165 protein-coding genes, 2 tRNA genes and 5 pseudogenes (2 of these 172 running past the window's edge) are annotated in these 230,686 nt (G+C 62.3%); 104 read left to right on the top strand and 68 right to left on the bottom strand.

Annotated elements, in window-relative coordinates:
* The 4 genes from ACWPW0_RS20125 to ACWPW0_RS20110 form a co-directional block, all read right to left on the bottom strand.
* Nucleotides 1-752: the 5' portion of a potassium/proton antiporter gene (locus ACWPW0_RS20125; RefSeq protein WP_447594456.1), read on the bottom strand. Its footprint begins 991 nt before the window's first position; the window shows 752 of its 1,743 coding nt (coding positions 1-752); it begins with the start codon at nt 750-752; its stop codon lies off the left edge, out of view.
* Between the two features lie 781 nt (nt 753-1,533).
* The gene (locus ACWPW0_RS20120; protein ID WP_454256337.1) at nt 1,534-3,336 is read right to left on the bottom strand and encodes an acyl-CoA dehydrogenase; all 1,803 of its coding nucleotides are present in this window, start codon (nt 3,334-3,336) and stop codon (nt 1,534-1,536) included.
* A gap of 81 nt (nt 3,337-3,417) precedes the next feature.
* The gene (locus ACWPW0_RS20115) at nt 3,418-4,461 is read right to left on the bottom strand and encodes an NAD(P)H-dependent flavin oxidoreductase (protein ID WP_454256336.1); all 1,044 of its coding nucleotides are present in this window, start codon (nt 4,459-4,461) and stop codon (nt 3,418-3,420) included.
* 4 nt (nt 4,462-4,465) lie between these two features.
* Nucleotides 4,466-5,653 (bottom strand): YbfB/YjiJ family MFS transporter, encoded by a 1,188-nt coding sequence (locus ACWPW0_RS20110; RefSeq protein WP_454256335.1) that lies wholly within the window; start codon nt 5,651-5,653, stop codon nt 4,466-4,468.
* A gap of 104 nt (nt 5,654-5,757) precedes the next feature.
* Here ACWPW0_RS20110 and ACWPW0_RS20105 point away from each other — a divergent pair, with 104 nt between their 5' ends.
* From ACWPW0_RS20105 to ACWPW0_RS20090, 4 genes are all read left to right on the top strand, one after another.
* The gene (locus ACWPW0_RS20105) at nt 5,758-6,660 is read left to right on the top strand and encodes a LysR family transcriptional regulator (protein WP_454256334.1); all 903 of its coding nucleotides are present in this window, start codon (nt 5,758-5,760) and stop codon (nt 6,658-6,660) included.
* A 34-nt stretch (nt 6,661-6,694) separates the two neighbouring features.
* Nucleotides 6,695-7,531, top strand: coding sequence for a 23S rRNA (adenine(2030)-N(6))-methyltransferase RlmJ (locus tag ACWPW0_RS20100; protein WP_454256333.1), 837 nt, complete (start codon nt 6,695-6,697; stop codon nt 7,529-7,531).
* A 193-nt stretch (nt 7,532-7,724) separates the two neighbouring features.
* Nucleotides 7,725-9,629: an NAD(P)-binding protein gene (locus ACWPW0_RS20095; RefSeq protein ID WP_454256332.1), complete on the top strand. Its 1,905-nt coding sequence runs from the start codon at nt 7,725-7,727 to the stop codon at nt 9,627-9,629.
* A gap of 1 nt (nt 9,630) precedes the next feature.
* A complete protein-coding gene (locus ACWPW0_RS20090; RefSeq protein WP_454256331.1) occupies nt 9,631-10,821 on the top strand; it encodes a c-type cytochrome in 1,191 nt (396 codons plus the stop codon).
* Nucleotides 10,822-11,032: 211 nt separating this feature from the next.
* Here ACWPW0_RS20090 and msrA read toward each other — a convergent pair whose 3' ends face one another.
* Both msrA and ACWPW0_RS20080 read right to left on the bottom strand, forming a co-directional pair.
* Nucleotides 11,033-11,680: a peptide-methionine (S)-S-oxide reductase MsrA gene (gene msrA / locus ACWPW0_RS20085; protein WP_447594440.1), complete on the bottom strand. Its 648-nt coding sequence runs from the start codon at nt 11,678-11,680 to the stop codon at nt 11,033-11,035.
* A gap of 79 nt (nt 11,681-11,759) precedes the next feature.
* Nucleotides 11,760-14,462: a putative bifunctional diguanylate cyclase/phosphodiesterase gene (locus ACWPW0_RS20080; protein ID WP_454256330.1), complete on the bottom strand. Its 2,703-nt coding sequence runs from the start codon at nt 14,460-14,462 to the stop codon at nt 11,760-11,762.
* A 79-nt stretch (nt 14,463-14,541) separates the two neighbouring features.
* On the opposite strand from ACWPW0_RS20080, the gene ACWPW0_RS20075 reads away from it, so the two are divergent.
* From ACWPW0_RS20075 to ACWPW0_RS20050, 6 genes are all read left to right on the top strand, one after another.
* Nucleotides 14,542-15,066, top strand: coding sequence for a hypothetical protein (locus tag ACWPW0_RS20075; protein ID WP_454256329.1), 525 nt, complete (start codon nt 14,542-14,544; stop codon nt 15,064-15,066).
* Between the two features lie 464 nt (nt 15,067-15,530).
* Nucleotides 15,531-16,049 (top strand): Hcp family type VI secretion system effector, encoded by a 519-nt coding sequence (locus tag ACWPW0_RS20070; protein WP_447594434.1) that lies wholly within the window; start codon nt 15,531-15,533, stop codon nt 16,047-16,049.
* A 189-nt stretch (nt 16,050-16,238) separates the two neighbouring features.
* Complete coding sequence (gene tssI, locus ACWPW0_RS20065) at nt 16,239-18,275, top strand: type VI secretion system tip protein TssI/VgrG (protein WP_454256328.1); 2,037 nt, start codon at nt 16,239-16,241, stop codon at nt 18,273-18,275.
* Nucleotides 18,268-19,146, top strand: a complete 879-nt coding sequence (locus ACWPW0_RS20060; RefSeq protein ID WP_454256327.1) for a DUF4123 domain-containing protein — start codon at nt 18,268-18,270, stop codon at nt 19,144-19,146. Before tssI ends, ACWPW0_RS20060 begins: the two co-directional genes overlap by 8 nt.
* Nucleotides 19,147-19,238: 92 nt before the next feature.
* Complete coding sequence (locus ACWPW0_RS20055) at nt 19,239-22,757, top strand: toxin VasX (protein WP_454256326.1); 3,519 nt, start codon at nt 19,239-19,241, stop codon at nt 22,755-22,757.
* Nucleotides 22,744-23,883: a hypothetical protein gene (locus ACWPW0_RS20050; protein WP_454256325.1), complete on the top strand. Its 1,140-nt coding sequence runs from the start codon at nt 22,744-22,746 to the stop codon at nt 23,881-23,883. Before ACWPW0_RS20055 ends, ACWPW0_RS20050 begins: the two co-directional genes overlap by 14 nt.
* Before the next feature lie 417 nt (nt 23,884-24,300).
* Here the strand turns inward: ACWPW0_RS20050 and aceF are convergent, their stop codons facing one another.
* Both aceF and aceE read right to left on the bottom strand, forming a co-directional pair.
* Nucleotides 24,301-25,944, bottom strand: coding sequence for a dihydrolipoyllysine-residue acetyltransferase (aceF, locus tag ACWPW0_RS20045; RefSeq protein ID WP_454256324.1), 1,644 nt, complete (start codon nt 25,942-25,944; stop codon nt 24,301-24,303).
* Nucleotides 25,945-25,955: 11 nt separating this feature from the next.
* Nucleotides 25,956-28,601: a pyruvate dehydrogenase (acetyl-transferring), homodimeric type gene (gene aceE, locus ACWPW0_RS20040; RefSeq protein ID WP_447594426.1), complete on the bottom strand. Its 2,646-nt coding sequence runs from the start codon at nt 28,599-28,601 to the stop codon at nt 25,956-25,958.
* Nucleotides 28,602-28,847: 246 nt separating this feature from the next.
* Here aceE and glnE point away from each other — a divergent pair, with 246 nt between their 5' ends.
* The 9 genes from glnE to ACWPW0_RS19995 all read left to right on the top strand — a co-directional run bounded on the left by glnE (nt 28,848) and on the right by ACWPW0_RS19995 (nt 39,942).
* Nucleotides 28,848-31,754 (top strand): bifunctional [glutamate--ammonia ligase]-adenylyl-L-tyrosine phosphorylase/[glutamate--ammonia-ligase] adenylyltransferase, encoded by a 2,907-nt coding sequence (gene glnE, locus ACWPW0_RS20035; protein WP_454256323.1) that lies wholly within the window; start codon nt 28,848-28,850, stop codon nt 31,752-31,754.
* Between the two features lie 91 nt (nt 31,755-31,845).
* Nucleotides 31,846-32,769 carry a branched-chain amino acid transaminase gene (locus ACWPW0_RS20030; protein ID WP_454256322.1) on the top strand — a complete coding sequence of 308 codons (924 nt, stop codon included), beginning with the start codon at nt 31,846-31,848 and terminating at the stop codon, nt 32,767-32,769.
* 208 nt (nt 32,770-32,977) lie between these two features.
* On the top strand, nt 32,978-34,015 hold the full coding sequence (gene waaF / locus ACWPW0_RS20025; protein ID WP_454256321.1) for a lipopolysaccharide heptosyltransferase II: 1,038 nt from the start codon (nt 32,978-32,980) through the stop codon (nt 34,013-34,015).
* Nucleotides 34,012-35,013: a lipopolysaccharide heptosyltransferase I gene (waaC, locus tag ACWPW0_RS20020; protein WP_454256320.1), complete on the top strand. Its 1,002-nt coding sequence runs from the start codon at nt 34,012-34,014 to the stop codon at nt 35,011-35,013. Before waaF ends, waaC begins: the two co-directional genes overlap by 4 nt.
* 97 nt (nt 35,014-35,110) lie before the next feature.
* Nucleotides 35,111-36,232, top strand: a complete 1,122-nt coding sequence (locus ACWPW0_RS20015) for a glycosyltransferase family 4 protein (protein ID WP_454256319.1) — start codon at nt 35,111-35,113, stop codon at nt 36,230-36,232.
* Nucleotides 36,229-37,035 (top strand): lipopolysaccharide core heptose(I) kinase RfaP, encoded by an 807-nt coding sequence (gene rfaP / locus ACWPW0_RS20010; RefSeq protein ID WP_454256318.1) that lies wholly within the window; start codon nt 36,229-36,231, stop codon nt 37,033-37,035. The genes ACWPW0_RS20015 and rfaP overlap by 4 nt, the downstream gene beginning before the upstream one ends.
* Entirely contained in the window at nt 37,035-37,769 is a 735-nt protein-coding gene (locus ACWPW0_RS20005) for a lipopolysaccharide kinase InaA family protein (protein ID WP_454256317.1), read from the top strand. The genes rfaP and ACWPW0_RS20005 overlap by 1 nt, the downstream gene beginning before the upstream one ends.
* A complete protein-coding gene (locus tag ACWPW0_RS20000; RefSeq protein WP_454256316.1) occupies nt 37,766-38,512 on the top strand; it encodes a lipopolysaccharide kinase InaA family protein in 747 nt (248 codons plus the stop codon). Before ACWPW0_RS20005 ends, ACWPW0_RS20000 begins: the two co-directional genes overlap by 4 nt.
* The gene (locus tag ACWPW0_RS19995) at nt 38,509-39,942 is read left to right on the top strand and encodes a lipopolysaccharide kinase InaA family protein (protein WP_454256315.1); all 1,434 of its coding nucleotides are present in this window, start codon (nt 38,509-38,511) and stop codon (nt 39,940-39,942) included. Before ACWPW0_RS20000 ends, ACWPW0_RS19995 begins: the two co-directional genes overlap by 4 nt.
* Nucleotides 39,943-40,270: 328 nt before the next feature.
* Here ACWPW0_RS19995 and ACWPW0_RS19990 read toward each other — a convergent pair whose 3' ends face one another.
* Nucleotides 40,271-42,364, bottom strand: coding sequence for a TonB-dependent receptor family protein (locus ACWPW0_RS19990; RefSeq protein ID WP_454256314.1), 2,094 nt, complete (start codon nt 42,362-42,364; stop codon nt 40,271-40,273).
* Between the two features lie 298 nt (nt 42,365-42,662).
* On the opposite strand from ACWPW0_RS19990, the gene ACWPW0_RS19985 reads away from it, so the two are divergent.
* The 4 genes from ACWPW0_RS19985 to ACWPW0_RS19970 all read left to right on the top strand — a co-directional run bounded on the left by ACWPW0_RS19985 (nt 42,663) and on the right by ACWPW0_RS19970 (nt 47,368).
* The gene (locus ACWPW0_RS19985; RefSeq protein ID WP_454256313.1) at nt 42,663-44,417 is read left to right on the top strand and encodes a carbamoyltransferase family protein; all 1,755 of its coding nucleotides are present in this window, start codon (nt 42,663-42,665) and stop codon (nt 44,415-44,417) included.
* A complete protein-coding gene (locus ACWPW0_RS19980) occupies nt 44,404-45,321 on the top strand; it encodes a glycosyltransferase family 2 protein (RefSeq protein ID WP_454256312.1) in 918 nt (305 codons plus the stop codon). The genes ACWPW0_RS19985 and ACWPW0_RS19980 overlap by 14 nt, the downstream gene beginning before the upstream one ends.
* Nucleotides 45,322-45,326: 5 nt before the next feature.
* Nucleotides 45,327-45,878, top strand: a complete 552-nt coding sequence (locus ACWPW0_RS19975) for a serine acetyltransferase (protein ID WP_447594404.1) — start codon at nt 45,327-45,329, stop codon at nt 45,876-45,878.
* A gap of 104 nt (nt 45,879-45,982) precedes the next feature.
* Nucleotides 45,983-47,368 (top strand): hypothetical protein, encoded by a 1,386-nt coding sequence (locus ACWPW0_RS19970; protein ID WP_454256311.1) that lies wholly within the window; start codon nt 45,983-45,985, stop codon nt 47,366-47,368.
* Between the two features lie 12 nt (nt 47,369-47,380).
* On the opposite strand, the gene ACWPW0_RS19965 is transcribed toward ACWPW0_RS19970, so the two are convergent.
* The gene (locus ACWPW0_RS19965) at nt 47,381-48,040 is read right to left on the bottom strand and encodes a lipopolysaccharide kinase InaA family protein (RefSeq protein ID WP_454256310.1); all 660 of its coding nucleotides are present in this window, start codon (nt 48,038-48,040) and stop codon (nt 47,381-47,383) included.
* 93 nt (nt 48,041-48,133) lie between these two features.
* Between ACWPW0_RS19965 and msbA the strand changes: the two genes are divergently transcribed.
* The 6 genes from msbA (at nt 48,134) to hldE (ending at nt 56,488) form a co-directional block, all read left to right on the top strand.
* The gene (gene msbA, locus ACWPW0_RS19960) at nt 48,134-49,942 is read left to right on the top strand and encodes a lipid A export permease/ATP-binding protein MsbA (RefSeq protein WP_454256309.1); all 1,809 of its coding nucleotides are present in this window, start codon (nt 48,134-48,136) and stop codon (nt 49,940-49,942) included.
* Nucleotides 49,942-50,838 carry a GNAT family N-acetyltransferase gene (locus tag ACWPW0_RS19955; RefSeq protein WP_454256308.1) on the top strand — a complete coding sequence of 299 codons (897 nt, stop codon included), beginning with the start codon at nt 49,942-49,944 and terminating at the stop codon, nt 50,836-50,838. The genes msbA and ACWPW0_RS19955 overlap by 1 nt, the downstream gene beginning before the upstream one ends.
* A 3-nt stretch (nt 50,839-50,841) precedes the next feature.
* Entirely contained in the window at nt 50,842-52,293 is a 1,452-nt protein-coding gene (locus tag ACWPW0_RS19950; protein ID WP_454256307.1) for a PIG-L deacetylase family protein, read from the top strand.
* A complete protein-coding gene (locus ACWPW0_RS19945) occupies nt 52,293-54,299 on the top strand; it encodes an acyltransferase family protein (RefSeq protein ID WP_454256306.1) in 2,007 nt (668 codons plus the stop codon). The genes ACWPW0_RS19950 and ACWPW0_RS19945 overlap by 1 nt, the downstream gene beginning before the upstream one ends.
* A gap of 16 nt (nt 54,300-54,315) precedes the next feature.
* Nucleotides 54,316-54,963, top strand: coding sequence for an acyltransferase (locus ACWPW0_RS19940; protein WP_447594391.1), 648 nt, complete (start codon nt 54,316-54,318; stop codon nt 54,961-54,963).
* A 103-nt stretch (nt 54,964-55,066) separates the two neighbouring features.
* Nucleotides 55,067-56,488 (top strand): bifunctional D-glycero-beta-D-manno-heptose-7-phosphate kinase/D-glycero-beta-D-manno-heptose 1-phosphate adenylyltransferase HldE, encoded by a 1,422-nt coding sequence (hldE, locus tag ACWPW0_RS19935; protein ID WP_454256305.1) that lies wholly within the window; start codon nt 55,067-55,069, stop codon nt 56,486-56,488.
* A 6-nt stretch (nt 56,489-56,494) separates the two neighbouring features.
* On the opposite strand, the gene ACWPW0_RS19930 is transcribed toward hldE, so the two are convergent.
* The 3 genes from ACWPW0_RS19930 to ACWPW0_RS19920 are packed head-to-tail and all read right to left on the bottom strand — an operon-like array spanning nt 56,495 to nt 59,435.
* Nucleotides 56,495-57,400: a metal ABC transporter ATPase gene (locus ACWPW0_RS19930; RefSeq protein ID WP_454256304.1), complete on the bottom strand. Its 906-nt coding sequence runs from the start codon at nt 57,398-57,400 to the stop codon at nt 56,495-56,497.
* Nucleotides 57,401-57,444: 44 nt separating this feature from the next.
* A complete protein-coding gene (locus ACWPW0_RS19925; protein WP_454256303.1) occupies nt 57,445-58,263 on the bottom strand; it encodes an aldo/keto reductase in 819 nt (272 codons plus the stop codon).
* Nucleotides 58,260-59,435, bottom strand: coding sequence for an NAD(P)/FAD-dependent oxidoreductase (locus tag ACWPW0_RS19920; protein ID WP_454256302.1), 1,176 nt, complete (start codon nt 59,433-59,435; stop codon nt 58,260-58,262). Before ACWPW0_RS19920 ends, ACWPW0_RS19925 begins: the two co-directional genes overlap by 4 nt.
* A 110-nt stretch (nt 59,436-59,545) precedes the next feature.
* Here ACWPW0_RS19920 and waaA point away from each other — a divergent pair, with 110 nt between their 5' ends.
* The gene (gene waaA, locus ACWPW0_RS19915) at nt 59,546-60,820 is read left to right on the top strand and encodes a lipid IV(A) 3-deoxy-D-manno-octulosonic acid transferase (protein WP_454256301.1); all 1,275 of its coding nucleotides are present in this window, start codon (nt 59,546-59,548) and stop codon (nt 60,818-60,820) included.
* Here the strand turns inward: waaA and ACWPW0_RS19910 are convergent.
* Together ACWPW0_RS19910 and ACWPW0_RS19905 are read right to left on the bottom strand one after the other, a co-directional pair.
* Nucleotides 60,763-61,338: a metal-dependent hydrolase gene (locus ACWPW0_RS19910; RefSeq protein WP_454256300.1), complete on the bottom strand. Its 576-nt coding sequence runs from the start codon at nt 61,336-61,338 to the stop codon at nt 60,763-60,765. The two genes, waaA and ACWPW0_RS19910, sit on opposite strands and share 58 nt — an antisense overlap.
* Nucleotides 61,335-62,837, bottom strand: coding sequence for a histidine kinase (locus tag ACWPW0_RS19905; protein ID WP_454256299.1), 1,503 nt, complete (start codon nt 62,835-62,837; stop codon nt 61,335-61,337). Before ACWPW0_RS19905 ends, ACWPW0_RS19910 begins: the two co-directional genes overlap by 4 nt.
* A gap of 166 nt (nt 62,838-63,003) precedes the next feature.
* Here ACWPW0_RS19905 and serB point away from each other — a divergent pair, with 166 nt between their 5' ends.
* On the top strand, nt 63,004-64,218 hold the full coding sequence (serB, locus tag ACWPW0_RS19900) for a phosphoserine phosphatase SerB (RefSeq protein ID WP_447594375.1): 1,215 nt from the start codon (nt 63,004-63,006) through the stop codon (nt 64,216-64,218).
* 50 nt (nt 64,219-64,268) lie between these two features.
* On the opposite strand, the gene ACWPW0_RS19895 is transcribed toward serB, so the two are convergent.
* The 5 genes from ACWPW0_RS19895 to ACWPW0_RS19875 form a co-directional block, all read right to left on the bottom strand.
* Nucleotides 64,269-66,338, bottom strand: a complete 2,070-nt coding sequence (locus tag ACWPW0_RS19895) for an EAL domain-containing response regulator (RefSeq protein ID WP_454256298.1) — start codon at nt 66,336-66,338, stop codon at nt 64,269-64,271.
* A gap of 65 nt (nt 66,339-66,403) precedes the next feature.
* Nucleotides 66,404-68,212 carry a molecular chaperone gene (locus ACWPW0_RS19890; RefSeq protein WP_454256297.1) on the bottom strand — a complete coding sequence of 603 codons (1,809 nt, stop codon included), beginning with the start codon at nt 68,210-68,212 and terminating at the stop codon, nt 66,404-66,406.
* Nucleotides 68,213-68,527: 315 nt separating this feature from the next.
* Nucleotides 68,528-69,391, bottom strand: a complete 864-nt coding sequence (gene asd, locus ACWPW0_RS19885) for an archaetidylserine decarboxylase (RefSeq protein WP_454256296.1) — start codon at nt 69,389-69,391, stop codon at nt 68,528-68,530.
* Between the two features lie 25 nt (nt 69,392-69,416).
* Entirely contained in the window at nt 69,417-70,229 is an 813-nt protein-coding gene (locus ACWPW0_RS19880; protein WP_454256295.1) for a rhodanese-like domain-containing protein, read from the bottom strand.
* A gap of 114 nt (nt 70,230-70,343) precedes the next feature.
* Nucleotides 70,344-71,858 carry an HDOD domain-containing protein gene (locus tag ACWPW0_RS19875; RefSeq protein ID WP_454256294.1) on the bottom strand — a complete coding sequence of 505 codons (1,515 nt, stop codon included), beginning with the start codon at nt 71,856-71,858 and terminating at the stop codon, nt 70,344-70,346.
* Nucleotides 71,859-71,976: 118 nt separating this feature from the next.
* On the opposite strand from ACWPW0_RS19875, the gene motA reads away from it, so the two are divergent.
* Complete coding sequence (gene motA, locus ACWPW0_RS19870) at nt 71,977-72,828, top strand: flagellar motor stator protein MotA (protein ID WP_447594363.1); 852 nt, start codon at nt 71,977-71,979, stop codon at nt 72,826-72,828.
* Between the two features lie 5 nt (nt 72,829-72,833).
* Nucleotides 72,834-73,859, top strand: a complete 1,026-nt coding sequence (motB, locus tag ACWPW0_RS19865) for a flagellar motor protein MotB (protein ID WP_454256293.1) — start codon at nt 72,834-72,836, stop codon at nt 73,857-73,859.
* Nucleotides 73,860-73,908: 49 nt separating this feature from the next.
* Here the strand turns inward: motB and rsgA are convergent, their stop codons facing one another.
* Nucleotides 73,909-74,940 carry a small ribosomal subunit biogenesis GTPase RsgA gene (gene rsgA, locus ACWPW0_RS19860; RefSeq protein WP_454256292.1) on the bottom strand — a complete coding sequence of 344 codons (1,032 nt, stop codon included), beginning with the start codon at nt 74,938-74,940 and terminating at the stop codon, nt 73,909-73,911.
* A 104-nt stretch (nt 74,941-75,044) separates the two neighbouring features.
* Between rsgA and ACWPW0_RS19855 the strand changes: the two genes are divergently transcribed.
* Entirely contained in the window at nt 75,045-75,815 is a 771-nt protein-coding gene (locus ACWPW0_RS19855; RefSeq protein WP_454256291.1) for a class I SAM-dependent methyltransferase, read from the top strand.
* A 41-nt stretch (nt 75,816-75,856) separates the two neighbouring features.
* Nucleotides 75,857-76,402, top strand: coding sequence for an oligoribonuclease (gene orn, locus ACWPW0_RS19850; RefSeq protein WP_454256290.1), 546 nt, complete (start codon nt 75,857-75,859; stop codon nt 76,400-76,402).
* Between the two features lie 34 nt (nt 76,403-76,436).
* Here the strand turns inward: orn and queG are convergent, their stop codons facing one another.
* Nucleotides 76,437-77,501, bottom strand: coding sequence for a tRNA epoxyqueuosine(34) reductase QueG (gene queG / locus ACWPW0_RS19845; RefSeq protein WP_447594353.1), 1,065 nt, complete (start codon nt 77,499-77,501; stop codon nt 76,437-76,439).
* A gap of 62 nt (nt 77,502-77,563) precedes the next feature.
* Here queG and ACWPW0_RS19840 point away from each other — a divergent pair, with 62 nt between their 5' ends.
* The 11 genes from ACWPW0_RS19840 (at nt 77,564) to ACWPW0_RS19790 (ending at nt 90,446) form a co-directional block, all read left to right on the top strand.
* The gene (locus tag ACWPW0_RS19840) at nt 77,564-79,063 is read left to right on the top strand and encodes an NAD(P)H-hydrate dehydratase (protein ID WP_454256289.1); all 1,500 of its coding nucleotides are present in this window, start codon (nt 77,564-77,566) and stop codon (nt 79,061-79,063) included.
* Nucleotides 79,051-79,518, top strand: coding sequence for a tRNA (adenosine(37)-N6)-threonylcarbamoyltransferase complex ATPase subunit type 1 TsaE (gene tsaE / locus ACWPW0_RS19835; RefSeq protein ID WP_454256288.1), 468 nt, complete (start codon nt 79,051-79,053; stop codon nt 79,516-79,518). Before ACWPW0_RS19840 ends, tsaE begins: the two co-directional genes overlap by 13 nt.
* A gap of 17 nt (nt 79,519-79,535) precedes the next feature.
* Nucleotides 79,536-80,990, top strand: a complete 1,455-nt coding sequence (locus ACWPW0_RS19830; protein ID WP_454256287.1) for an N-acetylmuramoyl-L-alanine amidase — start codon at nt 79,536-79,538, stop codon at nt 80,988-80,990.
* The gene (gene mutL / locus ACWPW0_RS19825) at nt 80,987-82,867 is read left to right on the top strand and encodes a DNA mismatch repair endonuclease MutL (RefSeq protein ID WP_447594345.1); all 1,881 of its coding nucleotides are present in this window, start codon (nt 80,987-80,989) and stop codon (nt 82,865-82,867) included. The genes ACWPW0_RS19830 and mutL overlap by 4 nt, the downstream gene beginning before the upstream one ends.
* 32 nt (nt 82,868-82,899) lie before the next feature.
* A complete protein-coding gene (gene miaA / locus ACWPW0_RS19820) occupies nt 82,900-83,871 on the top strand; it encodes a tRNA (adenosine(37)-N6)-dimethylallyltransferase MiaA (protein WP_454256286.1) in 972 nt (323 codons plus the stop codon).
* A gap of 96 nt (nt 83,872-83,967) precedes the next feature.
* Nucleotides 83,968-84,222, top strand: a complete 255-nt coding sequence (gene hfq / locus ACWPW0_RS19815) for an RNA chaperone Hfq (RefSeq protein WP_447594341.1) — start codon at nt 83,968-83,970, stop codon at nt 84,220-84,222.
* 12 nt (nt 84,223-84,234) lie between these two features.
* Complete coding sequence (gene hflX, locus ACWPW0_RS19810) at nt 84,235-85,536, top strand: ribosome rescue GTPase HflX (protein ID WP_454256285.1); 1,302 nt, start codon at nt 84,235-84,237, stop codon at nt 85,534-85,536.
* A gap of 95 nt (nt 85,537-85,631) precedes the next feature.
* A complete protein-coding gene (gene hflK, locus ACWPW0_RS19805; protein WP_447594337.1) occupies nt 85,632-86,792 on the top strand; it encodes an FtsH protease activity modulator HflK in 1,161 nt (386 codons plus the stop codon).
* The gene (hflC, locus tag ACWPW0_RS19800; protein WP_447594335.1) at nt 86,792-87,661 is read left to right on the top strand and encodes a protease modulator HflC; all 870 of its coding nucleotides are present in this window, start codon (nt 86,792-86,794) and stop codon (nt 87,659-87,661) included. Before hflK ends, hflC begins: the two co-directional genes overlap by 1 nt.
* A gap of 248 nt (nt 87,662-87,909) precedes the next feature.
* Nucleotides 87,910-89,097 carry an ATP phosphoribosyltransferase regulatory subunit gene (locus tag ACWPW0_RS19795; RefSeq protein ID WP_454256284.1) on the top strand — a complete coding sequence of 396 codons (1,188 nt, stop codon included), beginning with the start codon at nt 87,910-87,912 and terminating at the stop codon, nt 89,095-89,097.
* A gap of 53 nt (nt 89,098-89,150) precedes the next feature.
* Nucleotides 89,151-90,446 carry an adenylosuccinate synthase gene (locus tag ACWPW0_RS19790; RefSeq protein WP_447594331.1) on the top strand — a complete coding sequence of 432 codons (1,296 nt, stop codon included), beginning with the start codon at nt 89,151-89,153 and terminating at the stop codon, nt 90,444-90,446.
* A 159-nt stretch (nt 90,447-90,605) separates the two neighbouring features.
* Here ACWPW0_RS19790 and ACWPW0_RS19785 read toward each other — a convergent pair.
* Both ACWPW0_RS19785 and ACWPW0_RS19780 read right to left on the bottom strand, forming a co-directional pair.
* A tRNA-Leu gene (locus ACWPW0_RS19785) sits at nt 90,606-90,692 on the bottom strand.
* 109 nt (nt 90,693-90,801) lie between these two features.
* Nucleotides 90,802-90,888 (bottom strand) — tRNA-Leu (locus tag ACWPW0_RS19780).
* Between the two features lie 206 nt (nt 90,889-91,094).
* Here ACWPW0_RS19780 and rnr point away from each other — a divergent pair.
* The 8 genes from rnr (at nt 91,095) to alr (ending at nt 99,571) form a co-directional block, all read left to right on the top strand.
* A complete protein-coding gene (gene rnr / locus ACWPW0_RS19775) occupies nt 91,095-93,665 on the top strand; it encodes a ribonuclease R (RefSeq protein ID WP_454256283.1) in 2,571 nt (856 codons plus the stop codon).
* Nucleotides 93,662-94,414, top strand: a complete 753-nt coding sequence (gene rlmB, locus ACWPW0_RS19770) for a 23S rRNA (guanosine(2251)-2'-O)-methyltransferase RlmB (RefSeq protein WP_454256282.1) — start codon at nt 93,662-93,664, stop codon at nt 94,412-94,414. The genes rnr and rlmB overlap by 4 nt, the downstream gene beginning before the upstream one ends.
* A 229-nt stretch (nt 94,415-94,643) precedes the next feature.
* Nucleotides 94,644-95,069 (top strand): 30S ribosomal protein S6, encoded by a 426-nt coding sequence (gene rpsF / locus ACWPW0_RS19765; protein ID WP_447594325.1) that lies wholly within the window; start codon nt 94,644-94,646, stop codon nt 95,067-95,069.
* A 28-nt stretch (nt 95,070-95,097) separates the two neighbouring features.
* The gene (gene rpsR / locus ACWPW0_RS19760; protein WP_003452992.1) at nt 95,098-95,328 is read left to right on the top strand and encodes a 30S ribosomal protein S18; all 231 of its coding nucleotides are present in this window, start codon (nt 95,098-95,100) and stop codon (nt 95,326-95,328) included.
* 36 nt (nt 95,329-95,364) lie between these two features.
* Nucleotides 95,365-96,246: a hypothetical protein gene (locus ACWPW0_RS19755; protein WP_454256281.1), complete on the top strand. Its 882-nt coding sequence runs from the start codon at nt 95,365-95,367 to the stop codon at nt 96,244-96,246.
* Nucleotides 96,247-96,267: 21 nt separating this feature from the next.
* The gene (rplI, locus tag ACWPW0_RS19750) at nt 96,268-96,714 is read left to right on the top strand and encodes a 50S ribosomal protein L9 (RefSeq protein WP_447594320.1); all 447 of its coding nucleotides are present in this window, start codon (nt 96,268-96,270) and stop codon (nt 96,712-96,714) included.
* 152 nt (nt 96,715-96,866) lie between these two features.
* Complete coding sequence (gene dnaB / locus ACWPW0_RS19745) at nt 96,867-98,261, top strand: replicative DNA helicase (protein ID WP_447594318.1); 1,395 nt, start codon at nt 96,867-96,869, stop codon at nt 98,259-98,261.
* 233 nt (nt 98,262-98,494) lie between these two features.
* Nucleotides 98,495-99,571, top strand: coding sequence for an alanine racemase (alr, locus tag ACWPW0_RS19740; RefSeq protein ID WP_454256280.1), 1,077 nt, complete (start codon nt 98,495-98,497; stop codon nt 99,569-99,571).
* An 8-nt stretch (nt 99,572-99,579) separates the two neighbouring features.
* Here the strand turns inward: alr and ACWPW0_RS19735 are convergent, their stop codons facing one another.
* Nucleotides 99,580-101,427 carry a sensor domain-containing diguanylate cyclase gene (locus ACWPW0_RS19735; protein ID WP_454256279.1) on the bottom strand — a complete coding sequence of 616 codons (1,848 nt, stop codon included), beginning with the start codon at nt 101,425-101,427 and terminating at the stop codon, nt 99,580-99,582.
* 180 nt (nt 101,428-101,607) lie between these two features.
* Here ACWPW0_RS19735 and ACWPW0_RS19730 point away from each other — a divergent pair, with 180 nt between their 5' ends.
* Nucleotides 101,608-103,923 carry a YgiQ family radical SAM protein gene (locus ACWPW0_RS19730; protein ID WP_454256278.1) on the top strand — a complete coding sequence of 772 codons (2,316 nt, stop codon included), beginning with the start codon at nt 101,608-101,610 and terminating at the stop codon, nt 103,921-103,923.
* Between the two features lie 138 nt (nt 103,924-104,061).
* Here the strand turns inward: ACWPW0_RS19730 and ACWPW0_RS19725 are convergent, their stop codons facing one another.
* Nucleotides 104,062-104,466 carry a bacteriohemerythrin gene (locus ACWPW0_RS19725; RefSeq protein ID WP_447594311.1) on the bottom strand — a complete coding sequence of 135 codons (405 nt, stop codon included), beginning with the start codon at nt 104,464-104,466 and terminating at the stop codon, nt 104,062-104,064.
* A gap of 254 nt (nt 104,467-104,720) precedes the next feature.
* Here ACWPW0_RS19725 and ACWPW0_RS19720 point away from each other — a divergent pair, with 254 nt between their 5' ends.
* From ACWPW0_RS19720 to ACWPW0_RS19710, 3 genes are all read left to right on the top strand, one after another.
* Entirely contained in the window at nt 104,721-108,020 is a 3,300-nt protein-coding gene (locus tag ACWPW0_RS19720; protein WP_454256277.1) for a transglutaminase family protein, read from the top strand.
* Nucleotides 108,021-108,197: 177 nt separating this feature from the next.
* A complete protein-coding gene (locus tag ACWPW0_RS19715; protein WP_454256276.1) occupies nt 108,198-110,723 on the top strand; it encodes a circularly permuted type 2 ATP-grasp protein in 2,526 nt (841 codons plus the stop codon).
* Nucleotides 110,720-111,634 carry a transglutaminase family protein gene (locus tag ACWPW0_RS19710; protein WP_454256275.1) on the top strand — a complete coding sequence of 305 codons (915 nt, stop codon included), beginning with the start codon at nt 110,720-110,722 and terminating at the stop codon, nt 111,632-111,634. Before ACWPW0_RS19715 ends, ACWPW0_RS19710 begins: the two co-directional genes overlap by 4 nt.
* Before the next feature lie 20 nt (nt 111,635-111,654).
* On the opposite strand, the gene ACWPW0_RS19705 is transcribed toward ACWPW0_RS19710, so the two are convergent.
* The 8 genes from ACWPW0_RS19705 to ACWPW0_RS19670 form a co-directional block, all read right to left on the bottom strand.
* Nucleotides 111,655-112,449: an ABC transporter ATP-binding protein gene (locus tag ACWPW0_RS19705; protein WP_447594303.1), complete on the bottom strand. Its 795-nt coding sequence runs from the start codon at nt 112,447-112,449 to the stop codon at nt 111,655-111,657.
* Between the two features lie 9 nt (nt 112,450-112,458).
* Entirely contained in the window at nt 112,459-113,232 is a 774-nt protein-coding gene (locus ACWPW0_RS19700; RefSeq protein WP_454256274.1) for an ABC transporter permease, read from the bottom strand.
* Entirely contained in the window at nt 113,229-113,990 is a 762-nt protein-coding gene (locus ACWPW0_RS19695; protein ID WP_454256273.1) for an ABC transporter permease, read from the bottom strand. Before ACWPW0_RS19695 ends, ACWPW0_RS19700 begins: the two co-directional genes overlap by 4 nt.
* 43 nt (nt 113,991-114,033) lie before the next feature.
* Nucleotides 114,034-115,089 (bottom strand): ABC transporter substrate-binding protein, encoded by a 1,056-nt coding sequence (locus ACWPW0_RS19690; RefSeq protein ID WP_447594298.1) that lies wholly within the window; start codon nt 115,087-115,089, stop codon nt 114,034-114,036.
* Between the two features lie 203 nt (nt 115,090-115,292).
* Nucleotides 115,293-116,345: an ABC transporter substrate-binding protein gene (locus ACWPW0_RS19685; RefSeq protein WP_447594296.1), complete on the bottom strand. Its 1,053-nt coding sequence runs from the start codon at nt 116,343-116,345 to the stop codon at nt 115,293-115,295.
* A 258-nt stretch (nt 116,346-116,603) separates the two neighbouring features.
* Nucleotides 116,604-118,466 carry an ABC transporter ATP-binding protein gene (locus ACWPW0_RS19680; RefSeq protein WP_454256272.1) on the bottom strand — a complete coding sequence of 621 codons (1,863 nt, stop codon included), beginning with the start codon at nt 118,464-118,466 and terminating at the stop codon, nt 116,604-116,606.
* Complete coding sequence (locus tag ACWPW0_RS19675; RefSeq protein WP_447594292.1) at nt 118,459-120,237, bottom strand: ABC transporter ATP-binding protein; 1,779 nt, start codon at nt 120,235-120,237, stop codon at nt 118,459-118,461. Before ACWPW0_RS19675 ends, ACWPW0_RS19680 begins: the two co-directional genes overlap by 8 nt.
* Nucleotides 120,238-120,332: 95 nt before the next feature.
* Complete coding sequence (locus ACWPW0_RS19670) at nt 120,333-121,499, bottom strand: LLM class flavin-dependent oxidoreductase (RefSeq protein WP_447594290.1); 1,167 nt, start codon at nt 121,497-121,499, stop codon at nt 120,333-120,335.
* A 343-nt stretch (nt 121,500-121,842) separates the two neighbouring features.
* On the opposite strand from ACWPW0_RS19670, the gene ACWPW0_RS19665 reads away from it, so the two are divergent.
* Together ACWPW0_RS19665 and ACWPW0_RS19660 are read left to right on the top strand one after the other, a co-directional pair.
* The gene (locus ACWPW0_RS19665) at nt 121,843-122,580 is read left to right on the top strand and encodes a class II aldolase/adducin family protein (protein ID WP_447594288.1); all 738 of its coding nucleotides are present in this window, start codon (nt 121,843-121,845) and stop codon (nt 122,578-122,580) included.
* A gap of 149 nt (nt 122,581-122,729) precedes the next feature.
* Nucleotides 122,730-124,361, top strand: coding sequence for an amidohydrolase (locus ACWPW0_RS19660; protein WP_454256271.1), 1,632 nt, complete (start codon nt 122,730-122,732; stop codon nt 124,359-124,361).
* Nucleotides 124,362-124,778: 417 nt separating this feature from the next.
* Here the strand turns inward: ACWPW0_RS19660 and ACWPW0_RS19655 are convergent, their stop codons facing one another.
* The 8 genes from ACWPW0_RS19655 to ACWPW0_RS19620 form a co-directional block, all read right to left on the bottom strand.
* On the bottom strand, nt 124,779-126,035 hold the full coding sequence (locus ACWPW0_RS19655) for an amidohydrolase family protein (RefSeq protein WP_454256270.1): 1,257 nt from the start codon (nt 126,033-126,035) through the stop codon (nt 124,779-124,781).
* 84 nt (nt 126,036-126,119) lie between these two features.
* Entirely contained in the window at nt 126,120-128,384 is a 2,265-nt protein-coding gene (locus ACWPW0_RS19650; RefSeq protein WP_454256269.1) for a TonB-dependent receptor, read from the bottom strand.
* A gap of 369 nt (nt 128,385-128,753) precedes the next feature.
* Nucleotides 128,754-130,520 (bottom strand): ABC transporter ATP-binding protein, encoded by a 1,767-nt coding sequence (locus ACWPW0_RS19645; protein ID WP_454256268.1) that lies wholly within the window; start codon nt 130,518-130,520, stop codon nt 128,754-128,756.
* A gap of 46 nt (nt 130,521-130,566) precedes the next feature.
* Nucleotides 130,567-131,160 carry a nitroreductase family protein gene (locus ACWPW0_RS19640; RefSeq protein ID WP_454256267.1) on the bottom strand — a complete coding sequence of 198 codons (594 nt, stop codon included), beginning with the start codon at nt 131,158-131,160 and terminating at the stop codon, nt 130,567-130,569.
* A gap of 105 nt (nt 131,161-131,265) precedes the next feature.
* On the bottom strand, nt 131,266-131,955 hold the full coding sequence (locus tag ACWPW0_RS19635) for a class II aldolase/adducin family protein (protein ID WP_454256266.1): 690 nt from the start codon (nt 131,953-131,955) through the stop codon (nt 131,266-131,268).
* 60 nt (nt 131,956-132,015) lie between these two features.
* The gene (locus ACWPW0_RS19630) at nt 132,016-133,101 is read right to left on the bottom strand and encodes an ABC transporter substrate-binding protein (RefSeq protein WP_447594274.1); all 1,086 of its coding nucleotides are present in this window, start codon (nt 133,099-133,101) and stop codon (nt 132,016-132,018) included.
* A gap of 250 nt (nt 133,102-133,351) precedes the next feature.
* On the bottom strand, nt 133,352-134,482 hold the full coding sequence (locus ACWPW0_RS19625; protein ID WP_454256265.1) for an LLM class flavin-dependent oxidoreductase: 1,131 nt from the start codon (nt 134,480-134,482) through the stop codon (nt 133,352-133,354).
* A 29-nt stretch (nt 134,483-134,511) separates the two neighbouring features.
* Entirely contained in the window at nt 134,512-135,573 is a 1,062-nt protein-coding gene (locus ACWPW0_RS19620) for an LLM class flavin-dependent oxidoreductase (RefSeq protein WP_454256264.1), read from the bottom strand.
* Between the two features lie 125 nt (nt 135,574-135,698).
* On the opposite strand from ACWPW0_RS19620, the gene ACWPW0_RS19615 reads away from it, so the two are divergent.
* Nucleotides 135,699-135,971 (top strand): hypothetical protein, encoded by a 273-nt coding sequence (locus tag ACWPW0_RS19615; RefSeq protein WP_454256263.1) that lies wholly within the window; start codon nt 135,699-135,701, stop codon nt 135,969-135,971.
* A gap of 26 nt (nt 135,972-135,997) precedes the next feature.
* Here ACWPW0_RS19615 and ACWPW0_RS19610 read toward each other — a convergent pair whose 3' ends face one another.
* The 5 genes from ACWPW0_RS19610 to ACWPW0_RS19590 form a co-directional block, all read right to left on the bottom strand.
* The gene (locus tag ACWPW0_RS19610) at nt 135,998-137,863 is read right to left on the bottom strand and encodes an extracellular solute-binding protein (protein ID WP_454256262.1); all 1,866 of its coding nucleotides are present in this window, start codon (nt 137,861-137,863) and stop codon (nt 135,998-136,000) included.
* 18 nt (nt 137,864-137,881) lie between these two features.
* Entirely contained in the window at nt 137,882-139,462 is a 1,581-nt protein-coding gene (locus ACWPW0_RS19605) for an ABC transporter ATP-binding protein (RefSeq protein WP_454256261.1), read from the bottom strand.
* Nucleotides 139,459-140,613: an ABC transporter permease gene (locus ACWPW0_RS19600; RefSeq protein WP_454256260.1), complete on the bottom strand. Its 1,155-nt coding sequence runs from the start codon at nt 140,611-140,613 to the stop codon at nt 139,459-139,461. Before ACWPW0_RS19600 ends, ACWPW0_RS19605 begins: the two co-directional genes overlap by 4 nt.
* Nucleotide 140,614: 1 nt before the next feature.
* Nucleotides 140,615-141,676, bottom strand: a complete 1,062-nt coding sequence (locus ACWPW0_RS19595) for a microcin C ABC transporter permease YejB (RefSeq protein ID WP_447594262.1) — start codon at nt 141,674-141,676, stop codon at nt 140,615-140,617.
* Nucleotides 141,677-142,017: 341 nt separating this feature from the next.
* Nucleotides 142,018-142,617: a YbhB/YbcL family Raf kinase inhibitor-like protein gene (locus tag ACWPW0_RS19590; RefSeq protein WP_454256259.1), complete on the bottom strand. Its 600-nt coding sequence runs from the start codon at nt 142,615-142,617 to the stop codon at nt 142,018-142,020.
* Nucleotides 142,618-143,129: 512 nt separating this feature from the next.
* Between ACWPW0_RS19590 and ACWPW0_RS19585 the strand changes: the two genes are divergently transcribed.
* From ACWPW0_RS19585 to ACWPW0_RS19565, 5 genes are all read left to right on the top strand, one after another.
* Nucleotides 143,130-145,457, top strand: coding sequence for a TonB-dependent receptor (locus ACWPW0_RS19585; protein ID WP_454256258.1), 2,328 nt, complete (start codon nt 143,130-143,132; stop codon nt 145,455-145,457).
* Between the two features lie 67 nt (nt 145,458-145,524).
* Nucleotides 145,525-146,736, top strand: a complete 1,212-nt coding sequence (locus tag ACWPW0_RS19580) for a PQQ-dependent sugar dehydrogenase (RefSeq protein WP_454256257.1) — start codon at nt 145,525-145,527, stop codon at nt 146,734-146,736.
* 351 nt (nt 146,737-147,087) lie between these two features.
* Nucleotides 147,088-149,346 (top strand): TonB-dependent receptor, encoded by a 2,259-nt coding sequence (locus ACWPW0_RS19575; RefSeq protein WP_454256256.1) that lies wholly within the window; start codon nt 147,088-147,090, stop codon nt 149,344-149,346.
* Between the two features lie 54 nt (nt 149,347-149,400).
* Complete coding sequence (locus ACWPW0_RS19570) at nt 149,401-150,672, top strand: amidohydrolase family protein (RefSeq protein ID WP_454256255.1); 1,272 nt, start codon at nt 149,401-149,403, stop codon at nt 150,670-150,672.
* A gap of 297 nt (nt 150,673-150,969) precedes the next feature.
* Nucleotides 150,970-153,324, top strand: a complete 2,355-nt coding sequence (locus ACWPW0_RS19565) for a TonB-dependent receptor (protein WP_454256254.1) — start codon at nt 150,970-150,972, stop codon at nt 153,322-153,324.
* Nucleotides 153,325-153,394: 70 nt separating this feature from the next.
* Here ACWPW0_RS19565 and ACWPW0_RS19560 read toward each other — a convergent pair whose 3' ends face one another.
* The 3 genes from ACWPW0_RS19560 to ACWPW0_RS19550 all read right to left on the bottom strand — a co-directional run bounded on the left by ACWPW0_RS19560 (nt 153,395) and on the right by ACWPW0_RS19550 (nt 156,579).
* Entirely contained in the window at nt 153,395-154,729 is a 1,335-nt protein-coding gene (locus ACWPW0_RS19560) for an LLM class flavin-dependent oxidoreductase (RefSeq protein WP_447594250.1), read from the bottom strand.
* Between the two features lie 101 nt (nt 154,730-154,830).
* Nucleotides 154,831-155,499 carry a class II aldolase/adducin family protein gene (locus ACWPW0_RS19555; RefSeq protein WP_454256253.1) on the bottom strand — a complete coding sequence of 223 codons (669 nt, stop codon included), beginning with the start codon at nt 155,497-155,499 and terminating at the stop codon, nt 154,831-154,833.
* Between the two features lie 30 nt (nt 155,500-155,529).
* Nucleotides 155,530-156,579: an ABC transporter substrate-binding protein gene (locus ACWPW0_RS19550; protein ID WP_447594247.1), complete on the bottom strand. Its 1,050-nt coding sequence runs from the start codon at nt 156,577-156,579 to the stop codon at nt 155,530-155,532.
* A gap of 663 nt (nt 156,580-157,242) precedes the next feature.
* Here ACWPW0_RS19550 and ACWPW0_RS19545 point away from each other — a divergent pair.
* The 5 genes from ACWPW0_RS19545 to ACWPW0_RS19525 all read left to right on the top strand — a co-directional run bounded on the left by ACWPW0_RS19545 (nt 157,243) and on the right by ACWPW0_RS19525 (nt 164,453).
* Nucleotides 157,243-159,513: a TonB-dependent receptor gene (locus tag ACWPW0_RS19545; RefSeq protein ID WP_454256252.1), complete on the top strand. Its 2,271-nt coding sequence runs from the start codon at nt 157,243-157,245 to the stop codon at nt 159,511-159,513.
* A 180-nt stretch (nt 159,514-159,693) separates the two neighbouring features.
* Nucleotides 159,694-160,518 carry a hypothetical protein gene (locus ACWPW0_RS19540; protein ID WP_454256251.1) on the top strand — a complete coding sequence of 275 codons (825 nt, stop codon included), beginning with the start codon at nt 159,694-159,696 and terminating at the stop codon, nt 160,516-160,518.
* A gap of 16 nt (nt 160,519-160,534) precedes the next feature.
* Nucleotides 160,535-161,590, top strand: coding sequence for a linear amide C-N hydrolase (locus ACWPW0_RS19535; protein WP_454256250.1), 1,056 nt, complete (start codon nt 160,535-160,537; stop codon nt 161,588-161,590).
* A gap of 159 nt (nt 161,591-161,749) precedes the next feature.
* Complete coding sequence (locus ACWPW0_RS19530) at nt 161,750-162,547, top strand: alpha/beta fold hydrolase (protein WP_454256249.1); 798 nt, start codon at nt 161,750-161,752, stop codon at nt 162,545-162,547.
* A 142-nt stretch (nt 162,548-162,689) separates the two neighbouring features.
* The gene (locus ACWPW0_RS19525; RefSeq protein ID WP_454256248.1) at nt 162,690-164,453 is read left to right on the top strand and encodes a S8/S53 family peptidase; all 1,764 of its coding nucleotides are present in this window, start codon (nt 162,690-162,692) and stop codon (nt 164,451-164,453) included.
* Nucleotides 164,454-164,506: 53 nt separating this feature from the next.
* Here ACWPW0_RS19525 and ACWPW0_RS19520 read toward each other — a convergent pair whose 3' ends face one another.
* On the bottom strand, nt 164,507-165,697 hold the full coding sequence (locus ACWPW0_RS19520; RefSeq protein WP_454256247.1) for an aromatic ring-hydroxylating oxygenase subunit alpha: 1,191 nt from the start codon (nt 165,695-165,697) through the stop codon (nt 164,507-164,509).
* A 197-nt stretch (nt 165,698-165,894) separates the two neighbouring features.
* On the opposite strand from ACWPW0_RS19520, the gene ACWPW0_RS19515 reads away from it, so the two are divergent.
* From ACWPW0_RS19515 to ACWPW0_RS19505, 3 genes are all read left to right on the top strand, one after another.
* Nucleotides 165,895-166,884 (top strand): GlxA family transcriptional regulator, encoded by a 990-nt coding sequence (locus tag ACWPW0_RS19515; protein ID WP_454256246.1) that lies wholly within the window; start codon nt 165,895-165,897, stop codon nt 166,882-166,884.
* 178 nt (nt 166,885-167,062) lie between these two features.
* Nucleotides 167,063-167,560 carry a hypothetical protein gene (locus ACWPW0_RS19510; RefSeq protein ID WP_454256245.1) on the top strand — a complete coding sequence of 166 codons (498 nt, stop codon included), beginning with the start codon at nt 167,063-167,065 and terminating at the stop codon, nt 167,558-167,560.
* A gap of 51 nt (nt 167,561-167,611) precedes the next feature.
* On the top strand, nt 167,612-167,854 hold the full coding sequence (locus tag ACWPW0_RS19505; RefSeq protein WP_454256244.1) for a hypothetical protein: 243 nt from the start codon (nt 167,612-167,614) through the stop codon (nt 167,852-167,854).
* Nucleotides 167,855-168,173: 319 nt separating this feature from the next.
* Here the strand turns inward: ACWPW0_RS19505 and ACWPW0_RS19500 are convergent, their stop codons facing one another.
* Both ACWPW0_RS19500 and ACWPW0_RS19495 read right to left on the bottom strand, forming a co-directional pair.
* Nucleotides 168,174-169,229: an ABC transporter substrate-binding protein gene (locus ACWPW0_RS19500; RefSeq protein WP_454256243.1), complete on the bottom strand. Its 1,056-nt coding sequence runs from the start codon at nt 169,227-169,229 to the stop codon at nt 168,174-168,176.
* Between the two features lie 50 nt (nt 169,230-169,279).
* Nucleotides 169,280-171,520 (bottom strand): TonB-dependent receptor, encoded by a 2,241-nt coding sequence (locus ACWPW0_RS19495; RefSeq protein ID WP_454256242.1) that lies wholly within the window; start codon nt 171,518-171,520, stop codon nt 169,280-169,282.
* A gap of 398 nt (nt 171,521-171,918) precedes the next feature.
* On the opposite strand from ACWPW0_RS19495, the gene ACWPW0_RS19490 reads away from it, so the two are divergent.
* The 21 genes from ACWPW0_RS19490 (at nt 171,919) to ACWPW0_RS19390 (ending at nt 200,431) form a co-directional block, all read left to right on the top strand.
* Nucleotides 171,919-172,995 (top strand): sigma-54 interaction domain-containing protein, encoded by a 1,077-nt coding sequence (locus tag ACWPW0_RS19490; RefSeq protein ID WP_447594230.1) that lies wholly within the window; start codon nt 171,919-171,921, stop codon nt 172,993-172,995.
* Between the two features lie 310 nt (nt 172,996-173,305).
* On the top strand, nt 173,306-174,055 hold the full coding sequence (locus ACWPW0_RS19485; RefSeq protein WP_447594228.1) for an aspartate/glutamate racemase family protein: 750 nt from the start codon (nt 173,306-173,308) through the stop codon (nt 174,053-174,055).
* A gap of 23 nt (nt 174,056-174,078) precedes the next feature.
* Complete coding sequence (locus ACWPW0_RS19480; RefSeq protein ID WP_447594227.1) at nt 174,079-174,468, top strand: nuclear transport factor 2 family protein; 390 nt, start codon at nt 174,079-174,081, stop codon at nt 174,466-174,468.
* A 134-nt stretch (nt 174,469-174,602) separates the two neighbouring features.
* Complete coding sequence (locus tag ACWPW0_RS19475) at nt 174,603-176,720, top strand: oxidoreductase (protein WP_454256241.1); 2,118 nt, start codon at nt 174,603-174,605, stop codon at nt 176,718-176,720.
* A gap of 70 nt (nt 176,721-176,790) precedes the next feature.
* Nucleotides 176,791-178,869, top strand: coding sequence for an oxidoreductase (locus tag ACWPW0_RS19470; protein WP_454256240.1), 2,079 nt, complete (start codon nt 176,791-176,793; stop codon nt 178,867-178,869).
* A gap of 561 nt (nt 178,870-179,430) precedes the next feature.
* Nucleotides 179,431-180,630, top strand: a complete 1,200-nt coding sequence (locus tag ACWPW0_RS19465) for a CaiB/BaiF CoA transferase family protein (protein WP_447594215.1) — start codon at nt 179,431-179,433, stop codon at nt 180,628-180,630.
* Nucleotides 180,631-180,633: 3 nt separating this feature from the next.
* Complete coding sequence (locus ACWPW0_RS19460; RefSeq protein ID WP_454256239.1) at nt 180,634-181,557, top strand: hydroxymethylglutaryl-CoA lyase; 924 nt, start codon at nt 180,634-180,636, stop codon at nt 181,555-181,557.
* On the top strand, nt 181,550-182,533 hold the full coding sequence (locus ACWPW0_RS19455) for a glycosyl hydrolase (RefSeq protein ID WP_454256238.1): 984 nt from the start codon (nt 181,550-181,552) through the stop codon (nt 182,531-182,533). Before ACWPW0_RS19460 ends, ACWPW0_RS19455 begins: the two co-directional genes overlap by 8 nt.
* Nucleotides 182,530-184,929 carry an efflux RND transporter permease subunit gene (locus ACWPW0_RS19450; RefSeq protein WP_454256237.1) on the top strand — a complete coding sequence of 800 codons (2,400 nt, stop codon included), beginning with the start codon at nt 182,530-182,532 and terminating at the stop codon, nt 184,927-184,929. Before ACWPW0_RS19455 ends, ACWPW0_RS19450 begins: the two co-directional genes overlap by 4 nt.
* Before the next feature lie 2 nt (nt 184,930-184,931).
* A complete protein-coding gene (locus tag ACWPW0_RS19445) occupies nt 184,932-186,620 on the top strand; it encodes a DUF1302 family protein (RefSeq protein ID WP_447594208.1) in 1,689 nt (562 codons plus the stop codon).
* 17 nt (nt 186,621-186,637) lie between these two features.
* Entirely contained in the window at nt 186,638-187,894 is a 1,257-nt protein-coding gene (locus ACWPW0_RS19440) for a DUF1329 domain-containing protein (protein ID WP_454256236.1), read from the top strand.
* Nucleotides 187,895-188,023: 129 nt separating this feature from the next.
* The gene (locus tag ACWPW0_RS19435) at nt 188,024-190,090 is read left to right on the top strand and encodes a hydantoinase/oxoprolinase family protein (RefSeq protein ID WP_454256235.1); all 2,067 of its coding nucleotides are present in this window, start codon (nt 188,024-188,026) and stop codon (nt 190,088-190,090) included.
* Between the two features lie 5 nt (nt 190,091-190,095).
* The gene (locus ACWPW0_RS19430; RefSeq protein ID WP_447594203.1) at nt 190,096-191,949 is read left to right on the top strand and encodes a hydantoinase B/oxoprolinase family protein; all 1,854 of its coding nucleotides are present in this window, start codon (nt 190,096-190,098) and stop codon (nt 191,947-191,949) included.
* A 9-nt stretch (nt 191,950-191,958) separates the two neighbouring features.
* On the top strand, nt 191,959-192,549 hold the full coding sequence (locus ACWPW0_RS19425) for an isochorismatase family protein (RefSeq protein WP_447594201.1): 591 nt from the start codon (nt 191,959-191,961) through the stop codon (nt 192,547-192,549).
* Nucleotides 192,533-192,913, top strand: coding sequence for a hypothetical protein (locus tag ACWPW0_RS19420; protein WP_454256234.1), 381 nt, complete (start codon nt 192,533-192,535; stop codon nt 192,911-192,913). The genes ACWPW0_RS19425 and ACWPW0_RS19420 overlap by 17 nt, the downstream gene beginning before the upstream one ends.
* Nucleotides 192,914-193,111: 198 nt before the next feature.
* The gene (gene leuC, locus ACWPW0_RS19415; protein WP_454256233.1) at nt 193,112-194,527 is read left to right on the top strand and encodes a 3-isopropylmalate dehydratase large subunit; all 1,416 of its coding nucleotides are present in this window, start codon (nt 193,112-193,114) and stop codon (nt 194,525-194,527) included.
* Between the two features lie 2 nt (nt 194,528-194,529).
* Complete coding sequence (leuD, locus tag ACWPW0_RS19410; RefSeq protein WP_447594195.1) at nt 194,530-195,168, top strand: 3-isopropylmalate dehydratase small subunit; 639 nt, start codon at nt 194,530-194,532, stop codon at nt 195,166-195,168.
* A gap of 113 nt (nt 195,169-195,281) precedes the next feature.
* Nucleotides 195,282-197,144, top strand: a complete 1,863-nt coding sequence (locus ACWPW0_RS19405) for a sigma 54-interacting transcriptional regulator (protein WP_447594193.1) — start codon at nt 195,282-195,284, stop codon at nt 197,142-197,144.
* Complete coding sequence (locus ACWPW0_RS19400; RefSeq protein ID WP_454256232.1) at nt 197,141-198,160, top strand: zinc-dependent alcohol dehydrogenase family protein; 1,020 nt, start codon at nt 197,141-197,143, stop codon at nt 198,158-198,160. The genes ACWPW0_RS19405 and ACWPW0_RS19400 overlap by 4 nt, the downstream gene beginning before the upstream one ends.
* Before the next feature lie 25 nt (nt 198,161-198,185).
* Entirely contained in the window at nt 198,186-198,611 is a 426-nt protein-coding gene (locus ACWPW0_RS19395; protein ID WP_454256231.1) for a RidA family protein, read from the top strand.
* A gap of 50 nt (nt 198,612-198,661) precedes the next feature.
* On the top strand, nt 198,662-200,431 hold the full coding sequence (locus ACWPW0_RS19390) for an acyl-CoA dehydrogenase C-terminal domain-containing protein (protein WP_454256230.1): 1,770 nt from the start codon (nt 198,662-198,664) through the stop codon (nt 200,429-200,431).
* Between the two features lie 128 nt (nt 200,432-200,559).
* On the opposite strand, the gene ACWPW0_RS19385 is transcribed toward ACWPW0_RS19390, so the two are convergent.
* The 7 genes from ACWPW0_RS19385 to ACWPW0_RS19355 all read right to left on the bottom strand — a co-directional run bounded on the left by ACWPW0_RS19385 (nt 200,560) and on the right by ACWPW0_RS19355 (nt 206,863).
* Nucleotides 200,560-201,291, bottom strand: a complete 732-nt coding sequence (locus ACWPW0_RS19385) for a TorF family putative porin (RefSeq protein WP_454256229.1) — start codon at nt 201,289-201,291, stop codon at nt 200,560-200,562.
* Between the two features lie 217 nt (nt 201,292-201,508).
* A complete protein-coding gene (locus ACWPW0_RS19380) occupies nt 201,509-202,489 on the bottom strand; it encodes a helix-turn-helix domain-containing protein (RefSeq protein WP_447594183.1) in 981 nt (326 codons plus the stop codon).
* Nucleotides 202,490-202,777: 288 nt separating this feature from the next.
* On the bottom strand, nt 202,778-203,560 hold the full coding sequence (locus ACWPW0_RS19375) for an SDR family NAD(P)-dependent oxidoreductase (protein WP_454256228.1): 783 nt from the start codon (nt 203,558-203,560) through the stop codon (nt 202,778-202,780).
* A gap of 120 nt (nt 203,561-203,680) precedes the next feature.
* Complete coding sequence (locus ACWPW0_RS19370) at nt 203,681-204,358, bottom strand: type 1 glutamine amidotransferase domain-containing protein (RefSeq protein ID WP_454256227.1); 678 nt, start codon at nt 204,356-204,358, stop codon at nt 203,681-203,683.
* 61 nt (nt 204,359-204,419) lie between these two features.
* Complete coding sequence (locus ACWPW0_RS19365; protein ID WP_447722273.1) at nt 204,420-204,863, bottom strand: cupin domain-containing protein; 444 nt, start codon at nt 204,861-204,863, stop codon at nt 204,420-204,422.
* 214 nt (nt 204,864-205,077) lie between these two features.
* Nucleotides 205,078-205,971, bottom strand: coding sequence for an alpha/beta hydrolase (locus tag ACWPW0_RS19360; protein ID WP_454256226.1), 894 nt, complete (start codon nt 205,969-205,971; stop codon nt 205,078-205,080).
* Between the two features lie 19 nt (nt 205,972-205,990).
* The gene (locus ACWPW0_RS19355) at nt 205,991-206,863 is read right to left on the bottom strand and encodes a phytanoyl-CoA dioxygenase family protein (protein ID WP_447594173.1); all 873 of its coding nucleotides are present in this window, start codon (nt 206,861-206,863) and stop codon (nt 205,991-205,993) included.
* 372 nt (nt 206,864-207,235) lie between these two features.
* Here ACWPW0_RS19355 and putA point away from each other — a divergent pair.
* The 4 genes and pseudogenes from putA to ACWPW0_RS19335 all read left to right on the top strand — a co-directional run.
* Nucleotides 207,236-210,919 (top strand): annotated as a pseudogene (gene putA / locus ACWPW0_RS19350) (trifunctional transcriptional regulator/proline dehydrogenase/L-glutamate gamma-semialdehyde dehydrogenase); the annotation flags it as partial.
* A 185-nt stretch (nt 210,920-211,104) separates the two neighbouring features.
* A complete protein-coding gene (locus tag ACWPW0_RS19345) occupies nt 211,105-212,349 on the top strand; it encodes an ethanolamine utilization protein EutH (RefSeq protein ID WP_447594171.1) in 1,245 nt (414 codons plus the stop codon).
* Nucleotides 212,350-212,524: 175 nt separating this feature from the next.
* A complete protein-coding gene (locus tag ACWPW0_RS19340; RefSeq protein ID WP_454256225.1) occupies nt 212,525-213,457 on the top strand; it encodes an NAD(P)-binding domain-containing protein in 933 nt (310 codons plus the stop codon).
* 204 nt (nt 213,458-213,661) lie between these two features.
* A complete protein-coding gene (locus ACWPW0_RS19335) occupies nt 213,662-215,860 on the top strand; it encodes an OsmC domain/YcaO domain-containing protein (protein ID WP_454256224.1) in 2,199 nt (732 codons plus the stop codon).
* Nucleotides 215,861-215,944: 84 nt separating this feature from the next.
* Here the strand turns inward: ACWPW0_RS19335 and ACWPW0_RS19330 are convergent, their stop codons facing one another.
* Nucleotides 215,945-217,138 (bottom strand): GGDEF domain-containing protein, encoded by a 1,194-nt coding sequence (locus ACWPW0_RS19330; RefSeq protein ID WP_454256223.1) that lies wholly within the window; start codon nt 217,136-217,138, stop codon nt 215,945-215,947.
* 353 nt (nt 217,139-217,491) lie between these two features.
* Here ACWPW0_RS19330 and ACWPW0_RS19325 point away from each other — a divergent pair.
* Together ACWPW0_RS19325 and ACWPW0_RS19320 are read left to right on the top strand one after the other, a co-directional pair.
* A pseudogene (locus ACWPW0_RS19325) lies at nt 217,492-217,602 on the top strand (translesion DNA synthesis-associated protein ImuA); the annotation flags it as partial.
* Nucleotides 217,603-217,609: 7 nt separating this feature from the next.
* Nucleotides 217,610-218,002, top strand: a pseudogene (locus ACWPW0_RS19320) (DNA polymerase Y family protein); the annotation flags it as partial.
* A 115-nt stretch (nt 218,003-218,117) separates the two neighbouring features.
* Here the strand turns inward: ACWPW0_RS19320 and ACWPW0_RS19315 are convergent.
* Nucleotides 218,118-219,284: a hypothetical protein gene (locus ACWPW0_RS19315; RefSeq protein ID WP_454256222.1), complete on the bottom strand. Its 1,167-nt coding sequence runs from the start codon at nt 219,282-219,284 to the stop codon at nt 218,118-218,120.
* Nucleotides 219,281-221,374, bottom strand: a complete 2,094-nt coding sequence (locus ACWPW0_RS19310; RefSeq protein ID WP_454256221.1) for a sulfotransferase — start codon at nt 221,372-221,374, stop codon at nt 219,281-219,283. The genes ACWPW0_RS19315 and ACWPW0_RS19310 overlap by 4 nt, the downstream gene beginning before the upstream one ends.
* Before the next feature lie 808 nt (nt 221,375-222,182).
* On the opposite strand from ACWPW0_RS19310, the gene ACWPW0_RS19305 reads away from it, so the two are divergent.
* The gene (locus ACWPW0_RS19305) at nt 222,183-224,924 is read left to right on the top strand and encodes an autotransporter outer membrane beta-barrel domain-containing protein (protein ID WP_454256220.1); all 2,742 of its coding nucleotides are present in this window, start codon (nt 222,183-222,185) and stop codon (nt 224,922-224,924) included.
* 72 nt (nt 224,925-224,996) lie between these two features.
* On the opposite strand, the pseudogene ACWPW0_RS19300 reads toward ACWPW0_RS19305, so the two are convergent.
* The 5 genes and pseudogenes from ACWPW0_RS19300 to ACWPW0_RS19280 all read right to left on the bottom strand — a co-directional run.
* Nucleotides 224,997-225,756 (bottom strand): annotated as a pseudogene (locus tag ACWPW0_RS19300) (transposase); the annotation flags it as partial.
* A 447-nt stretch (nt 225,757-226,203) separates the two neighbouring features.
* Nucleotides 226,204-226,731 carry an inorganic diphosphatase gene (gene ppa / locus ACWPW0_RS19295; protein ID WP_447594154.1) on the bottom strand — a complete coding sequence of 176 codons (528 nt, stop codon included), beginning with the start codon at nt 226,729-226,731 and terminating at the stop codon, nt 226,204-226,206.
* A gap of 77 nt (nt 226,732-226,808) precedes the next feature.
* Nucleotides 226,809-227,648, bottom strand: coding sequence for a M90 family metallopeptidase (locus tag ACWPW0_RS19290; protein ID WP_454256219.1), 840 nt, complete (start codon nt 227,646-227,648; stop codon nt 226,809-226,811).
* 3 nt (nt 227,649-227,651) lie between these two features.
* Nucleotides 227,652-228,317 (bottom strand): DedA family protein, encoded by a 666-nt coding sequence (locus ACWPW0_RS19285; protein WP_447594150.1) that lies wholly within the window; start codon nt 228,315-228,317, stop codon nt 227,652-227,654.
* Nucleotides 228,318-228,441: 124 nt separating this feature from the next.
* Nucleotides 228,442-228,897: an N-acetyltransferase family protein gene (locus ACWPW0_RS19280; RefSeq protein ID WP_447594149.1), complete on the bottom strand. Its 456-nt coding sequence runs from the start codon at nt 228,895-228,897 to the stop codon at nt 228,442-228,444.
* A 620-nt stretch (nt 228,898-229,517) separates the two neighbouring features.
* On the opposite strand from ACWPW0_RS19280, the pseudogene ACWPW0_RS19275 reads away from it, so the two are divergent.
* Both ACWPW0_RS19275 and ACWPW0_RS19270 read left to right on the top strand, forming a co-directional pair.
* Nucleotides 229,518-230,229: pseudogene (locus ACWPW0_RS19275) on the top strand (methyl-accepting chemotaxis protein); the annotation flags it as partial.
* 175 nt (nt 230,230-230,404) lie between these two features.
* A protein-coding gene (locus tag ACWPW0_RS19270) for a hypothetical protein (protein ID WP_454256218.1) crosses the window boundary here: on the top strand, nt 230,405-230,686 show its beginning. The gene runs 312 nt beyond the window's last position; only the first 282 of its 594 coding nucleotides appear in the window; its start codon is at nt 230,405-230,407; its stop codon lies beyond the right edge, outside the window.

Here is a 230,686-nt window from a genome sequence, read left to right as displayed (position 1 = left end):
AGGTACACGGCAAGAATGCCGCTGCCATGCAGGGTGTTGGTCAGGGCGAAGACCATCAGGCCGCCGCTGACCACCAGCAGCGGGTAGAGGCCGCCCGGCAGATTGATGCGGTTGACCAGTTTCAACAGCAGCCAGCCGCCCCCGAGGCCGACCAGTGCGCCGATGCCGAACTCGCTGAGCAACTGGCCGAGGAAGGCGAAGCTGAATTCGCTCTGGCCCTTGGCGAGCATGTCGATCAGGGTCACGGTGAGGAACACTGCCATCGGATCGTTGCTGCCGGACTCGATTTCCAGTGTCGCCGTGACCCGCTCGTTGAGGCCCTTGCCGCCGAGCAGGGAGAACACCGCGGCGGCATCGGTTGAACCCACGATGGCGCCGATCAGCAGGCCCTGCATCAGGTTCAGGTCGAACAGCCAGGCGGCGGCCATGCCGGTCAGCCCGGTGGTGATCAGCACACCGATTGTGGCCATCGACAGCGCCGGCCACAGGGCCACGCGGAAGCTCGACACCCGGGTGCGCATGCCGCCGTCGAGGAGAATGATCGCCAGCGCCAGGTTGCCGACCAGGTAGGCCATCGGGTAATTGCTGAAGCCGATGTGGCCGGGACCGTCGACCCCGGCGACCATGCCGACCACGAGGATGATGACCAGGATCGGTACGCCGATGCGCGATGACAGGGAGCTCACCAGAATGCTCGTTCCCACCAGCAACGCGCCGATCAGGAACAGGCTATTGATGGTGACTGCATCCACGGGCAAGACTCCAGGCGAGAAAGGGCGATGGCGGGTAGTGCGGAGATGGCATGCAGTGCACATGCCAGATCGCCCGATTCTAACCTGTCACCTGCGATTTCCTGCAAGCGCCTTGCGTGAATTAATCGGGGTGGAATGGGCCGCTTGTCGTAATGGCTGGTTGAGGGTGAGTGGTGTGTTGCTGGGGATAAAGCGACGCGAGCTTGTCGCGTTTGTTCTAGCTGTTTATGGCGTGTTCTGGAACCTTGGGTTTCGCCCAGCAGGGCGAAACCCAAGGCTTGGTATTCGATACATAGCCTGGGCACATAGGCGCCAGTGGGGGCTGTGCCAGCCCGCCTGGCTGTCTGCCCAGACCATAAGCGCACGCGCTGCCCAGTCGACAGGCAAAAAATCCCCGCACTAAGGCGTAATGCTGTTCACATAAGCATTTGCGGCTTGCCGGGACACTCCAGGAACCCGCTGCCAGTCATCTGGTCGCGGGTTATTTGGATATTTTCCAGCCGCGCCGAGGGGGCCTCTTTGAGGCAATTGCGGACGTTCGACCTTTGCGTTTCATGGCGCGCCGATTGGTGGGCTAAAGCCCACCCTACGCGGGGTACCAGATCTGTAGGGTGGGCTTCAGCCCACCAGCTTCAGTGTCCACAACTGCCTCGATCCGGCCATCCATGTCGAAACGTCAACAGACCAAGAAAAACGCCGCGACTCCCATTGGGATCGCGGCGTTTTTCTTAAATGAACAGCATTACGCACTAAGGCGGGGTCGGGAAGGGGATTCGAGGGCTCAGAACCAGGCGTCGCGCATGTTCAGGCAGGTGTCGTCGCGGGCCTCCAGAATGGCCAGGTCATGGTGGCAAGCCGGCACTTCCCACGTCAGGAAGTAACGCGCAGCTTGCAGCTTGCCCTGGTAGAAGTCGGCGTCTGCCGCATTGCCGCGAGCCAGGCCTTCTTCGGCGCGGATCGCCTGTTCCAGCCAGCGCCAGCCGATCACCGTGTGGCCGAATACCTTCAGGTACAGCGCCGAGTTGGCCAGGCTTTGATTGACCTTGCCGGCCATCAGATCACCGAGCAGGGCCAGGGTCACCGCCTGCAGGCGGGCCACCAGTTGCTCCAGTGGCTGGCGCAGTCTGTCCAGCGAGTCGTGCTGCGTCGCGCGCTGGCAGCAGTCCAGGATCAGCTTGAGCAGTTGCTTGAGCGCCGCGCCGCCATTCATCGACACCTTGCGTCCGAGCAGGTCGAGCGACTGGATGCCGTGGGTGCCTTCGTGGATCGGGTTGAGGCGGTTGTCGCGGTAGTACTGCTCCACCGGGTACTCGCGGGTGTAGCCGTGGCCGCCGAGGATCTGGATCGCCAGTTCGTTGGCCTTGAGGCAGAACTCCGACGGCCAGGATTTGACGATCGGCGTAAGCAGGTCGAGCAACTCCAGCGCAGTCTTGCGTTTTTCCTCGGTGGCCAGGGTCTCGGTGTCGTCGAACAAGCGCGCCGCGTACAGGCCGAGGTCGAAGGCGCCCTCCACATAGGCTTTCTGGGTCAGCAGCATGCGTCGCACGTCGGCGTGGTCGACGATGGCCACTTGCGGGCTGGTCGGGTCCTTGCCGTCGGGCTGGCGACCCTGTGGGCGGTTACGGGCGTAGTCCAGCGAGTACAGGTAGCCGGCGTAGCCGAGCATGATCGCGCCCATGCCGACGCCGATGCGTGCCTCGTTCATCATCTGGAACATGTACGACAGGCCGTGGTGCGGTTTGCCGATCAGGTAGCCGACGCAATCACCGTTGTCGCCGAAGTTCAGCGCGGTTGAGGTGGTGCCGCGCCAGCCCATCTTGTGGAACAGGCCGGCGAGCAGGGCGTCGTTGCGCTTGCCCAGCGAGCCGTCGGCATTGACCAGGAACTTGGGCACGATGAACAGGCTGATGCCCTTCACCCCGGCCGGTGCGTCCGGCAGGCGCGCCAGAACCATGTGCACGATGTTCTCCGAGATCGGCTGGTCGCCGCCGGAGATGAAGATCTTGTTGCCCTTGATCCGGTAGCTGCCGTCATCGGCGGGCTCGGCCTTGGTGCGGATGTCCGACAGCGACGAACCGGCATGGGGTTCGGTCAGGGCCATGGTGCCGAAGAAGCGGCCGTCGATGATCGGCTGCAGGAACAGGCGTTTCTGTTCGTCATTGCCGAAGGTGTCGATGAGGTTGGCCACGCCCATGGTCAGCATCGAATAGGACGAGGTGGCGATGTTGGCCGACTGGAAGTGGGCGAAGCAGGCCTGCGACAGCAGGTTGGGCAACTGCATGCCGCCGACTTCGAAGTCACGGGTGGCGTTGAGGAAGCCCGCCTCGTGGAAGGCGCGCAGGGCCGGCTCGACCTCGGGGATCAGTTGCGCGGCGCCGTCCACGTACTGCGGCTCGTGCTCGTCGTTCTTGCGATTGTGCGGCGCGAACAGTTCCTCGGCGATGCCGCGTGCGGTGCTGATGGCCGCCTCGAAGGTCTCGCGGTTGTGGTCGGCGAAGCGCTCGCGCTGGGTCAGGGCTTCGGCATCCAGCACTTCGTAGAGCTCGAAGGCCAGGTTGCGGGAACTGAGCAGGGACTCGGACATGATCTACCTCCGGTGGAATAGGTCCGAGTCTAAGCAGCCGGGAGGCGTACTCCCAGCACTATCCATGAGCGTGATGGCGCCTCAGAGATCGAAGCCAGCCACCAATTCACGGGTCAGCTCGGCGGCCCCAAGGGGGCGACACAGGCTGGCATTCTGCCCCGCCCAGAGTGGCGAGAAGTCGCCGCTGCCCTGGGCTTCCGCCTTGCTGCGCAGCGGGGCGATGGCCGTGGTGGCCAGCGGGAAACCAGGCGCCGCCGGGCTGATCGGCCCCAGCTCGCGCATCACCCGGTTGACGATGCCGCGTGCCGGACGACCGCTGAACAGGTTGGTCAGGGCTGTGTAGCGCGCCGCCGGGCTGGCGAGCATGGCGCGGTGGATGGCGCTGGTGCGGGCTTCCGGACAACTCAGGTAGGCGGTGCCGACCTGCACCCCGGCTGCGCCCAGCGCCATGGCGGCGCGTACGCCCTGGGCCGTGGCGATACCGCCGGCGGCGAGCACCGGGACGTTCACGGCCTGGACGATCTGCGGCAGCAGGGCGAAGGTGCCGAGCTGGTCGCTGATATCCATGTTTAGGAAGTGGCCACGATGGCCGCCGGCTTCCAGGCCCTGGGCGATGATCGCATCGACGCCGTTGGCTTCGAGCCACAGCGCTTCTTCGACGGTGGTTGCCGAACTGAGCACCTTTGCGCCGGTGGCTTTGACCCGTGCCAGCAACTCGCGCTGGGGCAGGCCGAAGTGGAAACTGACCACGGCCGGGCGATGGGCCTCCAGCACCTCGGCCATCTCGGCGCTGAACGGCTGCCGACCCGGGCCGGCGGCGATGCTGCTCGGGTCGATGCCGAACTCTTCGTAGTACGGCGCCAGCGTTTCGCGCCAGGCGGCTTCCTGGCTTGCGTCAGCCGCTACCGGGGTGTGGCAGAAGAAATTGAGGTTGAACGGGCGCTGGGTCAGGCCCTTCAGTGCAACCAGTTCGGCATCGAGTGTGGTGGCATCGAGCAGGGCGCAGGGCAGCGAACCGAGCGCGCCGGCATTCGACACGGCAGCGGTGAGTCGATGGTCCTGGGAGCCGGCCATGGGTGCCTGCACCAGCGGATGGTCGATATCGAGCAGGGACGTGAGGTTCATCGGTTTAAGCTCCCGTTGAGTGAGTCGAGTGGGCGGGGGTGAGCCAGCTCCAGATCAGCGCCCAGAGAATCGCCAGTGCGCCGAAGGCAAAACTTTGCTCCAGGCTGCCACCGTGCTGGATCCACAGGCCGGCAAGCCAGGGACCGGCCAGTTGCGCGCCGCCATACAGGGCGATCAGTGCGGCGGACAGGCGCGGCCCCTGGTGTGGCTGCAGGGTGCGCGCCAGGCGCTGGGTCAACAGCACGCTGCCGGTGAAGGTACCGCCGACCAGTACGGCGCAGAGCAGGATGCCCAGGCTGCCCGGCCAGAGCAGCGGCGCGGCGCAGCCGACGGCCTGCAGCAGGTAGGTGCCGAGCAGGGCGCGGCGGTCACCCAGGCGGGCGCCCAGGCTGTTCCACAGCGGGATCGACAGCAGGCAGGCCACGGCGGTCCAGCGCCACGCGCCGCTGACCAGCGAGTGACCGGCGGGCAGTTGTGCCTGGGCCAGGGTCGGCAGGAAGGTCATCGGCAGGATGTAGCCCAGGCCTGCGCCGGCGTAGGAGAGAAACAGCGGGGTACTGGCCCGGTCGAACAGGGGCGTGGCCGGTGGTCGCGTGCTGGGTTCCGCATGGGGGCGTACATGCAGCTTGCTGAGTTGCCAGGCGCTGAACACCGCCAGGGGCAGGGCGACGGCGGCGACCGGCCACCAGCGTGAGGCGCCGCTGAGCCAGGCCGACGGCCGGTCCGCGAGCCAGCCGGCCAGCAGCAGACCCGCGGCAAAACCCATGTAGACCAGACCACTGAGTTGGGCGCGCTGACGTTCGGCCAGCCATTCGAGCACCAGCGCCGGAGCCAGGACGAACACCAGGCCATTGCTGATGCCGTTGGCCAGGCGCAATGCCAGCAGCACCAGGTAATCACTGGTGAAACCCTGAGCCAGTATGATCAGGGCGTTGAGCAGCAGGGCACAGGGCAGGGCAATGCGCAGGCGCTCCGGGCGATAGACCGCCAAGGCCAGCAGCGCGCCGCACAGGTAGCCGATGTAATTCCAGGTGGCCAGTTGCGCCCCTTGGTGCAGGGTGAACAGACCGTCGTCCAGCAGGTAGGGCAAGAGCGGGGTGAAGGCGAAACGCCCGAGTGAGTGCACCACGACCAGTGCAACGCTGCCGGCCAGCAAGGCCTGCAGGATTTGACGTGTAGAAACCGGGAGCATCATTGCCTCCTCCTATGATGACGCTACGGTAACGGTTACCATGCTTTTACTGTTAGTGAAAAATAGTGATTGTTTTTCACTTTTGGTGATCATGGAGGTGGCCGATGGCGCCCTGGGAACGACTCAATCCACACCTGCTGCGCCACTTTCTGGCCGTCAGCCGAACCGGCTCGTTGACCGCAGCCGCGCAGCAGTTGCACTGCGTGCCGTCCAACGTGTCCGCGCGCTTGCGCCAGTTGGAAGAACAGCTGGAAGTCGACCTGTTCCAGCGCCAGGCGCAACGGTTGCACCTGACGGCAGCGGGCAAGCGCCTGATACCCCATGCCGAAAACCTGGAGCAGATCTGCCGCCAGGCCTGGGCCAGTGTGCAATCGGACCTCTGGGCGGGTGAACTGTGCCTGGGTTCGATGGAAACCACCGCTGCAGTGCGCCTGCCCGAGCTGCTGGCGGCGTTTCATCAGGAGGCCCCGAAGGTCAACCTGACCCTGATCACCGGCACCAGTGCCACCCTGATCGAAGAGGTGCTGGCCGGGCGAATGAGCGCCGCGCTGATCGGCGGTCCTTATCAACATCCGCGTCTGATCAGCGAGCTGCTGTGGCCCGAGGAACTGGTGCTGGTGCTACCGGTAGGGCTGTCGCCTGCCGCGCTGGGGCAGGCGCCCGTCACCTTGCTCGGCTTTCCCAGTGGCTGCCACTACCGGTCTCGCCTGGAGAGCTGGTGCGAGCAGCAGGGTCTGCAGGTGGCGGCACGACAAAGCTACGGTTCCATCGACGCGATCCTGGCCGGTATTGCTGGCGGCATGGGCATCGGCCTGCTGCCGCGCAGCCTGCTCCAGGCGCACCCGCGTGCACGCCTGGTGACGTCGCATGCCATCGACCCGGAACTGGCTGCTGCGCCGACCATGCTGGTACGTCGCCGCGATGCTGCGGTGCCACCGGCCCTGCAACGCCTGATCGATGTGCTGTGCCGGAGCACCCGCACAGACGATGCATTGTTGGCGACCTGAAGCGGGTAAACTGTGCGGCCACAGGAGCCGCCTCATGAACTACCGTCACGCCTTTCACGCCGGCAATCACGCCGATGTGCTCAAACACATCACCCTCAGCCGCATCATCGCCTTGCTGTCGCGCAAGGAGGCCCCTTTCGTCTGCCTCGACAGCCATGCCGGCGTCGGTCTGTACGACCTCAAGGGCGACCAGGCCAGTCGCACTGGTGAATGGCTGGAAGGCATCGCCCGGCTCTGGCAGGCCGAGGATCTGCCGGCCCTGACCACGGATTATTTCGGTGTGCTGCAGGCGCTCAACCCCGATGGTCAACTGCGCTACTACCCCGGCTCGCCGGAGCTGGCGCGCCAGTTGACCCGCCTGCAGGATCGCGTGCTGCTCAACGAGAAGCACCCGGAAGACGGGCGCCTGCTCAAGGACAACATGCGCGGCGACCCACGCGTGGCCGTGCACCTGGGCGAGGGCTGGCACGTGCCGCGCGCGCTGCTGCCTGTGGCGGAAAAACGCGCCCTGCTGCTGATCGACCCCCCGTTCGAGAAGGCGGATGAGCTGGAACGCTGCGTCACCGCGCTGAACGAAGCCATCGGCCGCATGCGCCAGACCGTCGTGGCCATCTGGTACCCGATCAAGGATGAGCGCCAGCTGCGCCGTTTCTACCAGGGCCTGGAGAAGTCATCGGCACCCAAGTTGCTGCGTGCCGAACTGTTCGTCCACGCCCCGGACGATGCCTCGCGCCTGTCCGGCTCCGGCCTGGCCATCGTCAACCCGCCGTGGGGGCTGGAGGACGAACTGAAGCAACTGCTGCCCTGGCTCGCCGACACGCTGGCGCAAAGCCGTGGCGACTGGCGCCTGGATTGGCTGATCGCCGAGTAGTCGCTCCTTTGCCGCACTGCTCGCTGGCGGCGTGCCAGCCGCTCATTTATGCCTATAGTTCTGGTACGCCGTCTGCCGGCAGATGCGTTTAAAAGGTTTAAACCTTGTACGCATCTCGTCGGTCAGACCGGTGTTGCCACACCTCCCACGGGAATGAGGAGGTGGGCCAGCCGGGACAGATGAGGTGAAGGGTATGCAAATAACGCGTCGCGATTTCTTGAATGGCGTGGCCATCAGTGTGGCCGCAGGGTTGGTGCCCAGTGCACTGTTGCGTGCCGAACCTGCGTTGCAGCACAAGGCGCTTTACTACCCGCCGGCTCTTACCGGGCTACGCGGCAGCCATGATGGCTCGTTCGAGAACGCCCACGCGTTGGGGCGTGGCGGCAAACATTTCGACATAGGCTCGGCGAAGCTCGCTGGCGAATACGACCTGGTGGTGGTTGGCGCCGGCATCAGCGGGCTGGCGGCGGCGCTGTTCTATCAGCAACTGCATGGCGCTGATTCGCGCATCCTGATTCTCGACAACCATGACGACTTCGGAGGCCACGCCAAACGCAACGAATTCACGGTCGACGACAAAATGATCCTCGCCTACGGCGGCAGCGAATCCCTGCAGTCGCCGCGCTCGATCTGGAGCGAGCGGGCCTTGGGCATGATCCGTGATCTGGGTGTCGACCTGGACCGCCTGGAGGCCCACTTCGACCTGGATTTCTACCCGGACCTGGGACTGTCACGCGGGGTTTATTTCGATCGCGCCAATTTCGGTGTGGACAAGGTGGTGTCCGGCTCGCCGACCCGCAAGGTCGCCGACGACATCCCGCCAGCCAGGATGAACGCGCGCAGCTACCAAGATTTCATCAATGATTTTCCGCTGCCCGAAGATGAGCGCAAGGCACTGATCCGTTTGCACGTGGAGCAGGTCGACTACCTCAGCGGCATGAGCGTCGAGGAAAAGGTGAGCTGGTGTGACCGCAACAGCTACACCACCTTCCTCAAGGACAAGGTCGGCCTGGCCGAGTCCGCAATCCGCTACTTCCAGCAGCAGACCAACGACTTCCAGGCGGTGGGCATCGACGCCACCTCGGTCACCGACGCGCGTCTGTGTGGCCTGCCAGGTATCGAAGGGCTGGGCCTGCCACCGATGGACGAGGAGGCCCAGGCTGAACTCGACGACCCCTACATCTTCCACTTCCCCGACGGTAACGCGACCCTCGCGCGGCTGCTGGTGCGCCGCCTGATTCCTCAAGTGGCGCCGCCCGGCACGACCATGGAGGACGTGCAGTTGGCGGTGTTCGACTACAGCAAGCTCGACCAGGACAGTGCAGCGGTACGCCTGCGGCTGAACAGTACGGTGGTGCAGGCCGCCAATATCGAGGAGGGCGGCAAGGCCCTGGTGGATGTCGGTTACGTGCGTGAGGGCACATTGTCGCGAGTACGTGCGCGGCATGTGGTGATGGCCGGCTACAACATGATGATCCCCTACATCGTGCCGGAGATGCCGCAGGAGCAGAAGGACGCCCTGGCGCAGAACGTCAAGTTGCCGCTGGTCTACACCAAAGTGGTGATCCGCAACTGGCGGGCCTTCCAGAAGCTCGGCGTGCACGATGTCTACTGCCCGACGGCGCCGTTCTGCGAGATCAAACTGGACTTCCCGGTGAGCATGGGCGGCTACGAGCACCCGCGCGATCCGGACAAGCCCATCGGGCTGCACATGATCATGGTGCCGACCCTGCCCGGCAGCGGCCTCAGTGCTCGCGACCAGGCGCGCAAGGGTCGTGCCTACCTGCTCGGTACGCCGTTCGAGGTGTTCGAGCGGCAGGTGCGCGAGCAACTGCAGGGCATGCTCGGCAGCGCCGGCTTCGACCATGAGCGCGACATCGCCGAGATCACCGTCAACCGCTGGGCTCACGGTTATTCGTACTTCGCCAACGGCCTGTTCGATGACGAGGATGAAGTCGAACGCATCATCGACCAGGCGCGCAAACCAATCGGCAACATCACCATCGCCAACTCCGATTCCGACTGGAACCCCTACGCCCATGCCGCCATCGACCAGGCCTGGCGTGCCGTAGGCGAACTGACTGGCAAGGAGGCCTGAGATGAGACTTCTCGTATTGCTGATGGCAGGACTGCTCACGCCCCTGTTCGCCTTCGCCTCGGCGGACGGTGAATACCTGGCTCGCGCGGGTGACTGCACCGCCTGCCATACGGCGCCCGATGGTGCGTTCATGGCGGGTGGCCTGCCCTTCGATACGCCGATTGGGCGCATCTATTCCACCAACATCACGCCTGACAAGGAACACGGCATCGGCCGCTACAGCTTCGAGGATTTCGAGCGGGCCATGCGTGACGGTGTGGCCCGTGAGGGGCATGCGTTGTACCCGGCAATGCCCTATACCAGCTACGCGCGCCTGAGCGACGAGGACATGCGTGCGCTGTACGACTACTTCATGAACCAGGTGCCGGCCCAGGCCGTGGCCAACCGTGACAGCGACATCCCCTGGCCGCTGTCAATGCGCTGGCCGCTGACCGTGTGGAAATGGATGTTCCATGACGACGAGCGCTTCACGCCGGTCGCCGACAAGAGTGACGGCTACAACCGTGGCGCCTACCTGGTGCAGGGGCTCGGCCACTGTGGCGCGTGCCACACCCCACGGGGTTTGGCCATGCAGGAGAAAGGCGGTAGCGAGCAGGACGATCAGTTCCTCTCCGGCGCGCTGCTCGATGGCTGGTATGCCAGCAACCTGCGCCAGGGTAGTTTCTCCGAGGAGGATCTGGTGCAGCTCCTGAAGACCGGGCGCTCGAAGTCCTACGCGGTGAGTGGGCCGATGGCCGATGTGATCAGCCACAGCACCCAGTTCCTCAGTCAGGGCGACCTGGGCGCTATCGCCGAGTACCTGGTGGCCATCGGTAACCAGGGCAAGGTGCCGCCGGCGGCGCGCACCATGCCGGAAAGCTCCAGGCAAACCGCTGGCACCTATGCCAGCCTGTGTGCGGTCTGCCATGGTCGTAACGGCGAGGGTGAGGATTACGTGGTCCCGGCGCTGGCGGGCAACCCGACGGTCATCGCCAGCAACCCGGAAAGCCTGCTACAGGTGTTGCTCAACGGCGCGCACGGGCCACGTACCCAGGCGCATATGGGCTACGCCATGCCGGGTTACGGCTGGAAGCTCGATGATGGCCAGCTGGCCGATCTGGCCAACTACCTGCGCGGCAACTGGGGCAACCAGGCCGGCGAGGTGAGTGCCAGTCAGGTTGCTGCGCTGCGTGGAAGTCAGCGCGCCCACTGACCCGGAAGCTCGAAAAAAGCCCCGGTCACCATGATGGCGGCCGGGGCTTTTTAGCGTCAGCACTTTGCCCCAGGCAGCGATTGGCGCTTTGGACTGCTTCACGCTCTTCTGGCTTAGAGCCAGGCAAGACAAAAACGTCTGAGGAAGCGCCATTTACGAAGGGCGTTTTCAACGCCGTATGGCCGCGAGCCAGGAGAGCGTGAACAGGTGCTTAGGCCGGCAGGCAGACCCCTGTGCCACCCAGCCCGCAATAGCCATTGGGATTCTTTGCCAGGTACTGCTGGTGATAGGCCTCGGCATAGTAGAACGCCGGGGCCAGGCGGATCTCGGTGGTGATCGGGCCGAAACCGGCCTTGTCCAACTCCGCCTGGAATTGCGCCTGGCTGGCGGTGGCGGCAGCCAGTTGCTGTTCATCGAGGCAGTAAATGGCCGAGCGATACTGGGTGCCGGTGTCGTTGCCCTGGCGCATGCCCTGGGTCGGGTTGTGGGCTTCCCAGAAGACCTTGAGCAGGTCCTCGTAGCGGGTCTGTTGCGGGTCGAATACCACCAGCACCACTTCGGTATGCCCGGTCAGGCCTGAGCAGACTTCCTCGTAGGTGGGGTTGGGGGTGAGGCCGCCCGCGTAGCCGACCGCGGTACTCCACACGCCGGGTTGTTGCCAGAAACGCCGCTCCGCGCCCCAGAAGCAGCCAAGGGCGAACACCGCCTGCTGCAGGCCGGCCGGGAAGGGCGCTTGCAGGGCGTTGCCATTGACATGGTGATGAGGCGGAACAGGGACAGGTGTGGTGCGTCCGGGCAGTGCCTGCTCGGCGGTCGGCAGGGCTTGTTTGTGCACGAGAATCTGGGAGCGCAGGACCATGGTTTTTTCCTCGGTAGGCCAGGGCAATGCGTATTAGCTTACCCCTTTTGCCGAGGCATGACGGCCCACCGGGCGGTGTTCAGTTGTCGCTGGCGGTGAGGTGCCGGTAGCGGCGCAGGCGCTCGACCAGGTCGCGGCCTGGGATGGGGCGGTCGAACAGGTAGCCCTGGCCGACATCGCACTTCTGCTTGCGCAGGAAGTTCAGTTGCGCGGCGGTCTCGATGCCTTCGGCGACCACCTTCAGGCGCAGGTTGTGGGCCATGGCGATTACCGCGGCGGTAATCTCCATGTCGTCCTGGTTTTCCGGAATGTCCTTGATGAAGCTGCGATCGATCTTGATCACATCGATGGGGAATTTCTTCAGGTAGCTGAGTGAGGAATACCCCGTGCCGAAATCATCCATCGCCAGGGTCAGGCCCAGGGCCTTGAGGCTGGAGACCTGCTGCCGGGTTTCTTCCGTGGCTTCGAGCAGCAGGCTTTCGGTTAGCTCCAGCTCGAGCAGGTGGGCCGGCAGTTGTTCTTCCTCGAGAATGGCGGCAATCGAGCCGACCAGATCCGGGTCGGTGAACTGCTTGGGCGACAGGTTGATGGCGACCTGCACCTGACCCAGGCCCAGTGCTGCGAGTTCTTGGCTGAGGCGGCAGGCCTGGCGTGCTACCCATTTGCCAATGGGGATGATCAGGCCGGTTTCTTCGGCGACGCTGATGAACTGGTCCGGGTTGATCATGCCCTTTTCCGGGTGCTGCCAGCGCAGCAGGGCTTCCAGGCCAGTGAGCTGGCCGGTCTTCAGGCACAGCTTGGGCTGGTAATAGACCTCCAGCTCGTTCTGAGTCAGCGCCCGGCGCAGGTTGTTCTCGACGAACAGCTTGTAGTGCGCCTCGGCATTGAGTGCCTCGGTGAAGACCTGGACCTGGTGTTTGCCGTTGGCTTTGGCTTTGTGCAACGCCAGGCCGGCATGTTTCATCAGCTTGTGCGGGTCATCGCCATGGCGAGGTGCGCAGGCCAGGCCAACCGAGCCGGTGACGTTGATCAACTGGTTGTCGACGAACAGTGGCTTGTTCAGGGTACGCAGCAATTCGCCGGCCAATTGCAGGCCTTGGTCTTCGTCGGCGCCATCGAGCAGTACGGCGAACTCGTTACTGGCGAAGCGTGCCAGGCTGGTGCTCTTGTTCAGGCTGTTGCGCAGGCGCCGGGCCAGGCTCATCAGGAGTTTGTCACCGGTCTGGTGGCCGAGGCTGTCGTTGATTCGCTTGAAGTTGTCGATATCCACCAGCAGCAAGCTGAACGGCCGGCCCTGGTGGTGAGTGAAGCGTTCTTCGAGGTTGCGGATGAAGTAGGGGCGGTTGCCCAGGCCGGTGAGGTTGTCGTTGTAGGCCAGGCGTTCGATGCGCTGTTGTGCCAGCTTGGCCTGGGTGATGTCTTCGTAGATGCCGATGTAGTGGGTCAGTTCGCCATCGTTGTTGTACACCTTGGAAATCGACAACTGGCCCCAGTACGGCTCGAAGTTCTTGCGCCGGCTGCGGAACTCACCTTGCCAGCTGTTGCGGTCGGCCATGCTCGACTGGGTATCGAACAGCAGGTCGCCGAGATTCTCCAGGGCCGGTAGCTCCGAGATGCGCCGGCCATGCACCTCCTCGACGCTGTACTGGGTGATCGAGGTGAAGCTCGGGTTGACGTACTCGACCAGGCCATCGCGATCGATCAACAGAAAGGCGCTGGCGCTTTGTTCGACCGCACGCTGAAACAGATGCAGGGCGCTGGTGGCATCGCGCCGCTGCTGGTTGCTCATGACCTGGGCGAACTGATCGGACAGCTCACCGGCAAAGGCGATCTCATCGGCCTGCCACACCCGGGGTGCGCCAACGTGTTCCAGGCACAGCACGCCAACCATTTCGCCGCCCAGGCGAATGCTGGCATCGATGGCGGCGACGATGCCGAGCGGCTTTAGGTAGTTGTCCAGCAATTCCAGCATGCGTGGATCGTGTTGGGCATCGTGGGCATCAATGGCCCGGCCGCTGTGCAGTGCGTCGAGGTAGATCGGGTAGCGACTGGCATCGATCTTTTCCGGCAACTCATGGCGATCGATATCGCGACGATAAAGGGCGACCGGCTCGAGGTGCTGTTCATTCACCAGCCAGATACTCGCGCGGGCTACATCGTAGGCGTCACAAGCGGCCTGGGTGATCAGCTCGGCCGCTTCGCGCAGCGGAGCGAGCGTGCCGTAGCGATGGCGTGCCAGGCGCACGATCAGGCTCTGCTGGGCGCGAGAGCGGATCAGGTGCTGCAGGTGGTCTTCCTGCGAGCGCTGGTACAACTCCAGGGAGGTCTTCAGGCGGGCGTTCTGTGTTTCCAGTTCGTTGTGCCGTTGCTGCTCAGCGACATCCACAATGAGGGTGGTCGCCAGTAGATAGCCGCGTAGCAGTTGGCGGCCATGTTGCTGATAGGCCTCGCCGATTTCCGTCAGGCTCAGCGCCCCTTTGGGCGTGTGCAGGGTGTAGCGCACCCGGTAATGCGGGGTTTCGCCGAGCTGGCGCTGGATATCATCATGCAGCTGATAGCGCGCCTCGGGCTCCATCAGGCTGGCGTAGGGCGAGTCGATCAGGGCGCAGAGATCGCTGGCGGCAACGCCGAGTTGGCGCTCGCAGGCGGGGTCGAGGAATAGCAGGGTCCAGCTTGGTTCGTTCAAACGCTCGAAGCGCAGCATTCCCAGCCGTGATGGCACTGGCAACTGCGTCACAACCTCGGCCGCTGTACGACTGGCGGCATCGGGATGGCTTTTCATCAAGCGGGTGGCTTCCAGTATGCTGGCACGGTGCAGGCCTCGGCCTGTTTCATCAATCAAGGTTCGGCAAGGGTGCATTATGCAGCTGGGACTGACAAGAAGACTGAGTGGGTTATTGCTGTTGCTGGCGTTGGGCGGTGGCGGACCGTCTGTAGCGGCCGAGGCTCAACTCAGCGGCGATGAGCAGGCGCGTTACCTGGCCGAGCTCAAGCGCCTCTATTTGACCAATGACGAACGCAAGGCGTTGCTGACGCACAGCAATGCCTTGCTCGATACCTATGCACTGCGTGCGGCCTATCAGGTTGGCAAGGCGCAGCGTAGCGATCTGCGTTATCAGCTCAGCGTGTCTGCGCCGGGCGAACTGCTGGTACGTGAGGAATCGCGCGCGGAAAAAGGCACAGCCCTGACCGTGCGCAATTCCAAGCTGTCGGTATTCGGGCTGGACCCGTATATCCGCTATGACTGCCCACCCAGCGGCATCGTTTGCGTGCTGAACAATCCTGCTGATGGCAGCCCGTGGTTGCAGGTGCTGCGCGACCATCAGGGCGCCGAGGAGCTGGCCAAGTCGCTCAGTTTCCTGATTCGAAATCTGCAGAAAAACTAGCCGCGATTCGAGCGTTGCGTGTCAATAAAAGGCCCGGGTTTCCGGGCCTTTTACAGGTTGGGTTCTGCAGCGTTATTAACGCATTGAAGGGCATGTGCTTGAGCGCTTGCGCAGTGCGCTCCAGATTATTGCGCGCCGGCCATGGTGTGGGGCGTCACTGGTCACCCGCCTGCAGTCCCTGGTTGCGCAATTTATTGCGCACTTGTTCGTGGATAAGCCTGCGGAAATTGCTTCAAGAGTGGTACCTCATACGGGCCTCAGCGCATTGAGCCGTTTCTTGCACAGTGCTGCGCAAGAAGTTGCTCAATTTTCAGTGACCCACCACGCATATTGTTTGTTCTGGTGTTTCTCTGAAATATAACTTACTGATTTTTATCAGATTAATTTTTATGGCGCGTTTATCGCTTTAGGTGGGGCTCCCGGATCACGGCTGATCCATGATCCCAAAAGCAAGGAGAGCTCCCATGCCAACACCCGCGTATCTATCCCTCGAAGGCACCAAACAAGGCCTGATCACCGCTGGCACCTTCACCGAAGACTCGGTCGGCAACATCTTCCAGGAGGGTCATGAAGACCAGATCCTGGTCCAGGCCTTCAATCACCAGGTCATCATCCCGCGTGATCCGCAATCCGGTCAGCCGACCGGCCAGCGTGTGCACAAGCCGCTGATGATCACCAAGGTCTTCGACAAGTCCTCGCCACTGATCTTCAACGCCCTCACCTCGGGCGAGCGCCTGAACAAGTGCCGCCTGGAGTGGTACCGCACCTCATCCACCGGTACCCAGGAGCATTACTTCACCATCGAACTGGAAGATGCGGTGATCGTCGATGTGCAGTCGCGCATGCCCAACTGCCAGGACCCGAACATGTCGCACTTCACTCACCTGGAAGACGTCTACTTCACCTACCGCAAGATCGTCTGGACCCATGAAGTCTCCGGCACGTCCGGCTCAGACGACTGGCGTACGCCGATCTCCAGCTAAGCACCTAGTGCGTTCACGGCTTTGCGCATCGGCTAGGAATTATCCTGGCCGCTGCGTTTGCAGTGAGACCGGCGTCACCAAGCGCTGAAAGGTGTCATGCCAGATCACAAGTGTGCACGGACGCCGGTTTTAGCTTGGGTTCGGCATGTGCAGTGCGTTGATTCATGGATGAAACAAGAGGAACAAGGAATGTTCGCCCCCGGCAACCAGACCCATTTCAGTCTGAGCATAGAAGGGCTCAGCCACGATCTGCAGGTCCTTGAGTTCAGTGGCCGAGAAGCGATCAGCCAGCCCTTCGAGTTCGAGCTGGAGCTGGTTAGCGAACGCCCTGATCTGGATTTGGAAAGCCTACTACATCAGTCTGCTTTTCTTGCGTTCGATCAGGCCAGCCATGGTATCCATGGGCAGATATACCGGATTGGGCAGGGCGAGTCCGGCAAGCGCCTTACCCGTTATCACCTGAGCCTGCGTCCGCAACTGGCGTACCTGGCTCACCGCATCAACCAGCGCATCTTCCAGCACCTCACTGTGCAGAAGATCATCAGCCAGGTGCTCGAAGAGCACGGCATCCAGGCCAATGCCTACCAATTCCATCTCGGCTCGATCTACCCCGAGCGCGAGTACTGCGTGCAGTATGACGAGTCAGACCTGCATTTCATTCAGCGTCTGTGTGAGGAAGAAGGTATCCACTACCACTTCCAGCACAGCGAGCAGGGCCATGTAATGGTATTTGGCGACGACCAGACACCGTTCCGAAAACTTACTCCCACCGCCTATCAGCAGGACAGCGGTCTGGTCGCTGACGACCCTGTGATCAAACGCTTCGGTGTGCGTGTGGCAACGCGCAGCAGCCGGGTGACCCGCCGCGACTACGACTTCGAAAAGCCCAAGCTGTTGATGGAGGCAGAGGCCAAGAGCGCGGCCAGGCCTGACCTCGAAGATTACGATTACCCAGGCCGGTTCGTGGACCGTGAGCGCGGTAAGCATCTCAGTCAGCGCGCTTTGGAGCGTCACCGTCATGACGTCGAACTGGCTCAAGGGGATAGTGATCAGCCGCTTCTGGTCAGTGGCCACTTTCTGGCGTTGACCGAGCACCCGCGCTCCCACTGGAATGACCTGTGGCTGCTTACCGAGATCCATCACCAAGGCAAGCAGCCACAGGTGTTGGAAGAGTCCGTCACCAGCCAATCCAGTGCCGATGGTTTCCAGCAGGGCTACCGTAATCACTTCAGTGCTACCCCCTGGGTGGTGCCCTATCGCCCTGCGCTGCATCATCCGAAGCCACGCATCCTTGGCAGCCAAAGTGCCGTCGTTACCGGCCCGGCGGGCGAGGAAATCCACTGCGACCAATACGGTCGGATCAAGGTGCAATTCTTTTGGGATCGCGAAGGTCAGTCTGACGACAAAACCAGCTGCTGGCTGCGAGTTTCATCCAGTTGGGCGGGGGACCATTACGGCGGCATCGCCATCCCACGTGTAGGCATGGAAGTGCTGGTCACCTTCCTCGAAGGCGACCCTGACCAGCCCCTGGTTACCGGCTGCCTGTACCACGCTGAACATGTCGTGCCCTACGACTTGCCCGCGAACAAGACCCGCAGCGTTTTCAAGACACTCAGCTCACCAGGGGGAGGTGGCTACAACGAACTGCGCATTGAGGACAGAAAAGGGGCCGAGCAAATCTACATCCATGCCCAACGTGACTGGGATGAGAACATCGAGCACGACCAGAAGATCCGCATCGGCAACGAGCGCCACGACACGGTTGAAGCCAATGCCTACAGCGAGTTCAAGGCCGAAGAACACCGCACGACCCATGCCGACCGCAAGACCGAGGTCAAAGCCAACGACCACCTCACCGTTGGCAACAACCAGCACATCAAGATCGGTACCGGTCAATTTATCCAGGCCGGCAATGAAATCCATGTATCCAGCGGCCTCAAGGTGGTGCTCGAAGCCGGCAGCGAACTGACATTCAAGGCCTCTGGCAGTTTTATCAAACTGGATGCCAGTGGCATCACCATGGTCGGCCCGACGGTCAAATTCAACTCTGGCGGCGCGCCGGGGAGTGGCAGTGGGGCGTCTCCTATTTTGCCAGGCAAGGTCAAAGCAGCAGATACGGATAAGGTGGGGAAGCTCTTGATTCCGGCTCAAAGACAGGCGCTATTACAAAAAAAACCGTTATGCGCCATCTGCGAAGCTGCAAAGATGGAGGCTCACAATGAATGACCTGCCAATGCCTGCATTGCCAGGAAACCTGCCATGGGAAACAAACAGCTACCTGCTCCTTGATGGCGTCAGTGTAGAAACACTCCCTCAAAAGCTCTATCAATGGTCGGCAAGTCCTGTATTCGAGCCATTGTATCTTGGAGCCGACTGGCAGGAGTTGGCCGATCTTTCACCTTGCCTCATCCTCCTGAATGGCAAACATGATCCAATCATGCAGGCATTCATCGACAACGCCGCGTGGGAGTGGGGTTACCTGATCTTCACCCGCTCCGGATTCGACGAAACACTGCGGCATCTGCGCTGGCTGCTTCGGGTTGAGCCCCAGGAGACCGAGAGCGTCCTCCTGCGCCTGGCCGACCCTGCCGTTGCCCATCAACTGCTTGCCATCGGCAATCCAAGGCTTTTCGGGCCTATCGAACAGGTGTGCGCACCCGATGCAATCGAAGGAGTTTGGCATCGGCACCAACGCACTGGCTCAATACCCGATCCGGATCAGACTCACCTCTATTGTTTGAGTGACCAGGAGCTGACGGCGCTGGGGGAAGTGAGCTTTCGCCAGATGATCATGGTCTTGGACGAGCACATGCGGGCATTCTTTCCCACCTATCAGCCAGCTTTGCGTGGCCGCGAACGCCTCTGGCACCTGCGCGCGCTGGCCGAGCGAGCTTACCAGAGCGGAATGTGTTCCCAGCGCGAGATACTTTTGTTCGCCAATGTGTTCGGTTTCCTAGGTGATCAGTCGCTGGAAAACCATCCAGACATAGCCTGCCTGCTCGATAAGTTCTCAGCACAACCGCCCGGCCAGCGTGTGGAACTCGCTGCATGCTTAGCTGAACAACGCGCCACAGAGTTAGATGGGATGCTCTCATGACTGTGCAGACATCTCCCCGCAATAATGCCAACGTTGCAGCTAACGCTGCATCCTGTAGCGATAGCCGCTCAACGACCAGTACCTGCCCACTGATGAAACTGAGGGTACAACTGATCCCTCTGCGCTATGGCCTGACCGAGCGAGTTGATCCCTCGTCCGACCTCTCTATGCCCTTTTCCCTGCAAAGTCGGCCACTGGGTATACGTCTAGTGCGCGACGGCTTTCTCTACATTATCGACAACAACACGGGTTACCTGTACGAGTACGAGATCACGCAGGGCACCATCACCAAGCTGCTATGGAAGGCAGCCGAAGTTCGCGCAGATACCCGCACCAACGGCGTTGGCGAACCGCACCTGGTCTTCCCGAAGCGCAGCAAACTGCATGTTGCCTACTCCGAACTGCAATGGACCGCGCGCAAGTGCACCCAGGTCCTGGCCAGTCAAAAGGACCGCGAGCATTTCATGCAGGCTGTCGATCTAAGTCAGGTTGACCCGCAACGAGGTGGCACACACCTGCTGACTCGCCAGCAAGCCGAAAAGTGGTTGGCAGAGGTCGTGCAGAACAAAGTCCATGTGGGCGAGACGGGGCAGCAGACCTTTCCGGAGCACCAGCGCCGGCCGGTCGACGCCGGCGACCTCCATCCTGAAGAATTGAAAGCCTATACTTGGGAAGACCCGCCCCTGTTTAGCGATACCCAGATAGGTGCATTGACCGGACAAATTCTCCCTGCGCACGAACACGACGCCCTATTCCTGGTGGTGCGCGACGATATTGGTGTGATGCGCGATCTAGCCAACTACCAGGACAAGGTAGTTGGCTGGATTGAAGAGTGGATTGAAGGTGGCGCACAACCAGGGGCGAATGAGCGTGACTACGTGATCGCCTGCTATATCGAATCACTCTCGCAGATCACCGAGATAGACTTCGACAAGCTAGCCGAGCACTCCGAGTCCCCCGCAGTACAAGCAATGCTGAGCAAGCTTGAGGCGCTGCCCGACGCTGATCGTGTGCGGACCCGTAGCGCTGTGTTGACCTTCCTCAACAACAATGAGCCTTATCCCTCTGTCGATAGCAAAAGTCATCCAGCAGAGCTGCAGGCCGAACTGGACGCTATCCGCTTATCCAGCAGGAGCTCTGGAAAGGTCGGCTTCGGTCTGCAGAGTACCCTGCGCCGCGCTACCGAACGCTACTACACCCGCACCAAGCTGCTCGACCTTGGCGCCCAACGTGCATTCGTCGAAAGTGAGCTAGACGCGTTGATTGCACTCAGGAAAGAGCAGGGCGGGCGGATCAAGGAAAAATTGCGAGGCGCTAGTTTTGGGCAGCGCGGCATCGACGACCTGATCGATCGGCCGGCCATGGATGCCTTTCTGGCTAGCCATAGGCCTAATCTGGCACGTTGGAACATGCTGTTAGATCGCATCTCCGCTGACCGCACGCAAATGGTCACAGCGGACCGCTTCCACCGCGCTGCATGGTACTACGACCCCCAGCAGGCGGAGCAGGTGGGGCTGGCATTCGTCACTCAATATGCCTGCCTGAAAGATATATGCCGAAGTGATGTCTCTAGCGAGGAGTTATACGCCTGGATCGAGAGAAAACCCCAGTACGACCGCCCGCTATTCCATACGCTACCGCTTAACGAACAGAGCACGTTGGCCGTGCAGTATGCTCAGATGGGTGTAGCGGGCTACTCCGTAGCTAAGGGACTTGCTGAGTGGGCACAGAAGCTGAAAACGCTAGAGCAAGGCAAGCTACCAGCTATCGACAACCTGCCGGAGTCGACCCGTGCAGTTGCTGCCAGTGCCCAGGCTGTTCTGGATCCAGCCCTAACTCTGGGTATAAGCCGCGCGATGGAAGCCTTCTACCAAGGCGTCGGTCAGCAGAAAGTGCCTGAACTCGATGAACTGTTCCGCAAGCTACCCAAGGTGCTGCCCGCCCGCCTGCTGGATGCAGTTCGGAGGGAAGGGGTGACCTTCAGCTTCGCTACTGACGCAGAAAAGACAGCCCTGCAGCGCAATCTGCGCGACATCATCGACAGCCGTGCCGAACTCCATGACCTTGTTAAAAAGCGCAAGAAAGTCAAGGCAACCTCAGGGCATAAATCACCAGCCGCCCGAGCGTTATTTGCCGACATTCAGCGCGTTCGGGCGCAGCTCGACATACTAGAACCTCGGCTGGCGGCAGCCCTCAGTCCGATCGCCGAATTGCCAGAAAACAGCGTTCGTGTGGCCGGCGTCGCTCCAGGGCGTGCCGGTATGACACTGATCCTGCCGCCTGCTCAGTTACAGGAGGTGGCGAGCGGCCTGCGCAACCTGCGTAATGGCTACAGTACCGTCGGCAGCTTCAACAAGCTGGGGGATGGCGTGGGGGTGGCGGTGTTTGTTGCGCAGATGGTCAATCTGGTGCAGACATGGCGCGAGACCATGGCAACATCGGGGGGGCAACGTGAGCTGATGCCGTTGTTCGGCTCCATTTTCGCTACTGGCGCTGCAGGTTTCGCAGCAGCCCAAGCTATCGCCGATACGGCCCTCAGTGCACGCAGCGCCCAACTGGTGCTGGGCTTGCAGAATCATGTGCTGCAAGCGGTGCATGTGCAGATGGGAAAGATGCATATCGGCCTTGGTGTCGTGGGGTATTTCGCAGGTACCGCCGCCGCCGTCATAAGCAGCCTGGCCCACCATGGCGAGTGGCTGGGCGCAGTGCGTAGCGGCAATGCCCGCGCCCAGCAGGGCGCAGCCATGGCGTTGGCCGGCTCCAGCGGAATGCTGGTCAGCAATGCTTACGGTTTTGGTCACACAGTGAAAGCCGCTGAAAGCGTATGGCGTGCCAGCACTCCTGCGGTTCGCCGTACAGCCTGGGCGGTAGCCGGCACCCGATTATCCAGCGTATTCCTGCGCTTCAATATCGCCGGCGCCTTCTTTACCGCCCTGGAGCTGGGTGGTACCTGGTGGTACAACCGCAACAACACGACCTCGCATGACGACTGGCTGAGCTGCACCCCCTGGAGCCGCGATGCCGCCAAGCGACAGGACTATCCCCTGGCTACCTACCAGCAGCGCCTGCGCGGGGTAATCCAGTCGCCCTCGGTGCGGGTCGAGCATGGTAGCCACGGCAGTTGGTGGCGCGACCTGCTGTCGTCGCCCGCCAGTACCAATATCACCCTCGTCCTGCCGGGGCTGAGTCGGGAGGTTCTGGCACCGCCGCTGGCCGGCCGGCCAGTCGCACGTCTTGGCCTGGGCGCCTATCGCATTCGTTCTATCCGTTACGATAAAGGGCCGTCTCTGGTGCGGTGGCACCCCATCAGCGAGCTGATCGCCGACGACCTGCAACTCGCCACAGCTGGCCCCCTGACTCTGCGAGTACCGCGTCCAACACCACTGGAAGGCATCACCGGTGGCATACCTCATGAGGACCTGCTGCTGGATATCGTGGTCGAATGGCTGGACAAACAGGGCCGCTACCGACCGGAACGCCATACAATCCGCCTTTCCCCGCACCGGGAAGGCGACTACACCCCCGCCAAACAGGCGATCCAGGGTCAGGCCGCGCCCGCGCTATTGATCGACCCACTGCTGCTGCCGGATGCCGACGATGCCAACCGATAAGCCCATGGAAGTGCCCTCTCTGGAACTGGACAAGCATCATCGAGCGGGTGATGTGATCGGCTTCCCCGGTGGCCAGGTCAGCTACCTGGCTCCCTTGCCGTTGCCCACCGGCCAGCCGGCCCGGGACTATGCCCATGCTGTGGGGGAGGTCAACGATACCTACCTGGATTTCGGTACGGGTCTGCCTAATGTATTTGCTTGGCAGACAAAACTAGGTGGACCATTTACAGGCTGGATAATGTCCGTTGTTTTATTTCCTTTGTTGATGCTTGTGGGCACTCCCCTGCTGGGGGGGGGGCTTACTGTTGCAGTAGAGTTGGCTGTAGGGATTTTTGAACTGGGGATCTGGATTGGATCAATTGTTGCCTTGTTTACACTAGCTCTTGGCTTGGGTGTCTGGCTCCATGGTTACAGCCAACGGAAAGGGATACTGCCCACCCGCTTCAACCGCCAACGCCGTGAAGTCTGCTTCGTCCCGGAAGGCCATACCGAACCAATCTTCGTCCCCTGGGAGTTCCTTTCAGCTTGGGTGATCCAGGCTCAGGGCGCTACCCAGTACGGTATCCAGCGCCAGTACGGTATGGGTGTTGGCTTTCATCATGCCGACAGCGGCCAGGACTTCTCCCTGGAGTTTCCCTGCGCCGGCCTGCCCCTGGCCATCGCCAACTGGGAGGCGGTTCGCGCCTACATGGAACACGAGGTGCACAGCCTCAAGGAGATTCAAGACCCGCTCGATCTGCAAGGCCCCGATGACCCGCCCCACGAAGGCCTGCACACCTTCCGCAACGCCCGCGAACGCATGCGCCGCCGTTACCGCGAAGGGGAGGTGAACGCAGCTTATGTGGTTGGTTGGTACCTCTACCACGTGATGACTCTGTGGACGATGCCCTTCCATCTCACCGAATGGGAAGTCGGCAGGGTCAAACGCATGCATCGTCAGGATATTCCCGAAGCCATGCGCATTTGGTCACAACCAATACCGCCAGAGCAGTGGGCCAGGCCCAGCGAGGAGCTGCTACGCCAGAGCCAGCGAGTCGCAGCACTGCGCCAGCGCGACCCGCAACGTTCGATCATCGATATCTTTGCAGAGGTACAACATAGCCCTGCTGCTGTACGCCAAGCCTGAATGCTATTCGCATACCCCGGCGCCTCAACCTCTCTGCTGATCGACCAATTGCGGCGGCCAGTTGCTGAACATGTCTATCGATTACCCAATTGGTGCGACTCTCTTGGCGAAGCGCGAGTACGCACTTGCTACACCAGCAAGGCCTCTGCGATGACTGGTAGGCCCGACGAGCCTGCCTTGACCAAAGGATGGAAATGGGAAGGGCCTGCAGAGCAGGGAGTAGCGGCAATGGGGGCCGAGGGCAGGTGAAAACTCATGAAGCTCTGAGCGACTCAGCGCTTTTAGCGTAGAGGCACTTACGCGAACGGGCACGGCTACTTTAGAGCACGTCTGAGGTTGAGAAAGTCTGTGGCTGGGATGTAGGGACATCAGGGGGGCGACACCCTTGCCCTGCGGGGCAAGGGTGTGGCTGAGGAGTTACAGCAGAAGGGTGCGGATGTCTTCCAGGACTTCGCCCAGGCGCTTGGTGAAACGTGCTGCTGCGGCGCCGTTGATCACGCGGTGATCGTAGGACAGCGACAGCGGTAGCATCAGGCGTGGCTGGAAGGCCTTGCCGTCCCATACCGGCTGCATGGCTGCCTTGGATACGCCCAGGATTGCCACTTCCGGCGCGTTGACGATCGGCGTGAAGCCAGTGCCGCCAATGTGGCCGAGGCTGGAAATGGTGAAGCAGGCGCCCTGCATGGCTTCGACCGAGAGCTTCTTGGTGCGCGCTTTTTCCGCCAGCTCGGCGGCTTCGGCGGCCAGTTGCAGCAAGCTCTTCTTGTCGACATCGCGGATGACCGGGACCAGCAGACCGTCCGGAGTATCAACAGCGAAGCCGATATGCACGTACTTCTTGCGGATGATCGCCTTGCCGCTCGGAGCCAGCGAACTATTGAAGTCGGGCAGTTCCTTGAGCAGGTGGGCGCAGGCTTTCAGCAGCAGCGGCAGCACAGTGAGCTTGACGCCCGCCTTCTCGGCCACGGCCTTCTGCGCCACGCGAAAGGCTTCCAACTCGGTGATGTCGGCGCTGTCGAACTGGGTTACGTGCGGTACGTTGAGCCAGCTGCGATGCAGATTGCTGGCGCCGACCTGCATCAGGCGAGTCATCGCCACTTCTTCGATTTCACCGAACTTGCTGAAGTCGACCTCCGGAATCGCAGGGATGCCGGCACCGCCGGTTGCGCCAGCAGCCGGAGCGGCTTTGGCTTTCTGCATCATGGCTTTGACGTGAGCCTGCACGTCTTCCTTGAGGATGCGGCCCTTGGGGCCGCTGCCAGGTACAGCCGCCAGTTCGACGCCAAACTCACGAGCCAGTTGGCGCACGGCCGGGCCGGCATGAACTTTGGTGCCGTCACGGACGGGGGCGGCAACAGGAGCAGGCTCGGTGGGCGCAGGTGCCGAGGCGGTAGGCTGTGCAGCAGGTGCCGCTACGGAGGCCGGTGCAGCCTTGGCAGGCTCGCTCTTTTCCGCCGTGGGTGCCGGTTCCGCGCCGGCAACCTTCAGGCGCAGGATCAGGTCGCCGGTGCCTACCTCGGCGTCCAGTTTGACCAGCACTTCCTCGACCACGCCGGAGGCCGGCGAAGGGATTTCCATGCTGGCCTTGTCCGACTCCAGGGTCAGCAGGCTCTGCTCGGCCTCGATGGTATCGCCGGCCTTGACCAGCAACTCGATGATCTTGGCCTTGCCGGAGGAGCCGATGTCCGGGATGTGGACGTCCTGCACACTGCTGCTTGTCGCAGCTGCCGGGGCAGGTGATTCCGTTTTGGCGGCCACTGGTGCCGCTTCAGGTGTGGCGCTGGATGCCGCTGGCTGTTCCTCGGCGGCAGGTGCAGCTTCGGCCGCCTCTTCGCTGTCCAGTTCGAGCAGTTCATCGCCGGTTTTCAGTGTGTCGCCCAGTTTTACCTTCAGGCTTTTGATCACCCCGGCCTTGGGCGCGGGGATCTCCATGCTGGCCTTGTCCGACTCCAGGGTCAGCAGGCTCTGGTCGGCTTCGATGCGGTCGCCGACCTTGACCAGCAATTCGATGACTTCACCTTCACCACCGCCGATGTCGGGTACGCGAATCAATTCACTCATTTCTTCGCTCCTCAGCAATCCAGCGGGTTGAGTTTGTCGGGATTGATGCCGAACTTGGTGATGGCATCCGCCAGTACCTTGGCCTCGATCTCGCCACGGTCGACCAGCGCTTCGAGCGCGGCCAGCACCACCCAGTTGCGGTCCACCTCGAAGAAGTGGCGCAGCTTCTTGCGGGTGTCGCTGCGGCCGAAACCGTCAGTACCCAGCACTTTGAACTCCTTGCTCGGCACCCACTGGCGAATCTGTTCGGCGAACAGTTTCATGTAGTCGGTGGAGGCAACGACCGGACCTTTGCGGCCAGTGAGGCATTCTTCGACGTAGGTCTGCTGGGGCTTCTGTCCTGGGTGCAGGCGGTTGTGGCGCTCCACGGCCAGGCCGTTACGGCGCAGTTCGTTGAAGCTAGTGACGCTCCACACATCGGCGCCGACGTTGAACTCGTCACGCAGGATCTTCGCCGCCTCGCGCACTTCACGCAGGATGGTGCCGGAACCCAGCAATTGTACGTGGTGGGCAGCCTCCTTCTTGTCTTCCTCGAGCAGGTACATGCCCTTGATGATGCCGTCTTCGACGCCTTCCGGCAGTGCCGGCTGCTGGTAGGACTCGTTCATCACGGTGATGTAGTAGAAGACGTTCTGCTGCTCTTCCGTCATCTGGCGGATGCCTTCGCGGATGATCACCGCCAGCTCATAGCCATAGGTCGGGTCGTAGGTGCGGCAGTTGGGGATGGTCGAGGCCAGAATGTGGCTGTGACCGTCTTCGTGCTGCAGGCCTTCGCCGTTGAGCGTTGTGCGCCCGGCCGTGCCGCCGATCAGGAAGCCACGGGTGCGGCTGTCGCCAGCGGCCCAGGCCAGGTCGCCGATACGCTGGAAGCCGAACATCGAGTAGAAGATGTAGAACGGCAGCATCGGCTGATTGTGGTTGGAGTACGAAGTCCCGGCAGCGATGAACGACGACATGGCGCCCGCTTCGTTGATGCCTTCTTCGAGGATCTGGCCCTTCTTGTCTTCCTTGTAGAACATCACCTGGTCTTTATCGACCGGCTCATAAAGCTGGCCGACCGAGGAGTAGATGCCCAGTTGGCGGAACATGCCTTCCATGCCGAAGGTGCGTGCTTCGTCCGGGATGATCGGTACGATGCGCTGGCCCAGATCCTTGTCCTTGACCAGTTGCGCGAGGATGCGCACGAAGGCCATGGTGGTGGAGATGTCGCGGTCACCGGAGCCGTCGAGGATGGCTTTGAGGGTGTCCAGCGGCGGCGTTGGAATGCTGAAGCTGTTCGGGCGGCGTTGCGGGATGTAACCGCCAAGGGCCGCACGGCGTTCATGCAGGTACTTGTATTCGGCACTGCCTTCGGTCGGGCGATAGAACGGCAGTTTTTCCAGTTCTTCGTCGTTGACCGGCACGTCGAAGCGGTCGCGGAAGCTCTTCAGGCTTTCGACGTCGACCTTCTTGGTGTTGTGCGCGGTGTTTTTCGCTTCACCAGCACCGGTGCCGTAACCCTTGATGGTCTTGGCCAGAATGACGGTCGGCTGTTCTTTGTGGTTAACCGCCTCGTGGTACGCCGCATAAACCTTGTAGGGGTCATGGCCGCCACGGTTGAGTTTCCAGATCTCGTCGTCGGACAGATCGGCAACCATGGCCTTGAGCTCTGGCGAATTGAAGAAGTGCTCGCGCACGAAGGCGCCGTCTTTGGCCTTGTAGTTCTGGTACTCGCCGTCGATGACTTCGTCCATGCGGCGTTGCAGGATGCCGTCGACGTCCTTGGCCAGCAGTGGGTCCCAGAAACGGCCCCAGACCACCTTGTTGACGTTCCACTGGGCACCGCGGAATACGCCTTCGAGTTCCTGGATGATCTTGCCGTTGCCACGAACCGGGCCATCGAGGCGCTGCAGGTTGCAGTTGATGACGAAGATCAGGTTGTCCAGCTTCTCGCGCCCGGCGAGGGAGATGGCGCCAAGGGATTCCGGCTCGTCGCACTCGCCATCGCCCATGAAGCACCAGACTTTCTGTTTGCCGGCTGGGATGAAGCCACGGGCTTCCAGGTACTTCATGAAGCGTGCCTGGTAGATCGCCTGGATCGGGCCAAGACCCATGGAAACGGTCGGGAACTGCCAGAAGTCCGGCATCAGCCAGGGGTGTGGGTAGGATGACAGGCCGTTGCCATCCACTTCCTGGCGGAAGTTGTTCATCTGGTCTTCGCTGATGCGGCCTTCGAGGAAGGCGCGGGCGTAGATGCCGGGGCTGGCGTGGCCCTGGTAGAAGATCAGGTCGCCGCCATGCTCATCGGTGGGCGCCTGGAAGAAATAGTTGAAACCGATGTCGTACAGCGTCGCCGAGGAGGCGAAGCTGGAAATGTGGCCGCCCAGGTCGGGGTCGTGCAGGTTAGTGCGCATGACCATGGCCAGTGCGTTCCAGCGCACCAGCGAGCGGATCCGCCGCTCCATGAACAGGTCGCCGGGCATGCGTGCCTCGTGACCTACCGGGATGGTGTTACGGTAGGGCGTGGTGATGGCATACGGCAGCTGGGTGCCGGTACGGGTGGCGAGTTCACCCATGCGGGTCAGCAGGTAGTGGGCGCGGTCTTCGCCCTCTTTGTCGAGAACCGATTCGAGGGCGTCCAGCCATTCCTGGGTTTCGACGGGATCGAGGTCTTGCATGGCTTGCTCCAGGGCGGAAAGGCTTCCAGAATCGAAAGCCTTGGATCGTGCCCACTTTTTGAGCGGGCGACGTGAAGTCATTGTTAGCCGGGTTCGACCGGCGTGTTCTTGTGTAGTTTTACTACAAAAAGACGAATGACGCAGCACCTGGGACACAATATTTAGTAGTAAAACTACAGCAATCTGACAGTGAAAAACGTCGCGCGTTACGTGTTTCGCTGCGTTTTCCGTCTTCAAGGATAGACCATGAGCCTGCCGTCACTCGTTGCTCTGCCGCCTTCGCTTCAGTCCCTGGCCATGCGTGCCGAAGCCTTGCAATTACCGGCTGACTGGCCGGTAGCGCGGCACGAAGCGCTGTTGCGCGTGTGTGCCGCCAGTGACTTCGTTTATGAGCAGGCGGCGCGTGATGCCGAGCTGCTGCCGAGCCTGGCGACCAGCGGTGAGCTGGAGCGCTCGTTTACCCCAGGCGAGTTGCGCAGGCAGTTGCAGGCCCTGCTGGAGGCGTGTGCGGACGAGGACGAGTTGGGCCGACGCCTGCGGCGCTTCCGCAATCGTCAGCAGGTGCGCATCGTCTGGCGCGACATCACCCGCCAGGCCGATCTGGCCGAGACCTGTCGTGACCTGTCCGACCTGGCGGATGCCAGTATCGACCTGGCGTTGCACTGGTTGTATCCCCAACACTGCGCGCAGTTCGGTACGCCCATCGGCCATCGCAGCGGTACGCCACAGCAGATGGTGGTGCTGGGCATGGGCAAGCTGGGTGCGTACGAGCTGAACCTGTCGTCGGACATCGACCTGATCTTCGGCTACCCGGAAGGCGGCGAGACCGAAGGCGCCAAGCGCTCGATCGATAACCAGGAGTTTTTCATCCGTCTGGGGCAGCGCCTGATCAAGGCGCTGGATGCGATTACCGTCGATGGCTTCGTTTTTCGCGTGGACATGCGCCTGCGCCCCTATGGTTCCTCGGGTGCGCTGGTGCTGAGCTTCAATGCGCTGGAGCAGTACTACCAGGACCAGGGCCGTGACTGGGAGCGCTACGCGATGATCAAGGCGCGCGTGGTCGGCGGCGATCATGCGGCGGGCAAGCAGTTGCTGGAGTTGTTGCGGCCCTTCGTCTATCGGCGCTACCTGGACTTTTCGGCGATCGAAGCGCTGCGTGCGATGAAGCTGCTGATCCAGCAGGAGGTGCGGCGCAAGGGCATGGCCGACAACATCAAGCTCGGTGCGGGCGGTATCCGCGAGGTCGAATTCATTGCCCAGGCCTTTCAGCTCATCCATGGTGGGCGCGATCTGAGCCTGCAGCAGCGGCCGTTGCTCAAGGTGCTGGCGACCCTGGAGGGGCAGGGTTATCTGCCGCCTGCGGTGGTCGAGGAGATGCGCCAGGGTTACGAGTTCCTGCGCTATACCGAGCATGCGCTGCAGGCCATTGCCGACCGTCAGACGCAGATGCTGCCGGATAACGAGCAGGACCGCGCCCGCGTGGCGTTGATCATGGGTTTCGACACCTGGACAGCCTTTCATGAGCAACTCATGGTATGGCGTGATCGCATCGATTGGCACTTCCGTCAGGTGATTGCTGATCCGGGCGAGGAGGAGGGCGCCGAAGCGGAAATGGGCATTGGCAGTGAGTGGCTGCCTTTGTGGGAGGAGGCGCTGGATGAGGAGGCTGCCTGCCGGCAACTCGCCGACGCCGGGTTCACTGATCCGGCCACGGCGCTGCAGCGGCTGATCGCACTGCGCAGTGCCTCGCAGGTGCGGGCCATGCAGCGCCTGGGGCGTGAACGTCTGGATGCTTTTATCCCGCGTCTCATCGCGCAGACGGTCGAGCATGCCGATCCGGATCTGGTGCTCGAGCGCGTCTTGCCGCTGGTCGAGCGCGTGGCGCGCCGCTCGGCCTATCTCGTGCTGCTCACCGAAAACCCATCGGCACTGTTGCGCCTGCTCACGCTGTGCGCGGCCAGCCCCTGGATTGCCGAGCAGATTGCCCGCTTCCCGTTACTGCTCGATGAGCTGCTCAACGAGGGGCGCCTGTTCAATCCGCCGCTGGCACCGGAGCTTGCGGCGGAGTTGCGTGAGCGCCTGACGCGTATTCCCGAGGATGACCTGGAGCAGCAGATGGAGGCGCTGCGTCACTTCAAGCTGGCCCACCGCCTGCGCGTGGCCGCTTCGGAGATCACCGGCACGCTGCCCTTGATGAAGGTCAGTGATTACCTGACCTGGCTGGCGGAGGCCATCCTCGAGCAGGTGCTGGCATTGGCCTGGCGGCAGTGCGTGAACAAGCACGGCACGCCACGTCGCGCCGATGGCAGTCTGTGCGATCCGGATTTCATCATTGTCGGCTATGGCAAGGTCGGTGGCATCGAGCTGGGCCATGGGTCGGACCTGGATCTGGTGTTCATCCACGACGCCGATTCGCAGGCCGAAACCGACGGTGCCAAGCCTATCGATGGCGCGCAGTTCTTTGCCCGCCTGGGGCAGCGCATCATCCATCTGCTGACCACCCAGACCACCTCCGGGCAACTCTATGAGGTGGACATGCGCCTGCGTCCGTCGGGCGTGTCGGGGCTGCTGGTCAGTTCGCTGGCATCGTTCCAGCGCTACCAGGAAAACGAGGCCTGGACCTGGGAACATCAGGCATTGGTGCGCGCGCGTGTGCTGGTCGGCTGTGCGCGGGTTGCGGCGGGTTTCGAGCAGGTACGTGCCGCCGTGCTTGGGCGCGAGCGCGACCTGGCGGTGCTGCGTACTGAGGTCAGCGAGATGCGCGCCAAGATGCGCGACAACCTCGGCAGTCGCGAAACCTCGGCCGGGATGTCGGCCAATGCCTTCGATGCAGCCGGCACCTTCGACCTCAAGCAGGACGCCGGTGGTATCGTCGATATTGAATTTATGGTGCAATACGCGGCCCTGGCGTGGTCCCGTCAGCACCCGCAACTGCTGCGTTTCACCGATAACATGCGCATTCTCGATGGCTTGCGTGATGCCGGCCTGATACCCACTGCCGACGTGGCTTTGTTGCAGGATGCCTACAAGGCCTATCGCGCGGCCGCCCACCGGCAGGCCCTGCAGAAGCAGCCTGGCAAGGTCGCCGGCTCGCAATTCCAGGATGAGCGCCGTGGCGTGATGCGTATCTGGGGCGAGCTGGGGCTGAGCTGAGGCACCGAATATCCCGCTGGCGGGCATGCCTGACATGCTTCGCCAGTAGTAAAACCGATTAACGAAGCGAACACTTGAGGAGCTGGCAACGATGTCGATGGCCGATCGTGATGGCGTGATCTGGTATGACGGCGAACTGGTGCAGTGGCGCGATGCGACCACTCACGTGCTGACCCATACCCTGCACTATGGCATGGGCGTGTTCGAAGGTGTGCGTGCCTACAACACCCCGGATGGCACGGCGATCTTCCGCCTGCAGGCGCACACCGATCGCCTGTTCGATTCGGCGCACATCATGAATATGAAGATCCCGTTCAGCAAAGACGAGATCAACGAAGCCACCCGCGCTGCCGTTCGCGAGAACAACCTGGAAAGCGCCTACATCCGTCCGATGGCCTTCTATGGTTCGGAAGGCATGGGTATTCGTGCCGACAGCCTGAAAGTCCACGTGATCGTCGGTGCCTGGCACTGGGGCGCGTACATGGGTGAAGAGGCCCTGCAGAAAGGCATCAAGGTGCGCACCAGCTCCTTCACCCGCCACCATGTCAACATCTCGATGACCCGCGCCAAGGCCAACGGCAACTACATCAACTCGATGCTGGCCTTGCAGGAAGCGGTATCCGGTGGCGCCGACGAGGCCATGCTGCTGGACCCGGAAGGCTACGTGGCCGAAGGTTCCGGTGAGAACATCTTCCTGGTCAAGGACGGCGTGGTGTACACCCCGGAAGTGACTTCGTGCCTGAACGGCATCACACGCAGCACCATCCTCACCCTGGCCAAGGAGCTGGGGATCGAGGTGGTCGAGAAACGCATCACTCGTGACGAGGTGTACATCGCTGACGAGGCCTTCTTCACCGGTACCGCCGCTGAAGTCACGCCGATTCGTGAAGTCGATGGCCGCGCGATCGGCATCGGCAGTCGCGGTCCGGTTACCGAGAAGCTGCAGAAAGCCTATTTCGATCTGGTCACCGGCAAGACCAGTGCACACGCCGAATGGCGTACGCTGGTCAAATAAGCATCAAGCCGCGCGTGCCAGGCGATAAGCGCTCAAGGTCGCTTTGGCTTGGTGCGATTGGTTTGGGCGCTAGAGCCTGTTCAAGGGCTCGCGAGCCAGGTGTAGGCAAGATGAGGCCCGGTAAAGGTGCGCAGCACGCGCGTCGATCCGGGCTTCAACGTCACATGGCCGACGCGCAGGCATTGAACGGTTCTAAGGCTGCTTTTTGATGAGAATACTGATCGTAGGCCCCAGTTGGGTGGGCGACATGGTGATGGCGCAGACGTTGTTCGTCTGCCTCAAGCAGCGCCATCCCGACTGTGAAATCGATGTGTTGGCGCCCGAGTGGAGCCGCCCGATTCTCGAGCGCATGCCCGAAGTGCGTGCCGCCCTGAGCTTCCCGCTCGGGCATGGTGTGCTGGATCTCGCCAGCCGCCGGCGTATCGGCAAGTCCCTGGCTGGTCGCTATGACCAGGCCATCCTGCTACCCAATTCGCTCAAGTCGGCCTTGGTGCCGTTTTTCGCCGGCATTCCCATACGTACCGGCTGGAAGGGTGAGATGCGTTACGGCCTGCTCAATGACCTGCGCAAGCTGGACAAGGCGCGTTACCCGCTGATGATCGAGCGCTTCATGGCATTGGCCTATGCGCCGGGCGCGCCATTGCCCCAGCCTTATCCGCGGCCGAGGTTGCAGATCGACGAAGACAGTCGTGAGCGCGCACTGGCCAAGTTCGGCCTGACCCTGGACCGCCCGGTACTGGCGCTGTGCCCAGGCGCCGAATTCGGCGAGGCCAAGCGCTGGCCGGCGGAGCACTATGCCAAGGTGGCCGAGCTGAAGATTCGTGATGGCTGGCAGGTCTGGTTGTTCGGCTCGAAAAACGATCATCCGGGTGGCGAGACCATTCGCGAGCGCCTGATCCCGGGTCTGCGCGAAGAGGTCACCAACCTCGCCGGGCAGACCAGCCTGGCCGAGGCCATTGACCTGATGTCTGCCGCCGGCGCTGTGGTGTCCAACGACTCCGGCCTGATGCACGTGGCCGCCGCACTGAATCGCCCGCTGGTGGCGATCTACGGCTCGACCTCGCCACAGTTCACGCCGCCGCTGGCCGAGCAGGTGGAGATCGTACGCCTGGGGATCGAATGCAGTCCCTGCTTCGAGCGCACCTGCCGCTTCGGTCACTACAACTGCCTGCGCGAACTCAAGCCACGCCCGGTAGTCGAGGCGTTGGCGCGCTTGTCGGCCGACCCTGTCGAGGTCGCTGGATGAGGGTGCTGCTGGTCAAGACCTCGTCACTTGGCGATGTGATCCATACCCTGCCAGCGCTTACCGATGCGGCGCGCGCGATTCCCGGTATCCAGTTCGACTGGGTGGTGGAGGAGGGCTTTGCCGAGATCCCGGCCTGGCACCCCGCTGTAGCGCAGGTGATCCCGGTGGCCATTCGGCGCTGGCGCAAAAATCTGTGGCAGACCATCAGGAATGGTGACTGGCGCCGTTTCAAGGCGCGCTTGCGGGAAGCCCGCTATGACTTGGTGATCGATGCCCAGGGGTTGTTGAAAAGTGCCTGGCTGACCCGCTACGTCAGTGCGCCAGTGGCCGGGCTGGACCGTGAATCCGCGCGCGAACCGATGGCCTGCCGTTTCTATGACCGTCTCTACACGGTGCCGAAAGATCAGCATGCCCTGGAGCGTACCCGGCAATTGTTCGCCCAGGCCCTGGGTTACGCACTGCCGCAGGGCCTCGGTGATTATGGCCTGGACCGGGCGGCGATGGCCGACCATGTGACCCAGCCCTACCTGTTGTTCCTGCATGGCACCACCTGGGCCAGCAAGCACTGGCCGGAGCAGGAGTGGCGCGAGCTGGCGCAACGCATGTCCGAGCTGGGCTGGGCCATTCGCCTGCCGTGGGGTAACGAAGCGGAGCGTGCACGCGCCGAGCGCATCGTCGCTGGCGTCGACAATGCCGCCGTGTTACCGAAACTCAACCTGGCGGGCGTGGCGAAGGTGATCGCCGGCGCTCAGGCCTGCGTAGCGGTCGATACCGGTCTCGGCCATCTGGCTGCGGCGCTGGATGTGCCGAGCATTTCCCTCTATGGTCCAACCCTGCCCGGGCGTGTGGGTGCCTACGGCCGTGGGCAGATACACCTGTGCGCCAGCGGGCCGAATGCCGGCAGCGGTGACCGACACAAGGCCTGCTTTGATGGCCTGGATGCCGAGCGGGTCGCCACCGAGCTGCAAGCATTGTTGCTGGCCCCGGAGACTGTCTGATGCCTGTTTTGCGTATGGGGTTGCCAGGTGCCGAAGCATCTGTGCTGACGGACATGATCTGCGCTGTGCGCCAACCTATTTTTCGACAGGGCGCGTGATGCAACTGGCCTTCATTCTGTACAAGTATTTCCCGTTCGGTGGCTTGCAGCGCGACTTCCTGCGTATTGCCCTGGAGTGCCAGCGTCGCGGGCATGCCATCCGCGTGTATACGCCGATCTGGGAAGGCGAGGTGCCGAGCGGTTTCGAGGTGGTCGTGGTCCCGGTCAAGGCGCTGTTCAATCACAAGCGCAACGAGAAGCTCACGGCCTGGGTCGAGGCCGATCTGACCCGACGCCCGGTGGACCGGGTGATCGGTTTCAACAAGATGCCGGGGCTGGATGTGTACTACGCCGCCGACGGTTGCTTCGAGGACAAGGCGCAGACCCTGCGCAACCCGTTGTACCGCAAGTGGGGGCGCTACAAGCATTTTGCCGACTACGAGCGGGCTGTGTTCGCGCCGGAGTCGAAGACAGAGATCCTGATGATCTCCGAGGTGCAGCAGCCGTTGTTCGTCAAGCATTACGCCACCCCGGCCGAGCGCTTCCATTTGCTGCCGCCGGGCATTTCCCCAGACCGCCGGGCGCCCGCCAATGCCGCGGAGATTCGCGCGGAGTTTCGGCGTGAGTTCAAGCTGAAGGCCGACGACCTGCTGCTGGTGCAGATCGGCTCGGGGTTCAAGACCAAGGGCCTGGATCGCAGCCTCAAGGCGCTGGCCGCGTTACCGCGCGAGCTGAAGCAGCGCACGCGCCTGATCGCCATTGGCCAGGATGACCCACGTGCGTTCCAGTTGTTGGCCAAGACGTTGGGTGTCTCCGACCAGGTGCAAATCATGAAGGGCCGCAGCGATATTCCGCGCTTTCTGCTCGGCGCCGATTTGCTGATTCACCCTGCGTATAACGAGAATACGGGCACGGTGCTGCTGGAGGCGCTGGTGTCCGGTCTGCCGGTGTTGGTCACTGATGTGTGTGGCTATGCGCATTACATCGCCGATGCGGATGCCGGCCGGGTCTTGCCGAGCCCGTTCAGCCAGGAGCAGCTCAATCGTCAATTGGCCGGCATGCTGGCGGACGATAAGGCTCGAACCCGTTGGCAGCACAACGGTCTGAGTTTTGCCGAGTCGGCCGACCTCTATTCCATGCCGCAGCGTGCGGCCGATGTCATTCTGGCGGAACGCCGATGAAAGTCATGCTGCACGAACCATTCAAATCCCTCTGGGCTGGGCGTGATGCCTTCGTCGAGGTGGAAGCGCTGCAAGGACAGGTCTACCGCGAGCTCGAGGGGCGCCGGACCTTGCGCACCGAGCTGGCCGGCCGCGGCTATTTCGTCAAGATTCACCGAGGCATCGGCTGGGGCGAGATCGGCAAGAACCTGTTGACCGCCAAGCTGCCGGTGCTGGGTGCAACCCAGGAGTTGCTGGCCATCGAGCGGCTCACCGCTGTTGGCGTGCCTACCATGACGGCCGTGGCCTACGGGCGACGTGGCCGCAACCCTGCGCAACAGCACTCGTTCATCATCACCGAAGAGCTGGCACCGACAGTCGACCTTGAAGTGTTTTCCTCTTCCTGGGGGCGCGAGCCGCCGCCAGTGCGCCTCAAGCGTGCCCTGATCGATCGTGTGGCAGAGATGGTGGGCGCCATGCACCGCGCCGGAGTCAATCACCGTGACTGCTACATCTGCCACTTCCTGCTGCATACCGACAGGCCGATCAGCGCGGATGATTTCAAGCTCTCAGTCATCGATCTGCACCGTGCGCAGACTCGCAAGAGCACTCCGACTCGTTGGCGCAACAAGGACCTGGCCGCGTTGTATTTCTCGGTGCTGGATATCGGCCTGACCCAGCGCGACGCGCTGCGGTTTTTACGCCGTTATTTTGGCCTGCCCTTGCGCCAGATCCTGCGCGATGAATCGAGCTTGTTGAGCTGGTTGCAACGCAAGGCAGACAAGCTGTATGCGCGCAAGCAACGCTACGGTGATGCACTCTGATGGCGGGCTGGAACCTGGAGCCGGCCTATGCCCACCTGGCCGAAGACTTCGCCACGCTGGAGCGCGTGTTCGCCCTGGAAGGTGAGCGCCTGACGCGTGATCCGCTGTCCGAGGTCATCCGTATTCAGCGCGACGGTGTGTACTACTACGTCAAGCGTTACTGGGGCGCGGGTAAGGGCCTGCGGCGTTACATCGGGCGACCGCGCATCAAGGCCGAGTGGCAGAACCTCAAGTCCTTCGCCAAGTGGGGAATCCCTACCGCTTCCATCGTGGCTTACGGTCTGGAGCGCAAAGGCTATGCGTTCGCCCGGGGGGCGATGATCACCCGCGAGATTGCGCGCACCGAAGACCTCGCCCAATTGGCCAATCAGGATGATGCCCGCCTGCATGACCGGCGTTGGGTGGAGGGCATCAGCCGGCAACTGGCCCAGGCCACGCGCATCATGCATGACCGCCACTTCACCCATAACGACCTGAAGTGGCGCAACCTGCTGGTCGACGATCAGGCACAACTGTTCTTCATCGATTGTCCGACCGGGGCTTTCTGGTGGGGGCCATTGCTACGGCGACGGATCGTCAAGGACCTAGCCTGTCTGGACAAGGTGGCCAAGCTGACGCTGTCACGGTCCCAACGGCTGCGCTTCTACCTGCAATACCGTGGCCGCGAACACCTGAATGCCAGCGACAAGCGGCGTATCGCCCAGATCGTCCATTACTTCGAGGGGCGCGAGTGAACGATTTCATTGCCAGTGAGGATCGCGCCTTGCTGGAACAACATGGCCTGGCCAGCTACGACGCCTTGTGGGCGCTGCAGTTGGATGCGGTCGACGAACCGAATACCGAGCGTGGCGGCTGGAGCAGCGTTTATCGCCTCGATCTGGGCGACGTCGCGTATTACCTCAAGCGCCAGAGCAATCACCTGACTCGAACCCTGTCGCATCCATTTGGCGAACCGACTTTCGCGCGTGAGTTCCGTAATATCCAGCGTTACCGCGCACTGGGGATTCCGGCCTTGCAAGCGGCATTCTTCGCCGAGCGGCGGATGCCGGGTGAGCGCAGGGCCATTCTGCTGACCCGCGCCCTGGAAGGCTGGCAGGACCTCGAACACTGGCTGCGTGAGTGGGTCGATATTGCGCCAGCGACCCGCGCGGCGCTCGTGCGTGCCTGCGGTGAATTGGCCAGGCATCTGCATCAGGCCGGACAGATGCACGGCTGTTTCTATCCCAAACATATTTTCCTGCGCCCCAACGCCCAGGGCTTCGAGGCGTGCCTCATTGACCTGGAGAAAACCCGTCCGCTGTTGTTCGGCGAGCGCGATCGGATCAAGGACCTGGAGCCTTTGTTGCGTCGTGCTGGTATCTGGTCCGAGGATGACGTGCGTCAGTTGCTGGCGGCCTACCTGCCGGCCAATGCCGATGGCGAAAGCTGGCTGAAACGGCTGACTGCCCGACGTCGCAATAAAGAGGCGCGGCAATGAATCTGGCCGAGCTGGGGCGCAGTGGGCGCACGCCGGAGCTGCCGCTGCAGGTTGAGCTGGCCGATGCTGCAGGCCCCTCGACGCTGGAGTTGGTACGTCTGCTGCGTGTGCTGCCTGGGCAGCGCTATGTCGGTGTCGCCTGGTGGCGTGGCCGGCAGGTGTTGGCCAAGTTGCTGGTGGGGGACAAGGCCGCGCGGCATTTTCAGCGTGAGCTCGAGGGGGTGCGTCTGTTCTCTGGCCAAGGGCTTACCACGCCGTTATTGCTGGCTGATGGTTTACGCCGGGACGAGGGCGGCTGGTTGTTGTTCGAGTACCTGGACGGTGCGCAAAGTCTGGGGGATGCCTGGCATGCGGTGGAGAGGTTGCCCGCGCTGGCCGATGGTCAACAGGCCGTGCTGGGGGAGGCCTTGACGACGATTGCCCACATGCATGCCAAGGGCTTGTGGCAGGCAGATCTGCATCTGGACAATTTGCTGCGCCATGACGGCCACCTGTACCTGATCGATGGCGGCGGTGTGCAGGCGCAAACGCCAGGGCAGCCGTTGTCGCGTGACAAGGTGCTGGCCAACCTGGGCGTATTCTTTGCCCAACTGCCGGCGGAGCTGGAGCCGTTCATCGAAGAGTTGCTGGTGCACTATCTGCTGGCCAATGGTGAGCATGCCCTGCCCCTGGAGGCCTTGCTCAAGGAAGTGGCGCGGGTGCGTCGCTGGCGCTTGCGCGATTACCTGAAGAAGGTGGCGCGTGATTGCAGCCTGTTCAGTGCTCGCATCGGGGCGTTTGGTTTGCGTGTGGTGCGTCGTGAGGATGAAACGGCACTGCAGCCCTTGATGAACAATCTGGAGGTGCTTGTAGAGCACGGCCAGGTTTACAAGGGCGGTGGTACCGCAACGGTGGTGCGGATTGAGTTGGGTGAGCGCTCGCTGGTCGTCAAGCGCTACAACATCAAGGGTGTGTGGCACTGGCTGACCCGCTTCTGGCGGCCCAGCCGCGCCTGGCATAGCTGGCGCGAAGGCAATCGCCTGCAGTTGCTCGGTATCCCGACGCCGCGGCCGTTGGCAGTTGTCGAGCAGCGTTGGTGTGGGCTGCGCGGGCGTGCCTACTTGGTAAACGAGTATTGCCCCGGCCCGGACCTGATTGCCCGTTTTGCCCCCTATGTGGGCAGCGCTCCGCCGGAAACTGATCTGCTGGCGCTGGATCGTCTGTTCGCGTCGTTGTTGCGCGAGCGGATCAGCCACGGCGACTTCAAAGGGCACAACCTGTTCTGGGACGACGGGCGCTGGAGCCTGATCGACCTCGATGCGATGCGCCAACACCGCTGTGCGCGACGTTTTGCCCGCGCTTATGGTCGTGACCGTGCGCGCTTCCTGCGTAATTGGCCGCAGGACTCCGCCCTGCATCAGTTGCTGGATGCACGTCTGCCCCGCCTCTAAGAGCCTGTTTGCGATCTCCTGGCTCGCGGCCATACGGCGTTAAAAACGCCCTCGAATGCGAGCCCAGTCAGAATGCTCATTTACCACTTGTAAGCCCGAGTGCGGGCCCAGTCCGCTTCCTCGGGCGTTTTTGCGGGGGCGCCTAGCCCCTTGCCTGGCTCTAATCCAGAAGATCGTAAACAGGCTCTAAGTCGTAGGGCGCGTGGCGTGCGCCAGCAGCTTGCTGTTTCTGGTTGTCTGATATGGGTCGCCAGCAAAGCCTAGGTAACGGGTTTTTCTGACACGCCAGCACCGCCGTTCCGCAGGTAGCTCGCGGTGTGCAGTTCGATCAGAAGCGATAGCTGGCGCCGGCGCCGGCATACCATGAACGCCCGGGTGCTGCTTCGTAGAAGCGCCCATTGCCATCCCCGACGATCACCGAGCCGACGTACTGGCGGTCGAACAGGTTGTCCAGGCGCAGGGTCTGGTGGGTGGTCCAGGGGCCAAGGTTCTGTTCGAAACGGGCACGCCAGTTGAATACGGCGTAGGCCGGTGCGGCCTTTTCGCTGTTGCTGTCCTCGACGTAAACCTGGCTGCGGTACTGACCTTCGATGGCGGTACTCATGCCCTCGCGGGGTTGCCAGTTCAGCTCGGCGAACAGGCTGGTGCGCGGTACGCCCGGCAGGTTGTTGCCACTGTCGATGATCTTGTTGCCAGCTCTGAAGCTCGAATCGTAGACCGCCTGCAGGTAGGTGTAGGCCAGGCTGGCGCTCCACTGCTCGCTGAGCTGGCTTTGCAGGCCCAGCTCGAAACCTCGGCGTTGGGTGCGGCCGGCATTCTGGTAGGTGGTGCGTCCGCCGGTGTTGCTGGAGACGACGATTTCATCGTCGGTATCGATTTGGAACAGTGCGGTATTGAGGCGAGTGTTGCCGCCCAGCAGGGCCTTGAGGCCGATTTCATACTGGGTGCTGGTGGACGGAGCCAGGTCGTAGTTGAAGCCAGTGGCGGGTGAGGGCGCATAGGCCAGCTCGCCCTGGGTAGGTGTCTCGAAGCCCTTGCCGGCACTGATATAACCATTCAGCTCGGGTGTGAAGGCATAGCCGACACTGAGCGTCGGCGTGGCTTTCTCGTAGCGGCGCTTGCCGCTTTCATCGCCATTGTTCAGGTAGTGGTCGTCGACATCGATCTGTACGGTGCTGTAGCGCAGGCCGCCCTGCAGGGTCCAGTCGCCGAGCTTCCAGGTGGCCTGGGCATAGGGGTCGAGGCTGGTGACCGTATCGATCTCGTCGCGACGCAATGCGCCTTTCACGCCGAGCTGGTTGCCGCTGAAGTTCTCGTAACCCCTGCGGTCGTCGCGGCTCTGGTCGTAGTCGAGGCCGACTACCAGGTCGACCGTACCCAGTGGCTGTAGCCAACGCAGGCTGCCGCCATGGAAGTCGCGGTCGAAGTCGATCACGCCGCCGTTATGGCTGGCCGGGTTCTGTGCTGCCCGGGGGATGGCCTGATACTGGACGACGCTGCGCCGCCCCGCGTAGGCATTCACCTGCAAGGTGCCCGAGCCGATATGGCGTTCGTAGTTGGCGCCTAGCTGTTGGTGGTCAATGCTCTTGCGCGTGTTGTAGGTCAGGGCGTTGATGTTGACCGAGCGCGGGTCGGCCTTGTAGGCCTCCCAGGCCTGGCCGAGGGGATCTTGCGTGCCGTTCTGCTCCAGGCTGCTGTAGATCAGCGCCAACCGGCTGTCGTCGTCCGGGAGCAGGTGCAGCTTGGCGAACGTCTGGTCGCGGCGGGCCGAGCTGTGGTCACGATAGCCGTCGGTGTCGAGACGGGACGCATCGAGGATAAAGCCGGCCTTGTCGTTACCGCCCTCGGCGTTAAGCCGATTGCGGCGCAGGCCATCGCTGCCGAACAGCGTCTGCGCACCGACAGTGGGGGCACCCTGACCATCGCGGGAAAACAGCTGAATAACGCCGCCGGCGTTGCTGCCGTACAGGGCCGAAGCCGGGCCGCGCAGCACTTCGATACGTTCGGCCGTATCCAGGTTGAACGTCGCGGCTTGGCCCTGGCCATCAGCGGTGCTGGTGGGAATGCCGTCGGTGATCAGCTTGATCCCGCGCACGCCAAAGGCCGAGCGGGCACCGAAACCGCGGGAGGATATCTGCAGGTCCTGGGCGTAGTTCTGACGATTCTGTACGACCAGGCCTGGCACCCGGTTGAGCGCCTCCGAAGCATTGATGCCCAGTTGGCCGTCGCGGATCTGCCGTCGATCGACGCTATCGACGGAGAACGGCTGATCGAAACTGGAGTCTGCTGAGCGGGTGCCGGTGACAACCATCGGGTCGAGGGTCAGTGATGTCTCGGCAGCCACGGCTGAGTTGGCAATCGCCAGGGCAAGCAGGCTGAAGGGTAGCGTCCGAAGGCTCGGCAAGGTCGTTGTGCGGGTCATTTTTCTTGTCTATTTCAGGGGGCGCCGTACGGTATAACCAACCCGACACGGAAACGCACGCATAAATACTGCGACATAAACTCGCACTGTTATGGGGCGAGTTGGCATGTTAAGCGTACGGCGTCAGGCCACGAACAGCGTAATTGAGCCGTCCGATGCCTGGTGTGTGTGCCGGATTACCTTCGCTTCCAAGCAATGGCTATAATCCCCGCCTTTGTTTGGGCGTATTCGGCCATTGGCCGAGCGCTTTCCATTTCCTGGGGTGGCTGCGCTGCCCACAGTTGTAAGAGGCTTTCCCGTGGCATTGACCATTCTCGGCCTGTCCGGCGCACTCAGTCATGATCCATCCGCTGCCCTGTATATCGATGGCAAGCTGATCGCGGCTGTTGAAGAAGAACGCTTTGTGCGCGACAAACACGCGAAGAACCGCATGCCCTACGAGTCGGCCAAATTCTGCCTGGAGCAGGCCGGCATCAAGCCTTCCGATGTCGACGTGGTGACCATTCCATTCGCCCCGATCAGCCTGTTCGGCAAGGCCCGCTGGCACTACGCCAAGCGCTACTGGTACGCGCCGGATCGCGCCCTCGATGCAATCCTGATGGGTAACCGTCGCTACAAGCGCTACCGCAAGAAGATCGTCTGGTGCCTGGAGCAACTGGGTTTCGACGCCAAGAAGATCAAAATCGAACCAGTCGAACATCACCTGGCTCACGCGGCCAGCGCCTACCACTGCTCGGGCTTCACCGAGAAGACCGCGGTCATGGGCATCGATGGCAAGGGTGAGTACGCCACCACCTTCTTCGGCTATGGCGAGAACGGCAAGATCCACAAAATCAAGGAGTTCTACGATCCGGATTCGCTCGGCGGCCTGTATGGCGCGATCACCGAGTTCCTCGGTTTCGAGATGCTCGACGGCGAGTTCAAGGTCATGGGCATGGCGCCCTATGGCGATGCCGCCAAGTACGATTTCTCGCGTTTGGCCAAATTCGAGAACGGCGAGCTGACCATCAACACCGATTACGCCAACGTCATCGGCTTTCGTCGCTACAAGGAAAACGGCAAGGGCTACTACTTCTCGCCCAAACTGATCGAATGGCTGGGGCCGAAGCGCCAGGGCGATATCGCCGATGACCCGTACATCCACTACGCCGCCAGCATGCAGGCATTGTTCGAGAAGCTGGCGCTGGAGATGATGGAGTACTACCTCGGCGACATCATTCGCGAGACTGGCAAGATCGCCTTCGCTGGCGGCTGTGCGCTGAACGTCAAACTGAACCAGAAGATCATCGCCCGTCCAGATGTGAAGGAGCTGTTCGTCCAGCCGGCATCTGGCGACGCCGGCACCTCGGTTGGCGCTGCCGCCTACGTCTCGCACCAGCGTGGCGTGCCGGTGGAGAAGATGGAGCACGTCTACCTCGGCCCTTCGTACTCCAACGAAGACGTGATCGCCGCCTGTGCTCGTCACCCGAGCCAGCCGGTGTGGAAGAAGATCGACAACATGCCGCAGCGCATCGCCAGGATCATGGTCGATGCCAACCCGGTGGCCTGGTTCCAGGGCCGCATGGAGTTTGGCCCGCGTGCCCTCGGCGGTCGCTCGATCATTGGTTGCCCGAGCGTTGCCGGCGTGGCCGACCGAATCAACGAACAGATCAAGTTCCGCGAGCGCTGGCGCCCCTTCTGCCCGTCGATGCTCGACACCGTCGGCCCGCAGATGCTCAAGGTCGACCACCCGAGTCCGTTCATGACCTTCACTTTCGAAGTTAACGAAGAGTGGAAGACCCGCGTTGGCGAAGTGGTGCATGAGGATGGCACTTCACGCGCCCAGGTACTCAAGCGTGAGTACAACCCGCGCTACTACGACATGATGCTGGAGCTGGAAAAACTCACCGGCAATGGTGTGTCGTTGAACACCTCGCTCAACCGCCGCGGCGAGCCGATGATCTGCTCACCGACCGATGCGCTGAACATGTTCTACGGCTCGGACCTGCAGTACCTGATCATGGAAGACGTTCTCGTGGTCAAGGATGGGAAGGATTGGTATGACAATGTCTGAGGTTTTGATCTCGGTTGTCATTCCAGCCTACAACTACGCCAAAACATTGCCTCGAGCGGTTGAATCAGTGCTCGTGCAGTTGGACGGGCAGTCTGAATTGATTGTCATTGACGATGGGTCGACCGATAACACTCCTCAGGTTATTGGTGAACTACAGCGTGCTAACCCGGCTAAGTTTCACGCATTACGCCAAGAGAACGCTGGGCTTGCAGCGGTTCGCAATAAGGGTATCGATGAAGCTCGTGGAGAGTATCTGGTCTTCCTGGACGCTGACGACGAAATGGTGGCTGGCGCTCTAGAGCTGCTCAAGCAGCATATAGTCGCCAAGCCAGATACTCGCCTTGTCATAGGTGGCCATATTTCGGTCCATCCTGATGGTCGAGAAAGCCTGCATGAGGCTGATCCACTACCTGACACCCCTTTGGGCAGAGTAAAGGGATATTTGCTGGACAAGACCTTGAGCGTGTCGAATGGCGCTTGTGCTATGCATCGGGAGGTTTTCTCTTCCGGGCGATACCCTGAGAACTTTCGTAATGCAGAGGACATACCGGTATTTGCTCAAGTGTTTGCCCGTTATCGCTGTTCAGTACTTAATAAGCCGTTAGCGCGTATTCACAAATATGATGACAGTCTGCGTCATAACCTGAGCTACAGCGTGCAAGTCGGTGCTCGCCTGGTTGATGAGGTTTTTGATAGTGGCCGCCTACCTGCCTCGATGCAGTTTCTGAGGCGCGCGTTTACTGCGCAGCGTTACTTGTCGCTCTTTCGTTCCTTTTTCACGGCTGGTGAGGCGAGTAAAGCGCGAGAGTTCTATCTTTTGGCGTTGAAGGCTGATTGGCGTGCTGCATTGCGTTGGTCTTATACCCGTAAAGCCGTCAAGCTCTGGTTGAGATCAAGCAGGTAGATATCATGGATAGCGCCATGCAGCGGAAACCATTGAAATACTATTGGCTTGTCGAAATCCTGGGGGGGGCTGACAAGCGCTTTTCCTGGTTGCGCTTGTGGCGTCGTGTTCGGCGCAGCCGTTCTTCTCATTTTCTCTTTTGGTTTCGCCTCTCTGAGCACTTGGCTTTGCAACGTAATCGCATGTTGAAGTCTCTGGCCAAGGGGATCAACAACAGTCTTATTCGGCGACATGGAATTGAGATCATGCTGGGGGCGATTATTGCTGAAGGACTGACACTCAGTCATATGCAGGGTATCGTGATTTTCAAGAATGTGGTTATTGGCCGTAATTTCACCATTCGACAGAATACGACTATTGGTACTGACTTCAAAAGTGAAGCGCTATTGGTCATTGGAGATAATGTCGATGTAGGGGCGAATAGTTGCATCATTGGCAGTGGTATTTCTATTGGTGACAATGTCACGCTTGGCGCAATGAGCTTTGTTAATAAAGACATCCCTTCGGATCATGTCTATATGACCGAGAAGAAGTCGAGACTTTATTCGAAGCTATAGTGTTTCCCGGATTAGCTAAAAGGTTTTTTGTGCGGGCTATTATTATTTCTATTTCTCGGTATGTAGTGTCGTTCCCTGTGCGGTGCGCGTTCATGTGCAGCTTGATGCTGTCGTTGATTGCGATTATGGGGGTGGTGACTATTGGTAAGGATGCGGCATTTTATCTGGATATCGCCCGTCAAGTCTCTGAGCACGGAGTGTCCGTTGCTAATGAGCGGTTCAACTGGCCCGCATTTATTTTTCTATTGGCAGGTACGCATACTATTACCGGATTGCCCCTTGAATTGGTGGCCTATCTATGGTGCGCGCTCTTCATGGCGGGTACTTGTGCGCTCATAGTCGACGCTGTTCGTCGGCAAGTACCGCCTGCTGCTGGTTGGGCTTTCCTTGTTGTACTGGCTATACCAGCTTTTAATCAATTCCGTAGCGATATCATTCGGGAGTTCGGGTTCTGGTTTTTCAGCGTTCTTAGTATATGGCTTGCCCTGCGCTGGCGGGAGCGCCCAGGATTTTGGCGTGCCATATCCATTCATGGCGCCATTTTTGGCGCTGCTTTGTTCCGGCTTGAGGCTGTGGCGCTACTCATTGCATTGGTGCTCTGGCAACTGCCTGGTTTGAAAAGTCGAGAAGGGCGTTGGAATGCTGCGCAGTTATGGGGAGTGCCATTCCTGGTTGTGTGCTGTGGTATGGCCTACATCGCTTGGCACGGAGGGTTGTCTTCTACGCGCATGGCCTATTATTTGGGTTTGATTACTCCTGGCCGGGTGTTGGAGTCTTTCAGGGTTTTTTCTGAGCAGTTCGGTAATAGCATGACCTACAAGTACTCTAGGGATGCGGCGGGGCAAATTATTTTCTTCGGAATGCTGGCTGTTGTTTTGATCAGATTTGCCAAACTTTGTGGTCCATTTGTAATTCCCTTTTTCTACCGGGGTGGTTGGCAGGCGCTGAATGTTTATCGCAAGAAATTTTCTCTGTTCGCGTATGCCGCTATTCTATACCTGTTGGTGTTGATGTTGTTCTTCGTGAGAGAGCAATTCATTAATTCACGTTATCTTAGTTTCCTTAATTTGCTTGCGGTGCCGATGTTGGCGGTAGGGACGATGCTTTTTGCTGAGCGCTTTCCGCGTTTTGGCAAGTGCTTAGTTGTAATTGCCTTGCTGGTGATGCTTAGTAATGTTCTCTCTTTTGGAGCTAAGAAGACTCATTATGTTGAGGCAGGGCGGTGGGTGGCCGAGAATGTTGCGGCTGATGCACTGGTTTACTATGAGGATTCGCGTATTGCTTATTATGCCGGGCGTGGGTATCCGTTCATTGTGATTGGGTCTCAGCAAGCAATGAGTGAGGCTCATGCACATGAGTATGGCTACTTTCTAATAGAGGCTAACGGGGACGAGCCTTGGCTTGGCGAGTGGCTGACGAAGCATGACAAGCGCGTGTTGGCAGCGTTTACCAATCGCAAGGGGGAGCGGGTTCTGGCTATTGGGGATTAACCCTTTCGCTATTCATGCGCTCTGGCCGGCTGAGGCAAGTGCTTTTTCAAGAGTGCTGACTTCGAGATTTTTGCTCTGCTGATGGTAACCTTCGACGAAGGAGCCAAATTCACGACTTTGAAGCCATTGGCGGTCCTGCTTATCGCGGAAGATATGCCGAAGATTACGTAGTCGCATCCACTGGCCGAGGCTGCGCCTTTTGATTTTCAGGTCCGCGATGTCAATCAGCCCCAATTCACCCTGAGGGGTGAGGACAATATTCCCCAAGTGGGCTGAGCGAAAGTAGATGCCACTGTCGTGCAGTTGGGCTATGAAGCTGCCGAGTTTATTGTGCAAGTCCTTAGGGCATTTTTGGGGCGGCTGGCGTAATTGGCGTAGGGTCAGCCCAGCGAGCGGTCGGTAATGCACGATGTCGCGCTGCAGCTGCGTTTGGCGATAAACGCCGATAATGCTTGGGCAGGGAACGCCTTTCTTGGTAAGCCCACGGGCGTTGCTGGCGAAACGCTGAGCGTAAGGCCATAGCGCTGCAGATGAAATCAGACGTTTGCGTCGAAACAGCTTGATAAAATTACCGTCGCTCAAGTGCAGCACTTTATCACCGAAGCCGTCTGACTCCAGTACCGTGGCGCCTTTCACCAAGCTCCGATAGCGGTCTTCGTCAATGTATTCCATGCTGGAGATCCTCATTGGGGGTGGGGATTTTATCGGGTCTTGTGTGCTTTGTGGCCGTGATACACTTTGCAGCCGCCAAGAAGGGTTCGATCCATGAGTCAATCATCCGAGCAGTCGTCAAGTCTGAAGGTTTATTTTCGCCTGCTTACCTACGTGAAGCCTTATATCGGAATCTTCCTAGTCAGTATTCTGGGCTACATAATTTTTGCTTCTACTCAACCCATGCTTGGCTACATGCTGAAGTATTTTGTTGATGGCTTGGCTGACCCCCAAGCAAGCCTGTTTCCTACTGTCCCTTTTCTGAAAGATCTGCATTTACTGCAGGCGGTTCCATTGCTGATTATTCTGATCGCTGCATGGCAGGGGTTGGGTTCTTATCTAGGTAATTATTTTATTTCCAAGGTCTCCTTTGGGCTAATTAATGATTTGCGTCTTGCTTTATTCGACAAGCTGCTGGTGTTGCCCAACAGCTACTTTGACCAGAACAGCTCAGGGCATCTGATTTCCCGGATCACATTCAACGTGACAATGGTTACCGCAGCTGCCACTGATGCGGTGAAAGTAGTCATCCGAGAGGGGATGACGGTTCTTTTTCTATTCGCCTCTCTACTCTGGATGAACTGGCGCTTGACCTTGGTCATGGTTGCTATTCTGCCGGTTATTGCCTTTATGGTGAGCAGTGCCAGCAGGAAGTTCCGCAAGCAAAGCAAGAAGATCCAGATGGCCATGGGCGACGTCACGCATGTTGCTTCTGAAACGATTCAGGGCTACCGGGTAGTCCGCAGTTTTGGAGGAGAGGATTACGAGCGCAAACGTTTCGAGGAGTCGAGTGTCAGTAATACCAACAAGTTTTTACGCATGACCAAAACGGCTGCGATATACACGCCTATGCTGCAGCTTGTTATTTACTGTGCCATGGCAGCGCTCATGTTTCTGGTTCTGCTGATGCGTGGCGAGTCCTCAGTTGGCGATTTGGTTGCCTACATCACTCTGGCTGCCCTGTTGCCCAAGCCGATCCGGCAGTTATCGGAGGTCAGCTCCACGATCCAGAAAGGTGTGGCAGGAGCCGAGAGCATTTTTGAACAGCTCGATGCGGTACCTGAGGTTGATCTTGGTAGCGTAGAGCGGGAGCGTGTCGATGGCAGGCTGGAGGTTCGCAACCTGAACTTCCAATATCCAGGGAGTGATCGTCCGGTCCTTCAGAATGTCAGTTTCTCAGTGGAGCCGGGGCAGATGGTTGCCTTGGTAGGACGCTCCGGTAGTGGCAAGTCGACCCTGGTCAGTCTAATCCCGCGTTTCTATCAGCATGCCGAAGGCGAAGTGCTGCTGGATGGTGTAGGTGTTGAGCAATACACCCTGCGCAACTTGCGTCGCCATATCGCCCTGGTTACTCAACAGGTCACACTTTTCAACGATAGCATTCGCAACAACATTGCCTATGGTGACCTGGCGGGAACGCCACAGGATGAAGTCAGGCGCGCAGCGGAGTCGGCCTATGCAGCAGAGTTTATCGACAGGCTGCCGCAAGGCTATGACACGCAGGTCGGGGAGAACGGGGTACTGCTTTCCGGTGGACAGCGGCAGCGCCTGGCTATTGCTCGGGCGCTTCTGAAGAATGCCCCGGTGCTGATTCTGGATGAGGCGACCTCGGCCCTTGATACCGAGTCGGAGCAGCATATCCAGGGTGCGCTGGACGAGGTGATGAAGGGGCGCACCACGCTGGTGATCGCTCATCGCTTGACCACGATAGAAAAGGCGGACCTGATTCTGGTCATGGACCAAGGGCAGATTGTCGAGCGTGGTACGCACATCGAATTGCTGGCGATGAATGGTTACTACTCGAGGCTGCATGCCCGGCAGTTCGAGGATGATGTCGACGTGGCGGTGGAGCCGAATGCTTGATGCTGAGCCATCTTCGTATATGGCGTGAGCAGGGGTGGACGCCAATTGATGCTTGCACCTATGCCGAGGCCTGGCAGCGCTTTGGTGGCAGTGTTGCTACTCATCCGGAGGTGCTGGAGCGTCTAGCTGGCTTGGCCGGTATTCCTGTGCGTTATCTGGGGTGGCTGGTTGATGGTGAGCTGAAGGCCGCTCTGCCTACTTGGGGAAGACATCTTGCATTGTCCAAGGATGTGCTCAAGCGCCAGGGCAAGCGAGGTTTGTTTGACTTGGGCAATGCTGAAGTCATCATTCCGATCGCTGAGGAAGCGCATGTGCCCGTGCGCCACCGCATGCGTTATGTGTCTGCGCTGAATGCAGGGCGTATCACGACGTTGCAAGTACAGTCTGAAGGCTTGGCCTTGGCTCGTGAGCCTGAGGAGTACAGCAAGAAGTTCCGCTACAACCAACGTAGAGAACAGCGGCTGCTCGAGGAGGCAGGCGGTATTATTAGATCCATGCAAGAGTTGAGCGCTGCTGAGCAGGCGCATATTTATGCCGATCTGTTCCGGCGCCGCTGGGGATTCGAGGCTGCAGGCGTGAAGCACTTGCAAGATGTATTCGGTCTCTTGCGGGAGTTCATGACGGGCTCTCTGATCTACTTGGGAGAAGAGCCTGTTGCCATTCAGATTCTTTACCGCGTGGAAGCGCCGAAGTGGCTCAGTGTCGAATATATCAATGGGGGGGTTGATCCACGTGGGCGCGATTTCAGCCCGGGTAGCGTATTGAGCTATGTGAACACGCAGCAGGCATGGTCGGATGCGCGCGCGTTGGGTAAGCCTCTACGATATTCCTTCGGGCGGGCTGATCGTGAATACAAGGATCGGTGGTGTAGCCGAGTTGCGGTTTACCGAGTTTGAAAAATGAATGGACGCAAGCAGCTTCTATTGAGGCGCCATCGGCGCAATAAACGGCTACTGCTATCGATTGGCCTGATTGCTACCTTAGGCCTGGTCGTCATATGCGGAAGCTGGTGGGTTGTCCCAGTTTTGTTCTCGGTGGGGTGGATTGCCCACGAGGCCTGGTTCTCCGACCATCTGTTTTACTCCCCCCACGATGACTATATCTATCGCTTTCCCGAGGGGACGCCGAAATTCGATGTGTATCTCGGTCAGGGAAGCATTCGGGTTGAGGGTGACTGGCAGCCTGCCGATACATTGATTCTTGAGTTGACTATCCGCAGCAGTTGGCTGGGTCGCTGGGTCGATCCCTACGTGATCATAGGCTGTGACCGTCAGGACTTCGAGCGTGGTGTACAGGGGCGTCGCTACCTGAATCTGTCTGGGCAAGGGGCTGAGCTGGCCTTCGGCACTCTTGCTGTGCATGGGCGCCTCTGTAGTCTTTCTGAGCATGCTGTCCTGCATGTTTTTCGACAGCCTGATTTTTCTCAGCAGAGTTTGATGGTCATTGCGCCGCATGCCGATGATGCTGAGTTGGCTGCGTTTGGGTTGTACCGTGCTGCATCTGACGTGAGTGTCATCACGTTGACCCAGGGCGAAATCGAGGCTGATGCCTATAAACGGTTTGGTCTGAATGGAGTGCAGGCGGCGCGGCTCAAAGGACGTTTAAGAGCCTGGGACAGTCAGGCCATTCCCTTGTGGGGAGGGGTTCCACTGCATCGCTGTGTGCAGCTTGGCTACTACTGTCTTCAGTTGCCCCTGATGGCGGGTCGCCCCGAGCAGGGATTCGGCTCGCGCGAGTCAGGTGAAAGTGATATCCGCACGGTTCGCCGATACAATCCGCTGACCCTGCCCGCTGATGGCGATGGTGTGCCGAGTTGGTGCAATCTTGTAGCAGACCTAGCCGCTTTGCTTGAGCATTTTCAGCCTGAGGTGCTGGTTACGGCCCACCCTGAGCTGGATCCGCATGGTGATCATGTCGCTGCGACACAGGCATTATGCGAGGCTGTCCAGGCTAGTACCTGGAAGCCGCAGACGCTGCTGCTGTATGCCAACCATTTACATGATAATGATCGCTGGCCGATGGGCCCTGCCGGTGGCGGGGTCGCCTTGCCGCCTGCGATCGAGGCGTTGCCGGCCGATGGTTTGTGGAGCCTTACGCTGAGCGCGGAAGCGCAGATGGACAAGGCCATGGCTCTGGGAATGCAGCATGACCTGCGTGAGCCTTTGTCGGCCAAGAAGCGATTCCGGCGTCTGCTCCAGCGCCTGTTGGCCGGGCGATGCTGGCCGGCTACGGGCGAGGATGAGTTCTTTCGCAAGGCGGTGCGTCGGCACGAGCTTTTCTGGGTGCGCGAATTGCCTGCCAACGGCGGCAAACAAACAATAGCAGAGCAATCCTCTACAGGGTCCGCATAGTGTCAGGGAAAACAGCTGCATCGACTGGCCAGGCATTTCGGCCGGATATCAATGGTCTCCGGGCGTGGGCCGTGGTGGCTGTGGTGCTCTATCACTTTGGGGTGCCTGGCATTACAGGTGGATTCGTCGGTGTTGACGTGTTCTTTGTCATCTCCGGGTTCCTGATGGCCGGCATCATTGTGCGTGGGCTGGAGCGACGGAGCTTCTCTTTGTGGCAGTTCTATCTGGCGCGGGCCCGGCGGATCATTCCCGCATTAGCCGTGCTGGTCGCTGTTGTGCTGTTAGTCGGCTGGTTCATTCTCATGCCGCGTGAGTACCAGACGCTGGGCGGGCATGCCCGGGAAAGCCTACTGTTCACGTCGAACCAGCGCTATCTGAGCGAAGCTGGCTATTTCGATAGCGCCTCGCACGAGAAGTGGTTGTTGCATACGTGGTCCTTGTCCGTCGAATGGCAGTTCTATCTGGTCTTGCCATTGGTATTGCTGCTCGCCTGGAAGCTGCGTCCTGCCCGTACGTCGCAGGTGGCTGTTCATCTCCTGATCCTGCTGGGCTCATTGCTGGCGTGCCTAGTGCTGACGCGCAGCGATCCAGTCAAGGCGTTCTACATCCTGCCGACCAGGGCATGGGAGTTACTGGCGGGTGGGTTGGTGTTCTTCTGCGTCAATCGTATCGACCTGGGGGGGCGCGGGCGTCGCCTTCTCGAAGGCGTAGGCCTGGCCCTGATCATCCTGGCTATCGTGCTGTTCGATATGTCCTCGGTATGGCCGGGTTGGCGTGCTGCCGTGCCGGTGCTGGGAGGCTGTCTGGTTATCCTGGCCCAGCGAGAGTCGTCGCTCTTTACCGGCTCGCCGGTGGCGCAGTGGCTAGGCGAGCGCTCTTATTCGATTTACCTCTGGCACTGGCCTCTGGTTGTAGGGTTGGTGTATCTGGAGCGTGCCGGCGACCCGCTCTGGATCGCTGGTGGGCTCCTTGTCACCGTGCTGCTGGGGCACATGTCTTTCCGCTGGGTTGAACGGCCCAGTCAGCGTTACCTTTCCAGATGCTCGACCAGGCGTGCGCTTACCAGTCTGATCATATTGCTGCTGATCGTGATCGTGGCTGCTCAGGTGGTGAGGCGCAACGGTGTGCCGAGCCGTCTCCCGGAAGCCATTGCGTCGATTGAGGCTGAGCGGCAGAACCGCAACCCGCGCCAGGATGAATGCCTCTCGGCTGACTCCAGCTGTATCTACGGGGGGGAGAAGGTCGAGGCGATTCTGCTCGGCGATAGTTATGCCGATGCGGTGGTGACCGCCTTCCAGGCTGCCGTGCCTGCCCCTGACATAGGCATCTACTTCAAGGGTGAGAGTGCCTGCCTGATCGTCTTTGGGGCGCGCTCACAACGCGGCGTAGAGGATGCTTGCTCGCGTCTGCGTGAGCAGTTGAAGGCTTCGTTGGCGACGACCTGGCCGGATAAGCCGGTTGTCATCGTCAACCGAACCTCCTTCTATGCCTTCGGTGGTGTGGCCGGCGATACGGAGCAGCCGCCCGGGCGCCCTCTGGTCGATTTCAGCACGCATTACGCGACGCCCGAACCGGCGTTTCTAGCAGAGTTCCGTCAGGAATATCTGGCAACGGCTTGTGCTATTGCGGCGACTCGACCGCTCTACTTGGTTCGTCCGATCCCGGAAATGCATGAGTCGGTGCCCAATGCGATGGGGCGCGCATTGCTGTTGGGCAAGGAGAAAGTCATTGCGGTATCTCGGGCCGATTATGAGCAGCGCAACCAGTTCATCTGGCAATTGCAGGATGAAGCGAGCAAGCAGTGCGGTGTGCGTATTCTCGATCCGCTGCCCTATCTGTGCGATGAGAAGTTCTGCTACGGCAGTAAGTCGGGGCGCCCTCTTTACGCGGACGGCACTCACTTGAGTGAGCACGGTAATCGGCTCCTGGTGCCCATGTTCGAGAAAGTGTTTCAGGCCAATGCCTCTGAGGCCGTTCTACCCGTAGAGCCGGCGGTTCATCAGTGATGCGAGTGAGGTGTACATGTTCGAGCGCGTTTATCTGCAGGTGCGTCACTGGGTTTACAAGAACCGTTTCAAGCTCAAGAAAGGCAGCGAGTTGCAGTTGCCCGCCAGCGCTGCGCGGTTATTGAAGAAGACAACGATAAAGCTGGCCGGACGCAATAATCGGCTAGTCATTGGCGAAGGGGCGCAGATCAATCATTGCGAGATTCGTCTGGATGGAGAGAACAACCTGATCGAGGTCGGTGCGAATGTGCGTTTCAGTTCCGGCAAGATCTACCTGCGCGATACGAGCGGGCAACATATCCGTATTGGTGCCGACACTACGGTTGAGGGGGCCTACTTGCTGGTCGACGAAGCGGCGAGTATCGATATTGGCTGCGATTGCATGTTGTCCACCGGCATTCTGATTCGAGTGGGTGACAAGCACTCGATTCTCGATGCGCAGACGGGAGAGCGGATCAACCAGGCGCGTGATGTACGGATCGCTGACCGGGTGTGGATTGGGCGTGATGTGCAGATACTCAAGGGAACGGTGGTGCACCAGGAGTCAGTGGTAGGTACGAGAGCCGTCCTGAACTCGGCGTTCACCGAGGGTAACTGCGTCGTTGCGGGAATGCCGGGACGCATTGTGCGTCGAGGTATCCGCTGGGACCGCGATCTTCTATGAACTGCCCTCGCCGGCTTTGGGCCCCTTGCTTGTACTGTGGCCAATAAAGGTGTGTTTTCTTGCGTGATATGATTTACAGCGTTTTTGCCATCCCGGAGTTCCCATGAAACTGTCCATGCCCCGTTATGACCAAGCCCCCGTCCTTGTGGTGGGTGACGTCATGCTCGATCGCTATTGGCATGGCGGTACGTCGCGCATTTCTCCGGAGGCACCGGTGCCGGTGGTGCGAGTCGAGCAGATCGAGGATCGCCCGGGGGGCGCCGCCAACGTCGCACTGAACATCGCGGCGTTGGGCGCCCCGGCCACGCTGATCGGCGTGACCGGGGATGACGAGGCCGCTGAGAGTCTGCGCGACAGCCTGGCTGGTGTTGGTGTGCAGACCTGTTTCCAGCGTATCGATGACCAGCCGACCATCGTCAAGCTGCGGGTCATGAGCCGCCATCAGCAGCTGCTGCGAATGGACTTCGAAGAATCCTTCAATACCGACACTGAAGCGCTGGCTCGTGAAGTCGAGCGCCTGCTGTCCGGAGTCAAAGTTCTGGTGTTGTCCGACTATGGCAAGGGCGCACTGAAGAATCACCAGGTGCTGATCCAGGCCGCACGCGCCAAGGGCATTCCGGTGCTTGCCGATCCCAAGGGCAAGGACTTCTCCATTTACCGTGGCGCCAGCCTGATCACGCCCAACCTGCATGAGTTCGAGGCCATCGTCGGACGCTGTAATGATGAGGCCGAGCTGGTCAGCAGAGGCGCCAAGCTGATGCGCGAGCTGGACCTTGGCGCGCTGCTGGTAACCCGCGGTGAGCATGGCATGACTCTGCTACGCCCCGAGCATGCGCCGCTGCATCTACCAGCGCGTGCCCGCGAAGTATTCGACGTCACGGGGGCTGGCGATACGGTGATTTCCACCTTGGCAGCGTCGATTGCTGCAGGGGAAGAGCTGCCACAGGCGGTGGCACTGGCCAATCTGGCAGCGGGCATCGTGGTGGGCAAGCTCGGTACGGCGGCAATCAGCGCTCCTGAACTGCGCCGCGCCGTACAGCGTGAGGAAGGTTCCGAGCGCGGCGTGTTGAGCCTCGATCAACTGTTGATCGCTATCGAAGATGCCCGCGCCCATGGTGAGAAGATCGTCTTCACCAATGGCTGCTTCGATATTCTCCACGCCGGCCACGTGACCTACCTGGAGCAGGCACGCGCCCAAGGTGATCGCCTGGTGCTGGCGGTCAATGACGATGCGTCGGTCAGCCGCCTGAAAGGGCCGGGCCGACCGATCAACTCCGTGGACCGTCGCATGGCCGTGCTGGCCGGTTTGGGCGCCGTGGATTGGGTGGTGAGCTTCAGCGAGGACACACCGGAGCGCCTGCTCAAGCAGGTGCAGCCGGATATCCTGGTGAAGGGCGGCGACTATGGTGTCGAGCAGGTCGTGGGTGCCGACATCGTCAGGGCCTACGGTGGTGAGGTTCGCGTCCTCGGCCTGGTGGAGAACAGCTCGACCACCGCCATCGTCGAGAAAATCCGGGGCAAGTAGCGGCTCTCAGCCCGCCATGCGGCGGGCTTCATCTTCGACCTGAACCAGGCGCGCCATCCAATCCTTCCAGCGAATGCGCTCGTCGCGCACCAGCCAGCCGTCCTGCTCGGCAAAACTTTCCGATAGCCATATTCCGCGTGTGCTGGCCGGTTTCAGGCTACCTTGCTTAAGGGTCAACAACTCTCCATTCGGGCGGCCATCCTGCAGGGGTAGCAGGTAAAGGTCGGGGCGGCGACGATCGAGTCGGGCTACCAGAGCACCCTCTTCCAGGCACTCGTCGACATGGAACAGGCTGGGTAGGCGACAGTCCTTGGGTAGCTCCAGACCCAGGTCATACACCAGTTGTAATGAGGCGGTGGGCAGGTGCACATAGGCCCGGGGCCGCTCCATCAGCATCAGGTTGCCGCATTGTACCGGGCGGGCCGAGCCGGATAGAGGGTTGAGCCGGAAATGGCTGGTTTCTCGATAGCGCAAGGCGGAATGGTAAGGCGTCGGCAGCCAGGTTTCGGCGAAGCGCCCGCCAAGCCAGCCATCGGCGGTTTCGATGAGGCACTCCTCGGCGACCTCCTGAATGGCGGTGAGCAGGGGCAGGTTCAACTCATGAGCCGGGACATAGCCGGAAATCAGCTTGAGAACCACATCGCCCCGGTCAGGTCGGCGCTGGCGAACCAACACCCAGTAATCATGCCCTTGCCAGCTCAAGGTAAGGCGCACTGACACCCCGAGATTGGCCAGCTCTGCACTGAAATGCTGGCTGTCTGCTATCTCCATCGGTCGACGTCGCTCCAGTAATTGAGCGAAATTTATTGGCAAGCCAGTGCTGTGGTAGTTGAGGCCATCCGTCCGGGCTTCGACCTTTACGGGCAGGGTTTTGAAAATGCCAGGGGCTTTGCGGGCGAGAAGTCTCGGCATGGCAGTTCCTTCGTCGGGGCTGGTCGCTTGCGGCCAGCGGCAAACTACTGGGGACTTGCAGTGTAGCCCTGGAGTACTGCTGCCGCGGTCGCGACATTCGCCGCAAGATGTTGCGGATTGATAGTGCCAACGATGGCGCTGCCGACTCCAGGATGGGCAAACAATAATTCGAAACTGGCGCGCACGGGGTCCCGTCCGTCACTCAGGCAGGCATGCCCGCTGGCCAGGGCCTTCTTGATGAGAATGCCCTTGCCATGGGCGGCAGCATAATCGATCACCGCACGCTCGCCCTGCTCGGCGAGGTTGTAGGTGACCATGGCGCAGTCGCCTTGCTCTAGCGCCAGCAGGCCGCCGGCAACAGTCTTGCCGGACAGGCCGAAGGCGCGGATCTTGCCAGCCTGCTTGAGCTCGGCCAGGGCCTGGTAGAGGCTACCGTCCTGCAGGATGGCCAGGTCGTTGCCGTCCGAGTGCACCAGCAGCAGATCAATGCAGTCGGTCTGCAGGCGCTTCAGGCTGCGCTCAACGGAGAAGCGCGTATGGGCCGGTGAAAAGTCATGCCGCGACAGACCGTTCTCGAACTCTTCGCCCACCTTGCTGACGATGATCCAGTCCTGGCGTTGCCCCTGCAACAGCGGCCCGAGACGCTGTTCGCTGAGCCCATAGGCTGGAGCCGTATCGATCAGATTGATGCCCAAGTCCCGCGCCTGAGCCAACAGGCTGCGGGCACTGGCATCGTCAGGAATGGTGAAGCCGCTGGGGTACTTCACGCCCTGGTCACGGCCAAGTTTGACCGTTCCCAGGCCCAGTGGCGATACGATCAGGCCGGTACTGCCGAGTGGACGATGCAGGCCATGCAGGCTCATGGCAGCAGCTCCTCCCAGACAGGTCGAGCCAGCGGCGGACGGGGCAGGCCCTGCGTCACGCTCGCATTGCCGGGGCGAATGCCGTCACGCGCCAGGGCGGCCAGCACACGGTCACTGAAGTCCGGCGCCAGCGCCAGCTTGGTGGGCCAGCCAACCAGCAGCCGGCCTTGTTCGGCGAGAAAGGCATTATCCGGGCGGACCAAACCGGACTGCGCCGGCTCGGCACGGTTCACGCGCAGAGTGGCCCAGCACACACGGGAAAGGTCGAGCCAGGGCAGCAAGGTTGCGACCTCCTGCTGGGCGACCTTGATCTGCTCGGCTTCATCACGGGCCACACCATCGGCTTCGGCAAGGTCGCCGCCGAGGTACCAGACCCACTGACCATCGGCGCCTGGGTGTGTGGTTACGGTAATCCGCGGCTTCGGCCCGGCACCCAGGCAGTGGGCATACAGCGGCTTCAGCTCCGGCCCCTTGGCCAGCACCATGTGCAGGGGACGCAACTGCTGTTGCGGTTGATCAATACCGAGGGCTGCGAGCAGGTCGGCATTACCCTGGCCGGCACTGAGCACGATGCGTTGGGCGCGAACTTCACGGCCATCCACGCGCAATCCGATCAGCTCTCCCGACTCATGCAGTGGCTCGATCTGTTGCGCGGCAAGCAGGCTTTCTCCGGCCAATTCGGCCAGGCGAGTCACCAGGCTGGGCACGTCGACTACCAGCTCCGCCAGACGGTAGACCTTGCCCTTGAAGCGCGGATGCTGCAGCGCGGCAGGCAGTTGCTCGCCCTTGACCTGGTCGACCCGGCCGCGCATGGCCTTGCTGGCGAAGAAACTGGTGATATTGCCCGCGAGGCTGCCCGGCGACCATAGGTAGTGCGCGTCGGAGAGCAGGCGTACGCCGCGCAGGTCCAGCTCGCCAGTACCGTCCAGAGCCTTGCCCCAGCGTCCCGGCATGTCGGCGATGGCCTCGGACGCGCCGGTCAGAGCGCCGTGCAGGGCGTATTTGGCGCCGCCATGGATGATGCCCTGGGATTTCACGCTCTGTCCGCCGCCCAGGCTGGCGCTTTCTACCAGTAGAGTAGAGAAACCCTGCTGGTGCAGGCGCGCATTGAGCCAGAGGCCGGCAACACCGCCGCCAACGATCAGGACATCAGTAGAGAGAGCTTGAGGCATGCAAAGGGCTCGCTAAAAGACTGGCGAGCAGTATAACCCGCCGCTCTACAGCGTTTGGCAAGAGCGTATCGGGTACGCTTGGGAATGGGGCTTTGCTAAGCTGCGCGCCCATGAACCGACACCTTTATACCCTGCTGCTGCACCTGCTCTTGCCCATCATCGTCCTGCGCCTGTTCTGGCGGGCCTGGCGGTCGCCTGCCTACGGGCGCCGGATTGGTGAGCGCTTCGCCTTCGGCCTGCCACCGATGCGCCAGGGCGGGATCTGGGTTCACGCTGTTTCGCTTGGTGAAAGCATCGCCGCCGCACCGTTGATTCGCGAGCTGCTAGCGCGTTATCCGCATCTACCAATCACTGTCACCAGCATGACGCCCACCGGCTCCGAGCGCATCCAGGCACTGTTTGGCGAACGCATTCAGCACTGTTATCTGCCGTACGATCTGCCTTGGGCCTGTACCCGCTTCTTTCGCCACGTACAGCCGCGCCTGGCGGTGATCATGGAAACCGAGTTGTGGCCCAACCACATTCATCAATGTGCAAAACATGGTGTGCCGGCAGCACTGGCCAATGCGCGGCTTTCCGAGCGCTCGGCGCGTGGCTATGCGCGATTCCATAAGCTGACTGCACCGATGCTGGCGGAGTTGTCACTGATCGCCGCGCAGACCGACGTGGAGGCCGAGCGCTTTCGCCAACTGGGTGCGCGGGACTCGTGCGTCCAGGTGACCGGCTCGATCAAGTTCGACTTGAGCGTAGATGCTGAGCTGCCACGACGTGCGACGGCTTTACGTCAGGAATGGTCGGCTACGGAGCGTCCGGTCTGGATTGCCGCCAGCACTCACGCGGGCGAGGATGAGGTTGTCCTTGCCGCACATCGCCGGTTGCTGGTCGACTATCCGCAAGCGCTGCTGATTCTGGTTCCTCGCCATCCGGAGCGCTTTGTTGCGGTCTTCGATTTGTGCCAGCGTGAAGGTTTCAGCACGGTCCGCCGCTCGCGTGGCGATGCTGTAACAGCGCAGACCGCGGTTCTGCTTGGCGATACCCTGGGCGAGCTGCTGTTTCTCTATGCCTTGGCCGACCTGGCCTTCGTCGGCGGCAGTTTGGTGGAAAATGGTGGCCACAATCTGCTGGAGCCTGCCGCACTGGGCAAGCCACTGCTAAGCGGTCCGCACCTGTTCAACTTCCTCGAGATTGCTGCCCAGTTGCGCGCGGCAAGCGACCTATTGGAAGTGAGCGATGCAGAGATGCTTTATCAGCATTTGGCGAATCTGTTTGGAGAGCCTGACAGGGCTCAGCAGATGGCTGCAGGTGGGTTGGCGGTGTTGCAGGCCAATCAGGGTTCGCTGGAACGGTTGCTGGTAGGTCTGGAGCTGCTTCTGGCTAGAGAGTGAGCGAATCTGCGCAGCCCCATGCCAGCGAGCGCGAGCAGCAGGCAGGGCCACCAGATCCAGCGTGCTTCCGAGAGCAATACCTCAATACCACGCTGGGTGAAGAAACCGTGAATGAATGGCGAGACTTCGATAGGGCGCCAGGGCAGGAAGAAGCGTTGTTCGCTCCATGGCCATAGCCAGGCAACGCCCAGGCCACCGTCGGTGGCGGCATCCAGCAAGCTGTGCGAGGCAACGGCCAGGCTGATCCAGCTAAATGCCTTGAGCGGGCCGCAACCCAACAGGCGGCATGCGAGAGCGGCGAAGGTGCCGCACAATCCAGCGAACAGCAATGAATGGCTGAAGCCGCGATGGCCGAATGCATCGGCATAGGCAATGCCGAGCTTGAAGGCGAGGACGTCGGCGTCCGGGAGCAGGGTGAACAGCAGGCCGACGAACAGCAGGCGTGGGGGGATGGTACGTGCGCCCAGAGCCAGTCCCACTGCCAGCAGCGGCAGTGGGTGAGTGATCAGGGTGGTCATGCCTGGCTGTCGTGCATGCGCGCCAGTTGGCGCTCCAGCAGGGATGGATAGGGTTCCAGCAGGCGCTCTACGCAACTGGCCCCTTCCGGGCTGGCAATCGGGCGGATGCGTGCCCGCTGGCGCACCAGGCTGTCGTCGGCAATCGCGCGCTGCACCAGCAGCAGATTGCGGCTGTGCTGGGACAGGGCCAGGGCATCCTGGGCGGCCTCACTGAGTAGCAGATCGGCCTGGCTGGGCGCGACCAGTTCCTCGCAGGCGGTCAGGCCCAGCTGCAACTGCAGGGTGATGCCGCTGTCAGCCACCTCGATCTGCAGGGCATGGCTCAGCGCTCGCAGCAGCTCGCCGCAGCACAGTGCATGGGTCAGGTAGTCTTCGCCGCTACGTTCTGTGCCGAACAGCAACAGACTGCTGCCGTCATTGAGGGTGTAGAGCGTGCCCTGGTAAAGCGCGGCAGCCTGATCCAGGCAATCCCGGTAGCGTTGTAGCAAGTCGAGCAGGCGTGTGCGGGGCAGATGGCGCAGTTGTTCCTGGGCGCCAAGCTGGATGGCCAGGACTGCACTGCGGCCTGGCTCACGGGGTGGTGCCGGCGGGATGATGGGCGCTTGCGCAAAGTCTTCGTCATGCTCGTCACGCAGATCGGCAAATGGGTCGTCGTCGTGATCGGCTGCGCGTGCAGGGCGGTCCCAGTGTTGATCGTCGTGAGCGTCGTCAAACTCCGGGTCGTGCTCATCGAAGGATGAGGGTTCTTCGGTGAAGTCGTCGGCGTAATCGTCACTATAATCGACGGGCTCCGGTTGCGGCTTCTCGGGAACCAGGCGTGCCTGTAACTGGCGCGCAAGGTCGCCGATCTCGTCCTGGCGGCCAGCACCGGGGGCGGGATCGTCGGGATCACGTAGCCATACGCGCAACTGCAGGATGGGCGTGGAAATGTAGCGACCAAGGCGCAGGCTGAGCGAAAGGGTCAGGGCCAGAAGAATCAGACTCAGCAGCCCCATGCTTTGCAGGCTGATGGTCATTGGTTGCTGGAACTGCTGCATGTCGAGGCTGATCTGCAACTGCCCGGCCATCACTTCCTGGAAGGTGATCTGGGTCGAGTAAAGGCCGTCGTTGTCGCCGCCAAGCAGGCTTTGGCTCGGTCGTGAGCCGGCTTCGGCAAGAATGCGATTGTCCACGCTGTAGATCGCGGCATGGGCGACCAGCGGATTTTTCACCAGGTTGCTGAGCAGCACGTTGAGGCTGAGGATGTCGTTGGACACCAGCAGCTCGGTCGCCGACGCAGCAGTTTGTACGATTAGGCTCTGGCCCAGCGCATCGGCTTGTTGCTGCATGGCCTGCTTGAACTGCATGCCCATCACCCAGGCATAGATGACCAGCGCCAGCGCTACTAGAAGCAGGCTGTGGCTGGCAATCCGCAGGGCCAGAGGCACGCGTCGCTGACGCAGGGCATGAAACAGCAGGAGGAAGAAATTATCGGGTTTGACCTGAGCGGGCCGGTTCACAGAGCGCGGCTCTTCTTGAATGGAATTGCCGCGCAGTATAACCAGCGGCCTTGGGCGGGCAAAGCGCCGTACACGCCCCCTCATCGGTGAAACTGGTTAGAATGTGCGCCTTTTCATGGGCTGATGGGCCTATGTCGACTTTACATGCGAGTCTGGAGTGAACGCCTTGCGCGAAATCGTCCTGATCAATATCACCGGGGAAGATCGCCCGGGACTGACTGCGGCCGTCACCGGTGTGCTGGCCCAGGGTGGTGTGAACATCCTCGATATCGGCCAGGCGGTGATTCACGACACCCTGTCGTTTGGCATCCTGGTTGAAATTCCCGATACCGAACAAGCCTCCTCGGTACTCAAGGACGTGCTGTTCACGGCGTATAAGCTGGACCAGCAGGTGCGCTTCACACCGGTTTCCGAATCGGACTATCAACAGTGGGTCGGTGGCCAGGGCAAGCCGCGCTACATCGTCACCCTGCTGACCCGCAAGGTCACTGCCGAGCAATTGCAGCGGGTCAGTTCGATCACCGCCAAGTACGGCCTCAATATCGACCATATCGATCGTCTGTCCGGGCGTATGCCATTGGACATGCCGGACGATCAGGGCAAGGGCTGTATCGAGTTTTCAGTGCGCGGCGAACCGGCTGACGCGGCGGCGCTGCAGGCCGAGTTTCTCAGCGTGGCCCAGGAGCTGAACGTCGACATTGCGTTCCAGCGCGACTCGCTGTTCCGCCGCAACCGTCGCCTGGCCGTATTCGACATGGACTCGACGCTGATCGAGGCGGAGGTCATCGATGAGTTGGCCAAGGCCTATGGTGTGGGCGAAAAGGTCTCCGAGATCACCGAGCGGGCGATGCGTGGCGAGCTGGATTTTCGTGCCAGCTTCAAGGAGCGCATGGCGCTGCTGCAAGGCTTGCCGGAAACCGTGCTGGCCGATATCGGCGCCTCGCTGCGTTTGACCGAAGGCGCCGAGGTGTTGTTCGCTGAACTCAAGCGCCTGGGCTACAAGACGGCAATCCTGTCGGGCGGCTTCAGCTATTTCGCCAAGCAACTGCAGGCCAGGCTGGGCATCGATTACGTATTCGCCAACGAGTTGCAGATTGTCGATGGCAAGGTCACTGGCGTGGCGGTTGAGCCCATCGTCGATGCTCAGCGCAAAGCGGACCTGCTGCGTGAATTGGCGGCCAAGGAAGGATTGCGTCTGGAGCAGACCATTGCCGTCGGCGATGGCGCCAACGACTTGCCAATGCTCGCGCTAGCCGGGCTCGGAGTGGCATTCCGGGCCAAGCCGCTGGTCAAGCAGTCGGCAAAGCAGGCGATCTCTACGCTTGGGCTGGATGGCATTCTCTATCTGCTGGGCTTCCGCGATCGCGATGGCCGCGACTGAGCCGTTGAGCAGACATAAAAAAACCGCCTTTCGGCGGTTTTTTTATGGGGCTACTCATCTCCAGAGGAGAAGTCATAGTCCATTGCCTGGCTGGGGCCCTGCAGGTAGTGCCCCTGGATGTAGTTGACCCCGGCCTGCCAGAGTGTGGCCAGAATGCTGGCGCTTTCAACGTGCGGCACGATAGTCAGCTTGGCCTGGGCATGCAGGCTGGCCAGCAATGTCTTGAGGGCTTCCTGGTTTTCAGCTTGCGCCAGGTCCTGGGCAAAGGAGCTGTCGACCTTCACAAAGTCCACGTTGAGGAACTTGAGTGTATTGAAGGGGTTCAGTGCGCAGCCAAACTGGTTGATGGCGGTTTTGCAGTGCAGCTCTGCGAGCCCCTGGACCAGTGATTTGGCCTGCTTGAGGTAGGCGATCGCATCGGTCTCGTTGAGCTGGAATACCAGCGCATCCGAAGGCAGGCGCGCGGCTTTGAGGGCGACGCTGAGCCATGGCAGCAAGGTCTGATCCTGCAGGCTGCTGGCGGACAGGTGCACGAACAGGCGGGTCTGATGCCCTTTGCTGCGATGTTCGGCGAGCTGCTTGATCGCGTTGAGGATGACCCAGCGATCAATCTTCTCGGCCAGGCCGGAGTCACGCGCCGCAGCGATGAAGTCACCGGTTGGGACTTCTTCACCGTGTGGGCTGAGCAGGCGCAGCATGACTTCGTAATGTTCGTCGCTATCGCCACGCAGGCTGATAATCGGTTGGAACAACAGGCGGAAGCTGTTGTTGTCCAGCGCCTGCTGGACCATGGCGACCAGGTTGCCGCGGCTGGCAGCCGCAGCCAGTTCGTCGGCGGGGTTGTACAGCTTGAGCGCATTGCCGTCCGCCAACTCGTCGGCGCAGCGGTGTGCGCGATCCACCACTTCCTGGGCCTTGGCAGTCGTTTCATTGAGGCCGGCGACGCCGATCGATAGCGTGGCCTGAACCGTACGGCCGCTGACATCGAACAGATGGCTTTCGACGATTTTCAGCAGGCTGTGCAGGCGCTCGGTGGATTGCTCCGGGGCGATGCCGGGCTGCAGGACGGCGAACACGTCATCGCCGAAACGTGCCAGTTGGGCTTCGGCAGGGAAGTGCTTGCGCAACAGGCCGGCGAGATCGGTCAGGAGAATATCGATGCCGGCCAGGCCAACTTCAACCAGCAGGTGCGAGTAGCGGTCGAGGCGGATGTAGGCGAGGGTGGCGACCTCACCGGTGGTGATCGCGCGCTGTGCGGCGCTATCCATCAGTTCGAGAAGGTGTGTGCGGTTGAACAGGCCGGTGACCAGATCCTGGCTGCTGATTTCGCGCAGGCGTTCTTCCAGCTCGGCGTTGTCGGCTTCGGCGCGGATCACCACCTGGATGCAGGGTTCGCTGTCATAGGTGGCCGGGGAAAAGCCCATGCGCGCCTGGAAGCGTTGCCCATCGGCCTTGACGCCGCCACATGTCAGTTCGGCGCTGCCGTCGGTGCTGGAGTAGTTGCGCAGGAAGTCCTTGAAAGCAGCCTGATCTTCGCTGGCAATCAGGTCGATCATCGGCATGCCTTCCAGTTCGTCGGCATCTTCGTAATCGAATAGCTGGAGGTAGGCGCGGTTGGCATAGATATGCATGCCATCGTGAACATAAGTGATGGCATCCACGGAGCTTTCCAGCAGTAGCTGGCAGCGTTTTTCCGACTCGCGCAAGGCAACCTCGGCGGCGCGGCGAGCCCGGCGCTCCTCCAGGTTGGTCAGCTCGCGGTTGGCGACCAGGATCAGGCGCTCATCCTCGCCAAGCGGCAGCGCATCCTGGGCGCCGAGGCTCAGCGCTTCGGTGATGTCATCGGAATCATTGCCGTCGATCAGGCGGATGACGGGTATGTCCTTGGCCAGGCGCCGGATAGCCGAGATGGCTTCGTTAGGATCGAGGTTTTCACTGGTTGGCGCACTGATCAGCAGATCCCAGCTCTGTTGCAGGGCTTCGAGCAGGTCGTCACTGGAAGTGATGCGGTGAACGCGGGTGGCGTGCCCGGAGTTACGGAAGAGGCTGACCAGTCGCTCGGCCTCGTTTTGCGAATCCTCAAGGATCAGCAGCCTAATAGTCTTTTTTTCGATGGCCATGAGTACTTGCTTGAACAGCGCCGAAATAGAGGCGCAAAAGGCGGAAAAAGCTCGGTTCTGGCAATCTACAGCGACTTCCAGAGTGAGTCAAAGTCTTCATCGCCGTCCTGGCTGGTGCTGCTTCGGGGTGTGACGGAGGTTCCAGCAGGTGGGGTGTCCTGGTCCAGTTTGCGGTATTCGAACTGGCTGAAACTGCCAGTGCTGGTCTGGCGACGACTCAGGATCGCGCGCAGTTCCTGGCCATTCAGATTGATGCTGACCTTGTTGCTTTCCTGGAAGGGCAGCCGTGGCGTGATCAGGGTCGGTGGCCGCGAAATGGCGCTGATAGCGGGTAGCAGCAGCGCGCGCAGGTAGTGGCTGTTCTGCTCATTCTTGCGTAGCAGTTGCAGGCCGCAGGGTTGTGCCTGTGGTGCGATCAGTTCGATGCCCATCTGCGTGCCGCCACCACGTACTTGGCGTACCCAGCGCACGACTGCAACGCTCCAGGCCTGGCCGGGTGTGTCCTGAACGCCAAGCAGTTCGCCTGCTTGCAACTGCCCCGGGACATCTTTGGGCCAGCTCAGGCAGTAACCACCAGGGCTGTGGTTGACGATGCTCAGTTCGAATAGCGGGTAGGTTTCCGTTTTCTCTTCGCTCTTGTCTTCTTCGCCAGGTTGGGTGCGCTTGTACTGAATTGTCTCGAAAGGCAGACCGTTTTCCCAGGTGTTGTTGGGTTGTGCGTCGAAAGCATTCGACCAGATGTCCGACTGGTCTTTGCTGATCGGCTTGAACTGCGCAGTTTTTGGCACTTCGGGGTGTTTGAGCAGTTCGCTGAAGGTCTTTTGCCCGCCCAGATAGAAATGCACGGCACTCATGCCGATGCACAGCGTCAGGCTGCCTCTGCCTGTGCTGCGTGAAAACGTGCGCTCGGAGATATCCCCCCAGGCGGCTTCCACGTGTTGCAGCAGGTCGACGCTCATGTTTTCAGGGACGGATAGGCGCTGTGCGTCACGGCTCTCGGGTGGCAGCAGCAGGTATTCCTTGATGGTGTCGACCAGCGCTTGTGTATCGAGTCCCAGCATGGGGTGCAGGTCGCTGTCCTTGAACAGGGACTTGTAGCGAGGAGGGCCATCCTGAAGAGGCGCGATGATGAACAGGCTGCTGGAGGCTTCAGCGGGTTGCAGCGTGACGAGTGCGCTCCAGTCCTCCAGTGCCTCGGCCAGGCGGGCGATGGCGTTCTGGCGAAGCTGGTTGCAGCGAGCGCAGCCCAGCAACAAGGCTGCCAGGTAGGTCTGCTCGGAGCTCAGGCTCTTGCCGTTGTGCGCCAGGCTGTCGCGTACCTGGGTACGGCCCAGGTCGTACTGTTGGGCAATCAGATTGAGCTGGTGCAGTTCCAGCCATAGCCCTTCTGGAATCGGACAGTACAGTTGGCTGGCGCGCACCAGTGGGCCGTAGAGGCTATGGCTGGCGCGTTGCAGGGCAACGGCAAGGATCGTCGCACGGTCCTTGCTGAAACGGTTCACTTCGCGGGTGATGATCAGCTTGTAACCAATGGCCAGGTGGTTTTGCAGGGCCTGGCACAGGTTGGCGACTTTGCGTGGACGCTCATCCAGAACGATGGACTGGTTGAGAAAGTGCCGTTCCAGGTTGCGGCAGACGAAGTAGACCTCCGGGCGCAGGAGCTCGAGTAGCTGCAGGCGGTTCTCTGCTGGGGTGATCAGTTGATTGAGCTCGACCAGGCTTTGATACAGCTGGCGTGCAGTCTCGCCGATGTTGGCCTTGGGGAGGCCGGCGATCCAGCGTTTCAAATCGCGCGGGCTGGCATCACAGAATGACAGGCCCTGTTTGTCGGGAATCGGGACACGCAAATGTAGATGCGGGCTCTGTTTATCCATGCTGATAAGTGTGGTCCGTGAGGCGCGGCTGATTCGTGCCAGAGGCTCGCCAGCTCGATATTTTTCGGAACTCTAACAGTATCGCAGCAGTGGTGCAGCTGATGGATAGCCTGGGTCGGCGTGGTGCATCTGACCCGTGATCAGTGCCCATGTTCCGCGGGTGGCGTGTTGAGTTTAGGTCGGAATTGGTACGCGTGAAATGCGGTGATGTCAAATTGACATGACGCGTGGTGCGAGTCGTGCAATTCGGTGGGTGACAGTGGGCCTGGGTAGTGTGTTGACCGACGCCAGGAACTGGCGCCGGTCGACTGCTGCTCAATTCTGCCGTGGAGCGGCCAGTGCTTCACCCATGCGCACCGGGCTGCCGGCGGCCAGGCCTTCTGCCCACTGTACTTGCTGAGGGCCGAACAAGACGATGGCAGTCGAGCCTAGCTTGAAACGACCGAGTTCGCCGCCTTTCTCCAGGCTGATCGGCGCTCGTGCGGTTTCGTCGTAGCGGGTGCTTTTCAGTTGCCGCTTGGGTGGCGTGACCAGGCCGGCCCAGACGGTCTCGATGCTGGCTACGATCATCGCGCCCACCAATACCACAGCCATGGGGCCGCGCTCGGTATCGAACAGGCAGACGACGCGCTCATTGCGGGCGAACAGGCCTGGCACGTTCTCGGCGGTGGTCTGATTGACCGAGAACAGGCGGCCAGGGACGTAGACCATTTCTTTCAGCGTGCCAGCCAGGGGCATGTGCACGCGGTGGTAATCCTTTGGCGACAGGTAGATGGTCGCGAAATCCCCACCCATGAACGGTGCAGCAACTTCGGCGTCTCCACCGAGCAGCTCCAGTACGCTGTAGCTGTGGCCCTTGGCCTGGAAGATACGCCCTTGCTCGATAGGCCCGAGCTGGCTGACGGCGCCGTCGGCGGGGCAGAGGATGGTGCCTGGTGTCGTGTCCAATGGGCGAGCGCCATCCTTCAGGGCGCGGGTGAAGAACGCGTTGAAGTGCTCATAGGCAGTCAGGTCTTCGACCTGAGCTTCACTCATGTTGACCTGGTATTGCTTGGCGAACCAACCGATCAGGCGGTCCTTGAACCAGGCGGCCCGGCATTCGGCAGCAAAGCCGATCAGGCGCGACAGCAGATGGTGAGGCAGCAGGTACTGGCTGAGGATAAACAGGCGATCTTTCATCGAATTTCCTTGCAGACGGCGGAGCTCAGTGCTCGACCGGGGTATCGGGGTGATTACCCCATTCGGACCAGGAGCCGGCATAGGCCTTGACCCGCGGATAGCCAAGCGCCTTGGCGGCCAGGTAGGTAAACCCTGAGCGGCGATGGGTTTGGCAATGGGTGATGATTTCCTTGTCTGGCGTGATGCCAAGTTGCCCAAGTGCTTGAGCCAGGTCGTTACGAATGCGTAGCTGGCGCTGGGTGTCCATGCCGGCGGTCCACTCGAAATTGACTGCGCCAGGGATATGGCCGCCTTTGCTGGCCAGTACCTTTCCACCACTGAACTCGGCTGGCGAGCGGGCATCCCAGATGGCGAGATCGTCAGCGCCCAGACGGCTTTGCAGGTAGTCGAGGCTGGCAGTGGGCTCGTCGTGCAGTGTCAGGTTCACGCTGCGCGAGAGTGCAGGCGGGACGTCTTGAGTGACGCTATAGCCATCTCCGAGCCAGGCCTGAAGCCCGCCATTGAGAAAGTGGTAATGGCGATGGCCGATCACGTCGAGCAGCCAGATAAAACGTCCGGCCCAGCCCCCGCCTTCGTCGTCATAGACCACGTAGACCGCATCGGGATGATGGCCTAGCTCGCCAAACAGCGCTTCGAGTTGGTCTTTGCCTGGGGCCAGGCCGGGTGCCGGAAGGCTGGCCTGCGTGCGCTTGGTGTCGAGTGCGCGCGCGCCGGGGATGTGTCCTTCGGCGTAGCGGGCTGCCGGGCTCAGATCGACCAGGATCAGCTCGGGTGCGCCCAGGCGGGTAGCCAGGTCGGCAGGTTCTATGACCAGCGGCAATGTGGCGAAGGCAGACATGGTGGCCTCTGGAAATACGCAAAGGGCGGATTGTAGCGGAAAGACCAGGCGACTGTTCAACGCCCGCTGCGCTGCATGGCGGTGTGTCAGGCTCTGGCGTGATTGCTTGCCGCGCTAGGCTTGGCGTTGAGTGAACGTAACGAGGGCGCGCTCAATACATTGCACGGTTTTACTGAATGCCTGCAGGCGAATATCGCTGATGGGGGCGCCTTGCTGATCGGCGATCACCAGCATCACCACGCGGCCTTTGGTCGCTAGTGAACGTAGCAGCAGGTTTTCACCCGCGAACAGCGTCTTGAGTGTGCCTGGCAGTAGCGCGGAAAACTGCGCGGTGTTGGCGGGTGTCAGGTGCAGTTGCCCTGGTTGGGCGAGCAGGCGGCGTAGAACCTGACTGTGGTTCGGGTCCAATTGCAGTTGTATGGCATGGGCAGGAAGACCGGCTGCCTGCTGGGTGCTGAGGCGCGTGTGGGTGCGGTCGGCGAGCAGCAGCAGGATGCGGGACAGGCCGCTGGCTGCGAGAGCCGAGCGCGCGCAGTCGGTCAGCTGCAGGACATTGGCAAACGGGGAGGGTGTCGCCAGCAGGCGGGCGCACTGTTCCTTCCACAGGCCGGGTTCGGCTTTCGTGGGCGCGCGTACAGACACGCTCAGTCGGCAGGCGTCCCAGGGCCAGACAAGGGCGATAGCGGGGTGCCAGAGCCCGGGTTTGGCGTGCAGGCGGGCGCTCAGCGCTGCCTGCTGATGGATCAACTGTTGTGTTTCCCCCAGCGGTGCCTGCAGGTAGAGGCCTGTCAGGCGCTGCCAGCGGGCCGTGTGTGGGCAGCTCCAGTTATGGTGTGCCGAGATGGCCAGGCCGTTGGCCAGCACCACGCTGTTGGCGGGTAGTGTCAGCCAGCGACGCAGCGTCGGATCGGCATCGAGTTGCTGCTGTTGATGAAGAGGGTGCTCGTTGTCGTGGGCGATGTGCAGGGCCTTGACCAGCAGGCGGCGGTCTTCGACCAGCACGCGATAGCCCTGGACGATCCAGTCCGGCAGGCGCCAGTGGCGTGCCAGTGCCAGGCACAGCTCCAGCAAGGGCACACCGAGCAGCTCTCGCTCCAGGGATGCCGCTGGTTTGCCCTTGCCCAGTACGTGTTGCTCCCAGGTATCGAAAAAGTCCGGGTGGGCATACACGAGGTGCCACAGCGGCGCGAGAAACAGCAGGCTGCCCCAGTGGATTTCCTGCCAGAGGCGCGCCAGGCGTCCGGCAAAGAGGCCGCTGGCCTGTTGCGAGGCATGTCGGCTGATCAGCTGCAGTTGCTGCAGGGCAACGGGTATCTGCTCGTCGGGAATGGCATCCAGTTGGGTGACGAGTGCCTCTGCCTGTTTCAGACCCAGGCGGTTGAGCGCCATTTCCAGGCTCTCGGCCGGCTCGTTGAAACCGCTGTTGCTGCGGTTGGCGGCGCGTAGCAGGGCCAGGGCAATCGTCGGGACATCCTGAATCTGTTCGGCGAGTTCGCGCAATGACCGGCGACTGTCCATCAGGGCGCGGCGTATCTGTTCCCGCTGGCTGACTGCGACCGGCAAACGGACGCCGTCCAGTTCCTTTATCCAGGCATCGAGAGTGTGTGGCACGGGCTTTGTACTGGGCATGGGCGTGTGGCCAAACTGGATTTTCAGCGGAACTGGCTATAGTCTGGCGCAATACTTCCGATAAATAGAAGGGTTGTTTTTATCCACCCCTTCCGACTGGCTGCTCAAGTTCATATCCATGGCAAAAATCATCGGCATCATCGTCGTAATCGCCAGTGTGCTTGGTGGTTATGTGCTATCCCACGGCAAGATTGCCGCCCTGATCCAGCCCTTTGAGGTATTGATCATCGGTGGTGCTGCACTGGGTGCATTCCTGCAGGCAAACCCGGGCAGTGCATTCATGCACACCATGAAGAAGTCACTGAGCATGTTCAGCTCGCGCTTCAATCACACCTTCTACCTCGAGGTTCTCAAACTGCTCTACGAGATTCTCAACAAGAGTCGCCGTGAGGGCATGATGGCCATCGAGGCCGATATCGAAGAGCCTAGTGCCAGCCCGATCTTCAGCAAGTACCCCGGCATTCTCAAGGATGAGCGGATGACGGCATTCGTATGCGATTACCTGCGCATCATGTCGTCCGGCAACATGGCGCCCCATGAGCTGGAAGGTCTGTTCGACATGGAGATCGCCAGCCTCAAGGAGGATCTGGAGCACCCGGCCCATGCGGTGGCCAAGATTGCCGACGGCATGCCCGCGTTCGGTATCGTGGCGGCGGTACTCGGGATCGTGGTGACCATGGCGATGCTCGGCGAGGCTGAGCAGGCGGCTCTGGGGCAGCATGTGGGCGCGGCCCTGGTGGGGACGTTCCTCGGTATTCTCGCTGCCTACGGATTCTTTGGTCCGCTGTCGGCCAGCCTGGAGCATGATGCCAAGGAAGAGCTGAACGTGTACGAAGCCATCAAGGCCTGTCTGGTCGCCTCTGCTTCCGGCATGCCGCCAACTCTGGCGGTGGAGTTTGGGCGCAAGGTGTTGTACCCCGCACACCGACCGAGTTTCAGTGAGCTCGAACAGGCGATGCGCGGTAACTGACGGCGATGGAAAACAACCAGCCGATCATCGTCAAGCGCGTCAAGAAGACGGCTGCAGGCCACCATGGCGGCGCCTGGAAAATTGCTTTCGCCGACTTCGCTACCGCAATGATGGCGTTCTTCCTGGTGCTCTGGCTGATGTCATCGGCGACACCTGAACAGAAGAAGGCCATCTCCGGCTACTTTCAGGACCCCATCGGCTACACCGAAAGCGCCAGCCCTTATGTGATCGATCTGGGGGGTACGCCCACGCCGGCCCCTGATCGCACCCTCAACCCCGAATTGAAAGACGCGCCTTCTGCCCAGGAGTCGGCGGTCGATTCGGTGGATGACATGCAGGACGTCGATGCCAAGCAGGCCGAGCAACTCGCCGAGCAGATCGAGCGCGAGCGCCTGGAAATGTTGTTGCAGGAGCTGCAGACCAAGGTCGACGAGAACCCGCAGCTGCAGAAGTTCAAGGACCAGATTCTCTTCGAGATTACTCAGGATGGCCTGCGTATCCAGATCATGGATGCCGCGAACCGGCCGATGTTCGATCTGGGGAGTGCGCGTCTACAGCCCTATTTCGAGGATATCCTGCTGATCCTCGCGGACACCATCAAGGCGGTGCCGAACAAGATCAGTGTCAGTGGTCACACCGATGCCAAGCCGTTCGCCGGTACGGGCGAGTTCGGCAACTGGGAGCTCTCGGCCAACCGTGCCAATGCGGCGCGCCGCACTCTGGTGGCAGGCGGTTATCCGGATGAGCGTGTGGCGCGTGTCGTTGGTTATGCCTCCTCGGCACTGTTCGACCGCAAGGACCCTCTCAATCCGGTCAACCGCCGCATTGACATCATCGTGCTGACCAAAAAGGCGCAGCGCACCATCGAGGGCGAGCAGGGTGGTGATAGTGCGCCTGCCGATGAGGGGGACGCAGTGCCGGGTGATCCATCGCCGGCTACGCCCGATGCGCCTATGCAGCCACGTGAGTTGCGGCAGAAGATGAATATCTTCGAGCAGGGCGCGTTGCAGTTCGACGAGCCGAAAGAGTAAGCGCTACCGCTACAGGCACAAGGCCGCGGTGATCGCGGCCTTGTCGTTTTCAGTAGTCCGGTTCGGCGAGGCTGGAAAGAATGTGGCGATAGCTGGCCATACGTTGTGGCTGGATGCGTCCGTCTTCCAGAGCCTTGAGTAGCGCGCAGCCGGGCTCCCGATCGTGCTTGCAGTCACGGAAGCGGCAGGTGCCGAGCAGGTCGCGGAACTCGATGAAGCCGGCTTCGACATCGTCACGGCTGACGTGGGCCAGGCCGAATTCGCGAATACCGGGGGAGTCGATCAGCTCGCCGCCGCCCGGGAAATGGAACAGGCGTGCGGTGGTGGTGGTGTGTGTGCCCTTGCCGGTCAGTTCCGAGAGCGGGCCGACGCGGGTGTCGACGCCCGGCAGAAGGCTGTTGACCAGCGAGGACTTGCCGACGCCAGACTGGCCGACGAACACGCTGACGTGCCCATCCAGGCGTGCGCGTAGCGCGTCCATGCCGGCACCGTCATGGGCCGACACTTCCAGCAGGGGGTAGCCGAGCTGGCGGTAGGTGGTGAGCAGGGTGTTGAGGTGCTCGACATTGTCCTCGGCGATCAGGTCGGCCTTGTTCAATAGCAGCTGCGGCTGGATGCCGGCATGTTCGGCGGCAATCAGGTAACGGTCGATCAGGTTGGCGTGCGGGTGCGGCAGCGGGGCGAAGACGATGACAATCAGGTCGACGTTACCAGCCACGGGCTTGAGTTGGCCGCGCATGTCCGGTCGACACAGCTCGGAGGTGCGTGGCAATTGAGCGACGATCACGCCGTTGCCCTGATTGCCGGCACGCCAGGCCACGCGATCCCCGGTGACCAGCGTCGGCAAGTTGGTGCGCAGATGGCAGCGACGTGTCTGGCCGATCAGCTCGCCTTCCAGCGCTTCGACCTCGACCTGTACGCCAAAGTGGGCGATGACCAGGCCGGTTTGCTCCGGGCCCAGGTCGCCCCCTTCCAGCTCATCCTGCAGGCGTGACTCGCGCTTGGCAGCTCGCGCGGCGCGCTCTTCCTGAACCTTGTCGATGCGCCAGCTCTGGCGGCGTGTAAGTTGGCGTTTGGCCATGACCTTTCCGGGGTGAGTGAAACGGCGGCGAGTTTAGCACGCGCTGGCGAGCGCCCGTTCCGGCTGGTACAACTGGGCGCGCTCGATGGTTGTGGATCACTTTCATGTTTGATTTTCTGCGCGTGCGTTACCCGGCTGTACGCGCCTTGTTTGCCCAGATACTGGCGCTGGCTGTCGTGGCGCTGATGTTAATCGTCTTGCTGCAGCTGGCAGGTTGGCGCGCGCCGTTATGGCTGGCAGCTCTGTTGCAAGGGCTGTGTGCCGCTGGTATTGGCCAGTGGTTAGGGTTGCGCCGCTGGTGGCTGCTGCTCAACCTTGCCTTTGTTCCGGCGCTGCTGGCTTTGCAGGCACGCGAATTGCCGTCCGCCTGGTTTTTCGGTGCCTTCCTGTTCCTGCTGCTGATCAACTGGAACAGCGTTCGCGAGCAGGTGCCGCTGTACCTGAGCGGTGCGCGTGCTCGGCGGCGCCTAAGTGAGTACCTGGCTGACCAACCTGCGGACTTTCGCCTTGTCGACCTGGGCTGCGGCCTAGGCGGTACGCTCGTGCACCTGGCACGTGATTACCCACAGGCGCGCTTGATCGGGGTGGAAACCGCGCCGCTGGTGTTCCTGTGCGCCTGGCTGCGCTGCCTGCCGCGGCGTAATTGCCAGGTACGCTACCGCAGCCTGTGGCACGAGGACCTGGCGCCCTACGATGTGGCGTACTGTTTTCTGTCGCCGGCACCCATGGCCAAGTTGTGGGCCAAGGTACAGGGACAGATGCGCCCTGGCAGCCTGCTGATCAGCAATACATTCGCGGTTCCCGGCGTGCCGGCCGATGAGGTCATCGAACTGCATGACTGGCGACAGGGCCGATTGCTGATCTGGCGACGCTGAGCGCTGCTAAACTGTCGCGCACTATTCAGGAGTGTTCGTTCATGCCGCAAAATCCCAATAACCTGATCTGGATCGACCTGGAAATGACGGGTCTCGAGCCGGACAAGGACGTCATCATCGAGATGGCGACCATCGTCACCGACAGTGATCTCAATGTGCTCGCCGAGGGCCCGGTGATCGCCGTGCACCAGAGCGACGACTTGCTGGCAGGCATGGACGAGTGGAACACGCGGACCCATGGCGAAAGTGGCCTGACCCAGCGCGTGCGCGAGAGCACCATCGGTCCGGCCGAGGCGGAGGCGCAGACCATTGCCTTCCTCGAGCAGTGGGTGCCCAAGGGCAAGTCGCCGATCTGCGGTAATAGCATCGGCCAGGACCGTCGCTTCCTCTATCGCTACATGCAGAATCTGGAAGCCTACTTCCACTACCGTTATCTGGACGTGTCGACCCTGAAGATCCTTGCCGGCCTGTGGGCGCCACAGGTCAAGGACGGCTTCCAGAAGCAAGGCACGCACCAGGCGCTGGACGACATCCGCGAGTCGATCGCCGAGCTGCGCTATTACCGCGAGCATTTCCTCAAGGTTTGAGTCGTTCAAGAAAGCCCGCGCGATGCGGGCTTTTTCATGCCTGACCGTGGCGCTGCAAGGCCCAGTCGACGTGCTCGCGGACCAGTTCCGACGGATAGTCGCGGCGAGCCTGTAGCGCTTCCAGTACCGGGATGCTCGATGGGGCGTTGCCCAGGCCGACGGCCAGGTTGCGCAGCCAGCGCTCGTAGCCGGCGCGGCGCAGGGGCGAACCCTCGGTACGGCTGAGAAACTCTTCTTCACTCCACAAGAACAACGTGCTCAGCTCGGCGTTGTCGAGGCCATGGCGCGGCTGGAAGTCATGCTGGTCGGTGGGGCGGGCGAAGCGGTTCCATGGGCAGACCAGTTGGCAGTCGTCGCAACCGAATACGCGGTTGCCGATCAGCGGGCGCAGCTCCAGCGGAATGCTGCCCTTGTACTCGATGGTCAGGTAGGAAATGCAGCGCCGCGCATCCAGCACGTAGGGGCCGACGAACGCATTGGTCGGGCAGATATCCAGGCAGGCCGTACAGCGCCCGCAGTGTTCGGTGCCGTGGGCGGTGTCCACCGGCAGCGGCATGTCGACGAACAGCTCGCCGAGGAAGAACCAGCTGCCGGCTTTGCGGTTGAGTACCAGGGTGTTCTTGCCGATCCAGCCGAGCCCGGCTTGTTCGGCGATGGCCTTTTCCAGTACCGGCGCGCTGTCGACGAAGGCGCGATAGCCGAATGGGCCGATGGCTTGCTGAATGCGCTCGGCCAATTGTTGCAGGCGTTTACGGATCAGCTTGTGGTAATCGCGACCCAGGGCGTAGCGCGAAACGTAGGCTTTTTCCGGCTGGGCCAGGCATTCGCTCATGCGCGTATCGCCGGGCAGGTAGTCCATGCGCAAGGACACCACGCGCAATGTGCCGGGTACCAGCTCATCCGGATGGGCACGCTTGCTGCCGTGGGCGGCCATGTAATCCATCTCGCCCTGATAGCCGGCGTCCAGCCAGCGCTGCAGGTGCTGCTCGTGCTCGCCCAGTTGCACATCGGTGATGCCGACCTGCTGAAAGCCCAGCTCGCGGCCCCAGTCCTTGATGGACTGCGCCAGGTGCGCGAGATCGGGAGAATTGGCGTGCATGTCAGGGCAACCGGAGGCGAGGTGCGTATAATTCTGCCAGACCTCGCCGGAATCACCGAACCATGTCGCTCGACGCCGCTTCTTTACCTTTGCCTTTGTACACCGCCGCACAGGTGCGTGAGCTGGATGCGCGCCTGATCGCCGCGGGTACACCGGGCTTCGAACTCATGCAGCGCGCTGCCCAGGCGCTCTGGCGTGCCTTGCAACAACGCTGGTCGCAGGTGGGTGCGATCACCGTGCTGGCCGGCGCGGGCAACAATGGCGGGGACGGTTACCTGCTTGCCGCACTGGCCCAGCGTGCGGGCTGGACGGTACAGGTGCTGACGGTCAGCGAGCCGGCGCAGCTTCGGGGCGATGCCGCGCAGGCATACGCACAGGCGCAGGCAGCGGGCGTGGTGATCGAGCCATTGCGCGCTGACAGCACGCTGTGGGGCGTTGTGGTCGATGCATTGCTGGGTACTGGGTTTCATGGCGAGCTGCGTCTGCCCTATGCCGAGGCCATCGAGCGGATCAATGCCAGCGGCCTGCCGGTGCTGGCGGTGGATATTCCGTCAGGTCTGAATGCCGACACCGGTGTGGTGGCTGAGCAGGCGGTGCGGGCGGATCTCACCCTGTCCTTTATCGGGTTGAAGCTGGGCCTGCTCACCGGCGATGCGCCTGACTGGGTAGGGGCGCTGCAGTTCGATGACTTGCAGGCTGATCCGCAGCAGGTCGCGCAGCAGGCGTATACGGCGATACGTCTGGCTGGGGAGGTCGTGCCGGCGCTGGCTCCGCGTTCGCGCATCAGTCACAAGGGGCGTTTCGGTCATCTCCTGGTCATCGGCGGGGATCGTGGTTTTGGCGGGGCATCGCTGTTGTCTGCCGAAAGCGCGTTGCGCAGTGGCGCGGGCATGGTGTCGCTGGCGACCCGTGGTGAGCATGTAGCGGCTTCGCTGATGCGTCATCCCGAGGTGATGTGCACGGCCACCGAGTCGACGTACCAGTTGGCTGGGCAGTGTGAGCGGGCGGATGTATTGGTGGTCGGCCCCGGTCTGGGCCAGGCATCCTGGGGGAGGAGCTTGCTCAGCGCCGCGGCAGCGAGCCCGATTGCACAGGTCTGGGATGCCGACGCGCTGAATCTTTTGGCGGCGGGTGTGGTCAAGTTGCCAACGGATTCGGTGTTGACGCCACATCCTGCCGAGGCGGCCCGTCTGCTTGGGTGCAGCACTGATGCGGTGCAGGCGGATCGACCTGCTGCGGCCATCGCACTGGCCAGTCGCTATCAGGCCGTGGTGGTGCTCAAGGGCGCCGGCAGCCTGGTCGCCGCGTCGGATGGGCGCTTGCTGCTGTGTGATCGCGGTCATCCAGCCATGGCCGGCGCGGGATTTGGTGATGTGCTGGCCGGTGTGATTGGCGCACTGCGGGCACAAGGGCTGCCGGCTTTCGAGGCAGCGGCGCTGGGTGTCTGGCTGCATGCGAGTGCCGGGCAGTTACTCGGGGCAGGCGGTCGCGGTCTGGTGGCCAGTGATCTGGCCCCTGTCATTCGAGAATTACTGGAGACTCATTCGCCATGCCTGAACTGAACCTGTATGCCGCCGATGAAGAGGCCATGCTGGTGCTGGGCGCACGCCTGGCGGCCCTGACCGAGGGGCGAGGTATCATTTATCTGCATGGTGATCTGGGGGCGGGGAAGACCACCTTGTCGCGTGGCATCGTGCGTGGCCTGGGGCATTCAGGCGCAGTGAAGAGTCCGACCTTCACCCTGGTCGAGCCCTACGAGCTGGGTGACAAACAGGTCTATCACTTCGACCTGTATCGTCTGGCCGATCCGGAGGAACTGGAGTTTCTCGGCATCCGTGACTACCTCGATGGCCGTGCGTTGTGCCTGATCGAGTGGCCGCAACGTGGCGCGGGCGTTTTGCCAAAGGCCGACCTGGACATTACCATTAGCCCGCGAGACGCTGGCCGTACATTGCTGCTACAGCCGCATAGCGCTCGCGCCGATGCGTGGTGTGCGGCCATACAAGAATCTGTCTAATAAAAGTGGGGAAGGCTATGCGCATGCGTGCGCTATTGAGCACGGTGGGGTTGATCTTGGTGGCGCTGACCGCCGACGTGCTGGCCGCGACCGAGGTGCGCAGCGTGCGGCTCTGGCGTGCGCCGGACAACACGCGCCTGGTTTTCGACCTCTCCGGTCCCGTGCAGCACAGCGTGTTCACGCTGACCGCCCCCAATCGCTTGGTCATCGATGTCAGTGGTGCACAACTGGCCACGCGGCTGGACCAGCTGTCCCTGAGCAATACCCCGATCACCGCCATTCGTTCGGCGCAACGTACGCCTACCGATTTGCGTCTGGTGCTGGACCTGTCGGCCATGGTTTCGCCGAAGAGTTTCACCCTGGCGCCCAACCAGCAGTACGGCAATCGACTGGTTGTGGACCTTTTCGATGATGTGTCGGCTGCGGTCAACTCGACCACCACGGCGGCGGCCGGCAGCGCACAGAGCGGCACGCCGACTCCGCCGGTGGTCGCGCCCGTCACGCCACCGCCTTCTGTGCCCGCTACCGCGACCAAGCTGCCGCCTGTGCCGGGTGGCAAGCGCGATATCGTGATTGCCATCGATGCGGGCCATGGCGGCGAAGACCCGGGCGCCCTTGGGCCTAACCGCAGCGTGTTCGAGAAAAACGTGACCTTGGCGATCGCCAGGGAACTGCAGCGGCAGATCAATGCCGAGAAAGGGTTCCGTGGCGAGTTGGTGCGCACGGGGGACTATTTCATTCCGCTGCGTAAGCGTACCGAGATCGCCCGCAAGAAGGGCGCCGACCTGTTCATTTCCATCCACGCCGATGCCGCGCCGCGTTCCTCGGCATTTGGCGCGTCGGTGTTTGCCCTGTCCGAGCGCGGCGCGACCTCGGAAACCGCGCGCTGGCTGGCCGATAGCGAGAACCAGTCCGACCTGATCGGCGGGGCCGGCAACGTCAGCCTGGATGACAAGGACCGCATGCTGGCCGGGGTGTTGCTCGACCTGTCGATGACCGCCTCGTTGTCCTCCAGTCTGAATGTCGGGCAAAAGGTGCTGAGCCACATGGGCAGCATCACACCCCTGCACAAGCGACGCGTGGAGCAGGCCGGGTTCATGGTGCTGAAGTCGCCGGATATTCCGTCGATCCTGGTTGAGACGGGCTTTATCTCCAACCCGAATGAAGCCAAGAAGCTGGCCAGCAGCAGCCATCAGCAGGCATTGGCACGCTCGATCACCACCGGTGTGCGGCAGTTCTTCCATCAGAATCCGCCGCCGGGTACCTATATCGCTTCGCAGCGTGATGCGGGTCGGATCGCTCCGGGGCCTCGTGAGCACGTGGTGACCTCGGGCGAGAGTCTGGCGTTGATCGCCCAGCGTTACCAAGTTGGCCTGGCAGCCTTGCGCAGTGCCAATTCGCTGAAGACCGACACCATTAAGGTGGGGCAGGTGCTGAGTATTCCGGCGACTGCCCTGGCGGCCCAGCCGTGAGTGGCGGTTCGCGCATCCAGCTGCTGAGTCCGCGGCTGGCCAACCAGATTGCTGCGGGCGAGGTGGTCGAGCGCCCGGCGTCGGTGATCAAGGAGTTGTTGGAAAACAGCCTGGACGCCGGTGCCAGGCGTATCGATGTCGATGTCGAGCAGGGTGGCGTCAAATTGCTGCGAGTGCGCGACGATGGCGGCGGCATCCCGGCCGACGACCTGCCGCTGGCCCTGGCTCGCCATGCCACCAGCAAGATCCGCGAGCTGGAAGACCTGGAAAGCGTGATGAGCCTGGGTTTTCGTGGTGAAGCGCTGGCTTCGATCAGTTCGGTGGCGCGCCTGACCATGACTTCCCGCACTGCCGATGCCGAGCAAGCCTGGCAGGTGGAAACCGAAGGCCGCGACATGGAGGCGCGAGTGCAGCCGGCGGCGCACCCGGTTGGCACCTCGGTGGAAGTCCGCGACCTGTTCTTCAATACCCCGGCGCGGCGCAAGTTTCTGCGGGCCGAGAAAACCGAATTCGATCACCTGCAGGAAGTCATCAAGCGTCTGGCATTGGCGCGTTTCGACGTGGCTTTCCACTTGCGGCATAACGGCAAGACCGTGTTTGCCTTGCACGAGGCGCCGGATGAGATTTCCCGTGCGCGGCGTGTCGCCACCGTTTGTGGTCCGGCGTTTCTCGAGCAGGCTCTACCGATAGAGATCGAGCGCAGTGGCTTGCGTTTGTGGGGCTGGGTCGGCCTGCCGACCTTCTCGCGCAGCCAGGCGGATCTGCAGTATTTCTATGTCAACGGGCGCATGGTGCGCGACAAGCTGGTCGCCCATGCCGTGCGTCAGGCGTATCGGGACGTGCTGTTCAATGGCCGTCACCCGACCTTCGTGCTGTTCCTCGAGATCGATCCGGCGGTGGTGGACGTCAACGTTCATCCGACCAAGCACGAAGTGCGCTTTCGCGATGGCCGCATGGTGCATGACTTCCTCTATGGCACCTTGCATCGCGCATTGGGTGAGGTGCGGCCGGAGGATCAGTTGGCCGCTCCGGCAACGATCAGCCAGATGGTACGCCCGAGTGGGCAGGCTGCCGGCGAATTCGGCCCGCAGGGTGAAATGGGGCTGGCGGCCAATCTGCTGGAGCAAGTGCCGGTGGTGCAGGCTTCTGTCTGGCGCTCCCCTGGCGCTGGTTATCAGGCGCCGCGCAGTGAGTCTGGATTCCCTGCGGCTGAGTCGCAGGGCGTATACCGTGAGTACTTTTCACCGCTGGCCGAGCCTGCGGCGGCTTCGCTGCCTGATACACAGGGCGACATCCCTCCTCTGGGCTATGCCTTGGCTCAGCTTAAAGGCGTGTACATTCTTGCCGAGAATGCCCAGGGCATGGTGCTGGTAGACATGCATGCCGCGCATGAGCGTATTACCTACGAGCGCCTGAAGACCGCCATGGCCAGTGAAGGCTTGCGCGGCCAGCCGCTCTTGGTTCCGGAGTCCATTGCGCTGAGCCAGCGTGAGGCCGACTGCGCCGAGGAGCATGCCGACTGGTTCCAGCGGCTGGGCTTCGAGTTGCAGCGTCTCGGCCCGGAAACCCTGGCGATCCGCCAGACGCCGGTGTTGCTCAAACAGGCCGAGTCCACTCAGTTGGTCCGGGATGTTCTCTCGGACCTGCTCGAGTACGGCACCAGTGACCGTATCCAGGCGCACCTGAACGAATTGCTGGCAACCATGGCCTGTCATGGCGCAGTGCGCGCCAATCGGCGATTGACCATTCCCGAGATGAACGGGCTGCTGCGCGATATGGAGCACACCGAGCGCAGTGGCCAATGCAACCATGGTCGTCCGACCTGGACGCAGCTGGGGATGGATGACCTGGACAAGCTTTTCCTACGCGGCCGCTGATCGCCGCGCTGCGCGCGGAGCGCCAATTTCCGATGTCTGCATTGCCCCCTGCTATTTTTCTGATGGGCCCGACCGCCGCCGGCAAGACCGACTTGGCCTTGGCCCTGGCCGAGGCATTGCCGTGCGAGCTGATCAGTGTCGATTCTGCGCTGATCTACCGGGGCATGGACATCGGCACGGCCAAGCCGGAGCCTGAGGTGCTCGAGCGTTTTCCGCATGCCCTGATCGACATTCGCGATCCGGTGCAGAGCTATTCAGCGGCCGAGTTTCGCGCCGATGCGCTGGCCGCGATGACGCAGGCTACGGCCCGCGGGCGTATCCCGCTGCTGGTTGGCGGCACCATGCTTTATTACAAGGCATTGCTGGAGGGCTTGGCTGACATGCCGAGCGCCGATCCGCAGGTGCGCGCCGAGCTGGAGGCGCGTGCGGCGGCAGAGGGATTGCTCGAACTGCACCGCGAATTGGCCCGTATCGACCCGGAATCGGCCGCGCGCATTCATCCCAATGACCCGCAACGGTTGGTGCGGGCGCTTGAAGTCTATCGGGTCAGCGGCATGACCATGACGGCTCACAGGGAGCGTCAGGCCGCGCAAAATAGCGGTTTAGACGCCCCTGGGGTGGCACATTTGCCTTATACTGTGGCCCACCTCGCCATTGCGCCCCTGCAGCGCTCCGTGTTGCACACACGAATCGCCACGCGTTTTCAGCAAATGCTGGAACACGGCTTCATCGACGAGGTCGAAGCATTGCGTCAGCGGGGCGATTTGCACGCTGGGCTGCCGTCGATTCGTGCGGTTGGTTACCGCCAGGTATGGGATTACCTGGATGGCCAGCTGAATCGCGATGAAATGACGGAAAGGGGAATCATCGCCACACGCCAATTGGCCAAGCGACAGTTCACCTGGCTACGTAGCTGGAAGGATCTGCATTGGCTGGACAGTCTGGCCGACGACAATCTGACTTGCGCCTTGAAATACCTGAACTCGGTCTCCATATTGGCGTGAGACCTCTTCGGTGGCCGTCTATCCTTGTTCTCAGGCGTGATACGGCATAAGCCATTTTTGCTTTACTACTATTTGACCCCTACAGGAGTGCGGCACATGTCAAAAGGGCATTCGCTACAAGACCCTTACTTGAATACCTTGCGTAAGGAACGCGTACCGGTCTCCATCTATCTGGTAAACGGCATCAAGCTGCAAGGCCAGATCGAGTCCTTCGACCAGTTCGTCATCTTGCTGAAGAACACTGTCAGCCAGATGGTTTACAAACATGCTATTTCCACCGTTGTCCCGAGCCGTCCCGTACGTCTGCCTAGCGCAACCGAAGGCGAGCAATCCGAGCCGGGCAACATTTGACGGGAGTCCACCTTGTTCTTTGAGCGCCACGGTGGTGGTGAGCGGGCCATTCTCGTTCACCTGGATGGTCAGGATCCCGAGGCGCGTGAAGACCCGCAGGAATTCCGGGAACTGGCCCTGTCTGCGGGCGCCGACATGGTGGCCTTCTTCAATGTGCCGCGTCATCGGCCGACTGCGAAATACCTGATCGGCAGCGGCAAGGTCGAAGAGTTGCGTGATCAGGTCAAAAGCGAACAGGCTGATCTGGTCATCTTCAACCACACGCTAACGCCCAGCCAGGAGCGAAACCTGGAGCGCGTCCTGGAATGCCGTGTGCTGGACCGTACCGGTCTGATTCTCGATATCTTCGCCCAGCGTGCGCGCACGCATGAAGGCAAGCTGCAGGTCGAGTTGGCCCAGCTTGAGCACATGAGTACGCGTCTGGTGCGTGGCTGGACCCACCTTGAGCGGCAGAAGGGTGGCATCGGTTTGCGTGGCCCTGGGGAGACCCAGCTCGAGACCGACCGCCGGTTGTTGCGCGTACGCATTCGTCAGATCAAGCAGCGCCTGGATAAGGTCCGCAGCCAGCGTGAGCAGGCTCGTCGTGGGCGCAAGCGCGCCGATATTCCCTCCGTTTCACTGGTCGGTTATACCAACGCCGGCAAGTCGACGCTGTTCAATGCACTGACGACCTCCGAGGTGTACGCGGCAGACCAGTTGTTCGCCACGCTCGACCCGACGCTTCGTCGTCTCGAGCTCGATGACCTGGGGCCGGTGGTTCTGGCGGATACCGTCGGTTTCATCCGCCATCTGCCACACAAGCTGGTCGAGGCGTTTCGTGCCACGCTGGAAGAGTCGAGTAATGCCGATCTGCTGCTGCATGTGATTGACTCCCATGAGCCGGAACGTGATGAGCAGATCGAGCAGGTACTGGCGGTACTTGGCGAGATCGGCGCGGACGAGTTGCCGATACTCGAGGTGTACAACAAGATCGACCTGCTTGAAGCCGTCGAGCCGCAGATTCAGCGGGATGGTGATGGCAAGCCGGTGCGCGTCTGGCTCTCTGCGCAGGATGGCAGTGGCCTGGGGCTGTTGCGTCAGGCGGTTGCCGAATTGCTCGGCGATGATCTGTTCGTGGGTACGTTGTGCTTGCCGCAGCGGCTCGGGCGTATGCGTGCTCAGTTCTTTGCGCTGAATGCGGTGCAGAGCGAGGAACACAACGAGGAAGGCGATATGCTGCTGGCTATCCGCTTGCCGCGTGTCGAGCTCAATCGGCTGGTCAGTCGTGAAGGTTGGCAGCCGCAGGAATTCCTCGAGCAACACACTTTGCAATAAAGCCTGCCCTATCGTTTTTGCGGCGAGGGGCGGGCATCTGTAGCATTGGGCGGCGCGCCGCGGGCGCGTCTTTGCTTTGTCAGATGGAGAGCGCTATGGCTTGGAATGAGCCGGGTGGCAATTCGAATAATCAGGATCCCTGGGGTAACCGCAAAGGCGGTGGCCGCAAGGGGGGACCGCCGGATCTCGATGAGGCCTTCCGCAAATTACAGGAGAGCCTCAACGGTATCTTCGGTGGCGGCAAGAAACGTGGTGGCGATGGCGCCAGTAGTGGGGGAGGCTTTGGCCTGCTCGGCATCGGGCTCGGCTTGCTGTTCCTGGTGTGGCTGTGGAATGCCGTTTACATCGTTGATGCCCAGGAGCAGGCGGTTATCCTGCGTCTCGGTAAATACCACGAGACAGTCGGTCAGGGTCTGAATATCTACTTCCCGCCAATCGACAGGAAGTTCCAGGAGAACGTGACCCGGGAACGCTCGTTCACCAAGCAGGGGCAGATGCTCACCGAGGACGAGAACATCGTCGAGGTGCCGCTGACCGTGCAGTACAAGATCAGCAACCTGAAGGACTTCGTGCTCAACGTCGACCAGCCGGAAATCAGCTTGCAGCATGCGACCGAGAGTGCGCTGCGTCACGTTGCCGGTTCCACGTCGATGGATGAAGTCATCACGCTGGGTCGTGAAAAAATGTCGGTGGATGTGAGTCGGCGTCTGCAGGACTTCCTCGACAACTACGGCACCGGTATCACCGTTACTCAGGTCAACATTCAGCGCGCCACGGCTCCGGCCGAGGTCAAGGATGCGTTCGATGACGTGATTCGTGCCCGTGAAGACGAGCAGCGCGAGAAGAACCAGGCGGAAAGCTATGCCAACGGCGTGGTGCCTGAGGCGCGTGGTCAGGCGCAGCGCATCATCGAGGATGCCAACGGTTATCGTGATGAGGTTGTATCGCGTGCAGAGGGTGAGGCGGATCGCTTCAGCAAGCTGCTGACCGAGTACAGCAAGGCGCCGGAAGTGACGCGCCAGCGTCTGTATCTGGACACCATGGAGCAAGTCTTCTCCAACACCAGCAAAGTGCTGGTGACGGGCAAGGATGGGCAGAGCAATCTGCTTTACCTGCCGCTGGACAAGATGATAGATGGTCGCGGCGGTAATAGTGCAGCTGGCAGCAGTGGTCCTTCTGCTGCCGGTAATAGTGCGACTACGCGGATCATTGGCGATCTGGAGCAGCGTGACCTGCGTTCGAGGGAGAGCCGCTGATGAGCAATAAAGCGTTGTTTGCCCTTATCGGGGCCGTGATTATCGCTGTGCTGGCCTGGAACAGCCTGTACATCGTCAATCAGACGGAAAAGGCTGTGCTCCTGCAGTTCGGTAAGATCCAGGTGGCCGATGTGCAGCCTGGTCTGCATGTGAAGATTCCCATGGTCAACCAGGTGCGCAAGTTCGATGCGCGCCTGCTGACACTGGAGTCTCCCATCCAGCGCATCCTGACCCAGGAAAAGAAAGCAGTGATGGTCGATGCCTACGCCAAATGGCGTGTGGCGGATGCCGAGCGTTTCTATACTGCGACCTCGGGCATGAAGCAGATCGCCGATGATCGTCTGTCGCAGCGTCTGGTTTCTGCGCTGGCCAACCAGTTTGGTACTCGCACCCTGCATCAGGTGGTATCCGGTGAGCGTGACAGCCTGATGGCGGCGATCACCAACTCGTTGAATACCATGGCGCAGAAAGAGCTGGGTATCGAGGTGGTGGACGTGCGGGTCAAGGCTATCGATCTGCCGAAAGAGGTTTATCGCAGCGTATTCGACCGCATGGGTTCCGAGCGTGAGCGTGAGGCTCGTGAGCACCGCGCCAAAGGTAAGGAGCTTGCTGAGGGCATTCGTGCTGACGCGGATCGTCAGAAGCGTGTGCTGCTGGCCGAGGCTTATCGTGAGTCGGAGGAAGTTCGCGGTGATGGTGATGCGAAAGCAGCGGCCATCTACGCCAAGGCCTACGGGGCGAACCCGGAGTTCTATGCGTTCTACCGTAGCCTGGGTGCCTACCGCGAAAGCTTCTCCAGCAAAGGTGATGTATTGGTTCTGGACCCCAATAGCGAATTCTTCCGCTACCTGCGCCAGTCCAAGCCCTGATAACGGGGGCCGTGTGATTGTCCCGGCATGGCCATTCGGCCTGTCGGGGTGATCATCAGGGAAAACGTGTTATCATGAGCCAGCCGGGTAACAAGCCCGGCTTTTTTGCGTCTGCAGGATCATAAGTGGGTGCTGGGCACTTCGAATGAGGTGTATCGCGCCGACAGACAGGCTGGCCGCTCGCCAGGTTGTCTCCTGTATCTGCTTCATTGAAGGCTTGCCGCCCGTACCGAGAGGGGAATGGCGAAATGGCAACGGTAGACCGCTGGCTGCTGCCAGATGGCATCGAAGAAGTACTGCCGCCGGAAGCGGCGCGTATCGAGGCGGCGCGCCGCCAGGTGCTGGATCTGTTCCAGTGCTGGGGTTACGAGCTCGTCGTGACGCCGCACATCGAATACCTTGAATCCCTGCTCACCGGTGCTGGCCAGGATCTGGATCTGCGTACCTTCAAGGTGACCGATCCCTTGTCGGGTCGCCTGATGGGGTTCCGGGCCGATATCACGCCGCAAGTGGCGCGCATCGATGCGCACACGCTGCGTCGCGAGGGGCCGAGCCGTCTGTGTTATGCCGGTAGTGTGCTGCATGCGCAGCCGCGTGCGCTTTCTACCTCGCGTAGTCCCATTCAGCTGGGCGCCGAGCTCTATGGTGACGCCAGTCCGGCCAGTGATGTCGAGATCATCAGTCTGATGCTCGATATGCTGGAGTTGGCGCGTGTACCTGATGTGCACATGGACCTCGGTCATGTTGGTATCTATCGCGGCCTGGCGCGGGCTGCCGGGCTGTCCGGCGAGGTCGAGCAGCAGTTGTTCGATGCCTTGCAGCGCAAGGCGGTCGATGAGGTTGTTGCGCTGACGGCTGATCTGCCTGCTTCGCTGGCGGGCATGTTGCGGGCGTTGGTGCAGTTGTGCGGCGGGCGTGACGTGCTCGTGCAGGCAGGGGTCTTGCTGGTCGAGGCGCCGGCTGACGTGCGCGCGGCCCTGGCGGATCTGGTGGCTGTGGCGGATGAGTTGGCGCTGCGCTACCCGGCGTTGCCGTTGTATTTCGATCTGGGTGAGCTGCGTGGCTACCACTATCACACCGGGGTGGTGTTCGCGGCGTTCGTTCCCGGAGAGGGGCAGTCGATTGCCCAGGGTGGGCGTTACGACGATATCGGCGCTGACTTTGGTCGGGCCCGCCCGGCGACCGGCTTCTCCACGGATTTGAAGGCGCTGGTCAGCCTTGGTGACATGCAGCTTGCGGAGCTTGCTCCGGGTGTATGGGCGCCGAATGTCCAGGATGTTGCCCTGTGGCAGGCCGTGCAGCGTCTTCGTCGCGAGGGTGTGCGTGTGGTGCAGGCGCTTCCTGGTCAGGATGATGCCGCCGCGCGTGAGGCTGCCTGTGGTAGCCGGCTGGAGTTGCGTAACGGGCAGTGGCATGTGGCGCCTCTGGCGTCCTGAAAGATTTCCGCCGGTCGGACCGGCATCGAGCTTCCGCAAAGAGGAAAAGTGTTATGGGTAAGAATGTCGTCGTCCTGGGTACCCAGTGGGGTGATGAGGGCAAAGGCAAGATCGTTGATCTGCTGACCGAGCATGCTGCCGCCGTCGTGCGCTACCAAGGTGGCCACAATGCGGGCCACACCCTGGTGATCAATGGTGAGAAGACCGTTCTGCACCTGATTCCTTCCGGCATTCTGCGTGAGGGCGTGCAATGCCTGATCGGCAACGGCGTGGTCGTCGCTCCTGATGCCCTGATGCGGGAAATCACCAAGCTGGAAGAGAAGGGTGTTCCGGTGCGTGAACGGCTGCGTATCAGTCCGGCTGCTCCGCTGATCCTGTCCTACCACGTGGCGCTGGACCAGGCGCGCGAGAAGGCACGCGGTGAAGCCAAGATCGGTACCACTGGTCGCGGTATCGGCCCGGCCTACGAGGACAAGGTTGCACGCCGCGGCCTGCGCGTGGGCGACCTGTTCCATCGCGAGCGTTTCGCTGCCAAGCTGGGTGAGCTGTTGGACTACCACAACTTCCAGCTGGTCAATTACTACAAAGAGCCGGCTATCGACTTCCAGCAAACCCTGGACGAGTGCATGGCCTACGCCGAGCAGCTCAAGCCGATGATGCTCGACGTCACCGCCGAGCTGCACAACCTGCGTCGCGCCGGCAAGGACATCATGTTCGAAGGCGCTCAGGGCTCGCTGCTGGACATCGACCACGGCACCTACCCGTACGTCACCAGCTCGAACACCACTGCTGGCGGCATCTCCACCGGTTCTGGCGTTGGTCCGATGTACCTGGATTACATCCTGGGCATCACCAAGGCCTACACCACTCGCGTGGGTTCCGGTCCGTTCCCGACCGAGCTGTTCGACGAGACGGGCGCCACCTTGGCCAAGCGTGGCCATGAGTTCGGCTCCACCACGGGGCGTGCGCGTCGTTGTGGCTGGTTCGATGCCGTCATCCTGCGTCGTGCCATCGACGTCAACAGCATCTCGGGCATCTGCCTGACCAAGCTGGACGTGCTGGATGGCCTGGAAACCATCAGCATCTGTGTTGGCTACAAGGATGAGAATGGTGCGGTAGTGGTCGATGCGCCGACCGATGCCGACAGCTATCTCGGCCTGCAGCCGGTGTATGAGGAAATGCCGGGTTGGAGTGAGTCGACCCTGGGCGCCAAGACCCTGGAAGAGCTGCCGGCAGCTGCGCGTGCTTACATCAAGCGCATCGAAGAGTTGGTGGGTGCACCTATCGATATCATCTCTACCGGGCCGGATCGCAACGAGACCATCGTTCTGCGCCATCCGTTTGCCTGAGTAGGCGTGATTGAGTGCAAAGGCCGCCTAGTGCGGCCTTTGTTTTTTCTGGGGTATACGTTTTGCGTTGGCGTGATGGGTTTCGGCGGGGGCGGGGCGAAGAATTGTAAGGCCCAGAAAAGACAAAACCGAGCCAGGGGCTCGGTTTTGTTTGAAGAGTGGTGCCCAGGAGAAGACTCGAACTTCCACGGTGTTGCCACCGCTAGGACCTGAACCTAGTGCGTCTACCAATTCCGCCACCTGGGCACATTGCGATGATTGCTCACCGACTTTTTGCAGCTTTTTACCGAGTTAACGATACGGCATGCTGCGCCGTTAAAAACGAAACCGAGCCGTCGGCTCGGTTTCTGAAGAGTGGTGCCCAGGAGAAGACTCGAACTTCCACGGTGTTGCCACCGCTAGGACCTGAACCTAGTGCGTCTACCAATTCCGCCACCTGGGCACAGGAAACAATGATTGCTCAGCGTTTCCGTGGTACAACGTCTCAGCAACGTTGTGGGCGCGAATAATACGGTTGGTGTTTTTTCTTGTAAACCCCTGACGGCAAAAAAATTATTGTCGCTTGAAAAGCTGACCCAAATGGCTATTTCGCGCTTCAATAGGCATATGGCAAACACATCTATATAAGCGTAAAGGTGATTTCACTTAATGGCCGATTGGCAATCCCTCGACCCTGAGGCCGCCCGCGAGGCGGAAAAATACGAAAACCCCATCCCCAGCCGCGAGCTGATTCTGCAGCACCTGTCCGAGCGTGGTTCACCCGCTGCTCGCGAAGAGCTGGTGGCCGAATTCGGCCTGACGACCGATGAGCAGCTGGAAGCCCTGCGTCGTCGTCTGCGCGCCATGGAGCGCGATGGTCAACTTATCTATACCCGCCGTGGCACCTACGCACCGGTGGACAAGCTGGACCTGATCTGTGGGCGCATCAGCGGTCATCGTGACGGTTTCGGTTTCCTCGTGCCGGACGACGGCAGTGACGACCTGTTTCTCAGCCCGGCGCAGATGCGCCTGGTGTTTGATGGTGATCGTGCTCTGGCACGGGTTTCCGGCTTCGACCGTCGTGGTCGTCGTGAGGGTGCCATCGTCGAAGTGATCCATCGCGCCCATGAGGTGATCGTCGGGCGCTACTTCGAGGAAGGTGGCATCGGTTATGTCGAGTCCGACAACCCGAAGATCCAGCAGGAAGTTCTGGTTACGCCGGGACGTACCGGCAACGCCAAGATTGGCCAGTTCGTTGGTATCAAGATCACCCATTGGCCGACGACGCGTTTCCAGCCGCAAGGCGATATCGTCGAGGTGATCGGCAATTACATGGCGCCTGGCATGGAAATCGACGTTGCCTTGCGCAGCTACGACATTCCGCATGTCTGGCCCGAGGCGGTGGTCAAGGAGGCGCGTAAGCTCAAGCCAGACGTGGAAGAGGCGGACAAGGAGAGGCGCGTCGACCTGCGTCACCTGCCGTTCGTCACCATTGATGGCGAAGATGCGCGCGACTTCGATGATGCGGTCTACTGCGAAAAGAACAGCAGTGCCTGGAAGCTGTTTTCCGGTGGTTGGAAGCTCTACGTGGCGATTGCCGACGTATCGCACTACGTCAAAGTCGGTTCGGCCCTGGATGAAGAGGCGCAGAAGCGCGGTAACTCGGTGTATTTCCCCGAGCGCGTGGTGCCGATGCTGCCGGAAGAGCTGTCCAACGGCCTGTGCTCGCTGAATCCGCATGTCGATCGCCTGGCCATGGTCTGCGAAATGACCATGTCCAAGGCTGGCAAGCTGGTGGATTACCAGTTCTACGAGGCGGTGATTCACTCCCATGCGCGCCTGACCTACAACAAGGTCAGTTATATGCTGGAGCAGCCGAAAAGCGCCGAAGGCAAGGCGCTGCGTACCGAGTACAAGGAAGTCCTGCCGCACCTCAAGCAGCTCTACTCGCTGTACCAGTCGTTGCTGGCGGCTCGTCATGAGCGCGGTGCCATCGATTTCGAGACTCAGGAAACCCGCATCATCTTCGGTGCCGAGCGCAAGATCGCCGAGATTCGGCCGACCCAGCGCAACGAAGCACACAAGCTGATCGAGGAATGCATGCTGGCGGCCAACGTGGCAACGGCGCAGTTCATGCTGAAGCACGAAATTCCGTCCCTGTACCGTGTGCATGATGGTCCGCCGCCGGAGCGTCTGGAGAAGCTCAAGGCATTCCTGACCGAGCTGGGGCTTGGCTTGCACAAGGGCAAGGAAGGTCCGTCGCCGAAGGACTACCAGAAGCTCCTGCACAGCATTCAGGGGCGGCCGGATTTTCACCTGATCCAGACCGTGATGCTGCGCTCGTTGAGCCAGGCGGTCTACAGCGCCGACAACAATGGTCACTTCGGGCTCAACTACGAAGCGTATACGCACTTCACCTCGCCGATCCGCCGTTATCCGGATCTGCTGGTGCACCGTGCCATTCGCAGCGTGATCCGCTCCAAGCGCGAAACCACTCATGTGCAACGTGCCGGCGCGGTCAGCATGCCCAAGGCGCGTATCTATCCGTACGACGAGGCGGCGCTGGAGCAGCTCGGTGAGCAGTGCTCGATGACCGAGCGGCGTGCCGACGAAGCCACGCGCGACGTGGTCAACTGGCTCAAGTGCGAATTCATGAAGGATCGCGTCGGCGAAACCTTCGGCGGTGTGATCACGGCGGTGACCGGTTTTGGCCTGTTCGTCGAGCTGAAAGATATCTACGTCGAAGGCCTGGTGCATGTGACGGCCCTGCCGGGCGACTACTACCACTTCGACCCTGTGCATCATCGCCTGGCTGGTGAGCGCAGTGGGCGCAGCTTCCGGCTTGGTGACAGCGTCGAGGTCAAGGTCATGCGCGTCGATCTCGACGAGCGCAAGATCGACTTCGAGTTGTCCCAGGCTGCGGTGGATGCGCCGGTCGGGCGCAAACGTCGTGGTGCGGCGGGCGAGCCGGTGGCGGAAAAGGCAACTGCCGAGCGAGGCGGGCGGCGTACCAAGGCCGAGCCGGCGACCAGCAATACCGACGTGCAGAAGAGTCGTGACCTGAAGAAGGCGTTGCTGGCTGGCGCCAAAGCCGGCAGCAAGCCGGCTCCATCGCGTAGTGGTGGCGGGCGTTCGGGTGAGGGGGCGGCGAAGAAGCCGTCGACCCATCGCAAGGGTGCGCCGAAGGCTGACGCTGCGCCGTCGGCGAGCAAGCCACGCAAGCGCAAGGCGAAGTCATGAGTCAGTTGGAAAAGGTCTACGGCGTGCATGCTGTAGAGGCGCTGTTGCGTCACCATCCGAAGCGGGTCAAGCAGCTCTGGTTGGCCGAAAGCCGCCAGGATCCGCGGATCAAGACCCTGCTGGATCTGGCTGGGCAGAATCGCGTGCCGGTTGGGCAGAAGGATCGCCGCGAGCTGGATGAGTGGGCCGAAGGCGTGCACCAAGGTGTGGTGGCAGAAGTCAGCCCCAGCCAGGTGTGGGGCGAGGCCATGCTCGAAGAGCTGCTCGACCGTCGTGAGGGGCCGCCATTGCTGCTGGTGCTGGACGGGGTGACCGACCCGCACAACCTCGGTGCCTGCCTGCGTACCGCCGATGCGGCGGGCGCTTTGGCGGTGATCGTGCCGAAGGACAAGTCCGCCACGCTCAATGCCACGGTGCGCAAGGTCGCCTGCGGTGCTGCCGAAGTGATTCCACTGGTTGCCGTGACCAACCTGGCGCGCACCCTGGAGAAACTCCAGCAGCGCGGGCTGTGGCTGGTCGGTACGGCGGGCGAGGCCGAGCAAGAGCTGTATCAGCAGGACCTGACCGGGCCAACGGTGTTGATCATGGGTGCCGAAGGCAAGGGCATGCGCCGCCTGACCCGCGATCATTGCGACTATCTGGTGAAGTTGCCGATGGCAGGCAGTGTCAGCAGCCTCAACGTTTCCGTGGCGACTGGCGTCTGCCTGTTCGAGGCGGTGCGGCAGCGCAGGGCTGTGGCCAAGGCCTGAGCTCCTGTGCGACAACAATTGCGCGCCCTCCGTGGGCGCGCCGTCGTTTCTCAAGCTGTTCAAATAATCACCAGTTCGCCTTGCGCCTGGCGGGGGGCTTCTCTAGAATGTCGCCCCTTGCCGTGATGGCAGGCGTTTTCGCGCCTATCTTCCGGCAAGTTCAGAACGAGTCATTCACTCCTTGCCTGACCATCTTTTGTTGGCAGGCTACAACCCGTAAGGAGCATTCATGCGTCATTACGAAATCATCTTTCTGGTTCACCCGGACCAGAGCGAGCAAGTCGGCGGCATGGTCGAGCGTTACACCAAGCTGATCGAAGAAGACGGCGGCAAGATCCATCGCCTGGAAGACTGGGGCCGTCGCCAACTGGCTTACGCCATCAACAATGTTCACAAGGCTCACTACGTGATGCTGAACGTTGAGTGCAGCGGCAAAGCCCTGGCCGAGCTGGAAGACAACTTCCGCTACAACGATGCCGTGATCCGTAACCTGGTCATCCGTCGCGACGAAGCCGTTACTGGCCAGTCCGAGATGCTCAAGGCTGAGGAAAACCGCAGCGAGCGTCGTGAACGTCGCGATCGCGTTGAAAGCACCGATGGCGCCGAAGGCGACGACGGCGACAACAGCGATAGCAACGACAACGCTGACGAGTAATCCACAGATCTATTGAGGAGCCACTGTCATGGCACGTTTTTTCCGTCGTCGTAAGTTCTGCCGTTTCACTGCCGAAGGCGTGAAAGAGATCGACTTCAAAGATCTCAACACCCTGAAAGCCTACATCTCCGAAACCGGCAAGATTGTTCCTAGCCGTATTACCGGTACCAAGGCCAAGTACCAGCGTCAGCTGGCGACCGCTATCAAGCGCGCCCGCTACCTGGCCCTGCTGCCCTACACCGACAGCCACGGCCGCTGAGACCGGAAGGTCGACAAGTAGTAAGGGATAGATCGCATGCGCGCCATTGCTGAGTTCATCATGCGCGGTCGCGTGCAGGCCACCCTGGTGGTGGTGATTTCGGCGGCATTGCCGCTGTTGTTCTGGTTGAGTGCCGCCGCTAGCTGCCTGGTGCTGCTGCGGCGGGGTCCGAGGGATGCCATTGGCATTCTTGCCTGGGCGATACTGCCGGCCTTGGTCTGGTGGTATTTCGGTGATCCGCGCATCTTGTTGGTGCTGCTGAGTTCGATGGGGCTGGCGTTGATGTTGCGCGCCGGTCATTCCTGGGTTCGCGTGCTGCTTGTCAGCATGGCGGTCGGTCTGGTGTTCAGTGTGGTTCTGGGAGCGGTGTTCCGCGAACCCATCGCAGAGATTGCGGCGCAGTTGCAGAAACTCATGCCGCAAATGCTCGATGGGGCCTACCAGCAGTTATCGGTAGATGAGCGAGGGCGCCTGGAGTCACTGATTACACCGGTACTCACCGGTTTGATGGCTGCACTGTTGCAGATCGTCAGCTTGCTCTGCCTGATGCTTGGGCGGTACTGGCAGGCGTTGTTGTACAACCCAGGTGGTTTCGGGCGCGAGTTTCAAGCCCTGCGACTGCCGCCGATGCTGGCTTTCGGCTTGCTCACGGCGATGCTCATCGGGCCGAATTTCGGTGCAGAGCTCGCCATGCTGACGCCGCTGTGCAGTGTGCCACTGGCGTTTGCCGGGATGGCGCTTATGCACGGACTGGGTCTTCCCAGGTTTTGGTTGGTCGGGCTGTACGTACTAATGCTTTTGCAGTTGCAGCTGGTTTATCCGTTACTGGTGGCCTTGGCCATCGTCGACAGTCTGATTGATTTTCGTGGCCGCCGAGCGCCGAAGAACGACGCCGGCTCCACGAACGGTGAAGGTTAAAAGTTAAGAGGTAAGACCCAAATGGAAGTTATCCTGCTGGAAAAAATCGCCAACCTGGGCAACCTGGGCGACAAGGTCAATGTAAAAGCCGGTTACGGCCGCAACTACCTGCTGCCGCAAGGCAAGGCTACTGCCGCTACTGCTGAGAACGTTGCTGCGTTCGAAGTTCGTCGCGCTGAGCTGGAAAAGGCCGCTGCCGAGAAGAAAGCATCCGCTGAATCTCGCGCTGCCCAGCTGGCTGAGCTGGAAGTGACCATCACGGCCACTGCCGGTGACGAAGGCAAGCTGTTCGGTTCCATCGGTACTCACGACATTGCTGACGCCCTGACCGCCGCTGGCGTTGAAGTGGCCAAAGCTGAAGTTCGTCTGCCGAACGGCACCATTCGCCAGGTAGGCGAATTCGACGTAGCTGTGCACCTGCACACCGACGTTGAAGCAACCGTCAAGGTTGTTGTCGTAGCTGCCTAAGTCAGCCGACCTGCGGGCTTGCGCTCACGCGCCGGCCTGCTGACAATCGGGCACGGCATCGCATCTGCGGTGTCGTGCCCTTTGTTTTTCAGAAGAGCCTTTTGCAAAGCCGGTATTTGTAAAAGCCTCTGCGCGTTGGAACCACAGGTGCCATGAACGACATCAGCAGCCCTCAGCAATACGATCTGGAAACCGCCGCCCTCAAGGTGCCGCCGCATTCCATCGAGGCCGAACAGGCCGTGCTGGGCGGTCTGATGCTGGACAACAATGCCTGGGAACGTGTGCTGGACCAGGTTTCCGATGGCGACTTCTACCGCCATGATCATCGCCTGATCTTTCGTGCCATCTACAAGTTGGCCGAGCGCAATGCGCCGTTCGACGTGGTGACCTTGTCCGAGCAGTTGGACAAGGAAGGGCAGCTCAGCCAGGTCGGTGGCCTGGCCTACCTCGGCGAGCTGGCGAAGAACACGCCGTCGGTGGCCAACATCAAGGCCTATGCGCAGATCATTCGCGAGCGGGCGACCTTGCGCCAATTGATCGGCATCAGCTCGGAGATCGCCGATAGCGCCTATGCCCCTCAAGGGCGTACGGGCGAAGAAATCCTCGATGAGGCCGAGCGCCTGATCTTCCAGATCGCCGAGGCACGGCCCAAGACCGGTGGTCCGGTGGGCATCAACGACATCCTGGTCAAGGCCATCGACCGTATCGACTCGCTGTTCAATGCCGGCGATGCGATCACCGGTCTGTCTACCGGCTTCACGGATCTGGACAACCTGACCAGCGGCCTGCAGCCGGCGGACATGATCATCGTCGCCGGTCGTCCGTCCATGGGTAAGACCACCTTCGCCATGAACCTGGTGGAAAACGCCCTGATGCGCAGCGACAAGGCGATCCTCGTCTACTCGCTGGAGATGCCGTCGGAATCCATCGTGATTCGTATGCTCGCCTCGCTCGGGCGCATCGACCAGACCAAGGTGCGTGCAGGCCGCCTGGACGACGACGATTGGCCGCGCCTGACCTCGGCGGTCAACCTGCTCAACGACCGCAAACTGTTCATCGACGACACGGCCGGCATCAGCCCGTCGGAGATGCGCGCACGCACCCGGCGCCTGGCCCGCGAGCACGGCGAGATCGGCCTGATCATGGTCGACTACCTGCAGTTGATGCAGATTCCCGGATCCAGTGGTGACAACCGGGTCAACGAAATTTCCGAGATTTCGCGCTCGCTCAAGGGCCTGGCCAAGGAATTCAACTGTCCGGTTATTGCCCTGTCGCAGCTCAACCGTGGCCTGGAGCAGCGACCGAACAAGCGCCCGATCAACTCCGACTTGCGCGAATCCGGGGCAATCGAGCAGGACGCCGACATCATCATGTTCGTCTACCGCGACGAGGTTTATCACCCCGAGACCGAGTACAAGGGGGTCGCCGAGATCATCATCGGCAAGCAGCGTAACGGCCCGCTGGGTACGGCGCGCCTGGCTTTCCTCGGCAAATACTCACGCTTCGAGAACCTGGCGCCGGGCAGTTATCAGTTCGACGACGAATAACTCGTCACCCCCGCAGTCCTGCTGCGACTCGCGCCGGCCGCGCCGCATGGTGCTCGCCTCCTCACGCGCTGGTGCTCGCTCCGGGCGCTGCGCTCCAGACTTCCTGCCGGCACGACGTTCGCGACGGATCGCCGGGCGACGCCGTATCTATGTGTTCGGCTGGCACAGGTCAATGAAAACGGGCGCCCAGCGGTTAAGATGGGCGCCCGTTTCGTTTGTCTGGAGCCCGCCGTATGCGCCCCCTCGTCGCCACTGTCGATCTGGCCGCCATTCGTCATAACTATGCCGTGGCCAAGCGCTGTGCGCCGGGGCGCCAGGCGTTCGCGGTGGTCAAGGCCAATGCCTATGGTCATGGTGTGCGCGAGGTGGTGACCGCGCTGCATGACGAGGCCGATGGGTTTGCCGTCGCCAGCCTGGAAGAAGCCGCCGAAGTACGGGCCATGCATGCCCAGGCGCGGATACTGCTGCTCGAAGGCTGCTTCAGCGCCGAGGAATTGCCGATGGCCGCTCACTTGGCATTGGACATCGTGGTGCAGGGCGCGCAGCAAGCCGAAGCGCTGTTGGCGACGTCGCTGTCGCGGCCATTGAATGTCTGGCTCAAGCTGGATTCGGGTATGCATCGCCTGGGCTTTGCGGCTGCCCAGGTGCGTGATTGGCATGCGCGCCTGCGCGCTACCGACCAGGTGGCAGAGCTTAATCTGCTCAGCCATTTCGCCTGTGCCGATGAGCGTGGCCATCCCTTGATCGAAGAGCAGGTTGAGCAGTTCCTCGGCCTGCTCGATCTGGATTTCGATCAGCGCAGCCTGGCCAATTCCGCTGCGCTGCTGACCATTCCTGCTGCGCACATGGATTGGCTGCGTCCGGGCATCATGCTGTACGGTGCCACGCCGTTCGCCGAGCTGGATGCCGCCACCCTCGGCCTGCGCCCGGTGATGAGCCTGGAAGCCCAGTTGATCGGGCTTCGCGATATCGCGGCGGGTGAATCAGTGGGCTACGGCGCGACCTGGGTCGCCGAGCGTCCTTCGCGTATTGGCACGGTCAGTTGCGGCTATGCCGATGGCTATCCGCGGCATGCGCCGAGCGGCACCCCGGTGATCGTGCGCGGGCAGCGTGTGCCGCTGGTCGGGCGGGTGTCCATGGACATGCTGACGGTCGACCTGAGCGATGTTGCGGATGCCGCGCTGGGCGATACGGTGGAACTATGGGGCGCGTGCTTGCCGGTCGACGAGGTGGCGCGCGCTGCTGGCAGCATCGGCTATGAGCTGCTGACCAAGGTCACGGCACGGGTGCCGCGACGCTACCGTAGCTAGGTCGACATCTAGCAGGCCGCTTCCGCCTCGTGCACCAGGAAGCCTGAGCGACCCTGCTGCTTGGCCTGATACAGCGCTTCGTCAGCGGCTTTGTAGAGGTTGGCGAACTGCTGGCCATGCCGCGGGTACAGGGCCACGCCGATGCTGATGGTCACCGTCAACTGGCTGGCTCGGTAGAACACCGGCTTGGCGAGGGTTTCCAGCAGGCGCATGGCGACGTCCCGGGCATGCTGTTCTGCATCTGCTCCCGTGACCAGTACGGCGAATTCGTCACCGCCCAGGCGCGCGACCATGTCGTTGGCGCGCACATTGTCATGCAGGCGCTGACCGATGCTGTGCAGCATCAGGTCGCCGGCGTCGTGACCATACTGGTCGTTGATCGGCTTGAAGTGATCGAGGTCGAGCAGCAGCAGGGCCAGAGGCTCCTCACGGCGCTTGGCGTCGGCCAGGGCTGCCTCCATTCGGTTGATCAGATAACGGCGATTGGGCAGCTCGGTCAGCGGGTCATGGAACGCGGCGTGCTGCAGTTCCTGTTCACGCTGGCTGAGTTGCTGGTTGGCCAGGGCCAGTTCCTGCGTGCGGAGTTCCACGGCCAGGGCCAGCTCATCGGCGCTGGCCTGGATTTGCGCCAGGCGGGCGGTTTTCTCGCGATCGGCCTGTTGCTGTGCCACGCCTCGTTCCTGCTTGAGCGTCTGGATGCGATAGGCCAGGGCGAAGGAGAAGAGAATCGATTCGGCGGCTACCGCCACGGGGAATATGTAGGCATTCCAGGCCGCTGGCTGGACGACGCCGGTAGCGCGCAGCAACAGCAGGTTGACGCTGCCGAGGATCACCCCGAAGCCGCACAGGTACAGCAGCGCCGGAACGTAGCCCTGGCGCCAGCGTACGACCGAGGCCCAGATCGAGGCCGGGATGGCGGTGACCGACAGCGCCACGAACACCCAGGCGCCGAAACCGCGCCAGCCGAGGGCATCGAGCGCGACCGCGATGATGTAGAGCGCGCACGACAGGTTCAGCAGGTGGTGGGTCCAGCTCACATGGCGCTTGGTCTGCAGCAGGGTCTGGGTGAAGCGGCAGGCGCCGAAGCCCCAGAGTGCCGGCAGGCTGATGCGATCGAGCCAGAAGGGTACGGCGTTGCCGGGCCAGAGGTACTGGAAGCCGTGGCCGGTCATCGACAGGATCATCAGCAGGGCGCCCGTGGTGGCGATGACGTACCAGAAATAAGCCGAGTCGCGCAGGCTGAAAAAGATGAACAGGTTGTACAGCAGCAGCGCCAGGATGATGCCGTAGATCAGCCCCAGGGCGAGGTTTTCATGGCTGGCCTGGGTGGTGAGGTCGTCGCGCTGCCACAGCTTGAGCGGGAAGGAGTTGCCTGCTGGGTCGTAGGTGCGCAGGTACAGGGTCAGTGGCTGCTGGCCCAGTTCGGGCAGTTTGAACAGTGGGCGGCGGTACTCGTAGTCACGGCCGCTGGCGAAGTCGATCACCTCGCCGGATTGGCGTTCACGCCAGCCCTTGCCGGGCTCCTCGGTGAACAGTTGCAGGTCGAGCAGGGTGACGGCGCCGACTTCCAGCCACCACTGGGCCGGGGTGTCGGGCGCGGCCTGGAGGGTAACCTTGATCCACCAGGGGTTGCGGCTCTGGCCGACGCTGGCCTTGCCGTCTGCCGGCTGGAATCGCGTCTGGTGAGCGGGCTCCACGATCTGGTCGATGGTGAGCTGGCCGCTCACATCTTCGAGCAGTTCGATCTGCCCGTTGAGCTGCAACCCACTGCTGTGTGCGTCGATTCGAATGGGGGTGGCGTGCGCCGTGCCGATCAGCAGGCAGCACAAAAGGACCAGCGAAAGTAGGGGCCGCACCGTTCACGCTCCTTGTGTCCTACCAGGTGGCCAATGGCCGAGTGCCATATTTGATCACAAATGCTTGGGCGCTGCGTCAGCCGCGCGAGCAAATTAACTGAGTGGGATGCTCGGGAGTTGTACGTTTTTTGTGCTATATTTCGCGGCCGCTTTTCACCCAGCTATTCATCGGTCCCCGCCATGCACGCCGCCAAGCCGTTGTTCGACTATCCCAAGTACTGGGCCGAGTGTTTCGGTCCTGCGCCCTTCCTGCCGATGAGCCGGGAGGAGATGGATCAACTGGGCTGGGATTCCTGCGACATCATCATCGTCACGGGGGACGCCTACGTCGATCACCCGTCGTTCGGCATGGCGATCATCGGCCGCCTGCTCGAAGCCCAGGGCTTTCGCGTCGGCATCATCGCCCAGCCCAACTGGCAGTCGAAAGACGACTTCATGAAGCTTGGTGAGCCCAACCTGTTCTTCGGTGTCGCCGCCGGCAACATGGACTCGATGATCAACCGCTACACCGCGGACAAGAAGATCCGTTCCGATGACGCCTATACGCCGGGTGGCGTGGCGGGCAAGCGCCCGGACCGCGCCAGCCTGGTGTACAGCCAGCGCTGCAAGGAAGCCTACAAGCACGTTCCGATCGTACTCGGCGGCATCGAGGCTTCGCTGCGTCGCATTGCGCATTACGACTACTGGCAGGACAAGGTTCGCCACTCGATCCTGATCGACGCCTGCGCCGACATTCTGCTTTACGGCAACGCCGAGCGCGCCGTGGTCGAGATCGCCCAGCGCCTGGCCTTCGGTCAGAAGATCGAGGACATATCCGACATCCGTGGCACCGCCTTCATCCGTCGCGACACGCCGCAAGGCTGGTTCGAGATCGACTCCACGCGCATCGACCGTCCGGGCAAGATCGACAAGATCATCAACCCCTACGTCAATACGCAGGACACCCAGGCTTGTGCCATCGAGCAGGAGAAGGGGCCTGCCGAGGACCCCAACGAAGCCAAGGTCGTGCAACTGTTGCCGAGCCCGAAGCTGACCCGCGACAAGACCGTGATCCGCCTGCCGTCCTTCGAGAAGGTACGCAATGACCCGGTGCTCTACGCCCACGCCAACCGCGTGCTGCACCTGGAAACCAACCCGGGCAACGCCCGCGCGCTGGTGCAGAAACATGGCGACATCGACGTCTGGTTCAACCCGCCGCCCATTCCGATGACCACCGAGGAAATGGACTACGTGTTCGGCATGCCCTACGCGCGCGTGCCGCACCCGGCGTATGGCAAGGAGAAGATCCCTGCCTACGACATGATCCGCTTCTCGGTGAACATCATGCGCGGCTGCTTCGGCGGCTGTACCTTCTGTTCGATCACCGAGCATGAAGGTCGAATCATCCAGAACCGTTCCCACGACTCGATCATCCGCGAGATCGAGGAGATGCGTGACAAGGTGCCGGGCTTCACCGGTGTGGTCTCCGACCTCGGCGGGCCGACGGCCAACATGTACCGCATCGCCTGCAAGGACCCGGAGATCGAGAAGCACTGCCGCAAGCCGTCGTGCGTGTTCCCCGGTATCTGCGAGAACCTGAATACCGATCACTCGTCCTTGATCGAGCTGTATCGCAAGGCCCGTGCGCTGCCGGGCGTGAAGAAGATCCTGATCGCCTCGGGCCTGCGCTACGACCTCGCCGTGGAGTCGCCGGAGTACGTCAAGGAGCTGGTCACCCACCACGTGGGTGGCTACCTGAAGATTGCGCCCGAGCACACCGAGCGTGGCCCGCTGGACAAGATGATGAAGCCGGGCATCGGCAGCTACGACACCTTCAAGCGCATGTTCGAGAAGTACTCGAAGGAAGCGGGCAAGGAGCAGTACCTGATCCCGTATTTCATCGCCGCGCACCCGGGCACCACCGACGAGGACATGATGAACCTCGCCCTGTGGCTCAAGCGCAACGACTTCCGAGCCGACCAGGTGCAGGCGTTCTATCCCTCGCCGATGGCCACCGCCACGGCCATGTACCACTCGGGCAAGAACCCGCTGCGCAAGGTCACCTACAAGAGTGACAGCGTGGATATCGTCAAGAGCGAGGCGCAGCGTCGCCTGCACAAGGCCTTCCTGCGCTATCACGATCCCAAGGGCTGGCCGATGCTGCGCGAGGCGCTGGAGCGTATGGGCCGCAGCGACCTGATCGGCAATGGCAAGCACCAACTGATCCCGACCTACCAGCCGAAGGCTGACGAGTACCAGAGCGCCCGGCGCAAGAACTCGACACCGGCTGGGAGCAAGAAGGTCGCCGGCAATGGCGGCGGTCAGGGTGCGGGCGGCAAGATCCTCACCCAGCACACCGGGTTGCCACCACGCGGGAGCAACGGCAGCAATCCGTGGGACAAGCGCGAAGAAGCCAAGGCCGCCGCACAGGCGCGCAACCAGGCTGCGGCCAAGGCACGTGCGGGCGAGAAGGGCGGCAAGAAAAAGCCCGGCAAACGCCCCGTCGCCCCGCGCTGAGGTCGGGCCTGGCACCCCGGGCAGGGCCCGTCGCGTCACACATCACCTACCGGCTCAGCACAAGGTCTCGTGGGAGCGGGCGTCCTCGCCCGCTCCCACTACGACCCAGAGCCGAGCCATCTGATTCGTCTCTTCACCCTAGCCGGCACCGTGATTGCGGATGTGTTCGACATAGGCCTTGTCGACCTTGAGGATATGGTGAATCAGCCACGCCTTGAGCAGTTCCAGAGCTTCAAGGCCCACGGCCTCGCCGAGGTCGTGGCGGCTGAGCAGTGACATCACCTGGCCGCTGAACAGGTTGTGCTGCGCCAGGTGCGCCTCGCTGTGCGGGTAGTCCGAGCGGATGAACAGGTTCTCTTCGACGATGAAGTGATTCATCGTGTAGTCCATCAGGCCCTCCAGCAGTTCGCCGACCAGCTCGGGGCGGGCCGAGGCCTGCAGGGCGTCGTGCAGCGCATTGGTCTGGTCGACCAGCCAGCGGTGCTGTTCATCGATCTCGGCGATGCCGACCTGCAATTCCTCCGTCCACGGCATGAAGGTCATGCTGCACGCTCCTTGTTGTTGGTGATGTCGCGGCATCTTCCCGGCTGGCGCAGAAGCCTTCTTGATCGGCATCAACGATTGCGTGCATTGCCGTTCGGCAGGTGGCGCCATTTTCGTGCGGATGATGGTGCGGGCTCTGCGGGCAGCCCTGTTATGGTGCGTGGGTGGCTGGCAGGGCGCGGGAAACCGTGAGTAAGGCGCTGGCATAACTCTTGCGCTGCCCTTGTATCGCCCTGGCTTGCAGGAGGCCCGCCGTGTCGATTCATGTCGCACTGCATCACGTTACCCATTACCGCTATGACCGCCTGGTCAACCTCGGCCCGCAGATCGTCCGTCTGCGCCCGGCGCCGCACAGTCGTACGCGCATCCTCTCCTATGCCCTGAGCGTCGAGCCGGGCGAGCACTTCATCAACTGGCAGCAGGACCCGCAGGGCAACTACCTGGCGCGCCTGGTGTTCCCGGAAAAGACCCGCGAGCTGAAGGTCGCTGTCGACCTGGTCGCCGAGATGGCGGTGTTCAACCCGTTCGATTTTTTCCTCGAGCCCTATGCGGAGAAGATTCCCTTCGCCTACACCGCCGGCGAGCAGCGCGAGCTGGCGCCGTACCTGGTCAAGCTGCCGGCCGGCGCGCTGTTCGCCGACTACCTCGCGGCTATCCCGCGCGAGCCGCTGGCCAGCGTGGATTTCCTGGTCGCCCTGAACCAGCGCCTGTCGACCGATATCGGCTACCTGATCCGCCTGGAACCGGGCGTGCAGACGCCCGAGGAAACCCTGGAGAAGGCCTGCGGCTCGTGCCGCGACTCGGCCTGGCTGCTGGTGCAGCTGTTCCGCCACCTGGGCCTGGCCGCGCGCTTCGTCTCCGGCTACCTGATCCAGCTCACCGCCGATGTGAAATCCCTCGACGGCCCCAGCGGCACCGAGGTCGACTTCACCGACCTGCACGCCTGGTGCGAGGTGTACCTGCCCGGCGCCGGCTGGATCGGCCTCGACCCGACCTCCGGGCTGTTCGCCGGCGAAGGCCACATCCCCCTGGCCTGCAGCCCGGAGCCGTCCTCGGCGGCGCCAATCAGCGGCGGCGTCGACGAATGCGAAGTGGAGTTCGGCCACGAGATGCGCATCGAGCGCATCTGGGAAGCGCCACGGGTAACCAAGCCCTACAGCGAAGAGCAGTGGCAGGCGATCGTTGAACTCGGCCAGCGCATCGACGATGACCTCGAGCGCCAGGACGTGCGCCTGACCATGGGCGGTGAGCCGACCTTCGTCGCCATCGACTACCCCGACGACGGCGAATGGAACACTGACGCCCTGGGGCCGAACAAGCGGCGCCTGGCCGGCGAGCTGTTCCATCGCTTGCGCGAGCACTACGCGCCGCACGCGCTGATGCATTTTGGCCAGGGCAAGTGGTATCCCGGCGAGCAGTTGCCGCGCTGGTCGCTGAACTGCTTCTGGCGCAAGGACGGCGAACCGATCTGGCAGGACGCCGCGCTGTATGCCGACGAGTCACGCTACTACGGCGCCGACGCGCGCCTGGCCGGGCGCTTCCTCAACACCCTGGCCGGGCACCTCGGCCTGTGCGCCGAGCACGTGTTCCCCGCCTACGAGGACTGGCTCTACTACCTGTGGCGCGAGCGTCGCCTGCCAGCCAACGTCACCCCGGACGATCCACGCCTGGCCGATCCGCTGGAGCGCGAGCGCCTGCGCAAGGTGTTCAGCCGTGGCGTCGGCGATGTGGTCGGGCACATTCTGCCGCTGTCGCGCAGCGAGAACGGTGAGCAATGGCTGAGCGGGCCGTGGTTTTTGCGTGACGAATACTGCCGGCTGATTCCCGGCGACTCGCCGCTGGGCTATCGCCTGCCGCTGGATTCGCAGCCCTGGGTCAGCGAGTTCGACTACCCCTACGTGCAACCGCAGGACCCGAACCAGGCGTTCGCCCCCTTACCCGCGCGCCAGCAGATCCAGCGTCAGCTGCGTACGCCGCTGTTTCCCCATGCGCGCCAGGAGGTGGCCGAGCAAACGGCGCCCGAGCCGTTCGAGTCGGCCGCCGGCGTAGTACGCACCGCGCTGTGCGCCGAGCCGCGTGACGGTCGGCTGTACCTGTTCATGCCACCGCTGACGCGTCTGGAGGATTACCTGGAGCTGGTCGCGGCCATCGAGGCCACCGCCAGCGAGCTGCGCTGCCCGGTGGTGATGGAGGGCTACGAGCCGCCGAGCGACCCGCGCCTGCAGTACTTGCGCGTGACCCCTGACCCAGGCGTGATCGAGGTCAATATCCACCCGGCGGCGAGCTGGGACGAGCTGGTCGAGCGCACCGAATTCCTCTACGAGGCGGCCCGGCAGACACGCCTGTCCAGCGAGAAATTCATGATCGACGGGCGCCACACCGGTACCGGTGGCGGCAACCACTTCGTCCTCGGTGGCGCCACGCCGGCGGATTCGCCGTTCCTGCGCCGTCCGGACCTGCTGCGCAGCCTGATCAGCTACTGGCATAACCACCCGTCGCTGTCCTACCTGTTCAGTGGCCTGTTCATTGGCCCGACCTCGCAGGCGCCGCGCGTCGACGAGGCGCGCAACGATGCCTTGTACGAGCTGGAAGTGGCCTTCGCACAGATGCCCGAGCCGGGCCGCGAGTGCCCGCCCTGGCTGGTCGACCGCCTGCTGCGCAACCTGCTGGTGGACGTTACCGGCAACACCCACCGCGCCGAGTTCTGCATCGACAAGCTGTACTCGCCGGACAGCGCCAGTGGCCGGCTCGGCCTGCTCGAATTGCGCGCCTTCGAGATGCCGCCCCATGCGCGCATGAGCCTGGCCCAGCAGGTGTTGCTGCGCGGTCTGGTCGCGCGTTTCTGGGACGAGCCCTACCGTCCGGCCAGGCTGGCGCGCTGGGGCACCGAGCTGCACGACCGCTTCCTCCTGCCGCACTTCATCGAGCAGGATTTCAACGATGTGCTGCATGAGCTGAATGCGTTCGGCTACCCCGTGCGCGCCGAGTGGTTCGCGCCGCATTTCGAGTTTCGCTTTCCCAAGGTCGGCGACTACCAGGTCAAGGGCATCGAGCTGGAACTGCGCCAGGCCCTCGAGCCCTGGCACGTGCTGGGCGAGGAGGGCGCGCCGGGCGGCACCGTGCGTTACGTCGACTCGTCGCTGGAGCGCCTGCAGGTACGCCTCGACGGCCTGGCGCCGGACCGTTACGTGCTGACTTGCAACGGCGTGCCGGTGCCGTTGCAACCCACCGGCAAGGTGGGTGAATTCGTCGGCGGCGTACGCTACCGCGCCTGGCAACCGCCGAACTGCCTGCAGCCGACCATCGGCGTGCACGCGCCGCTGGTGTTCGACATTGTCGATACCTGGATGAGTCGCTCGCTGGGCGGATGCCAGTACCATGTCGCTCACCCGGGCGGGCGTAACTACGAGACGCTGCCGGTGAATGCCTATGAGGCGGAGAGCCGGCGCCTGGCGCGCTTCTTCCGTCTGGGCCACAGCCCGGGCACACTCACTGTCACCCCGCCCAGCCATAATAATGAACTGCCGATGACCCTGGATCTGCGTAGAAGCTGATTTGCCACCTTGTAGGGGCCGCTGGCTGCGGCCCGGCGCATCGCGCTGTGAGCCCGTAGGGTGAGCTTCAGCCCACCAATACACGCCCAGTGCAATCCATTGTGGGCTAAAGCGGAGCGCCGCCCGGCCCACCCTACAAGAAAGAGCTGCTACCAGCGCCTGATACCGAGCCCTGCCATGCCTGACCTGCTTGCCGATTACCCGCAGACCGATGCGGCCTATCACGAACTGCTCGACGCCCGCGGGGGCATTCGTCCGCACTGGCGGCGCCTGTTCGAGCAATTGCAGCGCAGCAGCCCGGCGCAGTTGCAGCAGCGTCAGGACCTGCTGACCCGGCAGATCCAGGAAAATGGCGTGACCTACAACGTCTATGCCGACCCCGAGGGCGCCGACCGCCCGTGGGAGCTGGACCTGCTGCCCAACATCATCCCCGCCGAAGAGTGGCAGCGAATCGCCGCTGGCGTGGCCCAGCGCGCCGGCCTGCTGAACAGCGTACTGGCCGACCTGTATGGCCCGCAGCAACTGATCGCCGATGGCCTGCTGCCGGCCGAACTGGTGTTCGGTCACGACAATTTCCTCTGGCCCTGCCAGGGCATCCAGCCGCCGGGCGGCACCTTTCTGCACCTGTACGCCGTCGACCTGGCGCGCGCGCCGGATGGCCGCTGGTGGGTCACCGCCGACCGCACCCAGGCCCCCTCGGGCGCCGGTTATGCGCTGGAGAACCGGCAGATCGTCTCGCGCGCCTTTCCCGAGCTGTACCGCGATTTGCACGTGCAGTACCTGGCCGGCTTCTTCCGTACCTTGCAGGACACCCTGGCGCGTCAGGCCCCACTGCAAGGCGACGAGGCGCCGCTGGTGGTGCTGCTGACGCCGGGGCGTTTCAACGAAAGCTATTTCGAGCACCTGTACCTGGCGCGCCAGCTTGGCTACCCGCTGGTCGAAGGCAGCGACCTGACCGTGCGCGACGCCACCGTCTACCTCAAGACCCTGGCCGGCCTGCGCCGTGTGCACGCGATCTTGCGGCGTCTGGATGATGACTTCTGCGACCCGCTGGAGCTGCGCACCGACTCCGCCCTCGGCGTGCCCGGCCTGCTCGAGGCGGTGCGCCAGGGCCGTGTACTGGTGGCCAACGCGCTGGGCAGCGGCGTGCTCGAATCGCCCGGGCTGCCAGGTTTCCTGCCGGCCATCGCGGATAAGATGCTGGGCGAAGAACTGCTGCTGCCGAGCATCGCCAGTTGGTGGTGCGGCGAGCCACCGGTGCTGGAAGAGGCCCTGAGCAAGCTCGACGAGCTGCTGGTGCGGCCGAGCTTTCCGTCGCAGAGTTTCGCCCCGGTGTTCGGCCGTGATCTCGACGAAACACAGCGTGCGGAGCTGGCCGAACGTCTGCGCGCACGGCCCTACGCCTATGTGGCGCAGGCGCTGGCGCAGCTGTCGCAAGCGCCGATCTGGCAGGCCGGGGCTGGCCGCGCCGAGACTGGCCGTGCCGAAGCGGGCCGCGTGCAACCTCGTGCCATCGGCATGCGGGTGTTTGCCGTGGCCAGCGCTGAAGGCTATCGGGTACTGCCGGGTGGCCTGACCCGCGTGGCGGCTGAGGCCGATGCCGAGGTGGTGTCGATGCAGCGCGGCGGTGCGAGCAAGGACACCTGGGTGCTCGGCGAGCGGCATGCCGGCGGCGAGCCCTGGCAATGGCTGCGCCCGCTGGGCGTGGCCGACCTGGTGCGCAGCGACCCCTACCTGCCGTCGCGGGTGGTGGAAAACCTGTTCTGGTTCGGCCGCTACAGCTCGCGCTGCGAGGATGGCGCACGGCTGCTGCGGATCATGTTGGCGCGCTATGTCGATGATGACGATGACCCGCAGGCCCTGCAGACCGCCCTCGGTCTCGGCGAGCGCCTTGGCTTGCTGCCCGACGCCAGCGAAGGCGAACTGGAAGAGCGGCTGCTACAAGCCGTGCTGGGTGCCGACTGGCCAGCCAGCCTGCGCGCCAACCTGCAGCGCCTGCAATGGGCGGCGGGCAGCGTGCGCGGCAAGCTCTCGCGGGAAAACTGGCAAGCGCTGATCGAGCTGCAGCGCGAGGCCCAGGCCCTGGAAGCGCAGCAGGCCGACCTCGGCGAGCTGCTGGACTTTCTCAATCGCCTGCTGATGTCGCTGGCGGCGCTGTCCGGCTTCGCCCTCGACGACATGACCCGTGACGACGGCTGGCGCTTTCTCATGCTGGGGCGTTGCATCGAGCGTCTGCAGTTTCTTGCCGAGAGCATCGGCGAGTTCCTGCGCAGCCAGGCGGTGCACGACCAGTCCGCGCTGGAGTGGCTGCTGGAGCTGGGCAACAGCAGCATCACCTACCGCACCCGCTACCTGGCTTCGGCACAACTGATCCCGGTGCTCGATCTGCTGCTGCTCGACGAGCAGAACCCACATGCCGTGCTGTTCCAGTTGCGCATGCTGCTGCGTTCGCTGCGGCGTCTGGACGAGCGCTTCGACTTCGTCGCCACCAGTCACCTGGCGCAGTTGGAACGCACCCTGTGCGCTTTCAAGCTGGGCAGCCTGGAGAACCCGTTGTTCGGCCCATCCGGCATCCGTGCGGTGCTCGGCGGCCTGGCCGATCTGTTGCAGCAGATCGCCACCGGTGCGGGGCAGGTTTCCGATCAACTGGCGCTGCGTTTCTTCGTGCACGTGGATGCCAGCCAGCGGACGCAATCGTCATGAGCCGGGCGACTTACCAGATCTTGCATGACACCCATTACCGCTATTCGGCGCCGGTCTCGCTGGCCCAGCAACTGGCGCACCTGTGGCCACGCGAATGCGCCTGGCAGCGTTGCAGCGAGCGCCACCTGAATGTCAGCCCGCAGCCAACCTGCCGCACCGACAGCCTCGATGTATTCGGCAATCCGCTGACGCGCCTGGTCTTCGAGCGTCCGCACGATGAGCTGCGGGTCAGCGCGCGGTTGCGGGTCGAGGTCCTGGCGCGGGCGCCCCTCGACCTGGGCGACTCGCCGGCCTGGGAGGCGGCGAGCGCGGCGTTGAGCTATAGCGGCCAGCCGCTGGATCAGAAGGTGATCGAGGCCATGCGCTATCGCTTCGAGTCGCCTTACGTGCGGCTCAAGCATGCCTTCGTCGCGTTCGCTGCCGACTGCTTCGCGCCTGGTCGTCCGTTGTTACTGGCGGTGCGTGCGCTGATGCAGAAGATCTTCGACGAGTTCACCTTCGACGCCGAGGCGACCCAGGTGGCGACCCCGCTGTTGCAGGTGCTGGAGGCGCGTCGTGGTGTGTGCCAGGACTTCGCCCACCTGATGCTGGCGTGCCTGCGGTCGCGCGGGCTGGCGGCGCGCTATGTCAGCGGTTACCTGCTGACCCAGCCTCCTCCGGGGCAGCCCAGGCTGATCGGCGCGGACGCTTCGCATGCCTGGGTGGCGGTGTTCTGCCCCGGGCTGGGCTGGGTGGATTTCGACCCGACGAACAACCTGCTGCCGGCGCTGGAGCACATCACCCTGGGCTGGGGACGCGACTTCTCGGATGTCTCGCCGCTGCGCGGGGTGATCCTCGGTGGCGGCAGCCATGACCCTGAGGTCAAGGTCACGGTGCTGCCGCTGGGCGAGGCGCTGACGGTTGCTGGTTGAGCCGCTCGAGCCGAGCCGGCTCAGGCGCCGGTCAGCTCGGCCAGCAGTTCCTTGCGCAATGCCTGCAGGACGGGCGAGTTGCGTTCACGCGGGTGCGGCAGGTCGACTTTGACTTCGTGGCGAATGCGCCCCGGCCGCGCGTCCATGACGATCACCCGGTCACCCAGGTACAAGGCTTCCTCGACATCGTGGGTGACCATGATCATGGTGCTGCGCTGCTGCACCCAGATGCGCTGCAATTCGCGTTGCAGGTGCACGCGGGTCAGCGCGTCGAGGGCGCCGAACGGCTCGTCGAGCAGCAGCACCTTGGGGTTGGTGATCAAGGCCCGGGCAATTGCCGCGCGTTGCGCCATGCCACCGGACAGTTGATGCGGGTAGGCGTGTTCGAAACCGGTGAGGTTGACCAGCGCCAGGTGCTCGGCCACGCGCCGGGCTTTTTCGGCCTTGCTCAGGCGCAGGTTCTTCAGGGCCAGCTCGACGTTCTGCGCCACGGTCTTCCAGGGGAACAGACGGTGGTCCTGGAACACGATGCCGCGCTCCAGGCTGGTGCCGGCGACGGGCTCGCCGTCGAGCAGGATCTGCCCGTCGTACTGGTTTTCCAGGCCGACGATCAGACGCAGCAGGGAAGATTTGCCGCAGCCGCTGGCGCCGACGATGCTGACGAACTCGCCGGGCAGTACGCGCAGGTTGATGTCGTCCAGCACGGGCAGCGGCTTGCCGTCGATGCTGTAGGCCTTGCTCAGGCTGCGGATTTCCAGCGCGCTGGGCTGGCTCAATCCGTTGTCGATGAGTTGCGGGGCGAGAAGGGCGGTCATCGGGTTCACCTATCGAAGATTGCGCCAGCGCAGCAGGTAGCGGCTCAGGCGTGAAAACAGTTGGTTCATGGTGTAGCCGAGCAGGCCGATGCAGAGGACGCCGATCACCACCACTTCCATGCGCGATCCGGTCTCGGCGTTCATCATCAGGTTGCCCAGGCCCATGCCGGTGGAAAGGAACAGCTCGCAACCGACCGAGCTGACCCAGGCGAAGGCCAGGGCGTGCAGGACGCCGTTGCTCAGGCTGGGCAGGGCGCTGGGCAGCAGTACCTGGGTGAACTGCTGCACGGGTGTCAGGGCATAGATGCGACCGACTTCGCGGTAGCGCGGGTCGACATGGTTGAAGCCCTCGAAGGTGTTGAGCACCATCGGGTAGAACGCCGCCAGGCTGACGATCAGCACCTTGGAAAACTCACCGCTGCCGAACCACAGTGCCAGCAGGGGAATCAGGCCGAGAATCGGCACCTGGCGCAGGGTGTGGTACAGCGGCCCGAGCAGGCGTTCGGCGACCCGCGACAAGGCCATCAGCACGCCGATGGCGAAGCCGGCGAGCAGGCCGTAGGCCAGGCCCAGGCAGGTGCGCTTCAGGCTGGCGGCGGTGCTCAGCCAGAGTTCGCCGCTGTTGATCAGTTCGAGCAGGCCGGCGCCGATCTTGCTCAGGGGCACGAAGGCATAGGCATGGCTCGCGCTCTGGCGCGAGGCGATTTCCCAGGCGGCGATCAGCAGCAGTGGCAGGAGCAGTCCGCGCAAAGGCAGAAGGATGCGACGCAGCAGGATAGTCATGGCGTGGGTTTCCAGCGGAACAGGTGTTTTTCCAGCAGGCGAAAGCCGTAGTCGAGGATGAAGCCAATCAACCCCGTCACCACCACGCCGACCATCACGATGTCGATGCGCATCATCTGCCGGCTCATTTCGATCATCTGCCCCAGGCCGGTGTCGGCGGCCAGCAGTTCGGCGGCGACCAGCACCATCCAGGCGCGGCTGAGGCTGATGCGCAGGCCGGTGACGATGGGCGGAGCGGCCGCCGGAAAGGCCACGTCCTTGAGCAGACTGAACAGCGGCAGGCGATAGACTTCGGCGACCTCGAAGTGGCTGCGCGGAATGCCCTTGACCCCTTCGCTGGTGGCCAGCGCCACGGGGAAGAACGCGGCCTTGGTGACGATCAGGATCTTGAAGGTTTCCTCGACGCCGAACAGCAGGATGAACATCGGGATCAGCGCGATGGAGGGAATCTGCCGCAGGGTATGGAACAGCGGCGAGCAGTAGGCCTCGACGGATTTCGACAGGGCCATGGCGGTGCCGAACAGCAGGCCGGCGCCGGCGCCGATGGTGAAGCCGATCGCCAGGCGGCTCAGGCTGTTCTGCAGGTGTTCACGCAGTTCACCACTGCCGAGCAGGTCGATGAAGGCTTCCCACACATGCTGCGGTGGCACCAGCAACTGCGCGGGAAACAGACCAGCATTGGCCACCAGCGCCCAGACCAGCAGCACGGCGAGGGGCGAGGCGAACCAGCTGAGACGGTACAGCGTCGTGCCGATCATTCAGGCCTCCCTGTCCGCCGGGCGGGCATGGGTGAGGACGTGTTCAGATAGCCACATTGATCTTCTCCAGCAGGTGTTCCAGCGGGCTTGGTTCGATCCAGGTGCGCACGTCGAAACCGGCGGGGATGAACGCCCAGCGTTCGAGGAAATCGGTCAGGTCCTGCAGGGCCGCCACCGAGCGCTCGGCCAGGTTGGTCTGCAGGCGCAGGTGGGCATCGTCGCCATAGGCGCTGGCGACCCAGTACTCGCTGGTGTTCAGCTCGCGGGCGAGGAAACGCCGGGTTTCTTCCGGGTGAGCCCAGGCCCACTGCTCGGCACGCAGCACGGTTTCGAGAATCAGCACCGCCGATTCGAAGTGCTCGTCGAGCAGGTGCTGGTCGACGGTCAACGTGCGCGGGGTGCCGATGTTGGAACGGGTCAGCGGGTCGGGATGCGAGCCGACGTCCACCACCACGCGCAGGCCGAATTCGTCGGCCAATTGCAGGCCGTGGGCACCCTTGAGGAAGATCGCATCGATGTCGCCACGCAGCAGGCCGATCAGCTCGTTGTTGCGCCGCCGCACGCGGTTGCCGCGCAGGGTGACCTGGGCACCGTGCAGGTGGCGCACTGGGTCATCGCTGTAGGTGCCGCCGTAGGGGTAGTCCACCAGCTCCACGTCGCTGACCTGCATGCCTTCCAGGCGCAGAGCGTTTTCCAGGCCGCGAATGGCCTGGGCGCGGGTGAAGTCGATCTGCACGTTGGCCCACTTGGGCACACCGAAGCGGCGGTTCTTCAGGTCGCGGATGGTGTGCACGTCACTGTCGGCGTTGGTGACGATCAGTTGGACTTCATCGCTCCAGGACAGGCCGATCAGGCGGGTGGCGCGGCCACTGGCGCGGGCCCAGATGGCCGGGATATTGCCGCCATGGCGCACGGAATTGCGCAGGTGGTGGTCGTAGTGCGCTTCGCGGACCTCGCGTTCGGAGGATTCGCGCAACGCTTGAATGCGTGTGCCGAAAGGGCGGAAGGCTTCTGCCAGACGGCCGGATTCGACAGCGATGCCGAGCCCCGTGGGTACCGGGCTATGGGTGTACCAGAGGGTATCGAGAGGTTTGCTCATAAAGGTTCCACATGACACGGGAACCCCCGCTCCCGTGCCGGGAGTGGGGGGCGATTACGACTTGGGCTTTGTACGAAAGCGCCTGCGCTCGGTGATGTGTCGTTAAAAACGGATTCGGAATGCTCATTTACAACGCGTGAACTCTGCTTCCTCATCCGTTTTTGCCTTGCCTGACCTTCGCTCGACGGCTTTTCGCAAAGAGCCTAGCCAGCTAGCGCGGTACGGCTGCGCAGGGTTTCCAGCGGGCGCTCGTCAATCCAGTCGCTCACGGAGAAGCCCTTGGGAATGAAGTTCCAGCGGTGCAGGAAGTTGGTGAAGTCCTGCAGGCCTTGTTGCGAACGCTCGTCGAGGTTGGTGCGCAGGCGCTGATGGGCATCGTCACCGTAGGCCTGGGTGACCCAGAACTCGCTGCTGTTGGTTTCACGAGCCAGGTAGCGGCGGGTGTCGTCCGGGTGCGCCCAGGCCCACTCTTCGGCACGCAGGACCGAGGCGAGGATGGCCACGGCGCTGTCGTAGTGCTGGTCGAGCAGGTTGAGGTCGACGCTCAGGGTGCGTGGCGTGCCGTTGTTGGCGCGGATCAGCGGCTCGGGGTGCGAGCCGGTGTCGATCACCGTGTGCAGGCCGAACTGCTGGGCCAGTTGCGCCGCGCTCGCGCCCTTGAGGAAGATCGCGTCCACTTCGCCGCGCAGCAGGCCGACCAGTTCCAGGTTCTGGCCACCGCGACGGCGGCCGCTGAAGGTGCTGATGCCATTGCTGGTGCTGGCCGCTTCATCGCTGAAGGTGCCGCCGTGGCGGTAGTTGACCAGCTCGACGTCGCTGACTTCCAGGCCTTCCAGCTTCAGGGCGTTTTCCAGGCCGCGAATGGCCTGGGCGCGGGTGAAGTCGATCTGCGCGTTGGCCCAGTCGGGCAGGCCGAACTTGCGACCCTTGAGGTCCTTGACGGTCTTGATGCCACTGTCCTGGGTGGTGAGGATCAGTTGCACCTCGTCAGCCCAGGACAAGCCGATGACGCGGGTCTCGCGACCGCTGGAACGGGCCCAGATGGCGGGAATGTTGCCACCATGGCGGACGGAATTCTGCAGGGTGTGGTCGAAGTGCGATTCACGCACGGCCTGGTTGTCCGATTCGCGCAGGGATTTGATGGCAGTACCCTGGGCGCCCAGGCTTTCTTCCAGCCAACCTTTCTGCACGGCGATGCCGAGTCCGGTGGGTACAGGGCAACGGGTGTACCAGAGCGTATCGAGGGGTTGACTCATGGCGTGTCTCCAAAGGTAAGGATAAAAACGCTGGGCGGCATCCGCGATGCGCTCATCGTTCGGACTGCGGCCAGTGCCGCATCCGTCTGCTGGGGTAATTGCAACGGCCATGCCACGCCTGCGGAAAATGACGCGGGCCTTGCTGGTGCTGGGTTTTGTGGATTGCCGCCGTGGCGGGCTGGCAGGCGACTGCTGCTGTAGCAGCAGTCGATCAGCAGCATTGCCGGACCTGCTGCTGCAGGCCCGGCAATGCCGGGGTCAGGCGGGGAGTGGCGTGTCCTGGAGCTGATATTCGTCGCCGGCGCTCTGCTGATAGGCCTGGTAGAGCGCCGCGTAGGCCCCGGCACTCTGGATCAGGCTGGCGTGGTTGCCCACTTCGGCCAGGCGCCCGTTGCGGATCACGGCGATGCGGTCGGCGTCGCGAATGGTCGCCAGGCGGTGGGCGATGATGATCGCCGTGCGCCCTTCGCACAGGCGCCGCAAGGCGCGCTGGATACGCCGCTCGGTGTGGATGTCGACCGCCGAGGTGGCTTCGTCGAGCACCAGCACCGCCGGGTCGGCCAGGTAGGCGCGAACCAGGCAGACCAGTTGCCGCTGGCCATGGCTGAGGTGCGCGCCGAGCGGGCCGACCTCGGTGTGGTAGCCATGGGGCAGGCGTTCCAGCACTTCGTCGGCACCCAGCTCGCGAGCGGCGGCGATCAGCGTGGCATCGTCGGCCTGAGGCGACGCCAGGCGCAGGTTGTCGAGGATGGTCCCGGAGAACAGCACGTTGTCCTGCAGCACCACGCCGACGTTGCGGCGCAGCTCGTGCTGGGCCAGGTCGCGCACGTCGATGCCATCGATCAGCACCGCGCCGTGCTGCACCTCGTAGAAGCGCGTGAGCAACTGCACCAGGGTGCTCTTGCCGTGCCCCGAGGGGCCGACGATGGCGAGCACTTCGCCGGCCGGAATGTGCAAGTCGAGGCGGTCGATCACCGGGCGCTGCGCATCGGCGACATAGGCGAACTGCACGTCCTTGAAGTGCACGTCGCCACGGGCCTTGGCCAGTGAGCGCGGCGTCGCGCTGTCGACGATTTCCGGGCGGGTGTCGAGCAGCAGGAAGATGCGTTGCGCCGAGGCCGAGCCGGTGGCGTAGCGCTCAAGCAGGTCGGACAACTCCTGCAACGGGCCGAGGAACAGCATGACGTAGAACAGGCTCTCCGCCACCTGGCCGACCGTCACCGTGCCATCGGCCATGCCGCGTGCGCCGACCAGCAACAGCACGGCCATGCCCACGGCAGAGAGAATCCCGGTGAACGGCGCGAACCAGCCGGAGCGCAGGTTGCCGTTGATCAGCGACCAATTGAAGTCCAGCAGCAGGCGCCGGTAGCGCGTGCGGTTGGGCGTTTCCTGCACGCACTGCTGGATCATCCGCGCCCCGGCCACGGTTTCCACCAGGTGCGCGGTGAAGCGGCTGCGGTTCTCCGCGACCTTCGCCCAGTTGCGCTGGGAGATGCGCTTGAAGCTCCAGGTGGCGAAGAACAGCAACGGCACCACGCCGGCCAGGCTGAGGAAGAACACCGGGGCGATCAGCCACAGCATCACCGAGGCGACCACGCAGCGCAGCAGGGCGCCGAGCAGTTCGGGCGGGCCCTGGATCAGCAACGCCTCCAGGCTGTCGACGTCACGGTCGGCGCGGGAAATGATGCGCCCGGCCTTGGTCCGGTCGAAGTAGCCGATGCTCAGCGCCTGGACGTGGGTGAAGACGCGGATACGCAGGTCGTTGAGCACGCGGATCGCGGCGCTGCCGGCGATGTACTGGGAGACCCCGGCGAGCATGAAGCGCGCGGCCCAGGTGGCGGCGAGGCCGATCCCCAGCCAGAGCACCAGGCGCTCGTCGAGCAGCCAGGAGCCGTCCTGTTCGATCAGGCCGTGGTCGAGCAGTTCGCGGACGAACCAGGGGCGCAGGAACACGGCGAATACCAGCACCAGCTCCAGGCCGATGACCGCGAGGATGCGCTTGCGCACGGGGCCGAGCAGGGGCAGCAGGCGGCTGAACATGCTGCGGTCGAGGGCTTTCTTGGCAAGCATCTCCTCGATTTCGATGTCACTGAGTGCCTTGCCGGGTAACGGATTAGCCATGGTCGATCCCCAGCAGGTCGCGGTAGGTGGCGTTGCGCTCGACCAGTTGTGCGTGGCGGCCGCTGTCGGCGATGCGGCCGTCCTGCAGCAGTAGCACGCGGTCGGCGAGCAGGATGGTAGAGAGCTTGCTGGAGATCACCAGCAGCGCCGTGGCGTGGCCGTGGGTGCGGTGCAGGTCGCGGATGTTGTCGAGCACGCGGCGTTCGCTGAGGGCGTCCAGGGCGCTGGTGGCGTCATCCAGGCAGAGGATGTCCGGGCGCGCGAGCAGGGCACGGGCCAGGTTGATGCGCTGGCGCTGGCCGCCGGAGAGGGTCACGCCGCGATCGCCCAGGGCGGTGTCGAGGCCGCGTGGCAGGCGTTCCAGCACATCGTCGGCAGACGCCGTGCGCAGGGCCCAGAGCAGGTCTTCTTCGGTGGCCTGGGGCGCGGCCATGCGCAGGTTGGCGGCCAGGGTGTCGGAGAACAGGAAGCTTTCCTGTGGCACGACATGCACGCGGCGGCGCAGTTCGCCGAGGTCGAGTTCGCGCAGGTCATGCCAGCCGTGCGCGGCGGAGCCGACTTCGACGCGGCCCTGCTGCGGATCGGCCAGGCGCGGCAGCAGGCTGGCCAGCAGGCTCTTGCCCGCGCCGGTGCCGCCGACCAGGGCGACCACTTCGCCGGGCTCCAGGGTCAGCGAACAATGTTCGAGAATGCTGCGACCACCGCCCGGCGCGCTGACGCCCACATCGCTCAGGCGCAGGCCGAGCGGTGCCGGCGGCAGTGGCGCGGTGCCGCCAACGATGGCCGGCTGGGCGTCGAGCAGTTGCCAGATACGCCCGGCGGAGGAGCGGGCATCGGCGAAGACCTGCATGACCCGACCCACCCCTTCGACGCGGAAGACCAGGGTGGTGACGATCAGCAGCGAGGTCACCAGTTCACCCACGCCGAGGCGCCCGTCACGGACCAGCAGGGCGCCATAGCCCAGCACCCAGACATGCCCCAGCGCCACCACCACCTGCGGCAGGGGAATCCGTGTGCTGGCATAGGCCAGGGCCAGACGCGCCTGCTCGGCGAAGAAGCCGACCTGCTGGGCGAAGCGGTCGATGCGGCTGGCTTCAAGGGCGAAGGACTTGATCACCCGGACACCGCCGATGCCTTCGCTGAGGTCCTGATTGACCCGGTCGTAGGCGGCGCCGACTTCGCGGTCGAGAACCACCAGGCGCCCGGTCTGCGCCACGAAGATCCAGAAGCCGAGACCGGTCAGCAGCAGTGGCACCAGGCCCAGCAGCGGGTTGTACCAGATCAGCAGGCTGACCGTGGCCAGCACCACCAGCGGCGTTTCCACCACCTGGCGCCAGAAGTTGATCAGCGCATCGCGCAATTTGTCGGCATCGCGGGTGGTGCGGGTGATCATCTCGCCCATGCCGTGTTGCCAGTGGTAGCCCAGGTGCAGGCCCTGGACCTGTTGCAGGATGCGCTCACGCAGGCGGGTCAGCAGCTCCTGGCTGAGCACCAGGGACAGCACGCCGGAGGCGTATTGCAGCACGCCCCGCACGGCGGCCACGCCGAGGATCAGCCAGAGCCAGGACCAGGCCACATGGCTGTCCAGGCTGCCGTCGGCCTGGCGGACCACGGCGGTGCCGCTGTGAACGTCATTCAGGGCGTGGCCGATCAACCATTGCTGGACGGCCAGGCCGGCGCTCACGGCAATGAACAGCAGCGCCGTGAGCAGGAAGCGCCAGGGCATCTCGCGGTAGATCGCCAGGCTGCGCAACAGGGGGTAGTTTTTCATGGAGGGCTCTTGAGGAATCAGGGGCGAGGACTGCGACACGGCCCCGCGCGCCGAAGCGCAAACGGGGCCGTGCAAGGGGCGGCGCTGTCCTCGGGTCAGACGACAGCCTTCAGCGGGTCACCGGCCACGTCACTCAGGGGCTGCCTGGCGTGCACCAGCGGCAGGACTTCCTGGCCGATGCGCAAGGCTTCTTCCAGGTGCGGATTGCCGGCCAGGATGAAGGTGGAGAAGCCGGCGTCGCGGTACTCGGCCAGGCGCTCGGCGACGTTCTCGTGGCTGCCGACCAGGCCAATGGTGGGGCCGGGCTTGGCCTTGCCGAAACCGGCCCACAGGTTCGGCCCGATGATCAGGTCGTCGAAGCGTTCGCTGTTCTGGTGGTAGGCCGTCTGGCGGGCCGCCCCGACCGAATCGGAGCCGCTGGCGAAGTGCTTGATGAAGGCGCTGGTCTTGGCGTCGATGCGCTCGTACTGGCGGCGCAATTCGCTCCAGGCGGCCTCTTCGGTTTCGCGGGCGAACAGGTCGATGCGGATGCCGAAACGCACCTCGCGGCCCTGCTTGGCGGCCAGCTCGCGCACGCGTTCGAGGTGCGGCTTGAGCTTGTCGACCGGCTCGGCCCAGTTGAGGTAGACATCGGCGTGCCTGGCCGCGACATCCAGCGCCGGGTCGGAGAAGCCCGAGAAGTACACGCCGGGCTTGCGTTCATTGCGCAGGCCGAGGGGCAGGGAGCCGTTCTCCATCTGATAGATATCGCCCTGGTAGCTGAACTGCTCGTTGCTCCACAGGCCCTGGATGATGTCGAGAAACTCGCCGGTACGCTGGTAGCGCTTGTCGTGTTCGAGGAAGTCGCCATTGGCACGCTGGCTGGCCGGGTTGCCACCGGTGATGATGTTCCACTCCAGGCGGCCACGGCTGAGGTTCTGCAGGATTGCCGCCTGCTGGGCAGCATAGGCCGGCAGGGTCCAGGTGGCCTGGAAGGCGATCAGGAACTTGATCCGGCGGGTTTCGCGGGCCAGCGCGGCGGCGGCGATCCAGGGCTCGGGGCCGGTGGGCAGCAGCGCACCTTCGAAGCCGGCCAGTTCGGCGGCCTTGGCCACCTGGGCGACGTAGTCGATATAGGTGAAGCCATCCGGCTCGCCATTGGGCAGGCGGCCGGGGGCGATGTTGCCCGGGCGGTAGTGGGCGGCGCCACGGTTGTTCTTGTCCGAGGCGATTTGCGGACCATCACTGCCCAGCGGCAGGCGCCAGAAGAATTCGGTGCTCATGAGCGACTCCAGGGTGCTGATATCGGGGATCGACCGCGTCCTGCGCGGTCCATGGCGACTCAGGTGCAACGCCTGTGCCATGCCCTGCAAGGCGCGTGCTTGTGGGCTTTCAGGCGCCGTGGGGAGGGGGTGTTGCCTGAGCAGCAGCAGCGGGGAGGCAGTCATTGCTGGTGACGCAGCACAAGTGCTGGCTGAGCAGCACTGACGGTCGGTCGATTTTCTGGCTATCGGTATAAATCTATTTAAATCAATGGGTTGTGATTCTGGCACAGGAGCTGCTGAAGGAACGGTAACACCAGGGCCGAGGCCCTCGGTTCATCCATTCCGTCACAAGGATCTCGCCATGACCGCCATTACCCTCGATTCCCAGCAGACCACCTTCGTCGAACAGGCCAAGCGTGATTTCGCCAAGGCCTACCGCGTGCTCAAGGACAGCCGCACGCTGACCGCCACCAACACCTACCAGGCCTACCTGCGCGTACCGGACAGCGACCTAGTGGTGGCCCTGCATGCACCGAGCCCCTGGGCCGATGACGAGCAGATCCGCGCCGTGGTGGCCAGCTATGACGGTGTGATTGCCCTCGACGAAACCATCGAGGGCAGCTCGCCGCTCAGTGGCAGCAAGGCCGGCGGCAATGGCCGCCGTTATGCCGCGGTGTTCCAGCAGCGCCCCGAGGTCAACGTGGTGATCCACGTGCACACGCCGTATCTGGGGGGCTGGGCCAGTGCGCATCGGGTACTGCCTATCCGCTATGCAGCTTCGCAACGGGTGACGCTGGCGCGTGAATTGCCGATCTACATCGACCGCCGCCAGCAGGAAGCCGACTTCATCGTCGACAAGATCGTGGAAAACCCGCACACCCCGGCGATCCTCGAAGCCAATGGCGGCGCGACCTTCTGGGGGACCGGCATCATCCAGGCCTCCAAGCTGATCCTGCTGATCGAGGAGGGGGCCTACTTCCAGGGCCTGGCGGAAATCTTCGGCGGCTCCAAGGAGTTCGGCCCAGGCGTGCTGGAGCAGCAGTGGAAGATGACCGGCCTGTGGCCACAGGGTCAGAAACTGCTGGAGGCGGTGGCCTGATTCCACCCACCGCCGGGCTGCGTCGCCAGCCCGGCCTTGCCTGCAATACCCCTGAGCCTGGTGCGCATCCCGCGCTGGCACTGCGAGTGCCGGTCGTGCCCAGGCCTTCCTTCTTTTCGTATTGATCGTCGTTGCTAGAGGCCTGCCCCATGTCCATTCATGCCCCGGGATTCCGGGATGTCGTTTCCTTGTGCTCTCGACACCTTCTACACCTGGCCATTGCCGGCGCCAGCCTCGGCCTGGGCAGTTCCGCGTTGGCTGCCGGCAGCGATGGTGAAACCCTGAAGCAACAGGTGATCGCCGGTGTCGAGTCGCGGCAGAAGCTGGCTCAGGTAATCAATGACAGCCTGTTCAGTTTTGCCGAGCTCGGTTATCAGGAGCTGGATTCGACCCAGTACCTGACCAGCCTGCTGGAAAAGAACGGTTTCACCCTCGAACGCAACATCGGCGGCATGCCCAGCGCATGGACCGCACGCTGGGGCAAGGGGCATCCGGTGATTGCCCTGGGCAGTGATTTCGATGGCCTGCCGGGCCTGTCGCAGAAGCCTGGCGTGGCCTACTACGAGCCGATCGTGGCGGGTGCGCCGGGGCATGGTGAAGGTCACAACTCCGGCCTGGCGGCCACGGTGGTCGCGGCGTTGGCGGTCAAGGATGTGCTGGCCCGGGAGAAGCTGCCGGGCACCCTGGTGATCTGGCCCGGTGTTGCCGAAGAGATCGGCGGCGGCAAGCCGTACATGATCCGCGCGGGCGCCTTCAAGAATGTCGACGCCGTGCTGTTCAGCCATGTCGGCAGCAACCTGGGTTCGTCCTGGGGGCAGTCCAGCAGCAACGGCACCATCTCGGTCCGCTATGACTTCCAGGGCGCCAGTGCCCATGCCGGTGTCGCACCCTGGCTGGGGCGCAGCGCGCTGGATGCGGTGGAGATCATGAACGTGGCCTGGAATTTCCGCCGCGAGCACCTGCGCCCCACGCAGCGCTCGCACTATGTGATCACCCATGGCGGCGACCAGCCCAACGTGGTCCCGGCCAAGGCCTCGGTGTGGTACCAGATTCGCGAGACGGATTTCGAGAACACCCTGAAGAACTTCCAGATCGCCAATCGCATCGCCGATGCCGCGGCATTGGCTACCGATACCCAGGTCAGCCACCAGGTCATCGGCACGGCCGCGCCGGGGCACTTCAACAAGGCCCTGGCGCAAACCCTGGCGCGCAACAGTGAACGGGTCGGCCTGCCGACGTGGAACGATGACGAACAGCGTTTCGCCAAGGCCGTGCAGAAACTGGTCGGCTCGCCGCAGAACGGCCTGGCGCAGCAGCAGGAGGCCCTGACACCGCCACCACAGCGGCCGGGTGAGGGCGGCTATTCGGACAACATCGGTGATGTGTCCTGGGCGGTACCCACGGCGGTGCTGGGCTATCCGGCGAATATCCCGGGCGTGCCGTTCCATACCCCGGCGGCGGCCATGTCCATGGCCACGCCGATTGCGCACAAGGGCGTGGTGGCCGGGGCCAAGGTGCTGGCCCTGACGACACTGGATCTGGTGCGTACGCCCGAGCTGCTGGTCGAGGCCAAGCGGTACTTCACCGAGGTGCAGAACAAGGAGCAGAAGTACCTGCCCTTTATCAGCGACAGTGACCAGCCCGCTGTCGAGCTGAACACGGAGGTGATGGCTCGCTTCCGCCCTCTGCTCAAACCGTACCACTACGATCCGACGCGGTATGACACCTACCTGGAACAACTGGGTGTCAGTTTTCCCGGTCTGGAGAAACCGACGAAGTAGTTTGCGGATTCGCTTGCTCGGCACCCTGAAAAAACCGGCTCTAGGCCGGTTTTTTCAGGGGGTGTGTTCATGGCGTCTGGGTTTTGTTTAGGGCCTGTTGACGTTTCGATATGGGACGGCCAGATTGAGGCAGTTGCTGACATTCCGCCTTTGCGTTTCATGAAGCCGATTGGTGGGCTAAAGCGGAGCGCCGCCCGGCCCACCCTACGCGTAGGTTCAGGCCCTGTAGGGTGGGCTTTAGCCCACCAATCGGCTTCATGAAACGCAAAGGCGGAATGTCAGCAACTGCCTCAAAAAGGCCCGTTCTATGAGCTGGATGGAAATATATTCCTCTCCGATTCAATAAGTTCAAGCGAAACGCCAACAGCCCCTGGCCGGCCTGTGCGCCTAGGCACGTGCTGCAGGCAGCAGCCCCCATCAGTCCTTGTAGATAACGCCGCCTTTCATCACCCAGCCGACCCGTTCCAGGGTGTCGAGTTGTTCCAGCGGGTTGCCGTTGACCGCGATGATGTCGGCGAACTTGCCGGCCTCGATGCTGCCCAGGTCGTTGTCCGCGTTGAGCCAACGTGCCGCGTTGACGGTCGCGGCCTGGATCGCCTGCAGGTTGCTCAGCCCGGCTGCGACCAGATAGGGAAACTCCGCGTAGTTCTCGCCCGCCGGGCCGTCGGTGCCATAGACGATGGGAATGCCGGCCTTGATGATCTTCTCGATATTGCGCTTGTGCACCTTGGAGGTCTGCTCCAGCACGGCCAGGGTGTAGGGCGTGGCGCCTACTTCCTTGGCCCGTTGCAACCAGCGGCTGGCGGGAGACAGGGTCGGTACCACCACCGCGTGTTTGTTGGCCTTGATCAGAGCGATGCCTTCATCGTCGACCAGCGATGCATGTTCGATGGAGTCCGCACCCAGGCGCGCGGCCGTGCGAATCGCGTCGGCACCATGGGCGTGCACCGCGACCTTCTTGCCATAACGGTGAGCGGTGTCGATGACCGCGCGGATTTCCTCTTCGCTGAACTGCGAGATGGTCGGGTCGGTGCCACTGACGAAACCGCCGGTGATGCAGATCTTGATGAAGTCGGCGCCGTACTTGAACTGCTCGCGCACCTTCTGCACGAAGGCGGCGGGGCTGTCGGCGACGCCGCTGGCCTCGTAGCGGAACTCCGGAGCCAGGACCGGGCCACTGCAATGGCCTCCCGTCACGGCGAGCAGGGTGCCGGCATCGTAGAGGCGTGGGCCGATGACATCGCCGTCGGCGATGGCGTCGCGCAGGGCGATGCCGGCGAAGCCGCTGCCGGCCATGCTGCGGACGGTGGTGAAACCGGTCAGCAGGGTCTTGCGGGCATTGGCCGCGCCCTTGAGGGCACCACGGGCCACGCTGGTATCGAGGCCGCCACCGGCAGCGATATGCACATGGCCGTCGATCAGGCCAGGCAGCAGGGTGACATCGCCCAGGTCGAGGATGCGGTCGGCTTTGGCGCTACCGGAGCCGACCGAGAGAATGCGTTCGCCCTGAACCACCACCACCGGATCATCGATGATCTTGCCGTTCTTGACGTCGAGCAGGCGCGTCGCCTTGATGGCCAGGGTTGGGCTGGTCTCGGCCAGGGCCCAGCAGGGGGCCAGCAGACTGGCGAGCAGAAGCGGCAGCCCGAGGCTGCGGAAACGTGTCGTGCGCATGGTAGGAATTCCTTGGCAGGGCCCTGCGGCCGGCTGCGGAAAGACAGGCTGCTGCGCGGCTGTTGGCCACGCAGCAGCTCGGCGTCAGAAGAGTTGCTTGGTCACGGAGAGGCCAAAGGTGCGGGGCTCCGCGTAACTGATGTTGCGCGTCTGGTAGCCGCCCGGCGAGGCGTTGGACTTGTACTTCTCGTCGGTGACGTTATCGGCGTAGACGGTGATCTTCAGGTCACCGCGATCCACCCAATAGGACAGGCTGGCCTGGCCGAGCAGGCGCGAATCATCGCGGTAGAAGCTGTCGGTGTGATCTGCCGATAGCCATTGCGAGCTGCGCCAGTTCCAGTTGGTATCCAGAACGATGGTATCCGCGCCGCCACGTACCGGGATACGGTAGTTGGCACCGAGAATCGCGCTGTACTCGGGCGAGCGCCCGAACTCGTCACCGGTGTAGTCGGTGGTGCCCGAGACATAGTCGGTGTACTCGGTGTGCAGCTTGGCCAGCGCCAGGTTGACCCGCAGGTTGTCCAGCGGGATCGCGGCGATTTCCAGTTCGGCACCCCATACCTTGCCTTGGCCACCGTTGGTGCGGCGCGAGACATAGCGGTTGTTGTAGACGTACTGGATGTTGGTCTGGATGTCCTCGTAGTCGTAGTAGAAGGCGTTGGCGTTGATGTTTAGACGCCCATCCAGCCATTCGGACTTCAGGCCGATCTCGTAGTCGGTGAGGTACTCGGGGTCGACCAGGCCCACCGCGCCCTGGTTGGTCGCGCCGCCGTTGAAACCGCCGGAGAGAAAACCACGGGCATAGCGCAGGTACACGCGCAGGTTGTCGTCGATCTGGTACTCGGGCGTGATGTCCCAGCTGAAGTCCTGCCAGGTCTTCTTCTCGTTCTGCTGTGCGGTGACCTGCAGGGGCGAGGTGACCGACTCGAACTCCCACCAGCGGCTGGTGTTGCCGAAGACCACGGGGGCGACGCCGCCACGACGTTGCAGGTCGATGTCCTTGGTTTCCGAACTCCAGCGCAGGCCGGCGGTGACGCTGAGTTTGTCGGTGAAGTTGAAGGTGTTGCTGCCGAACAGCGCGTAGCTGCGTGTGGTCTGCTCCCAGCCGCTGCGGTCGAAGGCCGTGGCGGTGTAGGGGTTGACCAGCGAGGCCGTGGCGCCGGTCTGGGCGGCGTCTTCGTAGAAGTAGTGCAGGCCCAGCAACCAGTTCCAGCGGTCTTCGCGCGGCGAGGACAGGCGGAACTCCTGGGACGCCTGTTTGCTGCGCTGGATGCCGGCCCAGGAACGGGCGAGGTCGTAGGGGCCGCCATCGCTGTCGGTCTCGCCACGGGCGCCGGAGCGGTAGTCATCGAAGGCGCTGATCGATACCAGCTCCAGGTTGCCGAGTTGCCAGTTGAGGCGCGCCGAGACACCCTCCTGAATCACCTTGGGCGCCTTGCCGCTGATGTTCAGGCTGGCATTGCCGTTGGTGGGGCCAACATAGCCGAACTGGTCGGAGCCGTTGGGGCGGGTGCCGAAACGGGTGGCGCGGGCGAGCACGCCCTCGGTCTTGTATTCGCGGTGATGAACACTGACCAGGGCATCGAGGTCGTCACTGATGGCGGCCAGGACCTGCAGGCGGATGGCCTGGTCGTTCAACTCGCCGCGCTCGCTGCCACCGTTGTAGGTGTTGCGGCCGAAGCCATCGAGGCTTTCATCGTAGAGCGACAGGCGAGCAGCCAGGTGGTTGTCCACCAGCGCACCGCCGATGGCCGCCTCATATTTGCGGCGGTTGTAGCTGCCGACATCGACTTTCAGGTAGCCATCCGGGTTGAAGGTCGGTTTCTTCGAGATGAAGTTGAGCGCCCCGGCAGTACTGTTCTTGCCCCAGAGGGTGCCTTGCGGGCCACGGGCGATTTCCACCCGTTCCAGGTCGAACAAGGGACGGTTGGCGGCCGTCACGTTGGAGATATAGATATCGTCGTAATACACCCCGATCGGCGAGACCGTGGTGCCCGTTGGGTCACCGGTATATAAGCCGCGCAAGTTCCAGCGGGGCAGGCCATGGCCATTGTTACGCTCCACCGAGAAGTTAGGCACATAACTGCCAACTTGAGAGGCGGAGGAAATACCACTTTCGCGGACTTTGTCGCCGCCCAGAACGGTAATCGGAATAGGGACTTTCTGCACACTTTCATTGCGCTTCTGTGCGGTGACGACAACCGTTTCGAGTTTGTCGCTGCCTGCATCTTTCTCGGACGGCGTGGTGGCCGCAGAGGATGCTGGCGTCGTTGCCTGGGGTGTCTTGTCGTCGGCAGCGAACGCGTCTATGGCGAGTGTTATGGAGAGGATAGGAAGCAGTGCGCGCAATAGTTGATGCGGCCGCTTGCTCCTGTCTCCCGGGGATGAAAGTGGTTGTAGAGGTGGTTTGGTGTGGGCAGTAAAGTGGTTAACGCCAGGCATTATATTCTCCCTCGGCCAAATGGCCTGAAACTGCAATAGGCAGCCGGTGAGAGAGCAAGCTATATGCCACTCTTGTGAAGGTGGCGAATGGCGTGGGTTGTGTAGCTTGAAGGCGTTGTTCTATTTAAGTGGTGTGGTTATTTGTGTTGGGTGTGCAGCATATAAGTGCGGGCTTATTGCTGGTGCAGGAACAGTGTTATTTATTAAATAAAATGAGTGTGTAAGTTCGGTTATAAAAACCGCCATCCTGATTCGGATGGCGGTGATGCCGTTGCATCAGTTGGCGATGGCGGCTGTCTGCCCACGGGTCTGCAGGGCGAACAGGTGAGCGTAGAAGCCGCCCGTGTGCTGGATAAGGTGCTCATGCCGGCCCTGTTCGAGCACTTCGCCGCTGCTCATGACCAAGATCAGGTCGGCGCTGATGATCGTGCTCAGGCGGTGCGCGATGATCACCGAGGTGCGGCCGCTGACCAGGCGTTCCAGTCCCTGCTGCACCAGGTGCTCGGACTCCGAATCGAGGGCGCTGGTGGCCTCGTCGAGGATGATCAGTTGCGGGTCCTTGAGAATGGCGCGGGATATGGCCACACGCTGCTTTTCGCCACCAGAGAGTTTGATGCCGCGTTCGCCGACCAGGGTGTCGTAGCCATCCTCCATGCGCAGGATGAAGTGGTCGGCATGGGCCGCGCGGGCCGCGTTCTGCACATCGGCGAAGGTGGCGTCGGGGCGGGCGAAGGCGATGTTCTCGCCGATGCTGTCGTTGAACAGCGCGACGTCCTGCAGCACCACGCCCATGGCCGCCCGCACGCTGCGCTGGCGGTAGTCGCGCAGGTCGCGTCCGTTGATCAGGATGCGGCCCTCGCTGGGGTCGTAGAAACGCATCAGCAACTTGACGATGGTGCTCTTGCCGCTGCCACTGCTGCCCACCAGGGCCAGGGTCTGCCCGGCCGGCAGGTGGAAGGAGATGCGCCGCAACGCGTAGTCCTCCTTGCCCGGGTAGCGGAAGCTGACGGCCTCGAAGGTGATGCTTTCCAGGCGCTCCAGGGGAATCGCATCGGGCTTGTCGGCGTGCTCGGATTCCACATCGAGCAATTCCACCAGACGCTCGGCGGTGCTTTCGATCTCGCCGGCCTGGTTGATCTGCCGGGCGATGGGGCCGATGGTGTTGATCAGGTTCTGTGTCAGGGTCAGGATCAACAGGATGTCACCCGTGGTGAAGCGGCCTTGCAGCGCGGCATGCGCCGCCAGCGACACGGCTACGAACACGCCGAAGGTGTTGATCACATTGAGCGCCTGCTCGGAGCGCCATTCGGTCTTGTGCAGGTTGCCACGCGCCACCAGCCATTCGGCCTGGGTGTCGTCGTAGCGGCGCTTGACCGCCGGTTCGCCGCCGAAGCTGCGCACGGTGGCGATGTTGCCGACCATCTCCGCGAGCAGGCCGCTCATCTTGCCGGCCAGGGCTTGCCAGCCGCGCCGATAGGGCTTGGTCCAGCCCACGGTGCGGTAGGAAATCCAGAAGTTCAGCAGCAGCACGACGGCCATCAGCAGGCCGATCAGCGGCGCCTTGATCAGCAGCACCGTGACGATGAAGAACATCTGCAGGATGCTCGCCAGGGTGCCGTCGGTGAGCGACGACAACCACATGGTGATGCTGGTGATATTGCCGAAGCGGTCCATGATCTCGCCGACCCGGGTCCGCTCGAAATAGTCGATGGACTTGCGGGTCATGTTGTCGAACACCCGCTGGCGGAACGTGCTCACGGTGTCCAGCCAGAGATCGTCGGCCTGCTTGTTCTGCAGCGCGCCGAAGCCCACCACGCCCAGACGCAGGGCGAAGAAGATCAGCAGCAGCACGATGACGCTTTCGCTGGCCTCGGCCTTGCTGAGCGTGCCGGAGAGCATCTGCGCGATGGCGTCGACGATGAACTTGTACAGGTAGGGTGTGGCGGTGCCGATGAAGCCGAGGGCGGTGCCGACGGCGATCACACCGATGACCCGGCCCCGGTATTCCGGGATGAACTGAATGATGCGCCAGATGTTTTTCATCGTTGCGGGGTAGGGCTCTGGAGTGAAGTGGGCGTGGTCGGGCGGCTCATGCGTCGGCGAACGCGAAGCGGCCTTCGGCGACCAGTGACGGCAAGGCGTGGCGCGGGGTGGGCTGCTCGCGGGCCTGCAGCTCTTCGGGCAGGTAGCTGCGGTCGGCCTGGCGACCGATGGCGATGGCGATCTCGACCTTGTAGTCCTCGGGTACGCCGAGCAGCTGCCGCGCACGCTCACGGTCGAAGCCGCCGATGGCGTGGCTGCGCCAGCCGCTGTGCTCGGCTTGCAGTGCCAGGTTGGCCCAGGCGGCGCCGGCATCGAGGGAGTTGCTGAACAGCGGCGTCGGTTGGTCGTTGCCAGGGCGCAGGTGGGTGGTCTTCGACAGCAGGATGATCAGCGCCGAGGCGCGGCTGGCCCAGCGCTGGTTGCTTTCGATCAGCAGATCGAGGAAAGACGCCCAACTGGCCGAGTCACGGGTGCTGTAGACGAAGCGCCAGGGTTGCGAGTTGTTCGCCGAGGGCGCCCAGCGCGCGGCCTCGAACAGGGCGAACAGTTCTTCCTGGGTAATCGGTTCGCCGCTGAAGGAGCGTGGGGACCAGCGTTCGATGAACTGGGGGTGGACGGCGTAATCGGCTTGACGGCTCATGGGAGCTCCTTGGATCGGTGGCGGATGTAGAGGTCGTTAACGAACGGAATCCGGACAGGGAAACTGCCCGGATTCCGGTAGCGCGGTTGCCTGGGAGGGTGGCGATCAGCGGTCGGTGATGGGCAGCAGGCCCAGTTCTTTGGCCTGTTCGGTGAGGCCGCTCATCTTGAATTGCTGGGCCAGCACGCCGGGGCCGAAATCACGCGAGCCACCGATGGCTTCGGCGGCGATCTGGATGCTCGCGCCTTCCTCGAGGATCTGGATGAACTCGGCGGTTTCGCGCAGGCCCTGGGAGCCCCATACCGTGGCGCCGCCGTTGGCCTCGAGGATGGCCTTGACCTGCGGGTTGAGGCGCACCTGGTCGATGATGAAGTCGACTTCCTGCTGGCGCCGGTCGATGTAGATCGGCAGCTCGCGGAACAGCTTGTAGCGTTGCACCGGCACATAGCGGATCGGCAGGGTGCGGTGGGTTTGTGCCCAGGCGCCGAGGCTCGGCGTGTGCACGTGGGAGATGGTGGTGACCTCGGGAAATTCCTGGAACAGCTTGTTGTAGCGACCCGGGCCGCTGAGCACGCTGAAGGAGTAGCGTGCGGGCTCGTTGCGGCGGAATGGGCCGGGGTAGTTGATGCTGACCAGCAGGTCTTCGCCGGGAATGCGCTCGACGAAGCCGACGGTGCCGTTGGCGGTGATGGTGTTGGTTTCGCGGAAAACATCGAAGGCCAGGGTGGCTTCTGCGATGGCTTTTTCCACGAACTCGCGGGCGTGTGGGGTGAGGTCGCTGAGGGTGATGCTCATGGGTGTCCTGCCTGTAATCACGGGTATCTGAAGGCCCGCAGGGCGGGCCGGTTTATCGGGTCAGCGGCCCTGCTGGCGACGTTCGGCGCGCAGCTTGAGGGCGGCTTCGAGAGGGCGTGGGTCGACCCAGTCGGCGAAGTCGAAATCGCGTTCGAGGAAGCCGAACAGCCACAGGTTCTTCTTCTGCGCTTCGAACAGGTGCAGGCGTTCGGCGGACAGGTCCGGGTGCAGCGAGCGGTGGAAGTCGTTGCGGTAGGCCTCAGCCACTGCCGCGCTGCTGCCACGGGTTTCGCTGGAGAGAATCTCGTGCACGCCGGCCAGGTTGTCGGCGGCCCAGTCGGCGGCACGCAGGGTCTGGTCGAGGAAGCGCACCAGCTCGTCGAAGTGGTTGTCGATCAGGTTCTGGTGCACGGTGATCGGCCGTGGCGTGCCGTTGTTGACCCGGTATTTGCGGTCCGGCAGGGCATCCAGGTCGATGCCGACCACCGCGCCGGCAGCCTTGGCTGCATCCACCGCCGCCGCGCCCTTGACGTAGACCGCATCGACGCGGCCATCCGCCAGGTAGTCGAGCCCCGACCACAGGTTGCGTGGTCCGGTGTCAGTGTTCGAGCCGCCCAGTGGACGATTGGACGGCACCTCCACCACCTCCACGTCATGGAAGCCGAGGCCGGCCGCTTCCAGCACGCCGCGATAACCTTGCAGTGACATGCCGCGCGCGATGCTGCTGCCACGGGCATGACTGGGAATACTGTGCTCGCTCCACTCCGGCAGGGCCAGGCGCTTGCCTTTCAGGTGGGCGGGCTCGGTGATGCCGGAGTCCGGGCGAACCAGGATGGTCTGCCATTCGTCGATCCAGGTCAGGCCGATCAGGCGGGTCGGTGCGCCCTGGGCGCGTGCGGCGAGGGCGAGGATGTTGCCGCCTTCGCGGATCAGCGTGTCGAGCTGGTGATCGTAGTGGTGACGACCGAGTTCACGGTTGTCCTGCAGGGTATCGACGCTGATGCCATCGGCGGCGAATTCCTCGGTCAGCCAGCCGAGCTTGTAGGCCAGGCCGGTAGCCGTCGGCACCGGGCAACGGGTGAACCACAGTTGTTGCAGTGCCGCGTTGTCGGCTGGGGTGAGTTGAGCGTTTGCACTGAGCGACATGGTTAACTCCTGTTAACACGACGTGAGAGGTGTGGTGTGCAGAGCACGAACCATTCCAAGTTTTGGATCGATTGTTTTTTCCTTGTTAATCAGTCTCTTACGGTTGTTTCTGAGGCGACGTGCGGCGTGCCTGGACGGGTTGCTGCCAGAGCAGCAGTGGCGTCACACCCAGTTGCTGGGATTGCAGCAGTCGGCCTACAAGAAAGGTGGAGCCCCGCGACCGTGAGGCGTTGGGCTCCGGGTGCCGCGATCAGCGGTGGCCCCTGACCAGTGGCAGGACTTCCTCACCGACCCGGTAGGCCTCTTCCAGGTGCGGGGTGCTGGCCAGGATGAAGGCGTCGGCGCCGAGCTGAACCAGGTCGTCCAGGCGTTCGGCGACCTGCTCGTAGCTGCCGACGATGCCGTTGGTCTGGCCGCCGCGTAGCAGGCTGAAGCCGGACCAGACGTTGGGTTCGATGATCAGGTCCTTGTAGCTGTTGATCGTCTGCGGGCGGTTGGCGCCCTGGCGGCTGGCACCGACCGAATCACCACTGCGGCGCTCGTTGAGGCGGGCGATGGCAGCCGGGTCGAGGCGCTCGAAGCCCTTGCGCACTTCGGCCCAGGCTTCCTCCTCGGTGGCGCGGGCGATGACGTCCACGCGCACGGCGCATTTGATCTTGCGCCCGAGGACATCGGTGCGCTGCTTGACCCGGTCGAACTTCTCGCGCAACTGGGCGAACGGCTCCAGCCAGGACAGGTAGTAGTCCGCGTGCTTGGAGGCCGAGGTGAGGGCCGCGTCGGAGGAGCCGGAGAAATAGATTTCGGGGAAGTCCTGCTGCGACAGCGGCTCGGCCAGGCCGGCGTCGCTGACCTGGTAGAACTTGCCGTCGTAGCTGAACGGGCCGCCTTGCCAGACGCCGCGCAACACGTCGAGGAATTCGGTGGTGCGGGTGTAGCGGTCGTCGTGCGGCGCCGAGTCACCCCACCACAGCTGCGATGGGCCACCGCCACCGGTGATCACGTTGAACAGCGCGCGGCCGTTGGTGGCGCGTTGCAGGGTGGCGGCCTGGCGGGCGGCGGTGACCGGATTGAGGAAGCCCGGCTGGAAGGCGATCATGAAGCGGAAGGTGCGGGTCTGCCGGGCCAGAAAGGCCGACACGGCCCAAGGCTCGTCGGTGGACGGAAAGGACGGGATCAACCCGCCCTGGAAGCCGGAGATTTCCGCGGCGCGGGCAATCTCGCCGAGGTAGTCGATATAGCTGAAACCGTCGTCACGACCGCTCAGGCCGTGGCTGCCCGGCTGGCCATTGCCGAAGAACCAGTCGCCACGGTAGGGCTCGCGGTTGCGGTGGGTGCTGGGTTCGCCATGGGTGGGCAGGCGCCAGTGGAAGTCGATTGCCATGTCTGTGTTCTCTCTGAAAGGGCGATGAGTCAGGCGACGTGCGCGTCGCGGGAAAGCTGGGCGCGCAGGCGCGGCAAGAGGTTTTCACCGACCCGGTAGGCTTCTTCCAGGTGCGGTGCCGCACCGAGCAGGAAGCTGTGGATGCCGGTGTCGGCATAGGCGAGCAGGGCGTCGGTTACCTGTTCGTAACTGCCCACCAGGGTGCCCTTGGCATCGCCATGGGCGCTGCCCAGGCCGAGCCACAGGCCCTGTGCATCGGGGCTGCCTTGCCAGCCGGTCTGCTCGGCCAGGCGGCGGGCATCGAACTCGGCTTCCTCCTGGCTTTCCCGGGCCAGGACGTCGATGCGCAGGCCGAACTTCAGCTCGCGCTGGTTGGCCTTGGCGATGGCGTGCACTTCTGCCAGCAGGGGTTGCAGTTGCGCGGCGGGCTGGGCATCGAAGACATGCACGTCGGCCTGCGCGGCCGATAGCTGATAGGCCTCGGCGCTGTCACCGGACAGGTAGATGGTCGGCACCGGATGGCCGCCCAGCGGGCCGCTGAAACCACCTTCAAGCACCTCGAAGAAACGTCCCTTGAAGGTGAAGCCGGCCGGGTGGGTGATCACGCCCTTGGCGACGGTGAGGAACTCGTCGATGCGTGGCAGCAGGTCGGCATCGGCCACGTGGTCGGCGAGTTGGCGACGCAGGGTGGCGTCGGCGACGCTGCTGATCTGCCAGGCGAAACGGTTGTGGGTGAAGCGCTGGAAGCTGACGGCGTTCTTCGCCGCATACACCGCCGAGCCGCGCGAGGCATCGAACTCGGTGAGCAGCTTCAGGTGCCGGGTGGACGGTGCCAGGTAGCCGGCGATGATCCAGGGCTCATCGCCCTTGGGATCGTTCTGGATGCGGATGCCGTCGAAGCCGGTGAGATCGGCGGCGCGGGCGGTCTGCAGCAGGTAGTCGAGGTAGTTGAACCGAGTGCCGCGCGGGTCGCTGACGCCGGCGGTAAACGGCGCACGATCACCTTCCAGGCGCTCGCCACGTTTGCGGGGTGTCGCATCGGCATAACGGGCGTCCCGGTTGTTCGGCAATTGCCAGATGAATTCGGTCATTGATGGGCTCCATTGGATGGGGGGCCGAGGCGAGGCGTCGGCGTTCCCGGGTAGCAGAGCAGGGAGCGTGCCAGGCCTCGGCGAGGGGCCGGCAAGGTGGTCGCGGCTTGATCTGGATCAGGTAAATGGCGCGTATTGGCCACTTCCGGCCGCCGGGCTCAGGTCACCCGGTGGATGCGTCTGCTGCCGGGGTGCTGCCAGAGCAGCAGTGGGTTGCTGGGGTGTTGCTGGAGCAGCGGCAGGGATGGACACCCTGCGGAGTGCGCGAGGGCTTCGGCGCAGGGTGGAACGGCGCGCAGCTGACGCCGTTTTCATCCACCGTGGGGTTCAGCGCGGCGCTGCGTTCTGGTGGATGGGGAAAGCGTCAGCTGCGCGCCCCGATCCACCCCACCGATTGATTGCGCAGGCGGTTTCGGCGCTGGGCTCAGGGCTGGTTATGGGCCACGGCTGGCGGCTGCTCGACGTTGCCGTCCCACCAGTAGCCGATCACCCATTCGTTGGCGCCGTAGTACAGCGGCAGTTGTGCCGGGTAGCGCAGGCGCTGGTTGTAGATCAGGTGGTGGTTGGTCAGGTAGCGCCAGGGCTGGATGTAGTACCCATGCATCAGCACCCGGTCGAGGGCGTGGGCCGCGGTTTCCAGTTCCTCCTGCGAGCCGGCATCGAGCAGCTTGAGCAGCAGGGCATCGATGGCCGGTGACTTCACCCCGATGATGTTGTTGGAGCCGGGCACATCGGCGTCCTTGCTGTTGAACGCACGCCATAGCTCCGGACCGGGCATGCGTGATTCGCGCAGGGCGATGGGGGAGAAGTCGTAGTCGAAGTCCTTCATCCGGCTGTAGTTGGTCGTCGGGTCGGAGAGTTTCTGTACCACCTGGATACCGAGCTTGCGCAGGTTGAGGTAGTAGGGGTCGAGCAGCATGTTGTCGCCGCGCCCACCGCTGACTTCGATGACGAAGGGCTCACCCGCCGCATTGCGCAGGGCGCCGTCGCGGTTGTGCCAGCCGGCTTCGGCAAACAGCTCCAGCGAACGCACTAGGTTGTTGCGCAGGCTCGACGGCGGCAGGGTGTTGGGCAGCTTGACCATGGGGCCGAATACCGCCGCCGGCAACTGGTCGCGCCAGGGCTCCAGCAGGGCCAGTTCGGCCTCGCTGGGCAGGCCCTGCGCGGCCAGGGTGGTGTTGGAGAAGTAGCTGTAGAGACGCTCGAAGTAGTTGTCGAAGATCTTCTGGTTGATCCACTCGAAGTCCAGGGCGTTGAGCAGCGCCTCGCGCACCCGTGGGTCGCTGAAGCGCTCCTTGCGGATGTTGAAGGCGTGGCCGGTCATGGCGGGCGGGTTCTGGTGGGGGAAGAGCTTCTTCACCAGGTCGCCGTCGTCGAAGCGCTTGCCGATGTACTGGCAGCACCAGTAGCGCATCTGCAATTCGTTGAACACGTCGTAGTTGCCACCGCGCAGGGCGGATACCTGGGTGTCGCGGTCCTTGTACAGCTTGTAGGTGACCTCGCCGAAGTTCAGCGTGCCGCGCCGCACCGGAATGTCCGTGCCCCAGTAGTCGGCGCGTCGGGCATAGCTGACATCGCGGCCTTCCACGGCCTTGGTGATGACGTAAGGGCCGCTGGCGATAGGCGGCTGCATGCGCAGCTTGTCGAAGGTCAGGCGAGTACCGTCGGCCTGCAGGCCCCACTTCTGGGAGAACACCGGCAGGCTGCCGGCGACGAAGGGCAGGTCACGGCCGGGGCGGGTGAAGTCGAAGCGCAGGGTCTGCGTGTCGAGCACCACCACGTCCTTGATCTCGGCGAAGTAGGCGGCGAAGTTGGGGCTGGCCAGTGGCCCGGAGAGCGTGTCGAAGGAGTGCTTCACATCGGCGGCAGTGACCGGGTCGCCATTGGAAAAACGCGCCCTCGGGTCGAGGCGAAAGCGCACCCAGGTGAAATCCGGGGCGACCTCGATGTCGTCGGCGAGCAGGCCGTATTGGGTATTGCGCTCATCCAGGCTGTAGACGGTGAGGGTCTCGAACATCAGCTCGAGCAGGCCGGGGGCGGCGCGTCCACGCAGGCTGAACGGATTGAGCTTGTCGAAGCTGCTGTTGATCCCGGTGTTCGACAGGTTGAGCGTGCCGCCCTTCGGCGCATCCGGGTTGGCGTAGGCGAAATGGCTGAAGCCGCTGGGGTATTTCGGCTCGCCGAACTGGGCGTAGGCATGGGCGGCCTGGGCCTGCAGTGGCAGCAGGAACAGCGCACTGCCGATGGCGGCTGCGAGCACGGGAAACACGTGGCGAAGGGATGACGTCATGGTGGGCTCTGTCTGGCGTTACAGCGTGGCGTGGACCAGGCGTTGAGTGTAGGGATGGCTCGGGCGGGCGATCACGTCGGTGGTCTCGCCCTCTTCGACGATCTCGCCGTCCTTGAGCACGTAGACGCGGTGCGCCAGGGCGTTGATGACGCTGAGGTCGTGGCTGATCAGCAGGTAGCTGAGGCCGTATTTGCGTTGCAGGCGTGCCAGCAGTTCGAGGATCTGTTTCTGGATCGACACGTCCAGCGCCGACGTCGGCTCATCGAGCACAACCACCTTCGGCTTGAGGATCAGTGCCCGCGCGATGGCGATACGCTGGCGCTGGCCGCCGGAGAATTCGTGGGGATAGCGCCGCAGTACCGAGCGTGGCAGGCCCACCTCGGCGATCACGTCGAGAATGCGCAGGTAGCGTTCCTCCTGCGGCAGCTCGGGGAAGTGCAGGGCCAGCCCTTCGCCGATGATCTGTTCGATGGTCTGGCGCGGCGACAGCGAGCCGAAGGGATCCTGGAACACCACCTGGACCTGCGAGCGGAACGTCAGTTGTTCGCGGCGGCTCTGCTCGCGCAGCGGCTGGCCGGCGAATGCCAGGCTGCCGGAGTGCAGGGGAATCAGGCGCAGGATGGCCTGGACCAGGGTCGACTTGCCCGAGCCGGATTCACCGACGACGCCGACCGTTTCACCGGCCCGCAGGAACAGGTCGGCACCTTCGACGGCGGCGAAGCTGCCACTGCTGAACCAGCCCCGCCAGCCAGGCAGGCGTTTCGGGTATTCCACGCGCAGCTTGCGCGCTTCCAGCAGGACCGGGCTGTCAGGCACCACGCTCTCGACCTCGCGCACCGGCAGGCTGTTGAGCAGCTTGGTGGTGTAGGGGTGCTGCGGCGCGGCGAACAGTTGCTCGGTCTCTCCGGTTTCGACCAGGTGGCCCTGCTCCATCACCGCCACGCGCTGGGCGAAACGACGGACCAGGTTGAGGTCATGGGTGATCAGCAGCACCGCCATGCCGAACTCTTCCTGCAGGTCGAGCAGCAACTGGATGATGCGCGCGCGAATGGTCCAGTCCAGCGCGGTGGTGGGCTCGTCGGCGATCAGCAGCTTGGGCTTGCAGGCCAGGGCCATGGCGATCATCGCGCGCTGGCGTTGGCCGCCGGAGAGCTGGTGCGGGTAGCTGTCGACACGTCGTTCGGGCTCGCGCAGGCCGGTGCGGGCGAGGAGCTGGATGGCCTTCTCGCGAGCCTGGCTCGGGCTGATGTCGCTGTGCAGCAGCAGGGTTTCGATGATCTGCTGGCCGATGCTGTGCAGCGGATTGAGCGCGGTCATCGGCTCCTGGAAAATCATCGCCACGTCGCGCCCGCGGACCTCGCGCAATTCCTCGATGGGCAATGCCAGCAGGTCGCGGCCTTGCAGGAGGATGCGCCCGCTCAGGTTGACCCGTTCGAGCAGGCGCAGGATCGACAGCGCGGTGACGGTCTTGCCCGAGCCGGACTCGCCGACCAGCGCCAGGCGTTCACCGGCACGGATCTCCAGGTCGAGGTTATGCACCGCCTGGCGCTTGCCGAAGCTGATGGACAGGTTGTCGATTTTCAGCAAAGGCTCGCTCATGAGACCTCCAGCAATTTGGCGGGGGCGGCGACGGGAGCGCTGGCGGCGGCCTGCACCTGCTCCAGCTCGCGGGACAGGTAGACCTGATCGTCTTCTTCCTCTTCCGGTTCGTCGTCGGCGATGCGGTTGTCCAGGGCATCGCGCAGCGCCTCGCCCATGAAGGTCAGCATCAGCAGGGTGCCGACCAGCACGGTGAAGGTGGCCAGGGAAATCCACCAGGCATCCAGGTTCTGCTTGCCCTGGGAGAGCAGGTTGCCAAGGCTCGGTGCGGGCGAGCTGACGCCCAGGCCGAGGAAGTCGAGGCTGGCCAGGGCCATGATCCCGGCGCTCATGCGGAACGGCAGGAAGGTGATCACCGGAGTCATGCTATTGGGCAGCACATGGCGCCAGATGATCTGCCGGCTGGACAGGCCCAGCGCGCGGGCGGATTTGACGTACTCCAGCTGGCGGTTGCGCAGGAACTCGACGCGCACGTAGTCGGAGAGCTGCATCCAGCTGAACAGCGAGAGCAGGATGAAGATCAGGATGAAGCTGGAGTTGAACATCGAGGCGAAGATGATCAGCAGGTACAGCTCGGGCATCGAACTCCAGATCTCGATCAGGCGCTGGCCGAGCAGGTCGACCTTGCCGGCGAAGTAGCCCTGCAGCGCACCGATGAGGATGCCGAGCAGGGTGCCGATCAGGGTCAGGGCCAGGGCGAAGGTCACCGAGATACGGAAGCCGTAGAGCAGGCGGGCGGTCATGTCGTAACCGGCGGTGTCCAGGCCCAGCCAGTTTTCCGCGCTGGGCGGGCCGGGGAAATGCTCGGCGCTGGAGAAGTAGTTCAGCGTGTCGTAGTAGTACGGGTTGGGCGGGTACAGGGCGAAGTTGCCGGATGCGTTGAGGCGCTCGCGGATGAACGGGTCCAGGTAGTCGGTCAAGGTCGGCAACTGCCCGCCGAACACCGATTCCGGGTAGTCGATGAACAGCGGGAAGAACCAGTCGCCCTCGTAGTAGGCGAAGAGCGGTCGGTCGTTGGACACCAGCTCGCCGATCAGGCTCAGGCCATACAGGCTGAGGAATACCCACAGGCTCCAGTAGCCGATGCGATGACGTTTGAACCGTCGCCAGATGCGGGTGCCGGGCGATTCGGCATGGGACGCTGCACTCACTTCACTTCTCCTGGGCCGAAAACTTGATGCGGGGGTCGACGAGGGCGTAGGCCATGTCGGCCGCCAGCTTGATCAGCAGGCCGATCAGGGTGAACAGGTAGAGCGTGCCGAGTACCACCGGGTAGTCGCGGTTGTTGATCGATTCGAAGGACAGCAGGCCCAGGCCGTCGAGGGAGAACAGCGTTTCGATCAGCAGGCTGCCGGTGAAGAAGGCACCGATGAAGGTCGCGGGGAAGCCGGTGATCAGCGGCAGCAGGGTGTTTCGGAACACGTGCTTCCACAGGATGCGTCGCTCACTGAGGCCCTTGGCGCGCGCGGTGAGCACGTACTGCCGGCGGATCTCGTCGAGGAACATGTTCTTGGTCAGCAGCGTCTTCATGGCGAACAGGCTGACCACCGAGGCGATGACCGGCAGGGTCACGTGCCAGAGGTAGTCCAGCACCTTGTCCACGGGGCCCAGTTCGTTCCAGTTGTCCGAGGTCAGGCCGCGCAGGGGGAAGATGTCCCAGAACGAGCCGCCGCCGAACAGGACGATCAGCAGCACGCCGAGGATGAAGCCCGGCATGGCGTAGCCGGTCAGCACGATCAGGCTGGTCAGCACGTCGAAGCGGCTGCCGTGGCGTACGGCCTTGGCCACGCCGAGAGGCACCGAGATCAGGTAGGTGAGGAAGAAGGTCCACACACCCAGCGACACGGTGACCGCCAGTTTCTCGCGGATCAGCGAGGCAACGCTCTGGTGGTGGTAGTAGCTTTCGCCCAGGTCGAAGCGCAGGAAGTTGCCGAGCATCTGCACATAGCGGGTCAGTGCCGGCTCATCGAAGCCATAGAGTTTATTGAGCTGCTCGACCTGCGCGGCATCGATGCCGACGCGCCCGCTGTAGGTCCAGCCGGCGCCGCTGCTGGTCGCTTCCGAGCCCGCCTGGAGACTGCCGCCTTCCAGTTGCGACATGACCTGGTCGACCGGGCCACCGGGCATGAACTGGGTAACGAGAAAGGTCAGGGTCAGCACCCCGAGCAGCGTGGGCACCATGATCAGCAGGCGCTTCAAGAAATAAAGCCACATAGCAGGTTTCCAGAATTGAACCGGGTGATTTCGCCGGGGCGAAAACGGTGTGGAATTCTGCAAAGGCATGGATCGTGCCATGCGCGGATTTCACGCTGCAGGCGCGAGGAATGCGCTGGCGCGCCACCTGCCCGGGGATGCTTGAGAGGGGAATCCTGCTTCCTGTGCAGCAAGCCAGCAGCAGGTTGCTGATGCTCCAGCAGGAAAAAGGCAGGCGTCGGGAGGGTGTTCCTGAAGCCTGCCGGGTTTGATTACGGCGCTTGGAGCCTGTTTACGATCTTTTGAATTGGCGCCAGCCTTAACGCCGTATGGCCGACATTCGAGAGATCGTAGATAGGCTTTTAGAGAGCGGCTGGCGTGTAGGTGCCGGTCAGCTTCCCCTTGGCCAGCACATGGCCGTCGATGGCCTGCAGCAATGCCTCGCGCGTGGCGCCTGCTGGCAGGCTGGGCAGGTTGTCGAGGGCGAACACCTGGAAGTGGTAGCGGTGCGGGCCATCCCCGACGCGTGGGCGGGGGCCGACATAGCCTGGCGTACCGCGAATGGTCAGCCCCTGCAGTAGGGTCACCGGTGCCGTCAGCGTGGCATCGCTGGCGAGGCCGGCCGGCAGTTCGGTGACCGCGGCGGGGATGGCGTAGGCCACCCAGTGCACGATGGGTTTGTCGTCACGAATGCCGTCTTCATCTTCCAGGAGTAGGGCATAGGACTGGGTGCCGGCCGGTCCCTTGCTCCAGGCAAGTTGGGGCGAGATGGATTTGCCGTAGCTGGAGTTGTCTTCGGGGATGGGCTGCTGGTGTTCGAAGGTGGTCGAGTGCACCTGCAGTTCTGCTGTCGTTGCCGCGTGCAATTGATCGATGGCCAGTTTGGCTGTCTCCGGGGCTGCGGCATACGCGTTGCCGTGCAGCAGGCCGACGAGCAACAGCGTGAATAATCCTTTTTTCATATCGGGCTCTTTCTGGTGAATGGGATCGGGCTAAAAGCAAGATGCAAGCCACTGCCATGGCGGGGTGCCGGTACCGATCCTGGGGCGCCGGCGTGTGCGGGGAAACCGTGTGATTGTCTCTATATGTTGCCTGCCGGCTTGCTCGGCACGGGTTGGCAGAGCGCGTTCAGCGCTGCTTGTGGTGGGCTGGAGCGGAGTACCGCCCGGCCACTCTGCGAGGTGAGGCGAGCGCTTCTGCGGGATAGGTGAAATGCATCGGTGTCTGCTGTGCAGGCAGCAAACCTGCTGCCTGTAACGCACGTCCCAGAGCGGTTTTGCTGGCCTGGCAACACTCGCCTGTTTTTCCCTTTCTTCTGCCATTGCCCGTCAGTGCTGGTGTTCCGGGCCGTTGTTGGTGGTTGGCATGCTGATTGCTCCCGGTGGCTCAGCGTCCACTGCTCAAGCCACTCTCCACCAAGCAGCGCAGAACGTCAGGGACACGTCAGAAAAAGATCTGCAATCAGGAACAACAAATGAAAGCGAAGTATGGGGTCCAGCCATTGGGGCGTGGGTCGTTGGCAGCGTTTGGTTTTTTATTGGCTCATTCGGTGGGGGTGGAGGCGCAAGAGACACGTCTGGACCAGGTGTCCGTAACCGCCGATCGACTGGCTGCAGCGCGCGAGGAATTCGTCGGTGACAGCAAGGTGGAAGTGGCACCCAGTTCCCGGGCCTCGCTGACCAAGAAGCAGCTGGAAAAACTGGCCGGCATCAGCTCGGTCTACGACTCGCTGAAGTACCTGCCGGGCGTCAACTCCCAGGGCGGGAACTCCTATGGCTCTGGCGGTGCATCCTTCACCGTGCGCGGTTTCAATGGCGGGCAGATCGGTATCGTGCGTGATGGCCTGCCGCTGAACGACCCGTTGTTCCAGACGGCCGTGGGCAGTGTGATCGGCGACCCCGAGGACTACGAGTCCATACAGCTGATCTACGGTGCCTCGGCCGCGTCGCTGCCCAGCGTTACCGCCAGTGGTGGCAGCATCCTCCTCAAGACCGTGGCACCGACCGTCGAACCGGGCGTGTTGCTCAAGCAGAGCTTCGGCAACTACGACGTTTCCAAGAGCTATGCCCGCGCCAACTTCGGTGAGCACAACGGCTTCTCCGGGTGGCTGTCGGCGTCCACCAGCGGCTACGACAACTGGCGGGGCGATGCGCCGCATGCCAGGACTGACCGCTACGGCGCCAACCTGCAGTACCGCTGGGACGAGAACCAGGTGAACCTGATTATCTCCACCCAGGAGATGTTCAACTACGGCAACCCGGCGCGCACCAAGCAGCAGTTCCGCACGCTGCCCTATGACCATGGCTATCCCGCGCTGGTCTACCCGACCCAGGGTGGCACCAATGGCGTCAACGACCGGGTCACCCCGCAGGCCAGCCAACTGGTCAACTCCACCAGCTTCCATGTGCAGAACTACATGCTCAATGGCCGCTTCAAGCTGGCGGACAACCTGCGTCTGAGCATCGATCCGTACTTCCAGCGCATCCGTGGTGGCACCAGTTCGTCCGGCCCGGTTACCTTGAATGAAGTGGCCCTGAACACCGATCTTAATGGTGACGGCGACAAGCTGGATACCGGCGTTCCCTTCGCCTTGCAGATGCTGCCCGCGCAATACCGCCCCGGCGGGACCGCCAAGCTGGATTGGCAGGTATCGGATACGCACAAGCTGCAATTTGGCGGCTGGTATGAGCGGATTCATTCGCGGCAGACATTTGCCTACGTGCCGATTGGTGCCAATGGCCGTCCGGTGACCACCAACGGCGAGTCGAAAATCGCCGTGGACGGGCGCGGCAACAAGATCTACCGCTCGGACCAACGCACCGACATGCCGACCTTCAAGTTCTGGGCAGAGGACGTGTGGAACTTCAACCCGGAGCTGACCATCACCTCGACACTGGCCTACCACCAGACCGAAGTCGAGGCGCATAACGTGGGCCTGGTGCTCAACCGCCTCGGCGGGCTGGACTACGGCAATCCGGGCTACGAGCGCGACAAGACCTACCGTCGTTACCTGCCGGCGCTGGCGCTGGACTACCAGTACGACGAGCACAACCAGTTCTACTACAGCATCAGCTCGAATATCCGTATCCCGGCGGCGGCCGCGCTGTATTCGGTGGTGGAGCGCAGCCAGAAGCCCGAGACCACGATCAACCAGGAGCTTGGCTGGCGCTACAAGAACGCGGGCTTGTCGAGCAGCGTGGCGCTGTTCAATGCCGACTTCAAGAATCGCCAGGTGTCTTACCTGACACCGGAGAACATCACCGCCTACTACAACGCCGGCAAGGTAAAGACCCAGGGCGTCGAGTTCGCCCTGAACGGCCTGTTGCCGCGCGACTTCAACTACTCCCTGTCCTACGCCTACGTGCTGGCTGAGCAGCAGGAGAACTTCGACGTGGAAGAGTTGAATGGCTTCTCGAGCCTGCCGACCAAGGGCAAGCAGTTGTTCAATACGCCCAAGCACTTGGCCTCGGTCGGCTTCGGTTATGACGACGGCAACCTCTATGGCGATATCCGCGCGCTCTATAAAAGTTCCATCTATGGCGACCTGACCAACAAGGAAAGCATTGCCGGGGTCACGACGGTAAACCTGGCACTCGGTTATCGCTTGCATGAACTGGGTAATTTCGCCAAAGAAGCAACCCTCAGCCTCAACGTCAATAACCTGTTCAACAAGGAATACTTGCAGGGTGTATCTGCAGGGCAGTTCTCTTCTGATCGGGCGGATGGGCGGCTGGCGGGCACGCCTACTTATGTAGTAGCCGAGCCAAGAACACTGATTGCCAGTCTGCAATTGGAATTCTGATTATCAGTCGGCTGAACGTTTTCCAACGTCCAGTTATTTGAAGCTTATTAATTTTTCGGGTTAATTCATGAATATCAAACTGAGTGTGAAGTGTGCAGGTATTGCTGCGTTTATTGCCTTGCAAGTTGCGTTGCCTGTCCAGGCTGAAACATTGCCGCCAGCGGCCATTGCGGCGTTGACGCCGCCGACCTTCGACAAGGGCAAGGTCATCACCGGTGGCAGCCAGTTGGGCCCCATCCAGATCACCAAGGTGGCGCAGGGGCTGGCCAATCCCTGGTCCATTGCCTTCCTGCCCGATGGCGATTTCCTGATTACCGAGCGGGTCGGCACGCTGCGCCGGGTTTCGCCGGCGGGCGTCGTTTCCGAGCCTATCAGCGGTGTGCCAAGCGTGTTCGTGGGTGGGCATGGCGGCTTGCTCGACGTGGCCTTGTCGCCAGACTTCAAGCGCAACCAGACCATTTACCTCTCCTACTCCGAGTCCACTGATGGCAAGGACCCGGTAGGCCTGGCCGTCGCGACGGGCAAGCTGGTCGGCGGCGCCCTGAAGGATGTGAAGGTGATCTACCGGCAAACCCCCAAGCAGGCGCTCAGCCCGTACTGGGAGTTCGGTTCGCGTTTCCTGTTCGATGGCAAAGGCCACGTGTTCATCACCCATGGCGACAACCGCGTGAACAATGCGCCGCAGGAGCTGGACAAACTGGCCGGCAAGATCGTGCGCCTCAACCTGGATGGCAGCGTGCCTGCCGATAACCCGTTCGTGGGGCAGAAGGGCGCGCGCCCGGAAATCTGGTCCCTGGGCCATCGCAATGTCCAGGGTATCGGCTTCAACCCGCTGACCGGCGATATCTGGGCAACCGAGCACGGGCCTCGGGGTGGCGATGAGTTGAACCTCATCCAGCCCGGCAAGAACTATGGCTGGCCGATCATCAGTTACGGCATCGACTACAGCGGCAACCAAACGCCGGAAACCATTGGCACCCACAAGGAAGGCCTGGAGCAGCCGATTTACTACTGGGCGCGTTCGCCTGGCACGAGCGGATTCGCCTTCGTCACGGCTGACTCGCCCTGGAAAGGCAATCTGTTGCTCGGTTCGTTGGCTGACCGCCAGTTGCTGCGTCTGGTGATCGACGGCAACAAGGTGGTTCATGAGGAGCGCCTGCTGTCCCAGGTTGGCCAGCGTATTCGCGATGTGCGCCAGGGCCCGGATGGCAATATCTATGTGGTCACGGATTCGCCCGATGGCGGCCTGTTCCGTGTAACCCCGCCGCAGGCTAAATAAGGCTCGGATTATTGCTGAATATGCTGCATGAGCAGCAATCGTCCAGCAGGTTGCTGTGCAGTCAGCAATAGCCTGGGTAAGTTGTATTGCTTATTGTGTGTCGGGTAACTATTCATCGGTTGTTCTCAGCGGCTGGCCTGTTATAGGTCGGCCGTTTTTTTATTCTTATGTTGATGGAGTGCTGATGGCTATTACTTATGCAAAGTTGTTCGAGTTGCTGCGGCATTTGTTATAGCGGGTAATTTTTTATTTTCTCTTTTGGCATGCTGGCTGCAATCGTTTCCCTGTTGAATTAAGCGCCACTCCAATAATCGGCGCGCTTTTATATATTCGAGTATGGGGATAGACCGTATGCAGCAGTTTCAGCGTACTTGCATCAATACGGCCGTGCTTATTGCACTGGCCGGCAGCGTATACAGTTGGCCGACGCTCGCGAGTGCCCAGACGGCGACCAAGCCGAAGGATTCCACCCTGGGGGTGGTGACGGTCACGGCGCAAAAGCGCAGCGAGTCGGTCCAGGAGGTGCCGTTGACGGTCAATGTCGTCGACGGCAAGACCCTGGAGGATTCGGGTGCAGGCCTGACCGCCGGCGAGATCACGCGCTTCATTCCCAACGCCTCCGCCGCGACCCTGGATAACCACGGTTTCCCCCGCTGGTTCCTGCGTGGCATCGGCACCGGCCAGCCGACGCTGGATAACGTCAGCCCGATTGGTTACTACGTCGACGAGGTGTACCTGGGGCCGATCTTCCTCAGCGGTGGCCCGCTGTATGACATCGAACGGGTCGAAGTGCTGCCGGGGCCGCAGGGCACCCTGTGGGGCAAGAACAGCCCGGGCGGCGCGATCCACGTGGTCTCGCGCAAACCGACCTTCGACAACAGCGGTTACGTCAAGGCCGGCGCCGGCAACTTCAACAAGCGCCTGCTGCAGGGCGCGCTGAACGGTGTGCTGGTCGAAGACAAGCTGGCGACGCGGCTGTCCTTCACTTCGGAGAATCGCGACCAGTACGCGAAGAACCAGACCAAGGACAAACGCGGCGAGCTGGAAGACCAAGGCGTGCGCTGGCAACTATTCGGCACCCTGAGTGACAGCCTGGATGCGCACCTGAGCGTGCACCACCGCGAATACACCCAGGACGAGAACACCTCCTACATCACCTTCGGCCCGCCCGGCTCCCAGGATGCGCGCGGCAACCCGTACCCGCAGTTCCCCAAGCGCAACTACTCGTTCAACGCGCCGACCGAGAGCAAGCACATCCAGAGCGGTGGCGTGCTGACCTTCAACTGGGATCTGGATGGCTACACCCTGACCTCGATCAGCGGCTACGAGAAGGGCCGTTCCACCAGCGAAAGCGACGGTGACAACTCGCCCCAGGAAGTCAGCCGCAGCTATGGCCGCCAGGAGGTCGACCTGTTCTCCCAGGAACTGCGCCTGGCCTCGCCGCGCAGCGACCGGCTGAACTGGATCACCGGGGTGCATTACTACTACCAGGACATGGAGAACTTCTCCGCCGGTGGTTCGCTCAACGTGCCGGATCTCTACCCGGGCACGGTGCCGAACTACAACAACAACGAATGGACCGGCGAGAACGAAAGCCTCGGTGTGTTCGCCAGCGCCACCTACAACTTCACCGATGATTTCAACCTGACAGCGGGTGTGCGCTGGACCGACGAGCGCAAGGAAATCCAGATCCGCCGGCAGCGCGCCAACAACGCCAACTACACCGACACCAACCATTGGTGGAAGCGCGGTTCCGTGAGCAACCCACTGACCACCTATGTCAGCTACGACGATGATCGACGCTGGCGCGAAGTGACCTGGGACGTGACGCCGGAGTACCGCATCAACGACAACCTGCGCACCTACCTGCGCGTGGCCAAGGGCTTCCGTGGTGGTGGCTACATCTCCGCGCCGACCAGCCAGGCGGCCACCGGCAACTTCGATCCGGAGTTCATCACCTCCTATGAGCTGGGCCTGAAATCGGAATGGTTCGATGGCCGTCTGATCGCCAATGCCTCGGTGTTCTACTACGACTACGACGACATCCAGATCAACATCTACCGCTGGGACCCCGCCCTGAATACCGGCACCTCGCGCATGCAGAACGCCGCCAGTGCGTCGGTGCAGGGCGCCGAGTTCGAAATCCAGGCACTGCCGATCGAGAACCTGCGTGTGCGGCTGTCGGGGGGCTTCCTCGACACCGAATACAAGGACTACCGCGCCGACGGTGCCGGGGGCGCGCCGGGGGCGGATTACTCGGGGACCTCGTTCGCCCGCTCGCCGCGCCTGTCCGGCGTACTGGGCTTCGACTACAGCGTGCCACTGCCGTACGGCAAGGTTGTGCTGGGTGGCGATATCAACAGCCGCAGCCGCTTCCACTTCAGCGCGCCCGAGAGCAAGAACCCGGCGCAGCAGCATCCGGGCTACACCCTGACCAACCTGCGTGCGACCTACGTGTTCCCTGGCGATAACGTCGAGGTTTCCGCCTACGTCGATAACGTCACGGACAAGGACTACTGGCAGGCCACCTCGCCAGTCGGCCCGGACATCGTAGGTTACGCACTGGGTGCACCGCGCACCTTTGGCACCTCCGTGCAGGTCAACTGGTAAGGACTTTCCAGGGCACTCCAGCGCGGGTGCCCTGCCATCGAATCGAGGAAAAACATGATGAATGCCTGTCTCAAGGCCGGGAGCCTGTTGTTGCTCGCTGGCAGCCTGTTGGCGCTGCCGGTGTATGCCGCCGACCCTCAGCTGGTTGCACTCAAGGCCGGACGCCTGATCGATGTCGAGCGCGGCAAGTGGATCGAGTCGCCGGTGGTGATCATCGAGGGCGAGCGCATCAAGGCTGTGGGCAGCCGCCTGGACGTGCCGGAGGGAGCGCGGGTGATCGACCTCGGCGAGCGCGTTCTGCTGCCGGGGCTGATCGATGCCCACGTGCATATCGCCAGTGGCGGTGTGCCCAATGGCAGCGTGGCGCGTAATGCGCTCAAGGGCGTGGCCAATGCCAGGAAAACCCTGGACGCCGGCTTCACCACGGTACGCAGCATGGCGGGCGGTGCGTTCGCCGGGATCGCCCTGCGTGATGCGATCAACGATGGCGATGTGGTCGGCCCGCGTCTGTTCGATGCCGGTACGCTGCTCGCCGTAACGGGCGGACATTGCAGTGGCCCACGCTATGCCCCGGAAGTGAAGATCGAGAGCCCGGGCGTTGCCGATGCGCCAGCCGACTTCGTGCGCAAGGTGCGTGAGCAGGTCAAGTACGGCGCCGACTTCATCAAGATCTGCATCACCGGCGGCTTCGTCAGCGGTACCGATCCGACCACCACCCAGTTCACCGAGGACGAAGTGCGGGCGGTGATCGAAACGGCGCATCGCTACGGCAAGAAAGTCGCGGTGCATGCCCACGCCACCGATGGCGTGAAGCTCGCCGCACGCCTTGGCGCGGACTCCATCGAGCACGCGTCGTTGATCGATGACGAAGGCATCCGCCTGATCAAGAGCAACCCCAAGCAGGTCGTGGTGCCGACCTTGTCGGCCTATGGCTCGTCGCTGGATCGGGCCAAGGCGGTAGGCGCTTCGCCGAGCACATTGGTGCAGCTGGAAACCGTGCTGGCGGTGTACCAGACCAATGTTCGCAAGATCATCAAGGCGGGCATCCCGGTCATCTACGGCACCGATGGCCCGCCCGGTAACAACGCCTCCGAGTTTCCCCTGCTGGTCGAAGTCGGCCTGACGCCCTTGCAGGCTCTGCAGGCCGCAACCATTCGCTCTGCCGAGTTCCTCGAGGCGGCAAACGATATCGGCAGTGTTTCCGCCGGCAAGTACGCCGACATCATCGCCTTCGACGGCGACCCGCTGAGCGACCTCGGCCAGTTCCGCCAGGTTCAGTGGGTGATGAAGGGTGGCGTCGTGCACAAGGACACCGCTTCACGCTGAATGCTCCTGCCTTTGAGGGACCGCTTTATCCCTGAGCCCGACCTGGTGTCGGGCTTTCTTTTGCCGGGAGGAAACCCGTGTGTTGGTGCTCCAGCCGCAGGTTGCTGCTGTCCAGACAGGCGTTGTGCTGGGCTGTCAGCAACCTGTCCGAGAGGGACTTTTCAGGTCAATAAAACTCATTTTAAAACAAGGGCTTGGGTTTTATTTGGGCGAACGGGAAGACTGGCATATGACGTGCAATTTCCCTGGGGCAGATGGCCAGCGATCTGCTGGCCACGCCAATTCAGGGAGAGTGTCATGAAGCTGTTCAAGGACAACGCGCTGCACGCCGCGATTGCGGCGGCGATTGCCGGCCTGGCATGGAGTGCGCAGGTCTTCGCCGCCGAGGAGCCGGCGACGAAGAAATCCGATCATGCCTTGCAGACCGTCGTCGTGACGGCGCAGAAACGTGAGCAGGATGTGCAGAGCGTGCCGCTGGCAATATCGGTGGTGGACGGTGAGGAAATCATCGACCGGGGGATCTTCAGTTCCAACGATGTGCAGCGGTTGGTGCCGGGGCTTTCCGGCCAGCAGAGTGGTTTCTCGCGGCCACGCTGGTTCATCCGCGGCATCGGCTCCAACGACCCGAGCCTGACCACCGAAAGCCCGCTGGGGGTCTACCGGGATGAGGTCTTCACCGCCCTGACGTCACTGCAGTCGTTCGCCATCTACGACCTGGAGCGGGTCGAGGTGCTGCGCGGCCCGCAAGGCACGTTATGGGGCAAGAACACCACGGCTGGCGCGGTCAACTTCATCTCGCGCAAACCCAGTTTCGAGAGCGATGGCTACCTGCGTCTGGCTGGCGGCTCGTGGGGTTCCAAGTCGGCGCAGGGCGCGGCGGGCGGCGCGATCAGTGATGACCTGGCCGGGCGCATCTCGTTCTTCCATCAGGCCTACGACGGCTATGCGAAGAACCTCTACACCGGCGACGACGGCCCCAGCTACGAGGAAAACGCCCTGCGCTTGCAGTTGCTGGGTAACCTCGGCGAGAACCTCACCGCGCTGCTCAACGTGCACCTCGGCAAGACCGAGCCCAATGGCGGCTATTCCTATGCCGTGCACAGCGAAGCCAACGGCGCGGACCGCTATGGCTTCATTCCGAGCTATGGCGCGAAGCCCAAGGCAGGGGACGACTACTACGCCGGTGAGTCGAACAACCGCACCGACGAGTACGGCAACCTGCTCAAGCTCGACTGGCAACTGGGCGATTACACCCTGACCTCGATCAGCGCCTATGACGAAAGCGACGGCAAGACCCGCAGCAGTTCGGGCAACCCGCCGACTTACATCGGCACCCGCGACATCATCTCCAGCCGGGGCGAGAACAGCAGTTGGCAGATATCCCAGGAGTTGCGCCTGGTCTCGCCGCTGGAACAGCGCATCAGCTGGATTGCCGGGCTGCATTACTTCCGCTACCGCTTCCACACCGACTCGGCCAGCGCGACCTTCGCTCCGGCGGCACGGCAGACCTACAGCCGCACCTGGCTCGACCAGGATGCCGAGAGCTATGCGGCATTCGGCAGCCTCAAGTTCAACCTGACCGAGCGCTTTGCCGTGACCACCGGCCTGCGTTGGACCGACGAGAAGAAGGACATCAACATCCACACCATCCGCAGTACGCCGGCAACGTTCAACAACGTGTCGGGTTGGTGGAACCCTGGATCGTTGAACTCGCCACTGAGCTACAACCAGGACATCTCGGACAGCGACAGCTGGAGCGAGCTGACGGGGGACATCACTCCGGAGTTCCAGTTGAGCGACAACGTGCTGACTTTCTTCCGTTATGCCCGGGGGTATCGTTCCGGTGGTTTCAACAGTTCCATCCCGGTGCTGAATGCCGGACAGATCGCGGCGGGCGTGCAACCCTACATTCCCGCCGTGGCGCCGGAGTATCTGGATGACTACGAGTTCGGGCTGAAGAGCACCTGGCTGGATGGTCGCCTGCAACTCAATGCCACCCTGTTCTACTACGACCACAAGGACATCCAGCTCAATGTCCAGGCGCCCAACCCGCTGAACCTGCAGAACCCGCCGACCGGCTCCTTCTCGCAGAACGCCGCGCGTGGCGAGGTCAAGGGCTTCGAGCTGGAAGCGCAATGGCAGCCGACCGAGCATCTGCGGCTTGCCGGCTCGCTGAATATCATCGATGCCACGTACAAGGACTTCTACCCGGTGCTGTCGGTCAGCGGCGTGACCCAGGAGGTCGACCGCAGTGGCAACGTCTACTTCCGCACGCCCAAGTACATGGCCAACCTCGACCTGGAATACCGCATTCCGCTCAACGGCAAGGGCACGGTCATCCTGGCCACCGACTGGGTCTACCGCAGTCACCAGTTCTACGACGCCGCACGCCAGGGCGCGAAACAGGGTGAAGTGGCGCGGGCGCTGGACGGCACTGTCTACCAGAGTGGTTGGCAGGAGCAGGGGGCTTACTGGCTGGGCAATGCCAAAGTGGCTTACCTGACGCCGGACGAGAAGGTCGAGTACTTCGTCACCGTGAACAACGTGGCCGATGAGAATTACGTGGTGAACTCCACGGCGGCCTCGCCGAGTTACCCGGTGTCGCTCGGTTCGCCGCGTTTCATCAACGCCGGCTTTACCGCGCGCTTCTGAGACTGACTGAACGCATGAAAAAACCGCCCCGGCTTGAGCCGGTGCGGTTTGCTTATGGAGGGAACGTGCTTCAGACCCGGCGTTTGTCGTTCGGGTTTTCCGGCCGATCCAGGCCCAGGTTTTCGCGGTAGGTCTTGCCGGTGTATTCGGTGCGGAACAGGCCGCGTCGCTGCAACTCCGGCACCACCAGGCGGGTGAAGTCCTCGAAGCCGCTCGGCAGGTAGGGCGGCACCACGTTGAAGCCGTCCGCGCCACGTTCGACGAACCACTGCTCGATCACATCGGCGACCGTCTTCACCGAGCCGATGGCCTGCAGGTGGCCACGGGAAACGCGGAAGCGCAGCACCAACTGGCGGATCGACAGGTTCTCGCGACGGGCCAGTTCCAGTTGCTGCTGGAAACGACCACGGCCATTCTCGCCCGGGTCGTAGGGCAGGTCGGGCAGCGGGCCGTCGAGGGGATAGCCCGACAGGTCGAAGCCGCCGAAGCTGATGTCGCTGAGGTCGACCAGCTCCTGCAGTTCGCCGAAGCGGTCCTGGGCTTGCTGATCGGATTCGGCGACGACCACGGACAGGCCGGGGGTGATCTTCAACTGGTCCGGGTCACGGCCGTACTTGGCCATGCGCCCTTTCACATCGTTGTAGTAGGCCTGGGCCACGTCCAGCGATTGTGCCGAGGCATAGGTCATCTCGGCGACCCGGGCGGCGAACTCGCGGCCGGTGTCCGAGTTGCCGGCCTGGACCAGGACCGGGTAGCCCTGGATGGGGCGCGGCAGGTCGAGCAGGCCCTTGCTGTGGAAGTACTTGCCCTGGAAGTCCAGAGGGTGTGCCGAGTGCGGTTCGTAGAACACCCGCTCGGCGCGGCGCGGGTTGTCGAAGGCGTCGTCGTCCCAGGTGTCCCACAGGGCCTTGGTCAGGCCGACGAATTCCTCGGCGCGCTCATAGCGCTGTTCATGGCTGCGCGGCTGGTCGATGCCGAAGTTCTGCACCGTGTGTTCGCCGAAGGACGACACCACGTTCCAACCGGCGCGACCGCCGCTGAGGTGGTCGAGCGAGGCGAACTGCCGGGCCACGGTGTAGGGGTGGGTGTAGTTGGTATTGACGGTCGCCACCAGGCCGATGTGCTTGGTCACGGCGGCGATTGCCGACAACAGGGTGAAGGGTTCGAACTGGTGGCTGATGCCGTTGCGTCCGGTCTGCGGGGTGATCTCGCCGGAGCGGCCGATGAAGTCGGCGACGAAGAAGGTGTCGAACTTGGCCTGTTCGGCCAGCTTGGCGGCGTTCAACCACCACTGGATATCGGGGCGGCCATTGCCGGTGGAACTGGCGTGGCGCCAGGCTTCGGAGTGATGGCCGAAGCGCATGAAAAAGACGTTGAGGGCTAGTTGCCGTTGCGAGGTGCTCACGGTGCGTATCTCCGGGATAAGGCACAAAGGCCGGCGTGGTGCCGGCCTCTGCGGGACAGGGTGGGTCAGACCGTGGCGTGGCACGGCTGACCCGATGGAACTCAGCCTTCGTAGTGCTTGGCTTGTTCCAGCAGGCCGGTGCGCTTCCACTGCAGCTCGAGTGCGCCGGGGGTGTAAACCTGGGCGCCACCGATCTGCTCGGCAATGGCCTGATAGCGCGCGGCTTCTTCGACGAAGAGGATGGTCTCGGCGGTCTTGATGATGCCCTTGCCCCAGAAGTTTGCGCCGCCGTTGGACTCCAGCAGAGCGGGCGGTGGCGCCAGCTCGGGACGGGTGTCCAGGCGCTCGCGAATCACTTCCAGCACGCTGCGGGTGCGCTCCAGGTGGTTGGGAATGGTGCGGGCCAGCAGGTGGCGCGCGGCGGCCACGTAAAGGATCGGGAAGTCCTTGTGAGCCAGCGACCAGGCCGACAGCCAGGCGGTGTGCACGTGGATCACGGTGTCCGCGCCCAGGCGGCTTTCATGCAGGATCGAACCGCTGTTCTCGCTGAACGACGAGACGCTGATCTTCGGCGACTGGTCGCGCGCCAGGCCGCCGGGGAAGCGAATGCCCAGCAGGTGGTCGGTGCCCGGGATGTGGTGGGCGATGTGGAAGGTCAGGCTGGCGGACAGGGTGCCGTTGCTGCGCAGGGTTTCGAAGGCGTGCACGGCATCGTCGCGGGCCTGTTCGATGTAGGCGACCAGTTCGGCGTCATTGGTAATGTCAGTCATTGCAGAATCCTCGTTGGGATGAATCGAAGGTCAGGCGGCAGCGGCTTGGTTGCGTTCTTGCTCGACCAGGCGACGGGCCTGCTCCAGCGGTTCGTGGACGATCCAGTCGTTCACGTCGAAATCGTTGGCCAGGTAGCCCCAGTCCCGCAGGAAGTTCTTCTGGGTGGTCAGGCCGTCGATGTAGGCCTGGGTCAGCTTGGGCGTGAACGACAGGTGCACGTCCGCGCCGTGGGAGGCGAAGACATCCGCCACGGTGGTGCCACGGCTTTCCGGCAGCAGCAGGTTGGCCACTTCATCGCGGTGCTTGGCGGCCCATTCGGCGGTGCGCAGCAGCACGGCCAGGTAGCGCACGACGACGTCTGGATGGCGTTCGAGGAAGGCGCGGTCCACGGTGATCGGGCGGGGGGTGCCGTTGCCCACGCGCAGCAGCGGGTCGGACAGGTCGTTGAGGTTGAGCAACTGGCGCAGGCGCGGCTCCTGGGCGATGCGGTAGCCGCGGGCGAAGCGAATGAAAATGGCATCCACCTCGTCGTTGTCCAGCGCTTCCAGGGCTACGTCAGGACGCTCCTGCTGCGCGTCGCGCTGATCATCCTGGCGGTCATAGCTCGGCGCCGGGATATCCACCAGCGTGACGTCGTCCGTGCTCAGGCCCACCAGCGACAGCGCGGTGACGAAACCGTGCTGGGCGGCGCCGCGCTGGAAGTCGATCAGCGCGTCCTGGTGCAACGGAATGCCGAGGCGCTTGCCCTTGAGATCGGCCAGGTCATGGATGTCGCTGTCGGCGCGCACCAGGATGCCCTGGTACTCGTCCAGCCAGGTGATGCCCAGCACCACGGTGTCCTGGCCACTGCCCTTGGCCCAGATTGGCGGAATGTTGCCGCCTTCGCGGAACATCCCGCTCTGCCCGTGGTGATAGTGGGAGTTGCGAAGCTCCTGGCTCTGCGCATCACGCAGGGAGTGCAGTTGCGTACCGGGACGGTTGAATTCCTCTTGCAGCCAGTTCTTGCGAATGGCCAGTGCGGAGGCAGTGGCCGCGCCGCAACGGGTATACCAGAGTTGAATATCGGATGTGGATGACATAACGGACCCTCGAACTATTCGGGATGAGTGTCCGCCAGCAAGAGCAGCTTTCATGCCATAAGAAGTAGGTCTTCTTTGAATGTTTTTCAGCGCGCTTGGAAATACTCGGAATATAAGGATTTTGCGTGGTTTTCGAGAGGCGTGGGCTCATTTATATGATGGGTGAGGCGCTATGGAAGTTATGTGGAAGTGTTCTGAAGCACCTGCTGGATGATGTATTTGCATCAGGGTTGCTGATCCGCAGGCATTGATGCTGCTGGGCTGCTGCTGGATCAGCAATGCCTGGTCTGCCTGCGCCAGATGCTCGGTTTGGTGTGCGCTCGAATGCAGCAAGTTATTGCTGATAGGGAAGCATTCAATAAGCAAGTTTGTTTGTATGGCAGCACGTTATGTCTGTTTTTTATTGTGCGAGCGTATGCGTCATTGGTTAATAGGTGATTTTTATAAGTGGCATGCTTGTTGCGCTAATACGGGTGACTACACGTCATGAACAGAGTTGTTCAGTGATCTGTTATTACCTTATAAGGAATTCCAACTATGGCGTTGCGCGCTTTTATTGTTTCAGGGGAGGGGGCTTCAACCAAGCCGCATTCATTACGGCCAAGCTGGCGGTTGGCGTCGGCGGTATCGCGGGCCTGCCTGACCGGATTGGCCACCGGGCTCGTGGCCAGCACGGTCTGGGCGGCGGAACCCGCGAGCAACGCCGCTGCGAAAAAGGAAGGCACGCACGAAGGGCAACTGGAAACGGTCGTGGTGACCGCCGCCAAGCGTGAAGAAAAGATCCAGGAGGTGCCGATTCCAATCACCGCCGTCAGCGGTGATGCCATTCGTGACAAGAACATCACCACCTCGTCCGATGTCGAGCGCCTGGCGCCCAACCTGTCCGGGCAGTCCAGCGGCAACACCGGCGGGCGTAGTGGCAAGCCGCGCTGGTTCCTGCGTGGCATCGGCACCAACGACCCGAACGCTAATCAGGAAGGTCCGCTGGCCATCTACGTCGACGAGGTGGTGGTCGGCCTGCAGGGCGATCAGAGCTTCCCTCTCTTCGACCTGGAGCGCGTCGAGGTGCTGCGTGGCCCGCAAGGCACGCTATGGGGCAAGAACAATACCGGCGGTGCGATCCACTTCGTCTCGCGCAAGCCGACCTTCGACACCACTGGCTATGCCAAGGCCGGGATCGGCAACTATGGCAGCCGCCTGACTGAAGCGGCGATTGGCGGTGAGCTGGTGCCGGAAAAACTGGCCGGCCGCGCCGCCATCTATTACGAGAAAGGCGAGGGTTGGGCGAAGAACATCGTCTCCGATGAAACCGGCCCGCGCTTCGAGGATTTCAACGGGCGCTTCCAGTTGCTCGGCAACCTGACCGAGAACCTCGACGCGTTGCTGATCCTCAACCTGCGCAAGCTGAACACTGGCAACACACCGAACTACATCATCGGCGCCACGAGTACCAACAACGTGACCACGCCCAATCCCGGTGGCGGCATCAACCAGGGTGGCGGTACCTACATTCCGCCCTATGGCGATGATCCGGACAACAAGAGCGATTTCTTCCTGCCGTTCGCCAGCGGCTCCAATGACTATGTCGGCACGACCCTGAAGCTGAATTGGTACCTGGGGGCTAATACCCTGACCTCGATCACCGGGTTCAATGTGGGTAATGGCGATACCTGGCTGTCTCCGCGCACGGTGCCGGGTACCACGCTCGATCTCAACGCCTCCAAGGGCGATTCCTCATCCCGGCAGTTCTCCCAGGAAGTACGCCTGAGCTCGCCAACCGACCAGGCGCTGAGCTGGATCGTCGGTGCGTACTACTACAACCTGCAGGCCGACCTGAACAACGCCATCCTGCGCTACAAGACGGGCACGACCCAGGAGCAATACTCGACCAGTTCCTGGGACCAGGACGCGAAAAGCTGGGCGCTGTTCGGCAATGTGAAATACCGCTTCACCGACCGCGCCTCGCTGACCCTGGGACTGCGCCAGACCTGGGAAACCAAAGACATCACCGAGACCACCCTGACCGCGACCGATACCGCCGGCAACCAGAACATCGTGATCATCGGCCCGGGCGGGATTGGCTCCGTCAGCGGCTCTGGCGTGGTCGACCCGCTGAAGCTGAGCAAGGATGCCAGCTGGACCAAGACCACCTGGGACATCACGCCGGAGTACCGCTTCACCGACGACATCCTCGGCTATGTGCGCATCGCCTCGGGCTTCCGCTCCGGTGGTTTCAACCAGGCCATCGTGCGTGGCGACATCATCGAGACCGATCCGGAAACCCTGATCGACTACGAGCTGGGCCTGAAGACCAGTTGGCTGAAAGGGCGCCTGACCGCCAACGTCTCGGCGTTCTACTACGACATCAAGGACCTGCAACTGAACATCCAGCAGCAGGTGCCGGGCACCACCATCACCAGCACCGCCGGCAGCTCCGACGGCAACGTCAAAGGCCTGGAGTTCGAGGTCGAGGCATTGCCGCTGGACAACTGGCGCCTGGCGGCCAGCCTCGGCCTGTTGCGGGCCGAGTACACCAACTTCACCTACACCGTGGGGCCGACCACCCTGGATGCGAGTGGCAACAAGTTCTACCGCACCCCGGAAACCTCGTTCCGCCTGGACACCGACTACCGTATCCCGCTCAACGGCTACGGCCAGTTGCTGCTGGGCACGGACTGGTCGTACCGCAGCCACATCTACCACAACGCCACGGTGCAGGATGACCCGGTGCAGGAAACCCCGTCGTACTGGAACGGCAACGCCCGTGTCAGCTACTTCACCCCGGACAACAAGGTCCAGGTCACGGGCTTCGTGAAGAACGTCACCGACCAGTCGAACAAGGTGCTGTCGCAGATCGTCAACCAGCGCGGCGTTTACCCCACCGGCTACGTCGCACCACGTACCTATGGCGTGCAGGTGACCTACAACTTCTGACAGGTTGGCTCGTTGCAACAAAGACAAGCGCCCTCGTGAGAGGGCGTTTGCGTTTTCGGGTAGGCACCGATGACGGCCGTTAGTCGAACCCTGGTCTATGCTGGGGCCTGGAGACAGCAATGGGCATCGTCTGCTCGCAGGCGTGCACCGGATGAAGAGTTCAGCAGGGAGGCGGAGCACGTGAACCGATATGCAGTGGCCTTTGCCTTGTCCCTATGCGGCGTACAAGCCGCTTACGCCGAGGCGTACACCACGTCATCGGCAGGCAGCGGCGACTGGCGCTGGCAAGTCACGCCCTACCTGTGGGCCGCGGGGATCAAGGGGCAGGTTTCCCCCTTTCGCCACGCGCCGACGCTGGATGTGGACAAGTCGTTTTCCGATGTCATGCATGATTTCAATATCGGCGGCTTCATCAATGTCTGGGGGCGCCGTGATCGGCTCGTACTCTCGGCCGATCTGATGTACGTCAGCACGACGGACAGTCACGGCAAAGGCCCGCTGTCCGCTTTCCAGATACCCGGCCTCGGCGTGGTGATTCCCGCAGGTGCCAGCATCCGGGCCAAGGTCGACAGCAAGCAGTTCATGGCAACCTTCCAGGGCGGCTACCGCGTCCTCGACACCGGCCAGGCCACGCTCGATGTGCTGGGCGGCCTGCGCTTCTGGCAGATCGCGACGGATGTATCGGTCACGGCGGGCCATCCTGCCATCGGCGTGCGCAGTGCCAGCCACGATGAGCGTTTCACCTGGGTCGATCCATTGCTTGGCATGCGCGCCTTCGTGCCTGTTGGCGACGCCCTGTCGCTGCAGATGCAGGCGGATGTCGGTGGTTTCGGTGTCGGCTCGAAGCGCACCTGGTCGGCGCTTGCGACGGCCAACTATGTCTTCACCGACAGCCTGTCCACCTCACTGGGCTACAAGCTGCTCGATGTCCATTACGACCGGAGCGGCCACGTCTATGACGTACGCACGAGCGGCCCGGTCCTGGGCCTGACCTATCGGTTCTAAAGGAGTGTTGTTCACCATGTCCCGATCCTTGCGCCTGTTCACCACCCTGACTGCCGCCGCCGTCCTGATGGCCGTGGATGCCCAGGCCTGCACCCGCGTCATCTATCACGGCCCGAACGACACCTACCTCACGGGCCGCTCGATGGATTTCAAGGACCCGATCGTTAGCAACCTGTGGGTATTTCCCCGAGGCATGAAGCGACACGGCTCCGCCGGGCCGCGCTCGGTCGAATGGACCTCGACCTACGGCAGCCTGATCGTCTCGGGCTATGAAATCTCGGCGGTGGACGGCATGAACGAAGCAGGCCTCAATGCCAACCTGCTGTGGCTGGCCAATGCCCAGTACCCTGAAGACGATGGCGTGACCCCGCGTCTGTCGCTGGCGATCTGGGCGCAATACTTCCTCGACCAGTTCGCGACGGTCGAGGAGGCGGTCAAACATGTCAACGCCAAGCCGGTGCAGGTGGTCAGTGGTGAAGTGCCCGGTCGCCCCGGTAGCCTGGCGCCTCTTCATCTGTCGCTGTCCGATGCATCGGGTGACAGCGCGATCCTTGAGTGGATCGACGGCAAGCTGCGCGTCCATCACAGCCGAGCGTATCGGGTCATGACGAACGAGCCCTCCTACGACGAGCAACTGGCCGTTACCCGCTACTGGCAAGGGGTGGATGGACGCATGTTCCTGCCCGGCACCAACCGCGCGTCCGACCGCTTCGTGCGGGCCAGCTACTACGCCGATGCCGTGGTGCAGAGCGACGACCCGCGCATCGCTGCAGCGGCAACCTTCAGCATCGTGCGCAATGTCTCGGTGCCCTACGGCATCAGCCTGCCGGATGCCCCCAACCTGTCCACCACACGCTGGCGCAGCGTGGCGGATCACAAGAACAAGCGCTTCTATGCCGAATCCGCCACCTCGCCCAACGTGTTCTGGGTGGACCTCAAGAACCTCGATTTCTCCCAGGGCGCCCAGGCCCGCACCATCGACCTGGGTACCGACATGAACCGGACGCTTGCCGGCGAAGTGTCAGGCCAGTTCGTGCCGGCCAAGCCATTCACCTTCATGGTGGCGGAGTAGGCAGTAGTGGTTCTTCGGGAGAGGCTGGGCATGCGGACGCATTCGTCTATTGAATCAGGCCCAGGCGCTTGATAAGGTTGCCTCTCTTTCAAAACGCCCTCCCGGTTCGCCGGGAGGGCGTTTTCGTTTTGGTTCCCCTATCCACAAAGGAACCATGCCATGAACCTCTGCGTTGAAGCCCGCTTTGCCACCGCCACCACCCTTGGCTATGTGCAGTACGGCAATGGCCCTGCCCATGTGCTGGTCATGCACGATTGGTTGGGTGATCACTCCAGCTATGACGCGCTCATCCCCTGCCTTGATGGCCACGCGTTCACCTATGTTTTCGTCGACCTGCGTGGCTACGGCCAATCCATCACCTTGACGGGCGCGTTCACGGTAGAGGAGGTCGCTGCCGATTGCCTGGCGCTTGCTGACCAGCTTGGCTGGACGCGCTTCCATGTAATCGGCCATTCGATGACCGGAATGATCACGCAACGTCTCGCCGCGGACGCTCCGTCTCGCATCGCGAGCGCTATTGCGGTGTGCCCGGTTTCTGCCGCTGGCAATAAGCTGAGCCCGGAGGCGCTGGCCTTCTTTGCCAGCACGACAGAGGACGACGAGGCTCTTCGCCGCCTGTTCACGTTCGTCACCGGAGGTCTCAGCGATGCCTGGGTTGAGCGCAAGGTCCAACAAAACCGCGATCTGATCGCCCCCACGTGCCGAGCGCGCTATCTGGACATGCTGGTGGGCGCAGATTTTGTCGAGGAGGTTCGTGGCCTTGAAACACCTTATCTGGTGATGGTCGGTGACAAAGATCCCGGACTGGATGCAGACGCCATGGAACGTACTTTTCTGGCATGGCACCCCAATGCAGAACTGTGCGTTCTTCCCAACTGTGGCCATTACCCGATGCAAGAGTGCCCGCCTTATTTCGCCACACTGATCGAGCGCTTTCTGACACGTCATAGCGCTTGAGCCGATAGCCCCACGCTCCTGCGTGGGGCTCCCCTGCCTGACTGGCAATCCGGGCTGATAGCGGCGGGCCCGGCATTACAGGTGAACGAAATAGCCGCAGTCGCAGTCGGAACCGCAGACCCTCGCCAAGGAGGCCTGCCCCGTGTCATTAGGCCATGTCCTGCTCGCCACTTTCTTTGCACTGGCTGCCAGCCCTTTCGCCAGTGCGGATGAACCCATGCGCCTGGAAAGCCTGAAACGTTGTGGCGACCTGCTGGATGACAAACGCCAGGACTGGTGCCTGAAAGTACGTGGCCTGGGCAACAGTACGCCCAAGCTGCTACTGGGGGGCAAGGCGTTGTCGCCTGAGGACGTCCAGCGCGACGGTGATCATCTGCGTGTGCGGCTGACCCGGGGCGATCACCAAAGCGGCCCGCTCTGGCTGGAAGATGGCCCGCGAGCCAGCAACGCCGCCTGGCTCACCCTGCACAACAGCCATGTAGTCGCCGCCGGGCCGGAGGAGGTGGCGCAGAACATGGACGGCCTGACCACCTATGTCGACCTCGTGAGTCTGCTGATCGAAGAGAGCCACGACGGCGGCAAGGAGGCCGAGCGCCTGGCTCGTAAGTACGGCGCCAAGGTGGTGGGCAGCATTGCACCGCTGAACATCTATCAGCTTCGCCTGCCGGCCAAGGACCTGGTGCAGCGTGACGCCCTGGTGTTGCGCCTGGGTAGCGAGGCCAGCGTGGACGCCGTGGTGATCGAGGAATCGGCGGCGGAGCGGAGTGAGGAAGCTGCCGCGCGCAAAGAACCGAAGAAGCCCGCGCAAGACTCTGACGAGTGGGCGGCCAACCGCTTCCTGGATGCAGTGAACTATTACCAGCGGCGCATTCCCGCGCCCCAGGCTCCGATCCGCCCGCAGCCGGTACGCATCGGGGTGATCGAGCGTGATGTGGATTTCGACACGGCTGACTTCGCCGACTACCTGGGGGCCTGCGCGATGCCGCGCACGTGTGTCTATGCCCGCGACGGCGCCAAGCCGGACGCCCATGGCACCACCGTGACCGGCATTCTTGCCGCAGGCTGGGACGATGGCGGAAATACGGGTTTCCTGCGCGGCTTGGATAAGGCCAGCGGAGGCTTCGAGGTGATCGTAGAGCGCAACTCCGACGCGGGTATCACGGCCAACATCGCGGCGTCGGTGAACCTGGTTGAGGACGGTGTGCGCGTCCTCAACTGGAGCTGGGGCATCCATCGCGTAGGCGCGAAGAATGTGGCGGGCGACGAAGTGGATTCATTGTTGCGCTCGAACATCGCCATGAGCGGCTACGAGGAACTGTTGGAAGAGTTCTTCCTCTGGCTGCGCAAGGAGCACCCGGATGTGGTCGTGGTGAACTCTGCCGGTAATGGCTCATCCTTCTCCGGCACCGACGAATACCGCCTGCCTTCCTCGTTCATCACCGAGCAGTTGCTGGTGGTCGGTGGGCATCAGCGTAGCGAGCGCGCCGGCGTCGCGGTCGACGATCCGGCCTATGCCGTCAAGCGCAGCTCTTCCAATATCGACATGCGCGTGGACATCACCGCCGCTGCGTGCACCCATGCTTCGACGAAGGAATCCGGCAAGGTCGGCGATGTGCATTGCGGCACCTCGTACGCCACCCCGATGGTGGCCGGGCTGCTGGCGGCAATGCTCTCCATCAATCCGGAGCTGCAACCCGAGCAGTTGCGAATGCTGCTGCGCCGCAGTGCCATGACCATCGGCGATAACTACGATTTCGAGCCGATGGACGCCGAGGACCTCACCGCCCCGATCCTGCCATCCGAACGCAACTACCAACTCGACGACAAAGACGTCGGCCGCTCGGCGCGGCTGGACATGCAGAAGGCGCTGGATCTGTCGGTACGCAGCCGTGATCGCACGCGCTGATTGAGCGCGGTGGGTGGCGGCTGCGCCGCTGTCGACAATGCCGGATGCAGCGCTCAGGCCTGCCGGGCAATGGTTCCGTGGTTGATACCCATGACCCTTCCGTATTCATCGTGCAGCCAGGTCAGGGCCGACTCGAAGCGCCCGAAGTGGATTTCATTCACCACACCGCTCCGCATGTTGGCCTGAATGGTTTCTCCCAGAACCCAGTCTTCCATGAGGATTCTGTTCACCAGGTTGTGGTTGGTCTCATGCAGCGTCAGCTCGTCTGCGGACCACTCTGCACGACCATCTTTGGGGCCATCGACCAGTAGTACTTCTTCGATACGCGTGGCGCCGGCTGACAACGGCACCATTCGCAGCAGAGAAACGTTGTCCGGTTGGGCGAGCAGCAGGGCTGTGGGCGACAACGTGTAGATGATGTTGGCCATCTTGCGCAGGTCCCACGCTTCTTCGGGCAGCTCAGGTGCCTCCAGGATGGGTTTCTTCGGCAAGATCATGCGCATGTACAAACCGCCCCAGCTTTCCCAGGTAGACAGGTTGCCGAGGAAGAAGGGCGCCAGGGTGTTCTTGTGTGCAACGTTGAAGTGATAGGCCTCGATGCCGCCTTCGAGAAGGACTTTCCAGTTAGCGTTGATCACATAGCTGCGGCGCTTGTAGACCTGCAGCTTTGCAATCTGCAGGTACTGGAGGCCAGATAGCATTTCTTCGGCGAGCAAGTCCTCGGGTACCTGCTGCGTGCGATCCAGGTGGATAAACACGATGCCGCCGATCACCCGGCTAGGGAACTCGATCAGGCCGAGCCTTTCCTTGTCCAGCCCGGCGAAGCCGCGTTCAAAGTCAGGTGCTCCGGCCAAATTACCCTCGGTGTCATAAGTCCAGGCGTGATAGGGGCAGGCAAGTCTCTTCTTGCAACCACGTTCGCCATTGGCCACCAGGCGCGCATTCCGGTGGCGACAGACATTGGCAAAGACCCGCACCTGATTGTCTTCGCCGCGGACCATCAAGAGGGACACGCCGTCCAGCCACTCCAATGCCTGGTAGTCACCTGGGTTGGGGACTTCAGTGGCTGCCCCCACCGCCAACGGCTGATCGCGAAAGATTTTCTCGTTCTCGCGCTGGAACCATTCGGGAGAGATGTAGCGCTCGGTTGAGTGGGTTCGGCTCGACTCGTGATACTGCGTCTCGCCACGCGCCTTGAGTTCCAGCACGTGTTTGATCAGGCGGATTTCGGTCGTGCGATTCATGCCTCGGCCCTCTTCCGGCAGTAGGTTCCAGGGGCGCTCTACTGCACAAGGTTGCTAATTGTGGCCGTCACTCTAGCAACTGGGAATCAACCGAAATCAACCATTACTGACGTACTATCAACGAAAATGGACAATTCTCCGATCTCTGCAATGCATAACGCCTGCAGAGATCGGTAGCAAAAAAGTGGAAGGGTTGGATGACCAGCACGCCGCGCGCCGTCGAGATCGCCTATCTGATCCCCGATCAGTTCTGGAGCAGCACCATCAGCAGCACCGTGGAGGTGTTTCATGGCATGACGCTCAACCCCAAGCTGTTTCAGAGCAGTGAGTTCCGCGGTTTCACAATGACTTTCTTGCGTTGCACCCGCACCAAGGTCACCGGCTTTTCCGGGCTGCGCTTCGATACTCAGTACTTCGCCAGTGCCGCCAAGCAGCAGCGTTTCGATGTGGTGATCGTGCCCTCGGTCTGGGGCTTGTCGATGGAAAGCCTGGAGCGCAGCAAAGCTGCACTGGCCTGGTTGAATGGCCAGCATGCACAGGGCAGCCTAGTGGTCGGGCTGGTGACCGGGGTGTTCTTTCTGGCTGAGGCCGGCATCCTCAACGGCCGAGAAACCACCATTCACTGGGCCTCGGCGAGCATCTTTCGCCAGCGCTACCCCAAGGTGAAGGTCAGCCCGAAAATACAGATGGTCGAGTCGGACAACATCATCACGACCTCGACCACACCGGCAACCTTCGACGCTCTTTTACTGGTCATTCAACGTTTTCTCGGCGATCGTTCGGCAGAGTTTGCCTCGCACTACTTCACCATTCGTGACAAGGACGCGCCGTTGCCCTTGTTCCTCGAACCCAGCTGTAACGACAAGCTGGTCGATGCTGCCCGCGATAAGATCCGCCTGAGCTTTGCTCAGCGACTGTCGCTAACGGACCTGGCCAGGCAGTTCAACGTCACCCCGCGAACGCTGTCGCGCCGGTTTGTCAGCGTGACTGGAATGACCCCGATCCACTATCTCGGCAAGCATCGCCTGAACATCGCGAGGCGCTTGCTGCAGTCTACCGACCTGCAGATTCAGCAGATTGCCGAACAGGCCGGTTTCACCTCGGCTACAGTGTTCTGCCGCAACTTCAAGCAGGCTTTTGCACAAACGCCCAGGGCGTTTCGCCAATCACTTCCCAACACCAGGTAGCTGAAACGTTCTGGAAAACCAGGACCTATGCATCTCGATCGTGTCTGCCTCTGGTGGAAAAGGACAGCGGGACAAATCCATCCGCTTTGGCCGGCGGATCTGGCCAAGACTGAATACAATGTGCGCCCCGGTACCCTGGGCCATGAACATGGCCGGATCGAACAAGGAACTCGCCTCCATGGCCTCCCCAGATAAGCAGCAAAAACGTGCCCAGCGGGCCAAAGCCAAGGCCAAGCAGAACCGCTCGGGCAAGTCCAAAGCCACTGTCGTGCACCCGGTGCTGGCCAATCCGTTGATCAACGAGCCATTCGATGACGTCGGCATCGACCTGAGCACCTTCGATTTCAAAGACATCGAAGAGAACGGTTTCGACCCGGCGCACTTCGACGATCTGTTCCAGGCGATGAAGGTTGGTGAAGGCATCAGCCTGTTGGCGATGTGCCTGGTGTTCCTGCAATACCCGGTGTTGGAACTGGTGGTCGCTGAGGAAGCGGAAGACGCGGCCACCGACTTCATGATGGGGCTGCTGATCACCTATCGCGGGATTTTCCACGATGAAGACGAAGACACGGCAGTGGAATGGATTGGCGACGATGCCTTCCAGAATGCCTACAACGAAGCCTCGATGATCCTGCAGAAGAAGAACGCTCGCAGCGCCACAGGTACTCGCGTATAGCCGCACGCCGGGTGCACCGGTCGTCAATCAACGTTGCAAGGAAAGGGTTCGATGAGCGAAGCGGAGATTTGCCCCCAGTGTTCGGCGCGTTTTTCCGCGCGTAAGGCGCTGGTGTCCAGTGGCGTTGGCGTCAACCAGAACGTGTTCCCCGGCAAAAAGGTAAAGATGAAGGTGCGGTGCCCCGAGTGCCTGCATATCTTCCCGGCGAGCACGTTGCCTGTTTGGGTTTCTATCTGCCAATGGCTTGCGCTGGGTGGTCGTGGCCATCCTCGTGGCGTGTGTCGTCCTGGCTAAATTCTTGCCTGCGCACTAGAGCGTTGTCGCAGGCTCTTCTGCTGGGCAACTCAAAAACAAATCAATAAAACCAGCCAAAGAAAGGGACGCCTTATTGCAGCGTCTTAACGACGCTTCTGGCCGATAGCGATGGAGCACGACCAATCGCTATTGGCCAAACAGTGAGAAGGGTGCTCGCCTGTTGAGGCACTTCATCGTCGAGCAGTTCGTTTGCCAGGAAGTAAGCGAGGCAAGCAATTGATTGCGGGCATTACGCATGCACGGCGGCCACCTGGAGCCGGTGGCCATCGCGCGTAGCAAGGGGCTGTCGAGGGAGGGATCAGTCGGCCTTCCAGTAGTCCTGCAATTGCAACTGCTTCAGGCCTTGTTCGACGAAGCGCGTATCCAGCAACTGCTCGACATCCACGTCGCTGCGAATCAGCCCGGCCTTGCGGCTGTAGGTGACGGCGTCGGCGTAGTGTTGCTTCAGTGCCTGGTCATAGAGCGGGGTGAAGTGGCTGGGCCAGGGTTCGCCTTCCACCTCGCGTTGCAGCACGCTCAGGGGTTGGCCCGACTTCGACAGGTAGCCCTGGTAGGTGTCCTTGTTCTCATCCTGGGCGGTCCAGTAGGCGGCCTTCAGGTAGGCGGTGACCACCAGTTGGGTCAGCTCTGGCTGCTGCTCGACGAAGTCGCTGGCGGCCCAGAGTTCGGCGCGCATTTTCCAGTCCTTGGGCGATTGCTTGCTGGACCAGATGATCTTGCCGACGTGCTTGTCTTCCAGCAGGTAGGCGTCGCTGAGGGTGAAGAAGGCATCCACGCGTCCCGCGCTGATGGCGGCGCTGCCGGCCTGCGGGTTGAGGTTGAAGATGCGGAAGTCCTTGAAGTCCAGGTTGTTGGCTTCCAGCAACTTGGCGAACGACAGCTCCCACGGGCGGCCACGGTGCAGGGCGATGCGCTTGCCTTTGAGGTCGGCAATCGATTGCGCCGTGGAGTCGTTCGGCACCACCAGGTAGACGTGGTTGCCGCTGCCGCCGGGGGCGATCAGGCGGGTTGATACACCAGAGGCGTTGGCGATGATCGACGGCAGGTCGCCGTAGAAGGCGAAGTCGATGCGTTTGTTGGCGAACTCCTCGTTGACGAAGGTGCCGACCGAAGCGGTGGCCGCCGGGACCCATTCGAGCTTGATGCCCTGCTTGGCCAGTTCCTGCTCCAGCCACTTGTCGCGGTCCATGACATACGCGGGGCCGTTGAAGGTGATCTGCCCGGCGTTGGCATAGGCCACGGTGGCGATGCGCACGGTTTTCGGGGTGTCGGCTGCGCTGGCGTGGGTGGCCAGCAGTGCCACCGGAATCAGCAGCAGGTGCTGAAGCAGGCGGCGGATGGGGGACGCGAGCATGACGAGTACCTCGTGTGGCCCGCGCCACTGTGGGCGCGGGCCGATTAGGGTCAGAAGTCGGAGGTGACGGAGACGCCGAAGGTGCGTGGGTTGCCGTACATCACGGCGGCCGTCTGGAAGCCGCCCGGCAGCGTGTGGTTGCGGTATTCCTTGTCGGTCAGGTTGTTGACGTAGGCGGTCACCCGGGTGGTGTCACCCGGCAGCTCGTAGGTCACCCGCGCATTGCCCAGGGTGTAGCCACCGCTGCGCATGCTCTGGCCCTGATCGTTGGAGAAGAAGTACTGGCGGCTGCGGGTGTCCCAGTCGGTGCCGAGGACGAGGGCGCCACCGACCTTGAGCGGGATGCGGTAGTCGGCGCCGATCACCGCGGATACGCTCGGGGCACGGACGAACTTGTTGCCCGAATAGTCGTTCGTCCCGGAGGTGTAGTCGGTGAACTCGGTGTGCAGCAGGCCGACCGCGAGGTTCAGGTGCAGGTTCTCCACCGGAATGGCTTCCAGCTCGAACTCGGCGCCGTAGGCCTCGCCCTCGGCGCCATTGGCCAGGCGCGAGACGGTCTGGTTGTTCACGGCGGTCACGATATTGAGCTGGATGTCTTCGTAGTCGTAGTAGAAGACGCTGGCGTTGGCATTGAGGCGACCGTCGAACCATTCCGATTTGAGGCCCAGCTCATAGGAGGTCAGGTATTCCGGGTCCACCGTGGCCACGGTCGCCTGGCTCACCGCGCCGGTGTTGTAGCCACCCGAGCGGAAGCCATAGGCGTAGCGGAAGTACACCCGCGCGTTGTCGCTGAGGCGGTATTCCGGGGTCAGGTCATAGGTGTAGTCGCTCCAGGTATTGCTCTCGTCCTGGGTGGCGTTGAGCACCAGGGGCGAGGTCACGCCGCCGTTCTTCCACCAGTCGCCCGGGGCGAAAATGGCGGGGCCCTGGTTCTGCACGCGGGCGAGGTCGATGCCCTTGCGCTCACGGGTCCAGCGCAGGCCGGCGGTGACATTGAAGCGGTCGGTGAAGCTGTAGGTGGTGCTGCCGAACAGGGCGTAGCTTTCGGTGCCCTGGTCATAGCCGATGTTGTTGAAGGCACGCGGGATGTAGGTGTTATCCAGGGTCGCGTTGGCGCTCTGCGATTCCAGGTCTTCCTTGAAGTAGTGGAAGCCGACCACCCAGTTCAGACGGTCCGTGCGTGGCGAGGCCAGGCGGAATTCCTGGGACCACTGCTTGCTGTCGGCGTAGCTGTAGCCGCGCTGTAGTTCGAGGGGCGTGTTGTCGCTGTCACCCAGGCTGTCGCGCTTGAAGTGCTCGAAGGCGGTGATCGAGGTGAGCGCCAGCTCGCCGAGTTGCCAGGTCAGGTTGAGGTTGGCGCCGGCCTGGTCGATGTTGGTCTTGTAGTCGGCGTTGTAGTTGACCTTGCCCTTCTTGGGATCGATGCGATAACCGAACTGGTTGGTACCGTCCGGGCGCAGGCCATAGCTGACCGTGCTGTAGCCACCGGTGTCGTGGTAGCTGCGGGCGTGCAGGTTGAGGTTGGCCTCCAGGTCATCGTTGATCCGCGCGAGGAATTGCAGGCGGACAACGTCGTCTTCCAGGGTGCCCTTGTCGTTGCCGTCGTTGATGTTTTCGCTATAGCCATCTCGGCCCTGGTGGCGCAGCGATAGGCGGGCGGCCAGGCGGTCATCGACCAGGGAATCGCCGATGGCTCCCTCGACGACCCGGTCGGCATAGCTGCCGACGTCCACCTTGAAATAGCCCGAGCGATCGAACGTCGGCTTGCGCGAAATGAAGTTGATTGCACCGGCGGTGGTGTTCTTGCCCCACAGCGTGCCTTGCGGGCCGCGCAGGACCTCGACGCGCTCCTGGTCGAACAGCGGGAAGCCGGTGGCACTGATGTTGGCGATGTACACGTCGTCGACATAGATGCCCACCGGGCTGACCGTGTTGGCGCCCTGGTCACCCGTGCCCAGCCCGCGAATCCACCAGCGTGGACGTCCATGGCCCTCGCTCGTGCCAGCCGAGGCGTTTGGGATGTAGCGGGTGACTTCGTTGGCCGATTGCAGCGAGGCGTCGCGGATCTTGTCGCCGCCGAGTACCGAGATGGACGAGGGCACTTCCTGTACCGACTCTTCACGCTTCTGCGCGGTCACCGTCACTTTGGCCAGGGTGGGGGTGCTGCTGGTTTCTTCGGCTTCCGGCGCTGCGGCCGGCTTTTCAGCGGCCAGGCCATTGAGCGAGTGGAGTCCGGCAAGCGCGCCGAGGCTCCAGGCAATGGCAACGGAAAGGGTGGTGCGTTTGAACATGATGCCCCCGAGGTTTTCGGTCTGCTGCCTGTCTGTTGGCTGGGCAGCAATGACTGGTGTGATGGCTAACGTGAGCAGTAAGGGAATGTTGTTGGCAGAACACCGAACCGCGCTGATGGAGCAATCGCAACAACCGTACCGAATCGCCTGAGGTACTTTGTTTTTCATGTATCAAGTTGATTTTTAATGATTTTATTTTTTATCGAGCGGGGATCGGCTGCTGCTGCACGTCTGCTCAGGCAGCAGCCGTTGCTGCTCGACTGCTGCTGTGGAAGCAGTGGGGGCGATTATTTTTAAATGGAATAAGCAAATGATTAATTGTGATTTTTTAATTATAAAAATTTTCGGGCACTATCGAGACCCAGCCTTCTACACGCCTATGAAATGGATCTGCTGCCATGTCGCTGCTCACTCACCCTCATGCTCGTGAACTGACCAAGTCGGTACGTGCCACCGTCCTGGTGTTCGAGGATCCACGCTCACAGGAATTGTTGAACCGCATCGAGCGCCTGGCGCCCAGTGAAGCCAATGCCTTGATCATTGGTGAGACCGGTACGGGCAAGGAGCTGGTCGCTCGGCACATTCACCACCTCAGCCGCCGGGGCACTTCACCCTTCGTGGCCGTCAACTGCGGTGCGTTTCCGGAAAGCCTGGTGGAGAGCGAGCTGTTCGGGCATGAGAAGGGCGCCTTCACCGGCGCGGCAAGCAGCAAGGCGGGCTGGTTCGAGGCTGCCAATGGCGGCACGCTATTTCTCGACGAGATCGGTGACCTGCCGCTGAACATGCAGGTCAAGCTGCTGCGCGTGCTGCAGGAGCGTGAAGTGGTGCGCCTTGGCTCGCGTACGCCGATTCCCATCGACGTGCGCCTGGTGGCGGCCACCAACGTCAACCTGGCCGATGCGGTGGTGGCCGGGCATTTTCGCGAGGACCTGTTCTACCGTTTGCATGTCGCGACGATTCGCCTGCCGCCGCTGCGCGAGCGTCCGGGCGATATCCTGCCGCTGGCCGAGTTCTTCCTCAACGAGCATTGCCAGCGCCTGGGTTACCAGCGCGCCACGCTGAGCGAGGATGCCGAGCGCAAGCTGCTGAGCCACACCTGGCCCGGCAACATCCGCGAGCTGGAAAACGCCATCCACCACGCCTTGCTCGTCTGCCGGAACCAGAAAGTGCAGCCCAACGACCTGCAGCTCGCCGACATGCGGCCCACGGCCTGGCGCCAGGAGATCGGTGGTCCCGTTGCCGCGCCGGCCGAGATCAGCCTGGAGGCGGCGCTGACGGCGCTGTATGAAAAGAATCAGCCGGAGCTGTACGAGCACATCGAGGAAACCATCTTCCGCAGTGCCTACCGGTTCTGCCATGGCAATCAGTTGCAGACCGGACGCCTGCTCGGCATCAGCCGCAACATCGTGCGCGCTCGGCTGGAGCGGATTGGCGAGCTGGAGCCTTCGGCGCGAACCGTGCTCCTGGCTCGCTGAAAGCTGCGAGTCTCTTCTCCCTTACCGGGCGGCCCACCGTGGCCGCCCGTTTCATTTCTGCTGCCTGAATAGCGCTGAGCGCAACGCCAGCCTCCCGTACAGCCAGGGGGATGCTTATCAGGTGGGATTTCAAGTTGCCTGTATTCTTTTCAACTTGAATAGCAGGTAACACTATTCGTCTACGGGATTTATAAAAAGTCCTTGTTAATCAATGCGTTAATTTTTGTGATTGTTGTGGCATCGGTCTTGCTCAAGAGAGGGAAACAACAAAAGCCGTGTCCAGCACGGTGACTTCCTCCGGGAGATACGCATGACCCACCGCATCAAGGTAATCATCCCCATTCCGATGGACCAGGCAGGCGCCGACAATCGTGCGTCGCAACTGCCGGCCACCATGATTCTTCCCGGGTTCCACCCCGAGTTCGTGCCGGTCGCCAAGGGCGCCTCGCTGGGCGATAGCGCCTACGACGTGCTGCTGATGGACTTCTCCGTGGTGCAGGCCGGCCTGCGCGCGCAGGAAGAAGGCTACAGCGCCGTGTGCATCGACACCGTCAGTGACTCCGGCCTGGCCGCACTGCGTTCGCGTTTGGATATCCCAGTGATCGCCCCCGGCATGGCGTCGTTCCACACCGCCTGCATGCTGGGCAAGAAATTCAGCATCATCACCATGTGGGATGAGTGGTTCCCGCTGTACGAGAAGACCCTGACCGAATACCAGCTGTGGCCACGCGTGGCGTCGCTGCGTTCGATCAAGACCCGCCCCGATCTCAAGGAGCTGCTGGAAGGCAAGGAAGAGGTGGTGTTCGCCAAGCTCGAGGCCGAAGCCCGCAAGGCGATGGAAGAAGACGGCGCCGACGTGATCGTGCTCGGCTCGACCACCATGCACCAGTCCCATGCCTACCTGGCCGAGCGCCTGCCGATTCCGGTGATCAACCCCGGCCTGGTTTCCTACAAGATCTGTGAAATGCTGCTGAGCCTGGGCCTCAAGCAGAGCCGCAAGGCTTATCCCGCCCCACAGAACCTGAACGACGCCGCCTATCACGGCTTTGCTGGTCAATAAAATCAACAAGGAGAACAAGCACCATGAGTCGTCTTTCCCGTGAGCAACTGATCGATCTGGCTACCCAGAAGTACTTCGGTAACGTGGACAACAAGAACATGCAGGCCGTGCTGGACTGCTGCCACGAGGACGTGGCGTTCACCATCCAGACCGACAACCTCACGCACAACGGCCACACCGGCGTGCGCAAGATGTTCGACAACCTGTTCAACAACTTCGAGGAAATCTGGCACGGCGATTTCGAAGTCGCCGCCGATGCCGAGACGCAAACCGTCTGCGCGCGTTTCAACGTGTACCTGAAGGATGCGCAAGGCAACGAAACCCGCCTGCGCAACTGCAACTTCTGGTACGTCGAAGACGGCAAGTTCCGCCGTGTGTTCGTCTTCATGAGCGGCGAGAACGTGCTGCGCTGATCCACCCGCATGTGCGGCCCGGAGGCATTGCCGTGATGCGCTCCGGGGCTCTGTACACCACCTTGTACAGAGGCTAGAGACCCGCCCCACGAGGGCGGGCAACTCACCAGAACAAGAACAAAAGGATGAGGACAATGACCCAGCCCACGACGCCGGGGGAGCTTCGCTATCCCTCGATTTTTACTCCGCTGAAAATCGGCAACATCACCATTCGCAACCGGCTGATGCAAACCGCCCATGCCAAGGGCTTCGCCTCGGCCGAAGGGCTGACCAACGACCGTGACATTCACTACCAGGCCGAACGGGCCAAAGGTGGCATCGGCCTGATAGTCACCGGCGCGCGCCACGTTCACCCCAACTCCACCGGGCCCAACCGCTCCCTGGCCCGTGGCAACCGCGACGAGATGATCGAGCGCGATGCCGAGATGGTGAAGGCGGTGCACGCCTTCGGTGGCCGGATCATCGCCCAGTTGATTCACTTCGGCCCGCAGGGGCGCAGCGGTGCGCTGGACGATTACCGCGTGCTCTGGGGCCCGTCGACCATGAAATCGCCGGCCTACAACGAGTGGGCCAAGGAGATGACCAAGGCGGAGATGGACGAGGTGTCCGACTACTTCGCCGAGACGGCGCTGAAATCCAAGGCGGCCGGCTTCGACGGCGTTGAGCTGCACTATTCCCACGGCTATCTGCACCAGCAGTTCCTGTCCTTCGTCTACAACAAACGCACCGACGAGTACGGCGGTAGCCTGGACAATATCGTGCGCTTCCCCATCGAGACGATGCAGCGGGTACGCGAGGCGGTCGGTCCGGATTTCGTGGTCGGTATCCGTGTGTCGCTGGATGAGTGCACCGTCGACGGCATGCACGCCGACACGGCGATCCAGATGACCCGCAAGCTGGTCGAGACCGGGCTGATCGACTACGTCAGCGCCACGGCGGGCACCTATGCCGCCCACGCCGACCAGATCCCACCGGGCGACTACCCGGAGAACTGGCTGGTGGACGACGGCGCGCGCCTACGGGCCGCGCTGCGTGAAGTCAGCGAGATTCCGGTATTCATCGTCGGCCACATTGTCGATCCGGCCAAAGCCGAAGCTCTGATCGCCAGCGGGGCCACCGATATGGTGGCGATGACCCGCACGCAAATCGCCGACCCCGAGTTCTGCAACAAGCTGCGTGAAGGGCGCGAAGACGAGATCAACCACTGCATCCGCTGTAACCAGGCGTGCATTGCCAGGCTGATGGCCGGCAATGCGATTTCCTGCGTGGTCAACCCGGCGGCCGGGCGTGAGCAGCGCTTCGGCCTGCACACCGTGCAACCGGCGCAGACACCCGGCAACTGGCTGGTGGTGGGCGGTGGCCCGGCCGGCATGAAGGCGGCGCTGACCCTGCGCGAGCGCGGTCATCGGGTCACGCTGGTGGAGAAGGGCGACCGCCTCGGCGGCATGCTCAACCTGGCCGCACGCCTGCCGCGCCGACAGAAGTTCGGTTTTATTCCCCGCGACCTGGAACGGCAACTGCGCAAGGCTGGCGTGGAGATTCGCCTGAATACGGCGATGAGTGCCGATGAAGTGGTGGCATTTGGCGCCGATGGCGTGATCCTGGCGACCGGTTCGACGCCGCTGAAAACAGCATTTACCTCGACCCGCCCGGCCGTGGATCGCGTGCCGGGCACCGAGCAGGACAACGTGCTCAGCGTGGTCGAAGTGCTTGAAGACCCGTCGCGCGTCGGCAAGCGCGTGGTGCTGTTCGACGAGGACGGTGGCCGCTATGCGCTCGGCACGGCGGAGTACCTGCTCGACCGTGGTCATCAGGTGCACGTGGTCAGCCGCTTCATCTCGCTGTCGCCGAACCTGGCGTTGACCCTGGACCTGCCGGTGAACTATCAGCATGTGTTCCGCAAGGGCCTGACCTACACCCTCAACAGCTGGGTGCGCAGCATTGACGGCAAGCAGGCGCAGTTGCTCAACCTGTTCACCGACCTGGATGGCGAATGCCTGGAGGCCGACACCTTCATCATCGCCGCTGGCCACAGCCCGCACGATGCGCTGTACCACGCGCTGCAAGGACGGGTGGAGAACCTGCATTGCATCGGTGATGCACGCCTGCCGCGCCCGCTGCAGGACACCATCTACGAAGGCATGCTGGCGGGGCGCGAGCTGTTGGACGACCCGAAACGCTTCATCGAGCAGGGGGAGCTGGAAGGCTTCGGCGCCGATTGGCGCAGCGCCATGGGTGCGCCCGCGCACTGAGTCGTTCCCCGTCCTTTTCGTCGCATGAACCCGGCTGGTGAAGTCCTTCACCAGCCGTGGGAGAACCGTTATGACTGTCGAACGTTATCCGCATCTGTTCCAACCGTTGCGCCTGCGCGGGATCACCCTGCGCAACCGCATCATGCAGTCGGCCCACGCCATGGCCTTCAACTCGCCCGACGGGCTGACCAACAATCGCGACATCTACTACCACGCCGCGCGGGCCAAGGGTGGCATCGGCCTGATGGTCACCGGCAACCGCCTGATCCACCCGACCTCCAACACCTTCTGCCGTGGCTACCCGTATGGCTACCGAGAAGAAATGGTCGAGCGCGACACGGCGCTGACCGAAGCCGTGCATGGCTTTGGCGCGCACATCTTCGCCCAGCTCAACCACTTCGGTGTGATGGGCGAGACCCACGCCATGGATGACTACCGGGTGCTCTGGTCGTCGTCCAACATCAAGTCACCGGTGTTCGGCGAAATGGCCAAGGCCATGGAGCGCTCGGACATGGACGAGATCGTCGAGGGCTGGGTGCGCTCGGCGGAGTACTCGCGACTGGCCGGCTTCGATGGCGTCGAGGTGCACCTGGCGCACAGCTACCTGCTGCACCAGTTCATCTCGCCGCTGTTCAACAAGCGCACTGACGAATACGGCGGCAGCTACGAGAACCGCATGCGCTTCCCGCTGGAAGTGATCAAGGCGGTACGCGACAAGGTCGGTCCGGACTTCGTGGTCGGCATTCGCCTGTCGATGGACGAAATGGTCCCCGGCGGCATGGAGATCGCCGACTGGATCAAGGTGGCGCAAACCGTCGAGGCCACCGGCCAGATCGACTACATCATGGCCACCGCCGGGGTGTACCAGTCGGCCACCTACATCATGCCGCCCTATGACGTGCCCAATGGCTGGCTGGTCGATCCAGTGGCGCGGCTCAAGCGCGCGGTGAGCATTCCGGTGTTCTGCGTGTCAGGCATCGGCAGTGCCGGCGAAGCCGAGGCGATCCTCGCCCGTGGCGACGCCGACATGGTGGCCATGACCCGCGCGCAGATCGCCGACCCGGAGTTCGCCATCAAGACCGCCGAGGGCCGCGAGGACGAGATCTACCACTGCCTGCGCTGCAACCAGGGCTGCGTCTCGCGACTGTTCCACGGCACCTCGATGACCTGCCAGATCAACCCGGCCACAGGGCGTGAAGAGGTGTTCGGCCCGCAGACCCTGGAGCTGGCGCCTGACGCCAAGCATTGGGTGGTGGTCGGTGGTGGTCCCGGCGGGATGAAGGCGGCCGAGGGCCTGGCCAAGCGCGGTCACCGCGTCACGCTGCTGGAGAAGGGCGCCGAACTGGGTGGCCAGGTCAACCATATCGTCCGCCTGCCACGCCGTGATTCGTTCGCCTGGATCACCGAGGACCTCAAGGTGCACATGGCCAAGGCGGGTGTGCAGGTACGCCTGAATTGCGAGGCCAGCGTCGAGTCGATCAAGGCCCTGCAACCGGACGGCGTGATCATCGCCACCGGCTCGCTGCCGGACCGTAGCGGCTATTCCGACATCAACCCGCTGGTCGATCAGGTGCCGGGGCTGGAGGCCGACCATGTGTTCACTGCGCTCGACGTGCTGGCGCACCCGGAGCGGGTCGGTAAACGCGTGCTGGTGCTGGACGAGGAGGGCAACCGCTATTCCGCCGGCATCACCGAGCTGCTGGTGGAGAGCGGTCACGAGGTGCATGTGGTGACGCGCTGGAACGCGTTGTTCCATCGCCTCGGCACCACCCTCGACCAGCCGGTGGTGTACGCCAACCTGTTCAGCCGCGGGCTGACCTACACGCTGAATGCCTGGGTCAGCCAGGTGCGTGGTTCGGCGGTGGATCTGTTCAACCTGTACAGCGCCGAGGAGGAAACCCTGGAGGGGTTCGACAGCATCGTCCTGGCGGTGCGGCACTTGCCGGTGGATGGGCTGTACCACGCGCTGAAGGCCGAGCTGGACAATGTGCATCGGGTGGGGGATTGCGTGGTGCCACGCAAGACCGACCATGCGATTTTCGAGGGGTTTCTTGCCGGGCGGGAGATCTTCGATAACTGGAAGCGCTACATCGAGCCGGGTTCCATCGAGCAATTCGACGGGCCGATCGAGCAACAACGTTTTCTCTGAACACTGCTCCCTAGTGTGACTTTCGCCGGCACCTTGTGTGCCGGCTTTTTTTGGGGTTTTTACGCCACGTGTAGGGGCGTGCGCACTGGTGGGATGTGTGTGGTTGCTGGTGGTCTGTGGCGCGGCTGATTAGCGAGGGGATTTAGGCTTTTGGTTTTGTCCGCCCCCGCCGGACGAGCCACTTTTTCCTGGTTCGGGCGGCGATCCGCAGCAACGAGAAAGTGACTCGGCCAGAAGGGTGAAATCAGACGCTGCAAACCACCCCAATAACCCGCCATCCACAGAACACGTTCAGAGAAAACCTGCAGCCCAGAACTCAATGCAGTGCTGTGAATTCTTCCATCATCCTGACTCCCCACGCCCAAGCGACCAACGGCCATCCATGCAGAATGAAATAACCATTTCAGGTTGCAATGGAATTCCCCGGCCAGCATTTTTTCCTTATCGAAAATATCTGAAAAATTACTTATAAAACAATGGCTTAAATTTAAACAAAGGACTTGGCAAGCACCTTGCTATCCCTCTTGTGCGGGCATTTCTAACAAGTACAAGAGAACGATCATGAGTAAACCGCTAGAGGGGATTCGTGTCCTCGATCTGACCCATATGTTGTCCGGCCCTTATGCCGGAATGATCCTTGCTGATCTCGGGGCGGAAACAATCAAGGTCGAGCCGCTGGCTGGCGAAGGCACACGTGCCCTGTTGGCCAAAGACCCTCGGCATTCATTCAAAGGGATGGGGGCCTATTTCCTCACCCTCAATCGCAACAAGCAAAGCGTCTGCATCGACCTCAAGAGCGAACAGGGCCTGGCCGTGTTCCACGACCTGGTGCGTGAAGCCGATGTGGTGCTGGACAACTTCAGCGCCGGCGTTCCGCAGAAGCTCAAGATCGACTACCCCCATCTCAAACTGATCAACCCACGCATCATCACCTGCTCGGTCTCCGGCTTCGGCCAGGACGGCCCCAATTACCTGCGTCCGGCATTCGACCAGGTGGTGCAGGGCATCGGTGGTGGCATGTCGATCACCGGCGACAACGCGGAGACGCCAACCCGTGCCGGTATCCCGATCGGTGACCTGGGCGGCGGCATGTTCGCGGTCATGGGCGTGCTTGCCGCCATCCAGGCGCGGCACAGCAAGGGCCATGGGCAGCACGTCGACATCAGCATGCTCGACTGCCAGATCAGCATGCTCAACTACATGGCCACCATGTATTTCCTCAGTGGCGAGAACCCCGAGCCGCTGGGCAACGGCCACTTCGTGCATGTGCCGTACAACACCTACCGCACCGCCGACGGTTTCATCATCGTCGCGGTGATCTTCGACAGCTTCTGGGACAACCTGGTCAGCCTGCTCGATATCGATGCCCTCAAAGACCCCAAGTACAAGACCCAGCCCGCTCGCCTGGCCGACAAGAAGCTGATCGACGGCGTGCTCAACGACCTGTTCGCCACCCGCGACACCGCGCACTGGGTCGAGAAGCTGTCTTCGGTGCGTGTGCCCTGTGCCCCGGTCAACCGTTTCAGCGAAGCCCTGGCCGACCCGCAGGTGCGTCATCGCAAGATGGTGGTGGATATCCCGCATCCGCAGGGTGGCACGGTGGAAGCACCGGGCAACCCGATCAAGCTCTCTGCTGACAACGAAGACAGCTACAGCGCACCGCCCCTGCTGGGCGAACACACCGAAGCCGTGCTCGAGCGCGTACTGGGCTATGGCCCGGAGCGTATCGCCGAGTTGAAGAACCAGCGGATCGTGGGGTGAGGCATGAGTGATTTCGTCACCGTCAATGAAGTCGGCCCGCGCGACGGGCTGCAGAGCCAGGGCAAGACCCTGAGCATCGAGGAGCGTCTGTTGATGATCGACGCGCTGCTCGATAGCGGTATTCGCAGCATCGAGGTTGGCAGTTTCGTCTCGCCCAAGGCCGTGCCGCAGATGGCCGGGACCGGTGAGCTGTTCGGTCTGTTGCCGATGACCGAGTCAGTCGCCTACTCGGCGCTGGTGCCGAACCTGCGTGGCTACGAGCTGGCGCGCGCCGCTGGTGTGCAGTCGGTCGCGGTGGTGCTGTCGGCCACCGAAACCATGAACCAGCGCAACATCAACATGAGCCTCGAGCAGACCACCGATGTGTGCGGCGAGCTGATGCAGCGCGCCCGTCAGGACGGCATCCAGGCGCGTGCCTATGTCGCCGTGGCGTTCGAGTGCCCGTTCGAAGGCCTGACCCCACCCTCGGTGGTCGAGTACCTGAGCCAGCGCATGCTCGAAGCCGGCGCGGACAAGGTGATCATTGCCGACACCATCGGCGCGGCCAGTCCACGTGCCGTGCGCCAGGTGCTGGAGCGACTGGATTCGGCGTGCATGGCCGGGCAGTTGTCCTGTCACTTCCATGACACCCGCGGCATGGCTCTGGCCAACGTACTGGCCGCGCTGGAGTGGGGCGTGCGTGAGTTCGACAGCTCCATCGGCGGCCTTGGCGGCTGCCCGTTCTCGCCCGGCGCCACCGGCAACCTGGCTACTGAAGACCTGGTGCTGATGCTCGATGCCATGGGCCTGCGTAGCGGTATCGAACCGCTGGCGCTGGTCGATGCGGTGCAGCGTGTGCAAGCGCTGACCGGCACGCCGCTGGGCGGCCATTCGTTCCGTTGGCTCGACCGTCAGGCCAGCAAGCGCCAGGGGGTGAACCATGCTTAATCGTCTGCTTAGCTGGGTCGCCCGTCTGGCGCCCTGGATGGTCATCGGCAGCCTGGCTTACGCCGCCGTGTTCATCAAACCCTCGGTCAATCCGGTGCCACTGGACCAGCCCTTGCTCGAACGCCGTGATGCCTTCTTCGATGGCGCGGTGCTGGGCGAGCGCGTGTGGATCGTCGGGCAGAACGGCGCCCTGCTGTCGAGCCTGGATGCCGGCGCCAACTGGGTGCGGGAAGAGCTGCCAGCACGCGGCAACCTGCAGTCCATCGCCGTTTCCGATCAGGGCCGGCAAGTCGTGGTGGGCAACCAGGGCCGTCTGTGGACGCGCCTGGGTGCCGAGCCCTGGCAGAGCCAGGACCTGCTGGTCTCCGACCTGGCGGGGAAGCTCCTGAGCGTCAGTTTCATCAACGGCCATTTCTGGACCGTCGGTGAGATGGGCGCTCTGTTCCGCGGTGATGCCGATGCTGCGCACTGGGAGCCGATGGGCACCGGTGATGACGTCACCTTCAACAGCATCCGTGCTGGCGTCGAGGGCGATCTGTGGATCACCGCCGAATTCGGCCGCCTGCTGCGCAGCCGCGATAACGGGGTGACCTGGACCACCCAGGAACTGGGTAGCGAAAGCCTGCGCTCGCTGGTCTTCGCAGGGCACACCGGGCTTGCCGTGGGCAACCAGGGCCAGACCTTCCTCAGCACGGATGGCGGCGACAGCTGGCAAGCCGTGAAGCCCTTCACCCGTGAGCACCTGTTCGACGTGGCCGTGCACCGTGGCGAGTGGCTGACCACCGGCGACCGCGGTGCGCTGTTCCGTACCCAGACCCCTTCCGGAACCTGGCAGGCCTGGACACCGGACGGGCTCGACAAGAGCTATCACAGCCGTCTGCTCGACACCGCTGATGGTGTGGTGCTGATCGGCCATCAACTCGGCTTGCTGCGCCAGGACGACCTGCAACTCTGGCCTCGGGAGCAACAACAATGAATGCCGCAATGAGTTTTGTCGCGCGCCTTTCGCTGTGGGCGATCCGTCATCGCCTGCTGGTGTGCGTGGTGGTCGGGGTGATCACCCTGGGCTTCGCCATCAGCCTGGTTCACCTGGATATCCGCACCCGCTTCAGCGACATGGTTCCCCACGACCATCCCTATGTGAAGGTGCACCAGAAGTATCAGGACAGTTTTGCCGCGAGCAACCGCGTGACCATTCTGGTCAAGGCCAAAGAAGGCGACATCTTCCGTGAGGATGTGCTCGGTGAAGTGCGTCGGATTACCTACGACCTGCAGCAGGTCGATGGCGTCAACCCGATGCAGATCACCTCGCTGGCGTCGAAGAAGCTCAAGCGCGTCAACGCCTCCAGCGAGGGCATCGAAACCCGTCCGCTGATGTGGCCTGACCTGCCCAAGGATGCGCAGCAGATGCGCGAGCTGCGTCAGGCGGTGCTGAACAACCCGCTGGTCTACGGCCTGTATGTCGACCGTGACCTGGGCTCGGCGCTGATTCAGGTCGACTTCTACGACCACCTGGTGGACTACTCGAAGATCTTCCCGCAGATCGAGGCCATCCTCGACGCCTCGCCGGTGAAGGACGCGGTGAGCCTGCACCTGGTCGGCGAGCCGATCCTGTACGGCTGGGTCTCGCATTACCTGGGCGAGACCGTGAGCATCGCGCTGCTGTCGCTGGCTGCCATGCTGGTGCTGCTGTTCGTGTTCAGCCGGACCTGGCGCGGCACCCTGCTGCCGTTGATTGCCGGTATCGTCTCGGCCATCTGGGCGCTGGGTGTCGGCAGCCTGCTGGGCTACAACTTCGATCCGCTGGTGATCGTGGTGGCCTTCATCATCACGGCGCGGGCGTTCTCCCACTCGGTGCAGCTGATCACCCGCTTCGATGACCTGGCGGTGGGCGAGTCCATCGAGCCGAAGAAGGCTGCCGAGCAGACCATGCGCGAGCTGTTCCGCCCGAGCATGCTGGGGCTGTACGCCGACGCCGGGGCGATCCTCTGCGTGATCCTCACGCCGATTCCGCTGATGCACAAAGTAGCGATCATCGGTGCGATCTGGGTGATGACCATTGCCGTGTCGGCGGTGCTGCTGACGCCGGCGCTGCTGTCCTACGTCAAGCGCCCGGAAGGCTACGTGCACCCGGTCAACCTTGACGGCTTCATGCAGTTCGTTCTCAACGGGGCGAAGTGGATGGTGCGCAGCCGGGCGCGCTACTGGGTGGCCCCGGTGACCCTGGTGCTGCTGTGCGGCTTCATGTTCGAGGCCACCAAGATCAACGTCGGCGATGCCAGCGACGGTTCGCCGATCCTCTGGCAGGACTCGTCCTTCAACCGCGACAGCGCGCTGATCAACCGTCTCTATCCCGGCTCCGAGCAGATGTTCGTGGTGCTCGAAGGCAAAGAGCTGGACGCGATGAAGACGCCCGAGGTGCTCGACTGGATGCTGCGCTTCTCGCGCTACATGGAGCGCCAGCCGGAAATCGGCGGCACCGTCTCGCTGGCCGACATCGTCATCGACATCCGCCGCAACCTCTATGAAGGCAACCCGCGCTACGGCGAACTGGGCTCCAGCCGCATGGAAAACGGCGAGCTGATCAGCTTCTACATGCAGGGCGCCGACCCGGATGACCTGACCCAGTTCTCCGACGTGCAGTTCCGCAATGCCGCCGTGACCCTGTTCTTCCGCGATCACAAGGGCGACACCCTGCGCAAGGCGACCCACTACGCCAACGAGTTCATCCGCGACAACCCACTCGAAGGGGCGGACGTGAAGCTGGTGGGCGGCGTGCTGGGCATCATCGCGGCGGTCAACGAGATCCTTCTCGGCGACCAGATCGAAGCGACCGCGCTGGCCTTCCTGGTGGTGGTGCTGTGCTGCCTGATCGTCTACCGCTCTTCGGTCAGCGGGATCTTCTTCATCATCCCGGTGCTGATCTCCAACGTGGTGACCTTCGCCTTCATGGCCTGGCAGGACATCGGCATGAGCATCAGCACCTTGCCGGTGGTGGCCTTGGGTATCGGGCTGGGCGTGGACTACGCCTTCTACATCGTCGATTCGATGAAGGAATACCTGGAGAAGCACCCCGACGCCGACCCGCTCGACGCGGTGCTGCAGTCGCTCGGCTCGGCGGGCCGTGGCGTGCTGCTGACGGCCTTCACCCTGGCGGCCGGGGTGCTGTTCTGGTCGTTCTCTTCCCTTCGTTTCCAGGCGGAGATGGGCATGCTGATCGGCCTCTGGCTGATGGTTTCTGCACTCACCTCACTCTTCGTCATGCCTTCGCTTGCGCTGGTGTTCAAACCGAAATTCATCTTTGAACACGGCCAGACGAAAGACGTCCCGATCTGCGGGCGTATCCACCAACCTGAACACATCAGGAACTAAAAATGAGCGCACAAAACAACAATACGAAAGTGTGGTCTGGCAAAACTCCACTCGCCTGCGCAGTCCTGCTGGCGGGTCTGGGAGTGCAGGCTGGCGTCCAGGCGGAGGAAGGGTTTCTCTCCGACTGGGAAGTCAGCGGCTACCTGCGCCAGCATATGTCCTGGAACCTGGAGAACCCTTACCTGATGGACACCGATGACCCGAACGGGCTGGTCGGTGCCAAGCGCAAGGGCAACTATCGCTACGACCTGTCGATGGCGCGCACCACCCTCAAGCTCAACCTGTTCAAGGACTTCGGCAACTCGCAGTTCAACATCTCCGGGCGCGTGGCCCGTGAGGTCGAGACCAACTACCTGAAGGACCTGCAGAAGGCGATGGACGGCAACGCCGCGTCCGACCTGTTCAGCAACCGCACCAAGTCCTCGGTCAACCTGATGGACGACGTCTACAACAGCGAAGAAATTCGCGAGTTGTGGTGGCAGACCGGGGTAACCCCAACCACCACCCTGAAGCTCGGCAAGCAACAGGTGGTGTGGGGCGAGACCGACTTCTTCCAGTCCCTGGACGTGATCCACGGCTACGACATGCGTATTCGTTCGTTCCTCGAGCCGGAAAACGAGGACGTGCGCAAGCCGCTGTGGATGGTCAACCTGATGGAGCGCTTCGACAGCGTCGACGGCACCCTGCAGATGCTCTACATCCCCGGCCGCATGAACCGCGCCAAGGACCGTGGCAACAGCTACGACCTGGAAGGCGGACGCTGGGCGAACAACCCGAACAAGGGCATCACCTTCGAGTCGGCGACCTTCGGTGCGGACGTGCCGTACAACTACAACCACAAGGCCGCCGACATGGACGATCCGTCCTATGGCGTGCGCTGGAAGGGCATGGCCGGCGACTGGGAATACTCGCTGGGCTGGTTCCACGGCCCCTCGCAGAACCCGGTGATCAACTCCAACCCGAACAACCCGCTGGGCGTGGGTAACGCGGCGAGCGGGCGGACCTATGTCGGCCCGTACAAGGGCGACTACCGTTCCGATCCGGGCTCCACCGTGGGCGAACTGATCTTCCCGTTCATCGACGTGTTCGGCGTGACCGCCAACCGTTACCTCGAGTCGCTGGATGCGGTGTTCTCCACCGAGATCTCCTACATCCCCAACGCGCCGTACAACATCGGCGTGCAGGCAGGCGAGAGCGGCGGTTGCTCCTTCTTCCCGGGCTTTTGCGGAATCATCGAGAAGGACGTGGTGAAAACCATGGTGCGCATGGACAAGCAGCTCGGCCTGCAGAACTACCTTGGCACCAGCCGTCCGTCGTTCTTCTCGGTGCAGTTGTTCAACACCTGGATCACCAACTACGACCGTGACGACGAAGTGGTCAACACCGCCGGCTTCAGTGGCCGTGGCAAGGAGTTCTCGACCATCGCCACCGCCATCCTGGCGACCAACTACGACAACGACCGGATCAACCCGACCCTGGCAGTCGGTACCGACCTGACCTACGGCGGCAGCTTCATCGTGCCGAGTGTCGAGTTCGCCTATGGCAACAACTGGCGGGTACGTGTCGAGGCGGATCTGTTCTTCAACGACGAGCGGCAGAAACGCGCGCTGCAAGGCTTCAACAACACCAACCTCTTCGGCTATTTCGATGGCAACGACCAACTGGCTGTCCGTGTGACCTACCAGTTCTGATGCAGGAGATAACAACAATGACATTCCTCAAGAATCACCTCGTCGCTTCCCTGGCGTTGACCTTCTCGGTCACGCTGGCGGCCCAGGCTGCCGAGCTGACCCCCGGCACGCGAATCGATGCGAAAAGCCTCGCGCAGCACATGGGCGATACGTTCGAAGGCCACGCCATCGGCGACCTGCTGACCGAACGCATGCAGATCCTGATCAAGGATGAAGGCCTGGCCATCACCCTCAAGACGTCCGAGCCGATCACCCTGGGCAAGGACTACATGGCGGCCACCAAGGCCAACGAAGGCAAGGCGGTGTACAACCGCGATACCCGTCAGGTCGATGGCTGGGTCGCCGGCATTCCGTTCCCCAACGTCAGCCAGGATGACCCGGATGCAGCGGCCAAGCTGATCTGGAACCACCACTACGCGCAGCCGACCAAGAACCTGCAGGACTATCCGAAGTTCGGCTACCTGTTCCTCAACGACAAGGTCGGCCTGGAACGTCGCCAGGAGTGGGCGTTCAAGCGCTACTACATGAAGGGCCGCCTGGGGGCTGCGCAAACCGTCGAGGGCGATGGCAGCATCCTGACCAAGACCCTGCTGTACGCGACATACCCCAACGACATCCGCGGTCTGGGCCTGTTCACCGTGCGTTACGACTCACCGAAGCTCGAGGACTCCTGGGCCTACGTGAAGTCGGTACGGCGTACCCGTCGCCTGTCCGGCGGCACCTGGATGGACCCGATCGGTGGCACCGACCAGCTCAGCGATGACATCGAGATCTTCAACGCCCACCCCAGCTGGTACCCGGACTACAAACTGCTGGGCAAACGCTGGATTCTCGCCGTGGCCAATTCCACCGGCGAAACCTGGAACCAGAAGGCCAGTGGCAATGCCGAGTTCCCGGTCATCGACCTGGACAACGCTCCGCACTGGAACCCCAAGGCCGAGTGGGAGCCGCGTGAAGTCTGGGTCGTGGAAGCCACGACGCCGCCGGAGCACCCGTACAGCAAGAAAGTCATGTACATGGATACCCAGTTCCCTCGCTTCTATCAGGCCGAGGCCTATGATCGCAAAGGGCAGTTCTGGAAATGGATGAACTATCACCTGAAAACCATCAAGACCGAGGATGGTGATGTGGGGATTATCTCCGCTGCGGGCTTCACCATCGACTACCAGCGCCGTCACGGCACGGTATTCGTACTGGGCGGCCCGCGCCTGAACACTCCGGGTGTCACAGCGGACGACGTCAACCTGCGCGAACTCGAAAAAGCCGCGCGTTAACAGGACGTGTGAGAGCGTCATAACCGAGCGCAATAGTTCTCACAAGACCTGATAAGCCGAATCAGCCGGGGTGCCGTTGCACCCCGGTCCAAGATGCACAACAAAGCCAAGAAAGTGCTTGGAGGCAACATGAGTTTTCGTTTGGGTGCTGATGTAGGCGGAACCTTTACCGACCTGCTCCTGATCAACGACGTGACGGGCGACAGCTATACCGCCAAGGTGCCTTCCACGCCGCACAACCCCTCCATCGCCGTGCTCAACGGCATCGAGAAGATTTGTCAGACCTCGGGCGTCGAACCGTCCGAGATCCGCTCCGTGATGCACGGCACCACGGTGGCCACCAACGCCATCCTGACCCGTCGCGGCGCCAAGGTCGGCCTGGTGACCACCAAGGGCTACAAGCAGGTGCTGCACATCGCCCGCTCCTTCGTGCCGGGTGGCCTGGGCGGCTGGGTGACCTTCAACAAGGGCGAGCTGCTTGCCCCGCTGGAGCTGACCGTCGAAGCTGACGAGCGCATCGACACTAATGGCGCCGTGGTGCGCGAGCTGGATCGCGAGGCGATCCGTAGCGAACTGCTCACGCTCAAGAATGCCGGCATCGAAGCGCTGACCATCAGCCTGATCAATGCCTATGCCAGTGGCGCACACGAGCAGGCCATCCACGAGATCGCCCGTGAAGTGATGCCGGGTGTACCGGTGTCGCTGTCCTCGGAAGTGGTCCCGGAGATGCAAGAGTACGAGCGCACCGAGACCACCGTGGTCAACAGCTATGTGCGCCCGGAAGTGGCCAACTACCTGGAACACCTGCAGGGCGAGCTGTGCAGCCGCCTGCACCCGGATGTGCAACTGTCCATCCTGCGCTCCGACGGTGGCTTGGCCACCAGCCAGTCGGCAGCCAGCACGCCGGTCAACCTGCTGCTCTCCGGCCCTGCCGGCGGTGTGGCCGGGGCGATCTGGTTCTGCTCGCGCGGTGGCTACAGCAAAGTCCTGACTTTCGACGTTGGCGGCACCTCCACCGACGTGGCGCTGATCGACAACAACCAGGCGCGCATCCGTCGCGAAACCCGCGTCGGTGACGTGGCAGTCCGCGCGCCGTCGGTCGACGTACGCACCATCGGTGCCGGCGGCGGTTCCATGGCCTCGGTACCCGAGCTGACCAAGGCCCTGCGGGTCGGCCCGGAAAGCGCCGGTGCGGTCCCTGGCCCGGCGGCCTACAACAAGGGTGGCACCGTCGCCACCGTGACCGACGCCAACGTGGTGCTCGGCTACCTGCCGGCCGAACAGAAACTCGGTGGTGACTTCCAGGTGCGCAAGGACCTGGCGACCACGGCCGTGCAGGCCATCGCCGACGCCATGGGTGTGTCGCTGTTCGAGGCCGCCGAAGGCATCGTGCGCATCGCCAACGAACACATGTTCGGTGCACTGCGCCTGATCAGCGTCGAGCAGGGCTATGACCCGCGCGACTTCGCCCTGTGCGGTTTCGGGGGGGCCGGTCCGTTGCACGCCAACGCCCTGGGTATCCTGATGAACGCCTGGCCGGTGATCATTCCGCCGGGTCCGGGCGTGCTCTGCGCCTACGGCGACGCCACCACGCGCGTCAAGGACGAGGCCTCGCGCTCGCTGGTGCGCCGCGTCAGCGACATGAGCGTCGAAGAGGTCGCGCAGATTCTCCAGCAGCTCGGTGACAGCGTGCGCAGCTCGCTGGCCTCGCAGAGCATTCCGGCCGAGGTGCAGCAACTGACCTGGCAGGCAGACGTGCGTTACCAGGGCCAGGCCCTGTTGCTGACCCTGGATATCGACCCGGACAAGCTGGCCAGTGAAGGCATGCAGGCCATCACCGCCGCCTTCGATGCCGAGCACGAGCAGCTGTTCACCTTCGCCCTCAGCGAAGCCCACGAACTGGTCAACCTGCGGGCCATCGCCCGTGCCCCGCGCCCGGACATCACCGAGCGTGCCTTCGAAGGTGCCGGCAACAGCCTTGCGCAAGCGCAGGTCGGCGAGACCCCGGTGCATTACGCCGGCCAGGACTACAGCGCGGCGCTCTATGCGCGCGGCAAGCTGAGCCCGGGCCTGGTCGTGCCGGGTCCGGCCATCGTCATGGAAATGGACTCCACCACCCTCGTCCTTCCGGGTTACGAAGCGGCCGTGGACCGCGTCGGCAATCTGTTGATCCGCCCGCTGGGCCATCAGGAGTAAGCGTCATGGTTGCGCGCATCAAACAAGAAAACAGCAATCCGTTCCAGCGCGTCGACGTCGACGGCATCACCATCGACATCGTCGAGAACGCCCTGGGCAACGCCCGTAACGAGATGGACGCGGTGCTCTTTCGTACCGCCATGAGTCCGGGCATCCGCGAGCAGGGCGACGCCTTCCCGATGATCGCCACCAGCGAAGGCAAGATGATCGTCGGCCAGTTCGGCTCGTTCATCACCGGCTTCCTGAAGAACTACGAAGGCGATATCGAAGAGGGCGACGTATTCCTCACCAACGACCCGTACCTGTGCGGCGGCGCGGTCAGCCATCTGCCGGACTGGCTGGTGCTGATGCCGATCTTCAAGGACGGCCGGGTGATCAACTACGCCGCGATGTTCGGCCACATGTCCGACGTGGGCGGCAAGGTGCCAGGCAGCCTGCCGACCAACGCCAGCTCGATCTGGGAAGAAGGCATTCGCATCCCGCCGGTGAAGCTGTACCGCCGTGGCGAGATGAACAGCGACATGCTCGATGTGATCCTGCACAACGTGCGCATGCCGCGTTGGAACCGTTCTGACCTGAACGCCATCGTCGCCGCCTGCCGTACCGCCAGCAAGCGCTGCGTGGAACTGGCCGAGCGCTTCGGTGACGACGTGTTCTACAGCGCCCAGCAGGAAATGCTCGAACGTACTCACCGGGCGATGAAGGAAGTCATCGGCCGCGTGGTGCCCGAGCACCGCCAGGAGTTCGAGGACTACATCTGCGACGACGGCGCCGGTCTCGGCCCGTACACCCTGCGTTGCGCCCTGTGGCGCGAAGGCGACAAGGCGATCTTCGACTTCGAAGGCACCGACCCGCAGGCGCCTTCATCGGTCAACTTCTACGTCAACGAAGAGATGTTCAAGATCTTCTTCGGCGCGTTGACCATCAGCCTGTTCGACCCGGCGATCCTGCTCAACGACGGCTTCTACGACCTGGTCGAAGTGCGTATTCCGCAGGGCTCGATCCTCAAGCCGAACTTCCCGGCCGCACTGTCCTGCCGCACCCACCTGCTGGGCCGCATCTTCGACATGATGGGCGGGCTGCTCGGCCAGGGCACGCCGCAGGCGATGAACGCCGCCGGCTTCTCCGACTCGCCGCACTTCATGTACTCGGGTTACGACCAGCAGGGCGAGTGGTTCCAGCTGTTCCAGATCGGCTTCGGTGGCATTCCGGGACGCCCGGTGGGCGACGGGCCGGATGGTCACTCGCTGTGGCCGGGCTTCACCAACGTGCCCAACGAGTTCGTCGAGGCGTACTTCCCGCTGCGCATCGAAACCTACGAGACCCTCACCGACTCCGGCGGCGCGGGCCTGCACCGTGGCGGCAACGGCCTGCGCGTGGCGTACCGCTTGCTGGTCGACGGCGAAGTATCGATCCACGACGACCGCTGGCTGACCTACCCCTGGGGCGTCAACGGTGGCGCGCCAGGCGAGCGCAGCCGCAAGGAACTGATCCGTGCCGATGGCACCCGGCAGATGCTGCCGGCCAAGTGCGACAACATTCAGGTCAAGGCGGGCGACCTGGTGCTGTTCGACACCTGGGGTGGCGGTGGCTGGGGCGACCCGCTGCAGCGCGATCCGGCGAAGATCCTCACCGACATCCGCAAGGGCCTGGTCAGTGCCGAAGGCGCTCGTCGCTACGGCGTGGTGATCACCGATGGCGTCGTGGACGACGTGGCGACCCGTGCCCTGCGTGAGGTCATGGCGGCCGAGCGCGGCGAGATCCAGCTATTCGACCGTGGCGGCACCCTGGACGAGCTCAAGGCGCGGTGCCTGGCCGAAACCGGCCTGCCGGCACCGACCACCCCATCCTGGACCTGAGGAATCGCCATGGCTCTGGATTCTCGCTCCCTGTCCCCGGCCCAGCGCTATGCGCTGGTGCTGGTGGACCTCTCGGTCGGTTTCACCGATCCGACGAAAAGCCCGCTGGCCAGTGAATGCCCGGCGGTAATCGAGGCCAACCGCAAGTTGCTGGAGGCGTTCCGTCGTCGCGGCTGGCCGGTGTTCTTCACCACGGTGGCCTATGACGACGCGGCGCAGGCACACGTCTTCCGCGAAAAGATCCCGGCGCTGAATGTGCTGGCGGCGGGCTCGGAGCTGGTCGAAATCGACCCGCGCCTGGCTCCGCAGGAAGGCGAGCCGGTGCTGGTCAAGTTCTGGGCCAGCGCCTTCTTCGGCACCGACCTGGCCCAGCGCCTGCGCGATGCTGGGGCCGATGGCGTGATGGTCACCGGCCTCACCACCAGCGGCTGTGTGCGGGCGACCGCACTGGATGCCTTGCAGCACGAATTCCGTGTGCTGCTGCCCGAGCAGGCGGTGGGTGACCGCGATGCGGAAGCGCACCGGGCCAACCTGCGCGACCTGCAGATCAAGTACGCCGACGTACGCGACCTGGAGGATTGCCTTGCGCTGCTGGGCTAGCGCGCTGGCGCTGGTCGCTGTCGCCGGGTGCTCGGCGCCGGCGCCGAGCCACGGTCCGTCGCCAGCGGCGGGTGTGGCTGGCGGCGCGCTGTGTGAAGTGTTCGTCGAGGCCTGGGTCGGTCATTTCCAGGCCAACGTGGCGAAGCTCGATGGACAACAGACGGCCTCCCTCGACCAGGCGTTGGCGCAGGCACGCCAGGCGCTGAACGATGCCGGACAGGATGAGGCCACCTGCCGGCGGCCGTTCTGCATCGTGCAGCCGAAGGCCGGTGGCCGGCTGGACAGTTATTGCGGCTACCGGATCGCTGATCCCGGTGGCAACGAGTTGTATCGCTGGGTGCCCTGGACACCCGTCAGGCGCTGAGAACCTGCCCACGACCTGCTGCGCGTCGGCTAAACGGTGTTGAAAACGGCTTCGGAATACTCGCTTGCCACTCGTAAACCCGAGTGCGGGCCCAGTCCACTTCTCAGCCATTGTCGCCACCGTTTGGCTCTAGCTCGCGAGGTCATGAACAGGGTCTGACAGAACAAGAACAGCAATTCAATTGCCGAGGTAATCACCGTGAGAGCACAAACGCTCTACGACAAGCTCTGGGATCGTCACCGGGTCGAGGATCTGCCCGATGGCTCCACACTGCTCTATATCGACCGCCACCTGCTGCACGAAGTCACGTCGCCGCAGGCCTTCTCCAACTTGCGCCTGACCCAGAGGAAACCCTGGCGCGTGGACACCAGCCTGGCCACGCCTGATCACAACGTGCCGACCATGAGCCGCGAACAGGGCCTGGGCGGTATCAGCGACCGTATCGCCCGGCAGCAGATCGCCGTGCTGGAAAGCAACAGCCGCGAGTTCGGCATCCCGCTGTTCGCGCTCAACGATATGCGCCAGGGCATCGTCCATGTGGTCGGTCCCGAGCAGGGCCTGACCCTGCCAGGCATGACCCTGGTCTGCGGCGACTCGCACACCGCCACCCATGGCGCGCTGGCGGCGCTGGCCCATGGCATCGGCAGCAGCGAGGTCGAGCATGTGCTGGCGACCCAGACGCTGCGCAGCCGCAAGCTGAAGAACTACCGCATCCGTGTCGAAGGGCAACTGGCGCTCGGCGTCACCGCCAAGGACCTGGCCCTGTACATCATCGGCCTGATCGGCAGCGCCGGAGGCAGCGGGCATGCCATCGAGTTCTGCGGCCCGGCCATCGAGTCGATGTCGATGGAAGCGCGCATGACCCTGTGCAACATGAGCATCGAGGCGGGCGCGCGCGTCGGCCTGATCGCCTATGACCAGGTCACCGAGCAGTACGTGCGTGGCCGCCCGCTGGCACCGACGCCGGAACATTGGGAGGCGGCGGTCGCCTACTGGCGCGAGACCCTGCATTCGGACAGCGACGCGCAGTTCGACCAGGAACTGCTGATCCAGGCCGATGACATCCTCCCGCAGGTAACCTGGGGCACGTCGCCGGAAATGGTCATGCCGATCAACGGCCGGATCCCGACCCTGGACAGGGCGCGCGATGCCCTGCAGCGCCTGGACTGGGAGCGTGCACTGGCCTACATGGACCTGCAACCGGGCCAGCCGCTGGCTGGCGTGGCGCTGGACCGCATCTTCATCGGCTCCTGCACCAACGGCCGTATCGAAGACCTGCGTGCGGCGGCCGAAGTGCTGCGCGGCCGCCGCGTGCATGAGCGTATTCGCCAGGCACTGGTGGTGCCGGGCTCCGGCCTGGTGCGTTTGCAGGCCGAACGCGAAGGGCTGGACCGCATCTTCAAGGCGGCCGGCTTCGAGTGGCGCTCACCGGGCTGCTCGATGTGCCTGGGCATGAACGCCGACCGGCTGAGCCCCGGCGAGCGCTGCGCGGCGACCTCCAACCGCAACTTCGAAGGTCGCCAGGGCAAGGGCGGGCGTACGCATCTCATGTCGCCGACCATGGCCGCCGCCGCTGCCGTGGCGGGTGAACTGACCGACTTCAGGAATCTATGAGCATGCAGCCGCTGATCACTCACCAGGGCATCATCATTCCGCTGAACCGGGCCAACATCGACACCGACATGCTGCTGCCCAAGCAGTACCTCAAGAGCCTCGAAGCCTCGGGGTTCGGGGGCTTCCTGTTCGACGACGAGCGCTACCTCGACCCGGGGGAAATCGACACGCCGCTGGACAAGCGCCGCGAGAACCCGGATTTCATCCTCAATCAGTCGCCCTATCGCCAGGGCAGCGTGGTGCTGGCGCAGGCCAACTTCGGCTGCGGTTCCAGCCGTGAGCACGCGGTCTGGGCGTTGCGCGATTTCGGCGTGCGCGTGGTCATCGCGCCCAGTTTCGGCGATATCTTCCGCAACAACTGTTTCAACAACGGCGTGCTGCCGCTGGTGCTGGAGCAGGGGGTGGTGGATGAGCTGTTCGTCCAGGCCGAGGCGCAGCCTGGGCTGCAGGCCGAGGTAGACGTCGAGCGGCGCTTGCTTTCGGTAGGGGGCGGGGTATGGTGTTTCGAACTCGATGAAGGGCGCCGCCAGCGCCTGCTCAACGGCCTCGATGAGGTGGGCGAGAGCCTGCACTACGGGCCGCAGATCAGTGCGTACGAGGAACGCCGCCGGCTCAGTGAGCCCTGGCTGTTCCGCAGCTGAGCGTCCCGAAGCCTGTTCATGTTCTCCAGCGCGTGAGCAGGCTCCAGGTTGTGTACGGCGTTTCGTATATGAGCTGGGCCCGTGCATTATAAAAATAAGAGGGTTAGCAAGCCGTGGAATTCGCCAACGCGGAACTCGACCGTGTCAGGATCTGCCTGATCGGCAACTCGAAACTGAGCCAGGTGGTGCATAGCCTGATTCCGGAGTTCGAGGCGCTGGCCAGCATCACCATCATCGACAATATCTTCAACGATGCGGTCAAGGCCGCGCGTGACCTGATCGAACGGCAGCAGGTGGATATCTTCATCAGCGCCGGGGCCAACGCCTTCTATCTGCAAGATACGCTGCCGATCCCGGTGCTGGCGCTGAAGGTGGAGCAGGCCGACCTGATCCAGGCGGTGCTCACCGCGCGGCGCATCTCCTCGAAGATCCTGCTGCTCAGCTACGAGCGGCAGGAAACCAACGTCGAACTGCTCAGCCTGTTCGATGGTGTCGAGCTGACCCACCACACCTACAGCACCGCCGAGCACGCCAAGGAGATCTTCCACAGCGTGCGCAACGAGGGCTTTGGCGTGGTCATTGGCTCCAGCTACGCCTGTGACCTGGCCGAGCATGCCGGGCTACAGTCGGTGCTGCTGTACTCGCGCGAGTCGTGCCGTAACCTGCTGCGCAAGGCGATTCGCCAGGCCGGCCAGCACAAGCGCGAGCAGCAGCAGATGGCCATCGGCCAGTTCCTGCTGGAGCAGAACCAGCAACCGCAGATTCTCACCAACCGCAGCGGCGGGGTGGTGGCGTGGAACGCGGCGGCCAGCACGCTGATCCCTACCATCGGCCGACGCCGGCGCCTGGACGGCGTGCTCGACAGCAAGATGCTCGAGGCGCAGAACCTGCGCGCCGAAGGCCTGCTGCTGGGCGACCGCCTGTGCAGCCTGAACAAGCAGCCGTTCGAGCTCGACGGCGAGCTGGTCGGCTTTCTCTACAGTTTCCAGCTCAGCCCGCTGGCCTTACCCCAGGACGACAGCCGGCGCCTGGTGTTCCAGTCCAGCCGCATGGCGGAAGTGCAGAACCAGTTGAGCGTGTACGGCGCAACGCCCGGTACCGTGCTGATCCGTGGCGAAACCGGTACCGGCAAGGAGCTGGCGGCGCGCCAGGTGCACGTCTCCAGCGCCAACGCCAAGGGACCGTTCGTGGCGATCAACTGCGCGGCGATCCCGGCCGAGCTGTTCGAGTCGGAACTGTTCGGCTATGCCGAGGGCGCGTTCACCAGTGCCAAGAGCGGCGGCAAGTCCGGCCTGCTGGAGAGTGCCAACAACGGCACCTTCTTCATGGACGAAATCAACTCGCTGCCCCTGCCGCAGCAGGCCAAGCTGCTGCGTGTGCTGCAGGAGCGCGAGGTGAGCCCGGTGGGTGCGCGCCGGCCGATCTCGCTGAACATCAAGTTCGTCGCGGCCTGCAACGTCGACCTGATGGACGAAGTGCGCGCCGGGCGTTTCCGTGAAGACCTGTACTACCGCATCAGCACCTTTGCCGTGCACATCCCGCCGCTGCGCGAGCGGGCCGAGGACATCCCGTTGCTGACCAGCTACCTGATGCGCCGCGAAGGCCTGCGCTACGCCCTCGAAGTGGAGCCGGACGCGCTGATCAAGGGCGTGGCCCCGGTATTCCGCCGCTACCACTGGCCGGGCAACGTGCGCCAGCTGGAGAACGTGGTGGAGCGGCTGATCGTCTCGCAGCGCCTGTACGGCAGTTGCGAGGCGCTGCTCGACGCGCTGCCGCGGGTGGTGCCGGAGCTGTATGCGCCGCTCAGCGAGGGCGAGAACGGTGGTCACCTGCATCACGTCGAGCAGGAGGAAATCGTCAAGGCGCTGCAACTGTTCGGCGGCAACAAGAGCATGGCCGCCGAGTACCTGGGCATCAGCCAGACCACCCTGTGGCGACGCCTCAAGCGCCTGCAGAGCGGGGAGGGCAACGCATGAAAGCCTGGCAGGCTACACCGCCGTTCGGTTTCGCGGCGCTGCGATTGATCGACGTGCCGCGCCCGACGCCCGGCCCGCATCAACTGTTGATCAAGGTGCACGCGGCGGCCCTGAATTACCGTGATCTGGAGATGGCCACCGGCACCTACCAGGGCCAGCCGCAGCAGGCGTTCACCCTGCTTTCCGATGGCGCCGGTGAAGTGGTCGAGGTGGGGGCGGCGGTGACGCGTTTCTCGCCGGGTGAGCGGGTCATCGGCTGTTTCTGGCAAGGCTGGGAGGCCGGACGCCTGGGCGACAGCAAGGGCGCGCTGCCCTTGGGTGGCCCGCTCGACGGCATGCTCAGCGAATACGTGCTACTCGATGAGCGCGGCGTGGTGCCATGCCCCGCACACCTGTCCTGGGAAGAGGCGGCGACCTTGCCCTGCGCCGCATTGACGGCCTGGCAGGCGCTGGTGGTCGAAGGTCAGTTGAAGGCCGGTGACTGGGTGTTGCTGCAAGGCACGGGCGGGGTCTCGCTGTTCGCCCTGCAATTCGCCTTGCTGCACGGGGCGCGGGTGATCGTCAGCTCCAGCCAGGATGCCAGGCTGCAGCGCCTGGCTGAGCTGGGCGCGACCGGGCTGATCAACTACCGCCGCACGCCCGACTGGCATACAGAGGTCATGACCATTACCGCCGGCTATGGCGTCGACCATGTGCTCGAGGTGGGCGGTCCGAACAGTTTCGCCCAGTCCCTGCTGTCCCTGCATCCGAGCGGGCAGGTCAACGTGATCGGCTACCTGGGCGGCCAGCAGGGCGAGATCAACCCGCTGCTGATCCTGCAGCGCAATGCCCGGGTTCGCGGCATCGCCGTCGGCCCGCGGCAGTCGTTCGACGCCATGAACCGCGCCATCGAGGCCAGCGGCCTGCGTCCGCTGATCGACAGCGTGCACGACTGGCTCGACCTGCCCGGGGCGCTGGCGCACCTGCAGTCGGGGCAGCACGTCGGCAAAGTGGTGCTGCGCATCACGGCGGATTGAATCCACTTTTCATCAGGAGTACGTCATGCAGCAGCCTGTGCAGGCCATGCAACGGGTACGCACCGAGCCGGACCCCTTCGAGCCCTTTGCCCTGTCCCAGGCAATTACGGTGGGGGACTGGTTTTTCGTCTCGGGCCAGGCCGCCATGGACGCCCAGGGCGCGGTGGTCGGGGCCGGGGATTTCCTGCGCCAGGCCGAGTGCGCTTTTGCCAACCTGGAGCAGGTGCTCAAGGCCGGTGGCTCCAGCCTGGATGACGTGGTCAAGGTCACGCTGTTCCTCACCGACATGCGCCATTTCCCCGAGGTCGTGGCGCTGCGTCGTCGGTTTTTCCGTCCGCCCTATCCGGCGGACAGTATCGTTGAAGTCAGTGCGCTGGCGTTGCCCGAGCTGATGTTCGAAATCGAGGCCGTCGCCGTACGCGGTGCCGGCGCTGGCAAGGCGACCGGTTAGGCCCTCTCACCCTTCGCGTCCTGTACGCGAACCATTACGAGTAGTCCGTTATGCCCGAATACAACGCTCCCCTGCGCGACCTGCGCTTCGTTCTCCACGAGGTGTTCGATGCACCGAGCCTGTGGGCCCGCCTGCCGGCCCTGGCCGAGACCGTCGACGCCGAGACCGCCGACGCCATTCTGGAGGAGGCGGCCAAGGTCACCGGCGGCCTGATCGCTCCGCTCAACCGCAGCGGTGACGAGGAAGGCGCACAGTGGGTCAACGGCGCCGTCAGCACCCCGGCCGGGTTCAAGCAGGCCTACGCCACCTATATCGAAGGCGGCTGGGTCGGCCTCTCCGGCAATCCGCAATACGGCGGCATGGGCATGCCCAAGATGCTTGCCGTGCAGTTCGAGGAAATGCTCTACGCCGCCGGCTCCAGCTTCGCCCTGTATTCCGCGCTGAGTTCTGGCGCCTGCCTCGCCATCGACGCCCATGCCAGTGAAGCACTGAAACGCACCTACCTGCCGCCCATGTACGAAGGCCGCTGGGCCGGCTCCATGTGCCTGACCGAGGCCCATGCCGGCACTGACCTGGGCATCATCCGCACCCGCGCCGAACCGCAGGCCAACGGCAGCTACAGCATCAGCGGCAGCAAGATCTTCATCACCGGCGGCGAACAGGACCTGACCGAGAACATCATCCATCTGGTGCTGGCCAAACTGCCGGATGCCCCGGCCGGGCCGAAAGGCATCTCGCTGTTCCTGGTGCCGAAGATCAAGGTCAACGCCGATGGCTCGCTGGGCGCCAGCAATGCCGTGAGCTGCGGTTCCATCGAACACAAGATGGGCATCAAGGCCTCGGCCACCTGCGTGATGAACTTCGATGGCGCCGAAGGCTACCTGATCGGCGAGGAGAACAAGGGCTTGGCGGCGATGTTCACCATGATGAACTACGAGCGCCTGTCCATTGGCATCCAGGGCATCGGTTGCGCCGAGGCGTCCTACCAGTGCGCCGTGGCCTACGCCCGCGAGCGTATCCAGAGCCGTGCGCCGAGCGGCCCGCAGGCCAGGGACAAGCTAGCTGACCCGATCATCGTGCACCCGGACGTGCGGCGCATGCTGCTGACCATCAAGGCCATGACCGAAGGCGGCCGCGCCTTCGCCAGCTATGTGGGCCAGCAGCTCGACCTGAGCAAGTTCAGCGAGGACGCCACCGAGAAACAGGCCGCCGAGAACCTGGTGGCGCTGCTCACCCCGGTGGCCAAGGCGTTCTTCACCGACAGCGGTCTGGAAAGCACCGTGCATGGCCAGCAGGTGTTCGGCGGCCACGGCTACATCCGCGAGTGGGGCCAGGAGCAACTGGTGCGCGACGTGCGCATCGCGCAGATCTACGAAGGCACCAACGGCATCCAGGCACTCGACCTGCTCGGGCGCAAGGTGGTGGCCAATGGCGGCGCCGCGCTGCGCCAGTTCACTGGCGAGATCCGCGCTTTCGCCACGGCGGACGTGCCCCATCGCGACGCGTTGCTGGACGCCGTGCAGCGCCTGGAAAACACCACCGACTGGCTGTTGCAGCAGGCCACGGGCAACCCCAACGAAGTCGGCGCCGCCTCGGTGGAGTTCCTGCACCTGTTCGGCTACGTCGCCTATGCCTGGCTGTGGTCGCGCATGGCTCAGGTAGCGGCGAGCAAACGCAGTGAAGACGAGGCGTTCTATGGCGCCAAGCTGGCCACCGCGGATTTCTACTTCCGCCGCCTGCTACCGCGCATTCTGGGCCTGGAGGCGAGTATCCGTGCCGGCAGCGAGCCGTTGTTCGGCCTGGACGCGGAGCAATTCTGATAACTGGACGAAAGCCTGGTACCGACGATTGAGCGTTGCGCGGCACCGTCCTGGTGACCGCGCTTTTTTGCTTGGGGCAGCTGCGCAGGTGACGGCTGCGTGACCTGCAAGGCGCCTATCAGCAGGTGTCAGAAGCTCTTCTTGACGCCGGCCACGAGGGTGGCAGAGCACAGGTCGTCATAGCCCATCAGGTTGCTGCACTCGGCTTTCGAGATGTCGGTGTCCACGTAGCTCAGGGACCAGGTGGCGCCGATGAAGTCCTTGCTGATCTTGGCGACCCACTCGTCGTAGCGCTGGCGCGTCTTGCCGCTGTTGGAGACCAGCACATCGTCCTTGTAGTCCACCACGCCGTAGTGGAGGCTCACGTCGATGTCGTAGGGCAGTTTGGTGTCGTAGCCGACCCAGTTCCACAGGTAGGACTGATTGCCCTCGTAGTTGTCGGCGTACTGCGTGGCGGCCTTGAAACCATAGGCGCTCAATACCGCGTAGGTTTCGTTGTAGTTCAGCTGCGAGGAGCGTGGATAGGTGTACTTGGCGTGGCCAACATCCAGGCTGATGTCATCGTTGATCTGCCAGAGGTAGCCGCCCAGGTAATCGAGTTCCTGACGGGTCTTCAGGCCATTGCCGAAGTCGAGATTCGATGTCCAGACCATGACGTAGAGGCCGGAGGAATGGAACAGCGTGGCACCTGCCTGCAGGGCCGGATCACCGAGGGTTTGCGACTGGCCGCGAGAGCGATAATCCGACACCACTTCCACATCGATCAGGAGGGACAGGTTGTCGTTGAGTTCGATGGCCTGGACAGTGGAGGCCGCAACAAGGCCGGCCACCAGACTTGCTCTGGAAGTTATTTTTTTCATTATGGAATCCCGCAAGGAATATAAGTTATAGGTGAGTAGCCAGGCGCCAATTATTCCGCGTGGAAAGTTGGCGTGCTTCGAATGTATCCATGGCAGGTAAACGTTATCGCAGCGCTGTCAGGCGGGATATCCGTATTCGGCAACTGGGTGCCGGATGGAGGCAGGCGTAATGGCGACACTTATCCTGGCGGTTGTCAGGAAATACGACGTCGACGAATTACAGACTCTTCAATTGGCGGCCGAGTGTTTGCGACGGCAGTTCACCATAGAAGTCATGGTAATACTTGGAGAAACGCCCGAGGTGGCTGAAACCAGCGCCCAGCGCGGCGCCCTGGATCTTGTCGAGCGGGGAGAGGAGCAAGATTTTCCTGGCTACATTGAGCCGGACATTGCGAATGTAATTGGATGGGGAAATACCCAGTATCGATTCGAAACTGTATTGCAACGTGCGCCGGCTGACGCGAAGGTGATTGCACAGTTCAAGAACACCAAGTTCCTGATTGTCGAAGTTGTTGAAGAAGAACTCGCAACTCTTGTCGACAATATAGGCGCGCGTAGTTTGCGACAGTGCGGCGTGAACATGGGCGCCGTCATTGCTTGCCAGCATGATTTCGGAGATGGAGCCAACGACTTTGTCGAAACTGTGCTGGATATGGCTGTCGTTCGAGAAACCGATGTTGCCTTCAACGAAGTGTTCCGAGGCGAAGTGCTCGAAATCGATGACCGAGCCGTTGGCAGGTGTGATGTACGTTTCGAACGGAAGGCGGCTGGAAATGATCTTGGATTCCGGCGCCATGTTCTCGAAGAAGTAGTCCTTGTCGATGGTGACGATGAAGCAGCGGATAGGGCTTCGGGCCACGGCATGAATCGGTCTGCCGGAGGACACGTGAAAGGTGCCGGAGTTGACGAACCTGCCGTTGAGCAGGATGTCGCTGTCGGACTGGATGTTGAGGAACAGCACCTTGTCCGCAGGCACCCTGCCGATCTGCTCGATCAAGGGGGTGTCGATGGTTTCCTTGGTGATCCGCACCTTGTCGCGAAAGGAGTAGTCGAGAATCGAGCCCTGGAAATTGGCCTTGCGCTCGAGCTGGTGATAGCGGTTATCAACCCACTCGTCGAGGCTGTTGGCGTGTTCGAATATGTCGCTCGAGAACGAGTAGCGGAAGCGGTTCTCTGTGCACGGGGCCATTGGGGTCATGATTCAGGCTCGTCAGGCTGGGCGATAGCATCCGGTTTGCCGCAGCGCGGCGGGGTTTTTATCCGGTGTTATGGCGCTGCTCTTCTTTTATTGGTTCTTGTAGGTTTTATGTCGAAAAACTGATGGCATGAAAAGCATTGATCCTGGGTTTTCCGTGCGCTCGTAATGCCTTGCGTCCTGCTGTTGTAGCGCGCCTGTTCGCGGTCCACATGGTAACGCCAATGGCTGCGCGTGTTAGGCGCCGGCTGTCCGATTCGGCCCTGTGACACGGCGCATCGCGCGGTGTTCTCACAGGTGCCCGGCGGTCACCCCACCATCGATGTTGTACACCGCGCCGTTGGTGTAGCTGGCGTCCTCCGAGCACAGGTGGAATATGGCCTTGCCGACTTCCAGTGGGTCGGCAAACCGACCGTTGGGCACTTCTTTCATGTAGGCCTGCATCTCGGCCTGTGGATCGGCTGATGCCGAAAACAGCTCATCCATCATCGGGGTCTGCACGAAGCCCGGGCAAACGGCATTGGCCCGGATGCCCTGTTGCCCATAGTCCAGGGCCAGGCAGCGCACCAGGCCGATAACCCCATGCTTGGAGGCACAGTATGCGGCATACCCGGAGGCGCCCCGCACGCCGGCATCGGAGCTGACTGCCACGAAGGCGCCTGCTTGCTGTTCGATGAACGTTTGCATGGCGTACTTCGCCAGCAGGTAGGTGCCGGTGAGGTTCACGGCGATCTGCATGTCCCAGTCGCGCCGGGGTGCTTCATGAACCTTGCCCGTGCGTGCCACGCCCGCGCAGGAGACGACTGCCGAGAGGTGGGTGAAACGCTGCCGGGCTTCGCTGAAGAGTGCGCTGACCTGCTCTTCATCGGTCACATCGGTGGTCACCGAGTGGAAGGTCGAGTAGGGCTGGACCCGGGCGGCTGTCGCTTCCAGGCCTTGTCGGTCGAGATCGCAGCCGAGCACCGCATAGCCGCGCTGGGCGAAGATCACGGCGGTCGCCTGGCCAATCCCGGACGCCGCGCCGGTGATCACGACCGTTGGACGTTGAGGGGGGTTACGGGTGTCAGGGGTCATGCTGCGGTACTCCACCGGTGCGCGTGAGCGCGTTGTTCGCCAAGAGCGCCTTGCTGGCACTGCCGTCCCCGCACACGTCGGGGGCGGCTGGCGCTGCGAGGCGCATGTGTGCCTTCGTGCTCAGTGGAGCAGCGCCAGGACCTTGTCGGCGACGGCAGCGGACGAGGCGGGGTTCTGCCCGGTGATGAGCAGGCCGTCCTGAACGCTGTGGTCGGCCCAGTCAGCCGCTTTGCTATAAACGGCACCGAGTTGCTTCAGCTCGGTTTCCACCAGGTAGGGCACATGGTTTTCCATGGCCACGGCGGCTTCTTCGCTGTCGCTGAAGGCGGTGACCGCGCGGCCTTTCACCAGTGGGCTGCCGTCTGGGTTCTTGACGTCCAGCAGGGCGCAGCCCGCGTGGCAGATGGTGGCGACCGGCTTTTGCTGGTCGAGCAGCGAGCGGATGAGGGCAATCGATGCCGGGTTGTCGCGCAGGTCCCAGAGCGGGCCGTGGCCGCCCGGGTAGATCACGGCCGACACACTGCTGGCATCGACGTCGGCAAGCTTCACCGTACGGGACAAGGCGTTCTGCAGCACCTGGTCAGCGAGGAAGCGGGCGTAGACCGGCGACGCCTTGAAAGCCTCGATGGAGGCGGGGTCTATCGGTGCTGTACCGCCCTTGGGCGAGGCCAGCACAACGGCTTTCCCCGCGTCGACGATCTTGAAATAGGGCACGAGAAATTCTTCCAGCCACAGGCCGGTTTCTCGTCCGGTGTCACCCAGCGTTTCGTGGGAGGTGAGTACGAACAGAACGCTCATGATTCATCATTCCTGGTAATCGGTGGGGCTCTCCCGGCAACAGAAGAGCAGGGGCCGGGGCTCAGTGAGTCTGCTGGTTCCACAGGTCTTGAGCGTCAGTCCAGGTCTGGTTGACCTGGCGGCCGTCCTCGAGAATCCAGGTCAGCGGGCCGACCATCTGCAGGATGAACGTGGTATCGGCCAGCATCTTGGTGGCGTCGTGTTCGGCACCGGTGGCTTCGTAGAGGAATCCATCCTTGATGCACAGCGCGCCGCCTTGTTCCGGGCCGCCACGTAGTTCGAGGATGCCGTCGAAGACATAACCCTCGGCCGGGCCGTGGTGGATGTGCGGCGCCAGGGTGGAGTCCTTCGGGCAGAAGAACAGAACGGTCCAGATGCCGAAGTCGGGGGAGACGTGGAGCAGCTTCCACTTCACGCCACCGCTGTGGAAATCGGCGGGGAAGTCTTGCCACGCCACCTCGTTCACTTGGACGTATGCATCCTGGTTTTTTTGTACGTGCATCATCAGGCCTCGTAATCAGGTCAGAACCATTTCTGATGCAGTCGAAGCTAACACCCGTTGAAAATGCGCCCTATCCGGAATTGGCAAGCCGGTTTTTTCCTTGCCGCAACGGGCGATGAATGGCGCGGCAATACTGGGAAATGGCACGCAGCGGATGGGCAGGAACAGGCGTGCTGGCCGGCAGCGCAGGTGCGGCTGCCGGCCGGGCGTGAAGGGGTTACAGGTGCTGCCTGAACCAGTCGATGGCATGCGCGGAGGAGGCGGTGAAACCGTCCAGGTAGGGGGTGAAGTGGCCACCGTCGAGCAGTTCCAGGCGCTTGGGCTGCAGGGCTTTCTCGTAGGCCTTGAGCGCCAGGTCGGTCACGGTCAGGGTGTCATGCCGGGCCACCAGCATCAGCAGGGGCGTGGGGCTGATGCGGGCGATCTCGTCACCGGGCTCGTACTCGTTGAGCAGCTCGATGCTTTTCAGGGTCACTTCGTTGCGCCAGGCGGGCGCGCGTTCCAGGTGGCTGCCCATGAAGAAGTCGTAGGAATCCTGGCCCGGCAGGGCGCAGTCGCTTTTCGGGTCTTGGTTGACCACTTCGACCAGCTCTGGCGCCGCGCCGGCGTAACGGGCCGCGCGGTCTGCGTTGAACGCCGCGAACATGTCGGGCAGCAGGTCCGGGCGCACGGCCAGGCGCAGGTCCATGGAGCCGCTGATGTCCGGCACCTGGGCGACCACGCATTTCACCCGGCGGTCGAACGCGCCGACCTGGAGCACGTGGCCGCCACTGTAGCTGGAGCCCCAGACGCCGATGCGTTGCGGGTCGATCGCTGGCAGGGTCATGGCGAAGCTGATCGCATCGCGGTAGTCGCGGATCTGCAGCAGCGGGTCGACCTCCTGGCGCGGCAGGCCTTCACTCGCGCCGAAGTTGCGGTTGTCGTAGATCAGCACGGCAAAGCCGGCCTGGGCGAAGGCCTCGCCGTACTTGTCCAGGTATTGCTCCTTGACCGCGCTGAAACCGTGGGCCATGACGATGGCCGGGTGGCGGGCGTCGGTGTTGTCCGGCAGGTACAGCCAGCCGGCCAGCGTCAGGCCGTCCTGCGTGCTGAAGGAAATATCGCGTCTCATCGGTGCGCTCTCATCGGGTTCACAGGATGTCTTCGGCTTTGGTATTCAGGGTGTCCGACGAGACCAGGTAGTTGGGGTCGCGCATTTCGATCCAGCCACAGAAGGGCGGGTTGGTGCCCCAGCCGAGCAGGCGCTGTACGTGTTCGGGGAACTGGCGAACGCGCTCGCGCGGCACGGCGATGTACTGGTTCTCTTCCTGGCGCAGGTAGCCCAGGACCAGGGTCGTGGCGATTGCCGTGCGCGGTTTGTCCTTGGTCACGTTCTGCCCGCCACCGTGATAGGTGGAGCCGAGGTAGAGCAGGCCATCGCCGGGGTTCATTTCCGCAGGCACGGACTCTTCGGCACGCGGCGCGCGGTCATCGTCCCATTTGTGGCTGCCGGGGATCACACGGGTGGCGCCGTTGGCCTCGGTGTATTCGCTCATGGCGTAGAGGATCTGCACCTGGCTGTCCGGGCCGGGGTGGCGGCGGTGGTGGGCGATGTCGTCACGGTGCAGCGGCTGCAGGCCCTGGCCCGGCATGATCATGATCGCCTGGGTCAGGGACATCTGCAGGACGGGAGTGGCTTCGAACGACTCCTGGTTCAGCCAGTACTTGAACGGCTTGCAGAGCCACTTCTCGGCGGCGCCATAGAACTGCGGCTGGGTGATCAGCTCCTGCATGTGCAGGGAGCGATTGAACAGGCCCGACAGGCGCCGGGTCTGGTTGCCGACGAAGAACCCTTCGCCATTGGGCGTGGCATCGAACTCCGCGCGCAGGTCCGCCCAGATGCCGTCCACCGTGGACGGTTTGAGCATGTTCTCGACGATGCAGCCTCCGTCTCGTTCGAAGCACTCGAGGATGTCATCGATGGTGGCGCTGCTGGGAAGTTTAACCAGGGATTTCTTAGTCATGGGGGGCACTGCCGAGAGGTAATTGAGACGCCTCTTTATACAAGTGCTGCCTTGAAGCGCTTAGCCATTATCGGCAACCGCTTGGTGCTGCCCGTCTGCCTCTTCCAGCCGCTGAAAGCCCCATCTGGCGGGATCTGGTGGTGCTTGCCGATTCTGGATACGTGCCTCGCGGCGTTCGGGAGTAGGTTGTATTCATGCCGTTTCCGGCTGCGCCCTGCCAGGCGCCTTGACCGCGCAGAACGACGTGGCCGGATGACGATGAGCACCTATCAAGCGTTTGGTCTGTCTGAGGTTTGCAAATTGATTAGTGGATTTGATTCTCCCGTCTCCGAGGGTATCGCGATGTCGATCGACGCTGGGCGATTGACCGTGCAGACGCCCCTGCGTCATGCGATCACGATGGCGTATCGGCAAGACGAGCAGGCGACGGTGGAGCGCCTGATGGGAGAAGTGGCCAGTCTGCGCACCCAGGAAAAGGACACCCAGGCCCTGGCCCATCGCATTGCCAGTGCCCTGCGTGGCGCGAAGGCGTCCGGCATCAAGGCCGGGGTGGTACAGGAGCTGTTGCAGGAGTTTTCCCTCTCGTCACGCGAAGGTGTGGCGTTGATGTGCCTGGCAGAAGCCTTGCTGCGCATTCCGGACAGCCATACGCGTGACGCGCTCATTCGTGACAAGGTGGCTGCCGGCAACTGGCAGCTGCATGTTGGCAGCGGCGCCTCGCTGTTCGTCAACGCAGCCTCCTGGGGCTTGCTGATTACCGGTCGCCTTACGTCCACCCGCAATGAGACGGGGCTGGCCGCGGTGCTGACCCGGCTGATCGCCAAGGGTGGCGAACCACTGATTCGCAAGGGTGTGAGCATGGCCATGCAGGTCATGGGTGGGCAGTTCGTCACCGGCGAAACCATCGCCGAGGCGCTGACCCATGCGCAGCGCCTGGAGAAGGAGGGGTTCCGCTATTCCTATGACATGCTGGGCGAGGCGGCGCTGACGGATGCGGATGCGCGCCGCTACATGGCGTCCTATGAGCATGCGATCCACGCCATCGGCAAAGCCTCCCAGGGGCGCGGCATCTACGAAGGCCCCGGCATCTCGATCAAGCTGTCGGCGCTGCACCCGCGTTACAGCCGGGCGAAGATCGACAGGGTGCAGACCGAACTGTACGCCCGCCTCAAACACCTGGCCGTGCTCGCCCGCCACTACGACATCGGCCTGAACATCGATGCCGAGGAAGCGGATCGCCTGGAGATATCCCTCGACCTGCTGGAGCGGCTCTGCTTCGACGAGGACCTGGCTGGCTGGAATGGCATCGGCTTCGTCATCCAGGCCTATCAGAAGCGTTGCCCGTATGTGATCGACTATCTCCAGGACCTGGCGCAACGCAGTGCCCACCGCCTGATGATTCGCCTGGTCAAGGGCGCGTACTGGGACAGCGAGATCAAGCGGGCCCAGGTCGATGGCCTGGATGGCTACCCGGTCTACACCCGCAAGTCGCACACCGACCTGGCGTACCTGGTGTGCGCGAAGAAATTGCTGGCCGCTCCGGAGGCCTTCTACCCGCAGTTCGCCACCCACAATGCGCACACCCTGTCTGCCGTCTACCAGATGGCTGGCAAGAACTACCAGCCTGGGCAGTACGAGTTCCAATGCCTGCACGGGATGGGCGAGCCGCTCTATCGCCAGGTCGTCGGCGCCATTGCCGATGGCAAGTTGAACCGTCCGTGCCGTATCTATGCGCCGGTGGGCAGCCATGAAACCCTGCTGGCCTACCTGGTCCGACGCCTGCTGGAGAACGGGGCGAATACCTCGTTCGTCAACCGGGTGGCCGACGAGTCGCTCTCCATCGAATCGCTGATCGAAGACCCGGTGGCCACCATCGAGAGGACGGCGGCGCACGAGTCTGGACGCGGCCTGGCCCATCCGCAGATCCCGCATCCCGAGCAGCTGTTTGCCCGGCGCGCCAATGCGCGCGGTCTCGACCTCAGCAACGAGCATGTCCTGGCCAGCTTGCTGCAGGACGTGCAGCTCGACAGCGAGCGACGCTGGAGCGCTTCGCCCATCGTCGACGGGCAGATGCTGTTCGAGGCCCGGCAAGCCATCTGTAACCCGGCCAACCGCAACGAGGTGGTCGGCCATGTGGCCGAGGCCTCGGTGGCGCAGGTCAGCGCTGCCGTTGCCATTGCCGTCGACGGCTTCGAGGCATGGTCGCAGACCCACCCGGAAAAACGGGCCGCCGTGCTCGAGCAGGCGGCAGATAGCCTGGAAGCCAGTACGCACCTGCTGATCGGCCTGCTTGTACGGGAGGCGGGCAAGACCTACGCCAACGCGATTGCCGAGGTGCGTGAAGCGGTGGATTTCCTGCGTTACTACGCCCTGCAGGTCAAAGGTTCCTTCGCGAACGATACTCACAGCGCCCTGGGGCCGATCGTCTGCATCAGCCCGTGGAACTTCCCCCTGGCCATCTTCACCGGTCAGATAGCGGCGGCCTTGGCCGCAGGCAACACGGTGCTGGCCAAGCCCGCCGAGCAAACCCCGCTGGTGGCCAGCGAGATGGTGAGGATTCTCCTGGCATCCGGGGTGCCGCCGTCCGCCCTGCACCTGCTGCCGGGGCGCGGCGAGGTCGTTGGTGATGCGCTGGTCGGCGATCCGCGGGTCAAGGGCGTGATCTTCACCGGCTCGACCGAGGTGGCGCGGATCATTGCCGCGCGCATTGCCGGTCGGGTCGATCAGCAGGGACGTTTCATCCCGCTGGTGGCCGAGACCGGCGGCCAGAATGCCATGCTGGTCGACTCATCGGCCCTGCCGGAACAGGTGGTCGGCGATGTCGTGGCATCGGCGTTCGACAGTGCCGGCCAGCGCTGCTCGGCGCTGCGCGTCCTGTGCCTGCAGGAGGAAATCGCCGGGCCGGTGCTGGACATGCTGAAGGGCGCCATGAGCGAGCTTGCCATCGGCTCGCCGCTGCTGCTTTCGACGGATATCGGCCCGGTCATCGATGACGAAGCCAAGGGCAATATCCTGCAGCATGTCGTGCGCCTGGAAGAGCAGGGCTTTCCCGTCTTCCGTGCCCGCGCGCAAGCCGAGGTGGACCAGCTGGACGGCACCTTCGTCGTGCCGACGCTTATCGAGCTTCCGGATATTTCCCATCTGGCCAAGGAGGTGTTCGGCCCCGTGCTGCACGTGGTGCGCTACAAGAGCAAGGACCTGCCGCGCCTGATCGGCCAGCTCAATGACCTCGGTTTCGGCCTGACCCTGGGCGTGCACACGCGGATCGACGAGACCATCGCCAAGGTCATCGACCTGGCCAAGGTGGGCAACCTCTACGTGAACCGCAATATCGTCGGTGCCGTCGTCGGTGTGCAACCTTTCGGCGGCGAAGGCCTGTCCGGCACCGGGCCCAAGGCCGGCGGCCCGCTGTATACCTATCGCCTGCTGTCTCGCTACCCCCGTGGCGCCATCGTTGCGGCACTGGAGTCAGCGGATGTCGCGCTGTCCAGCGACGCCTGCATCCGTACCGCGATGCAGGATGACCTGCTGGAGCTGGGTGCCTGGGCAACGTCCAGCCGTCGCAACGGCCTGGCCCTGGCGTGTTCCCGTTTCGCCCAGGCGACGCCGAGCGGGGTGACCTGCACGCTGCCGGGGCCGACGGGTGAGCGCAACCTGTACACGGTGCACCCGCGTGACGCGGTGCTGTGCATCGCCGACGAGGAGGAGGATCTCTTCGTGCAACTGGCGGCCGTCGTTGCCGTGGGCGGTGCCGCTGTCGTCGAAGGGCGACATGCCGGGGCGATCGCCCGCTTGCCACATTTCCTGAGTAGCCGCGTGCGGGTGGTGCAAAGCTGGCAGCACGAGTCCGTCGATGCCGTGCTGTTCCACGGCTCCAGCAGCGCTGCCGCGGCCCTGGCCAGGTCGGTGCTGGAGCACTACCGCGCAATCATCTCCGTCACGGCAATGGCGCCCGGATGCCTCGACGTTCCTCTGGAACGCTTGGTCTTCGAACGCTCCGTAAGCATCAACACCACGGCTGCCGGCGGCAATGCCAGCTTGATGACCATGGACTGAAACGATCTGGACGGGGCCGCGCAAGGCGCTGCCCCTGACGTGAAAGGGAGGGCGAAAGGTGGCGCGCTCCGTGAACCACTCATTTGCACGTCCACCGGCGCAGATGTGCCCGTAGGGGATCGAACGGGGCGCTGGTGTGGCGAGTGCGTGCGTTGAACAACAATAACTAAAGAGGTGCTGAGAAGATGGAAGAGTTAGGGAACTACGTGATCTACGTGATCATGTTCTTTGTCGCAATCGGGGCGATTGCCGCCATACGCGATGATCGCCAGGGGCTCGGTGCCGAGTTCGTGGCCGGCATCCACACCATCGGCCAGCTGTTCATTCCAATTGCCGGGGTGATGGCGGCGGTGCCTTACCTCACTATCCTGGTCGAGAAGTCGGCAGGCCCGCTGTTCGGCGCGGTGGGTGCCGACCCGGCCATGGCGGCGACCTCGATCATGTCGATCGACATGGGTGGCTATCAGTTGACCCATGCCCTGGCGGCCAACAACGAGTCCTGGATCATGGCCTCGATCAATGGCTTCCTGCTCGGCCCACACATCGTCTTCACCATCCCCGTGGCATTGGCGTTGCTGCCCAAGTCCGAGCACAAGTACCTGGCCCTGGGGATGATGGCGGGCATCATTTCGATCCCGATCGGCCTGGTCGCGGTTCTCGGTCTGATCGACCTGTTCGAGCCGCTGATCCGCAGCACGATCTCCACCACGGCGGAAGCGGACTACCTGCTCGATTTCGAAGTTGCCGCGGTAGCCGCCAACCTGGTGCCGCTGCTGGTCATCGTCGGCTTCCTGGCCGTCGGCCTTCGCCTGTTCCCCAATGCGATGATCAAGGGCTTCATGGCCTTCGGTCGCGTGGCGGATGCCGGCATGAAGCTGGTGCTGGCCATGTCGATCATCGAGTACTTCACCGGCGCCTTTGGCACGCTCTTCGGCGCCTGGGGTTTCGACCCGATCATCGCCGACGAGAAGGATCAGTTCCGTGCCCTGGAGATCTGCGGGTATATCGCCGTGATGCTGTCCGGCGCCTTCCCGATGGTCTATTGCATCCAGAAGTACCTGAGCAAGCCGCTGACTGCGCTGGGCGCCAAGATCGGCCTTTCCGGTATCGGCAGCGCGGGCATCATCGCCACCACGGCGAACCCGCTGGCGCTGTTCCGCCTCATCCCGCACATGCCGGCCAAGGACAAGGTGATGACCATTGCCTACACCTGCTGCGGTGCATGGATTCTGGGTGACTCCCTGGCGTACATCGCCAACTTCCAGCCGACCCTGATCATTCCGCTGATGCTGGGCAAGATCATCGGCGCAGCCTTTGGCCTGATGCTGGCGGTATGGCTTTCGGTGCCGCGTGCGATGGAGTTCGAGCGACAAGGGCAACAGGAGCAGAAGGCCCAGGAGCCGGAAGGAAAGCTCGCGATCGCCGAGTGAGGTGCAGGGCCGATCCAAAGGCCGGGTGCGGCCTTTGGATGAACCTCATCTGTCTGATTTTATTGAGTTATTCATCTATTCAAGGCGGTTTCCCTATTGCCGAAATCGGATAGGTACCGCCCACCACCCCTCACATAATGAAACGGTGATCCTGCCTGGCGCCCGCGACTGATTGGTGGTGCCGCACTGGGCAGGGTGGGCCCATTCTGCTGGCATACAAGAGGCTAATAACATGAGCAAAACAGTAACTGTCATCGGCACCGGGCTGATGGGGTCTGCCTTCGCGAATACCCTGCTGAAAGCAGGCACTCGGGTCACCGTCTGGGATGGCCGTGCCGAGGCCGCCGCCGGGGTCGTCGCCAACGGTGCCACGCTCGCCCCGTCCTTCATCGATGCGGTGCATGCCAGCGATATCGTGCTGTCCATCATCAGCAGCGCATCGGATGGCGCGGCCCTGTTCGAGCGCAATGCCGCGTCACTCGACCTGGCCAATCGCTATGTGGTCAACCTCAGCACCGCCATGCCTGAAGACGGCGAGCGTTTCCGCGCGGCCATCGAAGGGAATCGCGGGCTGTTCATCAACGCCGCCATTTCCTCCTACCCCGACCTGATCGGCGGTCCGTACACGGCCATTCAGTACTCCGGCAACCCCGAGATCTGGGCGGCCATCGAACAGACCATGAAGCCACTGGCGCCGGAAGGCACCCTCTATACCGGCGACGTGCTCACGGTGCCGTGCATCGTCGATGCGGCCATGACCGGGAGCTTCTACGCCGTGGGCCTGGCTGGTTTCCTCGAGGCTGCGGCATACGCCCAGACCCAGGGCGTGCAGGCCGGCCAACTGGCGGCGTTCGCCGACAAGATGCTCGACCTGCTGCGCTACAAGGTGCACAAGAGCATCAAGGAAATCGAGTCGGGCAACTTCGAAACCATCCAGGCCACGGTGGATGTCTACCTGGACGCAGTGATCCAGTGGCGCGACGCCCTGCAAGGCGCCGGCCTGCGCGCCAGCCACATTGCCGCCCTGGCGGATGACCTGGCCGTTACCCAGAAGGCCGGCCACGGTGCCCTCGGTTTCTGCGCGCAGTACCTGACCGCGAAGCGCTGAGTGGGAGCGCCGCCCGCGTCAGCCGTCAGCATGGTGGGCGACTCGGGGCTGGCGCAGTGGGCAAACAACGGTTCACCGGCCTGCCGCGTTGCCGGCAGGCACGGGGAACCGATCAGCGGTAAATGCCGAACAGAGTAAGACTTCCTGCTGGAAACCCGGATAATGCCGGCCCATTCGTCTTGCTCGTTATTCTGGTGTGCCCGCATGGAAATCAAGGTCAACTTTCTCGATAACCTTCGTCTCGAAGCCAAGTTCGATGACTTCACGGTGATCGCCGATCAGCCGATCCGCTACAAGGGCGATGGTTCGGCGCCGGGGCCTTTCGATTATTTTCTGGCGTCTTCGGCGCTGTGTGCGGCGTACTTCGTCAAGCTGTACTGCCAGACACGCAACATCCCCACGGAAAACATCCGCCTGTCGCAGAACAACATCGTCGACCCGGAAGACCGCTACAAGCAGGTGTTCAAGATCCAGGTCGAATTGCCGGCGGACATCTCGGCCAAGGACCGCCAGGGCATCCTGCGCTCCATCGACCGCTGCACGGTGAAGAAGGTGGTGCAGACCGGCCCCGACTTCATCATCGAAGAAGTGGACAACCTCGACGCCGACGCCCAGGCGCTGCTGATGCTGGATGTCGATGCCAACGCCAGCACGCGCATCCTCGGCAAGGACCTGCCGCTGGAACAGACCATCGCCAACATGTCCGCCATCCTCGCCGGCCTGGGCATGAAGATCGAGATCGCCTCCTGGCGCAATATCGTGCCCAACGTCTGGTCGCTGCACCTGCGTGACGCTCACTCGCCGATGTGCTTCACCAACGGCAAGGGCTCGACCAAGGAGAGTGCGCTGGCCTCGGCGCTGGGCGAGTTCATCGAGCGGCTGAACTGCAACTTCTTCTACAACGATCAGTTCTGGGGTGAGGACATTGCCAATGCGGCGTTCGTGCATTACCCGGAGGAGCGCTGGTTCAAGCCCGGCCCGAAGGATGCGTTGCCGACGGAGATCCTCGACGAGCATTGCCTGGCCATCTTCAACCCGGATGGCGAGTTGCGCGGCTCGCACTTGTACGACACCAACTCCGGCAACACCCTGCGCGGCATCTGCTCGCTGCCGTTCGTGCGCCAGTCGGACGGCGAGACGGTGTACTTCCCGTCCAACCTGATCGAGAACCTGTACCTCTCCAACGGCATGAGCGCCGGCAATACCCTGGCCGAGGCGCAGGTGCAGTGCCTGTCGGAAATCTTCGAGCGCGCGGTCAAGCGCGAGATTCTCGAAGGCGAATTGGCGCTACCCGATGTACCGCAGGCGGTGCTGGCCAAGTACCCGGCCATCGTCGCCGGCATCCAGGGCCTGGAAGAGCAAGGCTTCCCGGTGCTGGTCAAGGATGCCTCGCTGGGCGGTGAATTTCCGGTGATGTGCGTGACCCTGATGAACCCGCGCACCGGTGGCGTGTTCGCTTCGTTCGGCGCTCATCCGAGCTTCGAAGTGGCGCTGGAGCGCAGCCTCACCGAACTGCTCCAGGGGCGCAGCTTCGAGGGCCTCAACGACCTGCCGCAGCCGACCTTCGAGAGCCATGCGCTGACCGAACCGAACAACTTCGTCGAGCACTTCATCGACTCCAGCGGTGTGGTGTCGTGGCGCTTCTTCAGCGCCAAGGCCGACTTCGAGTTCGTCGAGTGGGACTTCTCGGGTGAAGGCGCGGACTCAAACGAGCAGGAAGCCGCGACCCTGTTCGGCATCCTCGAAGACCTGGGCAAGGAGGTGTACATGGCGGTGTACGACCACCTGGGCGCCAATGCCTGCCGCATCCTGGTGCCGGGCTATTCGGAAATCTATCCGGTCGAAGACCTGATCTGGGACAACACCAACAAGGCCCTGCTGTTCCGCAAGGACATCCTCAACCTGCACCGCCTGAGTGATCGCGAGCTCAAGTCACTGCTGCGCAACCTCGATAACACCGAGCTCGATGACTACACCGACATCACCACGCTGATCGGTATCGAGTTCGACGACAACACGGTCTGGGGCCAGTTGACCATCCTCGAGCTGAAGCTGCTGGTCCATCTCGCGCTGAAGAAGTTCGACGACGCCAAGGAGCTGGTCGAGGCCTTCCTCCAGTACAACGACAACACCCTCGACCGTGGCCTGTTCTACCAGGCGCTCAACGCGGCGCTGGAGGTGGTGCTGGATGATGAGCTGGAAATGGCCGACTACGAGGTCAACTTCCGCCGCATGTTCGGCAACGAGCGGATGGATGCAGTGCTCGGCTCGCTGGAGGGCAGCGTGCGCTTCCACGGGCTGACGCCAACCAGCATGCAGCTGGAGGGGCTGGAGCGTCACCAGCGCCTGATCGACAGCTACAGGAAACTGCACGCGGCGCGCGCCAGGGCCGCAGGGCTCTGACTGCCCACGCAGGGTAAGGCAGGTGCCCTGCAACGAGACTGAAGACCAGTGGGGCGGTTCTGGCAAGTCGCCGCCAGGTCGCTGTCAGGCGGTTGCGGTAGCAGGCGCAGGGGGCTTGATATGGAGCACCTGTTCGATGCGATTGCGTCCCGCATCCTTGCCCCGATAGAGCGCAGCGTCCGCCTGTTGCAAGGCCAGGTCGAAGGCGTGCGAGCTGGTAAAGGCGTCTGAAACGCCAATGGTCACCGTACAGCGAATCGGCGGATGCAGAGCAGGGCTGGCCAGGTCGGTTTGCTCGATGGCCAGACGCAGGCGCTCGGCCAGGTGCATGGCGCCGAGTCCATCGGATTCCAGGCAGACGATCACGAACTCTTCCCCACCCAGCCGGCATTTCAGATCGCTCAGGCGGGCGGTGGCCTGGATGATTTCGGCAACACGGCCCAGCACGAGATCGCCGACCTTGTGGCCATGGCTGTCGTTGATGCGCTTGAAGTGATCGATGTCGACGATCAGTAGATAGGCCGGCTGCGCCGTTCGCGAGCGGAAATGCGTTTCCAGGCCGCTGACCATGCCGCGCCGATTCAACAGGTGCGTGAGCGGATCATGGATGGCCAGGTCGTGCAGGGCGTCGGTGAGGCGGCGCAAGACGAGCCAGACAGCGGCGGGCGGCAGCACGGTACCGAGGAACGACATATAGATGTAGAACGCCATCTGGAACGAGCTGTTCATGTCGAGCGCGGCCAGCCCGCCGGTAAGAATCATCACCAGTTTGGCCAGGTTCAGCGCACAGATGCCACCGATCAGGATGGCGAATACGCTCATTTCGACGGGAAGATCCCTGGCAAAGGTATGCGTTCCGAGCAGAGCGGCAACCGTCATCAGCAGGAAGAGCAGGGCACATGCGCCCGCCAGCAGGGCATGGCGCGCCTCCGAGCCCAGCGTCCACTCCACCAGCACTTGGGCGCCGGTGTAGAAGATGGCCAACGCCAGCAACGGGGTCCACACAGGTGTCGGGCGATTGAAGAAACGCATGGCACCGAGCGCATAGGCGACCGGCGCACAGAGCGTCAGCGTGTGGTTGACGACACTGCTGAGACTCCAACCCGAAGGGCCATCCACCAGTTGCAACATATATGCGCAACCGAGCAGGAGATTGCCAAGGGCAAAAATGCCCATGCCCATTCGCTTTCCATGCAGCCGGGTACTGATCAGCAGGAACATCACGCTGAAGCAGAACAGGTGCACGCAGAGCATGCTGAGGATAACGGTGGCAACCATGGAAGGCTCAGGTGGGAAGTGTGCTGACATCCGCTGTCCTGCACTCAACGACACTGACACGTAGCAGAAGAGGGGCAGGCTGATCATGGCTGGTTTTTTGTGCAGCCAATCACATTCAGATGGATCGTAAGGGCTCGTAATCTTTTCCGTCAACAAACCTGTCCGGTAGGTCGTCTTTTGCGAGAGTGGGTGCAGGGTAACGATTGAGGGGCGGAATCATTCATGCGTTGCCACGCTCAGGTCGTACGAGAGACCACAGGGTAGCGGGGCTTGGGTGGCTACAAGCCTGTCGAGAACTGCTTGGTGACTGTGCTGTAGGTGCGGTAGGGGGATGTCAAAAAAAGTGGTGTAAATCACCCGCTGCTGTGCGCCTGGCTATCGACGCATGTCCAGCACAGATACGGGTGCTCAAGTGTCGTGGGGGCCTGGCTGCTGTGCGCCCGATTCCGGCCATCTGGCAGTGAGTTGAATATGCTCTGGGCCTGCATTCTTCGGTCCCAGCTGGCGATGAACGGTGTGTTGCGCCAGTGCGCTGATCGCGAAGCACTCTTGGTGTTGCTCGTGTGCTCGTCGCCACGCCGCGTTCTGCAAGCACTCAATCCGGCTGCTCGAGCGCTCGGCCTGAAGCCTGGACAATCACTCACGGCAGCCCAGGCGCTGACGAACGAGTTTGTCTCCGTCGATTGCGACCTGGCGGAGATCGAGCGCTGGCAAGGCTTTCTGGCGGCCTGGGCCTATGGCCTCAACGCTCAGGTCAGCCTGCAATATCCTCGCTGCCTGTTGCTGGAGGTGCAGTTCAGTCTTGGTCTATTTGGCCCTTGGCCACGCTTCGACGCCCGGTTGCGCCAGAGTATCGGCCCGCTGTTGCAGGTTTCTAGCACAGCCGCCAAGACTACTCAGGCACACCGCGAGAGCCAGATAGCACAGCGTGCTTAGGGGGTACCATACATCATCCCCTCGCGGGGAAGGGCTGGCCGCATCAGGCCGTGACCTTTAATTCTTTCAATGCCATGGCAACATTTTGTATGACGGTTTGCCATTGCCCATAAGCAGGTTGGCGAAACAGGCGCAGGCTGGGATACCAAGGCGAGTCGTCACGCTGCAGCAGCCAGCGCCAGCAAGGCACGAAAGGCAGTAAAACCCAAGCAGGGCGACCAAGCGCCCCGGCCAAATGGACCGGAGAGGAGTCCACTGAAATTAGTGTGTCAATTAAGCTCAGAATGGCAGCGGTGTCGTCGAAATCTTGAATTTCGTCGCTTAGTGATAACAGCGACATGCCCGATGGCGGCGTGGCGGCTTGTGCTGCTGCGGGCCCCTTTTGCAGTGCCAAGAAGGTAATGCCCTCTTGCGCTAGCGGCGCAAGGTCGGCAAGCGTCATCGAGCGGCGTTTGTCGTTGCTGTTTTCAGGTCTGCCAGCCCAGACCAAGCCTACCAGTGGGCGCGGTAGGTCGGCCAAACGTGCCCGCCATTTTTCCAGCCGCGCTGGATCGGCAAGCAGATACGGCATGGTTCCCGGCAGTTGCTCCAGCTGCAAACCGAGTGCCATCGGCAGGCTCATGAGTTCGCAATGGAAGTCGAAGGGCGGCGGCAGAGTACCTTGCTCCAGCAACTGATCATGGCCGCTAAGCCTGCGCGCTAGCGGATAACACTCAGGATTCACTTCAAGAATAATCTGTGCGCCGCTTTGCTGGCGTGCGCGCTCCACCAACCGCAAGAACTGAAAGGTGTCACCAAAACCTTGTTCACTATAAATCAGCAGGGTCTTACCTTCGATTTGCTGCCCTTCCCAGCGAGGCTTGTGGATATGGCGTTCGAGCATGCGGGTGTGCTCAAGCCTGTAGCGGAAGCGGTATTCGCTCCAGCCCCGGGTGAATTCGCCCTGCAGCAACAGCATCTCGGAGAGATCGAAGCGTGTATCTAAGTCGCCAGGTGTGGCCTGCGCGATCATGTCCAGCACCTGAGTCGCCTCAAGGATTTTGCCCTGCTGGCGAAACGCAACATACAACTGGCGCCACAAGGGAATGGGCCCAGAGCCGGAGGCCATCGCCTGGCGCAGCATGACTTCGGCCTCGGGCCAGCGTTCGGCTTGCAGCAGCAGGTTGGTTTGCTGGTGAACGGCTTCGAGATCTATTGTTGCTGGGTTCATACCTGCTCCATGCCCAGTGCGGCTAATAAGGGGGCTAGGTGGGCTGTGTGCTGGTGCCAGCGGCCTTTAGATGAGGTGTAGATTGGCTGGCGTACCTGAGCCACGCTGGCTGTGCGTATCATGCGGCGGGTTTCGTGGAAGGCTAAGCAGGTATCGTTCCAGGGCAGATCAATGAAGTCGATCAGCCGGCGCGCCTGGCCTTCTAGGTCGTCAACCACCGCTTCATAGTCAACCTCGATGAACTGATCCAGCGGCAGTATTTGGCGCAGGTGCGCCATCAGCACTTGATAGTCACGGTAGAACTGACCCAGCTCATCCAACTGATAAGCGAATAACTGCTCGCCGGCAAAATTCTTGCTGTAGCAAGACAAGCACGTATCAACTGGATCGCGGCGGCAATGGATGATGCGCGCGCCGGGCAATAGCAGTGGAATCAATCCGGCATAGAGGAAGTTTCCCGGCAGCTTATCGATCACCCGCAAGGCATCCGGCGCTAAGCGATCTATCTGCTCAAGGTAATCACCGGCGATTTGAGCAAGGTCTCTATTGCTCCAATGCGTCAGGCCATTGGGGAAACTGCCTGCACGTGCCACTGCCTGGCCCAGTGCGTGTAATTCCCCAGCGCCGTAAGCGTCGGGATGTGATGCCAAAATCTGCTCAATCAATGTCGTGCCAGAGCGTGGCATGCCGATAATGAAGATCGGTCGTTTCGAGTCCACGCCAGCGCCCTTGAATCGATCGATCAATGCCGGTGTGAAAGCCGCGGCAATATCTTGCATCCATGCGCTGGTTTGTGCGGCATCGTAACTGAACGACGCCCGTTTAAACGCATTACCACGGTTCATATGGGAAAAAGCGCGATCCGAATCACTGATATCCAGATACGCTTTGCCAAGCGAAAAGTGCAGCATCATTTGTTCATGAACCGGTGGTGTTGGTTCGCCTGCTAACGCCGCTTCCATGATCGCAATATCGGGGTCTCCCTCCCGATAGAATTTGTTATCGCAACGCGCAGCTATAACTCGCGGCGAATCAGGAAAGCGCGCCAACGCTTGCTCAAAAGCAGCCGTTGCTGCGTCCTTATCACCGATTTCCAGCAGTAAAATGGCGCGCGCAACCAAGGCTTCCTCGGCGACCGTGCCAGGTAACTCGGCGGCTCGGAGGTACGCTTGCTCTGCCTCTGCATGCTGCCCTAGCGCATGCAATGCGCTGCCCAGAGTCTTATGTGTACTGGCCCTGTCTGGGGCAATCGTCAAGGCCTGGCGGGCACTGGTGACGGCTTCCTGATAACGCTCACTGACTACCATCAGATGGGCTTGTGCCGTGAGCGCGCCGACATGCTGTGGTGAAAACCCCAAGATTGAATTGACCCAGTGCTGGGCCTCGGCATAACGCATGCGCGACAACTCGATCTGCGCCAGATTTAAGTAGGCATCTGCCAGTTGCGGGTTGAGATCGATCGCCCGCTTGGCAGAAGCCACAGCTTCATCAATCTGGCCCAAGTCGTTGAGCAGAACCGCGAGATTGCTGTGCACCACCGCGTAATCTGGGCGCAACTCTAAGGCGCGTTGATAACTGTGCTTAGCGTTGCTCAGATCCCCCAGGAACTTGTAGGTGTTGGCCAGATTGTTGTGCGCTTCAGCATTGTCCGGCTGCAAGGATGTAACACAGTTAAGGCACTCGAGGCTGGCACCGAACTTTCCAGTCTCTTGCAAGATAATCCCTAGATTGGTCCATGCCGCAACAAATGTTGGCTCTTTCTCTACGGCTCGGCGCGCGGCTTGTTCGGCGTTGACCAACAAACCTTTTTGACGGTAAAGCTCGGCCAAGTTGCTATGAATGGCTGCCGGCGCATCAGGTGACTGGCTGGCTTTACCTATATAGTCGAGCGCCATATCCAGCTTGCCGTAGGCAAGCATCATCATCCCCAAAAGGTTCAGGGCATCAGCTTGTAAGGGCGCCACTTGGAGTATTTGTAAACAGAGCTGTTCGGCCTGCGCCGCTTGCCCTGCATTCCAGTGAGCATTGGCCAGTTCCAAGGCTTGAGCAATCGTCAGTGGTTGCGAAACAGTTGGGTTGTTAGTACTCAAGATGCGCCCCGGAAATGAAAATCAAATTACCTACAGACTGGATTATGTGGCCTGCGCCTGAAGAGGGTGATAGGCCTTAATTTTGCAGTTGCAAACAGCGTCTGAGTCAAGCGCCAAACGTGATGACTCGATGTTACGCAAGGCCTAAACACGCAGGCTGCCTTTACTCCATCTGCAAATAGAGGCTGCAACGCTCGGTGAGTGGCCGCAGCACATCGCAATTGTTACGGCGGAGCGGCTTGTGCTTGTTGGCCTATTTCACGTCGGTAGCAGCAGCGGGCTTATAGGTTGCTCGAGTCTGGCCGAGAGCCGTGTACGCGCTCGGAGAGTATCTAGGTTAGGCCCAATCGCCCAGAGGTTTGTCGGTAGGCGCTATTGGTGCAGTGTGGTGCCTGCCTTAGACATAAAAGGGGCGAAGGCATACCCCAGCACCCAGCCACCTGTGCGGTATGCAACTGTTGTTGGCTCATTAGCTTGAACGCCTCAATCTTAAGTTTTCAGGGTGGCGTGAAAAGGCTTCATGGCTGAGTCTATAGCGTGAGCGCTACGATGTGCTGGCTATGTGCTATTTGAGGTTTGTTTGTTGACTGTATTTTTGGCATGCTTATGTACGTGTATACCCGGCCGCCAAAGGCCTATGCCCATCAAGTGAGGGGTCGGGTTTGTATCTACTTTATCGTTGACGAACTTCTTAAAGAAAACACAGGCTTCTAGGTGCATAACCAGTAAGCCCTTATTAAGTAGCACTGCCGTCTAGGCAAACAGCTGGTGCAGTTGTTGCAAAATAAGAAAATATCAGGAAGCAAGGATGTCAAAAAAAATAAAACCAGTTGCAGTTGCAGTTGCAGTTGCAGCGAGGAAGCGTGACATTCTGGGCTTATCGGTAGGGGCGGCGATTTCGTTGCTAACTACTACGGATGCCTACGCAGCTTGTATTCACCTTAATACCAACTCAACCGTGACCGGGACGACAGGGTGTGTAACTTGGACAGGCGGAGATCTGACGCTGACCAGTGCTGGAACACTCTCGTCAACCGGTTCTGCGCCCGTAACGGCACTTAACTCTGCAGCTATCTTGACCAACAACGGCCTGCTTGAGGGCACAGACGCGCCAGCCTTGTTAAACAGTGCAAGCTCACTGGTTGTTGTGAATAACAATAGGATTATCAGTAACACAGAGGGAATCAGTAACAATGGCACTATCAAGTCGCTGACCAATAATACCGCCGGAACTATTTCTGGAACAGTGGCGGGCATTCAGAACAATGACTTAATCACAGCGCTGACTAACAGCAATGTAATCTCTGGCGGAATCGGCATTAGCAATGCTGGCACTGTATCGACGCTGACCAACAGCAACACAGGCCGCATCACTGGCGCGAATATTGGCATCAAGAACACTGGCACTATCGCAAGCCTTACGAATAGCGGGGCTATTACCGGCACCAGTTATGGCGTTCAGTCCGATAACAACAGTGGCATCACAACATTTGAGAACACCCATACCGGTACCATTGAAGGTGGCACCGCCATCCTGCTTGGTAATCTGACCCCCTCTGGCACGGTGAGCGTTAACACCTTGACCAATGCTGGCAGCATCACAGGAACGACCAACGTCGGTGTCGGCGCCAGCACTAATGGCACCATAGGCAGCCTGATCAATACCGGCCTCATCACTGGAGCTACAGGTGGTATCGGCAACGCCGGCACTATAAGTGCGGTGGATAACAGCGGAACCATATCCAGTAGCGGTTATGCGGTTTACAACGCGGGCAGTGGCACTCTAGGCCCGATTGCCAACAGTGGCTTGATTGCTGGCACGATCTATAACGGCAGTAGCAGAGATTTAATCATCAATGGCGGCAGTGGCTCGACATTTGGTATTCTGACCAATGTTAGTGGCAATATTGACAGCGCCAGCGTCGGGAATATCTCCAGTAACAATGCCAGCGTGCGCTTCAACTCCGGCAACCTGTTGCTCAATGACAACGTCAGCGTTGGCTCCAATACTGTCAGCAATGCCGGTGCGACGCTGCAAGTCAATAATCAGATTAATATCACTGGCAATTACGCTCAGGCGGCGCCGGCAACATTGTTGATCGGTGTTGGCGACTCGGCTGTGAGTAACGGGGCGACTTCAGATACCGGCTACGGCCGTCTGGTTGTGAGTGGTGCAGCAACTATTGCGAGTGGTTCGAGCGTCTCGCTCAAGGCGCTCAATAGCTACGGTTTTGCTGTCGGGCAGCGCTATGTGGTGGTGCAGGCCGCTACCAACGGTACAAACTACAATGCCTCCGATTTGCTCTATTCGGCTTCCGGCTATGGCGGCAGCGTCACAGGCAGCACGCTGATCGAGGGTAACACCAGCAATCTGTTGCTGACACTTGAGTCAGGCGGTAGCACTTCACCATCAATTCAGGCAACCACGCCGAACGCCATCTCGGCGATTTCCGGACTGTTCAACTACAACGGCACCGACGCTAGTCTGCTCAACGTTTTCAACGCGTCTGCAGCGATCGGCTCGACTGTCGAAGCCAACCGCGCCGGTGCGCAGTTAAGCCCGGCCTGGGGCGCGATGGCGGGGAGCCAGGCGTCGACGGCGCCCACACAGATGGTGCTCAATGTGTCTAGCGCACGCCTGGATGGCTTGCGAACTGCGCAGGCGCTAGGGGGCAGCGGTGTGGCTACCGGCGAAAGCGCCAGCGATACTGCGTTGTGGGGCCAGGCATTCGGGGGTAAAGCCACTCAGGATCAGCATGACAGCACCTCCGGCTATAGCGCCGACTACAACGGCCTGCTGTTCGGCAGTGACCACCAGATCAATGATGCGTGGCGTGTCGGTGGCCTGATCAGTTATGCCAATACGTCTGTCGACGGCAGGGATGACAACTCTGGCAGTTCGGTCAACGTGAAGTCCTATGGCCTGATTCCCTATGCCAGCTACACGGCCGACGACTGGTATCTGAATCTATCGGGCGGTGTGGTACAGCATAAATACGATACCAGGCGTCTGATTAACTTCACTGGGGTCAATGGTGTCGCCAATGGCGATTACAACGGCTTGCAATCTGTGCTGTCGACGCAAGTCGGTTATCCGATCCGCCTGGATGAACAAACCGTGTTGACGCCGATTGCCGGCCTCAATTACAGCAGGCTCAAGCAGGATGGCTATACCGAAAGCGGTGGTGCGGGTGCTGCGCTGTCAGTGGAATCAAGCAAGAGCTATTCATTGACCAGCGATCTGGGGGCTAAGCTGGAACGGTCATTTGATACATCCTATGGCCGTATAGAACCGTCTGTGCAACTGACTTGGCGTCATGAACACAGGGATACGCGACTGCGTTCAGTTGCCAATTACGCAATCGACACCAGCGGCAGCACCAGCTTTACGACGCGCAGTTCAATCCCGAACAGCGATACGGGCATCATGGCCCTGGCGGCAACCCTCACGAGCAAGGACAACCTTTCAGTGGCTGCGCGATACACCGTCGAGGCGGCTTCCGGTTATACGGCGCAGACGGCGGAATTACGCTTGCGTTATGAGTTTTAGGTGTTCAGTTCCGGCGCTGGTTTGGGGCAATCCGAAATCGCATAGGCTTGGATACCTACTGTTTGCAGATTGATGCTGGGTATCGGCCGCTGTCTGCACGTTGTAACCGATGATTCCGCTGCCGCGCGTCATCATCGAACGGGCATCCGGGTCGGTAAGAGAGGCCTGTTTGTCAGGCGAATCGTTGAGCTGAGATTCAATCCCCTGAAGCTCTTTCATCTGTGCTTTGAGGTTTTCGATCTTCTCTTCCAAGCGTGCCGTATCTGGCTCAGAGGCAGCTGGCATTTGCCGATCAGCCGCATCAAGCGAGGCTAAGTAGCGGTTAATGCTCGACTCGATTTCCTTCATGCGCCGCTTCAGTTTGGCACTCGTGGAGTTGCGGTCGCGATTATTTACCGCTTTGAATTTGCTGCCATCGATGCCATCAGGTCTTCGCTAAACAACCCCAGTTGCTGGCACAGCACAACGAACTAGCGGCACACGCCACGAATAGCTTTGCTGGAAAGTTGGCGATGGCCTTGAAGTCGGGCATCAAACACCCGGTTAGCCACATCAGCTCGACATTGCGCTGAGCTTCTCGCTCAAGGCGTCGGCTGGATTGGATGCGGTTCAGATAGCCGTAAATATAGATCTTCAGCAGGGCAGCGGGATGGTAGGCAGGTCGGCCAGTGTCGGTGGAAATTGCGCCATCAAACCCTAGCGTTGCTAGGTCGAGTTCATCGACGAAGACATCAACTACGCGCACCGAATTGGTATCACTGACGTAGTCGTCGAGGCTTTCAGGCAGTAAGGTGCTTTGGCTCCGGTGTTCACCCTGGATAAACCGTTTCATGGGTTTCCCTTGCGATGAAATTCTCAGAAATCATAGTAAGGGCTCTGGGCGTTTTTACACACTCTGGGCCGGTAGCTGCCTTTCACTGACGTCCGTTTCCGGGAACTGCGGAAAACTCTGCATCGCTTGAAAATTGGCTGTCCTAGGTGCGGGCAAACTGGTAGCCAGGTTCTAATCGCAGCGATTACATGAATGGCTGTCCACTTTTACCTGTTGAAACTTCCCAATCCACCCGCGCTCATCTTTTTCCGGATCGCTGCAACAAATGTAGTGGTCTACTGATTCCCGACCCACACCCTGAGGTGGGATTTAGTGGGTTCTCGTTGGATGTAATGAGACGGGTGGTACGCTTGGATGCCCGTAGAATCTAGCTTATGGGGCTTCTACGGATTTCTTCGGGCAATAAAAAAGCCGGCTTGTGGCCGGCTTTCAGGGGGTGGTATTGGCTTATTTTTGATAAGCCGCAACCGCCTTCAGAATTGCTGCGCGGGCTTCGTCGGCGTTGCCCCAGCCTTCGACCTTGACCCATTTGCCTTTCTCGAGATCCTTGTAGTTCTCGAAGAAGTGCTTGATCTGCTCCAGCAGGAGGGCGGGCAGATCGGTGTATTCCTTGATGTCGACGTACAACTGAGTCAGCTTGTCGTGCGGTACGGCGATCAGTTTGGCGTCGCCACCGGCTTCGTCGGTCATGTTCAGTACGCCAACCGGACGGCAGCGGATGACCGAGCCCGGCGCGACCGGGTAGGGCGTCACGACCAGCACGTCCAGGGGATCGCCGTCGTCAGCCAGGGTGTGCGGGATGAAACCGTAGTTGGCCGGGTAGAACATTGGCGTGGCCATGAAACGGTCGACGAACAGGCAATCGGTGTCGTGATCGATCTCGTATTTGATCGGCGCGTGGTTGGCCGGAATCTCGATGGCGACGTAGATGTCGTTCGGCACGTCTTTGCCGGCCGGGACTTTGCTGTAGCTCATGGTGGGCACCCCAGGTTGGGCCAAAAAAAGTGGGCGGATTATAGGCGCATTCCGGCGTGGTTACTACGGCCGCTCACTCAGCCTTTGGTCGTGCTTTGTTCTGCGTTCAGCGGTTCCTGGTAGGCCGGGTGTTTGGCTTGCAGGGTGCGCAGGCGGCTCAGTGGGTCCTGTCGGTAAAAAGCGGCGAGTTGGCTGTACACCGCAGGAAAGGCCTCGTTCAGCAAATCCGGCGCACTGAAGAAGTATTCGCTGGTCACGGCGAAGAACTCGGCCGGGTTCTCGGCAGCGTAGGGATCGAGCGCGGTCTGTGCCTCGGGATCGGCATCGAGGAGGCTGTTCATCTGCTCGTAGGCTGACTGCATGGCGCTGGCCCAGTCTTCGATGCGCATGTTGCGGTGCAACGGCGGCAGGCCATTGGCGTCGCCGTTGAGCATGTCCAGCTTGTGCGCCAGTTCGTGGATCACCAGGTTGTAGCCATCCCATCCACCACTGGCCTGCACGCCCGGCCAGGCCAGGATGACCGGGCCTTGCAGCCAGGCTTCGCCACTGTGTTCGCCGTCCCATTCATGCTCGACGCCGCTGGCATCGCGGTGGCGCTGCGGGCTGACGAAATCGTCCGGGTACAGCACCAGTTCGTGAAAGCCCTGGTACCAGTTGAGGTCGGCGAGGTGCAGCAGGGGCAGCTCGGCCAGGGCGGCGAGGGTCAGGCGGTCGCTGTCGTCGAGGTGAACGCCGGGCAGGGCGGTCAGGTGCTTGTGATGCAGGAACAGCACGGCGCGCTGGAACAGGCGCTGATCCTCATCTGCGTTCAGGCCGTCGAGGATCGCCAGCCGTTCGCGCACCTGAGCCCAATGATGCCGGGTGTAGGGGGCGCGAGCGAGGATGCGGGCCTGACGCCAGGCGCGGAATGACCACATGGTTCAGCCCGCCGAGTTGGCGTCCCGACGGTCGGCCATCGCTTGCAGGCGGTGGCGGACGAACCCGATCAGCATCGGCAGGATCGACAGCAGGATGATGGCGATGACCAGCAGCGACAGGTTCTGCTTGATGAACGGCACGTTGCCGAAGAAGTAGCCCAGGCCGACCAGGCCGCCGACCCAGAGAATGGTGCCGAATACGCTGAACGCCAGGAAACGCGGGTAGTGCATGTGACCCACGCCGGCCACGAACGGGGCGAAGGTGCGGAAGATCGGCAGGAAGCGCGCCAGGCAGATGGTCTTGCCGCCATGCTTGGCATAGAACGCCTGAGTGCGCAGCAGGTAGTCGCGGCGGAAGATCTTCGAGTCCGGGTTGCGGAACAGCTTTTCGCCGCTGGTTCGCCCGATCAGGTAGTTGAGGCTGTCGCCGCTGATCGCCGCGATCATCAGCAGGCCGCCAAGCAATAGCGGATCCATGCTGCCAGTGGCACACATGGCGCCGGCGATGAACAGCAGGGAGTCACCCGGCAGGAAGGGTGTGACCACCAGGCCGGTTTCGCAAAAGATCACCAAGAACAGGATGGCGTAGATCCAGACGCCGTAGGTACGTACGAGCATCTCGAGATAGGTGTCGAGATGCAGGATAAGGTCGATCAGGTTGAGTTCCATTTATCACCCATAGCGTAAAACGAGCCGGGATTATACCGGGCATGGCAGCGTTTCGGCGGACGGGTGTCGGGAAGCAGATGTGGAGATGTTACGGCGCCCCGAGGATACGGGGCGCCGGCAGGGCTCAGTCTTCGCCCAATTCCAGGACGAAGTTCTTGAACTGGGTGTCCTCGCGGAACCCGATCGATTCGTAGGTTTTGTGCGCGGCTTCGAAATTGACGCTGGATGCCGTGCGCATACGCACCGCGTTGGTGCTCTTGGCCATCTGCTTGGCGGTTTGCAGCAGGTGGTCGGCGACCAGCATGCGGCGAGCGTCTTCGGCGACGAAGATATCGTTGAGAATCCACACGCGCTTGAGCGACAGCGAGGAATAGCTGGGGAACAGCTGGCAGTAACCGAGGGCCTTGTCTTCATCGTCGGCCAGCGCCAGGTAGATCACCGATTCCTTGCGCTTGAGGCGGTTGTGCAGGAATTTGCGTGAGGAGTCCGGCAACGGTAGTTCGCCATAGAACTCGCGGTATTTGATGAACAACGGAGTCAGCAGGTCCAGGTGCTCCAGAGTGGCTTGGACGATGCGCATGGTAGGCCTCGGAGAGTAGTGACGTGACTGGGTAGCACTGCAGATGCTGTGCCAGTGGGTTACCCGGATGCTGCCTAAAGCGACTGGAAAGCGCAATCCAAGCAAGCGTTTGATTGAGTCTACGGGATAACTATTGCGTCCCCGAGGACCATTTTCGCGGTTATCTGAAGGCTAAAAATCACCTGTCTTAGGCTCGTGTCGCTGACAGGCCTCGGCAGCGATGAAAATTCCCGCAGCTGGCGCCGAGTAAGGGGTTGAGCGACTGCGGAGCTGTACAAAACGCTCTGCAATGCGGCTCTCCGGCGAGGCTCGAAACGTGGTGACTTAGTGGTCGCGAAAGGAATGCGTATTCAAGTTGTGGGGTGATATCAATCTGCCATTTTTCTGATGGATTTTGTGATGGCAGGGGGATAGGCTCGGGAAAACAAGGGATGGGATCGAGCGGTTGCCGGCGCCTTCAAGTTTGCCCGCACGCAGCAGATACCTATCCATAGTGGTACCAGCCAGGCATTCGTTTTGGCATGCAGACCGAACGAATGTCGAATGCGCGGAGACGCAGAGGCATAAGGGATGATGTCGGCTGGAAGTGGTCGGTGGTGGTTCACACCGAACCGAACTGAATGCATGTGCCGAGATCACCTATGTCGTTATCGCTCAGTGCTTCCTCTTTCAGTCTGCCTTCTCTGAACAGCGCCGTGGGCACGCTTGCCGTTACCGGTTCAAGCGTTACCGATGGCAATGCCCTGTTCAACGTGATCAACCTTGTTCTTCTGTCGCTGGTGCTCGGCGTGGTGCTCTGGGTGCTACGCGGCCGGCATGCTCGAGCCTTGGCGGCGCTGCAGCGGCAACTGGATGACAGCGAAGCATTGCGGCGTACGATGCTGATGCCCGAGGTGCTCGAGGAGTACCAGCAACAGAGCCGTGAGCAGCTCGCCGTGCTCGAGCAGGCACAGGCGCAGCATCAACAGCAGGCCGCGCAGGAGCTGGATGCGCAGGCGCAGGAATACCAGCACACCCGCCAGGCGCTGGAGCAGGAAATCGCCCAGCTCAAGGGCGCGCGCCAAAGCAGCTTGAACGAGATGGCCAAGCGCCTGAATCTGGTCGAGAAAGCCGTACAGGAACTGCTGGATATCACCGCCACCATCGACCGTTGGCATGAAGGCATGAACGGCATCATGGTGCACAACAAGATCATGCAGAAGCAGATCGGCGACTTTAAGGGCATCGTCGGGCAGATCGCCATTCTGTCGCTCAATGCGGCCATCGAGGCGGCCCGTGCCGGTGAGTCCGGGCGTGGCTTTGCCGTGGTCGCCGATGAGGTACGCAAGCTGTCGACCAGCGCCGAGACGCTGAACGAGGACTACCGCACCAACCTGAACAAGAACGCCCTGATCGCCACCCTGGCGTTTCAGGATGTGCAGGCGGGCGGCAACATGATCGTGACCGCCATTCACGGCGTGCAGAGCCAGATCAGTAACCTCGGCAACGTACTGGAAGGTGCCGATTGGTGACGCGCACAGCCCACTACGAGCTTGAGTCGACCCTGTACAAGCTGGTGCAGGCGGCGCTCGAACAGACGCTCAAGTCCTGCTCGCCGTCCTTGCCCTGGGTGACCAGCAAGGCCGATGCGCTGGACGATCTGCGCCACGAGACCTGCATCGTCCTGACCATTTCCTCGTTCAAGTTCAAGATCATGTGCCTGCTCCACCTGACGCTGGATGCCGCCAACCGCGCATTCGTCGCCGAGGCCACGGCCACGCGTGCGGAGGAGTTGGACGAGGCGGCGTAC

The sequence above is a fragment of the Pseudomonas sp. Marseille-Q8238 genome, assembly GCF_965111915.1.
The sequence above is the reverse complement of the archived record's forward strand: the minus strand, read 5'-3'. Positions and strand labels throughout refer to the sequence as shown.

Bases quoted from the DNA above. Each gene is read 5' to 3' on its own strand.
- ACWPW0_RS20120 (WP_454256337.1), bottom strand. From the start codon at position 3,336: ATGTCCGAGTCCCTGCTCAGTTCCCGCAACCTGGCCTTCGAGCTCTAC.
- ACWPW0_RS20115 (WP_454256336.1), bottom strand. From the start codon at position 4,461: ATGAACCTCACGTCCCTGCTCGATATCGACCATCCGCTGGTGCAGGCA.
- ACWPW0_RS20110 (WP_454256335.1), bottom strand. From the start codon at position 5,653: ATGCTCCCGGTTTCTACACGTCAAATCCTGCAGGCCTTGCTGGCCGGC.
- ACWPW0_RS20105 (WP_454256334.1), top strand. From the start codon at position 5,758: ATGGCGCCCTGGGAACGACTCAATCCACACCTGCTGCGCCACTTTCTG.
- ACWPW0_RS20100 (WP_454256333.1), top strand. From the start codon at position 6,695: ATGAACTACCGTCACGCCTTTCACGCCGGCAATCACGCCGATGTGCTC.
- ACWPW0_RS20095 (WP_454256332.1), top strand. From the start codon at position 7,725: ATGCAAATAACGCGTCGCGATTTCTTGAATGGCGTGGCCATCAGTGTG.
- ACWPW0_RS20090 (WP_454256331.1), top strand. From the start codon at position 9,631: ATGAGACTTCTCGTATTGCTGATGGCAGGACTGCTCACGCCCCTGTTC.
- msrA (WP_447594440.1), bottom strand. From the start codon at position 11,680: ATGGTCCTGCGCTCCCAGATTCTCGTGCACAAACAAGCCCTGCCGACC.
- ACWPW0_RS20080 (WP_454256330.1), bottom strand. From the start codon at position 14,462: ATGAAAAGCCATCCCGATGCCGCCAGTCGTACAGCGGCCGAGGTTGTG.
- ACWPW0_RS20075 (WP_454256329.1), top strand. From the start codon at position 14,542: ATGCAGCTGGGACTGACAAGAAGACTGAGTGGGTTATTGCTGTTGCTG.
- ACWPW0_RS20070 (WP_447594434.1), top strand. From the start codon at position 15,531: ATGCCAACACCCGCGTATCTATCCCTCGAAGGCACCAAACAAGGCCTG.
- tssI (WP_454256328.1), top strand. From the start codon at position 16,239: ATGTTCGCCCCCGGCAACCAGACCCATTTCAGTCTGAGCATAGAAGGG.
- ACWPW0_RS20060 (WP_454256327.1), top strand. From the start codon at position 18,268: ATGAATGACCTGCCAATGCCTGCATTGCCAGGAAACCTGCCATGGGAA.
- ACWPW0_RS20055 (WP_454256326.1), top strand. From the start codon at position 19,239: ATGAAACTGAGGGTACAACTGATCCCTCTGCGCTATGGCCTGACCGAG.
- ACWPW0_RS20050 (WP_454256325.1), top strand. From the start codon at position 22,744: ATGCCAACCGATAAGCCCATGGAAGTGCCCTCTCTGGAACTGGACAAG.
- aceF (WP_454256324.1), bottom strand. From the start codon at position 25,944: ATGAGTGAATTGATTCGCGTACCCGACATCGGCGGTGGTGAAGGTGAA.
- aceE (WP_447594426.1), bottom strand. From the start codon at position 28,601: ATGCAAGACCTCGATCCCGTCGAAACCCAGGAATGGCTGGACGCCCTC.
- glnE (WP_454256323.1), top strand. From the start codon at position 28,848: ATGAGCCTGCCGTCACTCGTTGCTCTGCCGCCTTCGCTTCAGTCCCTG.
- ACWPW0_RS20030 (WP_454256322.1), top strand. From the start codon at position 31,846: ATGTCGATGGCCGATCGTGATGGCGTGATCTGGTATGACGGCGAACTG.
- waaF (WP_454256321.1), top strand. From the start codon at position 32,978: ATGAGAATACTGATCGTAGGCCCCAGTTGGGTGGGCGACATGGTGATG.
- waaC (WP_454256320.1), top strand. From the start codon at position 34,012: ATGAGGGTGCTGCTGGTCAAGACCTCGTCACTTGGCGATGTGATCCAT.
- ACWPW0_RS20015 (WP_454256319.1), top strand. From the start codon at position 35,111: ATGCAACTGGCCTTCATTCTGTACAAGTATTTCCCGTTCGGTGGCTTG.
- rfaP (WP_454256318.1), top strand. From the start codon at position 36,229: ATGAAAGTCATGCTGCACGAACCATTCAAATCCCTCTGGGCTGGGCGT.
- ACWPW0_RS20005 (WP_454256317.1), top strand. From the start codon at position 37,035: ATGGCGGGCTGGAACCTGGAGCCGGCCTATGCCCACCTGGCCGAAGAC.
- ACWPW0_RS19995 (WP_454256315.1), top strand. From the start codon at position 38,509: ATGAATCTGGCCGAGCTGGGGCGCAGTGGGCGCACGCCGGAGCTGCCG.
- ACWPW0_RS19990 (WP_454256314.1), bottom strand. From the start codon at position 42,364: ATGACCCGCACAACGACCTTGCCGAGCCTTCGGACGCTACCCTTCAGC.
- ACWPW0_RS19980 (WP_454256312.1), top strand. From the start codon at position 44,404: ATGACAATGTCTGAGGTTTTGATCTCGGTTGTCATTCCAGCCTACAAC.
- ACWPW0_RS19975 (WP_447594404.1), top strand. From the start codon at position 45,327: ATGGATAGCGCCATGCAGCGGAAACCATTGAAATACTATTGGCTTGTC.
- ACWPW0_RS19970 (WP_454256311.1), top strand. From the start codon at position 45,983: ATGCTGTCGTTGATTGCGATTATGGGGGTGGTGACTATTGGTAAGGAT.
- ACWPW0_RS19965 (WP_454256310.1), bottom strand. From the start codon at position 48,040: ATGGAATACATTGACGAAGACCGCTATCGGAGCTTGGTGAAAGGCGCC.
- msbA (WP_454256309.1), top strand. From the start codon at position 48,134: ATGAGTCAATCATCCGAGCAGTCGTCAAGTCTGAAGGTTTATTTTCGC.
- ACWPW0_RS19955 (WP_454256308.1), top strand. From the start codon at position 49,942: ATGCTGAGCCATCTTCGTATATGGCGTGAGCAGGGGTGGACGCCAATT.
- ACWPW0_RS19950 (WP_454256307.1), top strand. From the start codon at position 50,842: ATGAATGGACGCAAGCAGCTTCTATTGAGGCGCCATCGGCGCAATAAA.
- ACWPW0_RS19940 (WP_447594391.1), top strand. From the start codon at position 54,316: ATGTTCGAGCGCGTTTATCTGCAGGTGCGTCACTGGGTTTACAAGAAC.
- hldE (WP_454256305.1), top strand. From the start codon at position 55,067: ATGAAACTGTCCATGCCCCGTTATGACCAAGCCCCCGTCCTTGTGGTG.
- ACWPW0_RS19930 (WP_454256304.1), bottom strand. From the start codon at position 57,400: ATGCCGAGACTTCTCGCCCGCAAAGCCCCTGGCATTTTCAAAACCCTG.
- ACWPW0_RS19925 (WP_454256303.1), bottom strand. From the start codon at position 58,263: ATGAGCCTGCATGGCCTGCATCGTCCACTCGGCAGTACCGGCCTGATC.
- ACWPW0_RS19920 (WP_454256302.1), bottom strand. From the start codon at position 59,435: ATGCCTCAAGCTCTCTCTACTGATGTCCTGATCGTTGGCGGCGGTGTT.
- waaA (WP_454256301.1), top strand. From the start codon at position 59,546: ATGAACCGACACCTTTATACCCTGCTGCTGCACCTGCTCTTGCCCATC.
- ACWPW0_RS19910 (WP_454256300.1), bottom strand. From the start codon at position 61,338: ATGACCACCCTGATCACTCACCCACTGCCGCTGCTGGCAGTGGGACTG.
- ACWPW0_RS19895 (WP_454256298.1), bottom strand. From the start codon at position 66,338: ATGGCCATCGAAAAAAAGACTATTAGGCTGCTGATCCTTGAGGATTCG.
- ACWPW0_RS19890 (WP_454256297.1), bottom strand. From the start codon at position 68,212: ATGGATAAACAGAGCCCGCATCTACATTTGCGTGTCCCGATTCCCGAC.
- asd (WP_454256296.1), bottom strand. From the start codon at position 69,391: ATGAAAGATCGCCTGTTTATCCTCAGCCAGTACCTGCTGCCTCACCAT.
- ACWPW0_RS19880 (WP_454256295.1), bottom strand. From the start codon at position 70,229: ATGTCTGCCTTCGCCACATTGCCGCTGGTCATAGAACCTGCCGACCTG.
- ACWPW0_RS19875 (WP_454256294.1), bottom strand. From the start codon at position 71,858: ATGCCCAGTACAAAGCCCGTGCCACACACTCTCGATGCCTGGATAAAG.
- motA (WP_447594363.1), top strand. From the start codon at position 71,977: ATGGCAAAAATCATCGGCATCATCGTCGTAATCGCCAGTGTGCTTGGT.
- motB (WP_454256293.1), top strand. From the start codon at position 72,834: ATGGAAAACAACCAGCCGATCATCGTCAAGCGCGTCAAGAAGACGGCT.
- rsgA (WP_454256292.1), bottom strand. From the start codon at position 74,940: ATGGCCAAACGCCAACTTACACGCCGCCAGAGCTGGCGCATCGACAAG.
- ACWPW0_RS19855 (WP_454256291.1), top strand. From the start codon at position 75,045: ATGTTTGATTTTCTGCGCGTGCGTTACCCGGCTGTACGCGCCTTGTTT.
- orn (WP_454256290.1), top strand. From the start codon at position 75,857: ATGCCGCAAAATCCCAATAACCTGATCTGGATCGACCTGGAAATGACG.
- queG (WP_447594353.1), bottom strand. From the start codon at position 77,501: ATGCACGCCAATTCTCCCGATCTCGCGCACCTGGCGCAGTCCATCAAG.
- ACWPW0_RS19840 (WP_454256289.1), top strand. From the start codon at position 77,564: ATGTCGCTCGACGCCGCTTCTTTACCTTTGCCTTTGTACACCGCCGCA.
- tsaE (WP_454256288.1), top strand. From the start codon at position 79,051: ATGCCTGAACTGAACCTGTATGCCGCCGATGAAGAGGCCATGCTGGTG.
- ACWPW0_RS19830 (WP_454256287.1), top strand. From the start codon at position 79,536: ATGCGCATGCGTGCGCTATTGAGCACGGTGGGGTTGATCTTGGTGGCG.
- miaA (WP_454256286.1), top strand. From the start codon at position 82,900: ATGTCTGCATTGCCCCCTGCTATTTTTCTGATGGGCCCGACCGCCGCC.
- hfq (WP_447594341.1), top strand. From the start codon at position 83,968: ATGTCAAAAGGGCATTCGCTACAAGACCCTTACTTGAATACCTTGCGT.
- hflK (WP_447594337.1), top strand. From the start codon at position 85,632: ATGGCTTGGAATGAGCCGGGTGGCAATTCGAATAATCAGGATCCCTGG.
- hflC (WP_447594335.1), top strand. From the start codon at position 86,792: ATGAGCAATAAAGCGTTGTTTGCCCTTATCGGGGCCGTGATTATCGCT.
- ACWPW0_RS19795 (WP_454256284.1), top strand. From the start codon at position 87,910: ATGGCAACGGTAGACCGCTGGCTGCTGCCAGATGGCATCGAAGAAGTA.
- ACWPW0_RS19790 (WP_447594331.1), top strand. From the start codon at position 89,151: ATGGGTAAGAATGTCGTCGTCCTGGGTACCCAGTGGGGTGATGAGGGC.
- rnr (WP_454256283.1), top strand. From the start codon at position 91,095: ATGGCCGATTGGCAATCCCTCGACCCTGAGGCCGCCCGCGAGGCGGAA.
- rlmB (WP_454256282.1), top strand. From the start codon at position 93,662: ATGAGTCAGTTGGAAAAGGTCTACGGCGTGCATGCTGTAGAGGCGCTG.
- rpsF (WP_447594325.1), top strand. From the start codon at position 94,644: ATGCGTCATTACGAAATCATCTTTCTGGTTCACCCGGACCAGAGCGAG.
- rpsR (WP_003452992.1), top strand. From the start codon at position 95,098: ATGGCACGTTTTTTCCGTCGTCGTAAGTTCTGCCGTTTCACTGCCGAA.
- ACWPW0_RS19755 (WP_454256281.1), top strand. From the start codon at position 95,365: ATGCGCGCCATTGCTGAGTTCATCATGCGCGGTCGCGTGCAGGCCACC.
- rplI (WP_447594320.1), top strand. From the start codon at position 96,268: ATGGAAGTTATCCTGCTGGAAAAAATCGCCAACCTGGGCAACCTGGGC.
- dnaB (WP_447594318.1), top strand. From the start codon at position 96,867: ATGAACGACATCAGCAGCCCTCAGCAATACGATCTGGAAACCGCCGCC.
- alr (WP_454256280.1), top strand. From the start codon at position 98,495: ATGCGCCCCCTCGTCGCCACTGTCGATCTGGCCGCCATTCGTCATAAC.
- ACWPW0_RS19730 (WP_454256278.1), top strand. From the start codon at position 101,608: ATGCACGCCGCCAAGCCGTTGTTCGACTATCCCAAGTACTGGGCCGAG.
- ACWPW0_RS19725 (WP_447594311.1), bottom strand. From the start codon at position 104,466: ATGACCTTCATGCCGTGGACGGAGGAATTGCAGGTCGGCATCGCCGAG.
- ACWPW0_RS19715 (WP_454256276.1), top strand. From the start codon at position 108,198: ATGCCTGACCTGCTTGCCGATTACCCGCAGACCGATGCGGCCTATCAC.
- ACWPW0_RS19710 (WP_454256275.1), top strand. From the start codon at position 110,720: ATGAGCCGGGCGACTTACCAGATCTTGCATGACACCCATTACCGCTAT.
- ACWPW0_RS19705 (WP_447594303.1), bottom strand. From the start codon at position 112,449: ATGACCGCCCTTCTCGCCCCGCAACTCATCGACAACGGATTGAGCCAG.
- ACWPW0_RS19700 (WP_454256274.1), bottom strand. From the start codon at position 113,232: ATGACTATCCTGCTGCGTCGCATCCTTCTGCCTTTGCGCGGACTGCTC.
- ACWPW0_RS19695 (WP_454256273.1), bottom strand. From the start codon at position 113,990: ATGATCGGCACGACGCTGTACCGTCTCAGCTGGTTCGCCTCGCCCCTC.
- ACWPW0_RS19690 (WP_447594298.1), bottom strand. From the start codon at position 115,089: ATGAGCAAACCTCTCGATACCCTCTGGTACACCCATAGCCCGGTACCC.
- ACWPW0_RS19685 (WP_447594296.1), bottom strand. From the start codon at position 116,345: ATGAGTCAACCCCTCGATACGCTCTGGTACACCCGTTGCCCTGTACCC.
- ACWPW0_RS19680 (WP_454256272.1), bottom strand. From the start codon at position 118,466: ATGGCTAATCCGTTACCCGGCAAGGCACTCAGTGACATCGAAATCGAG.
- ACWPW0_RS19675 (WP_447594292.1), bottom strand. From the start codon at position 120,237: ATGAAAAACTACCCCCTGTTGCGCAGCCTGGCGATCTACCGCGAGATG.
- ACWPW0_RS19670 (WP_447594290.1), bottom strand. From the start codon at position 121,499: ATGAGCACCGAATTCTTCTGGCGCCTGCCGCTGGGCAGTGATGGTCCG.
- ACWPW0_RS19665 (WP_447594288.1), top strand. From the start codon at position 121,843: ATGACCGCCATTACCCTCGATTCCCAGCAGACCACCTTCGTCGAACAG.
- ACWPW0_RS19660 (WP_454256271.1), top strand. From the start codon at position 122,730: ATGTCCATTCATGCCCCGGGATTCCGGGATGTCGTTTCCTTGTGCTCT.
- ACWPW0_RS19655 (WP_454256270.1), bottom strand. From the start codon at position 126,035: ATGCGCACGACACGTTTCCGCAGCCTCGGGCTGCCGCTTCTGCTCGCC.
- ACWPW0_RS19645 (WP_454256268.1), bottom strand. From the start codon at position 130,520: ATGAAAAACATCTGGCGCATCATTCAGTTCATCCCGGAATACCGGGGC.
- ACWPW0_RS19640 (WP_454256267.1), bottom strand. From the start codon at position 131,160: ATGAGCCGTCAAGCCGATTACGCCGTCCACCCCCAGTTCATCGAACGC.
- ACWPW0_RS19635 (WP_454256266.1), bottom strand. From the start codon at position 131,955: ATGAGCATCACCCTCAGCGACCTCACCCCACACGCCCGCGAGTTCGTG.
- ACWPW0_RS19630 (WP_447594274.1), bottom strand. From the start codon at position 133,101: ATGTCGCTCAGTGCAAACGCTCAACTCACCCCAGCCGACAACGCGGCA.
- ACWPW0_RS19625 (WP_454256265.1), bottom strand. From the start codon at position 134,482: ATGGCAATCGACTTCCACTGGCGCCTGCCCACCCATGGCGAACCCAGC.
- ACWPW0_RS19620 (WP_454256264.1), bottom strand. From the start codon at position 135,573: ATGACCGAATTCATCTGGCAATTGCCGAACAACCGGGACGCCCGTTAT.
- ACWPW0_RS19615 (WP_454256263.1), top strand. From the start codon at position 135,699: ATGGCGCGTATTGGCCACTTCCGGCCGCCGGGCTCAGGTCACCCGGTG.
- ACWPW0_RS19610 (WP_454256262.1), bottom strand. From the start codon at position 137,863: ATGACGTCATCCCTTCGCCACGTGTTTCCCGTGCTCGCAGCCGCCATC.
- ACWPW0_RS19605 (WP_454256261.1), bottom strand. From the start codon at position 139,462: ATGAGCGAGCCTTTGCTGAAAATCGACAACCTGTCCATCAGCTTCGGC.
- ACWPW0_RS19595 (WP_447594262.1), bottom strand. From the start codon at position 141,676: ATGTGGCTTTATTTCTTGAAGCGCCTGCTGATCATGGTGCCCACGCTG.
- ACWPW0_RS19590 (WP_454256259.1), bottom strand. From the start codon at position 142,617: ATGAAAAAAGGATTATTCACGCTGTTGCTCGTCGGCCTGCTGCACGGC.
- ACWPW0_RS19585 (WP_454256258.1), top strand. From the start codon at position 143,130: ATGAAAGCGAAGTATGGGGTCCAGCCATTGGGGCGTGGGTCGTTGGCA.
- ACWPW0_RS19580 (WP_454256257.1), top strand. From the start codon at position 145,525: ATGAATATCAAACTGAGTGTGAAGTGTGCAGGTATTGCTGCGTTTATT.
- ACWPW0_RS19575 (WP_454256256.1), top strand. From the start codon at position 147,088: ATGCAGCAGTTTCAGCGTACTTGCATCAATACGGCCGTGCTTATTGCA.
- ACWPW0_RS19570 (WP_454256255.1), top strand. From the start codon at position 149,401: ATGATGAATGCCTGTCTCAAGGCCGGGAGCCTGTTGTTGCTCGCTGGC.
- ACWPW0_RS19565 (WP_454256254.1), top strand. From the start codon at position 150,970: ATGAAGCTGTTCAAGGACAACGCGCTGCACGCCGCGATTGCGGCGGCG.
- ACWPW0_RS19555 (WP_454256253.1), bottom strand. From the start codon at position 155,499: ATGACTGACATTACCAATGACGCCGAACTGGTCGCCTACATCGAACAG.
- ACWPW0_RS19550 (WP_447594247.1), bottom strand. From the start codon at position 156,579: ATGTCATCCACATCCGATATTCAACTCTGGTATACCCGTTGCGGCGCG.
- ACWPW0_RS19535 (WP_454256250.1), top strand. From the start codon at position 160,535: ATGTCCCGATCCTTGCGCCTGTTCACCACCCTGACTGCCGCCGCCGTC.
- ACWPW0_RS19530 (WP_454256249.1), top strand. From the start codon at position 161,750: ATGAACCTCTGCGTTGAAGCCCGCTTTGCCACCGCCACCACCCTTGGC.
- ACWPW0_RS19520 (WP_454256247.1), bottom strand. From the start codon at position 165,697: ATGAATCGCACGACCGAAATCCGCCTGATCAAACACGTGCTGGAACTC.
- ACWPW0_RS19515 (WP_454256246.1), top strand. From the start codon at position 165,895: ATGACCAGCACGCCGCGCGCCGTCGAGATCGCCTATCTGATCCCCGAT.
- ACWPW0_RS19510 (WP_454256245.1), top strand. From the start codon at position 167,063: ATGGCCTCCCCAGATAAGCAGCAAAAACGTGCCCAGCGGGCCAAAGCC.
- ACWPW0_RS19505 (WP_454256244.1), top strand. From the start codon at position 167,612: ATGAGCGAAGCGGAGATTTGCCCCCAGTGTTCGGCGCGTTTTTCCGCG.
- ACWPW0_RS19500 (WP_454256243.1), bottom strand. From the start codon at position 169,229: ATGCTCGCGTCCCCCATCCGCCGCCTGCTTCAGCACCTGCTGCTGATT.
- ACWPW0_RS19495 (WP_454256242.1), bottom strand. From the start codon at position 171,520: ATGTTCAAACGCACCACCCTTTCCGTTGCCATTGCCTGGAGCCTCGGC.
- ACWPW0_RS19490 (WP_447594230.1), top strand. From the start codon at position 171,919: ATGTCGCTGCTCACTCACCCTCATGCTCGTGAACTGACCAAGTCGGTA.
- ACWPW0_RS19485 (WP_447594228.1), top strand. From the start codon at position 173,306: ATGACCCACCGCATCAAGGTAATCATCCCCATTCCGATGGACCAGGCA.
- ACWPW0_RS19480 (WP_447594227.1), top strand. From the start codon at position 174,079: ATGAGTCGTCTTTCCCGTGAGCAACTGATCGATCTGGCTACCCAGAAG.
- ACWPW0_RS19475 (WP_454256241.1), top strand. From the start codon at position 174,603: ATGACCCAGCCCACGACGCCGGGGGAGCTTCGCTATCCCTCGATTTTT.
- ACWPW0_RS19470 (WP_454256240.1), top strand. From the start codon at position 176,791: ATGACTGTCGAACGTTATCCGCATCTGTTCCAACCGTTGCGCCTGCGC.
- ACWPW0_RS19465 (WP_447594215.1), top strand. From the start codon at position 179,431: ATGAGTAAACCGCTAGAGGGGATTCGTGTCCTCGATCTGACCCATATG.
- ACWPW0_RS19460 (WP_454256239.1), top strand. From the start codon at position 180,634: ATGAGTGATTTCGTCACCGTCAATGAAGTCGGCCCGCGCGACGGGCTG.
- ACWPW0_RS19455 (WP_454256238.1), top strand. From the start codon at position 181,550: ATGCTTAATCGTCTGCTTAGCTGGGTCGCCCGTCTGGCGCCCTGGATG.
- ACWPW0_RS19450 (WP_454256237.1), top strand. From the start codon at position 182,530: ATGAATGCCGCAATGAGTTTTGTCGCGCGCCTTTCGCTGTGGGCGATC.
- ACWPW0_RS19445 (WP_447594208.1), top strand. From the start codon at position 184,932: ATGAGCGCACAAAACAACAATACGAAAGTGTGGTCTGGCAAAACTCCA.
- ACWPW0_RS19440 (WP_454256236.1), top strand. From the start codon at position 186,638: ATGACATTCCTCAAGAATCACCTCGTCGCTTCCCTGGCGTTGACCTTC.
- ACWPW0_RS19435 (WP_454256235.1), top strand. From the start codon at position 188,024: ATGAGTTTTCGTTTGGGTGCTGATGTAGGCGGAACCTTTACCGACCTG.
- ACWPW0_RS19430 (WP_447594203.1), top strand. From the start codon at position 190,096: ATGGTTGCGCGCATCAAACAAGAAAACAGCAATCCGTTCCAGCGCGTC.
- ACWPW0_RS19425 (WP_447594201.1), top strand. From the start codon at position 191,959: ATGGCTCTGGATTCTCGCTCCCTGTCCCCGGCCCAGCGCTATGCGCTG.
- leuD (WP_447594195.1), top strand. From the start codon at position 194,530: ATGCAGCCGCTGATCACTCACCAGGGCATCATCATTCCGCTGAACCGG.
- ACWPW0_RS19400 (WP_454256232.1), top strand. From the start codon at position 197,141: ATGAAAGCCTGGCAGGCTACACCGCCGTTCGGTTTCGCGGCGCTGCGA.
- ACWPW0_RS19395 (WP_454256231.1), top strand. From the start codon at position 198,186: ATGCAGCAGCCTGTGCAGGCCATGCAACGGGTACGCACCGAGCCGGAC.
- ACWPW0_RS19390 (WP_454256230.1), top strand. From the start codon at position 198,662: ATGCCCGAATACAACGCTCCCCTGCGCGACCTGCGCTTCGTTCTCCAC.
- ACWPW0_RS19385 (WP_454256229.1), bottom strand. From the start codon at position 201,291: ATGAAAAAAATAACTTCCAGAGCAAGTCTGGTGGCCGGCCTTGTTGCG.
- ACWPW0_RS19380 (WP_447594183.1), bottom strand. From the start codon at position 202,489: ATGACCCCAATGGCCCCGTGCACAGAGAACCGCTTCCGCTACTCGTTC.
- ACWPW0_RS19375 (WP_454256228.1), bottom strand. From the start codon at position 203,560: ATGACCCCTGACACCCGTAACCCCCCTCAACGTCCAACGGTCGTGATC.
- ACWPW0_RS19370 (WP_454256227.1), bottom strand. From the start codon at position 204,358: ATGAGCGTTCTGTTCGTACTCACCTCCCACGAAACGCTGGGTGACACC.
- ACWPW0_RS19365 (WP_447722273.1), bottom strand. From the start codon at position 204,863: ATGATGCACGTACAAAAAAACCAGGATGCATACGTCCAAGTGAACGAG.
- ACWPW0_RS19360 (WP_454256226.1), bottom strand. From the start codon at position 205,971: ATGAGACGCGATATTTCCTTCAGCACGCAGGACGGCCTGACGCTGGCC.
- ACWPW0_RS19355 (WP_447594173.1), bottom strand. From the start codon at position 206,863: ATGACTAAGAAATCCCTGGTTAAACTTCCCAGCAGCGCCACCATCGAT.
- ACWPW0_RS19345 (WP_447594171.1), top strand. From the start codon at position 211,105: ATGGAAGAGTTAGGGAACTACGTGATCTACGTGATCATGTTCTTTGTC.
- ACWPW0_RS19335 (WP_454256224.1), top strand. From the start codon at position 213,662: ATGGAAATCAAGGTCAACTTTCTCGATAACCTTCGTCTCGAAGCCAAG.
- ACWPW0_RS19330 (WP_454256223.1), bottom strand. From the start codon at position 217,138: ATGGTTGCCACCGTTATCCTCAGCATGCTCTGCGTGCACCTGTTCTGC.
- ACWPW0_RS19315 (WP_454256222.1), bottom strand. From the start codon at position 219,284: ATGAACCCAGCAACAATAGATCTCGAAGCCGTTCACCAGCAAACCAAC.
- ACWPW0_RS19305 (WP_454256220.1), top strand. From the start codon at position 222,183: ATGTCAAAAAAAATAAAACCAGTTGCAGTTGCAGTTGCAGTTGCAGCG.
- ppa (WP_447594154.1), bottom strand. From the start codon at position 226,731: ATGAGCTACAGCAAAGTCCCGGCCGGCAAAGACGTGCCGAACGACATC.
- ACWPW0_RS19290 (WP_454256219.1), bottom strand. From the start codon at position 227,648: ATGTGGTCATTCCGCGCCTGGCGTCAGGCCCGCATCCTCGCTCGCGCC.
- ACWPW0_RS19285 (WP_447594150.1), bottom strand. From the start codon at position 228,317: ATGGAACTCAACCTGATCGACCTTATCCTGCATCTCGACACCTATCTC.
- ACWPW0_RS19280 (WP_447594149.1), bottom strand. From the start codon at position 228,897: ATGCGCATCGTCCAAGCCACTCTGGAGCACCTGGACCTGCTGACTCCG.